The organism is Geobacillus sp. YF-1 (genome assembly GCF_052692335.1).
Genome location: NZ_CP199850.1, coordinates 2,912,672 through 3,140,182 on the forward strand (window position 1 = coordinate 2,912,672; position 227,511 = coordinate 3,140,182).

The window sequence follows — 227,511 nt, forward strand, 5'->3', positions numbered from 1 at the left end:
AGCGTCTTCATCTCCAAATCCGGCGCCTTGTCGACCGCTTGCTTGAGCAGCTTCGTTCCCAACCCTTGGCCGCGGTGTGATTCGGCAATATAAATGCTCACTTCGGCCGTATGGCGATACGCCGGGCGGCCGTAAAACGACTGGAAGCTGAGCCAAGCGCAAATCTCGCCGCCATCTTCCACCACCCAGAGCGGCCGATGGTGAGGATCATGCGCTTCAAACCACGCTTTCCGGCTTTCCACCGACACCGGCTCCAAATCGGCCGTCACCATCCGGCTCGGGATCGTTTCGTTATAAATGCGGACAATGTGCGGCAAATCCGCCGCCGTTGCATCACGAATCAACCATCGTTCCATCCTGCATCTCCACCTTTTTTTCATAAGCATTTCGTTTCCAAAAGCGGAAACAGCGGGAGTATAATCATAACGATGCACAGGGAAAGAAAGGAGAAAACCATGAAACGCCAGCTCGTTGTATATGTTGTGTCGCTCGCCGCGTTTCTCGGCCCGTTCACCCAAACGATTTACACTCCTATTTTACCAGAAGTGAGGGCCGCGTTCGCGACTTCTTCTTTTTTGATCAACTTGACGATTTCGATTTTCACCTTTTTCCTTGCGATGATGCAAATCGTCTACGGACCGCTCACCGACCGAAAAGGGCGGCGCGCCGTGCTGCTTTTTGGCCTTGGCGTATACGTCGCCGCTTCGCTCGGCTGCTTTTTCTCGACGTCCATCGCCACCCTTTTGTTGTGCCGCGCGTGGCAAGCGGTCGGTATCGCAGCCGGATCGGTCGTCGCCGCCACCGTCATCGGCGACTTATTTGTCGGCAAAGAACGGGGAAAGGCGATGGGAACGTTTCAAATGATGGTCTCGCTTGGCCCTGTCGTCGGGCCGATCGTCGGTGGATTTTTGGCCGAACACGTTCCGTTTCGCGCCGTCTTTTTGGCGCTGGTGGCCGCCGGCGGCTTGGTCGGCGTCGGCAATTTCCTGTTGCTGAAGGAGACAAAGCCGGAAACGGCCGTTTCGACCCCGTTCCGCTTCGCCGACTTCGCTTCGGTGCTCCGCCACCGCGCCGGGTCGTCGATCGTGCTGCTCGGATTTATGCAGTATTATTCGCTTTACAACTTTCTTGTGTTTTTGCCCGGCATTTTGACCGACCGTTACGGATTATCGGCGCAAGAAAAAGGAACGGTGTATTTGGCCATGTCGTCGATGATTGTGATCGGCAGTTTTCTTGGCGAGCAGCTTCAAGGGCGCTTTCCGGAGCGGCGCACCATCTTGACGACGACGTATTTGACGACAGCGTCCATTTTTTTCTTCCTGCTCACCGCCTGGCAGTCGCTTGAGCTGCTCGTTATTGCCATCGCCATGTTCGGCTTATTTTTGGGCCTTTCGCTTCCGGTGCAAACCACTGTGTTAACGAACGTCTTTCAGGCGAACCGCTCGACGGCGATCGGCGTGTACAACTTTTTCCGCTATATGGGCATGGCGTTCGGACCGATGATCGGCAGCACGCTGTTGGCCGCTGGTGGGGACCGCCTCGTCTACGCGGTCGATGACGTCCTCTTTTTCGCCTGCGCCCTCTTCCTGACGGCGCGCATCGCCCGCGCCGCCAAGCGTCACTCCTCGGCCTAGCCGCCGTGAGGATTTCCGACCCCGGCAAAAGCGTCCCGTTTTTGGTTTCGTCGGAAAGCCAAGCACCGTGGCGAAGGGCCCGCCCATTCCATTTCTCTAGCCGACCTTGCCCGTTTCTGGCGACAAAGTCGACAGGCAACGAAAGACTCGCCAACCGAGCCTCCTTGCCAAGACGAACCCTCACAAAAACGAAAACGGCGTGAATGTGGCCAGGCCAGACTCACGCCGTTCTTGTTTTCGCCCACGAGCCGATGTGGCGTGGCGAACCCCCCATTCTTCTATCCAACCAACACAAGCCACCCAAAGAAGCCGATGACGTCAGAGCAAGGAAGCGAAGCGGCCGCCGATGGGCAAAAGACTTCCTCCACCTGCCGCGCCATCCGTCCCCAGACGGCCGACTCCCCGCTTCCTTACGCCCTTTTTTTCCGCCATTTCATCAACGTCTCATAAACGATCGGGACGATGATTAACGTCAGCAACGTTGAGCTCGTCAACCCGCCGATGACGGTCACTCCGAGCCCTTTCGAAATCAACGCGCCACCTTCCATTCCTACTGCGAGCGGAAGCAAAGCGCCGATCGTGGCAATCGCCGTCATGAAAATCGGGCGCACCCGCGTACCGGCCGCTTCCAAAAGTGCCTCGCGCGTCGACAGTCCTTCGCGTTCTTTATGAATGACACGGTCAATCAAAACGATGGCGTTCGTAACCACGATACCAATCAACATCAACATGCCGATCATCGCCGATACGCTGATCGTCTCACCGGAAACGAACAAGGCGAGCAAGGCCCCAATGACAGTAAACGGCAGCGAGAACAAAATCGCAAACGGCGCCAATCCGCCCCCAAATGTCACAACTAATACAAAATAAACGATCGCTACAGCAGCGAGCATCGCCCACCCAAGCTGGGTAAACGATTCTTGAATGTCTTCAGTCACACCTCCCATCTGAATATCGACTCCCGACGGCAAGTCGAGTCGCTTGAGTTCTTTCTGTACGGCCGCTGACACCGCTGCAACATCCTTCGTTTTTACTTCCGCCGACACGCTCGCGTGCACTCGTCCGTCATCCCGTTCAATTTCGCTGTACGTATACCCTTTTTTCACCGTCACGAGATCTTTGATCGGCACTTCGATACCAAGCGGCGACGTGATCGTGTTCTCCAGCAAATCGGCAATATCCGCGTACCGCTTGTTTTCATCGGCAAGGTAGACGCTGAGGTCTTCACCATCTTGCTTGACCGTCGCAATCGCTTGGCGTCCACCTTTTTCGGACAAAGCGGCAGCCACTTGTGCCGCCGTCAGCCCTAGTTCGCTCAGTTTGTTCTGGTTGGCGGCAAGCGTATATTCTTCAAAGCGGGCAGCCATGCTCGTTTTCACGTTCACCAGCTCCTCATGGCCGCGCAACAGATCGGCCGCTTGGCGAACGATCGGTTCAATTTCTTCCATGCTGCTTCCATACACGTTTAGCTCGAGAACGTTTGATGTCCCTGAACTCGAGGCGTCTTGACTTTGCCATTCTCCTTTGTCTTTGCGCTCATCAAGCGCCTTCATCACCCGTTCTTTCTCTTCGGCAAACCGTTTCACATCGTGGTCATACTCGACGTAAAACAACGCCGCGTGATCTTGCCCCGGATTCATCGGATTGCCCCCGCCGACAGAAAGTTGAATGTTTTTGACCCCTTGGCGCTGTTCAAAAAACGATTCTACCTCTTTGGCGATGCGCTCCACTTCATCGACCGTTTGTCCTGGGGCGGGGCTGTACGTGACGACAATCATCTTTTGCTCGTCAGACGGCAAGAAGCTGACGCCGACACGCGGAACAAGGAATAAACTGGAGATCAAAAGCAACACCGCCGTGCCGCTGACAATGAACTTATGATCGAGCGACCAGCGAAGCACCCGTTTGTACCAGAACGCTAACGTCTGTTTCCGCTCCCGCACACGAACGTCCTTCGCAGCAACTCCCTTGCTAAACAGCGAGTGAGCGAGCGCCGGAACAACGGTGACGGCGACAAGCAGCGAAGAAAGCAAGGCGAACACAATCGTCAGGGCAAACGGCAAAAACAATTCACCAACCATTCCTTTGACCAATCCGAGCGGCAAAAAGACAGCAACCGTCACAATCGTCGATGACGCGATCGGGATAAACATTTCTTTCGTGGCCGAAGCGATCAATTCTTTCCCGCTAAGTGATTCGCCGGGCAGCGTCATGCGCCGGTAAATATTTTCCACCACGACGATCGAATCGTCTATCACACGGCCGATCGCCACCGTCATGGCGCCGAGCGTCATCAGATTGAGAGTAATATCCATCTCCCGCAGCAACAAAATCGCCATCAGCAACGACAGCGGAATCGATACGACCGAAATCAATGTCGTGCGAATGTTGCGCAAAAACAGGAAGATGACAACGACCGCAAACAGCGCACCAAACACCGCTTTGTCCACCATCGTGTTCACCGAATCTTCAATCGGCTTGCCTTGGTCAAACACCGTGATAATGCGCAAGCCGTCAAAGCGTTTTTCAAGATCTTTGCTCTTTTCCTTAACAGCGTTGACGACCGTCACCGTATTGGCGTCTTGCGCCTTGACCACTTGCACGCCGATCGATGGCTTGCCGTTCGTCCGCGAAATCGATTCGGCTTTGGCAACGACTTTCACTTCAGCCAATTCGCTCAGCGGAACGGAAGGAATAGCCGCAGATCGACCCGTTTGACCAACCGCGCTGTTTTCCGCCCCTCGCGCATCCCGCCCTTGGGGACCGGAACCGGCACCCGGCGCTAGAGCCGCAGCTCCTTGGCCCCCGGCTTGCCCGTCGATCGCGCTTCCTTGCCCGCGACCCTCGACTTCGGCGCCAACCACCGGCGACGGCGCCGCCCCAGCCCCCGAAACGATCGGAATGCGGAGCGCTTTTAAGTCGTCGATCGTTGCGATGCGACCGTCAATGACGACCGATTTTTCCGTATCGCCAAACGTGTACAAGCCGAGTGGAAGAGAAACGGCCGAGGCTTGAATAACATTGATGACCGATTGTTCAGTCAGCCCATACCGCTTTAACTTCTGTTCATCAAAACGAATGTTCACTTCTTGCATTTGTTGGCCGGCGACCTCCACCGAATCAACGCCGTCGATGCCCTCTAACTCGGGGACGATCTCACGCTCGACGATCTTCGTCAGTTCGGCCAGCGAGCGGTGGCGGTCGGTAATGCTCAATGAGATGACGGGAAACGCCGAAAAGCTGATCCGCGACACGTCCGGCTCTTGCACCCCGTCAGGCAGCTGTAAATGACTGAGCGCCTCTTTCACTTCATTTTGCGCCGTTCCCATATCCTTGCCAAAATCATATTCAATTTGCACAAATGACGCGTTCTGAAAAGAAGAGGAGCGGACCGCTGTGACGCCGTCCAAATGTTCCACCTGCCGCTCAATCGGCTGTGTCACCTTCTTATCCACTTCCTCCGGCGTCGCTCCCGGATACACTGTCGAGACGGAAATGAAGGGCACGTTGATGTTCGGAATCGTCTCAAGCTTCATACCTACTCCTGAATACAGCCCAGCCACGGCGACAATAAGTGTCAAAATCCAAACAGCGAGCTTGTTGTTAAGCGAAAATTGAATGATGCTCCTCACCCGTTTCTCCTCCTTACGTCCATCCTCATCGCTTCACACCTCTTGACTATATGGTCACAAATTATATACTAATTGACCAATTAGTCATTTGTCAAAATACGAATCCCCTTCCTTGGAAACGGAAAAGCACCGTTTCATTCCCACTCGCTGACAAACGATCTTCTTTGCATTCCAGCTTATCACACCACCTCCTCCTTTTGTCATGTACCAACGCCCGATTTCCATTACGGTTTAAGCTGCCGTTAGGATTCAATCGTTCGAGAATCAAGGAAACGTTCCATAGGCAAGCGATCCGCCCTCCACCCGGGGATGAAAACCTCGCGCCGGTCCTGCATTTTCACGGAAAGTTTCCATGGACAGCGATCTACCCTCCACCTAGGCATAAAAATCCGCGTCAGGCCGGCATTTTCACAGAAAGATCCATGGGCAGCGTGGCCTGCCCTCGACCCGTGGATAAAAATTACGCGCTAGTGCAGCAATTTTCACAGAAAACACAAAAATCCACCCTCTTGTCATGCGAGGGCGGATTCGAGACGGAAAACCGCTGTTACGCTCCGCGTTGTTTCGATGAGAAGGAAAACGAAGTCATCGCGGCGGCGCCCCGAAAAGAAAGCCGCCGCACCGGCGCTTGCCGTCCATTTGCTCAGTCGACTGCTGTTTCCTTTTCTTCCAGCTCAGCCGCTGGCACATCCCGGCGTTCATGAAGGCGACCGTCTCGCAAATGAACGGTCACCATCTGCGTTTCCTCGTTATACCCGTCAATCCAGACCGACACCCCGTTGTAGTAAACGGGAATATCCGCCGGTGATGAAACGATTTGTTTCACACGGTTCATGTCCATAACCGATGGTCCCCTTTCCATGGATCGTTCATTTCCTAGTATGAGAAGAAACAGGAATGGTTATGCCAAAACCGTCCACACTAAAGAAGAAATCGCTGAAGTGAGGGATGAACATGAAGGTAAGGAGTTGGCTTGTTTCCTATTGGCGAATGTCAACCGCCCTTCGGTTGCTAGTCACGGCCAGCGCCACGATCATCGTGTTTGGAGCGTTCATGCCCCTCATTGAACCGCAAACGTTCCGCACGATGTTTGACGGTGTATGGTGGGCGATCGTGACAGCAGCGACGATCGGCTATGGCGATATCGTTCCGGAAACCGTTGCTGGGAAACTGGCGGCCATCGTGCTGATTGCTGTCGGCACCGGCATTATCGGCGCCTATTTCGCCTCGGTGTCAGCTGCCGCCGCCACGCGGGAAACGGCACACACGAACGGACAGCTAGCGTACAAAGAACACGGGCATATCATTATAGTCGGCTGGAACGAACGGGCGCGGGAAATGCTGCTGCGTTTGGCCGAACAAGACCCGCCGTCGCGCGTGGTCCTCATTGACGCCACGGTGCCGTCCCATCCGCTTCCGCACATTCCCGTCCACTTCATTAAAGGGGCGGCGCACGACGATGCTGTCCTTGAAAAAGCGAACCTCGGCCATGCCCGCTTTGTGCTGATTACCGCCGATCCGCATAAAACGGAAGAGGAAGCCGACCGCGATACGATCGTTGCATTGCTGGCCGCCAAGAGCCTCAATCCGTCCGTGTATGCCATCGTAGAAATCTTGACCGCCCGCCATGTCCCGAACGCGTTTCGCGCCGGAGCGGATGAAGTGATCCAAACTAACTTGTTGGCGAGCGCCGCCATGACCGCTAGCCTCTACTCGCCCGGAACGGCTAGCGCGCTCGAACGGATGTTGGGCCGCTTCGGTGAACAAACACTGCGCCTTCTCCCTCCAACCGAGCAGCAAATCGGCCAGCCGTTCGCCGCTGTCCAACAGCAGCTGCTCGCCCAACACATCGCGCTGCTTGGCGTCGTTTGCGGGGATAGCGGAAGCCTATCCATCCGGCCGCAGCGCCTGATTGAAAAAGACGACCGCCTGTTCGTGCTCGTTTCTTAATCGAGCAGGCGGCGCTCCAACTCTTGAACGAGCGCGTTGCCGACGGAAATCAACGGCTCTGGAACGGTCGCATCCGGGTCTTGCGGTTCAGCAAACTGGTCGAACGACGCCGTAAGGTTGCCCACATCCGCAAAATCATCGATGCCGCGCTGATATTTATGGGCAAGCAAAAACGGACGCCCGAGCTCGACCGTTGTGCCATGCGAATCGAGCTGCCCATCGACCGCTTGAAACGGCACACGCAAAAATTGGTAGCCTAAATGGTCGGCGATTTTATAGTCAAAATAGCCGTGGTCATACTCCCAACCGCCGCCGATCTCATAGCCGAGCGGCTTGAGTGTTTGCTCGAGCTGATGCAACGAAAACTGTTTTCCTTCCAGCCTCGACGGAATTTCAATCATCCACAATCCCCTCCTTTCCTTTTATCGTTTCCCGTTTGGAAACAATTATTTGCCTGATCTGGCCGTTGCCTTTTGGCGAAAAATGGACAGATTTTCTCAACCTAACGGGAGGCGAAACAACAATGGATGATCCGCCGCGTGACCATGCAGGCTACTTGTTCCGGCCGCAAAGCTGTAAAAACAACGGACCTAGCAAGCTGCCCCCCTCTTCCTTCAACAGATCGCCGTCAGCGAGGCAGAAGGGCGAAAAACAACTAACGCCCCTTCCCCCTAGTGAAAGGAGAAGAGGCGTTGTTCGGGTCGCACTCATCCGTTCGAATCAGCCGTGCAAACCGTGAGGCTAGTTCAACCGTTTTTCCAACTCTTCCTTCAGCTGCTCATAGCCTGGCTTGCCCAAAAGGGCGAACATGTTCTTTTTGTACGCTTCGACACCCGGCTGGTCAAACGGGTTGACGCCAAGCAAATAGCCGCTCATGGCGCATGCTTTTTCAAAGAAGTAGACGAGGTAGCCAAACGTGTATTCATCGAGTTTCGGCAAGGTGATGACCAAGTTCGGCACACCGCCGTCCGTATGGGCGAGCAATGTCCCTTCGAACGCTTTCGTGTTCACGAAATCAACCGTTTTTCCGGCCAAATAGTTCAGGCCGTCGAGGTCGTTTTCCTCGGCCTCAATGATCAGCTCATGGCGCGGCTCCTCGAGTTTCAACACCGTTTCAAACAAATCGCGGCGCCCTTCTTGAATGTATTGGCCGAGCGAATGCAAATCGGTCGAGAAATCGGCGGAAGCCGGATAAATGCCTTTTTGGTCTTTCCCTTCGCTTTCGCCAAACAGCTGCTTCCACCATTCGGCGAAATAGTGCAACGCTGGTTCATAGTTGACGAGCAGCTCGATCGTTTTCCCTTTGTTGTACAAAATGTTGCGGATGGCCGCGTATTGGTAAGCGGCGTTTTCCTCCAGCTCCGAGGAGCTGAAATCGTCGCGCGCTTTGGCCGCGCCTTCCATCATGGCGTCGATGTCTGCGCCGCTTGCGGCAATCGGCAGCAGCCCAACCGCCGTCAACACGGAATAGCGGCCGCCGATGTCGTCCGGAATGACAAACGTTTCATATCCTTCCTCATCGGCCAGCGTCCGCAGCGCCCCACGTTTGCTGTCGGTCGTCGCGTAAATGCGGCGGCGCGCTTCCTCTTTGCCGTATTTGTCCTCAAGCAGCTTGCGGAAAATACGGAAGGCGATCGCCGGCTCCGTCGTCGTCCCCGATTTGGAAATGACGTTGATCGAGAAATCTTTTCCTTCGAGAAAATCGATGACGTCTTTCATATACGTCGAGCTGATGTTGTTGCCGACAAAAATGATTTGCGGCGTTTGCCGCTTCTCTTTCGGCAAAGCGTTGTAAAACGAATGGTGCAGCATCTCGATCGCGGCGCGCGCGCCAAGGTACGAGCCGCCGATGCCGATGACAAGCAGGACATCGGAGTCCGATTGAATGGTTTTCGCCGCTTGTTTGATGCGGGCGAATTCGTCTTTGTCATAGTCGACCGGCCAGTCAAGCCACCCTAAAAAGTCGCTGCCGACGCCGGTTTTTTCATGGAGCGAATGGTGCGCGACTTTCACGGCATCGCGCAAGTAAGTCAGTTCGTGTTCGCCAAAAAAGGCAAGCGCTTTGGAATAATCAAAACGAATATGGGTCATCCATTCCCGCCTCCCCTTCAATGTTCATTGCCTTCTTTCACTTTAGCCGAACGGACAAGGGAAATCAAGCGGCGCTCCTCCTTGGAAACGGATTCAGCTTTGACAATTTTCGCCGCGCCGGTGTCCTTTCTCCCATCCCGCCATCATCCCGCGTTGGGGCGCTCCTCTCGCGCCCGAGCAGCCGGCTCGGCCCATGTGAAAAACGCCGGCTCGAGACGGGTGCCACCGCCAAGCCGGCGCCTTGATCCATCAACCTACGACCGCGGCGCCCCGTTACAGGGAGGCGCGCAAAATCGCAAGCACATCATCGCGGTTCAACGTTTTGAAACGGCCGAATTCGCCAAACGCCATCGCTTTATCGGCCATGAGCTCCACATTCTCATCATTGATGCCGTAATCCGCCAACCGCGACGGCGCCCCAAGGCTCGACCAGAACGCGCGCAGCCGCTCGATGCCTTCAAGCGCCACATCGCGTTCCGTTTTGCCGGCCGGATCGACATCAAAGACGCGCACCGCGAGCTGGGCAAAACGGCTGACGTTTTCATCGAGCACATGCTTCATCCAATTCGGGAACAAAATCGCCAAGCCCCCAGCATGCGGAATGTCGTACACCGCCGAAACCGCGTGTTCAATGTTATGCGTCGCCCAGTCGCCGCGCACGCCCATTTGCAAGAAGCCGTTTAAGGCGATCGTGCCCGCGTACATGATCGTTTCGCGCAGCTCGTAGTTTTCCAAATCGTTGATCAGCTTCGGCGCCGTTTCAATCACCGTTTTCAACACCGCTTCGCACATCCGGTCTTGAAGCGGCGTGTTTGGCGTATGGTGGAAATATTGCTCAAACACATGGGACATCATATCGACGATGCCGTAAACCGTATGGTCTTTCGGAACGGTCATCGTATACGTCGGATCCAAAATGGAAAATTGCGGGAACGTAAACGGGCTGCCCCAGCCGTATTTTTCTTTCGTCTCCCAGTTCGTGATCACTGAGCCGGAGTTCATCTCCGAACCGGTCGCCGCCAGCGTAAGCACGGTGCCAAACGGCAGGGCGCCAGTGACCGCCGCTTTTTTCGTGATAAAGTCCCACGGATCGCCAGCAAATTTCGCGCCGGCGGCAATCGCTTTTGTGCAATCGATGACGCTGCCGCCGCCAACGGCGAGCAAAAACTCAATCCCTTCTCGGCGACAAATGTCCACCCCTTTTCTGACAGTCGAAACGCGCGGGTTTGGCTCCACCCCCGGCAGTTCGACGACGTCAGCGCCAATCTCTCCCAACATCTTCATGACTTCCTCATACAATCCGTTTCGTTTGATGCTGCCGCCGCCATAGACAAGCAGCACTTTTCGGCCATAGCGCGGCACCTCTTCTTTGAGCCGTTCGAGTTGCCCTTTTCCGAAAATGAGTTTCGTCGGATTGTGGAAGATAAAATTTTGCATATGTATCGTCCTCCTTTTGCCTCCATTATGGCGGCATCTCTCATCCTTTGTAAAGCTATTTGCCTGCGCAGGCCGCCGTGCATATTTTTCGCCGCTTCGATTCATGCTATTAGTGAATGGATGGAATCCAATACGTTTCCAAAGGAGGCAGACAAACATGGGAGCTTTGCAGCGCATTGCGCTATTGTTGACGATTATTGGCGCGATTAACTGGGGACTAATCGGCTTTTTCCAATTTGACCTCGTCGCCGCGATTTTCGGCGGCCAGAACTCGGTTTGGTCGCGCATCATTTACAGTCTGGTCGGCATCGCCGGGCTGATCAATTTGGCGCTGCTATTTAAGCCAGCCGAAGAGCTCGGGCGCACCGAGCCAAAAGTGACGCGCACATAAAAAACCGTTGGGGACGCTCACCGCTTGGCGGTGGGTGTCTTTTTCTTTTGCCGCCCCAAGCGCAAGCGCCGCACCTGTTCAACCGAGCAAGGCGCGCGGCTTGGCGAGGCAAGCCTCCCTTTGACCGCGGGAGAACGCGCGGCCGAAACGGCGGCACCCACTTTACGGTTTCGGCCCTTCTTCTCGTTTGGACTGTTCAATCCACTCGCGCAGCTTTTCCTTCAACGGGCGAAACCCCGAACCGAGCGGCATTTTGATGCGCACATGGCGCTTTGTCTTCTCTCGATTCGGTTCGAGCGCCTTTAACGACAGGCTCGCCCGTCCCGTCTTCCCATCGACATCGAGCACTTTGACGGTCACTTCATCACCAACACTGACATAATCGCGCACATCTTTGACAAATTGATGCGAAATCTCCGAAATATGGATCAGCCCTTGCGTGCCGCCCTCGAGCTGGACGAACGCGCCGTACGGCTGAATGCCCGTCACCTTCCCTTTCACGATCGCTCCTCGTTTTATCGTTGACAAGCGAAACACTCCTATTGGTTAAATGTCATCGTTTCTGTATTATAACATAACCAAACTGCCAAACCCAACCGAGACGGGGCGAAACTAACGCGACCAAAGGGACGACCGAAGACTGCCGACCTTCGCAAGCAGACAAAGGGGCAAAAAACGGAAGACAGCGCCAGAAAAAAAGAAGCTTGCCGAAGCACAGACCTCCTCCCCCGAATCGGGCTGACCCAAAAGGCTGTCTGCCTTGGAGATAAGCACAACCTATCGCGCCGCAGAAGCAGTCAGCACGTCTATACAGCAACGGAAGAGGGGGACTGACCCAAAAGGCAGTCTCCCCCTCAAAAAAGACAAAATATTCGTGTGACGGGGCGTCGGCTAGGTACGTATAGCCCGATGAGACAAGGTGTAGCCCAACTCCCACAGTTTAGACTGTTGAGACGGCCAAGCCGCATTCCCCTCGAAACAGGGATGGAAGAAAAAATGGCGTTGCCAACCGCGGTTCTCAAATTGAAACATCTTGCGGGCCCATCAACCAATCCCGTTCTCGCCAATGGAACCACTTTGACCAAACGTTCTTTCTCTTCTCCACCAGCTCGATCGACTTCGCCAGTGTCCTCGTTTTTCACCCGTTTTCGATATCTCGAATGAACGGATGGCGCAGCGCCAACTACAAGCGGGCCAAAAACCGTTTCATTCGCTTCAACGCTTCCTGCAGCTGCTCCAGCGATGAAGCGTATGAACAGCGAATATAGCCTTCCCCGCTTTGGCCAAAGACGTTGCCCGGGACGACCGCGACTTTTTCTTCCAACAACAACCGCTCAGCGAATTGTTCGGATGTCAACCCGGTCGGCTGAATGGACGGAAACGCATAAAACGCTCCGCCCGGCAAGTGACACGGCAGCCCCATTTCATTGAGCGAGGCGACGAAATAATTGCGGCGGCGGCGATAGCTATTCCGCATCTCGGCTACGTCCCGCTCCCCGCTGCGAAGCGCCTCCAGCGCCCCATATTGCGCCATTGTTGGCGCACACATCATCGCATACTGGTGAATTTTCAACATCGCTTGCAGGAGCTCTTCCGGCGCGGCGGCGAACCCAAGCCGCCAACCGGTCATCGCGAATCCTTTCGAAAAGCCGGAGACTAAAATCGTCCGCTCACGCATGCCCGCGACGGCCGCCATGCTCGTATACTCCCCTTCGTATGTCAGCTCGGCATAAATTTCATCGGCGATGACCAACAAGTCATGCGCTTGTGCGAGGCGAGCCAAGCCATCAAGCTCGGCGCGGCTGAGCACCGTCCCGGTCGGATTGTTCGGCGAGCAAACGATGACGGCCTTCGTCCGGGCGGTGACTGCCTGCTCCAGCTGCGTCAGGTCAAGCCGAAATCGATCGGCGCCGGATGTGCGCACCGCCACCGGCTTGCCGCCAGCTAAAACCACCAGCGGCTCGTAAGCGACAAAACTCGGCTCGATGAGGATGACTTCATCGCCCGGATTCACGATCGCGCGCAGCGCCAAATCGAGCGCTTGACTCGCCCCCACCGTCACGAGCACTTCCGTTTCCGGACGATACTCAACCCGAAACTTGCGGCGCAAATAGGCAGCGATCTCTTGACGCAGTTCGGGCAAGCCAGCGTTCGCTGTATAGGACGTATAGCCTTGCTCGAGCGCCAAAATGCTCGCTTCCCGGATGCTCCAGGACGTGACAAAGTCCGGCTCGCCGACGCCGAGGGAAATGACGCCCTCCAGACTCGAAGCGAGGTCGAAAAAGCGGCGGATGCCGGACGGCTTCAACTGGGCGACCGTCTCCGACACATACGTTTTTCGTGTTTGCGGCTTCATGGCGACACCACGATGCGGCGATCTTGGTCTCCTTGATCAAAGACAATGCCATCGTGCTTATACTTTTTCAAAATGAAATGGGTGGTCGTCGAAATGACGGAATCAAGCGTTGACAGCTTCTCAGACACAAAATGGGCGACTTCCGCCATCGACCGCCCTTCAATGACCACGGACAAATCGTAAGCGCCCGACATCAAGTATACCGATTTCACTTCCGGAAACCGGTAAATGCGCTCCGCCACTTCATCAAAACCGACGCCGCGCTTCGGGGTTACTTTCACATCGATCATCGCGGTCACCCCTTCATGACCGTCGGCCTTCCGCCAGTCGACAAGCGCCGTATATTGAACGATCACTTTTGCTTCTTCCAGCTTTTTGACGAGCCTTTCCGTCTCCTCAACCGGCAACTCGACCATTTTGGCCAACACTTCCATCGGCGTGCGGGCGTCTTTTTCTAATATTTTGACAATTTCCAGCTCTTTGTCACTCAATGTCATGTCCAATCCCTCCGTCGCAAACGTTTCTCATCATCGACCATCTGCCCCGCTTGGTGCAGGCCCGCCCTAGAATGTCGGTGATTTAAGGGGCAAGCCGCTGATCAAACCCGTTTCTCAAATGGATAAGCCTTGTCGCATCAGGAGCGCCTTTCACACGTTCCCCCATGGTTCAAGAGATACAACCGTTTTTTACCAGCCTCCTAGAAGGCCGGTGAAAAACCGCTGCCGCACACCAATGGGAGGCATTTTCATTCAAAAAAGAAAGCTGATTCTGCAAAGTTTCTCTCATTGAGAAATGGGTGGGACCAGCAGCGTTTTACACGAAATCACCGGACTCCTAGGCAACGAGGGGGACGCACGTGAAACTGTCCCACCACCGCGAGGCGAATGGCCTCGTCCTGTCGGCAGCGGTCCGTCACACCGGTGGCGAACAGGACGCTGCCCGTTTCAACTCGAGCAACCGCCATGCTAGCTGCAAACAATCATAAAAAGGAATGGTGCGGTCAAAAGCGAATTCATATATCGACTGGATGCGGGCCGCAAGCAGGCGAGGGTCATCCGTGTCATATACGGCTTGAAGCACATCCGCCGCTTCCACCTCGTACGCATCGCTTCCGCAGCCAAACGGATCCCAAGCGCCAACCGCCTCAAGAAGCCGCTGATTGAGCAGTGGTCCGTCCATGCGCCGCCATCCACCTTCTTTCTGGAAATATGATATAACTCATTATAAGCCATTCATCGAAAAAAAAGAAGGGAGACGATGTCATGTTTTCATTTGATCAAGTCGTGGACCGTCGGGGAACGCAATCGTTGAAATGGGATGACGCGAAGCGGGTGTTCGGCCATGACGAAGTATGGCCGATGTGGGTCGCTGATATGGATTTTCCAGCCCCGCAAGCGGTGCAAGACGCGCTGCGGGCGCGCATCGAACACGGAATTTTCGGTTACACGATCGTCCCGGACTCGCTGCGGGAGGCGGTGTGCGAGTGGCTTGAAGGCCGCCACGGCTGGCGCATCGATCCGGAGTGGCTCACGTTTGCCCCCGGCGTCGTGCCGGCGATCGCCGCCGCCATTGAAGCCTTTTCCGAGCCCGGGGATGGCATTATCGTCTTCTCCCCCGTCTACCGACCGCTGTTCGATCTCGTCCGCCGTCACGGCCGCACGCTGCTCTTCAGTCCGCTCCGTCTGACGGAAGAGCATTACGCCATTGACTGGAACGACTTGGAAGAGAAGCTACCGAAAGCAAAACTGCTCATCCTTTGCCACCCGCACAACCCGGGCGGCAAATCGTGGACTGGCGAAGAACTCAAGCAGCTCGGGGAGCTGTGCTTGCGGCATGGCGTCTTCGTCCTTTCCGACGAAATTCACGCCGATTTGACGTTTCCGCCGCACCGGCATGTGCCGTTTGCTTCCCTCTCCCCCGAGTTGGCCGCGTGGAGCGCCACGTTCCGCGCGCCGACGAAAACGTTCAATCTTGCCGGCTTGCAGGCGGCCGAGGCGATCATTCCCGATGAGGCGCGGCGCCGGGCGTTCCGCCGCGTTCAACAGCGACACGGGTTTTTTACGTTGAACACGTTCGCCGTGGTTGGCGCAGAGGCGGCCTACCGCCATGGCGGACCATGGCTCGATGAGCTGCTTCGGTATGTGCAGGCCAACATCGACGCCACCGCAGCCTATTTGGCCGCCGAGCTGCCAACGGTGCGCCCAATCCGCCCCGAGGCGACGTATCTTGTCTGGATCGATGTCCGCCGCCTCGGCCTGTCCGAAACGGAACTGAAGCGGCGGCTCTTGGAGAAAGGACAAATCGCCGTCGAGTTCGGCCGCAAATTCGGCCCCGAAGGAGACGGCTTCATCCGCTTGAACGTCGCCTGCCCACGGCCAACGCTCAACGAAGGGCTGCGGCGGTTGGCGGCTGCGCTCCGCTAACGCTGGCTGACGTCTGTCTGGGTAAGCCGCTCCCTCCGCGGACGTTTTGTTCACCAAAGGGAGTCACTAGGCGGCTGCCTGTGATACATAAAGCGAAACGTCAGCGGTATATTCATAACAGGGAGCGGCTCGAACAGATCCTCAATTAGAAAAATCCTGATGCATCGGTCCTGTTTTGCACTCATTCTCCTACTGATGAAAGAATCAGCGGTTTTTCTAAAAGGCTGATGAAAAAACGATGTCACCACCAATCGGCGACATTTTCATTAAGAAAAGAAAACCGATTCTGCAAGGTTTCTCTAATTGAGAAATAGGTCGAACTCAACGGTGTTTTGCACGAAATCACCGGCACCCTAAATTGTTTTCCCGAGCCAAAACGGTGGTCGAGACGCCGATTTGGTTTAAGACGACTTGATTTTCCCACAGGCGATGCGGCCGCCTGCATCCCCCGCCGGTTGGGTCATGCCGTCATCCTTTTTGGCATGAATGACAATTGATGTCCCCTCTTTCGTCAGCAGCGATCCTTTCGCTCCTTTTTTCAGCGTCACATGCGGCGCCGTCAATTCAACGTTGACCGTGCCGTCGTCTTTGACAATAATGTTTGGCAAATCCCCAGCGTGCGCACCTTCCGGGTGGAGAAGGCCGTGTTTTTTTCCATCGGGATTGTAATGGCCGCCGGCCGACTGAAAATCGGGCGGCTGACAACTTCCTTTTTCATGAATATGAATGGCGTGCTCCCCCGGTGGAAGGCCTTGCAAATCAAGCTTCAAGCGCACCCCTTCAGACTGCTCGACCAACTCGATCGTGCCGATCGGATCGCCGTCGGCGTTGATCATTTCCACTTTCCGGCTCATGCCTTCCTCTTTTCCGCAGCCAACCAAGGCGAGCGCCATGGCCGCGGCCAACCATCGTCTTCCGCGCAACACTCCATCCCCTCCAACTCTTGGCAACTACTACCTGCCAGTATCGCCGGGGAAGGAGCGATTTATACGTCCTTTGTCCGCTCAGGCTCGTCCGTTTTTCCAAGCAACTCCCGCTCGAGCCGCTTCGCTTCGTTCTCTTGTTTCCGCGAAATGACGATGATCAGCCGCATCGTAAACACCGCCATCAAGAAAAAGACGGCAAACGAAATCGCCGCAGGGATATATTCGCGCTTATCTTCAGGGAAATACAAAAACAAGTTCAACACCGATGGCCATATCATCTCAAAGACAACCTTTCCTGCCTGAATTTCCCGCTTCTGTCCAAGGCGCGAGCTTTCGGCCGCCGGCATCGTTCCGCTCGAAGGCAAGCCGCACCGCACCATCCTTGACGCCCGCGTTTAGGCCGAAGCGTTTTACTCCCCCATAGCTTATCACATCCGCCGGCCGCCGCCAACCCGCCCGTTGTTTCCATCTCTCAGCCAAGCAGCGCTTCATCGGCAAGCGGCCACCGTCTCTAGCAGCGGCGCTTTCCTTCGACGGGCGTGGCTGCGACGCATTCCGAACCGGATCGTCTACAAGGCAAATTTTTTTCGCAGCTGGGTGAAATCGATTCGTTCTCCGAGCGTAGGCGGCTTTGTCTTCGCCAAATACTTTTTGTCGTTTTCAATGAGGCGGAAAATCGTGTAGGCGGTAAAAGCGTCATCGAGCGCACAATGCGCGTTTCCGATCCCTTCGTTGCCGTACTCCTGAACCGCCTTGCGCAAAGCCGTTTGGTTTTTGTTTCCAAAAAACCGCTTATACTCCAAAGCTAAATCGCGGTGCTCGCCTGTAAACGGAAAGGCCACTTGCGCTGACTGGCAGTTTTCCCGAAGCACTTTCATATCCATACTTCCCCATGTCACGACCGTCGTCGGACGCTCACGATCATATTGCCGAAGCAACGTAACGAGTTCATAAAAGCTGATGCCGCTGTCGATTTGTTCTTGGGTGATGTTGAGAAACGATTTGCATCGGTCGGTCAGCTGCGGAAAACGGAGCGGTTTCACATAAGCGGAAAACTGGTTCACAATTTGTTCGGCAACGACCGCGACAAGGCCAACTTCGATGATTTCCGGGCAAAATCCGTTTGGCTCCGTTTTCGTCTCCGGCATCGTAAACTCAAAATCAAGGAACAAATATTGCGGGATGTCCATCGTCGCTTCCCTCCTTTCCTGCATAGCTGCGATCTGTCTTACTATTATTATATCACGAGGGAACGATTGTTTATTTCTTTTTTCAGAAAATGACGAAAAAGGGGCGGATGACGGAGGAATCCACTCCCCTCACGCCGAAAACAGGAATGTTCCCCTAGGCGAAGCGAAGCCGCCGCCCCTGTTTTCCAGCGAGATGCTATGATATGATGAAAAAAAGGAGGCGGATGTTATGAAAAATGTCGTCATTCATCAAATTGTCACCTACATTTTCACGGAAGAACAGCTGCGCGCCTATTGGGAGGGACAAGCATCGGTTCTTCCTTTCGATGAGTTGACGCCAAAGCAATATATGGAACTCGCTGAGGACATGCTTGAACATTCCTCATCCAGCCAGCTCAAGCAGCATGTGCTCGGCGGCGGATGGCGCACAGAAGAAGACGCACGGGGGAAAGTGATCGCCGAAGATGAATCTCGTGAAACGATCCATGTGGAAATCGTCGACACCGATGCGGCGGCCGAACCATCGCGGCGAATGCTGATCGATCGAGTGCGTGAAATCGCCTGCCCGCACTGTTCATTCACCTTTTATGTGCGCGATGCCATCGGCGAGAACAGCGACTGGACATGCCCATCGTGCAGCAACGGTTTCCACGGCGCGCCATCATCAACACCGTAAAGGAGGGGACCATGATGAGCCATTCTGCCGCTGACGTCTCACAATTTCAATACTATTTGGCCATTGCCTTGTTTCTCGCTACATACGCCATCATCATTTCCGAAAAGGTCAACCGCGCCGTCATCGCTCTGCTCGGCGCCGCGCTCATGGTCATTTTCGGCATCGTTGACACCGAAAACGCCTTCACCCACCATATTGAATGGGGCACCATCACGCTGTTGATCGGCATGATGATTTTAGTAAGCATCACAAGCAAATCCGGTTTTTTTCAATACATGGCCATTAAAGCGGCCAAGCTGGCCAAGGGCAGCCCGATCCGCATTTTAGTGATGCTTTCGCTGTTGACAGGACTGCTGTCGGCGTTTTTGGACAACGTCACCACCGTCTTGCTCGTCGTGCCGGTGACATTTTCGATCACGCGGATGCTTCACGTCAACCCGGTGCCGTACTTAATCTCCGAAGTGCTGTTGTCAAACATCGGAGGCACGGCGACCTTGATCGGCGACCCGCCGAACATTATGATCGGTTCGGCGAACAAGCATCTCGATTTCAACGCTTTTTTATTGAACTTAACGCCAATTGTCATCGTCATCGCCATCGTCACAGTCGCGCTGCTCGCCTTCGTTTACCGCAAGCAGCTGCAAACCGATCCAGCGTTAATTCAAACATTGATGGAGCTTCGCGATGCCGACTACATTCAAGACGCGAAGCTGATGCGCAAATCGGTCGCCGTGCTCGGGCTGACGATTCTTGGCTTTATCCTGCATTCGGCCATTCATGTCGATGCGGCGGTCATCGCCATGGCCGGAGCGATCGTGCTCATGCTCATCGCCGTGCCAGAGCATGAAATAGAAGAGATCTTTCATTCGATCGAATGGGTCACTATTTTCTTTTTCGCCGGTCTGTTCGTCTTGGTCGGCGGACTTGTTGACATCGGCCTTATCAAGACATTGGCGGAAAGAGCGCTCGATGTCACCGGCGGCGACATTTCCACGGCTTCGTATTTCATCCTTTGGCTGTCCGGGATCGCTTCAGCGACGATCGATAACATCCCGTTTGTGGCGACGATGATCCCGCTCATTCAAGATATGGCTGTCGGCATGGGCTTATCCCCAGACTCGCCGCAGATCGACGTGCTTTGGTGGGCCTTGTCGCTCGGCGCCTGCCTCGGCGGAAACGGAACGCTCATCGGCGCCTCAGCCAACGTCATTGTCGCCGGCATCGCTTCGCGCGAAGGGCATGGATTTACGTACATGGACTTTTTGAAAATCGGGGCCCCGCTCACGCTCATTGCCTTGCTTTTGTCGCACGGCTATTTATGGCTGCGCTATTTATAACAAATGGAAGGAGCGAAATCGAAATGGTGATTTCGCTCCTTTTTTGCTGTCCGCTCATATTGTAATATCGATTCCATTGTTGGAAAGGAGGCGCAAACAGCCATGTTTGCTTATTTCCCAAGGCTGCCGGCCGGCCCGTACCCCCCGATCGACCCGACGCTCTTTTCCCAGTCAGCCGCCACCGCCCAGACGTTGATGAACGACGGTGCCGCTGTTTTGAAAAAACTGGCCGAATCGCGCTCGTTTGCCGCCGCGGTCATGTCGGCCGCCCAAGAAGGAAAAACGGATGAAGTGAAGCGCCTGATCCGTTCGCTTGGCATCCGCTCGCAAACCGAGGTATATTTCAATCCCGACGGCATCCGCCTGACGCTCTCGCCGCCGCCCGGCGCGTTCCCGTGCTGCCAGCTCGTTGTCGGCTTGCGCTGGAACGTGTTTCCCCCTTCACACCGATAGCCTTCGCCAGCACGGCGGCGGGGGAAACGGGGGAAATGGTTGGCAAGACGCCGTTTTTGGCGCTCATCACGTCGGCCGCCATTGGACGATGAGCGGCCATCCGTTCAAAGGCGCCGCACCCGATGCGACAACACCGCTTCCACCCGCGACGCTGGAAGCGGGCTGTCGTCGGCGTCTTGCCACACTAGAAACCGTTTTCGCACAAAACGATGTGTACCAACGTTCACCAACGAAAAAAGACGGCGGTCGTCCCATCCCCGTCCAATGTATCGGCGAACTCGTCGGTCTCTTCTGTTTCCATCGCGCATTCGATTGCGTGCGCTGATCGATGATAGCCCCGACAAGGATCGAGACCAACGAAGTCAACATCGTCAGCTTAACCGCCTTGGAGTCTAAAAGGCGGTCGAAAACAGCTGTTTCCCCTGCTCAATGGATGAACGTGTGAAAAGAAGCACTGATGATACAAGGTTTTTCTATTTGAGAAACGATGCTAGGAAGCGGTATGTACTATTAAATCACCAGCCTCCTAAAAAGCGCAGCACTTGTTTTTCAAAGTAGACGAAAAAGATCCCGTCCATCCGCGCCTCTTCTTTCACGCATTGCCGTTTTCATCGATCGGCTGCCGCTTCCCGATTTCAGCCGGGGTCCGCAAATCGTAGCCATCATCGTTTTTGCTCGTATGGATGATGTCTTCGTTCGCTCCGATTTTGCTTGCCCGCTTCAGTTCCTCATCCGGCATAAACCGCTCCATCGCCATCCTCCTTTCGCTTCTTTCGTCCTTGTCGGCTTTGATTCCGTTTTCGCGACAGCTTAGAGGGGCGGTGATGTCGTACAAAATACTGCGATTCCATCTGTTTCTCAGTTAGAGAAGCCTGGCGAAATCGGCGTTTTTGTTTGGCGAAATGCCGCTGAGTTGCTCGTGGCAGCTGTTTTTCACCGGCCTTTTAGGGCAGCGCTTTTGCTTAGCATCTTAGGAAGAACCGGAAACCCTAGTGGAAGCGGTGGACCTTTCGAGCAGCGCTTTTCCTTAGCATCCCCCGCCGCTCATCCCATCATTCCCGGAAAAAAGGATTGACAGCCTAGCGGTTGTTCAGTACGATTTTGTTAACAAACATAAAAAAAGGGGGTTTACATATGAAGCAACGGACTTCGCTTCGCCCGCTTGACATGACGCTCGCCGCGATGTTCGTCGCCTTGATGGCCATCGGCGCCAACATTACATCGTGGGTGCCGTTTCTTGTCGTCGGCGGCGTGCCGATCACGCTGCAGACGTTTTTCTGCGTTCTTGCCGGCGCGGTGTTAGGGCGGCGGCTCGGCGCGGTGGCGATGACGGTGTATATGTTCGTCGGCTTGGCCGGCGCGCCGGTGTTTTCCAAGCTTAGCGGCGGATTATCGATCATTTTCCAACCGACATTTGGCTTTATTCTCTCCTTTATCGCCGCTGCGTATGTGACCGGCTGGATCATCGAACGCGGCCCGCAGCCAGCATCCACCGTCCGCTTTGTCACCGCCGCGCTTGTCGGGATGGTCATCAACTATGTCATCGGCACGAACTGGATGTACATGGCGTACAAATTATGGGCGGAAGCGCCAAAAGGGCTGTCGTACGAAATGGTATGGGGTTGGATGCTTGTCCCGCTGCCAAAAGACATTTTGTTATCGATCGTCGCCGGTTTGATTGCCCCGCGCCTTTGCCGGGCGATCGGCCGCTCCTCTTCCACGAGCCGGCCGGCGGCATAAACGAAACGCGCCTGTTGGACAACAGGCGCGTTTTTCGTTAGAAAAATAAATTGAACACTTGGTACAGAAAACCAGCTATGAGCGCAGAAATCGGGAGCGTAATCACCCATGTAATCACAATCCGGCGGGCGACACCCCATTTGACTCCTTTCACCCGCTGCGCGGCGCCCACTCCCATAATGGCCGAGGAAATGACGTGGGTTGTGCTGACCGGCAGATGAAACGTTGTCGCTGAAAAAATGACGAGCGCGGACGATAAATCCGCGGCCGCCCCGTTGATCGGGCGGATTTTCATGATTTTTCCGCCGACTGTTTTAATGATTTTCCACCCGCCAACCGCCGTTCCCAGCCCCATGGCCGTAGCGGCGGCAATGCGCACCCACTCCGGAATGTCGGTCGTCGCGTGATATCCGCCGGCGATCAGCGCCATCGTAATAATCCCCATCGCTTTTTGAGCGTCATTCGTTCCGTGCGTGTACGCCTGCAAAGCGGCGGTCACGATTTGAAAGAGGCGAAATCCTTTGGTTGTACCGTATAAGTTCGCATTTTTAAACAGGAACCGAAAAATCGTCATGATGACAAAACCGACGCCCAGCGCCAAAAACGGCGACAAAATCAGGGACTCTAAAATTTTCAAAAAACCTTGGTAATTTAAAATGCCGATTCCGGCCGCCGAGACCGCCGCGCCGGCAATCGAACCGATCAGCGCGTGGGAAGAGCTGCTCGGGATCCCATAGTACCACGTGATTAAGTTCCACGCGATCGCGGACGTCAACGCCGCCAAAATGATGATCGGCCCGTTTTCCAACGCAAACGGGTCAACGATGTCTTTCGTAATCGTTTTGGCTACGCCGGTAAATGTCAAAGCGCCGATAAAGTTCATCGCCGCAGCCAGCAAAATGGCGCGCCGCGGCGTAAGCGCCCTCGTTGACACCGAAGTGGCAATGGCGTTGGCCGTATCATGGAAGCCGTTGATGAAGTCAAACGCCAGCGCAAAAATCACGATGCATATCGTCAAGACAAGAATCATATCCATAAAAACAACGTCCCCTTTTATGCGTTGCGCATAATAATCGTCTCAATCGTATTGGCGACATCCTCACAGCTGTCGGCAATTTCCTCGAGCATTTCATACAGCTCTTTATATTGGATGAGTTTAATCGGATCTTTTTGGGAGACAAACAAGTTTTTGATGGAAGCGCGCAAAATTTCGTCGCATTTCGTTTCGTAGTCTTTGATCTTGATGGCGTGCTGGCGCATATCGAGCAATTTTTTATGCGAAAGCAGCTCTAGCGCATGAACGATTTCAATCGTGCTTTGGTAAATATAGTCGAAAAATTTCCCCATATGTTCGTCAATGTCGGTAAACGAGAACATTTCAAAACGGGCCGAGCATTGCTCGAGACCATCGAGCACATCGTCCATTTTCATCGCCAGCTGGTGAATGTCTTCGCGCTCGATTGGGGTAATAAACGTTTTATTGAGCTGGACGACCAATTCATGGATGAACGAATCCCCTTTCCGTTCATACTCCTTCATCACCCGCGCGAACTCTTTCAAGTCGCCGACGTTGCGGATTTTGTATTCGACAAAATATTGGGCCGCTTCCTTCACATTTTCCGAAATCGTGAACAACATATCGAAGAAAACGTCCTTTTTTGGCGAAAAAATCATGGCCGGAACACCCTCCATTGATGGAATGAAAGTCACCGCTACTTATTGTAGCAGGTTCAAGTTTGTTTACAATAAGAAAAAAGAAACTTTACGCAAAATTTACATGACCTTTACATTTTGTTCGCCTTTCCAGCTGCGTATTACATAGCGTGCCAAAAGAGCGACGAAGCTATGCATGTCCGCTTTCGTTCGTCGATCATGCTGTCGCGCGGCTTCAGGCAATACCCGCCCGTATCAAACGTCACCCCTTTGCCGACGAGGGCGATCACGTCCTCCCACCGTTCTTTTCCTTGGTATTTGAGAACGATCAGCTTCGGCGGCTGCGCCGATCCTTGATTCACCGCCAAGAGCGCGCCCATACCGAGCCGCTCCATCTCTTCTTTTTCCAAAATTTCATAGTCCAAATCGTACCGGGTAGCGAGCTTCACCGCATAATCAGCCAAATCGGACGCCGTCAACAAATTCCCTAGCGTATTGACGAGTGTGCGCGCCGAGTTGGTCGCCTTTCCGTACACCGAGTTGACAAACAAGCTCGCCTTGATGTCCGCTGCATCGGCTGCCGTATAGACGGTAAGCGACGCCAGCGTTGCATCCGGTTCTGCTTTTTTCTGCTTGTAGCCGGGAAACTCATACGTGGCCAAATAGCACGCTTCGGCCAAGGCATGGGCCGCCTCGTTCGCATCGACCGCTTCGGTCGTAAACGTGTCGAGCACAACGGCCGCCGCGGTCCGCTTCGCCTGCTTGAGCGCGCGAAAGAGCTTGCCAAATCCTTCACGCAGCCGCGCAAACGTCAGCTCTTCTTGTTTGCCAAGCCCGACAAAATACAATCGCCTCGCTCCCGTGGGCAAAAAAGGATGGATGACGGAAAGGCGGCCCCATTTCGCGGAAATGTCGCCTTCCTTTTGCAGCTCGGCCAGCCGCCCACCAAGGCGGGCATCATACGCTCCGGCCAGGCCGCTCCTTCAAACAACCCGATCACAAGCGCGTCCTCATTCGTTTCGGCCGATGGAAACGGTTTTACAGTAAACATCGTTTCCTCCCCTTTCGTCATGGCTTTCATGTTCCATTATATCGAAATGGGGTTATTGTTTCGAGTCCCTAATGAATAGCTTGCCTTTTTTCTGCCGGGAGCGCCCCACCGTGGTTTTCTTTCTGGCCACACTGCACACGATAGAAGGAAAACGCGGCCAGCAAATAGAATATCACATTAACGGCTCTTCGCGGACCGCTTCTAGGAGGCCGGTGATTTCGTGCAAAATGCTACTGATTCCATCCATTTCTCAATTAGAGAAACTTTGCAGAACCAGCTTTCTTTTTTGAATGAAAATGCCGCCGATTCGTGTGCGACAGCGGTTTTTCACCGCTCCTCTAGGAGGCTGGTGATTGACTCGCCTTTCTCCAGCAGAAAAACTCGTGGCATCGGTCCTGCTTTTCACCCGTTCCCCCATTGATGAAGGGAATCGTCGGTTTTTTACCTCGCTTCCAAAAATATGGTAAAAACAGTTGTTTCTCTTGAGCAATGGGGAGCGTTTGAAAGGCGATTCTGATGCGATAAGGCTTTTTGATTTGAGAAACGGGTTTGAGAAGCGGCTTGCTTCCTCAAAATCATCGGCCTCCTAGCCGCGCCTGAATCCGACGGCCTTTTCCGAGGAGGAAAAGCGCAATGGATGAGGGTGAAACGCGCCGCCCCAGCATTTCCAAGGAGGAAACAACGCCATGAATATTGTCTCCCTTTGCCCAAGCAACACGGAATTGCTCGCTTACCTTGGCCGGCTCGATGATGTCATCGCCGTCGACCAATCGTCCGATTGGCCCCCGGAGGTCAAGCGGCTGCCGAACGTCGGGCCGGATTTGCGCATTGACATCGATCAAGTCGAAGCGCTGAAACCGGACCTTGTCGTCGCTTCGCTGAGCGTTCCCGGGATGGAGCGCAACGTCGAGGAACTCGCGCGCCGCCGGCTGCCCCATCTCGTTCTGGCGCCGAATACGCTCGATGACATCGCCTCCGACCTTCTTACGTTAGGTGAAGCCATTGGTGAAACGCAAAAAGCGGCTGATCTCGTCCGCCGGTATCGCGAGTTTCTCGCTGAGTACCGCGAACGAGCCGCCGCGGCCGAACCGGTCCGCCTGTATTGGGAATGGTGGCCGCGGCCGATTTTTACGCCCGGCGGCGGCAACTGGCTGAGCGAGCTCAGCGAACTCGCCGGCGGGCGCAACGTGTTTGCCGACTGCCCGCAGGCGAGCATTCAGACGGAATGGGACGAAGTCGTCGCCCGCAATCCAGCGCACATATTGCTCGTCTGGGTGGGGGTGCAGACAAAAAAAATGAGGCCCAGCGCGGTCACGCAGCGCCCGAAGGCCAACGAAACGGACGCCGTCCGAAACGGGCGCATCCATCTTCTTGAAGAAGCGCTCTATTGCCGACCGTCGCCGCGCTTGCTAGTCGGATTAAAAAAATTAGCGCCGCTTTTGCATCCGTCGCTCTTTCCTCCCGCCGACGACAGCGACCCGCTCCTCGGGCGCTGACAGGCGGGGGGCCTGCCAATGATTCGATTGTCCGCCCCACCGCGCAGTCCATCGATGCCTGCTTAGCTTTTCGACTGCAAATATTGCTGGCGAAACACTTGCATCGTTTCATCTTCGTTGAGCCGCTTCAACTCTTCCTCCGACAAGGTGCCGTCCCCTTTTTGCACCACATAGACGTGAACTTTCCTTTTTCCCCAATATTTATAGACATCTTCGACGGTTTCGTAATATAAGTCGATGCGATTCCCTTTGATCGCCCCGCCTTTATCGGCCACGACACCGAAGCCGTAGCCGGGAATAAACAAAATCGTGCCGATCGGGAAAACGCTTAAATCCGCGGCAATCGTCGAGTAAAGGTCGCGTTTGACGCGGACGCCGGAGTATGTAATGCCATACTCAGGATGATCGGGCGTTTTGCCGGTTGACTCGGCACCAGCTGTGTAGCCGGTCGCGATCACTTCCACGGACGGATATTTTGACCAATCAAAATGGTCTTCGAGGCGTGGCGGGGAGTGCTGACTGTTTTTCGCGCGCTCCTTCAGTTCCCAAACAGGCGGGCGACCCACCGAGAAAACGTTTGGAAAGGAATGGAGAACCGTTTTCGCCTCAACCCCTGAAACGGATTGAAACGTTGCGGTCAACGCGGCAAGAAACAAGAGCGTCATCGCGGACCGGCGCACAAACTGCCTAAACCTATTCAATGCTCTCAACTCCTCTCACACCTCTATTTATCTCCATCCGAAATCGAAATATTCATTGGCAGCGAAAGCGGTTTTTCACCGGCCTTCTAGGAGGCTGGTGATTTAAGGGAGCTGGTCGCTTACCGATCTCGTTTCTCAAATAGAAAAAGCTCTGTCGCATCGGTATCGCCTTTCACACGCTCCCCCCATTGCTCAAGAGAAGCAACCGTTTTTCACCGGCCTTCTAGGCAAAATGCCATTGCCCAGTACCGGCCATAGCAAGAAAGCCGGCCAACAGCAGGCGGCCGACTTGAACGCTTCTCGAGTTTCCAAGCACAAAAAAATGGCCGTCGCCAGCCGCTGCAAAACGGCGCGAACAGCCAAACCGACACCCGCGTGCGGAAATCCGTTCCCTTTTCCCGATGGGAAGCTGAAACCGGCACGCCCACAAGGCAGCCGGTCGTCAAAACATCCGGTATCCTTTCGCTCGCAGCGTGCGAATCGCCCATCCGGCGCAAAGAGCGCCGGCGAATCCGCTCGCCAAAATCAAGACGTCGGCCGCCGCCAACGAAGCGGCTTTGCGCCCGAGCGCGGCAAACGCCGCCGCCGGCGCGGTGAAATAGCGCGTCCATGGCACATCGTCAATGATGAGCGCAGCGATCACCGGAAAGCATACGGCGACAATCCACGTCATCCGTAACACCATATTGAGCAAAAAACTAATGCCGAAAAACAAGACAAAAAATAAAAGCATGGAAATTAAGACAAGGGGCAAACTCATCTGCATCCGCCCTCTACCTCCCTTACACCCTTTTTCAGTGTACTGGATGGGCGGATGCCAAGTCAACGCCTGTTCTCTCCCTCTTTCTCGCTTCCTGTCCCTTGGCAGCAGTAGCACGTTTCCGAACCGCCAAGCAGCAACTGCACGTACCCGTGCCCATCACAATAAGGGCAAGCTGTCCTCGTCATCATCGATGTTCCCCTCCATTTCGTTTTTATTAACATATCAAAATTTTCTGTAAAAATAAACGGCGGTTTTTCGCCGTTTCGCTTCATGTAAACGGATACATCGATGACTTGCTTTCATTTTCTTCGTCATTCTTTCCCTTTCAGCGATTCAAAGTAGAGCCGATACTTCGTGTACCCGAACGGATCGCCCGGGTTGAGACCGTTGTGCGGCGGCAGGAACGCGAGCGGCTCAAGCGCGAGCAAATACCGAATCAGGCCGGAAGTGTCACGGTCGGCCTGAAGCGCGGCTCTGCTCAAGAAAGCAGCCGCATCCAGCTCTTCGGTCTGCACGATGATGCGCTCCGATCGCGGCCGGAGCAAAAAAATCGCCATGTTGTCGCTGATGTTTCCGTTGATGACGCCGGTGCGCACACCAAGCAGCGCGACGGGTTCCGAGCGAATTCCCGTTTCTTCCCACACTTCGCGAACAGCCGTTTCATCGAGCATCTCCCCCGGTTGCACAAAGCCGGCCGGCAGCGACCATTTTCCTTTCAGCCCGCTGTATTTTTTCTTGACGACGAGCCATTCCCCCGCTTCATTGATGACCAAGCCCGCTGCGGCGATCCAAACGTTTCCGCGTTTGCTGTCCATCGTTCTCATCCTTTTGTTTCATGATCGTTGTTTACGTTGGTAGTTCGACAGCCAGACGGCGAATCCCTGTTTTTGGCGCACAAAAAAGGCGATCTTCCCCTCAAGAAAGACCGAACTCGCGTGGCAGAGAAGCGGCTGGTGCGTCTATCGCGATGAGGGGAGTGTCCCAGTCCTTTTGGAACACTCCCCTCACTCCCGCAAAACCGCTGCCATCGATCGGGCCGATGTCAGCGAGTCGCCTCGCCATCTTTAACGGTTGCCAGCGCCGCGCAGCCGCCGAGCTTGCCGCTAGGCAGCTTAGCCAATGTCGCACCGCTCCCACCAACCGTTTTAGAAAAATTTAAATTTCCCTTTTTTCATCACGAGCGACGAACCGCCGATCAAATACAGGGCACGGTTGTCGATCACTTTTTTCATGAAGCTTGCTTTCGTTCCCCACAGCTTTTTGCCGAAGACGACGCCGATGGCATCATCATGGCCGAGCGAACAGACGGTTCCTTTAATGTCAGGCTTGAACGGTTCGAGCTCTCCTTGCCCGCGGATGAGCACCGCCAAGTTTTTCGCGCACAGCGCGCCCTCCTGCATGGCGATCTGCGCCGTCGGCGGATACGGGCGGTTCGTTTCCTCATCGATGACGAGCGAACAGTCGCCGACGACAAAAATGTCTTCATGGCCTGGGACGCGCAAATATGGGTCAACCTTCACGCGCGCCCGCGCCGCTTCAAAGCCGGACTCCTCAATGACGCGGCTGCCGCGCACGCCAGCGGCCCAAATGACCGTGCCGGCTTTGATTTCTTCGACATCATCACCCTTGGCGACGATGATGCCATCCGGCGTGCATTCTTTGATGGCCGTGCCGATTTTGAATTCGACGCCTTTGCGTTCAAGCTGGCTGACCGCGTACTCGACGAGCTCCGGATCAAAGCCCGGCAGCGCGGTCGGCGCCGCCTCGACGCAAATGATGCGCACTTTGTTCGGGTCGATGTCATACTCCCGGCACAGCTCCGGCATCCGGTTGGCGAGCTCGCCTAAAAATTCGATGCCCGTAAACCCAGCGCCGCCGACAACAATCGTGAGCCGCTCCGGTTTTTTGTCCTCTTCGGTATTGTACGTCGCAAACTGGTATTCGATATGCTCGCGGATTTGCCGCGCGGCGTCGACATTGGCGATCGAAAACGCGTATTCTTTCAATCCTTTGATCCCAAACGTTTCCGATTCAAAGCCAAGAGCGATGACAAGGTAATCGTATGTCAATTCCCCGTCTGCTAGCAGCACTTTTTTCTCATCCGGAACGATTTTAGTGACCGTCGCTTGAACAAACTTCACTTTGTTCCGATCGATGACATCACGGATCGGATAGCGGACGCGGTCGTGATGCAACGTTCCCGCTGACGCCTCGTGAAGCCATGTCGTCTCATAGTGGTAGTCATGTTTGTTGACGAGCGTAATGTTCGCCTCATTCACCCCGATCAGCTTTTGCAGACGAACCGTCGTCATCAGCCCACCGTAGCCCGCGCCTAAAATGACAACGTTTGGTTTTCTCACTTGAATCACTTCCACCCTTTTTCGTTTTTTATAGCTTTTGCTGCCGTCCCCGTTTTTATCGCACAAAGTTTGTGAAAAAGTTCACGATAACGGACAAAAAAATGTCGAGGGACTGTCACAAAAAATTAACAATCTGTCCACCAACCATATTAGTCCTTTTTCTTCCCCATTTCAAGTGTTTTTTGCGGCAAGACGGAAAAATTCACCGCTGCCCTTCCGCGGTCAACAGACGGTGGGCGTCATCTTTTGCCCATGCTGACATAAGATGCTAAAATAAGAAGGGAAGAAAAATCAGGCATCGCTGGAAACGAAACCGAAAACGGCGGCGCCGCCTAGGCGGTCGCAGCCGACCGCGGCGCGGAACGGAAACGCTCCTGAAACAGGTGGAGAGCGGGAGCCGCGGTACGAAAAAGAGAAACGGATCATTTCATCACAATCAAAGGAGGTATGGCGGTGAAGGAAGATCGCACGCTTTATGATGTCACGATCATCGGCGGCGGGCCGACCGGCATGTTTGCCGCGTTTTATGGCGGCTTGCGGCAAATGAAGGTCAAAATCATCGAAAGCCTTCCTCAGCTCGGCGGGCAGCTTTCCGCGTTGTATCCGGAAAAATACATATACGATGTCGCCGGATTCCCGAAAGTGCGCGCCCAAGAGCTGGTCAATCAGCTGAAAAAGCAACTGGAGCTGTTTTCACCAACCGTCTGCCTGAACGAATCGGTCGATGTGCTTGAAAAGCAGGAAGACGGAACGTTCAAACTCATCACCAATGAACAAATCCACTATTCGAAAACGGTGATCATCACCGCTGGAAACGGCGCCTTTCAGCCGCGGCGGCTGGAAATCGAAACCGCTTCCCGTTATGAAGGGAAAAACTTGCATTACTTTATCAATGATTTGGAGCAGTTTTCCGGAAAACGGGTGCTTGTCTGCGGCGGCGGCGACTCGGCGGTCGACTGGTCGCTGATGCTCGAACCGATCGCGGCCAGCGTCACGATCGTGCACCGCCGTGACAAGTTCCGCGCCCATGAGCACAGCGTCGAACAGCTTATGAAATCGGCCGTGCGTGTGAAGACACCGTTCGTGCCAGTGGAACTGATCGGTGACGAACATGCCATCCACCAAGTCGTGCTTGAGCACGCCAAAGACGGAACGAAAGAAACGGTCGATGTGGACGCCGTTATTGTCAACTATGGCTTCATTTCCTCGCTTGGGCCGATCAAAGATTGGGGATTGGAAATCGAGAAGCATTCGATCAAAGTGAATTCCCGCATGGAAACGAACATCCCGGGCGTCTATGCCGCCGGCGATATTTGCACGTACGACGGAAAAATCAAGCTGATCGCCTGCGGCTTCGGCGAAGCGCCGATCGCCATCAGCAGCGCCAAAACGTACATCGATCCGACAGCGCGGATGCAGCCGGCACACTCGACCTCACTCTTTTAGTTTCGTTGTGTGCCGCGCTTCAGTGCGACCATGACACGACAAAGCGAGGCGGACCCAAAAAGTGTCTGCCTTCCAGATCGGCACAACCGATCGTGCGGCAGAAGCAGCCAGCACGTATATAAGCAACGAAAGAGGGGATCCCGATCCTTTTGGGACACCCTCTTTCTCATTTTGGCGGCGCCGTCTGTTCGCTTTACATCGTTTCATCGCCAGACAGCGGTGCCGATGACGGCTGCTGTTCATGTTCGGCTAGCCGAGCGGCCAGCGCTTCGTTTTCCTTGAGCGCTGCTTTCAGCTGTCGCTGCAGGCTGAACAGGCGAACCCAGCCCAACATAGCGACGACTAAAGCGCCGAGAACCGCGGAGCCAAAAATGACGATGATCAGCGGCAGACGTGTTTCTCCAACCAAATAACGGATGGTTACTTTGTCAACGTTGGCCACCGCGAGCAGGGCGACGATCAGCGCCAACAAGAGGGCCAACACTACATTCACTTGCCCTTTCACTCGCCTTCCCCTCCCTTTCTCCGGGTTTGTCTGCCGCGGTTTCCGCGGTCAGCACTGCTCCGGCGTGCCGGCGTTCGTTGCCGTGCGGAACGACGAACCGCAGCCGCACGTCGCGATGGCGTTCGGGTTATGGATCGTAAATCCGCCGCCAAGCAGCGACTGTTTGTAATCAATGACCGTGCCGCGCAAAATCGGCGCGCTATCGCGGTCGACCAAAATTTTAATGCCGTGCTGTTCAAATTCGACGTCGTCCTCGCGCCGCTCATGCTCAAAGCCCATGCCATACGACAGCCCGCTGCAGCCACCGCCGTGAACCCCTACGCGCAAATAGGCGTTTTCCTCTTCCTGCTCCTTCATCATGTCCTTAATTTGAAACGCTGCCGCTTCCGTCAGCGTGACAATGGCTTCCGCCATCTCGATCCCTCCTTCGCTATCAGGTCAAGCGAGGCAGGCGACCCGCGTTCGGGCCAGCTCACCCAACCGGGCGACTCAACGCTCACCGACCTTCCGCTTACTGTTATTATACCGTTTTCCAGCACAAATGCTCAACCGTTCTGCCCGCCCCGGTCATAGTACACCCCTGTGCACACCGTTTCGGCTGGGCCGGTCATGCGCACGCGCCCGTCCCATCCCCAGGTGATCACCAAATCGCCGCCGGCCAAATGGACGACCGTTTCCACTCCGCGCGCCGTCTTCCCGTTGAGCACGGAAGCGACGACAGCCGCGCACGCGCCCGTCCCGCACGCCTGCGTCACGCCGGAACCGCGCTCCCACACGCGAAAGTGAAGCTCGCGATCACTCACGACTTCAACAAATTCGACGTTCACTCCTTCGGGAAAGCGTGGATCGCGTTCGACAAGCGGCCCCAGCGCCTCGACCGGCGCTTGGCGGATGTCATCAACATAAAAGACGGCGTGTGGATTGCCCATCGAGACGGCGGTGAGCGCGTACTCGCGGCCGCCGATGACAAACGGCTCAGCGACGACCTGTTCCGCCTCCGGTCCGATCATCGGTATGGCGCTCCGCTGCAGGCGCGGTTCGCCCATATCGACGGTGACGCTCACCACCTCGCCGTCTTGGACTGCCACCTCTGCTTCAACCAGCCCGGAAAGCGTTTCGATCAAAAAGCGGCGCTCCTTGACAAGGCCATGCTCATACGCGTATTTTGCTACACAGCGCAAGCCGTTGCCGCAATTTTTCCCTTCCGAACCGTCGCTGTTGAAAATCCGCATTTTGACCGGCGCCCGCTCCGCAGGACCAATGAGAATTAAGCCATCCGATCCAATGCCGGTGTGAACGTTCGAAACGCGGCGGGCGATCGCCGGCAGCTCGTCTTCCGGAAGCGTTTCGCGAAACAAATCAACGTAAATATAGCTGTTCCCTAATCCATGCATTTTCGTAAACGTAAACGACGGCAATGTTCGTCCCTCCCGAAAAAGTCTGGAATTGGATGTATAAAAACAACGCCCCTTGGCCACAATGGAAGTATCCCCCGTTTTTTCATATACATTGAAGAGGATGCCGCCATTGGGCATCCTCCTTTTTTCGTTACAGCATCGGATGTTCTTCGAGATGCCGATAAATCTTTTCCACGAGTTCATCCGGCGTTTCGGCGCTGACAAACTCACCGTTGACGAGCGCAAACAGCGTTTCCGCACAGCGCGTGCAATAGCTTAGGCAACTGTATTCGATAATATCGAGATTCGGGTCTTTTTCAAGCTGTTCCATCGCCTCGTACGACCCGCTGGCTAAGTTGCTGATGCAAAATTCGATGATTGGCAAAACCATGCGCATGTTCACCTTCCTGTTTCCCATCGTAGCCGTTTTGCCGCGCGCCGTCAATGAACATGCTTGCCAAGCAGGAAGCGGGCGGAAAAATTATTGTTCTTTTGTCACAATTTCGTTATACTTTTTTATGGCATAAGCGGCTTACGAAACTGGACAAAAGGGGATTTTTAACCATGAGACAACTTGTACTGCTCGGCGGAGGATACGGCAATATGCGGATTTTGCAACGCCTCCTCCCGGATCATGTGCCAAACGGCATTCATATTATCCTCATTGACCGCGTTCCATACCATTGTTTAAAAACGGAATATTACGCGTTGGCTGCAGGAACGGTCAGTGACCACCATATTCGCGTCCCGTTCCCGGAACATCCGCAGCTGACGTACGAGTTTGGTGAAGTCGTCTCCATTGACCTTGACAACCAGATCGTTCACCTGAAAGACGAGCGCAGCGTCCGTTATGACGAGCTGGTGATCGGATTGGGCTGTGAGGACAAGTACCACGGGGTGCCGGGCGCTGATCAATACACCTACAGCATTCAATCGATCGACAAAGCGCGCGCCGCCTACGAAGCGCTGAACAACTTGCCGCCCAAGTCGACCGTCGGCATCGTCGGCGCCGGCCTGAGCGGCGTGGAGCTGGCCAGCGAGCTCGCCGAAAGCCGCCCTGATTTGCACATTAAACTGTTTGACCGCGGCGAGCGCATTTTGCCGATGTTTCCAAAACGGCTGAGCGATTATGTCGAAAGCTGGTTCGACGAACACAAGGTTGAGATCATTCGCCACTCCAACGTGACGAAAGTTGAGCCGGGCGTGCTGTACAACCACGATGAACCGGTGCCGTGCGACGTCATCGTCTGGACGGCCGGCATCCAGCCGAACCGCGTCGTCCGCGAACTCAACGTGGAAAAGGACAAGCAAGGCCGCGTCATCTTGACGAAACGGCACCATATCCCCGGCTATGAAAACGCCTACGTCGTCGGCGACTGTGCGAGCCTGCCGCATTCGCCGAGCGCCCAGCTCGCCGAAGCGCAAGCCGAACAAATCGTCCAAGTGCTGCAAAAGCGCTGGAACGGCGAAGAGCCGCCAAACGAATTCCCGCCGATTAAGCTGAAAGGCATTCTCGGCTCGCTCGGGAAAAAACACGGCTTCGGCCTTGTGGCAGACCGCCCGCTCACTGGACGGGTGCCGCGCCTGTTAAAATCGGGCGTTCTTTGGATGTATAAACACCACAACGGCTATTAAGCCTTGCGCGGCTGTCCATAAAATGGCAGGCGCAAAGCAGCAGGTTCAGTGAGAACGCGTGCTGGCAACCGACACCGACCCATCATCGTCGAAATCTTATGGCTGATCCGGCAGCGGACCAAAGGGTTAGGCGACATTTCTAACGACAGTATGAGCAGCTCTTGTCGCCGACCCGGCGGCTGACCAAACGCGAAGGCGGCGGGGACCTCCCCGCCGTCCGTTCGCTTTCCTCCCCATGCGCCGCCGCTATGACGAACGGTAGCCGTATTTCTCCATTTCTGCGCAAATGGTCTTCAGCCGCGGGTTGCCTTCCGCCACCACCGTTCCTTCGATCACCACGACCGGATACACCCAATCTTCTTCAACGATCGTTTGCGCCAACGCCCGTTTTCGTTCATCATCGGCAGGAGGCTGAAAAATATCGACGTAGACCATCCGGAACGGCTGATCGGGATACTTGCGGCGCAACGCCGCTTCGAGCCACTCATACGTCTCTTTCGATGACGGCAGCTGCACGCAAGCCGGGCAAAGGACGTCAGCCCCGTAAACACAAATTTCAACCGGTTGAAACGCCATCATTGTCACCCTTTATGCAAGCAAAATTTATCATTAGATTTTTTCCCCTGTCACGATTATAATAAAAAGTAAGGAAAGGAGTCGATGGAAATGACGGACCAAGAAATCAAAGAACAAGTGCAAGAAGTGTTGGATAAACTTCGTCCGTTCCTGCTTCGCGACGGGGGCGACTGCGAGCTCGTAGACGTAGAGGACGGCGTGGTCAAGCTCCGCCTTCTCGGCGCATGCGGCAGCTGCCCGAGCTCGACGATCACGTTAAAAGCCGGGATCGAACGCGCGCTGTTTGAAGAAGTGCCGGGCGTCGTCGAAGTAGAGCAAGTATTCTAAAGCGGAACATCCGAACAGCTCACCGCTGTTCGGATGTTTTTTTGTCCTCCTACGGCATCCGACGACGAAAAAGCGTAACGGACCGCCCCGTTTTCGTTCCCGCTCCAAAGACCCGTATCGACCCTCGGCGTGCGCGAAGAGGAGGCGGACGGCGGTCGGTTCTCCCAACGCCGAAAAAACACTCACGCTTCCAGCGCGAGCTTGTAGACGCGGCTGCCGTGCGGCTCAACGGCCAGCCTAGCGACTTCGCAGCCGGGAAAATGCGGCCGCAGCCGCTCGGCGAGACGAGCGCCGTCCCCTCGTTCCGCAAAAACGAGCACCGTCGGCCCCGCCCCGCTTAGCGCCGCGCCGATCGCCCCGTATTCGAGAGCGAGCGCCTCCGCCCGCTCAAGCTCGGGAACGAGCGGTTTCCGATACGGCTGATGAAACAGATCGGCCGCCATCATCCGGCCGGCAAGCCGCCAGTTTTTTGTCAGCAGCGCCGCAACGAACACATTGCTGATGGCGCTCGCCTCGACGGCCCGCTGCCTCGTCCATTGTTCAGGCAGCTGCCCGCGCGCTTTTTTCGTCTCCAACTCATAGGCTGGGATCAATGCCACCATTTCAATGTCCACATCGGGAAGATGAACGACATCCACACCTTCCTCGCGGTAGCAGCCGATGACCAGCCCTCCGTACAGCGAAGCGCCGACATTGTCCGGATGGCCCTCATAGCGGGTGGCCAGTTCCATCTTTTGTTCGCGCGACAATCCTAGTTCAAGCAGCGCATCGGCCAGCTCGATGCCGGCGACGACCGCCGCCGCGCTGCTGCCGAGTCCGCGTGTGAGCGGAATGTCGCTGGACACTTCCACCGCGCAGCTCGGCAGGCGCCGGCCGTAAACATCCGCCGTTTCGGCCGCCGCTTGATACACCAAATTGTCGGTTCCGCGCGGGATGGCGCTCACCTCGGCCGTTTTCGGCACAAAGGACCACGCCTCCGCCAAGCGGACATCAAGCGTTAAGTAACGGGAGACGGCGAGCCCGATCGAGTCAAACCCAGGACCTAAGTTCGCCGTGCTACCCGGAACGACGATCTTCAACATCTCGTCTTCTTTCATGCGCGGACAACCCCTTGCAAATGCTCCAAGACAACTTGTTCATCGTTCGGCAGCACGATCGGTTCGATCGCCGCGGTCTCCAAGGCGATGGCCGGGTCTTTTAAGCCATTGCCAGTGAGAACGGCGACAACGAGGCTGCCGCGCTCGATTTCATTCCGCTCGCGCTGTTTGATCACTCCGGCAATGGCAGCGCATGACGCCGGCTCAGCAAAAACGCCTTCCGTGCGGGCAAGCCGTTGGTAAGCCGCCAAAATTTCCGCATCGCTCACTTCATCGATTTTTCCGCCTGATTCGTTCGCCGCTTCGACCGCTTTCTGCCAGCTCGCCGGATTGCCGATGCGGATCGCCGTCGCAACTGTCTCCGGCTGTTCAATCACTTGATTGCGGACGATCGCTGCCGCCCCTTCCGCTTCAAAGCCGCGCATTTGCGGCAATCCCGTTCTTTTCGCTTCGTGATACTCCTTAAACCCTTTCCAATAGGCGGTGATGTTGCCGGCGTTGCCGACCGGAATGGCGAGCACGTCCGGCGCGCGCCCAAGCTGATCGCACACTTCAAACGCTGCCGTTTTTTGCCCTTCGATTCGGTACGGGTTGACGGAGTTGACGAGCGTAATCGGTGCTGTTTCGCTCAGCCGGCGCACCATGCTGAGCGCTTCGTCGAAATTGCCGTCGATCGCAAAAATCTCCGCCCCGTACATGGCGGCTTGCGCCAATTTGCCAAGGGCGATCTTTCCGTTCGGGATGACGACAAGGCAGCGCAGCCCCGCGCGCGCTGCATACGCGGCCGCCGAAGCAGACGTATTGCCGGTGGAGGCGCAAATGATCGTATGGCTCCCTTCCTCTTTCGCTTTCGCCACCGCCATCACCATGCCGCGGTCTTTAAACGACCCCGTCGGGTTCGCTCCTTCCACTTTGACGTACAGCGTAATCCCGAGCTCTTCCGACAACCGCGGCAACGGGATGAGCGGCGTGTTTCCTTCACAAAGCGACAGCCTTGGCGTTGCTTCGGTCAGCGGCAAAAAGTCGCCGTACGCGTCAAGCAGCCCTCTCCATGTCATCACCGTTTCTCCCCTTCCACCCGATACGAGCTTTGCACCCGCTCGACGATTTCCAAATCGCCCAGCTGCTGCAAAATCTCTTCGTAGTCTTGCTGCGAAGCGTCATGCGTGACGATGACGATTTCGGCGAGGCCGTTTTCCTTCATCGGCAGCTGCAAAATCTTTTCAAAGCTCACTCCGCGCTTGGAAAACAGCGTTGTAATTTTGGCAAACGCCCCTACTTGGTCTTTCACGTGAATGCGCAAAAAGTATTTCGAGAAAATTTCGGTTGGAGCTTTTAACTGTTTTTCATATTGCGGCGCAACGGCATAGCGACCGTTGACGCCAAGGCGCATATTTTTCATCACCGCGACCAAGTCGGAGACGACCGCCGTCGCCGTCGGCAAGCTGCCGGCGCCCGGCCCGTAGAACATCGTTTCTCCGACCGCTTCACCGTAAACGTACACAGCGTTATATTCATTCTGGACGGACGCGAGCGGATGCGAATCGGGCAAAAACGTCGGCTGAACGCTGACTTCCACCTTGTTACCATCGCGCTGGGCGATGCCGATCAGCTTCATCGTATAGCCGAGCCGCTTCCCGTAATTTAAATCCTCCTCCGTCACTTCTGTGATGCCTTTCGCGTTAACATCGTCCAAATCGATATCCATGGAAAAGCCAAGGCGGGCCAAAATCGCCATCTTCCGCGCCGCATCGAGCCCTTCGACGTCCGACGTCGGATCGGCTTCCGCGAACCCGAGCGCTTGCGCTTCGGCGAGCGCCGCTTCATAAGAGGCGCCGTTTTGCGCCATGTTCGTCAAAATGTAATTCGTCGTCCCATTGACAATGCCCATAAGCTTCGTAATCCGGTCCGACGCCAGTCCATCCACTAAGCTGCGCAAAATCGGAATGCCGCCGGCGACGCTCGCTTCATAGAACAAATCGCAATGATGCTCCGCCGCCACCCGGAGCAATTCAGAACCGTACACCGCCATTAAATCTTTGTTCGCCGTCACCACATGTTTTCCTTGGCGCAACGCCCGCAGCAGCAGCTCCTTCGTCTCCTCAATGCCGCCCATCACTTCGATGATGACGTCCACCTCCGGATCGTCGATCACCTCGGCGGCGCTCGTCGTCAGCAGCGCCGGATCGACCTCGACATCGCGCGGTTTGTTGACGTCGCGGACAAGAATTTTCTTCACCTTGACTGGACATCCGACTTGATGCATCAGCTTCTCCTGATGGTTTTCAATGATTTTGACCACGCCGCTGCCAACGGTCCCTAATCCTAACAAGCCAACTAAAATCGGTTTTTCCATCTTCCCCGCCCCTTCTGTTTACCCACAGTAGACATTTGTATTTTTATAGTAGACATTATAAAAGACGGCCGGCCGTTTGGCAACGAAAATTTTTGCGGCGACCGATTTACCGGCGCCAGCTGCCTCCCATCGCGGAAAAGTTATGACGGCCGATTCACCGGTGTTAACGGCGGCCGCCCTTCAAGCACAGCGATGATGTTGTCGCGCGCCAACGCCATCATCGCCCGCCGCGTTTCGTACGTGGCGCTGCCGATATGCGGCAAGGCGACAACGTTCGGAAGCGAAACGAGCGGATGGGCGGGATCCACCGGTTCTTTTTCAAACACATCGAGCCCGGCCGCCGCGATCTCTCCATGAACGAGCGCCTCATACAGCGCCTGTTCATCGACGACCGCCCCGCGCGCCGCATTGATGAAAACCGCTGATCGTTTCATCCGCCGAAACGCCTCGCGGTTGAACAAATGACGCGTCTCCGGGGTGAGCGGCGTCAAGCAGACGACAAAATCGCTCTCCGCAAGCAGATCGGCAAACGGCCGGTAGATGGCGCCAAGCTCCGCTTCCGCTTCCGGGCGGCGGGAACGATTGTAATACAAAATGTTCATGTCAAACCCTTTCGCCCGCTTCGCCACCGCCTGGCCGATGTTTCCCATGCCGACGATGCCGATCGTTTTGTGATGGACATCGGCACCCGCAAGCAAAAACGGGCTCCAGCTTTTCCATTTCCCTTCTTTCAAAAATTCAGCCGCTTCGACGAGGCGGCGAGCGGTGGCTAACAGCAGCGCGAACGTCAAATCGGCCGTCGTATCGGTCAGCACATCCGGCGTGTTGCATACGACGATGCCGCGCCGAGTCGCTGCCGGCACATCAATATTGTCATAACCGACCCCCATGTTGGCGACCACTTTCAGCTCCGCCCCCGCTGACAGCACCTGTTCACCAATCGGATCGGACACCATCGGCAAAAGGGCCGCCGCCCGCTTTGCTTTTTCCACGAGCACATCGTTTGGCACCGCCACGTCCTCATGCGGCCACATCTCCACTTCAGCGATAGCCGAAAGCGGGGCCACAACATCCTCTGGCAGTTTGCGCGTAATAAAGACGCACGGCTTCGTCATGATGCCACTCCTTCTTCGTTTTTTCTAAATCTTATCACAACTCCGGCGAAAAAAAAACGGTAAGTTGTCCCCCCATAGCTCCGCTCATCCTTCCGTTTTCCAGCGGCCAAGCACGCCGAGACTCGGCTTGGATGAACGGAAGCACCGCTTCTGGCAAGCAGACGCCAACCAGTCCTCCCGCCTCACCCGGCGCTCAAATGAAGCCAACGGCGGTCAACGAAACAGCGGGCGCCAGCGCCGCGGCCCCCGCTCCCCCTTCTACGCCGGCGGCAGCCACTCGACCGCCGGCAGACGCACGCGTTCGGCGATGCCGGCAATCTCGGCAAACGAAGCTAAAAATCGCTCATACTCGTGCGAGCCGTCGAGCAGCCGCCGCAATTCTTCCTCGCGGCGCGTTCGTTCCTGTCCATCCTCCGTCAAATAGTACGCCTCCACACACTCGAAATACGGAAGCGGAAACAACAATCGGGCGTAAACAAGCCGCCAAGCAAACGGCGACAGCGGCGACACGTGCCCGTAGTCTTGGAAAAACCGGCGCACCTCCTGCCGGCATTCCGGCCCGTGCCGCCGATACAAATCACGCACCCATTCCGCCAAATCGCGGGCGCAATGGTCGTACACCCAATCGGTCGGCAGCTTCGCCTCGGCCCCTTCGATCCAGCCAGCCTGAGGCAGCCGCTCGTGGCAAAACGCGGCGTAATCAACGCGAAGCGGCTCCTCATCGAGTTCCGTATCGGCCACATATTGGACGGCGTTTTCCGCCAACCCTACATAATACGGGAACGACTCGATGAACAGCCGGTCAAACGGCGACGCCGGGCCGTTTGCCACCATGTTCGTCCAAAACGCCTCCATTTGGTCGATCCGCTTCGCCCACAGCTCCCGCCATTGGCCGATGCGCCGGCAAACCGTAATGGGCAGCGGGCAAGAACGCCCGTATTCGTGTAGCAAAGCAAGCTCTCGGCCGAGCTGGCGCAGGCGCACGGGCGGAAGCGGCGCGCGGATGAGCGCCATCGGCCGTCCCTCATAGACGGCAAGATACGTTCCGGCTTTTGTTTTCACCAGCTCCCCGACGCCGTTCACCCCTTTGGCCCGCAAATAGCGGCTGATGTGCTGGCGCTCTTCCATCTCCGCTTCGCTCCGCCCGTCAGCGGGAACGAGAAGAAAGCGTTCTTGCTGCCCCCAGATCACGGTCTGCCTCCCTTTTGACTCCAGCCGCTCAACGCGCACTCCATACTCGCTATGCACCCATTGCTCCATGGACCTTCCTCCTCATTCGCGTCCATATTGACTCGAAAACCGCTTGCCCCCTCTTCCTCCCCCGCCCATTTCCGCGTTGGGGAAAAAGCATTTGCCCTTCCTATCTCTCCGTCCGCTTCCTTGTTGGCTGAGGCTCGCTTTCTCCTCCCCATCCCCCCGCCCGTTTCCGCGTTGGGGAAAAAGCGCTGGCCCTTGGATCCCGTTCTAGCGACGCTGCTCGGCCGAGCAGCCCCCATTTCTTCTCCAACCGGCCGCCGACAGTCGTCTCGTCCGGCGGAAAGCGAAAAGCCTCACCGCTTTGTTTGGCCGCCGTTCAGCGTCGCGCAGCCAAACAGCCGAAGCGAACTCGATTCTCTGCCCGTCAAGGCAGCCCTTTAGATCGGCCACCAAAGGGGCTATTGTTTATATATGCGGCCCGCTGAGCATTTTTCTTTATATGACGGACTGTTTTATGACATGATACATATATATATAAAACGACTTTTCAAAAGAAACAGGTGACATGTGATGAGCGAAGGCATGATGAATCAGTTGGAACAAACCGCTCGGCGTTGGCTCGAGGAGCGGGGCGTAACGGTGGAAAAAATCGCTGAACTCGTCTATTATTTGCAATCGAAATACCATCCGGATTTGACGATGGACGAGTGCATCGAAAACGTAAACCGCGTCATTTCAAAGCGCGAAGTGCAAAACGCCATTTTAACCGGCATTCAGCTCGACCGGCTCGCTGAGGCCGGACGGCTCGATGAACCGCTGCAATCGATCATCCACCGCGATGAAGGGCTGTATGGCGTCGATGAAATTTTGGCGCTGTCGATCGTCAACGTCTACGGATCGATCGGCTTTACCAACTACGGATACATTGACAAACAAAAACCGGGCATCCTGCAATACTTAAACGATAAATCAACCGGCAAATGCAACACGTTTTTAGACGACATCGTCGGTGCCATTGCCGCGGCGGCGTCAAGCCGTTTGGCGCACCGGGCCGCCAACGCCGAATAATGGATCGCCACGCCCCGACACGCTCGGCTGATGGCCGGCTTTTCCCGCGCATCCGATGATAAGCAAACGCCGCTTTGCCAAAAAAGGCAAAGCGGCGTTGTTTACAGGCGCTCCATCCACTCTACCAGCGAATCGGCCGTATACGTCGGCTGCCGCTCATAGCGGGCGAGCATCTCTTTCGTCGTCACGCCCGTATGGACTAAAAGCGTATCGATGCCGGCGTTCATGCCCGCTACTATGTCGGTTTCGTAATAATCGCCGATCATAAGCACGTCCGCTTTCGGAACGCCGAGCACGTTGAGCGCCTGCTCCATAATGATTTTTTCCGGCTTGCCGATAAACGTCGGCTTCACTTGCGTTGAAACGGCCACAACCGATGTAATGGCTCCGTTGCCCGGCAATAGCCCGCGCTCGGTCGGCAAAGCGATGTCCCCGTTTGTGGAAATGAACATCGCGCCGTTGCGGACAGCAAGGCAAGCGACGGCGAGCTTCTCGTATGTCAGTTGCCGGTCGATGCCGATGACGACGACATCCGCGTCCTCGCCGGCAAAACGAAACCCTTTGTCCGCCAAAGCCGTGCGGATTCCTTCTTCGCCGATGACATAAACGGACGCGCCTGGCTTTTGTTCAAAAATGTAGTTGGCGGTTGCTTGGCTTGTCGTAAAGACGTGCCTCTCTTCCGCCGGCACGCCGAATGACCGCAGTTTTTCCGCCACCTGCGCCGGCGTGCGCGATGAGTTGTTGGTGACGAACAAATACGGAATGCCGCGGCGGTGCAGTTCATTGACAAACTCGCGCGCTTCGGCGATACATTCCGTGCCGCGGTACATCGTTCCATCCAGATCAATCAAATAGCCGTTGTAACGTTTCATGACCTCTGTTCCTTTCTTTTCCATAATAGGCGGCCGCCGCGCCAGTCTGTTCAGATCGCCTTGAGCCGGCGAGAACGCCGCGCTTCCTCTCCCAATGCTCGCGCTGCCGCAAGCCCGCGGGTCCACCGCTTCTGTCTTTCCTCGTTCCGCCGCGCCGGCGTCCAAACACGGAAGGCAACCGGCGCACACCGATGGATGTCGCCGTCCGATCAATTGCGAAACGCCGACACCGGCCCGAGCTCGCTTTCGAGATAATCGCGCACCGCTTTCGGGTATGCCTCCAACGCCGGCAAATGGGCAGCCAAGCTGGCGCGCAGTTTGGCGTGATCAACAGCGGTGTAGTCGTGAACGAGCATTTTCCGATGAGCGATGAACGCTTTCAGCTGTTCGGCGTCCGCCGGGGCAATCACCCGTTCATCAGTCAAAATGTCAATAATGTCATTGTAGCTGCCTGGGTCGCGCATAATAAAGCCGTCAATCATGGCATTGCCGACGTCCAAAACGGCTTCGATGAGGACATGAGCGATTCGCTCGAGCGCCAGCCGCTCTAACGGTTCTTCCCAATGCCGCTGCGCCTTGTAACGCTCAAGCATTTGTTCGATGCAGCGAAGCCGATCTTCCAGCTTTTTGCGGTCAACAAAATACATCGCAGATCCCTCCTTCGTCTCGTTTGCTCCTATGGAAAAAGATGCAATATTCACCGTTCGGCCAATGGCGGGACGGACATCGCCACTTCTCCCTCCGTCCGCTCCCGTTTTCGGCGCTTGTTTGCTATGATGGTAACGAAGGGAGCGAAAGGGGGAGCAGAAGATGAGCGAACGGTTTTATTTGTATGACGAAACGGTTGAAGCGGCGGTGCGCTTCGTCAGCTTTGCCGGCGAAAACCGCCGGTTCGATTTGGCGCTTGTGGAAACGGACCGGTTTTACGGAAAATGGCTCGTGCTCGACTTGCAGAGCAACCGCTTCGCGATTCTCGGCGATGACGATTTGGCCGAGCCGGGCTATTTGGAACGCACATACGAGCTAAAGATCGAAGACGCCGACGAGTTGCGCGCCTTTTTGCGTGAATGTCTTTCATAACCTTCCTCGGTTTGGGGCATCTTATGAACCAACCCGGCAGCAAGGAAGGTGAGGCGAATGGCGGAACGGGAAACATATGCCGATGTTTCCACCGTCGAGAAACAGCGCAATTTCTTAACGGCCGAGGAATTTCCCGAAGGGCCGTACGGATCGCCGTACCGCGCGGACGCGCCGGTCGAAAATAAAAGCACACCGTGGCGGGAAGGGCAGCGACCTTACAGCGCCTTCAACTATGAATTCAAATCGCTGCACCAAAACATTCCAAGGCGCGACCCGGCCGCGCACCCGCCGCACGACGACCCGCGCAAAAGCGAACAGTTCCCGTACAACGAAGGGGAATGACGAAGCAGCCGCCCGCCCCGGAGCGGCTGCTTCGCTTATCCGCCCATCAGCGCCGCGACATGGCGGCTTCACCGCTTCACTTTACGAAGCACAAAATAAGCGCAGCCGAAGTTACAATATTCGTACAAATATTCCGACAACGTGCTGATTTTCGTATCATGCGTCGCTTTTTGATTGTGGTCGTCAAAAAATCCGCGCAGCCGCAGCTGATTGTATCCCCAGTCGCCGACAATGTAGTCATACTTCGCCAAAATATCGGCGTACCGGGCGCGAAAGGCTTCTTCGTTAAAGGCGTTTTTCACATTTTCCACCAGCTCGTAACAATGGTTGTTGATGCAAATCACGGGAGTTCACCTCGCCTTTCCACTTCCATCATAAACGATGCACGACACCCAATCAATGACGGTTATGAAACGCCGCGACGCGTGCCACCCTAAAAGCGAAGGGGGTGCTGACGATGAGACGACCATGGTGGGCCGCTCTGTTCGGAACGGCTCTTGTCTTGAGCGGCTGCGCACAAACCGCCCAAGACGACAATACCAAAGTCTATAAGCGAAGCGGGAATACCATCAACGTCACCGACCGCAACGAACTGTACAATGAAAACGGAGTGCCCAACGGCGATGACACGCCGATGAACAACTTCGGCTACGTCCGCCATCAAAAAAGCCCGATTGCTGGCGACGCCAACGGCTATAACGACATGCCGTCCTTCAACCGCGAAAAAGCGGCCGATTTGATCAGCAAACTGTGCACCCAGCTGCCGGGTGTCAAGGACGTCGCGACGCTCGTCACGGATGAGGAAGTGCTCGTCATTTATGACGCCGACACGAACAACCGGCAGCAGACCGCTGACCAAGTCAAAAAGACGGCGCTGTCTGTCGTGCCTCGCTACTATCACGTCTACATCGCCGACAATCCGCAGCTGATGAAAGACATTGAACGCTTCGGGCGCTTGGACTCAAACACGCGCAACATCGATCAGATTCTTGACGCCACCATCCAGCGGATGTTGAAATATCCGCAAGGAGCGAAGCTAAGCGACGGCGAAAACGAAAACGGCGAAATGATCAACGAAATGAACGACCGACTCGATCGCGATTTCCGCGACGGAACGCCGCGGACGACAAAAATGGGGCAATAACGCTCACGCTTTTCGATCGCCTAACCGCTTGCCGAGGAAAGAAAACGGTCTGCCTTTTTCCAAAAGAGGCACGACCGTTTCTTTTCGCCTATTCGCCGCCCGCGGGCGCCAGCCGCTTGAACCTAGGCCTTCAGCTGCCGCGCTTTCGCCGCTTCGTTCACCTGCTCATCGGCATGATACGAGGAGCGGACGAGCGGACCCGCCTCGCAATGGCTGAACCCTTTGCTTAATGCGATCTCTTTCAGCTCCCGAAACTCATCGGGATGGTAGTACTTCACCACTTTCAAATGTTTTTTCGTCGGCTGCAAATACTGACCGATCGTCAAAATGTCGACATGGTTGGCGCGCAGATCGTCCATGGCCTCGATGATCTCCTCTTTCGTTTCCCCAAGGCCGACCATGATGCTCGATTTCGTCGGGATGTCGGGCTGCAGCTCTTTCGCCCGCCGCAAAAACTCAAGCGACCGTTCGTACGTCGCCCGCGCGCGCACTCTTGGCGTCAAGCGGCGCACCGTTTCAATGTTATGGTTCAAAATGTCCGGTCGGGCATCCATCAGCGTCTTCAAGTTTTCGTACACCCCGCCCATGTCGGACGGCAGCACTTCAATCGTCGTAAACGGGTTTTTTCGCCGGATGGCGCGCACCGTTTCGGCAAACACGGCCGCACCTCCGTCTTTCAAATCATCGCGCGCCACCGCGGTGACGACGACGTGTTTTAAGTTCATGATGCGCACCGATTCGGCGACGCGTTCCGGTTCCTGCCAGTCGAGTTCGGTCGGCAAGCCGGTTTTGACGGCGCAAAAGCGGCAGGCGCGCGTGCAGACGCTGCCTAAAATCATAAACGTGGCCGTCCGCCGCACAGCCCAGCATTCGTGAATGTTCGGGCACTTCGCTTCCTCGCAGACAGTATGTAAACGGTGTTCCCGCATCAACTTCTTCAATCCGACGTAGTTCTCGTTCGTATTTAATTTGATTTTCAACCAATCCGGCTTGCGGACGTGTTCTTCTTTCGTCGCCATCGTTCTCACTCCAGTTAGATCGTTATTCATTTCTCATTATAATGAAAAGCTCGCGAAAAGACAAAAAAATCGCCGTCCGACTGCCTTCCTCCTTTTTACACTTCTTGCTTCTTGGCGCCAAAGGACGAGTGCGCTTAGTCCTACAAATTTTGCCATTGATGAATTCCTTCTTTCTCCCCAAACTAAAGGATAGGAGACGAGCGGAAAAGGGGGGATCCACGTGCACCGATGGCTACTGGCCCTATGGGTGGTGGCGATATTGTTCATCGCCGCCGGCGCCGCGGCCGCAGCTGAAAATAATGAAGAAGACGTTTATGAACGACGCATGGAGCTGTATAAAAAAGCGGAAGCCGTTTCACTCATTCCATGGTATTACTTTGCGGCCATTGACCAATACGAGCGAAACGTCCGCCAAGTGCGCCGCGATTTGCCCAAACCAACCGGCGTCCTTGGTATTTACATGAAGCCGGCGGTCTGGGCGGGACCGCTCAATCCAAACCCGCATGATACGAATCCGTTCACCATCTCCCAGTTTGGCGGCCTCGGGATAGATGGGAACGGGGATGGAAACGCGCGCGCTGACGACGATGAAGATGTCATCATGGCGATGGCCCGCTATTTGCAGACGTACGGCATTGATCACCGCCAGATCAAGATCGCGCTTTGGAACTATTACCAGCGCGCCAAGACGGTCGACCTGATTTTAGGAAAAGTAAAAATTTATAAAAAGTATCAGACATTACAATTGGACAACCATGTGTTTCCTCTTCCGCTGCGGGCGAATTACAGCTACCGCGACACATGGGGTGACGCGCGCGGCTGGGGCGGGCGCCGCATCCATGAGGGAACGGACATTTTCGCTGGCTACGGGGTTCCGGTCCGCTCGACGTGCTACGGCATCGTCGAATTGAAAGGCTGGAACAACTACGGCGGCTGGCGCGTCGGCATCCGCGACATCAACAACACGTACCATTATTTCGCCCACTTAAACGGGTTTACCGCCCAGTTACGGGAGGGGCAAATCGTCAAGCCGGGAACGATCATCGGCTCGGTCGGCAGCTCCGGCTACGGCCCGCCCGGCACGGCCGGAAAATTCCCGCCCCATCTTCATTACGGGATGTACAAAGACAACGGCTACACCGAGTGGGCGTTCGACCCCTATCCACATTTGAAAGCGTGGGAGCGGGCCGAGCGGCAGCAACAAAAACGGCGCTGATCGCCCGTTCGGCCGATGGGCCGAACCGTGGCGCAGCGCCGTTCATTTCGTTCTGTGAGCGCGTTGCTTTTTCACTTCACCGCCATGCAATGGCTCTTTCGCTTCGCCGCCTCACCCATAGCGTCAATGCCCGCCCAAATACGCCTGCTTCACTTGCTCGCTCGCCTGCAGCTCAGCCGCCGTTCCCGACAACACGACGCGGCCCGATTCGAGGACATAGGCGCGATCGGCGATCGAGAGCGCCATATGGGCGTTTTGCTCGACAAGCAAAATCGTCGTCCCTGACGCATTGATTTCCTGGATGATGCGAAAAATCGTCTTGACAAGCAGCGGCGCGAGCCCCATCGACGGTTCGTCAAGCAAAAGCAGCTTCGGACGAGCCATGAGCGCGCGGCCGATGGCAAGCATTTGCTGCTCGCCGCCCGAGAGCGTGCCAGCCAATTGCTTGCGCCGCTCCTCAAGGCGCGGAAACAGCTGAAAAACGTTGGCAAAATCTTGTTGAATGCCGGCTTTGTCTTTGCGCAAAAACGCACCGAGCTCCAAATTTTCCTCGACCGTCATGTTGGCAAACACGCGGCGCCCTTCCGGCACGTGGGAAATGCCTTGCTTCACGATCGTCTGCGCCGCCTTGCCGGCGATCGAGGCCCCTTCGTAGACGATGTCGCCGTTTTTCGGCTTCAACAGCCCGGAGATGGTTTTCAGCAGCGTCGTTTTTCCCGCGCCGTTTGCGCCGATCAGCGTGACGATTTCGCCTTTGTTTACCTCAAGCGACACGCCTTTTAAGGCATGAATATTGCCGTAAAACACATCGATGCCATTCACGTTCAGCATGTCACGACACCTCCTCGCCAAGGTAAGCCTCGATCACTTTCGGGTTGCTGCGCACTTGTTCCGGCGTGCCTTCGGCGATCAGCTGGCCGTGATCCAACACGTAAATGCGCTCGCATATGCCCATCACAAGCGACATGTCATGCTCAATCAACAAAATCGTCAAGGCAAACCGTTCGCGAATGAACGCGATCAGCTTCATCAATTCTTTCGTCTCTTGCGGGTTCATGCCGGCGGCCGGCTCGTCAAGCAAAAGCACCTTCGGCTGCGCCGCCAGCGCCCGGGCGATCTCAAGCCGCCGCTGCTGCCCGTACGGCAAGTTTTTTGCCTTCTCATGCTTGACGCTATCAAGCTGGAAAATGTTCAAGAACTCGATCGCCTTCTCTTCCATTTCCTGTTCGCCGCGAAAATGGGAGGGGAGGCGGAAAATGGAGCTCAGCATCGAATGGCGGGCGTGCGCATGGTAAGCGACTTTCACGTTGTCCAAAACCGACAGCTCGCCAAATAGGCGAATGTTTTGAAACGTGCGGCTGATCCCTTTGCGCGTAATTTTGTACGGCGGCAATCCGTTCAACGTCTCGCCGTCCAGCATAATCCGCCCTTCCGTCGGCACATACACGCCCGTCAGCAAGTTAAACAGCGTCGTTTTTCCCGCGCCGTTCGGCCCGATGAGCCCGATGAGCTCCCCTTGATGCAGCTCCATCGTCACGCCGGAGAGCGCCTTCAGCCCGCCAAACTGGATGCCGACGTTTTCCGCTTTAAGCAACGGTGTTTTTGCCGCCATGGTTCACTCCCCCTTCCGTCTTCCGCCATTTCCAAAGCGAAGACAGCTCTTTCGTCCCCATCAGCCCGGTTGGGCGGTACAGCATAACGAAAATCAGCACGAGGCTGTAAATGATCATCCGCGTTTCCGGATAGTTTTGCAAGAACGTCGAAACGATCGTCAGCAACACGGCGGCGATGACCGAGCCGGACAAACTGCCGAGGCCGCCTAAAACGACAAAAATCAAAATGTCAAACGACTTTAAAAAACCGAAGTTCGACGGCTGGATGATGTAAAAATGGTGCGCGTACAACGCTCCGGCGATGCCGGCGAAAAACGCGCCGATCACAAACGCTGCCACTTTGTAATACGTCGTGTTGATCCCCATGGCATCGGCGGCGATTTCATCCTCGCGAATCGAGATGCACGCCCGTCCGTGCGTCGAGTTTGTGAAGTTGGCAATCACCAAAAGCGTCACCAACAGGCAGGCGAACACCCACGGCCATGTCGTCATGTGCGTCACCGTCATGCCGCTCGCCCCGCCAACGTAATCGATGTTAAGCAAAGCAATGCGGACAATTTCGCCAAACCCGAGCGTGGCGATCGCCAAGTAGTCCCCTTTTAAGCGCAAGCTCGGCACGCCGATGATCAGGCCAGCGAGCATCGCCGCCACCCCGGCGGTCAAAACGCCGACCGCAAACGGCAGCTGCAGCTTCATCGTCATAATCGCGGAGGCATAGGCGCCGACGGCGAAAAAGCCGGCATGTCCGATCGAAAACTGCCCGGTGATGCCGATGATCAAGTGAAGGCTCGCGGCCAACATGACATTGATCGCCATGAAAAAGAGGGTATTGACATAAAAGATATTTAACATTCCGCTGGCAATCAGCCACTCAACAACCGCGAAAAAGGCGAAGGCCAGTATGACGGAACCCCAAAATCCACGCGTCCGCTTCCAAGTTGCCATTGTCCCTACCATCCTTTACACTTTTTCTCGTACGTTCTTGCCAAACAATCCGGCCGGCCGGAAAATCAGGATGAGAATCAAAATGACAAACGCCACCCCGTCGCGCCAGAGCGAGTAGCCGAGCCCGCTGACAAGCGATTCAATGACGCCAAGCAACAGCCCTCCAACCATCGCTCCGGGAATGATGCCAATTCCGCCCAACACAGCGGCGACAAACGCTTTCAACCCGGGAAGAATGCCCATCAACGGCTCGATTTTTGTATAATAAATGCCAAAAATGACGCCGGCCGCCCCCGCGAGCGCCGAGCCGATGGCGAACGTGGCCGAAATCGTGTTGTCAACGTTGATTCCCATCAACCGAGCCGCTTCCGCATCATGGGACACAGCGCGCATCGCTTTCCCGATTTTTGTCCGGTGGACGATAAATTGAAGAAGGATCATCAAAACGAGGGACGTGCCGAGGATGAACAGCGACTGGCTGCTGATGACCACCCCAAACAGCTTCAAATTCCGATCCGGGAGCAGCGTGCTCGGATACGCTTCCGGCTGCGCCCCGCGCAAATAAATCGTCACGTACTCAATGAAAAGCGAAACGCCGATCGCCGTAATCAAGACGGCAATGCGCGTCGCATTCCGCAGCGGCTTGTAAGCGATCCGCTCAATCACCATCCCCAGCACCGCGCAGGCTGCCATCGCCAATAGCAGCGCCGGAAAGAAGCCAACGCCAAGCATCGTCACCGCATAAAACCCAACGAATGAACCAACCATAAAGACGTCGCCATGGGCGAAATTAATGAGCCGGACGATGCCGTACACCATCGTATAGCCGAGGGCGATGAGCGCATAAATGCTGCCGAGCGAAACGCCGTTCACGAGCTGTTGAATGAGTTCCATGTCTGCACGCTCCTTAACGAAAACTCGTCATTCATCAAAAGAAGCGCCGGACAGGGGAGCTGTTCCTCCCCCGTCCATGCCGCCTCTCCTTACGGATTGACCTTCGTTTTGAACTGCTGCTGTCCGTCTTTGTATTCCAAAATGGCCGCCGATTTCACCGGATCATGGTTTTTATCGAGCGTCAGCGTGCCGGAGACGAGCTGCAAATCTTTCGTTTTCGCCAGCGCGTCTTTGATTTTCACCGGATCGGCGCTGCCGGCCCGTTTGATCGCATCGGCCAAGAAGTAAGCCGTGTCATAGCCGAGCGCATTGAACGCATCCGGCGCTTTGTTGTATTTCGCTTTAAAGGCTTTCACGAACTCTTGAATTTTCGGATCCGGGTCGCCAGACGAATAATGGTTCGTGATGTACGTATTGTTCAGCGCGTCTTTGCCGGCAATCTCCACCAGCTTCGGCGAATCCCAGCCGTCGCCGCCCATAATCGGCACGTTCAAGCCGAGTTCGCGCGCCTGCTTGACGATGAGGCCGACTTCTTCATAATAGCCGGGCAGGAAAATGAATTCCGGATTCGCCGATTTAATGCGCGTCAACGTCGCGCGGAAGTCAGTGTCTTTCGCGACATACGCTTCTTCCGCAACGATTTTGCCGCCGCCTTGGGTGAACGCGTCTTTAAACGAAGCGGCCAGCCCTTTCGAATAGTCGCTCGAGCTGTCGATCAGCACCGCCGCGTTTTTCACTTTCAGCTCATCCAAGGCGAATTTCGCCGCCACCGTTCCTTGGAACGGATCGATGAAGCACGTCCGGAAAACGAACTCATTTACTTTGCCGTCTTTGTTCGTGATCGTTGGGTTCGTGCCCGTCGGCGTAATGAGCGGCACTTTATTGTCATTGGCAACTTGCACTTGGGCAAGCGTGTTCGTGCTCGTCGCCGAGCCGATGATGGCGACGACTTTGTCTTGGCTGATCAGCTTGATGGCGCCGTTTGTTGCTTCGGCCGCTTCCGATTTGTTGTCGACTTTGACGAGCTTTAACTTTTTGCCGTCAATTCCTTTTTTATTGATTTCATCAAACGCCAGTTCCAGCCCTTCGGCGATCGACTGGCCGTACGAAGCGACGCCGCCGGACAGCTCAAGGTTGGCGCCGATTTTAATCACATCGCCGCCTCCGCCGCCGGCCGACCCCCCGCTTTGTTGGTTGTTGCCGCAGCCAGCCATAAGACCCGCCGTCAGCATCAAGGAAGCTACAATCCCTGCTGTTCTTTTTTTCTTCACTTTCATTCCCCCCATTGTTCAAAATGGTATTGTCAAAAGTTTATCCTCCACACTCACGGTTTTCCCTTGAGTTTCAACGGTTGAACGAAAAAAAGCTTGCCACCCCCATTGTTTTCGGCCATCATTGAGGTAACGACACCCAACAGCCAAAACAAAGGAGTGACAAGCTTTGTTACCTCAATTATTAGCCTATTTGCTCGAAATTATCAAGACCCAATATCAAATCATTGTGTATTTAATGGGTGTGATATTGGGGAAATCCTTGCATCTCGAGGACTGGGACGAACCCATCCAAAAGCCGTACCGGAAACTTCAGGTCGATGACCTTCCGATCATCGATGTGCCGGAAACCCTTGATTACCGGAAGCTGTTGGCAGACTATGAAGCCCAGCACAGACGTCCTTTACGGCCCATCCAGCGCCGCGCGAATGCGAAACACCGTGTGCCGGATTCGTTGACCTGCCCTCGCTGCCAGGCTCCCTCTTCTTACCTGTACGCCAATAACGGCGGAAAAGGGCAATACCAATGCAAAGTGTGCCAATGCCGGTTCAACCACCGAAATCGGTTCACCAAGCAAGCGGTCTTTCGTTGTCCGCACTGCAAAAAGACGTTGGAAAAAATCAAGGAGCGCAAGGAATACAACATCTATAAGTGCAAGAACAACGATTGCCCGTTTTACCAGGCCAACCTTCGCCGGATGACGAAGAAAGAGCGCCAACAGTTTCAACAGAATCCTCAAGCCTTCAAGGTGCGGTATTTGTTTCGGGAGTTCTTGTTTGACTTTCTCCCGTTGGCTTCCTCGTCGCTCATCAAGCCGAAGGTCGATTTGTCCCGGCTGGCTGCGTCGCCGCACGTGTTGGGGCTCGTGTTGACGTACTACGTCAACTTTGGGATGTCCTCGAGGGAAACCGCCGCCGCCCTGAAGGACATCCATGGCGTCTCGATCTCTCATCAGACGGTGCTCAACTACGCCAACAGCGTCGCGCTTTGGATCAAGCCCTTTGTCGACCGATTTCCGTATGAGCTGTCCGGTTCGTTCTGTGGGGACGAGACATATATTCGTGTGAAGGGCCGTTGGCATTACCTATTCTTTATGTTCGACGCGGTGAAAAAGATCGTGCTGTCCTATCGCGTCTCGCCCAACCGGGACACGCTCTCGGCCATCAAGGCGATCAATGATGTCCTCAGGAAGCTGCCGTCCCTTCCAGACGACTTGTCGTTCGTCGTGGATGGCAACCCGATTTACCTGTTGGCGCAACACTTCTTTGCCCAGCACGGGATTTCGTTTGACGTCCGCCAGGTAATCGGCCTGACCAACGAAGATCCGGTCTCGGAAGAATTTCGCCCTCTCAAGCAGATCATCGAGCGATTCAACCGGACCTTTAAAGGCAACTACCGCCCGACCCATGGGTTTGGCGCCGAGGAAGGCTCGGTGTCCTTTGTGACGCTGTTTGTGGCGTATTTTAACTTTCTGCGCCCGCATAGCGCGCTCGAAGGCCGGGTGCCGGTCGTCATCCCGGAGCTCGCCGAGCTGCCGCATATGCCGGCCCGGTGGACGAAGCTGATCGCCATGGCTCAGGACTTCCTTCAAAACGAGGCAGCCTAACTTTTTTGTCCTCCAGAGCCCGTTGAACAGAACTCCTGCCGGATTCGGCGAAGCGAACCCTTGACCAACCGAACACCGCCAAAGGTAAAATTCGGTAAAGGCAAGGGCGGCTTTCCTATTGCCTTCTTTTTTGTCCCCGTCGCCCTTGACGACTCTTCCGCACCTTTGGCGGGTGTTGGTCAAGGGCGAATCCGGCTCTCTGCATGCCCCACGATGCTCAATGGGATGGTCTGTGTGGAGTTTTCATAGAACTTTTGACGCTACCTTCAAAATGTTCGGTCATGAGAGCGCCCTCGCTTTCCTTTGCCGCGCCCTCCAACGGCTGCTTGACATCAGCCATCTCTCCTTCTACTCCCTCCCCCCTTTCGCAACCTTATGTAAATAATAAAACTATTTTCAATTTAATATAATATTACAAAATTTATAGCCACTCGTCTAGTTCTTTTCTGTCGAAAAAAGAAAAAAGCGGTTTCCTCTAGGCCGAGTTGGAAAACCACTGCAGCCACCGCTCGCCGCAACATTTTACTTGTATAATATTTCCATGTTTCCACTAAAAACATTCTCGTTTCTGGCCGACGTTTCTAGGAGGGCGGTGATTGAAGGAGAAACACTGCTCTCCGACAGTGTTTCCCAAACCAAAACAAACGTTGCAACGTCATCATTCCATTCCTTGTGACTTCTCCCCAATCGAGCGAATTTGTTATTTTTCACCAGCCTCCTAGGCGCTCATCCGCCGCCAGCAAACAGGGAACGGCTACCGCGGCGGCAGTTCAAAGGAAGGGCCGACGGAACCCCCGCCTTTGTTGTAAAACTGTGGCACTTCTCCGGGGATAAAGCGCATGACGATCGGCATATCGGTCGTAACGGTGGAGATTTTCGACGCAAACGGAATAATGACTTGAATATCGACCGCAATATGGATATCAATTTCAATAAAAAAACTGTTAATGTCATAGGCGTGGATTTGTTTTGTCACTTCTGAATTGACATTGCCGACGATTTGAAACTGCACGGGGATGCGCGGACCCAAATTCGCCAGCAGCGCATTGTTGGTCACTTGTCCAAGCGGAATCGAATAAATGATACCGCGGCTGTCGCCGGCCCCCGACTCCACTTCGGGAAGAACGAGGCGCTCAATCCGTCCTTCGGTCGCCGCTTTCAAGCTTGCCATGACATGATCGTCCGTTTCGGATAAAATGCGGTTCATCACCGCCGTATCAAAGTCGACGGACACAATCTTGCCGTTTTCGTCCTGCCGAACCGTAACAAGCCGCTGAAACTCGGGATTGTCCTTTTGAAACTGTTGTTCAATCGCATTGTTAATCACCAAATTGGCAATTCGTTTCGTTTCGGTTTCCGCGATTTCCATCAGCACTGGCTTGATGCTTCGATTCACAATCCAAAGGCTGGCCGCCATCGAAAACATAAAAAAAACGAAGGTCAATAGCAGCACATAGCGGAACGGGAGCGGGCCCCTCCGCCCAACCCGGGGGCGCAACAACATCAAATCCCTCCTTTACAAGCTATATGTATGCTTGTAAGGAGGGATTCTTTCACTGCATTTTCAACAGCGCGTCTTTTCCTTTCATTCCCGGTTCGATGCCGAGCTCGCGGGCGGCGATCGTCACCGACTCAAGCGGCGCCGCGAGCAGCTGCTCGATCGTGCGCACCCCGACCGCCCGTCCAGCGATAATGCCGCGGTCGCGCAATTTTTCGTTCAACAACGCGACATCGAGCGCCCCGCACATAATATATCCTTTGTCGCTCGCCACCGCCAACAAATTCGTTTTCGGCAGCTGCACGGACACCGCCATAAACGGATGCCCGTCAATAATGATCGGCTTGATTTCCACCATCGCCGCAGTCACTCTCCTTTCCATCCTTCAATGTATGAAGGACAGAACGAGAAGTGCCTGACTACTGAGCCAGTTTCCACGCGAGAACGTCGCGCAAAAACTCAGGCATGTAATACGTTTTCTCCGCCGCCCGCTGAATTTGCGGGTAAAAATGGCCGATGGCAAACATATCGGTCGTCGCCACCTCGTACGTCCGCTCCGGATCGAGCGGTTCGCCGTGAACCGCAACGCGGCGGATATGCCAACCCCCATCCTCTTCCCATTCCGTCTCGAGATCGACACCGTCATACACCATTTCCCCCATCACTTCACCGCGGAAACCGAACCCCTTAAACCGCAAATGCTTCATCCGTTCCGTATGGGCTTCCAGCATAATTTCTTTGAGCTCCGCCCCGCGCAGCTTCACTTTGCACGGATTGAGCGGATGGGGGCAAATGCGGTGCAAATCTTTTTTTGTCACCGGCCCTTTCGACAGCGACTCAAGCAGCACGCCGGAATTGACCATGCCGATGTCCGCTTGGCACCATTCCCGCAAGGCGGAAGCCAGCACATGGGCGAGCGGCGACGGAGCGAACCAGTTGATCGGCAAATCCTCTTCGAGTTCGGCGACCCGTTCCGCCTCAAGCTGCGCCAAGCTTTCCCGCTCGAGGCGGCGAAGGCGGCGCTCCATCTCTTCGGAACGCGGCAAGGTCGCGACATCGACGAGGGCGGCCGACGTCCGCGCTAAGCGCCCGTCTTCCACCTCGAGCTTAACGACGCCGACGTATTGTCCATATTTTCCAGCCGCGCACAGAAGCGCGCCGTTGACTCGCTTTCCTTCCAGGAACAGATGATGGGTGTGAGCGCCTAAAACAACATCGATGCCCGGAATCTCAGCGGCCATTTGTTCATCATCGTGCACGCCGAGATGGGATAGGACAACGACGCAGTCCACCCGCTGCTTCACTTCCGCCACCGCCGCCCTTAGCGTCTCAAACGGCGATGCAACGGTCCAGCCGAGCGATTCGTAAAAATGACGAAACGGAGCGGTCGCGCCAACAACCCCGATGCGAAACGTCTCTGTCGCCGAAATGACGGCATACGGCAGCGCCCACGGCGGCCGCGTGCCGTCACGGCGGAACAAGTTGGCCACCACCACCGGAAATCGCGCCCGCTCATACAGCGTATCGAGATCGCGGTAATCGAGCGTGATCCCTTCATTGTTGCCGATCGTCACCGCGTCATAGCCAAGCTCGTTGAGCAGCTCAACGTTCGCTTTGCCCCTCGTCGCCTCGGTGATCGGATGAACGCGGTCGACAAAATCGCCGACATCAAACAAAAGCATCGCCTCGTTGCGCTCGCAATGCTCCTTTCTGCGCTCTGACAAAAAGCGGGCGATTTGCGGCCAATGTTCAAAATGGCTGTGCACGTCATTGGTATGGTAAAGATAGACGATTTGCTTCAAAACGCCCCCTCCTCCACTACGCTAGGCTTTCCCAGACAAGTCGAATCCCTAGGACAATCAGCACGAGGCGCAGCACGACCACCAACGTTCGGCTCGGCATTCGCTTGTTGATCCATGCCCCCGTTTTCGCGCCGATCCATACGCCGGGGATGAGGGCGAGGGCAAACGTCCATTTCACATTGCCCATCGTCACATGCGTCAGCGAACCGACGAGTGAGGACAAAAAAATCATCAACATCGATGTGGCGACCGCCACATGGGGCGGAAAGCGAAACAGCACGATCATCGCCGGCACCATCAACGAACCGCCGCCAATGCCAAACAGCCCGCCGAAAAAGCCAACGACAAAAGCGATGGCAATCGCCGCCAACGGCTGGTAGTCATAAACGGAAACCTCCCCGTTTCGGTCGGTGTACGCGCGGACGACTTTCCGCCGCCACCATGGCCCTGGCTGCGCCTGTTCCACCGCCGTTTGTTCGCCTTCGTTTTCTTTCGCCGCCGCCGTTTCTGCCGCCGAGCGTTTCGTTTTCTTTTGACTGAGCGCCAAAAAAAGCGACATGGCAATCAAAAACAGACCAAAATACAGCGAAAAATGCGCCACGCTCAGCGTATTGTTCACCCAAGCGCCGACGACCGCTCCCGGGACGCTGCCGAGACTAAATAGCAGCCCGCTTCGATAATCGACCATTTTGTCTTTCATGTACGACAACGTGGATGACAGCCCGTTGAAAATAATGACGACTAGCGATGTGCCGACCGCGACTTGCGGCGTCACCGCCGACAGCCAGCCGAGCGCGCCGAAAAACAACAGCGCCGGCACGATGATCACCCCGCCGCCAAGGCCGGCCAAACTGCCGACCGTTCCGGCGATCAAGCCGAGCGAAACAAGCAACAAATACGCCATATGGCCTCTCCCCCCCTTGCTTTAAAACAAACCAAGCTGCCGCGGCGCAAGGCCGTTGTACTCCAAGCCGAGCAACTCGATCAATTGCTTGGCATTGTCGGCGGCATCGCCGCCGGAGTTGTTGTTAAACAGCACATAAATGTGGTCCGTTTTCGCTGCGAGCGCTCGAATGCGATCTGCCCATTCGCGCAGCTCGCGCTCATTGTAGCGATACAAATAACGGACGGCCCGCCAGTTCTCGCCGGCCGTCGCCTTGTTCCAGCCGTGCACGTTGCGGCCGTGCAGGCGAATCAGCGTCTTTTCGCGATGAGTCGGATGCAACACAATCGGCACCGACCCTTCCCCTGCCTGCGGCTCATCGCAAATCGAGTGAATCCAGCCTTCCTCTTCCATAAAGCGAAGCGTTTTGGCGCGAAAGCGCGGCGAAAACCAAGATTGATGGCGAAATTCAAGCGCCGCCGGCACTTCCCCCATCCGCGCCTTCACCGAGCGCAAGTACGCGACATGCTCGCGCCGGCAGTCAAACCACGGCGGAAACTGAAACAGCACCATCGCCAATTTTCCCGCCTCTTGAAACGGCGCGATCGATTCCAAAAACGCGGCAACCATCTCTTCCTTGCTTTCATATGGAATCGGGCCGCGCTCATGTCCGGTCATCCCTTGATAAGCCTTCACGATAAACTGAAACGACGGCGGCGTCTCGCGAATCCATTTTTCCACGTTTGCCCGCGGCTGAATGGCGTAAAAATACGAGTCGACCTCGACCGTCGGAAAATGGGCCGCATATTCCGACAATTTATCTTTCGCCGCCAAACCGGGCGGATAAAGGCTGTCATGATCGCCCCAGCCGGTCAATCCGATGTAAATCATTTTGATCACCAGTTTGTTCAATTTCCAGCTATTTTAACTATAGCATAAGAGGGGGACGCCTTGAAATGAAAACGTCTGCTCGTTGGCAGGAAGCCGTAAAAACCCAACGTCCATTCGCTGCAAACGCATGCTTTGATGGGTTTCAACATTTTATAGTATAATAGAAAAATAGGCAAAAACCATCCAACCACTCATATACCAGCTATTTAAGGAGGGGATGCTCCCTTGTTGGTTGTCCATGGTTCAACGAGCCAAAAACGCAAGCGGATGCAGCAGTCACTGGCGCATCGGTCTCACCCTGTCGGCGTTGACAGTCCGTCGGCCTGTTGTTTCGATCATCGGGAACCCTCCGCCTCCCTGCGGCCGCGAAGGCGCGAGAGCGTTCAATTTTTCTTGATTAGGTGATGGCCATGTCTTATACAACCTTGGACCGATTGACCATGGCTTTGCTCAACGGCGATTTTTCCAAAGCAAAAGAAATCGTTGAACTGTATATAGCGGGCGGGAGCGAACCGAACTGGCGGCGAGCCTATGAGCTGATTACACAAGCGATGCGCTATATCGGCACCATGTGGGAAAACAACTTGATCACCGTTGCGGACGAGCATATCGCCTCCATGACTTGCAAATATTTATTGCACGCGCTCTTTTTAGAACAGGAACAGCAGCATCGGTTTCCTCCTCTTCCCGCGGTGCAACGGGCGATGTTTTTTTGCGTCGAAAACGAACAGCACGACATCGGCATCACCATCGTCGCCCAGCTCTTCAAAGAAAAAGGCTGGGACACCCGGTTATTAGGGGCCAACTTGCCGCTCGAATACGCGGTGATGCACGCCAAAAAGTGGAAGCCGAAGGTCGTTGGCCTTTCCGTCACTTTGCCCTACCATTTAAGCCGGGTGCCGGCATACACGCACGCGCTCGAGCAGCTGCCGCACCGGCCCATCATCCTTGTCGGAGGCCGCGCAGTTCAGTTGTATGACATTTCGTCGCTCTGCTCTCCGTCTACTCTGATCATCAAAGACGTCGACGCGCTGCAACAGCTGTTGGCTGAGTGGGGAGACGGGGGACTGTGTGCAACCAACGGCCTGTAATTCCTTTCTGCCGGATGAACGTGATCATCCAGCTGCGATCATTTCAAGCGAGGTGCACGAACTATGTACATTGTTCATTCCACCTTTTCCGTTCCTGTCGAAAAGGTTGATGAAGTGATTGCCATTTATCAAAACCGTTCTCGTCTCGTCGACAAAGCGGACGGGTTTCGCGCCTTTCGCCTGCTGCAAAATGAAAAGCGGCCCGGCGAATTGACGGTGCACATCGAATGGGAATCCAAGGAAGCATTTTTGGCCTGGGTGACGAGCGACGAGTTCAAGCGCATTCATGAATTGGAGAAAAACTATCCTGACCAAGAGCTCGCCTCTATCGTTCCAACGATCACCCGCTACAAGGTGGTCGCCACATGATTTCCGTCATGCAATACTATCCGATCATCGAGGAGGTTGTCAAAGGGATTTATGCCGCTTACCCCGAGCTTTTAGAAAAGTACGGGGAGCGCGGGAAACAAAAATGTTTTGAAGACAATCAGCACCATTTCGCGCACTTAGAAACGGCGTATTTGTTAAGAAACGCCAAAGTGTTCACCGATTACGCCCTTTGGCTCAACAACATTTTAGTGAACCATGGCATGAAAACCGACCATTTATTGGACAATTTCCGCCGCATTGAACAGGCGATTCGCGGCCGCATTTCCCCTCCCGAAAAAGAAGCGGCATTCTTGTTTTACTTGCAGGAAGCCCAACAATTGTTGCAGCAGCTTCATTCCGACCAATCTTCGTTCGGCTGAACGTCGGCGGTGCCCTTTTGGCTTGGGCGCTGTTTTTTTGTTGCGAAAAGTCGTTCGATTCCCCATTTTTTCTACAATTTGTCTTTTGGTTATGCTATAATTTTATGTTGCCATCCTTGACCTTCATGCCATCAAGCTGCCGGTCGGACATACCGCGCATCTTGTTGGCCATCACGGCCGAATGGAGGAGTCGAAAAACCGATGTTGCAACAAATTTCTGACGACCGTCACATCCTGATTGACGCGCTCCCATTTCCGTATTTTCAGACCGATCGCGCCTTTTTCATCACGGACCGGTCGATCAGCGCCAAAACGCGATTTCCTTCCACGAAAAGCTTTTTTGACTTGATCGACATCCACAGCCGCCCCAAGCTGCAGCGGTGGACAAAGGAACGAAAGGGGCGGGCGTTGGAACTGAATTTGGTGCACGGCGACGGCTCGATTCATTTGTATGATGTCTATCTCGTGCCGGCCGCGCCGGAGGCCATCCATCTGTTTTGCATTGACAAAGATCAAGACCTCCATCGCGTTGGCCTGCTGATCGAAAAAGTGGAAAAAGAATTGCTCCATATGAACTATACATTGATGCACGAAAAATCGGAGCTGCAAAAATCGCTGCACTATCTGCAAGAACAGTCGCTTCGCCACGACCAGCTCAACACGGTGGCCAAAATTGCCGCCAGCATCGCCCATGAAATTCGCAATCCGCTGACAAGCGTCCGCGGCTTTGTGCAATTAATGCGCCCTTATTTGGACCAGATCGGCAAAGGAAGCTACGTCGACGTGGTTCTTTCCGAAATTGACCGCGCCAATCAAATCATTTACGATTTGCTCCATCTCTCGAAACCGACCCAAGGGGAACGGCAAGCGGTCGCATTGGCGCCATTGATGGAAGAAGTGGTGCTGTTTTGCCAAAGCGATTTGTTGATTCATCGTTGCGCCATCACCTGCGACACCCCAGATGAGCCAATCATTGTCGTCGCCAACGCCAAACAGCTCAAACAAGTGTTGCTCAACATGATCCGAAACAGCATGGAGGCGATTGCTGAAGCCGGGCGGACGGACGGCCATATCCGCCTTTCCTTGCAGGCAACCGAGCGGTACGCCCAAATCACGATTCGCGACAATGGCACCGGCATCCCTCCCGACCGCTTGGAGCGCCTGTTTCAGCCTTTTTTTACCACAAAGCAAAAAGGGACAGGCTTAGGGCTGTCCGTCTGCAAAAAAATTATCGAAGAGCACGGCGGGGACATCTATGTCCAAAGCGAGTTAGGGCAAGGAACGACCTTCATCCTACTCCTCCCTCTCGCCTCCGAGCCGATTTGATCGGACGGGAAACGGAAGCGGTCGGAACGCGATTTCACGCAGTCGATTTCCAATCGGTTCAGGCCGAATGAAAAGAAGCGTTCCGCTCTTGGATGAAATACGGGAGCGATTGTCGAACTACTTTTGTTCAGGCGGAATGAAAAGAAGCGCTCCGCTCCCACCACAAACAATGACCGGGCTGTCACGATCGCTTCAATCGGTCAGATGTAAATCATGTTCATCACCAATCGTTGGCGGCGACAGGGCGTCTTCGTGAAGCAGCAGAAGTCAGATGCAAACCATGTTCATCGCCAATCTGTTCGATTTCAAAGCGCTAACAAGGAAGACGGAGCGCGGCGGCGGAACAAAAGCGACCTGGCATGAGAGAAGACAGGGGAGCGCCCAAAAGCGAACGCTCCCCCGTTCGATCCCGCTTCATCACGGTTGGATGAAGATGCGGATCACCGGCGACTTGAACATCACCGCATCAGCCTTCCCATTCCAGTTATAAACATCTTGGAAGGAAAACAAGTCGCTGTCGCTCCACGCCCGATGAGCATGAACATAAAATCCCTTCACATCAATATACGTTTGCGCGCGATCGGAAGGTACGATTTCCGAATACACATATCCAAAGTGGCGGCTGCTTTCCTTGCGCAAGGAATTTTTCATCATATACCCTACAACAGAAGATTGGTACGGCTTCCTACTATGTTGTATGCTGACGTGAGAGCGATCCTGATATGTCTTGTAGGAGTTGTAAACGTGGTGATAATCGACAACCGCATTTTCCGTCGTCAAAATCCCGTAAAAATCCGTCCCCTTTTCTTTCGGATCGATCAGCCATTCATACGACAAGACGACGGCGTATCGATGCTCTTCTCGATTGAGTGAGGAAACAGAGAGGGTCAGTTTCATGACGTTCTTTTGATGATCGGTGTAAATCGTTGATGTGGTGCATAACTTCTGTTTCTCGATATGGCATTGGATCATTTGATGATCCGCCTGTTTCTTAAAAATCTCCTTCACCGTTTGTTCATCGGGCTCATTCCATTGATTCACCGCGCGTCTCGCACGAAAAAAATCGATCTCCTGTCCATCCATGTGGGCGAATCTCTTCTTTCGTCATCCCCAGCCAAAAGAAAGACGCAACCTCCTTATTTTTGAGCTGTCGGTTGACTTTATTGAGGCTTTCCGGCTCTCTAATGAGGCTCTCGATCTCTTCTTGGTCAAACCCTTGCCTTTTTGCCTCCCAATGATGAGCCTGTAAACTCATCTCCTGATGATCACAGCCAGCTAGCATGGTACACAACAAAACATAACGGAGGATCCGTTTCACCGATATCCCACCCTTATCGTATCCATTCGCGGCAAATCAGACGCAGTACCATATTTACCTGTCAAAGCAACGACAACACGAAAAACGCGAATCCCTCCTCGAAGCCCGGTGAAAAACCGCTGTCACACACGAATCAACGGCGTTTTCATTCAGAAAAGAAAGCTGATTCTACAAAGTTTCTCCAATTAGGAAAATAATGGAATAAGAAGTATTTTGCCCTAAATCACCCACCTTCTAGAAAGTGCCCCACGACGCGGCAAACAACGTATTCGGGGAGCGCTAAGGGCGCCCCCCGAAGATAAGCGGAAAGAGCAAGAAACCAGCCGCTCCGGTTTGTGTCAATCATTGTGGGTGCGAGGCCCGCAACGGCGCGCTAACCCCTTGATTTATCCAGCTTATCCGATGCTTCCTTCCATTTCAAACTTGATCAAGCGGTTCATCTCGACGGCGTATTCCATCGGCAGCTCGCGAGTGAACGGCTCGATGAAGCCCATGACGATCATTTCTGTCGCTTCCTGCTCGGAAATGCCGCGGCTCATCAAGTAGAACAGCTGCTCTTCCGACACTTTCGACACTTTCGCTTCGTGTTCAAGCGAGATGTTGTCGTTTAAAATTTCGTTGTATGGAATCGTATCCGATGTCGACTGGTTGTCAAGAATGAGCGTGTCGCATTCGATGTTCGAGCGCGAACCGGACGCTTTGCGGCCGAAATGGACCATGCCGCGGTACGTGACTTTTCCGCCTTGTTTCGAAATCGACTTCGAGACGATCGTGGACGAAGTGTTCGGCGCCAAGTGAATCATTTTCGCCCCGGCGTCTTGGTGCTGTCCTTTGCCGGCGATGGCGATCGACAGCGTCAAGCCGCGCGCCCCTTCGCCTTTTAAGATGACGGCCGGGTATTTCATCGTCAGCTTTGAGCCGATGTTGCCGTCGATCCATTCCATCGTCGCGTTTTCTTCGCAGACGGCGCGCTTCGTCACCAAGTTGAAAACGTTGTTCGCCCAGTTTTGGATCGTCGTGTAGCGGCAGTACGCGCCTTTTTTGACGATGATCTCGACGACCGCGCTATGGAGCGAGTTTGTCGTGTAAATCGGCGCGGTGCAGCCTTCGACGTAATGGACGTGCGCCCCTTCATCAACGATGATGAGCGTCCGTTCAAACTGCCCCATGTTTTCCGAATTGATGCGGAAGTACGCTTGCAGCGGCGTTTCGACTTTGACACCTTTTGGAACGTAAATGAACGAACCGCCCGACCAAACCGCCGAGTTCAAAGCGGCAAACTTGTTATCAGTCGGCGGCACGACTTTGGCGAAATACTCACGGAACAAGTCTTCGTTTTCTTTCAGCGCCGAGTCGGTGTCTTTAAAGATGACGCCGAGTTTTTCCAAATCCTCTTTCATGTTATGGTAGACGACTTCCGATTCGTATTGGGCGGAAACGCCGGCCAAATATTTTTGTTCCGCCTCTGGAATGCCGAGTTTATCAAACGTCGCTTTAATTTCTTCCGGCACCTCATCCCACGAGCGGCCCGATTTTTCCGTCGGTTTGACGTAGTAGGTGATTTCGTCAAAATCCAAGCTCGACAAGTCGCCGCCCCATTGCGGCATCGGCTTGCTGTAGAAGATGTCGAGCGCTTTTAAGCGGAACTCGAGCATCCATTGCGGTTCGTTTTTCATCCGTGAAATTTCTTCGACGACTTCGCGCGTCAGGCCGCGCTGGGCGCGGAAGACGGAGACGTCTTTGTCAACGAAACCGTACTTGTATTCCCCGATTTCCGGTGCTTTTTTCGCCATCGTGGTTCACCTTCCTTCATGTTCGTGGCCATGTAGCCCTTTTTCGAGCGCTTTCCACGCCAACGTCGCGCATTTGATGCGGGCGGGAAATTTGGAAACGCCTTGGAGCGCCTCGATGTCGCCAAGGTCAACGGAATCGTCGTACGCTTTTCCTTGGATCATGTCGGAGAAAATGTGGGCGAGCCGAAGCGCCTCCTCCACCGTTTTTCCTTTGATCGCCTGCGTCATCATCGACGCCGACGACATCGAAATCGAACAGCCTTCCCCTTCAAACTTGACGTCGGCGACTCTGCCGTCTTCCACTTTCATTGTCAAGTGGATGCGGTCGCCGCACGTCGGGTTGTTCATGTTGACATCGACGTTCGTGCCCTCAAGCACCCCGCGGTTGCGCGGGTTTTTATAATGATCCATAATGACTTGGCGGTAAAGCTGATCCAACGGATGGTTAGAAGACATGGCTGAAGTACTCCTTCGCTTTCTGTAATGCGGCGATGAACCGGTCGATTTCCTCTTTCGTGTTGTACAGATAGAAGCTCGCCCGGGCGGTCGCCGTCACGTCAAGCCACTTCATGAGCGGCTGGGCGCAATGGTGGCCGGCGCGAATGGCGATGCCTTCGGCGTCCAAGACGGTCGCCACATCGTGCGGATGCACGCCGTCGATGTTAAACGTCACCAGCCCCGCCCGCTCCTTCGGTCCATAGACGGTGACGCCTTCGAGATCCGCCATTCGTTCAAGCGCGTATTGCGCCAGTTCATGCTCATGGGCGGCGACGGCGTCCAAGCCGACTTGCTCGAGGAAATCGATCGCCGCGCCGAGGCCGATGGCGCCGGCGATAATCGGTGTGCCGCCTTCAAACTTCCACGGCAGCTCTTTCCACGTCGAGTCGTACAGTTCGACAAAATCGATCATTTCACCGCCGAATTCCACCGGTTCCATCTGCTCAAGCCATTTCTTTTTGCCATATAATACGCCGATGCCCGTCGGTCCGCACATTTTATGGCCGGAAAACGCCAAAAAGTCGCAATCGAGTTCTTGGACGTCGATCTTCATATGCGGAGCGCTTTGCGCCGCGTCGACGACGATGATCGCCCCGCGCTCATGGGCGATGCGGGCGATCTCGCGAATCGGATTGATCGTGCCGAGCACGTTCGACACATGGGCGATGGCGACGATTTTCACAGCGGGTGTCACCGTGGCCTCGACATCGTTGAGATCGATCGTGCCGTCTTCCTGCAGCGGAATGTATTTCAACGTCGCGCCCGTTTGCTTCGCCAGCTGCTGCCATGGGATCAAATTGCTGTGATGTTCCATGTACGTGATGACGATTTCATCGCCTTCGTTGACATGGGCGCGCCCGTAGCTTGAGGCGACCAAGTTGAGCGCTGATGTCGTCCCGCGCGTGAAAATGATTTCTTGCATCGAGCGGGCGTTAAGAAAACGCCGCACTTTTTCGCGCGCCCCTTCGTACGCGTCGGTCGCCTTCGTTCCGAGCGTATGGACGCCGCGGTGGACGTTCGAGTTGTACTCACGGTAGTAGCGGTCAAGAGCCTCAATCACCGGCAGCGGCTTTTGCGATGTCGCGGCGCTGTCAAAATAGACGAGCGGGTGGCCGTTGACATTCTGATGCAAAATCGGAAACAACGCGCGGATTTCGTTCACCTTCATGATTGAACTTTCCTTTCAATCACTTCAATTAATTGATTTTTCACGCCTTCAATCGGAATCGCTTCGACGACCGGCGCCAAAAAGCCGTGAATGATCAGCCGTTCCGCTTCCCGTCTTGGAATGCCGCGGCTCATTAAGTAATACAACTGAATCGGGTCGACACGACCGACCGATGCCGCGTGGCCGGCCATGACGTCGTCTTCATCGATCAACAAAATCGGGTTCGCATCGCCGCGCGCTTTTTCGCTTAACATGAGCACGCGCGATTCTTGCTCGGCGTTTGATTTTGATGCGCCGTGCTCGATTTTGCCGATGCCGTTGAAAATTGAAGTCGCGCTGTCGCGGACGACGCCGTGTTTCAAAATGTACCCTTCCGTATGCTTTCCGTAGTGGACGACACTGGTCGTAAAGTTTTGTACTTGCTCACCGCGGCTGACGACAACGGTTTTCGTATCGCCGAACGAGCCGTCACCGACGAGGCGCGTGATGTTTTCCGACACCGTGTTGCCGTCATTCATCAGCCCGAGCGCCCATTCGATCCGCCCGTCGCGCCCGGCGATGCCGCGCCGGTTCACGTACGTCGTCACGCCGCTCGCCAAATGGTCAACGGCGGCGAAAAAGACGCGGGCGTTCGCGTTGGCGAACACTTCGGCCACAATATTGGCGGACGCTTGACCGTTGCGGTCGGCTGACAAATAGTTTTCCACGAACACCACGCGGCTGTTGTCTTCCGCCACGACGATGACATGGTTAAACAAGGCGATGTCGTCTTCATCTTGAATGTAAACAGCCTGAAGCGGCGTTTCAATTTCAACGTTTTTCGGAACGTACACGAATACGCCGCCGTTCATGAGTGCGGCATGAAGCGCGGCGAGGCGATGCTCATCCGGCTTGACCGCGGTCATCCAATAGCGCTCAAGCAAATCGCCGTGCTCGCGCGCCGCCGTCAAAATGTCGGTGAAAATGACGCCCTTTTCTTTCAACTCTTCAGAAAGCGATACATACGCCGGCGTATGGTTGCGCTGCACGTACAAGTTTTTCGTTTCTTCCCCTGCTTCGATGAGCGCCTTCACGGCGTCCGGCAAATCATCGAGGCTGGCGTACGCCGCGCTCTCCACCGTGTGGCGGGCGAAGCCGTGAAAGTTCCATTTCTCGATCTTCGTTTTGTCCGGTTTCGGCAGCGGCAGCCGCTCCGCGCGTTCCAGCGCCTCGAGACGCCGCGCCGTCAGCCATTCCGGCTCGCCGCGCCCGCTTGAGAACGTGCGGATGTAGGTTTCATCGAATGGAATTTTCGTTTCTGTCGCCATAGTCCTCCTCCTAACGCTTACGCTTCTTGCCCGACCGTTTCGTCTTCGATGCCAAGTTCTTTTTTGATCCAGTCGTATCCTTCCGCCTCCAGCCGCTGCGCCAGTTCCGGACCGCCGGATTTGACAATGCGCCCTTGCATCATGACGTGCACATAATCCGGAGTGATATAGTTCAGCAGCCGCTGATAGTGGGTGATGATCAAACAGCCGAACTCGCTGCTGCGCATCTCGTTGACGCCTTTGGCGACAATTTTCAGCGCGTCAATATCCAGCCCGGAGTCAATCTCGTCCAAAATCGCGATTTTCGGCTCCAGCATCATCAATTGCAAAATTTCGTTCCGCTTTTTCTCCCCGCCGGAAAACCCTTCGTTCAAATACCGGTGCGCCATATCGGGATTCATGTCGAGAAAGGCCATTTTTTCATCAAGTTTGCGGATGAATTTCATGAGCGAAATTTCATTGCCCTCGCCAAGGCGGGCATTGATCGCCGCCCGCAAAAAGTCGGCGTTCGTCACCCCGCTGATTTCGCTCGGGTATTGCATCGCCAAAAACAGGCCGGCGCGCGCCCGCTCGTCGACTTCCATCTCGAGAACATCTTGGCCGTCCAGCGTCACCGTGCCTTCCGTCACCTCATATTTCGGATGACCCATAATCGCGGAAGCTAACGTCGATTTCCCCGTTCCGTTCGGCCCCATAATCGCATGGATCTCCCCGCCTTTGACTTCCAAATCTACCCCTTTTAAAATCTCTTTTCCTTCCACTGACACGTGAAGATTGCGAATCGTCAACACTGCCATGCAGCATACCTCCAATTTCTGCTTGAAAGTCAGCGCCGCCCGTTTTGATCATCTAGCGGCCGTTCATTCTCAATTTATTCTCATTACAATCTTATAACAAATGAAAAGTATTCGCAACTGTTCCGCCTCTCCGGCGCGCGATTCCTCCGGCGAAACATCGGTGCCACTTTTTATATTTTACACGAAAATGCCCGTTTGTACGAGCATTTGCCATAAAGAACGGGCAAAATTTCCCCGCCGCTAGCCCCGGAGCGGTTCAACGCCCGCCCTCTTTTCCGTTGGCCGACGCCCATCCATCTTGCTTTCACTCGTTCCCCCTCGCGCAACGGAAACAGCGTTTTTTCACCGGCCTTCTAAGAGGCTGGTGATTGAATCGTGGGTACCGCTTTACGAATGTTATTTCTCAATTAGAAAAACCTTGTTACATCAGTCCTCCTTTTCGCTCATTCTCCCATTGATGAAAGGAATCAGCGTTTTTTCACCAGCCTTCTAAGCGCGAACCAAATCGGCGAGGCTCCCGCTTCGTTCCCCAACCGACCTTCTCACTAAAAAGACCCGTTCAAATTGCCGATTTTCTCGGTTTACAGGAGATACCAACTGATCTTCTCACTAAAAAAGACCCCGTCACCGGAGTCTTAATGGGCGGTGCGCAGCTCGCGGAGGCATTCTTGGACGAGCGTCACCGCTTGGCTCATCGCCGCCCCGCCGCCAAACGCCGCCGCCACCGCGCACGCTTCCAAAACTTCTTGTTCCGACGCCCCTTCATCAAGGCATCCTTTCGTGTGGTAAATCGTGCAATACTCATCTTGCGTCGCCAAGCTGATGCCAAGCGCGATCAGCTGCTTTTCCTTTTTCGACAGCGCCCCCTCGGCAAAGCACGCTTCCGTAAAGGCGTTAAATCGCTCCGCTACGTTCGGAAGTTTTTGGGTGAACGCCCCGAGCCCTTCTTTGTAGTGGCGAAGCGCCGATTCGACCGATGACGGTGTGACGTGGTTCATTTTCGTTTTCCTCCTTTGTCCGTTTCTGCTGTTAGTATGCATGCAGGAACGGCAAATTAAACGGCGAATCATATCGGAAAAAGGAGGAGACCGCCACGGCGTTGGCCGGTGTTTTTTTTGCCGGCCGCAGCCGGTTCAATCATCGCCATCTAGGAGGCTGGTGATTTCGTGCAAAAATACCGCTAAGCTCCATCCATTTCTCAATGAGAGAAACCTCACAGAATCAGCTTTCTTTTCTGAATGAAAATATGCCTCCAATTGGTGTGTCAGCGTTTTTTCACCGGCCTTCTAGGCGATGAGCGCTGCCCTTGGCGCAAGCGGGAGGGCTCAAGCCGCTGACCCACCGTTATCGTGCGCTGCATGGCTTCATCATTTCGCCGCCCGTTGCCATGTTAGAACCGCTGACGAAAAATAACGGGAGCGAACCGCTCCCGTTATTGATTGTTTTGCGCCGCTGGAATGACGGCACCGTGGTATTTTTCTTTGATGAAATCTTGAATTTCTTTCGATTGCAGCACTTCGACCAATGTTTTGATTTCCTTCCGGTTTTCATCGCCTTTGCGCACGGCGACAATGTTCACATACGGATTGTTTTTCGGCGACTCCACAGCGATCGGGTCTTTCGCCGGATCCAAGCCGGCGTCCAGCGCATAGTTGGCATTGATCAGCACCGCATCGCCTTCGCCGTTTTTGTAAATTTGCGGCAGCAGCCCAGCGTCGACATCGGCCTTAAACTTCAAATGCTTCGGATTTTCGACGATGTCGTTCACCGTCGCTTTCGTTTTATCGACGCCCGGTTTCAGTTTAATGAGCCCTTTTTCTTGCAGCATTGACAAAATACGGCCGTGGTCGGCGACCGAGTTGCTCATGATGATCGTTGCGCCGTCCGGCAGCTCTTCGATGCTTTTGTATTTTTTCGAGTACAAGCCGATCGGCTCAATATGGATGCCACCGGCGTTAACGAATTGGTAGCCATGCTCTTTCATTTGCGACTCTAAATAAGGAATGTGTTGGAAGTAGTTGGCATCAATTTCTTTGTCGGCCAACGCTTTGTTCGGCAAAATATAGTCTTGGAACGTAATGATCTCCAAGTCAATGCCTTTTTTCTTCAAAATCGGTTTCGCTTTTTCCAAAATTTCCGCATGCGGCACGTTCGAGGCGCCGACTTTCAGTTTTACCAATTTGCCGTTGCCACCCTCATCGGCGGCGTTGTTGTTGCCGCCGCAAGCCGCCAAGGCGAACACCAAGACGGAAGCGAACAGCACGCCAAGCCATTTTTTCATCGATTTTTTCCTCCTTTTATCGTTTATCTATTTTGGAAGTGACAATGTCACCGATCCACTGAATGACAAAGACAATCACAAGCACCAACACGGTCGCGACAAACGTCACATCGTTATGGCTGCGCTGAAATCCTTCCAAATACGCCAAATTCCCAAGTCCACCGGCGCCGACAACGCCAGCCATCGCCGTATAGCCGACAAGCGACACCGCGGTGACGGTAATCCCCGAGACAAGGGCTGGCAACGATTCCGGCAAAAGCACCTTCCAAATGATCGTCCACGTCGAGGCGCCCATCGCCTGCGCCGCTTCAATGACCCCTTTGTCAATTTCGCGGAGGGCGATCTCAACCATGCGGGCGTAAAACGGCGCCGCACCGATGATGAGCGCCGGCAGCGCCGCGTTGGCGCCGAGCATCGTCCCGACGAGCCATTTCGTAAACGGAATAAGCAAAATGATCAAAATAATGAACGGAATGGAGCGGAAAATGTTGACGAACGCCGCGATGACCGTATTGGCCAGCCGGTTCTCCCATAGGTTTCCCTTTGCCGTTAAAAATAACAGCAGCCCAAGCACCACTCCGAGGACGAACGTGGCGGCGACCGCCATGCCGGTCATGTACAGCGTCTCGACCGTTGCCGCCCACATCGTTTCCCATTGCACGTTCGGCAGGAGGTTAGCGAGCATCGTGAATCACCTCCACCGCCACTTGTTGGTCTTGAATATAGTCGAGCGCCCGACCGATTTCATCCGCCGCCCCGTCGATGTGCACAAACAGCACGCCGTAGGCGCCTTGATGGGTTTGTGAAATTTTTCCTTGCAAAATGTTGACATCAACAGCAAATTGGCGGACGACTTGCGTAATGAGCGGCTGTCCAGCGGCGGCGCCGACAAACGTCAACTGCGCGATCACCCCGTTCGGGTATTGGCCGAACAGATGCGAGACAGCTTCTTCGGTTTCCTCCGGCTCGACCAGCTGCTTGACGAACCGTTTCGTAATCGGCTGCTGCGGGTTCCGGAACACGTGCAGCACGTCGCCTTGTTCGACGATTTTGCCGCTTTCCATCACCGCGACGCGGTCGCAAATTTTGCGAATGACGTGCATTTCATGGGTGATGAGCACGATCGTCAGCCCGAGCCGCTTGTTGATGTCAACGAGCAAATCCAAAATCGCGTCCGTCGTCTGCGGATCGAGGGCGGACGTCGCCTCATCGCAAAGCAGGACTTTCGGATTGTTGGCGAGCGCCCGCGCGATGCCGACCCGCTGCTTTTGCCCGCCGCTCAGCTGCGACGGATACGCCTCTTCCCGCCCGGTGAGACCGACAAGCTGGATGAGCTCATCGACGCGCTTTTGCCGTTCCTCTCTCGGAACACCGGCGATCTCGAGCGGAAAAGCGATATTTTCCCTGACGGTGCGCGACCAAAGCAAGTTGAAATGCTGGAAAATCATGCCGATTTCCTGACGGGCGTTTCGAAGCTCCCGACCTTTCACGCGCGCCATGTCGCGGCCGGCGACGATCACCCGACCGCTCGTCGGTTTTTCCAATCCGTTTAACAGCCGAATGAGCGAACTTTTTCCGGCCCCGCTGTAGCCGATAATTCCAAAAATTTCTCCTTCGCGAATCTCAAGCGACACGTTGTCAACGGCTGTCACCGCACCGTTGGCCGCTTGGTATACTTTCGTCACCTGTTCAAGGGTGATCATCGTTTCACCTTCCTTTCTTGCCGTGCGCTTCCCGTTCGCCAGCAGGCGCAAGCCCCGCCGCCGAGCGCGCCCGCGCAAGCAGCCGAAGCGGGCTGTTCACGCCCAGCGCCCAAGCAAGCGCAAAAAGAAAACCTTTCTGCCCGCGGAGAACAGAAAGGTATTGTCTACCATTCCGTCTCTTATCTCTCAAAGCAGGCTGCTTTGTGTGAATTGGCACCATTTCAGCGCAAGCGCTGACGGTTGCCGGGCTTCATTGGGCACATCCCTCCACCTCTCTTGATAAGAGCGCAACGCGAATGTATTCAATTTGGTTACGAATGTGATTGTATCATCGGATGTCGAATCGTGTCAACCCATTTTTTATCCGACATGCCGATACGGCTTGGCCAAATGGAGGAGCGACTCCAGCAGCAATAAATGGCGGAAGCTTCCCGATACGTGCACTTCTTGCAGCCGGACGAGCTGCTGCAGCTTCAGCTCACCGCTCAGCAAGGAGGCGAGCGCTTCCTTCGAACCGCGCACCGTCAACGTGTTTCGTTCATCGTTCTCGCACTCAACGATGGCCGGCTCTTTGCCAAGCAAGACGGAAGCGGCCTCCCCGTCGCTTTCAAACCGAACGCATAACTGCTCGTCCGGCAAAATCGGCAACAAATGACGCAACATTTGCATCCGCTCGATGAACCGTTCCACAAACTCACGCACTTCCATTGACCATCACCCCCATGTCCTTTGTTCTCTATTTCCATATGTGGGGGCAAGAATCCTTTACAAAAATCTCGACAGCCTGTTGACGAACGGACGCCGTTTTTGTCATTTCCCAAGAAATGTGTCAAACGGAGTCAAAAAAGGGGACAGTCAACGCGGCAGCCGGGCTTGCAGTTGCTCATACAAATCGGTGACGGAAGGGAACGCATACCATTTGCCGGCCATCGCTCCGTCAACAAAAAGAAGCAAGCATGGAACGCTGGAAATTTGCCACTCCACGGCCTGCTCGGGAATATAGTTGATATCCGTTTCGTAAAACGGCAACGTCGGGAATAGCTGCTCGATAATCACGAGCATCCGCCGCGCCAATTGACATGTGCCGCATAGCGGGGTATACAAATACAGCGCCAAAAGCGGCTCGTTCTCGATCGTTTTTCTGAGCTCATTGCGATCGATCGCGTTCACCCGCTTCCCCCCTTCATCAACCATTCCATGCGCACCTCAAAATCGGCGCGCAGCAACACTTGTGCCAAATGCCAAAGCGGAGCGGCCGCCACTTCCCGGTACGCCCGGTCAATATAAATATGTTCGGCTTCGGGAAACATGCGGCGAAACTGGCGGCGCAGCTTCTCCCCCGCCTCATCGGCGTCGGCAAGCACGTATACATCTTGGCCTTCGAACTCGTCGGCCAACTCTTCCAAGCGGGCATCGCTGATCGTCCCGTTCGTACACACGATCACGACCGGTTCATTCAACACCGCCGCCACCTTTTGTTTATCCGATCTCCCCTCGACGATGATCACCTTTTCCACTTGTCGCATATCCGCCCCACCTAACTCCACCAATGTTGCTCTATTGTATGATCGATGCGAGCCAAAGGTTGAAAAAAAGCAACGGCCATCCACCGTTGCCTTTCAACACCAGCCCGCTTCCCCGTCGCAGTCGACATATTTTTGCCCCGGCTCAACGGTAGCGGTCACGTCTTTGTAAACTTTTCCATTTTGCACTGTATAGCCGCTTTTTAACGGAACGGTCTCCGGAAGCGGAACATGGCCGATCAGCTCCCCTTCCGCATACAAATCAAGCGTGCGGCCGTTCCATTTGCCGATTACCCGATCGGTCACATCGATGCGCGCCGATTGCAGCGCCATCTTTCGCACCCCCTTGTTTCATTTCTTCCATATGTATAGGGTGCCCGAATTGAGCCGAAAATGACGGCCATGTTTATCCTTCCGTCACCATCGCTTCGTATTGTTCCGCTGTCAATAATTGGTCAATCTCACGGGTGTCGCTCGGTTTCACGACGATCATCCACGCTTTCTCGTACGGCGATTCGTTGACATACTCCGGATGATCGTTGAGCGCCTCGTTTACTTCGACGACCGTTCCGCTGACCGGCGCGTACAGCTCCGAGACGGTTTTCACCGACTCAACGCTGCCGAACGGCTCGTTCGCTTTCAGCTGCGCGCCCACTTCCGGCAGTTCGACAAAGACGATATCCCCCAACTCGGATTGCGCGTAATCCGTAATGCCGATGCGCACGTGTTCTCCTTCGACGCGCACCCACTCATGCTCTTTCGTATAGCGAAGTTCCTTTGGCGTGTTCATCGAATCCCTCCATTGCGACAAAAAAGTGTGCTCCTCTTCATCATAACCGATTTTCCGCGAAAACTCACCGTCTGTCTGTTCGGCCGGCGAAAAATTTTTGGGCTTCGCACCCGCCCTGTCGAAAACCGTTGTCTACGCCGACCGCCCGAACCGGCGGAACAACCCCCGTTTGCCCCTTTCGCTGTTGCCGTTCCGCCGTGCCCGGATGGCGAACTCATTACCGATTCACGGCCGGCGCCTGTCCAAAAAACGATTCATACGCCGACTCGCGAAACCCGACGATCACCCGCTCGCCATCCGTCAAAATCGGCCGCTTCACCAGCATTCCGTCCGAAGCGAGCCAATCGAGCATCTCGTCTTCCGATGCGCCGTCAAGCTTGTCCTTTAATCCGAGCTCGCGGTATTTCAACCCGCTTGTATTAAAAAATGTTTTCAGCGGCAGCCCGCTTTTCCGATGCAGGTCGGCGAGCTGCTCTTTCGTCAGCGGCTCGTCGACCAAATGCACCGTTTGCACCTCAATGCCGTGGTCATCCAACCATTTTTTCGCCTTCCGGCACGTTCCGCACTTTGGATACCAATAGAGCGTGAGCGCCATCGTCCTCCCCCTTTCCGCTGAATTCGCTCGGATGATCCGATGTTTGGCGGCGCCTGTTCCCAACAGCGAGAACAAGCGGCCAAAGGCAGCGAACCGTCCGCTTCTGCCTGCAGTTTCCTCGAAACGACAAGAAGTACCAGGTCGGGCCTGGTACTTCTCATTATCACACAACTTGCCGCGCCGCTTCAACGCTCACACAACATATCGTTCCGCTTCAATGAGCGCAGCGGCCGCTTCACGTTTTTTCGCGATCACGTTGATCGGCGTATGGCGCGTCAGCCGGCGGAGCGCGGCGAGCATCATCCGCAGCGTGTCACCTTGCTCCACAGCGACGAGCGTCTCTTTCGCATGGGCTTCAATTTCATTGAACGCCTCTTGGCAGAAAATTTGCGTGTACAGCACTTTTTGTTTGTTTTTCTCCTCACCGCTCGCTTGAATCGCTTTTTCCGTGCGCAAGAGCACCGATTCCATCGCGTAAACGTTCGAAACGATGTCAGCGATGTTGACGAGCACTTCTTGCTCTTCTTCAATGCGCTGACCGTATTTTTGCGCCGCCAAGCCGGCGACCATCAAGGCAACTTTTTTCGCTTGGCGCACCAAGTATTTCTCTTGTTCCAGCGCGCCCGAACCCGGCTCTTCGGCAGCCATCATCATGAGCTCTTCCTGCAGCTGCTGCGCTTTTTGGAACAGCGGCAGCTCGCCTTTTACCGCTTTTTTCAAGTACATGCCCGGCACGAGCAGGCGGTTGATTTCGTTCGTTCCTTCAAAAATGCGGTTGATGCGCGAATCGCGGTAGGCGCGCTCGATTTCGTATTCTTGCATAAAGCCGTAGCCGCCATGGATTTGCACGCCTTCATCGACGATGTAATCGAGCACTTCCGTGGCAAAAAACTTGTTCAGTGAACACTCGATCGCGTATTCGGCGATCGATTTGGCCACTTCTTTGCCATCTTTCGCTTTTTCGGCATCAAGCAAGCCCATCCGCTCATCGAACAAGCCGACCGTGCGGTAGACCGAGCTTTCGGCGGCATACAGGCGCGATGCCATCGTCGCCAATTTTTCCTGCGTCAGCGTAAACTGCGAAATCGGGCGTTTGAATTGTTGGCGCTGATTGGCGTATTTGACCGTGATCTCAAACGCCCGCTTCGCGCCGCCGACCGCCCCCAACCCGAGCTTGTAGCGGCCGATGTTCAAAATGTTAAAGGCGATGACGTGGCCTTTGCCGATTTCGCCGAGCACGTTTTCTTTCGGCACCGGTACGTCTTGCAAAATGAGCGTCCGCGTCGATGAGCTTTTGATCCCCATTTTCTTCTCTTCCGGACCGGTTGAAACGCCCGGGAAATCGCGCTCAACGATGAAGGCGGTAAAATGTTGGCCGTCGACTTTCGCATAGACGACAAACACATCGGCGAATCCGGAGTTCGTGATCCATTGTTTTTCGCCGTTTAAAATGTAATGTGTGCCTTCCGCATTGAGCTTCGCTGTCGTTTTCGCGCCGAGGGCGTCCGAACCCGAGCCCGGCTCCGTCAAGGCATAAGCGGCGATTTTTTCGCCGGTCGCCAAATACGGCAAGTATTTTTGTTTTTGTTCTTCCGTGCCAAACAACACGATCGGCAGCGAACCGATCCCGACGTGCGCCCCGTGCGAAATCGCAAAGCCGCCGGCCGGCGCCATTTTTTCGGCAATGATGGCCGAGCTGACCTTATCTAAGCCCAAGCCGCCGTACTCTTCCGGAATGTCCGCGCTCAACAGACCGAGCTCGCCCGCTTTGCGGAGCAGCTTCACCGAGCGGTCAAACTCGTGATTTTCCAGATGTTCAAGCTGCGGAAGCACCTCGTTGTTGACATACTCTTCCGTCGTTTTGGCGATCATGTGATGTTCGTCGGTGAAATCTTCGGGCGTAAACACGCGCTCCGCCGGAATGTCTTCGATTAGAAAGCTGCCGCCTTTGATCGCTTCTTCGATTGTTTTGGCCATCGTTCATTTCCTCCCCCAAAAGATGATTGATGATCCGGGCGGCAACGCCGCCCGGGAAATAGGCGTTCCTTGCAGCCGGGCCGCTCCTTCGGGCCACGGCCGTCCATCCGCTACAGCAGTTCAAACACGCCGGCTGCGCCCATGCCGCCGCCGATGCACATCGTGACGATGCCGAACTGCACGTTGCGGCGCCGCATTTCGTAAAGCAAAGACAACGTCAGCTTCGCACCCGTGCAGCCGAGCGGGTGGCCGAGCGCAATCGCCCCGCCGTTGACGTTGACGATGTCCTCATCCAACCCAAGTTCGCGGATGACTTGGATCGATTGCGAGGCGAACGCTTCGTTCAACTCGATCAAACCGATGTCGGACAGTTCCAAGCCGGCGAGCTTCAACGCTTTCGGCACCGCGGCGATCGGGCCGATGCCCATCACTTCCGGCGGCACGCCGGCGACCGCAAAGGACCGGAACTTGCCGAGCGGCTTCAAGCCGAGCGACTCCGCTTTTTCACGGTCCATCACCATCACTGCCGCCGCCCCGTCGCTCATTTGCGACGCGTTGCCGGCCGTGACCGTGCCGTTGACCGCAAACGCCGGGCGCAGTTTTGCGAGCGTCTCCATGTTCGTGTCCGGACGCACGCCCTCATCTTGCGCAAAGACGACGGTTTCTTCGACGAGTTTGTTGTTTTCGACTTTGCGCACCGCCACTTCCACCGGCACGATTTCCTCGTTGAACTTGCCTTCCGCAATCGCCTTGGCGGCGCGCTGATGGCTGCGCACCGCGAACGCGTCTTGATCTTCGCGGCTCACGCCGTATTTTTTCGCCACTTGCTCAGCCGTGTGCCCCATTGACATGTAATATTCCGGCGCTTCTTCCGCCAAGCGGGCATTGGGGCGGACGACATGGCCCATCATCGGCACCATGCTCATCGATTCGACCCCGCCGGCGATGACCGTGTCGGAATGGCCGAGCATGACCCGTTCCGCCGCGTAGGCGATCGCCTGCAAGCCGGACGAGCAATACCGGTTGATCGTGATCGCCGGCACCGTATACGGCAGCCCGGCGAGCGCGCCGATGTTGCGGGCGATGTTCAAGCCTTGCTCCGCCTCCGGCATGGCGCAGCCGATAATGAGATCATCGATGTTTCCTTCATAATTTCCTGCCCGTTTCAACGTCTCTTTGACGACGAGCGCCCCTAAATCGTCCGGCCGCACATGGGCGAGCGTTCCTTTTTTCGCTTTGCCGACCGGTGTCCGCGCTCCTGCGACAATGACCGCTTCTCTCACGCCGATCCCCCCTTGATCGTCCCCGCGTTAGTTGCGGAGCGGTTTTCCTTTCACAAGCATATGCTGCATGCGCGCTTGCGTCTTCGGTTCGCCGATCAGGCTCAAAAACGCCTCGCGCTCCAAATCGAGCAAATATTGCTCATCGACTTCCGTTCCATACGGCACGTTGCCGCCCGAGAGGACGTACGCCAACTTTTTCGCGATTTTCAAATCGTGCTCGCTGATGTAGCCGGAATGGAACATCGACTGCGCGCCCAGCAGCATGGCCGCATAGCCGCTTTCGCCGGCCACCGGCACTTTCTTCCTTACAGGCGGCCGGTATCCTTCCTCATACAGCGAGAGCACAGCCTGTTTCGCTTCATGCAAAAGATAGTCGCCGTTCATCGTAATGCCGTCGCGGTGATTCAAGAAGCCAAGCTCGCGCGCTTCGGCCGCTGATGTTGACACTTTCGCCATGGCGATCGTTTCAAACACGCCAGCCGCAATCTTGACGTAGTCGACGTCCACGCCGCGCGGCAGGCTGTTCAACCGTTTGATGTACAGCTCCTTGTTGCCACCGCCGCCCGGAATCAAGCCGACGCCGACTTCAACGAGCCCGAGGTATGTTTCCGCCGCCGCTTGGATGCGCGAAGCCGCCAAGCTCACTTCCGCCCCGCCGCCGAGCGTCATGGCAAACGGCGCGACGACGACCGGTTTCGGATTGTATTTCATGCGAAGAAGCGCTTGCTGGAACTGGCGAACGGCAAGTTCCAATTCAAAAAAGTTTTCGTCTTGCGCTTCCATGAGCATCATCGCCAAGTTCGCGCCAACGCAGAAGTTTTTCCTTTGGTTGCCGATGACCAACCCTTTGTAATTGCGGTTCACTTCCTCAAGCGCCTCGTTGATCATGAAAACGATGTCCGCGCCGATCGCGTTGTTCGGCGAATGGAACTCCAAAAGCGCCACGTCATCGCCGAGGTCGATGAGGCTTGCGCCGGCGTTTTTCTTGATGACCCCGCGCGTTTCTTTCAGCCGGCGGATGTGGATGACTTTTTCGCTTTCTTCTACTGTTTTATATCCGCCCGGCGCATAATAGAACAGCTGGCCGTTTTTCGTTTGATAGAACGAGGTCGCTCCGTCGGCGAGCATGTCCGTAATCCACGCCGGGATGTCGCGCCCTTCCGCCTGCATTTTGCGCACCGATTTTTCAAGGCCGATCGCATCCCATAGCTCAAACGGACCTTGCTCCCAGCCGAAACCCCACTTCATCGCCCGGTCGATCGCGACGATGTCGTCGGCGATCTCCCCGACAAGCCCGGCCGTATATAGAAGCGTCGGCGCGATGATGTTCCATAGAAGCGTGCCGGCGCGGTCGCCGTCGGCATAGACGAGCGCTTGCAGCTTGGCGGCCGTTCCTTTCGCCTGCTTCGCCATCTCCACCGCCGGGGTGACCAGCTTTTTGCGCGGCTCGTACTGCATCGTGACGTAGTTCAGCTCGAGAATGTCTTTTCCTTGCTTGAGGAAAAAGCCTTGTCCGGATTTGCTGCCGAGCCAGCCGTTGTCAAGCATCGTTTTCATAAACTCCGGCACGCGGAACGCCTCTTTTTCTTCCCCTTCGACGTTTTCATATACGTTGTTGGCGACATGGACAAACGTATCGAGCCCGACGACGTCAAGCGTGCGGAACGTCGCGCTTTTCGGCCGGCCGATGAGCGGCCCGGTCACCGAATCGACTTCACCGACGCTATAGCCGCCTTCCATCATCTGGCGGACGGTAACAAGCAGTCCGTACGTGCCGATCCGGTTGGCGATGAAGTTCGGCGTATCTTTCGCCAGCACGACGCCTTTGCCGAGCACGTCTTCGCCGAACGATTTCATATAGGCGACCACAGCCGGATCGGTATGCTCCGTCGGGATGATCTCCAGCAGCTTCAAATAGCGCGGCGGGTTGAAGAAATGCGTGCCTAAAAAGTGTTTCCGGAAGTCTTCCGACCGCCCTTCGGCCATCGCGGCGATCGAGATGCCGGACGTGTTCGAGCTGACGATCGTCCCCGGCGTCCGCACCTCGTCCACACGGGCGAAGACTTCTTTTTTCACTTCCAGCTTTTCCACGACCGCTTCAATGATCCAATCGACTTCCGCGAGCCGGTGGAAGTCATCCTCGAAGTTGCCCGTTTCAATTAAAGCGATGTTGTCTTTGGACATGAGCGGCGCCGGTTTTTGCTTGAGCAGCCGCTCGAGCGCCTGATTAACGAGGCGGTTGCGCACTTGTTTATGCTCGAGCGTCCAACCTTTTGCCTCTTCCTCTTTCGTCAACTCGCGCGGCACGATGTCCAGCAGCAACGTCGGAATGCCGACGTTCGCCAAATGGGCGGCAATGCCGGCCCCCATGACGCCGGACCCTAGCACCGCGGCGCGCCGAATGCGTTTTGCCATTTCGGTTCCCCCTTACACCATTGAATGAATCGTCATTCATTTTTTGTGAAAAAAAATATCGTTGAAACCGCTATCTATAACTAAATATATAGTATGTTAGTAATTTTCGCAACCTATTTGCCGCACATTTTTCTCACATCGTCCGCAAACAGCTGGCTCATACTAAGAACGAGGAGGTGAACCGCGATGGCCCGCTTGAAAAAGAACCCGTCCGAACGCGGGGTCAGCGCCGCGAGCGTCAAAGGCAACGCCGGTCCGACCGTAGAAGCGGATGGCGGGGGCAAACGGACAAGCCAAAACCAGCAGTACAAAAAGCACAACATGCAAGAAGGCTGACGCCGATGCGCCAGCCTCTCTTATTTGCGGATGATTCCTTTGATGACAAACGCCACGTTGGCCGGCCGCTCAGCCAGCCGGCGCATAAAGTAGCCGTACCAGTCCGTGCCATACGGAACGTAGACGCGCATCGTATATCCTTCGCGCGCCAGCTCGATTTGTCGCTCGGGTCGGATGCCATACAACATTTGAAACTCAAATTGGCTGTTTGGAATGTTGTATTCCTTGACGAGCTGTTTCGTATATTCGATGATGGCATCGTCATGCGTCGCCACCGCCGTATAGTTACCGTTAAGCAAATGTTGCTTGATGATCTTTTTAAAATTCTCATCCACATCCTTTTTGTCTGGAAACGCCACCTCGGGCGGTTCTTTGTACGCCCCTTTGACAAGCCGCAAGTTCGGGCGGTACGGCTTTAAATCTTCAATGTCTTGTTCCGTCCGATACAAATACGCCTGCAGCACCGTGCCGACGTTGTCGTATTCTTTTTTCAACGTTTTAAAAATGTCGAGCGTCTTCTGGCAGCGCGAATAATCTTCCATGTCAATCGTCACAAACACGCCGCGCTCTTTCGCTGCGTCCAAAATGCGGCGCATGTTGCGCATCACGAGCTCATCGGAAATATCTAGCCCCATCGAGGTCATTTTCAACGACAGCTGCGAATTCAGCTTCTCCCGGCTGATCGCCTCGATCGCTTCCAAGCAATGGCGCGCCATCTCATTCGCTTCCCGCTCATTGTCGACAAACTCGCCTAAATAATCGACCGTCACCGCCAAGCCTTTTTCGTTCAACTGGCGGATGACGCGCACCGCTTCGTCGATCGTCTCACCGGCGACAAATCTGGAAGCGCCGAAGCGGAGGCCGTATCGCTTCGCCAGCTTCGTCAACGTTTTATTTTTGGACAGAAACAAGAACATATCTCGCATCAGCTGCTCCACCATTGCAAGCCCCCTTGTATGGAAACGCATTCACCATGATTATTGTACCACGTTTCCGACCAATTGAATATGTTTTTTCTTCGCCATTCATGTTTTATATGTGCATAATTTTCCACACACCGGACACGCTAAAAAGCGAATGAAGGAGAAAGGAGCGAAACGAAGATGCAGCAACAGCCGCAAATGAATCCACAGGCGGCGATGCCCGCACCGCCGCAGATGGTGTCAACGAAAGACGCGATGTATTTTGCCGACATGATGTCATGGAACTTGCTGGCGGCGAAAAAAGCGCACTTTTTCGCCGCGCAATGCCGCGATCCTGAAGTGGCGCAGGCGATCGAGCGCGCCGGGCAAATGCACGAGCGCCATTATGACATGATTTTGCGCCACTTGCAAAATCCGCCGCAGCCACCGGTGATGTGAAAGGAGGCAGAACGAATGAACACAAAACAAGTGCAAAATCCGGAAACGCCCGTTCCGAAAACGCCGCAAATGAACGAGCGGGATTTTTTAAACGATATGCTCGCGACGGAAAAATACATGACCTTGTCGTACAGCGTCTTTTTGCATGAAGCAAGCCATCAAGCATTATATCAGGATATGATGAATATTTTTACGGAAACGCAAAACTGTCAACGCGAGCTGTACGAACTCATGTTTAAAAAAGGGTGGTACAAGCTCGAAGCGACCGATGCCCAAAAGCTTCAGCAAACGTACCAGCAGTTTCAAGGATATCGGAGCCAGCTGCCGCATTCCTCCCAGCCAATGCAATAGTGACCGAAACGGGGGGATGTCCAAGCACAACCGGGACATCCCCACACCTCGCCAACGCCATGTGACTTTCAGCGGCGATAACTAGCGACAACCAGGGGCGCCAACGGCGATCTCCCCTCAAGAAAGACACAAAGTGTGACAGAGGAGCGGCTACTTATCTGGCGATGAGAGAGGGTGTCCCGATCATTTTGGGACACCCCCTCTGGCATCGTTTGCTTAATACCACCAGCCGGGATACGGAGGATAAGGCGGGTACGGGTAAAACGGGCGCGGAGCCAAGGCGCCGCCGAGCAGACCGCCCAAAAATCCGCCGACAAACGGGGCACCAAACAGCAATCCTGGAAACGGCATCGTGTTCCTCTCCTTTCATTACGGAATGGAAGGCTTTACTTTATTCATATGTACCGAACAAAAAAGCGGGTGGGCCGTCCGCCCACCCCTTTTCATTTTCTTACCACCAAATCGGGCCATACCAATACGGATAGAAAAACGGCGGGAACAACGCGCTGCCGAGCAGGCCCCCTAAAAACCCACTAAAAAAAGGAGCGCCAAAAAACGGGAACCCATACGGCCGCCAAAACCACCACGGACGCCAAATGCGCTCATCGGCCACCTGAAAATGACTCATTCGCCTTCCTCCTTTCACTCGCTTTAGTCCCACTGTATGCAGGAAAATCGCCCGCTGCCTAGGCTAGTACCTAGGAGGCAGGCGATTTCATCTTGTTTATGGCTTTACAATGTTCCATTTGCAAAACCTTGTTGCATCAGCCTCTATGTTCACGCGTTCCATCGCCGATCAAGGCAAACAGAGGTTTTCACCAACCTGCTAGGGGGCAGGTGAAAAACCGCTGTTTCCCCCGTTCGCTGAGTGAACAGAGGAAACGCAGGAGCGACACTGCTGGGGTGGTTGGCGAAACAGGGCTAGGAAGCGTCATGCCCCCTTCCATCGGGCTGCCCCAAAAGGTTGTCCGCCTTTGAGATAGGCACCACATATCGTGCGGCCGAAGCAGTCAGCACGTATATATAACCGAAGAGGATGTCCTAGCCTTTTTCGGACATCCTCATGCATTCGAAAACGAGCGCAAACGGAGGGAACCCGAACAAGCGAAATGAGTCAGCGAAGGGAAAAGTCGTTCAGCCTAGCGGCGCCATGCTAGGCCGTCCGGATCCCACCCGACGCCCGCTCAGCCAAGCTCCGCCCGCGCTTGCTCGTACAAACAGACGATCGAATCGTACAAAATGCGCACCGCCTCCTCCATTTCCGCTTCGCTCATCGCCAGAACCGGAATGAATGTCAACACCGGGCCGAGCGGGCGAATGACAAGCCCTCTTCGGCGCGCCTCAAGAATGATCCGATGTTCCAACATCGCGGCGCGCGGAAACACTTCTTTCGTTCGTCGGTTTTTCACGATTTCAATACCGCACATCAACCCTTTTTGCCGAATGTCGCCAACGATCGGGATGTCATACAGCCGCTCAAGCCAACCAGCTAGGCGGCGCGCTTTTCGCTGCACATCGTCAAGCAAGCCGCGCGCTTCAATGAGCTCGATATTTTTTAACGCCACGGAACAACTCAGTTGATTCCCCGTGTATGTATGGCCGTGGTAAAACGTTTTGTCTTCCTCCACATCGCCGAGAAACGCCGCATACACCTCTTCAGTGACGAGCGTTGCCGCGAGCGGCAAATATCCCCCGGTAATCCCTTTGCCGAGACAGACAAGATCGGGGGCGACCTCTTCTTGTTCGCAAGCGAACATCGTTCCGGTGCGGCCAAAACCAACGGCGACCTCGTCGCAAATAAGGAGCGTCCCGTATTGGCGGCAAAGCGCCTCCACTCCTTTCAAAAACCCGCGCGGATGAACAATGATTCCCGCCGCCCCTTGAACGAGCGGTTCGACAATAACGGCGGCAATGTGTTCGTGCTGGCTGGCAAGCACACGTTCCAACTCATTCAAACAATGGCGGACAACGTCTTGTTCGCTTCCGTACTCCTCCATGCGATACACATACGGCGCCGGCACTTCGATTCGCTCAAACAGGAGCGGTGCGAAAATGCGGTGGAACGTCTCCATGCCGCCAACGCTCACCGCTCCGACCGTATCGCCATGGTACGCTTCTTTCAATGAGACAAACTTGTTTTTCGTCGCATACCGAACCGGATCGAGGTTTTTCCAATATTGATAAGCGATTTTGAGGGCAATTTCCACCGCGGCCGCCCCGGTATCGGAATAAAACACTTTTGACATGTGCGGCCAATATTCAAGCAGCCGTTTGGCCAACAAAATCGACGGCACATTCGCCGAACCAAGCAATGTCGAATGGGCGATCTTCTCCAATTGCTCAGAAAGCGCCGCATTCAGCTCCGGATCGTTATGGCCGTGGACATTGACCCAAAGCGATGCATACCCATCCAGATAGCGGCGACCGTTCACATCATATAAATAGCTGCCTTTTCCGCGCTCAATGATGAGCGGCCGCTCGTTGACGTACTGCTTCATTTGCGTGAACGGGTGCCAAACATATTGTTTGTCCCATTGTTCCAATTGCGCATAACTATACACCAACGCCCAGCACCTCCAGCAGTTGTTTCGCCTTTCCTTGTTCGATCCATTGGACCGCTAAAGATTCCAGCTCCGCTCTAGATACCGTCGGCAGGCGCGGCACCGTCGCCAGCACCGGCAACCGCAGCAAAGCGGCGATCGTTTCGACATTGTTTTGATGGATGATCTCTCGCTCCTGAAACTGATTGAACACAAGACCGAGCAAACGAATGTGTTGTGCGTCCGCATACGCCGCCGTCGTCACCGCGTGGTGAATCGCACCGAGACTTGAGAGCGACACGAGAATCGCCGGCAGCTCATAGTCACGAACAAAATCGCTCGTCATGTACCATCGTCCGCCGCGCTCGCACCACGGAACGGCCAGTCCCCCCGCTCCTTCAACAAGCACGACATCATAGCGTTGCCGCAGCGCTGCCAACCGTTCAGCGATCCGCTCAGGCTCGATAGAAGTGCCGGTCAGCGCCGCTGCCAAATGCGGGGACATCGCCGGCTCCATGCGGTACATTCCTTCAAAACGCGAAAGCTGAACTACTTGTTGATACCAATGCTGCTCGGCAAACGAAATTCCATCGTCAGCCATCCCGGTTTGGACCGGCTTGAACACGCAAGTTGAACAACCAAGACGCTCTAGCGCCAACGCGATCAATGATGTCACGACCGACTTGCCGATTTCAGTCCCTGTTCCCGTTATGAACAACGCCGTTCCCATCGTTGATCATCCCCCTAACCGCTCTGTTGTCATGACCGGCCGAACGCGAGGCCAAACACGCGCAGCGACAAGCGAACAGGCCGCACAAAGAATGAGATCCCCAGGAATCGGAAGCAACACGCCAAACCAAATCGTTTGCCCAATGGTCAACGGTTTTTCCACGATCCATTTCATCGCGCCGTACAACCAAAGGCCCCCGCATAAATACACGACGACCAAGGCAGCAAGATTGGCGGCAAACAATTGCCCCCCTTTCGTCCAACGAAAACGTTCGATCAGCCATCCGCTTGTGTACGCCCCAGCGATAAATCCAAGCAAATAGCCGAAAGTGGGCTTCCAGATGTAACCGAGCCCTCCCCCTTCAGCAAACACCGGTACCCCCGCCAATCCGACCAACACGTACAACAGCTGGCTGAGCGCACCGATTTTCGGCCCAAGCAAGCACGCGGCCAAGTACACCGCAGCGATTTGCAACGTAAACGGCACATACGGCACCGGAATTTTGATCATTCCGCCCACGGCCGTCAACGCCGCAAACAGCGCCGCCCAAATCCAGGAACGAATGTGCATCTTTCCCCTCCTCTCCCATTATTGCTTCTATTTTATCGGAACGGCTTCTATTTTGTAAACCATATTTATAATTAGGTTTACATTTAAGGTATAAAAAAGTGAAAGCACAGTGGAGTTTGTGAAAGGAGCGGGAGAGGCGGCTTTACAGGACGGGACATACAATCTGGCACACCGTCCTTATCACAGTCCGCATCCCGTCGCCTACGGATGGGGACAAATGACGGGACACGCGGTATCGACTGTAGCCGGAGTAGTCAAAACAGCCGGGGCCATCCCTTTAACCGCAGCCGGAATCGCCCTTAGCGGCACCGGAGTAGGAGCGGCGGTCGGAGCCCCAGCCACTGCCATCGCGGCTATGGGAGCCGCTCATGGAGCCGATTTAGCGACCACAGGAAGCTCCCACTTCGTCCAACACGCGAACGAACTGTACCAGCGAATGAGCCGGGGTGAAGGGGTTTCGGAGAAAGCGGTTAAGGGGACGGGGAGTTCACAAGCGAAACAAAACAAAGCTAAAGGAGATGCTTTTGAACAGGAAGTTATTAATAAAATATCCTCAGAACCTGCTAATAATGTAAGACAACAAATAACTGTTAAAACCAAAAGTGGGGTTAAAACGAGAATTGATATTATTTCTACAAATAGTCAAACAGGACAGATACGATGTATAGAATGTAAAGCTTCTTCAACAGCACCACTAACAAAAAATCAAAAGAAAGCTTTCCCTGAGATTGAACAATCAGGGGCTATAGTTGTGGGAAAAGGAAAAACACCTTATAATGGTGGAACTAAAATTTCCCCGACGAAAATAGAGATTATTCGCAAAAAATAATAGTGGGGTGAGGATAAATGCCTTTACAGAATACAAACGAAATTGACGTTATTAGCTTAAATAGGGAAAAAGGAATTGTAACCTTGGGAATTATTGATTCTCTCGAATGGGAAAATGAAGAGGAACATTTGTTACTCCTACAAGAAAAGATAAATGTATACTTACGTTTTATCGAAAGCGGAGAAATTTATTCTGTATATGAGGACGCAAAAGAAAGAGAATTCGAAATAAAAATTTATTTTAAAAACCCATTTCCTGACAACTGCAAGGACTTTTTAAAGAAAGTCTCCGACATTCTTAACGGTGCGGGATACTACTTTAATTTTCAGGTTGGTATATAATACTTTACGTAATCAAAATTTTACTATATAAAACTTATTTAATTTTTTGGGTAATTTACCATTTTATGTTATTTCCGATCAATCCTCGAAACATGTTAGCTGGATGAAATAGGTTCATCAGTTAGGATCCTTCTTCCGCATACAGATCATGAAGTTGGTAGAATGGAGGCAGTCAAGTGCTTTCCTTGACGGGTTCCATTCTACCAACGATCATACCGATAGCGGAAGAAGGGAACGTTTAGGCAACCTGACTACCTGTAGTGTTCCCCGTACACTCCAGAAATACACGCAAACGAAACCGTTCCCGATTTCGATAGCCATATGCCCGGCGTTTGATGTTTTTGATCTTGTGATTCGTTCCCTCGATTCGGGCATTGGTATAGGGGCACAAAAAGTAGGAAAGCATCGGCTCCTTCCACCTTTCAAGCGTGTTGGCTACTTCCTGAAAAGAAGCAAAAGGGCTCTTTTTGGCTAACTGAATCCTTTCTTCCGAGTGTTCCTTTGCTTCGTTATATCCATCGGTTCGGTAAAAATCCCGAAACAACTCTTTCAGATCATAAGCAATGGAAAGTACCGGATACTTCTTCAAGAAGGTTGGTGAAAAACTACTGTTTGCCTTGATCAATATCAGGGCTGATGGAACAAGTTTTTTCTACTTGAGAAACGATTCCGAAAAGCGGGTGAGCAAGTAAATCACCGACCTCCTAGAAGGGCGGTGATTTAGTACAAAATACTGCTATTCCATCTATTTATCAGTTAGAAAAGTCTAGCGAAATCAGCCTTCTTTTTTGGCGACATGTCGCTGATTTGCTCGTAGCAGCCGTTTTTCACCGACCTCCTAGGTCGTTTACCAAAGGCCGTTTACTCCAAAGACGAGAGCCGGTCCGTCCAATGCCCGATGTGGCTGTCTTCGTTTGCAAGCAAAAACGCCAATAAGCGGACCGCTTCAGCGATATGCGCTCCTTTGTTTAACATGATACATTGCGCCTGCTTACCGAGAAACACATCCGAAAGTTCCGGGCGCGACGGAACCCCTTTTTTCGCCATTTGTTCCAACACTTGTGTCGCCCAAATGACCGGGATGTGGGCCGCCCGGCAGAGCGACAACATCTCACATTGCATAGCAGCGAGATGTTCAAATCCGATCTCCAGCGCCAAGTCGCCGCGGGCGATCATCACTCCGAACGCCGGCAGCTTCAGTCCCTCAAGCAAAATACGGACAAACTGGTGCAGCGCCGCGCGCGTTTCAATTTTGGCAATCACCGGCAAAGAACCGGCGCCCTGCTCGGCCAGCAAACCGTGGAGCTTCCGCACATCGTGCGGAGCCTGAACAAACGACAAACCGACGATGTCGGCCCATTTGGCGATGAACGGGAGCCATTCCAAATCGCGGTCAGTGAGCGGTGGAACCGCCAAATGGGAGAAAGAATCAGGAAGATGGATGCCCGTCCCTTGCTTGATCGCCTTCCGTTTTCCGCCATCGGCAATGACTTTGGCTTCTACATGCCCCTCCCCTACCTTGATAACCCGCGCCGTAATACGGCCATCATTGAAATACAGACGGTCCCCGGCCCGTACGTTACGCCACGCCTTCGGCAACGTTGTCGTCAGTTTCACTCCATGGTCACTAGACGTGGAGAAGAGCGCCGCTTCGTGGAAATAAATATGCAACGGTGTGCCAGCTGTAACGAGCGCGCGTTTAGGCAGACACAAAGCAGAAGAAAGCGTGAAAGAAGTCGATCCGCGTCGCAATTTCATTCCGCTTTGGACGTATGCCGTCTGGAAAAGACGAACGACAAAGCAAGACGGAGCGATCGATCTCATCACCTGCAACGACCGCTTTTTGCCGCGCACGTCGGTAAAAAGCAGCTCATCCCCTTCTGCGACTGTCTCCTCATCGTCTGCCGTCAACTTCCAAACGAAGGAAACTTCGCGCGGCAGCGAAGACAACGGTGGAACGGCAGAAAACGAAAGGAGGCCGGTCAATGACTCGGCTCGGCGGACTCACCGTATTGATTTTCTTTCACTGTTAGCTTCATCGGCCCGTCCTGAACCGCCAAACGGTCAATTCGAACTTTTGGACCCGGCAAATCCATATAGATGCGGCATCGCCTTCCCTGCGGAGCCAGCATTCTCTCTGTCTGGCGAATGATCGCGATCAATGCCTCCCATGTGTCCGGTGAGCTGTAAGCACAATTAATGCGGGCGATGTCCATTCCACAAAGAAGCAACCGTTCAATCAGTCCAGGTTCATCGACCCATGCAGCATCCATCGTTACCATGATGCGAGTTGGCCGATCGGAAGAAGAACTTCCCAACACCGCAGCAGCCCGTTGGCGAATGAGCTCGTGCGCTCTTGTTTTCGTCACTTTTTGCCATGCTTGCCCGCTTTGTGTAGGCAGATGCCAACAAGCCAATATCCGTTCCAGCACGTCAAGAAAATGGCCTTCCTGTCCTTCTAACCGCCATCCGTACTCCGCCAGCGTCTCTCTTACATCGGCAGGCATATGCTCCCGCGCGTAGATATAAGCGAGCAGCTGATCCCGGCTTTCCTCATGGAACACCTGCGGCATATGACTGCGCTTTTGTTCCACCCACTCAGCCATCGCACGGTAAAACGCGGCCAACTGCTTTCCAAAATCGGGCTTATCATGCATAACCGGCACCAACCTTATGAAAAATGGGGGGTTACTTTGTATATATTCGCCCTTCCTCTCCATCAAGACAGAAAAAAACCGGCGCTTCGCCGGTTTCGCGTTTTTCTCTAAAAAAGGGGGATTGCATTCATAGATGGCTTGTTCAATTGAAAAAAACTTAATCAACCACGGGGTGGCTTCTCATCCAACCTCATCGACTTCCGGAGGATCGGCGTTGTTCACCGTTTTTCCAAAAGGACGATCATGGAAGTGGGTATGCCAATTTCTCAAATAGAAAAGTCTTGTCCCCTCCCTGCTCTTCACCCGTTGTCGCATCGATGAAGAGGACCCGCGGGTTTGAATCCGCCTCCCAAAACAGCCCGACAGCCGGCTCAGGCAGCCTTCCCGCTTCATCGATGAAGAACGATTTTCATTCCGCATTGGCAAAGCCATGAATGCTTCAACCGCCGCAACGGCTGGCCGCATTGTTGGCAAATGATCGTCTTGTTCAATCGGTCTTCTCCCCTTTTCCATCGCGTTACTTTTATTATAGTCAAAGACTAATTTAAATTCAATATAAAATAATAATTAATTTAAAATAAAAGCAGATGATTTGGACTCTGTTTCCATCTATGCTACAGTAAAGGTAGTCCCAATATTCAAACAAAGGAGGAAGCAGCCATGTACGATATCGCCATTATCGGTGCTGGCCCGGCGGGAGCGAGCGCCGCGATCTTCGCCGCCAAAGCCGGAAAGAAAACGGTGTTGTTTGACAACGACAAAGGCATGACAAAGCGCGCTTGGGTGGAAAACCATTACGGTGTTCCGGAAATCAGCGGACCGGACTTGGTCGAAACGGGAAAACGGCAAGCAGCCAAATTCGGTGCCGAATTGGTGGAAACGCAAGTGACGAACGTGCAAAAAACAGACAGCGGTTTCCGCCTCGAAACGGACAGCGGCTCCTATGAGGCGAAACACGTCATTTTCGCCACTGGCGTCGCCACCGACCTCGCGGAAAAAATCGGCCTGCGCACAAAACCGGGCACGGAGCCGCGCATTAAAACAGTGATTGACGTCGACACCAACGGCAAAACGAACATCGACGGCATTTGGGCAGCCGGCACCGTGGCAGGCGTCAGCGTCCATACGATCATCACCGCGGGCGATGGGGCAAAAGTCGCCATTAACGTCATCAGCGAGTTGAACGGCGAACGGTACGTCGATCATGATGTATTGAAACCATAACACAAAAAGAGGGCGTCTCATAGTGGAGACGTCCTCTTTTCCTTGGCTGATCCGTGTTTGGCAGCGAGCGGCACTCCGCTTCCTCACCGGCGCCCCGATGGCGCGGTTTCTATAGCTGAGGCTGCCGCCGAATAGGCTATTTTCTGGCCGATGCTTCGATATTGGCAGAAAAACTTGGAAAAGTCACTTGAACCCTGTCCGCGTTTTTACTGACCAATGCTTCGATATTGGCCCTCGAAAAACAAGAGCGGATCGCCCGGTTCGTCTTTCATGATAATATCGGTGACTTCGCCAAAATACAACGTATGATCGCCAGCGACGTGCGCGCTGTGGACATTGCATAAAATATTCGCCAACGCCTCCGGTAAAAGCGGATGGCCGTTCACCCACTCAAACGAAACGGGGCGCTCTTCTTTCAACTGGCCGGCAAACAAGCGCGACAGCTCTTCCTGATCGCGGCGCAAAATGTTGACGGCAAATTTCCCCGTCTGCTTGACGATATCGTGCATCCGCGCTTTATGCCCAATCGAGACGACGACCAGCTTCGGATCGAGTGAAACGGACATAAACGCATTCGCCGTCATCCCTTTCACTTCCCCTTGAAATTCCGTCGTCACGACCGTCACACCGGTCGCAAATTTTCCCATCGCTCTGCGAAACATCCGATCATCCATCCGTTCTCCCGTCCTTCCCTTTTCATGATCAGCCATCCTGTGCCTTCCACTGGCGTGTAGGCGGCTTTTCCTTCTTGATGTTTCCACAGTCCGGCCGCTTCGCCCGGCATTTTGCTCCTATTCATGCCAGGATGCAGGCAAATCTACCCCCATCATAGCAGAAACAAAGGAAAGAAACAACGACGGTATCCAGCTGTCATCGGCGGCCTGCCGCTCCAAGGTACGCTTCGGCCACCCGCTCATCGGCAAGCAACTCGGCGGCCTTTCCGTGCATCACGATCTGACCGCGTTCCAACACATACGCCTCATCCGCGATCTGCAGCGCAGCCCGCACGTTTTGCTCGACGAGAATCATGGACGTCTGAAATTGATCGCAGAGCTGCGTCAGCATCCCCATCACTTCCTTGACCACAAGCGGAGCCAGCCCTAACGACGGTTCGTCAAGCAAAAGCAGCTTCGGTCTCGCCATCAGCCCGCGGGCGATCGCCAGCATTTGCTGCTCGCCGCCGCTTAATAGTCCTCCCGGACGGTCGAGCATCGTTTGCAGTTTCGGGAACAGTTCAAGCACCCGCTCATAGTCGCGCTTCACTTCCTGTCCATCGCGGCGGTGACGGCGATACGCCCCGAGCAGCAAGTTATCCTTCACGGACAAGCTGTCAAAAATTTGCCGCCTCTCCGGCACAAGGCAAATGCCCTGGTCAACGATTTTCTCCGCCTTTCCATAGGGAAGCGGCTTCTGTTCAAAAAGAATCTCCCCTTCGGTTGGAGCGTAGACGCCGGCCATCGTGCCGAGCAGCGTGCTTTTGCCCGCCCCGTTGGCGCCGACAATCGCCACGATTTCTCCTTGGCCGACGTGCAAATCGATTCCTTTCAATACGTGCAAATGGCCGTGGTGGACATGAACGTTGCGAAGCGTCAGCATCAAACCGCCTCCTCTCCCAAATACGCCTTGATGACGTCAGGGTGCCGCGCAATCTCTTCCGGCGCTCCTTCGGCGATTTTTTTGCCGTAATCGAGGACGACGATCCGGTCGGCGATCGCCATCACCGTTTCCATATCATGTTCCACGAACAAAAAACTAAAGCCTTGTTCCCTCATCATCAGCAACACATCAACGAGCTGCTTCGATTCTTGCGGGTTCAAGCCGGCCATCGGCTCGTCAAGCAAAATGAGCGAAGGACGGGATACAACCGCGCGGGCGATTTCCACAAGCCGCTGCATCCCATATGGCAGCGTGCCTGCTCGCTCCCAGGCGAGATGGGCCAAACCGACCTGCTCGAGACAGAAAAACGCCTGTTCCTGCGCTTGCTTTTCTTCTTTCACCGTACGCGGCAGCCGAAAGCCGGCGCTCACGATTCCGCTCTTCAACCGTGAATGAAGTCCGACCATCACGTTTTCCAACACCGTCATATCGGCAAACAGCTGCAAGTTTTGAAACGTCCTTGTCATTCCCAACATCGCCAGTTCGTGCGGTTGTTTGCCGCTGACTATGGCTCCTTGAAAACGAACGAGACCACTTGTCGGAGGAACAATGCCGCTGATCATATTGAACAAGGTCGTTTTGCCTGCCCCGTTCGGCCCGATCACCGCGACGATGTCTTCTTTTTTTACGTAAAAAGACACGTTCTGCACCGCCTGAATGCCGCCAAATGACTTCGACAATTGCTCCACTTCGAGCAACATGGCGCTCATCCCTGCTCCCCTCCGATCGAACGGGCCTTATGGCTGTCGACAGCCGTCGCCCGCTCGGATTGACGCCAACTTGTTTTCCAACACCGCCTCAATCCGTTGGGCGCGACACCTGTCAACCCGTTCGGCATGTAAATCAACATGATGACGAGCAACAAGCCAAAAAAGACAATTTCAAACTCTCCACCGGCATTCGGCAACAACAACGGAACAACCGCTTTGAGCCATTCTCCTAAGCAGACATATACGGCAGCGCCGACGAGTCCTCCCCATACACTGGCTGTCCCGCCAATGATCACCATGATTAAAAAGTAAATCGAAGGAATGATGCCGAATAAGTCCGGATTGATAAACGTAACGTAATGGGCGTATAAGCTCCCCGCCACCGAAGCGTAAGCAGCGCTGAGCATAAAAATTTGCAGCTTGTATTTCGTAATGTTCACCCCAAGCGAGCTTGCCGCCACTTCGCTTCCATGAATCGCCCGCAGCGCCCTTCCGACCCGGGAGCGGACAACATTGCGGGCAAACCATCCCCCGGCCAGAACAAACGACGAAACGAGGTAGTAAAACTGGAAATCGCTTTGCAGCGGAATCCCGGCGATACGGATCGGCGGGATGCCAAAAAAGCCATTCAGCCCTCCTGTGATCCCTTTCCATTCTTTAAAGAATGTAAACATAATGACGCCAAAGCCTAACGTCGCCAACGCCAAATAATGTTCACGCAGCCGGAAAACCGGTATGCCGACGACGAGCGCCACCAAAGCGGCCAATGCCGCACCGGCAACCAACGCCAACCAAGCCGGCCATCCTGCGTGCGCCGTCAAATAGGCGGACGTGTAAGCCCCCATGCCGTAAAACGCCGCCTGGCCGAGCGAAATTTGGCCCGCATACCCCATCAACAGCGTCATCCCTGTGCCTACGAGCGCATACAGCCCGATGAGAACAAGGGTGCTTAGCACGTAGTTATTGCCGAAAACGAGCCAGGGGAGACCGAGCCAAACGGCTGCGCCGGCAAGCCAAAGCCATCGTTTTCGTCCACCCGTCATTCGTTGACCGTGCTCCATCCATCCGTCCCCCTTATACTCGCTTTCCTGTCATCTTGGCAAACAGCCCGTTCGGCATGAAAAACAGCACAAGCAGCAACAGCCCAAAGCTGATCGCTTCTTTGTATCCCGAGGACAAGTATCCTTCCGCAAATGATTCAAGCAGCCCGACGAGAAACGCGCCGGCAATCGCAGCCGGGGCGTTCGTCAATCCCCCGACAACAGCGGCAATAAACGCCTTCAGCCCAATCATCATCCCCATATCATAAGAAGCGCCGGAAATCGGGGCGATGACGATTCCCGCGAGCGCCCCCAGACCAGCGCTGGCGGCAATCGCGCCAAGCGACATTTTGCGGATGTCAATCCCCATCAACCGAGCGGCAAACGGGTTGATGACGCAGGCGGCCACCGCCTTGCCGATGTACGTTCGGTGAAAGAACAGATGCAAGGCGGCAAAACTCGCGAGCGAAAGGATGATCGCCCAGACGCTTTGCCATTGGATGACCGCTCCAAACACCTCAAGCGCCCCATGGCCCGTAAAAGGGCGCAGCGCGTACGGATTCGTCCCCCAAACGAGCAGAGCAATCCCGCGGAATACAAACGACGCGCCGATCGTAATGATAATGAGCACCGCGACAGGCGATCGGCGCGCCGGCTGAATCGCCAGCCGCTCAAACAGCGCGCCGATTGCCATCACCGCCACAATGCTGAGACCAATCGCGAGCACAAACGGCACTCCGTTGTTAACGAGCGTAACGCAAAACAGCGCCCCTAACATGGCGAAATCGCCTTGAGCCAAATTTAAAATGCCGGTCACGCTGTACGTAATGACAAATCCGAGCGCCACCAACGCGTAAATACTGCCGACTGTCAGCCCAGAAAACAACAGCTGCACAAACTGGCTCCACGCTTCCATGCCCCGTCCCTCCTTCAACGGTTAGGTGGAACAAAAGGGAATTAGCGACCTCATTCCCTGTTTACTGCTCCGCGAGCACAAACTTTCCATCCTGAATTTGCACCATCACTAAACTGTCGGCGTCAAGCCCTGTATGGTCGTCTTTTGACATATGGAAAACGCCTGAAATGCCGATAAATTTTCTTGTATTCTCCAGAGCCGACCGTATTTTCTCTTTCTCAGTGCCTCCTTCTTTGATCGCGTTGGCCAACAAGTGAAACGCATCCCACGCATGTCCGCCAAAGGTGGTCGGCCCATAGCCGTACGCTTTTTCAAAATCTTGTTTGTATTTTAGCAGCGTTTCTTTTTGCGGATCGCTGTCCGGAAGCTGGTCCGCCACTAAAATGCGCCCGGCGGGGAACCATACGTCGTTGGCCGCCTCACCGGCCAAGTCGATAAAGCTTTTCGTGCCGATGCCGTGGCTTTCCACAATCGGCGCCGCAATGCCCAACTGGCGGATGTTTTTCGTGACGACCGCCGATTCCTGCGCCGTTCCCCATACGATAATGGCTTGCGGATTCGCTTTTTTCACCTTTGTCAACATCGCTTTCGCGTCATCGACCGTCGCCTCAAACTCCTCTTCGATGACGGCTTTCACCCCATATTCCGGGGCATAATGCACAAACTCTTCATGTCCGCTCGTTCCGTATGCATTGGCGACGTTCAGCCAGGCGACGTTCAGCCAGCCTTTCTCTTTTAAAAAACTAAGCAGCTTCTGGATGACGATATTGTCTCCTTGAGCGGTTTTAAATGTCCAATGACGTGAGGATCCATCGCTTGGATTGACGATTTGTTTGCTTGCTGCGAGGGAAATGTACGGAATGCCTGCCTTTTCGATTTGTGGGATCATGGCTAAGGAGTTCCCGCTGGTGGTGCCGCCGATGATGGCCGTCACGTTGTCTTGCTCGATGAGTTTTTTCGCGGATAATACGGCCTCGTTTTGGTCGGACTTGTCATCATAGGCGATCAGCTTGATTTTCTTTCCATTGATGCCGCCTTGCTCGTTCCATTGCTTAACAAGCATTTTGACCGTCTCCATCTCCGGCTTGCCGAGCGGTGCCGCTCCACCTGAGGCCGAGAAAATGGCGCCGATTTTGATTTCGTCCCCTCCATTTCCAGATGTCGTTGTCTTCCCACAAGCGACAAGGAACAGGAACAACAAGGCTGTCATGAAAAGAGACATTCTCCTTTTCATGTTGATTTCCCCCTTTCTTATTGATAACGTTTTCAAAATCCTTCTGGAAGGTGCCCCAAAAGAATGGGGACACCTTCTTTACCTCCCTATAGGAGAACAGCACCACCTCTCTCGAGCGCCTGCCGAAAACCATCCATTGGGTCAGAATCGTGGTCAGCGCCGCCGCTTGAACGCCTCGGCGGTGTTTAGTTTATGCTGGCGGACGTATTGTTCGATGTCATGCGCCGGCGCCTGTTCCCGTAGCAGGCGGATGATCTCTCGATGCTCTTCGATCGATGCTTTCGCCCGCTGCGGAACAAATGTGAATCCGTACAAGCGGATGCGCTTCATCCGCTGCCAAATTTGCTTGATTTGCTCTTCAAGGTAGGCGTTGCCGCAATGGGCGTAAATCAAAGAATGAAATTCGTAGTTCAGTTCGCTGAACCGTTCCAGCTCCAGCTCTTCAAGCGCCCGCTCCATCCGTTCGTTCAACCGCTCAAGCTCGTTGATCGCCTCCTTCGTCAAATTGGCGGAGCCAAGCGCGGTCGCATAGCCTTCCAAAACCGCCAGCACGGACAACGTCTCCACATATTCGTTTTCGTTAATGGTGCTGACCACAGCACCGGCATACGGCTTGAACTCGACAAGCCCTTCCGCCTCGAGCTGGCGGATCGCCTCGCGCACCGGGATGCTGCTTAACCCGAGCTCGCGGGCGATTTGGTCGATGACGACGCGGTATCCCGGACCATAGACGCCGCTTTCAATGCGGGACAACATATACTCATACGCCAACTGTGTTTTGTTTTTCGCCTTCGTTCCCATACGTCTATCATAGACTAGATCATATAGGTTGACTAGTCGTCATGCCTGTTCGGCAGACAAGGTGGTCCGTTTCTCCCCCTTGCCGAACGCGGGGATCGGTGGGTCACCGACCGCGACGTGGACGACCTGCACTTCCGTATAGAAATCAAAGCTGTAATGCCCGCCTTCGCGGCCAATGCCGCTGTATTTCGTCCCGCCAAACGGGATGCGCAAATCGCGGACGTTCGGCGAGTTGACCCATGCCATCCCGCTTTCGATCGCTTGGGCGACGCGGTGGCCGCGCTTTAGATCGTTCGTCCAGACGTATGCCGCCAATCCGTATTTCACATCGTTCGCCAGCCGGATCGCCTCTTCTTCATCCGCAAAGGACATGACCGCCATCACCGGTCCGAAAATCTCTTCCTGCGCCACCTTCATGCCGTTATGGCAGTTCAGCAACAGCGTCGGCGGCACAAAATTGCCGTTTTCCAACCCGTTCGGAACACTGGGGGCATAGACGTCCGCCCCTTCTTGCCTGGCGATGTCTATATAGCGGTTCACTCGCTCCCAATGATCGCGGTGAATAAGCGGCCCTAGTTCGGTCGCCGGGTTCATCGGGTCGCCGATGACGATGCGGTCGACGCGCTCTTTCAGCCAGGCGACAAATTCGTCGTAAATCGACTGCTCGAGCAAAAGCCGCGAGTTGGCCGTGCACCGCTCGCCATTGAGCGAAAATACGCCCCAAACGGCCGCATCAAGCGCCCGTTCGAGATCCGCATCGGCAAACACGATGAGCGGCGACTTGCCGCCAAGCTCCATCGATGTTTTTTTCAACGTCGCGGCGCTGTTGCGGATGATGTCCATGCCGGTCGTCGTCTCGCCGGTAAATGAGATGAGGCGTACGTCCGGATGGGCGACCAACGCGGCGCCCGCCGTTTCGCCAAACCCGTGCACGACGTTGAACACCCCGCGCGGCAGCCCGGCTTCATCGATGATTTCCGCCAGTTGATTCGCCGTCAATGGCGACCATTCGGCCGGCTTCAAGACGACCGTGTTGCCAGTCGCCAGCGCTGGAGCGACTTTCCATGTCTCGAGCATAAACGGCGTATTCCACGGCGTGATGAGCCCGGCCACGCCGACCGGCTTGTGGACGGTGTAGTTTACAAACTGACCATGGACGTGGTACGCTTCGCCGACAAGGCGCGTTTTCACCATTTCCGCGTAAAAGCGGAAGTTTTCCGCCGCGCGGGCGGCCTGTTTTTTCGCCTGGCTGATCGGAATGCCGGTATCCAGCGCCTCTAAATAGGCGATGTCGTCCGCCCGCTGTTCGATCAACTCCGCGATGCGGAACAGATAACGAAGCCGTTGCTCCACCGGCATCGTCCGCCACGGCCCGTGATCAAACGCCTCTTTCGCCGCCCGGACCGCCGCGTCGATGTCTTCCTTTCGTCCTTCGGCCACTTCATTGATCGGTTCGTTCGTAAACGGATTGATATTGGTGAAATACAGACCGGCTGCCCCTTCCACAAACTGCCCATTGATATAATGAAGCACTTTTGGTTGCACTGCCATTCGTTTCCCCCCATCACCGCTGCGCCCGATAACGCGCATGAATGTTGTTGTGTTTATACGTCCCCGCCTCGCTGAATTCATACAGCTCAAGCGACAGCGCCAAATAGCGTTTGGCAAACAGCGGGGCGAAATGGTCTTTCATCACGGCAAACAGCTCGTCGCCGACTTCTTTTTTCACCTGTTCCGGACGCCCGGCGCCAATTTTCAGCGTCCCGTGCACAAACGCATCGTCTTCGGCTCCGTCAGCCACATAGTACTCGTCAAGCCGAATGGCGCGCGAGCGGATGCCGCCGACGGGAAACCAATCGCTCCGCTTGATCAGCACACGGTGAACTTTTTCAAGCAAGCCGCGAATATCGGCCTCTTCGCCGAGATTGGCCGTGTATTCTAAGACAAAGTGCGGCACGATCCTCTCCCCTTTCGCTCTGAACGCCCGATGCCACGCTTTCTGCCGAGCGCTGCCTGCTATTTAATGTAATTGACAAGGCAAAACAAAGCGTTGGTCATCGTCTAGCTTGATCACCGCTACCTGCTATTCAATGTAATTGACGAGCCGGCCGATGCGTTCGATTTCCGTCACCACTTCGTCGCCGGGCTGGACGTTCACCGCCCCTTTCGGCGTGCCGGTCAAAATCAGGTCGCCAGGCGCGAGCGTCATGAATTCGGTGATGTACTCGAGCAAATACGGGATCGAAAAGATCATATCGCCCGTATACCCTTCCTGAACAACCGCCCCATTGACATACGTCCGCAAACGAAGCGCCATCGGATCGCCCACTTCCTCATGGCTGACGATCCATGGGCCGAGCGGCGTCGTTCGGTCGCGGTTTTTGACGCGGAAATTCGGTCGGTAATAATTTTCCAAGTAGTCGCGAACAGCGTAATCGTTGGCAATCGTGTAACCGTAAATGTAGTCATACGCCCGCTCTGCTTTTACCCGGCGGGCCGGGCGGCCGATGACGACCGCGAGCTCGCATTCATAATGCATCACGTTGACGCCGTCGGGGCGAACGGTTCGGCCGCGATGGCCGATGAGCGTGTTTTTCCCTTTGAAAAATAAAAGCGGCTCTTTCGGCGCGGCAAACGACAGTTCCCCCGCATGATCGGCGTAATTCAATCCAAGCGCCACGATCGTGCGCGGCTCGACCGGGGGAAGCCAGATGACGTCGCTCTCAGCGGCCACCGCCCCATCCGGCAACAGAAGGCGGCCGTCGTCAAGCGGCACCGCGTCGGTCACCGTTCCGTTCCACGCCACGCGCGCCCGCTTCATGACCCTCCTCCCCCTTCTTCGCCAACGATCCGATTTTCCAACACACCGATTCCGTCCATTTCGATGCGCACCACGTCTCCCGCCTTCACGAGCGGCGCGTCAGCCGGCCAGCTGAAAAACAGCACATCGCCCGGGTAAAGGGTCATAAATTCGGTCACCTCGGCCAGCCATTGTTCAGGAGGACGCCGGAACCGGCGGAGATCAGCGCACTGAACGAGCTGACCATTGACATATACGCGCGCCATTAACGATGACAGCGGCACCGTTTCCTCTTTCGGCACGATCCACGGGCCGACCGGAGTGAACCCGTCGCGCGCCTGCTCCTTCACCGCCGGTCGGTACCGCTGTTCGTGCGGAATCGACAGGTCATTGATGATCGTGTAACCGAATACAAAATCGAGCGCCTGCTCGCGCTGCACGCGCGCGGCGGTTCGCCCGATAACCAAACCGAGCGCCGGGGCGGCGCGAAGCCGTTGGACACCGGGCGGGAGAACGACCGGCCGGCGATGGGTGTTGATCGTATTGGCCGGCTTCATATACAGCACAGGCCCTTTTGGTGGCTGCTCGTACGGCGGAGCGGTCATGGCCTCGGCCATCCCTTCCCATTCCCATCGGTCATTAAGCGCCACCCCATACAGAGCGCCAACGTCCGGCGCCTCCCACTCCCATTCGTCAATGGGCGCGGTCCGTCCCTCCAGCGTCATCGTTCCGCTCCGCCAATCCGCTTTCGCCTCGAACAGATGCCGTCGACCAGCCAAGCGCAACCGCACGTTCATGATCGCCCTTCCCCCTTTCATATCGATGACCAACGCCGACGCTTCCCTACATCCCAGCCGGCAAGGATCACTCCCCTGCCTTCCTCAGCAAGCGCGCTCATTGCGGCGTCTCGGCCAGCAACCCGTATTTGACGAGCGTGCGGCGGATTTTCCGCTCGTTCTCTTCGCTTGGCAAATCGAGCGGCAGCCGGAGCTTCGGAGTGATTTTCCCCATCATGCCGAGCGCCGCTTTCACCGGGCCCGGGTTCGTTTCGATAAACAGCACGTCATTGAGTTCCATCAATTCAAAATGAAGATCTTGCGCCCGCTTGACATCGCCGGCAAACCAAGCGTCGTGCAGTTCGGCCACTTTTTGCGGCACGACGTTCGCCGTCGCGCTGATCGACCCGGCGCCGCCAATCGCCAGCATCGGATAGCACAACAGCTCGATGCCGGAAAACAGCAGAAAATCACGCCCGCAATGCCATAGCACCCGGTTGACGTGCTCAAAGTCTTTGTTCGACTCTTTCACGCCGATAATGTTCGGACAATCTTCGGCCAGCCGCGCCAATGTTTGGACCTCCAAATTGACCGCCGTCCGGCCAGGGATATTGTAGACAATGATCGGGATGTCGACCGCCTCGGCCACCGCCTGAAAATGCTTGTACAGTGCCTGTTGGGATGGACGATTGTAATAGGGGACGATGACCATCGCGGCATCAGCCCCGATTTCTTGGGCGAATTTCGTTAGCTCGATCGTCTCCGCATGGTTCGTCGACCCCGTCCCCGGCACGAACGGCACGCGCCCGGCGACCGCCTTCTTGGCCGCTTCCATCACCTGCTTTCGTTCTTCCAGCGTCAGCGAGCTCGGTTCTCCTGATGTTCCCGTCACCGAAATGCCGTGTGTGCCGCTTTCGATATGCCAGTCAATGAGCGCCGTCAGAGCTGCCAGATCAACGTTTCCCTCTTCATCAAACGGCGTGACGACCGGCGCGATCGAGCCGCGCAGCCGTTCTTTCACTTCGCGGTATGCCATCCCCTTGCCTCCTATCGCCTGCATTTTTCTGAATCTTGCTTATATTTTACATACAATCATATACGAAATCAACGATAAAATCATATATTATTTTATCATGGAGAAACCGCCGGAAACGCTATGTTTCTTTCGATAGATGAAATCAGCTTTCTAAATCAGGAAGGTCGGTTTCCGCTTCGCCAACATCGGTTCATTCGGCTCGACCGGCTGGCCGCTGTGAACGTCAAGGACGATGGACGCCTCGTCAAACCAGCTGTCCGGCGCCGCATGGCCCCAGAACGTTTGCCGGCGCGGATCATCCAAATCCCAGCGGATCGGCGGAAAATCGGGGTCGCTCGTCAAATAATCGCCGTTGTACAGCTCGATTCGATGGCCATCCGGATCGCGCAAATAGACAAAGAAGGCATTCGACAATCCGTGACGGCCCGGCCCGCGTTCAATGTTCGCTGCATATCCGGCCGCCGCCAGCACATCGCACGCATGGATCAGGCTGAGCGGATCCGGCAGCCAAAACCCAATATGGTGAAGGCGCGGCCCTTTTCCGTTCATCAGCGCCAAATCGTGGACGTTTTGCTTCCGATGCAGCCATGCCGCCCAAAGCTTCCCATCCTCTGTTTCCGTATATTCTGAGCAGGCAAAGCCCAGACCCCGGACATAAAAGTCATATGCACTCTTTACATCCGTCACCGCGCAGTTGAAATGATCGATGCGCTGCACGCGGGCGCCGCGGTGCAAGTCATACCGCTGCAACAACCGCTCGGTTTTCTCCATATGGGCAAAAAACTCAAGCGGCAGTCCGGATGGATCTTGCACGCGAAACGCCTTGCCGACGGCGCGCTGGCTTCCCGCTTCGAGCCATTTCGGCTGCAGCGTTTGCGCCGCAAACCATTCATAAAGCGCTTCCAATTCCTGCTCGGAACCGACTTTGTAGCTAAGCGCTTCGACCGCAGGGCGGGACGCCTTTTTCAAGAGAAGGCTATGATGATGATATTCTTCAAGTCCCCGCAAATACAGATGATCTTCATCCGCTTCCGTCACGACAAACCCAAGCACCCGTTCGTAAAAATCGCGGGCGGCGGCCAAATCGGTCACATGCAGCACCGCGCGGGCGCAGCGAATAATGGAAAATGCCATCGCTCTCTTCCCCCTTTCGCAACCTTCCTTCATCTAGCGTTGGGTGGCCGACAGAAAGAATCCTTCTTTTCTGATGGCGAACATGGAACAAAACGTTCCTTGTTGCTGGCCACATCCTTTCGCTTCAAACATCTCGCAGCACGCCCAAATCCGCTCGGCTTGCGCGCCACTGAACGCCTGTTTTCGAGCGGCGGCAACCTTAGAAGGGCGGTGAAAAACGACTGTCACACACGAATCGGCGGTATTTTCATTCAGAAAAGAAAGCTGATTCTGCAAGGTTTCCCTAATTGAGAAATTTTGCACGAAATCACCAGCCTCTTAGGAAACGCCGCAACCGCGCACCCTCCGCTGTTCCCCGATCCGTGTTTGCGAACGTGCGAATGAACGGTCAATGCTTGTTGTCAGCCGGAATGAACACGCTTTTGGCGCCGCGCAAAAATTCGCGCACGAACTGTTTATACGGCTCTTTTTCGTAGCCATCGAAATACGCCATCCCCATCCGAACGGGGTCGCCGAAAAAGTAATATTCGTAATGCGTCTGCCGGGCGCCGAACGCGCTCATCGTGAGATCCCAAGCGAGCCGGAACAGCTGGACGCGCTCATAGCCGTCCACCGTCGCCCCTTGCATCGCCCGGCGGACGATGTCGCCAATTTCCTCGTGCTGAAAATCCGCCTCCGTCGGAATCGCCATCAATCCCGATGCCCCTAAAATGCGGATGATCTCCGCTAGGCGCGGATAAATGCGCGGATACCAGTTGCGCGCGGCATCGAGCGCGGCAAAATCGGGCGTCATCGTTCCCCAACGGTCTCGCTTCGCATTGTGCTCGGCCCGGTACAAATGGCTTTTCATCGTCTCGAGGACGAGCATGATTTCCGCCCCTTTGTCTTTCACATGCTGGAACTCGCCGATGCCGATCGCTTCGATGAGGCAAAGGGTGACGCCAAGCAAAAACTCCGTTTTGATGATGTTTTTCGCCACGACTTGATGGGACATATGAACAACCGCGTTCGTTTCCCGGAACGTCCGGTTGCAAATCGATGAATTGCCGCACACAAACACGCGCTCCCACGGCACAAACACATTTTCAAACGAAACGATCGCATCGCCTTCCTCAAAGCGCGATGCCAGCGGATGATCCCACGCGCTCCGCCCGTAGTCAAACGCCTCGCGGCAAATGAACTTCACGCCTGGCGTATTGTTCGGAATGGCAAAGGCAAGCGCATATGGGTCTTCGCCGGATGTCGCTTTTTTCACGGTCGAGGGAAACACTAAAATTTCATCGGTGATGCCGCCTTGCGTCGCCAACAGGCGGATGCCGCTGACGATGATCCCGTCTTTGCGCCGTTCCACCAAGTGAAGCGGCACATCGGCATCGTTTTGTTCGTGCAGCGCCTTGGCGCGGTTCATTTGCGGATGGATGAGCGTATGCGTCAAGCTGATGTCGTGTTCCCGCGCGTATTCATAGTAGTTTTTCGCATTTTCGGCAAACATCGGATCGTCTTCGGCAAACAAATCGTTGGCGATGCCCATCGCCATGACTTCGGCATTCAAATAATCAGGCGAGCGCCCCATCATTCCGGCCGACATCCGCGCCCACTCTTGCGTCGCCTCGCGGCGGGCGATGAGCTCATCGATCGTAGTCGGCTGAATGAACGTCATTCCGACCGGCTGCCCGGTTGTCGGCGACCGGTACAACATCTTCTCCGGCTTTTCGTATTGCCGATCGTAAAGCGCCGCCATCGAGCGGATGACGTTGCGGAACGCGGGATGAACGGTGACATCCTCCACTTTTTCCCCGTGGATGTACACGCTGCTTTTCGCCTGCTTGAGCCGCTCCATATACTCCTTTCCTGTTTTGGCCGGCATTTTCATCCCCTCCGTTTTCGGGTATAATGGATAAGGAAGCGCTTTCATTCTGAATGTTCAAAATTAATATAACATATGATTTCATATATGAAAAATACAAAAACAATAAACGTACCGATATGAAAAATGTATACAAGCGGACGAAGCGGGCATTCCCCTTTCTCCACCAGCGCCATTTCCCAAAAACCGAAAGAGAATCCGCGAACGAAAGGAGACAAACGCATGATCGATGTGAAACAGCTGAAATACTTCGTCACGATTGCCGAAGAGGGACAAATCACCAAAGCGGCGCAAAAGCTTCACATCGCCCAGCCGCCGCTCAGCCAGCAGCTGAAGCAGCTCGAAGAAGAGCTCGGTGTTCTTTTGTTTGACCGGAAGGCGAAAAAAATGGAGCTCACCCCACCGGGCAAAGCGTTTTACGAAAAGGCAAAACAACTGCTGCGCCAGCTTGATGACGCCGTGGCGGAAGTGAAAGAAATCGAAGACGGAACGGCGGGCACGCTGTCGATCGGCTGCGTCAAATCGTGTTTTTCCTATTTGGCCCAAGCGATCCGTCACTTCCACGAACAAGTTCCGAACGTGACCTTCCATCTTCGGGAGGGGGATACGTTTTCCATTTACCAGCTGCTTCAAGAGCGGCACATTGACATCGGCATCGTCCGCCTGCCGATGGATGCAGCTCATTACGACGTCATCCAGCTGGCGAGCGAGCGTTATGTCGGCGTCTTGCCGGCGCAATGGAACAACGGACGAACCGCGCTATGCATGCGCGATTTTGCCAATTGGCCGCTTCTCCTTCTTCACCGGGTGCACGGCGCCGGACAGTACGAGCGAGTCATCGAGGAATGCCGCCGCCATGGCTTTGAACCGAACATCCTATGCGAATGCCCGGATGCGACGATCTTGCTTTCCCTTGTCGCCCAAGGCCTCGGAGCCACCATTGTGCCGCAATCAACCGTGGCCTTGTTTCGCCTCCCCGGCATCGACGTATTCGAGATCACCGACTCGTCGATGACCGCAGAAGCCGCAGCCATCCTCGACCGACAACGGTATTTGCCGAAAAGCGCCCGCCGCTTCCTCGCTGTGCTCCAAACGATTGCCGCCAACGGACAGCAGGAAGAAAACGGACCGCTCCTTCGATCGTAGACGCGGGAGGGAAAGGAACGATACGATGCTAGTCAATGGGGCTGGGCTTTTCGTTGATGCGTTTGCGGAACCAAGGGAAAGGAACGATACGATGCTAGTCAATGGCCGGCTTTGCAAAAAATGAGGCGCCATTGGGCGCCCAATCACAATCCGGCCGATCGCTGCAGCCGCTTGGCTATTGCGAAAAAGTCTTCCGCCGAAATCCCAGGGGCGAATTCTTCCGGCACGTCGTCCAACTCCGGGATCGTCCCTCCTTGGGGAGCTCCTTCCACCACCTCGAGCGGCTTTCCATCGCTCGGATGCGTGCCCTGCCAAATGCGGGCGATTTCTCGGTAATAGCGATCGCTGAACGTATAAAGCCGGCGGTGGACGCCTTGATCCTCATACTTTCTTGCCTCGTCGAACACACGGTTATCCAAGTTCGGGATCGGCAGCATCTTGGTCACATCCACACCGGTCGCCACTTCCAACGCTTTCGCATACGCTAAAATATGAACGCCCCCGCGCACGAGCAAGTAGCCGATCATCTCGCGGGCCGTCGGGTGATCGGTCATTTCATAGACGCGCATTTTATGCGTGCGCGCTCCGCACTCAAGGAAAAAGTTATGAAGCAAATCCAAAATCAAGTTGCCGCTGTTGAACACGTACTCCCCCGTCCACGCCTTCCCCATCGAATCGCCGGGAAACGCCGTCTGCGCCGTGGCGATAAAATGATACGTATTGCGCTTGTCTTTCGCGTCCTTCATCGGCGCTGTATCCGGATCACCTGGGTGGGTGGAGCCGGTCAAACAAAGGTTGATCGCGTTGGACACGAGCTCGACATGGCCGAACTCTTCGGCAGTAATGCTTGCCACCAGTTCGTAAAATGGGCGAAGCTTGTTTTTTTGCCGAAAATTGAATGACTGAAACAAATAATTATTTAACGTCGACATTTCCCCAAAGCGCCCGCCAAGCAGCTCCTGCACGGCCGCCGCCGCATTGGGATCTGCGTACTTCGGCTTCGGCAACTCAATCGCCAACCGGTCGATTCGCTGAAAGACCACCGCCTTTTCCTCCTTTTTCAGTTATGGCCGAGGCGAACGGAAACGACTTGCGCCAAGCGGACATAATAAACCGCCTGATGCGCGGCAATGACGAGATGATCCGGCTTCACATCCCTCACGATCCCTTGGATCGAACCGCGGACGGTTTCTACCACCACCTCTTGGCCGCGCACGCCTTGCAAAGTATGGTATACATACGGATCGATGAGCGCGAACAACTGTGGAGAGGCATACGGTTGGTTCACACGCAGTTCCTCCTTTGCGCAAAATCAAAAATGGCTTCTTTATGATACGTATGACGCCGGCGCCCAAACATGACAACAAAAGCAAGCGGCGAAGGCCAAAATCTTCCTTCGCCGCCAGAGAGTCTAGAGTGATCGTGATTTAATCGTGCATGCCGCTTCCCATCCTCATTTCTCAAATAGAAAAACCTTGCCGCATTCGGTACAAGTCATCGAGCGATTACGGAAAACAGCGGTGTAGCCCTTCTCGAAGCTATACTAGAATCTCCCGTAAACAACGGACGCGCGGCGTCAGGGGCAATAGCCGTCATATCGTTCGATTTCGCTGCCGGCAACCAACCGTCGCGCCCCCGTTACGCCGCCAAAAACTCGCGCAGTTTCGGTACACGCGGAACGATCAGGCGGTCAAACAGCCAGATGAACAAGAGAGACAACGCAAACAAAGGCATTACGATGGCGGCGGCGATCATCCCGCCCCAGACGGTTTTCACCGTTTGTGGGTCCCGCACCCGCGCCGGTGCTCCTAATCCCTTTGGCTTCCGCTTCCGCCACATGACCCAGCCGCTTACGGCCAAAACGATAAGCCCAAGGCAAAAAACGAGATTAATCAGCTGGTTCGCCAGGCCAAACAACCGTCCTTCATGAAACGCAATGCCAATCGTGATCGCTTTGGCCAATGCGCCATAGTCGGAAAAGCGAACATCGCTCAGCACCCGGCCTGAATATTGGTCAATGTGCAAGGTGGCGTTATCCCACGGCTTGGTTTTCGACGTCGCCACCGTAAACACCCCTTTTGGGCCTTCCGGCAGCGAAATTGTAAACGGCTTTTTCACCTTTTTCTCCTCCGCGATCGCATACACGTCATCGATCGACAACGAGGTCGTGTTGCGCCCGTGAACTGAAGGCACCGGCAGCTGCTCGGTCGCCCACGGCACATCTTGCGCCACTTCTTTCGTAACCTTCGATTCCGGTTTGGGCCCGAAGCTGAACGCAAACGGCGGATAACCGGTGTTCGTCGCTGTTGCCACCTGATTGATCGCTTCTCCCATGATCCCTGTCCACGGTATGCCCGTCACAATGAGCAACAAAATCCCGCCGCTCATCCATATCCCCGTCACCGCATGCCAGTCGCGCCAAGCCAAACGTTTTTTCGCCCGCCAGCGCGGCCAAAACGTTCCGAAAACCGAGAATGATTGCCGCGGCCACCACAAATACAGCCCGGTCACTAACAAAACGAACCCCCAACAAGCCGCCAGCTCCACAAAGCGGTTCGCCAACGTTCCGCCAATGAGCAGCTCGCTATGAATTTTTTTCGCGATTTCCGTCCAATTCTCATCGGCGCGCAAGGTACCTTGAATCTTCCCGGTATACGGGTTGACAAAGGCAAACACCATTTCTCCTTTGTCCATCATCCCGATTTTCACGGTCCGCTTCGCTTCTTTTTCGAGCGTCACAGAGACGATGGGGTAATGCGGGTATTGTTTTTTGACCCGCTCCGTCAATTCAACCAAAGGCAGCCGCTTTCCTCCGATTTTGTCCACCTCATACAAATGGCCATACAGCGCCGATTCGATCTGTGGCTTAAACAAATAGACGGCCCCACTCAGCGCCAAAATGATCAAAAAAGGCGCAAAGAAAATGCCGGCATAAAAATGCCACCTCCAGACTGCCATATACATCGGCCGCTGCCTGTCCACCAGTTTCGCTGCTTGTTCCACAGTTTTCCCTCCTGCTTTGTTTTTCAGCAAGGAGTATAGAACAAAAGAATGTCCAACCGGTGAGCAATCGGTGAAAATCTTGTGAAATCAGATGAAGCCGGCCCATCGATCCCGCTCGTCATCCGATCAGCCCGAGACGCAGCGCCTTCGCCACCGCTTCCGTCCGGTTTTTCGCGTTGAGTTTCCTCAAGGCGCTCGAAATGTAATCCCGCACTGTAAATTCGCTCAAATAAAGCTGATCAGCGGCTTCGGCCGTCGAGGCTCCGTCCGCAAGCAGCTTCAAAATCTCCACTTCTCTTGGCGACAGAGATTCCGTCATTCCTTCCCATTCTTTTTTCGGCGCCTCGATCCATTTCAGCAACAACTCCCCCGCGCTTTGGCCAAATTTCATCAGCGCGGGAAACAAGCGGCGGTCAACCTCAAAGAAACGGCCTGGCCCGCGATCGAGAACGACGCCCCCAATCATTCGCCCCTCTGTCGGCACATACACCGGAACGATCACCAGCGAAGCCAACTCAAATGACTCCACATATGCCTTTGGAAACTGTTCGGCTGCCCTCGGCACGTAAATGGGACGAAAATGGCGAAATTCATGCACTTCCGCTTTCAATTTTCCCACGCTTTCTTTCAACATCGGAATATTGTCCAATTCGACGCGCAACCGCTGAATGTGCTCATGGTCCACCCCATGTCCGGACAGACCGATGGCTGTGCTCTCCTGATTGACAAATTGAAACAGCGCGCAGCGGTTGAAAGGAAGAAAATAGGAGAAACCAAAACAAATATGTCTGGCCGATTCCGCCAACGTCTGCGCCCGCAAAATCCATTCGTTGAACAAAATGACGGCGTCTTTCCACAATGATTCTGTTTTCCAAGCAAAATCGCGGCTCATTTTGAATGATTGTTCATTCACTTCATACAACAGCCATTCATTCCATTTGAAAAACAAATAGCGCACGGCCGGGTGCAAGGCGGAGGCCGCTAGCGCATGTGCCTTCAGCACTTGATGAACCGTATTTTCCATTACATTCAAAGAAAAGATGATCATCTCCGGAGGAAACGCTCCGATGCGTTCGAGCTGCTCATCCGTTGGATGCTCGCCCCCGTACGGGAGCAGTCTTGCTTGGACGAATTCGCAAAGCGCGGAAAACACCTCTTGCACCCGCGCATTCCGCTTGCCAAGCGCTTTCCCGATCCGCTCCCATTCCCGATTCAACTCCCTCTCATACCTATGCAAGATGCCGGCCGCTTCCTGCAGCAAACGAAGCAAATGATCGTTTAATTCCTTCGACATCCCCATCCCCCCGCATCCCCGTTAGTAATCGGTTGCTTTGATCATCTACTTTTTCATTCGAGCGGTTAATTCCTTCTTTTGTTCACCACATTTTTTGTCTATAAAGGCGGAAAGAAAAACCCGACAAACATAGGGATTTATAAATATATTGAATTATCATAAGATTTTAACATAAAAATAAAGCGCTTACAGCGCGAACCATTGAATAACGGGGGTGGAGAAATCATGGACATGGCAACAAAATCGGTCATCATTGGGGGGCGCACGGCGAAAAAGCCGCTGCTCGCCGCACTGCTTGGGGGGTTTCTGTTTCTCGGCACTCTACTGTCCATCTTTGGATTGACGGGCGTCGCCTATGCCGTGCCCATCAGCGGGGTCGGTGAATTTACTGTCCAATTTAACAAACTTACTGGCAGCGGTTTCAAAATGTACGGTGGAGTGGCGGAAGCCGGCAATGCGCCGCAGACACCCGTCTTCGTCAATGAGATGGAAAAAGCAACCATTCAAGGTCTGCGGATTTCAAAAGACTTTCCAGCGCTCGGCATTCGCGTCATCATTGCCGCCAGCGAACCCGTGTCGATTGACGGGCTTGTGCAAAAAGCAACACAAATCGACGGCAACATTTCCTTCGGCAGCTTGACCATGAAAGAAAGCTACGTCGGCGATACGAACAATCCCGTTGAAAAAGCGGCGAAAGAATTCACACAAGGAGCGGACAGCATTACGATCGAAAACGGTGACATCAAAACGGTTTATTTGTTCCAGCAAAAAGTCACTCTTCCGGGGATGAAAGTGTACTTTGAAAAACTCAATTAAAAGGATGAGAAGCCGTGAATGCGATTCGTTCTGCCTGGCGTAGGTTTCGTCAATGGCAAAAACGGCGGCCGTTTTGGGGGGCAACGTTTCTCTTGCTGTCAAGCCTTGTGATTTTATGGGTTCCAGCGCAGCTTTATGAAATTTCCCTTGTCCCTGGCAGCATGGTCTTTGCCGGTTTTTTCCTCGGCGGCATGGTTGGGTTGATGGGCGTTTTGGCCTACGCCATGCCACGATTGTCCACCTTGATCGGCATCATCGGCATGTTCAGCGCGATTTTATCGATCATGGGCGCCTTGGGCGGCTTCTTAGTCGGCACGATTTTGGGCATCATCGGCGGGGCGCTTTGCATCGCCTGGCGGCCACAATGGGCCGATCCTGCCGCCCCGCTGGCCCATCATGAAGCCGCTGCGGACAAAGAAGCGACCACCGCCACCTCATAAAAAGCAAAACCGAACGCGGATCGACCGTCCCGTTCGGTTTTGTTTTGTCATCGCCGCCAATAAAGGCACATATAGATAAATGAGATCGACCACTTTCCACAGAAGAAGGAGGACCGCCATGAAACACCTTTCTCCCGAGCGACTGCACGTCACCCAGACCGCTGGAATCACCCAGCTGTCACCGGTGAACGGCCGTCTGTACACCTTAACCCACTCGGACACGACTGGCGCCTTATTCCTCACCGTCTCCCGCGCATTTGTCACTGATCAGCTCACTTCTCAACGCGATGAAGTGCTCGGTGAATGGAAACAAGCCGGGCAACAGCTAGTATTGTTTCTCTATGTATTCGTTGGCAACCGGCAAATGGGCCGACAAGAAAATGCGCGCCGAGCGAACGTATTCAAGAAAGAATTGCCGTTGGCGCTCGAAGCTATTCGCTACGGCGACCGCGCTTTTTTTCACACGTACCCGTTTTGTGATTGGTGCCCGATTTTCATTCATTTCACTTCCGAATACCCGGAGCTCAACCGGACGGAATATTATGGCACTCCGTATTTGTATCGCTGACAACCGCTTCGATGCCGGGGCTATGCATCGCCGCGTTTTTGGACAGCCGACAAGCCTCTCTCTGTTTCTCAAAACGTAAACTATCGGACCAACGGTATTGCGCGCATTGCAAGAATTACCTTTAAGCATGGCGCTCAAAGTGAGTGCCACTCTACACTCCCCGCCTCGATCATGATAATGTTCACCCCGTCGGTGACTATTTTTACTTTTTCAAGCGATGGAGTGGCGGAAATAAGCACCACTTCCAATATTTCATCAACATCAAAGTCTTTAACGCAATCTGTTTCAAAATATGTTACATCTTCAAAAACAATGAATCCTTCAATCATTTCCGGATCTTTCGTTTCGTCATAATCGAATGGTTGCCATTTGCATAATGATCTTTTAAGAAAATCAGCTATTCTCATCATTTCTTCCCCCTTGTTCATCATAATGTTTTGGCTGTTGAGTATGTAGTTATTTCATGATGGCCGAAAAACAGAGGTGACAAGCTTTTTTCCAGCCGTTACAGGGAAAAATCGTGATGGATGAACTTTTGGCAATAGCAAACGAATGAGAGTGCGGGCGGGTTTTTATAGTCATCTTAACCGATTGGTGATTTACATTATTTGGATCATTACGTGTCTTTGTATTGCATTGCTATAATCTTATTGACATCCAGATTAAATTAAACGATATCCTTTGCCTATCGGTTGGCAACCGGACGAAGAAAATCGTCAACAATGGAACAACTACAACGACTACGTACACGTATGACGCCGCCGACCAACTAACAGCCGTTAACGGACAGGCATACACATATGATGTGAACGGGAATTTAACGAACAACGGCAACAAAACGTTTGTGTATGATGACGAAAACCGTCTCATTCAAGTAAAAAACGCATCGGGCACTACGATCGCAACCTATACGTATGACCATCAAGGAAGACGCATCAGCAAAACAACATCAAGCGGTACGACTTACTATCACTACGATGGCGACTCGATTCGTCTGTTGTATGAAACAGACGCCAACAACAACATCACAGCGGAATATACGTGGGACGCATTGGGCCGCCCGGTCACGATGACGAAAGCCGGAGCCACTTACTACTATCATTTGAACGGCCATGGAGATGTCGTCGCATTGACGGACGCAAGCGGAAATGTCGTCGCCCAATACGAGTATGACGCATGGGGCAACATTGTGTCTAAAACCGGTGCGCTGGCAACAGCGAACCCATACCGTTATGCCGGGTATGATTACGATGAGGAAACCGGGCTATACTACCTAATGGCGCGGTATTATGATGCGAATATGGGACGGTTCTTGACGAGAGATACAGTCGATGGGGTTGAGGACGATCCGCAGAGTTGGAATCAGTACGCATACGCTAAAAACGATCCTATACAGTATATCGATCCAAATGGCCATTGGTCTTGGAAAGCATCTATGAAATCTTTGTTCCATAGGATTGTTAAAAGTTTGGCAGATGATTTTAGAGCAAATACCTTAACTAATATCGCGTTCTTTTTCTTCGGGGGAGCTATAGGAGGGGGGATAGCCTACAAAGCTGCTAAATATGGCTTTACAATGCTTGAGAGATACGTATTAAAGAAATCAATAATTGGCTTTATCAAGGGTGGAATTGGAGGGTACTTATTAGGTGAAGCTGGCGGAATAGCAACTAAATTGATGACTGCTGGAAATAAATTATTAACTGTAGATGAGCATTTTTCATTACAATAATTTCCATGCCTAAGAGACAAACAGGGTACCCCTTAGGCGACATGGAGCTGTTTTTTGATCACATCAATGGGAATATCTTGCTTTGCGGCGTCATCGATGAACTCGACGACGCTGTGCCCTTTCCGAGACCGAAGAAGCTCCAGGCCGGAAGAGAGGTCTTGTTGAGATTCGGCGATGCTGTATACACAGGCTAAGAGCACCACTGTCCAATACCGTTTCACCGCCCGAACGTGGCGAACACGGTCCACCTGACTTCAGCTGGTCTTTGGCCTGCCGGAAAAAGCATTCGATCGTCCAGCGATGGGCATAGTAACGCAAGATGTCTTCGTCACTCAGCTCCCGGTCGGTGTCGAAGACAACATGGAGATGATCCGGCGTCATCGGTTCATCCGCCTTCCAAGCAGCACCACCGCGTCATCAAGACCGTTGAGCGCGCCTTCGTAGCGGTAGACACGATCACGCTCGTTCCCCACCGTGACGAGGCGGGTGTCGTTGGGCTCGATATAGCGGGCAAACTCCTTCGCTTGAATGGCGATGCCTTTCGGATAGAGAATCCGGTTCGTCTTGAGCATAGCGATGACATGGAATCCTTGTTTCAAGCAGGCTTCGATGAGCGCTTGGGACGGATACTAGGAATCCATGAGCACATACACCGGCTGAGCCCACTTCCCCTTGAGCGAGGAAAGCATCTCGATCGCTAGGTCAACCTTGCTTCTTCCCGCCGTTTTGTCATACAGATGAAACGCTTGCGTGAACGTGTGCACCATCAGCCAAACGAGCGAATGCCCCCAGACGGATGGATGATCTTTGTGAGAGAAATGCCAATCACCCCCTTGAATGGCGCGGGCAGCCCGTGACGAAGGCTTCGCTTTTTGGTAAATGGGATCATCCATCGAAACAAAAAGGGGTTGATTCTCCTGTTTGGCGATTCGCTGGATGCGATGAAGGATCCTTTGCTGGAGTTTGCGAGGCAACGTCTCTTCATCCCAAGGGCTTTTCGTGAAAAAGTGTCTGAGCGTGGTTCGATGATTCGGATGAAAACTCCAGTACCGGACATCCGTCAATGTCCCCGAACATCCCTTGGTCGTCAAGGCGTCGACAAGGTAAACGAGATGCTTGATGACCGGCTTCGAGAAATAAAGCGCCAATCCCAACGTCATGAAAAACTTGTGGATTCGTTGATGATGTGCTCATCGATTCATGAGACATGAACCTCCTTGTGTGAATGGGTTTGAGCACATCTATTTTACTCAAGGAGTTGGGTTCATGTCTCCTTTTTTATTTGGTTGTAAATTTATGTTAGCAAATTTGCTCATCTACAGATCAATATTTATAGAGGGAGGTTTTTGAAAACGAGAGGCATGAAATTCAAGCTTGGAAACCGGAAGTTATTCCGAGAATATATATTTAGAAACACCATTATTATGGGTAAGTATTACGAATTCACCATATTTTGATAACCTTTTATAATGAGTTCATTATTTTTATTGATTCCCCCACTATACATTATTTCTTTAATGTATTCTCCTGAAATGCGAGGGTTTTCATGTAAATAATCACTTATACCAAGAGCAAGAAACAATCCCAATATATATCTGAAAGACTTAAACCCTCTATTGAAATATCTTATAGGACAAGGATAAGTAGGAACCTTTTCAAAAATAAATTGTAAATTACGCATAAATATGTCGGATATGTTCTTTTGTTTGATTGCATTTAGCCATTCGAATAAGGAAAAAAACTCAACAAATGCCCACCACATCATATTGTATATTTTATAATCTAATGGATGGTTGTAATATTTATTTCCTAATAATTGATATAGTATTGCTATCCCTTCCATATTGTGTAAGTTATGTAATTTAGTAAATACAAAAGAGAGAGAGTTATCCATATTCTGATAATGAATAGCATGCCCAAATTCATGCCAAATTTTTAGCACATCTATATAATCTTTGGGTGTTTTTAACAATATGAACAATTTTTGTTCTTTATAATTAAAATACATTGAAAAACGATTTGAATTATATAGGATTTGAATCTGGTTAAAGTTGCAATTCAACCTCATTTCTTTAGTGGTTACTTCTATATCCCTAATAATGGAGTTTAAATTCAAATCAGGATGAAGATAGTTTTTCGACTGTTCATTTAACTTTCTTCTTAATGTTTCAAGTATTTCTTTTTTCTTAGAGTAAACAAAATTCATTATTTCTCCAAAATACTCTTTATAAAAATCTACATAACTCCTCCCGTTAACTTTTTGTGAAATCTCGTCTATATATTCCCACTTTTCTATATATATTCTGTTTAATTCAGTGTTTAAAATTATAGATGCATCCGTTTTAAGTTTATGATTTACTTTCGAACTAGGAAGTATTGCTTCTAACTCTTTTAAAGAAAGTATTTCTTTATCTGATACTGGAAAACGTTTTAACTCTAAAGAATTTTTTATAGAATCATCAAAAGGTCGCACCTTTTGATCCACGTATTCTTCAAATGCAAAGTAATATAATCCTTCAGGCGTGTTGATTATCCAATAAAATCCAAAGGGTATAGAAAAAAGAGCACCTTTCCTGTAGAATGTGAGTAGCGACACAAACAAACCCAGGAGGTGCTCTCTATGAACAAGCATACCACACTCCCGAATTTGATGCAAAAACTTGTTTCGGATGAAGAGATTCAACTGATTGCCGAAGCGGTTGGGTATCGTGATTCGTCTCGAACCTTTACGTTGCGCGAGTTGATTCACTTCTTCCTGCTGGCCGCCATGCATCAATGGAAAAGCTTTCGCCACGGAGCCGATGTGGGGCCTCTGTATGGATTGCCGCGATTCCATTATTCAACTGTATCCAAGAAAGCGAAAGAAGTTCCCTATGACATCATGAAACGCTTGTTGGCGTTGATCATTTCCAAGTGCAACCGCCAAACCCGCCGTTCGCTTCGGTTTCCCAAACCGCTTCGGGTGGTGGATTCGACGACCGTCACGGTCGGGAAAAACCGCCTGCCATGGGCGCCGTATCACGGCGAACGCGCCGGGGTGAAGCTGCACGTCGCGTATTCGCCGGAATCCTCGTTGCCGGCAGACGTGGTGGAAACCATCGGACTGCGTCATGATGGCCCGGTGGGAGAACAGTTGACGAACGCTCAACAAGTGCTGGTGGAAGACCGGGCGTATTTCAAAATCGAACGCCTCGATCGATTTGTGGAGCAACATCAGCTCTTTGTCATTCGGATGAAGGACAACATCGAACTCCATCAGAAAAAAAGCTTGAAACGCCTTTCCAGCACATCCTCATCGGTTCAAGCCGACTTCACGTGCCAGTTGGGGACGAAACAATGCCGCTCCACCAAGCGTCACCGGGTGGTGATCTTTCGAGATGCGAATGGCCGCGACATTCGGGTCGTGACGAACCTCTTCCATGCGTCTGCGGAAACCATTGCCGACATGTACCAACAACGTTGGACTGTTGAGGTCTTTTTCCGTTGGGTGAAGCAATATCTGAATGTCCCGACCTTGTTTGGCACGACGGAAAATGCGGTATACAACCAACTGTTTGCGGCGTTCATCGCGTATGTGTTGCTGCGATGGCTGTATGATCAAACCAAAAAACAGACGAACGTCTCTCTTTCCTTCATTTCGTTCGTTCGCCGTTTTTTCTCTGGGCAGCTTCCTCTCGATTGGAAATCCGGGATGGCCGCTGCTTTGTTTGAGTATGCCCAAATTTATGGAAGGCGTATGTATAATTTTGGATAATCAACACTCGTGAGGTGAAAACTCATTATTAGAAGTGGAATTAAAAGACAATGAAGTTCAATTAGTTGTTTATTGGCGTAATGATAAGACAGTAGGATTTAAAATGCCGAAAGAAATGTTTGAGAATATTTACAAAGATCTAATGGAGTCCAATTAGATAGAAAAAGAACAGAAGAATCTTATTAATCCTAGTTAATAAAAAAATAACTTTCTGTAGATGAGCATTTTTCATTACAGTAATTTCCATGACCTAAGAGACAAACAGGGTACCCCTTAGGCGACATGGAGCTGTTTTTTGATCACATCAATGGGAATCTCTTGCTTTGCGGCGTCATCGATGAACTCGACGACGCTGTGCCCTTTCCGAGACCGAAGAAGCTCCAGTCCGGAAGAGAGGTCTTGTTGAGATTCCGCGATGCTGGATACACAGGCTAAGAGCACCACGACCCCATACCGTTTCACCGCTCGAACGTGGCGAACACGGTCCACCTGACTTCAGCTGGTCTTTGGCCTGCCGGAAAACGCATTCGATCGTCCACCGCTGGGCATCGTAACGCAAGATGTCTTCGTCACTCAGCTCCCGGTCGGTGTCGAAGACGACATGGAGATGATCCGGTGTCATCGGTTCATCCGCCTTCCAAGCCAGCAGCACCACCGCGTCATCAAGACCGTTGAGCGCGCCTTCGTAGCGGTAGACACGATCACGCTCGTTCCCCACCGTGACGAGGCGGGTGTCGTTGGGCTCGATATAGCGGGCGAACTCCTTTGCTTGGACGGGGATGCCTTTCGGATAGAGAATCCGGTTCGTCTTGAGCATGGCGATGACATGGAATCCTTGTTTCAGGCAGGCTTCGATGAGCGCTTGGGACGGATACTAGGAATCCATGAGCACATACACCGGCTGAGCCCGCTTCCCCTTGAGCGAAGAAAGCATCTCGATCGCTAGGTCGATTTTGCTTCTTCCCGCCGTCTTGTCATACAGACGAAAGGCGAACGGAAACGCTTGCGTGAAGGTGTGCACCATCCGCCAAACAAGCGAATGCCCCCAGACCCATTGATGATCGCTGTGAGAGAAATGCCAGTCACACCCTTGAATGGCGTGCGTTGCCCGTGACGAAGGCTTCGTTTTTTGGCAAATGGTATCATCAATCGAAAGGAACAGGGGTTGATTCGTCCGTTTGGCTAGGCGTTCGATCTGGCGAAGGATCCATTCTTGAAGCTTCTCAAGCAGTTTTTCCTCGTTCCAAGGGCTTTTCGTGAAAAAGTGGCTCAGTGTCGTTCGATGATTCGGGTGAAAACTCCAGTACCGGACATCCGTCAATGTCCCTGAAAATCCCTTGGTTGTCAAGGCGTCGACAAGATGAACGAGATGCTTGATGACCGGTTTCGAGAAATCAAGCGCCAATCCCAGCGTCATGAAAAACTTGTGGATTCGTTGATGATGTGCTCATCGATTCATGAGACATGAACCTCCTTGTGGGTAGTTGGTAGCACATCTATTCTAACCAAGGAATCGGGTTCATGTCTCCTTTTTTGTTTAGTTGTCAATTTATGTTAGTGAATTTGCTCATCTACAGTTACTTAGTCACTGTCGAACTTGTATACAATGCAAAGCAAAAAACACGGTGCAAAATCCGCGCAAAATTTTCGCCCATTCGCTGGCTTCTTTCGGATTCTTGAAAAAGCAAAAACGACCGCAAACACGGTCGCATCAAGCGGTTCACCAATTTTTCATCCGAAACAGCAACATGTTGGAAATGGAGACGGTGGGAGTCGAACCCACGTCCAGAGGCATCGCCACTTAAGCATCTACGAGCGTAGTCGGTATATTTCGCTTCGCCGTCCGTTCCGCCTACCGACAGGCCTCCCGGCGGCTAGCCTGATTCGTCTCTTCCCTCATCCTCAGGCGGCGGATTTGGGCGTAGCCCGCTTCATATGAACCCCTCGGACGCCACACGGGCGATGGCGGGAGGAGCTAGCTGCAGCAATTAAGCAGCTAAAGCGTAGTTTTGTTTGCCAGTTATCTTTAGGTGACGTTTTTACGAGGACGTCCCCCTCGGCTCGCCGCTTAAGCTCGACCTACCCCTGTCGAATCCGGATCGTCCCCGCGGTGCGAAGAGATCGGAACAGCTTAAGCCATGGATAACTGGCTGTTGCACTTTTTATTATACCATGGCTTTGCGCATTTTCAATGGGAATGTTTTCAATGTCGGTGAAAACCAATGTTTTTTTCCAAAAGGATGGAATTCGCCAGGAAAGAAGAGCCGATGTTTCAAGGCTTCCCCACTTGAGAAACATCGGTTTTGACTTTTTCACACGCCGCTTGCTCCCTACAGCTTTTGCCGCTCGCGGAACACCCGCTCGATTTCGCGCTGCGCTTCTTTCCGTTTCATGTCTTCGCGCTTGTCGTATTTTTTCTTCCCTTTGGCAACGCCCAGTTCGACTTTGGCGAAGCCGTTTTTGATGTACAATTTCAGCGGCACGAGCGTATACCCTTGCTCTTTTGTGTAGCCGATCAGCTTGTTGATTTCGCGGCGGTTGAGCAAGAGCTTTCTCGTCCGCAGCGGATCATGGTTGTAGCGGTTGCCTTGTTCGTACGGGCTGATATGCATGTTATGGAGAAACACTTCCCCTTTTTCCACTTTGGCGAATGAATCTTTCAAATTCACCCGGCCGTTGCGGATCGATTTGATTTCCGTTCCTTGCAGCACAAGGCCGGCTTCATACGTCTCTTCGATGAAATAATCATGGTACGCTTTTTTGTTTTGGGCGATTACTTTTCCTTCGCCTTTGGGCATCCGTTTTCTCCCTCCTCATCGTAGCGTTTCTTATTTTATCAAAAACGAAAAAGAAGGAAAAGCCGCCTGTTCGGCTTTTCCTCACCGTTTTTTCTTTTTCTTCTTTTTCGCTTTCGCGCTGCGGTTTGGGCCGCTTTGCGCTTTCGGCTCCGCCTTTTTCTTTTGTTTTTTCCCTTCGATGACGACCGGAGCGGCTTTCGCTTTCGACGGGCGGCGTCCTTTCATGCCGACGACTTCAAAGTCGACGATCCGCTCGTCTTTGTTGACGTTGATGACGCGGACGGTGATTTCATCGCCGATGCGGTACATTTTCCCGGTCCGCTCGCCGATCATCGCATAGCTGCGCTCGTCGTAGCGGTAATAATCGTCCGTTAAATAACTGACGTGCACCAATCCTTCGATCGTGTTCGGGAGCTCGACAAACAGGCCGAAGTTCGTCACCGAGCTGATGATGCCGTCAAATTCCATCCCGATTTTGTCTTCCATAAACTCCGTTTTCTTCAAATCATCGGTTTCCCGCTCAGCCTCGACGGCGCGCCGCTCCATGTTGGACGCGTGTTCGGCAATGTCCGGCAGCTTTTCCGCCCATTTTTGCTGGGTGTCAGCATCCATCTGGCCGTTGATGAGATACGTCCGGATCAGCCGGTGAACGATCAAATCCGGATAGCGGCGGATCGGCGACGTAAAATGGGTGTAAAACTCGGTTGACAGCCCGTAGTGGCCGAGGCTTTCGGCGTCATAGCGCGCCTGCTTCATCGACCGAAGCATGACGGTCGAAATGACCATCTCTTCCGGTTCGCCGCGCACCGCTTCGAGAATTTGCTGGAGGGCGCGCGGATGGATGTGGTTGCCCGTTCCTTTCACGACATAGCCGAAGTTCGTGATGAACTCCAAAAAGCGCTGCAGTTTTTCCGGTTTTGGGTCTTCGTGAACGCGGTACATAAACGGCACGTTCAGCCAATGGAAATGCTCGGCGACCGTTTCGTTTGCCGCTAACATAAACTCTTCGATGAGCCGCTCGGCGACCGACCGCTCGCGCAAGACGACATCGTACGGTTTGCCGTTTTCATCAACAAGCACTTTCGCTTCTTTAAAATCGAAATCGATCGCCCCGCGCTTCATCCGCTTGGTGCGCAAAATATCAGCGAGCTCGGCCATCAGCTCAAACATCGGCACGAGCGGCGCGTATGTTTCCCGCAACGCCTCGTCTTTATCGACCAAAATTTTATTGACGTCGGAATACGTCATCCTCTCGATGGTGCGGATGACGCTTTGGAAAATGTCATGGCGGACGACTTCGCCTTGCGGGGTGATTTCCATTTCACACGACAGCGTCAACCGGTCGACTTTCGGGTTGAGCGAGCAAATGCCGTTCGACAGCCGGTGCGGAATCATCGGGATGACGCGGTCGACCAAATAAACGCTCGTGCCGCGCTCATACGCTTCGCGGTCGATCGGCGACCCTTCCTCAACATAGTAGCTGACATCAGCGATATGGACACCAAGTTTGTAGTTGCCATTCTCAAGTTTTGTCACCGTCACCGCATCGTCCAAGTCTTTCGCGTCTTCCCCGTCGATCGTCACGATCATCTCACCGCGCAAGTCACGGCGCCCCTCCAAATCTTTTTCCGTAATGACGTCTGGAACACGGTTGGCGTGCTCGATGACGTCATCTGGAAACTGCAGCGGCAAACCATGCTTATAGATGACCGATAAAATATCGACGCCCGGGTCGTTTTTATGGCCGAGAATTTGGACGACTTCCCCTTCGGCGCTCATCCGCCCTTCCGGATACGAGGTGAGGCGGACGACGACTTTATGCCCTTCGACCGCTCCGTTCGCCGCGTTTTTCGGGATGAAAATGTCATTGACGATCCGTTTGTCATCGGGGATGACAAAGCCGAAATATTTGCTTTCCGTGTATGTACCGACGACTTCTTTCACCCCGCGCTCCAAAATGCGGACGATCGTCCCTTCGCGGCGCGCTCCGGATGAGTCGGCCTGAACGCGAACAAGCACCGTGTCGCCATGCATGGCGTTTTTCAATTCGGACGGCGGGATGAAAATATCATCCATTCCCGGCTCTTCCGGGGTGACGAAGGCAAACCCCTTCGGATGGCCCGTCACTTTGCCGCGCACGAGATTCATCCGCTCAGGCACGCCGTAGCGGTTGCTTCGCGTCCGGACGACAAGGCCTTCCTCTTCCATGGCGACAAGCGTTTTAACCAGTTCCTTAAATCCATCCGCATCCCCGATGCCAAAGGCTTCTTCAAGCTCCTCAACAGTGAGAGGCTTGTACGCTTCATCGCGCATAAACGCCAAAATTCGTTCAGCCAATGCCTGATCCATCGGCCTTTCCCTCCTTTCCAACGCTACCAAGCTAACGACTCCAAAAAGGCATAAATATCGTCATGCAGCTGTTCTTTTTCCTGATCCAACGTGATAACATGGCCGGATTGCTCATACCATTTGATTTGCTTGATTGGCGCTCCGATTTCGTTATAAATAATATTGGCGCTGTCCGGGTTGATCATTTCATCATGGCGCGCCTGAACGACGAACGTCGGCGCGTAAACCAAGTCCAAATGGTCGCGCACCTCGGCAATCAATGCCTGCAACGCTTTCAATGTGCTCATCGGCGTTTCCTTGAAACGCTCCATTTCCGCTTCAATTTGTTCGGGCGATTTTCCTTCGCGCTTTTTATACTCGCGCGCATACTCGAGCACACCTTCATACATCGTTTCTTCGCTTTTGATGTACATCGGCGCGCACATCGTCACAATGCCTTCTATAGGTACAGTGTAACCTAATTTTAACGAAAATACGCCTCCAAGCGACAATCCGGCGACGGCGATTTTTTCATAGCCTTTGTTTTTCAAAAACTGATAGCCGTTCATGACGTCTTGCCACCAATCATCCGGACCGGTATGGACAAGCTCTTCCGGCGGCACGCCGTGCCCTTTGTAAATCGGCGCGTGGCACGTGTAGCCTTTCGACTCCAAGAATCGCCCAAGCATCCGAACGTCAGCGGAGTTGCCGGTGAACCCATGCAAAAGCAACACAGCGCGCTCCCCAGCCTCAAAGAAAAACGGTTTGGGTGGAACTAGTTTCATCATCGTTCTCCTTCCTCTCTGGATGAAATAGAAAAGGCAGCCCGTTTTCGTGTCAGGACCGCCCCCGCTTTTCGCTTATGCTCATTCAAGATAGGCAATGACAAACGACAGCACAAAAAACAACACGGCCAATACGATCGTCACGCGCTGAAACACCGCATCGAGTCCGCGCGCTTTTTGCTTCCCGAACAATTGCTCGGCACCGCCGGTGATCGCTCCCGACAGCCCAGCGCTGCGGCCCGATTGCAGCAGCACGACAACGATCAGCGCAACCGACACAATGACAAGCAGCGTCACAAGCAAGGCGTGCATGCCTGACACCTCCAACGACCTACGTTGCAATAGTTTTACTATACCATACATCGCTGTTGGCGGCAACTGCCTCACCTGTCTCCACACGTCGAAAGGAATAGATTCGCTTTTTTACAAAAAAAAATACAATCCGAAAGATGTTCAAATGGAGGAAATCGATGAAATCATTGACAAATGCGTGGCAAAAATCGCAATGCATGACTTGATCGGCCCTAGAGGCAACGGGAGAATGGAACGGTGTTGAAGGAAAGACTGCGTTTCCTTTCTTTTCTAGGAGGCCGGTGAAAAATCGTTGTTTGCCTTGATCGATGATGGAACGCTTGAACATAGAATCTGATGCAACCAGTTTTTCTACTTGAGAAACGATTCTGAGAAGCGTTTGTGCGAGTAAATCACCGGCCCCCTAGGAGGCCGGTGATTTAGTGCAAAATACTACTGATTCCACCCATTTCTCAATTAGAGAAACCATGTAGAATCAGCTTTCTTTTCTGAATGAAAATGCCTCCGATTGGTGTGTGACAGCGGTTTTTCACCAGCCTACTAGACAGCCGAACCGAAGGACGGGCGGCAAAAAACTCCCCGCCTCTCCCTTTGCATAGATCCTCCATCTGCTTGACCCTCCATGCCTTGGGCGCGGTATGATCATTGTCGTCCGCAGCCGAAATACGTTACAATGAAAACAAATCGGCAACGACGGGAGGGACTCCAATGGCAAGACCAGACGAACGAGTCGTCATCGCGATTGACGGCTACCAATTCAAACGGGCGCGGGAGGCGAAGGAAGGGAAAATTTTCGTCACCTCGCCGATCGGGGCGAACTTTACGTTTGACGTCAACGTCATGCGGAAGCTGCTTGAGGCGATCGACCGCGACCCGGCGCTGGCGGAACAGTTCGGGCTTCCTTCACCGGGAGCAAACGAATAACAAAGGAACGGCGGTTGGCCGTTCCTTTTTCCTTATGCGCGCGTCATCCACGCTTCCCGCTCGCGGCCAAACGGATCGTCTTCAACATGGCTCGCAGCCGAAAAGACAAACGCCGGTTTGCGCTCGTTCGTATAGACCGGCCACTTCTCTGGCAAATGCGCGCCGTTCGGATCGCCGGTGCGGGCGAACGAAAGCCAAGCGTAATGCATTTGATTGGCGATCGCCTCGCGCTCCGGCCGGCTGCCGACAAAATTGGCGACACCGGGCTGATGGAGGTTGTGAAACACAAACGGCAGCTCAAGCGCATGGCATGCTTTCAGCTGTCCGCCGAACACCGGCGTTTCATAATCAAACCGATACATGTACACCTCGGCCCCCTGCGCCGCTTGGGCATCCGCCGTCCGCAGCATCCCCTCGACAAAAACGCGGTACGTCATGATGCGTAGCCACGTTTGCCACGCGGGCGCTGACACATCCGCCGTTTCCTTGTAATAGCGGATTGCCGCATCCGGAATCGGCCCGACTTCACGGTTGATCCGGTCAAGCAGTTCTTTTTCGCCAAGCTTTGTCCAAGACGGATCGGTCAACGTAAATAAATGGTACTCGTCTTTCGTCACGCCAATCAAAATCGGAACACCGCTGGCCGCCCCGTCGCGGAGCGCTTCGATCGGATGGCGGCGCAGCACATGTCCGTCAATCACCGGTCCGTACGTGATTCGTGGGCCGAGCGACATCGCCGCCTGCAACAGTTCGCTGGCTGGAATCGACAACAGCCGATCACGGTCGCCTAGGCGGACACCGGCGCGCTCCAAAATGCGCTCGGTCATGGCCATCGCCGTCTCCGCTGAACGAAGAAGAAGCGAACCCGACCCGCTTTGCAAAATGGCGCGCTGAAACAGCCCGCGGGCCTCCGGAAGCGACAACAGCACGCCGACGCTCGCCGCTCCGGCCGATTCACCGAAAATCGTGATGTTGTCCGGATCGCCGCCAAACGCCGCAATGTTCTCCTTCACCCAGCGCAATGCCGCCACTTGATCCAAAATGCCGAGATTGCCCGCTTGGGCGTACGCTTCGCCAAACGCATCACCGAGATGCAAAAAGCCGAACACATTCATCCGGTAGTTGATCGTCACGACAACGACATCACCGTGTTTCGCAAACGCCGCGCCATCATACCACGGCGACGAGCCCGAACCAAACAAAAAGGCACCGCCGTGAATCCAAAACAACACCGGACGCTTCTTCCCATCAGCCGCGGGCGACCAAACGTTCAGGTACAGCCCATCCTCGCTCGGCGGCTCGCTCATCCTCCCGAGCAATCCGCTGAAAATCGGATCCGACGGCTGCATGACAACCGGCCCGAACGATGTCGCCTCCCGCACCCCATCCCATGCCTCAGGCGGCTTCGGCGGCAAAAACCGGCGCTCACCGACCGGCGCTTTCGCGTACGGAATTCCTTTCCAAACGAAAACGCCTTCATTCATTTCCCCGCGCAACCGGCCGTACCTTGTTTCAACAACGGTTCGCTCCATCCCCTCACCTCCTGAATATTCAAATGATTCAAGAAATATTATAAACCACCACCCCTCCCACGTCCATCGTTTTGCGCCCGCATGAGAGATGCTCATGCCGCTTAAAAAAGAGAGGTCCCATGCCGAAAAGCAAAGATCACCGCGGCCGAAACCGTCAGCACCATTACAGTTTCTCTTGGCGCACTTTTCTCTCATTAATTAATAACGAACATAAACTAGTAACGATCCCCAAAGCACCTGCAATGAAGAAAAGATATTTTATATTGAAATAATCAACACTGACCCCAAAAATAAACTGGGCTACTGGCGTTGAAAGCATTGAAATTGCCATCATAATACTATTCACTCTTCCTAATAAATGAATAGGCACAGAACGTTGAACAAAAGTAGGTATAAGGACTCCTATAAAACCAGTCATTAAGCCAATTACGAAAACGAAAATTAGAATAATCAAAAAGTTTTGAGTGAAACATAGTGCGGCAATACCAACAGCTTGTAAAAGAAAAGAGAAATATATAATCTTCAATTCAACCTTGTGAATGCTTTTAACTGAAAAGATTAAACCAGTTAACAAACTTCCCATTGACATCGATGAATATATATATCCTAAATACTTAGCATCATCACTAACATTTTTAGCTAAAAAAGGGAACAATACATTAACCCCGTTTGCTCCAATATTTACAAAAAACATAGTTATCACCAAATAAAAAATCATTTTTTGTCTATTCAAAAAACTAAAACCGAGTCGTAAATCCGAAAAGTAAGAAGTGTTGTCATTATTATCGTTCATATTTTCAAGATGACTATTTTTACAATCAATAAACAAAATGAAAAAAGTTGAAAATACATATAAGATAGAAATGGCGATCAAGGAACGTTCTATTGAGATTGATTCAACCATCCAAGCGGCGATTAAAGGACCCAAAATGATCGTTGTTCTTACAACAGTGAAGTATTGACTATTGAGACGACTTAAATATTCAGTAGCGACTAATCTTGGCTTTATTGATTCTGAGGCTGACCAATAAAAAGCATCAATCGCTCCAAACAAAACGGAGACCATTATGAGAATGACAAAAGAGACCGTATGATCCCATAATAGAATAGCCAAAACTAACACAATGATTGCCCTTATTATGTCTGACAACCACAGAAACAACTTTGCCCCTATTCGATCAATAACCGGTCCGCAAAGAAGCCCAGCAATAAATCTCGACAAACCTAAGGAAAATAAAACTGCTCCCATCAAAAAACCTGATTGTAAAACGCCAGCAATATACCAAGCTATAACAACACTGTATATGACGTCCCCCAAGTTGGAAAGAAACGTTGCTATGCAAAATTTTGTAGCGTTCAAAATGATCCCCCTCAAAAAGATTGAGACTAGGCATGTCATGCACTTGTGAAACAGAACAAAAATTCGTTGAAGCGCTTCCTGTGCTTCAGCAAATCCTCTCGCAACGTTCGCCCTGCCCATTTCTCATTAAAATCTTGGATCGTCAAATACACGACTTTTTCCGCGGCTTTTAAACTGCTCAAACGGTTCAACCAATTCTATTCTAAAAATAAAAACCAACAAAAACTATTCCCGAAAATTAGACAATTTTCTACAAATTATGAGATGGAGAGGCGCAGTTTTCCTGAATGCGTCAAGACGTCTTGATCACCGCCAGCCATTCAGCGCCCTTTTGCCTCCATCAAAACAACAGGCGCCCCTCCGTTAGGGACGCCTGTTTCTGTTATTTTTTCAAATTGTAAAACGAACGAATGCCTTGGTAAATGGCCGTGTGGCCGAGTTCGTCCTCAATGCGAAGCAATTGGTTGTATTTTGCGACGCGGTCCGTGCGCGACGGCGCTCCGGTTTTGATTTGACCGGCGTTCGTCGCCACCGCGATGTCGGCGATCGTGCTGTCTTCCGTTTCGCCGGAGCGGTGTGAGATGACCGCCGTGTAGCCGGCGCGTTTCGCCATTTCGATGGCATCGAACGTTTCGGTCAGCGTGCCGATTTGGTTGACTTTAATCAAGATCGAGTTGCCGACGCCTTTTTCAATGCCTTCGGCCAATTTTTTCGTGTTCGTCACGAACAAATCGTCGCCGACGAGCTGCACTTTGCGGCCGAGCCGCTCGGTGAGCAGTTTATGGCCTTCCCAGTCGTTTTCATCGAGTCCGTCTTCGATCGAGATGATCGGATATTTCGAGACGAGCTCTTCATACCAAGCGACCATTTCTTCCGACGTTTTGACGACGCCTTCGCCTTCGAGGTGGTATTTGCCGTCTTCTTTGTTGTACAGCTCGGACGATGCGACGTCCATCGCGAGCATCACTTGTTCGCCCGGTTTGTAGCCGGCTTTTTCGATCGCTTCGATGATCGTTTGCAGCGCTTCTTCGTTCGATTTCAAGTTCGGGGCAAATCCGCCTTCGTCACCGACAGCGGTGTTGTAGCCTTTCGCTTTTAGCACCGCTTTTAAGCTGTGGAAAATTTCCGCCCCCATGCGCAGCGCTTCGCGGAAGCTTTCCGCGCCGACCGGCATGATCATGAATTCTTGAATATCAACGTTGTTGTCCGCATGCGCGCCACCGTTTAAAATGTTCATCATCGGCACCGGCAGCGTTTTGGCGTTAAAACCTCCCAAGTATTGGTACAACGGCAGGCCGAGTTCGTCCGCTGCCGCGCGGGCGACGGCGAGCGACACGCCTAAAATGGCGTTCGCGCCAAGTTTCCCTTTGTTTTCCGTGCCGTCAAGTTCAATCAACGCGCGGTCGATCGCCACTTGGTCGGTGACTTCTAAGCCGATGATCTCCGGTGCGATCACTTCGTTGACGTTCTCCACCGCTTTTAATACCCCTTTGCCGAGGTAACGGTTTTTGTCGCCGTCACGCAGTTCAACGGCTTCATATTCCCCGGTTGAGGCGCCGCTTGGCACGAGCGCGCGGCCGAAGCCGCCGTCTTCCGTGTATACTTCTACTTCTACGGTTGGGTTGCCGCGCGAGTCGAGCACTTCACGCGCATACACATCAATAATCGCAGACATATCGACACTCTCCTTTTCGATGTTGGTTATTTCAAGATTAACGTGTTTCCGGTCATTTCTTTCGGCTGCGGCAAGCCAAGCAAATCGAGCATCGTCGGCGCCAAGTCGCCTAAAATGCCGTCTTTGCGCAGCTCGATGCCATGTTTAGTGACAATCACCGGCACCGGATTCGTCGTGTGGGCCGTTTGCGGCTTGCCATCTGGCGTCAGCACTTCATCCGCATTGCCGTGGTCGGCGGTGATGATCGCGATGCCTCCTTTGGCCAAAATGGCATCGACCACTTTGCCGAGGCACTCATCAACGGCTTCCACCGCTTTGATCGTCGGTTCGAGTTTGCCCGAATGGCCGACCATATCCGGGTTGGCGTAGTTCAAGATGATCGCATCGTACTTATCAGCCGCAATCTCTTTCAGCAGCGCGTCCGTCACTTCATAGGCGCTCATTTCCGGCTTTAGGTCGTACGTTGCCACTTTCGGCGAGTTGATCAAAATCCGATCTTCGCCCGGAAACTTCTCTTCGCGGCCGCCGCTCATGAAAAACGTCACGTGCGGATATTTTTCCGTCTCGGCGATGCGCAATTGGCGCAAGCCGTGCTGCGACAACACTTCGCCAAGCGTGTTGTCAAGGTTCGTCGGCTTGAACGCCACGTACCCTTTCACCGTTTCACTGAAATGCGTCAAGCAGACAAAGAACAGATGCTTCGGATGCTTTGGCCCCCGGTCAAACTCGCGAAAATCTTCGTTCGTGAACGTGTTCGAAATTTGGATCGCCCGGTCGGGGCGGAAATTATAGAAGATGATCGCGTCGTTGTCTTGAATCGTCGCCACCGGCTGGCCGTCTTCACGGACGATGACCGACGGCAGGACGAATTCGTCGTAAATGCCGTGCTTATAGGAGTCTTCAATGCATTCAAGCGGATCGCGGTACGTCGGGCCTTCGCCGTACACCATGGCCCGATACGCCTTCTCGACGCGGTCCCACCGCTTGTCGCGATCCATCGAGTAGTAGCGGCCCGATAACGTCGCGATTTCGCCGACGCCGTATTCCTTGATTTTTTCCTGCAGTTCTTTGATGTATTGCGGCGCCGTTTGCGGGCCGACGTCGCGGCCGTCCAAAAAGCCGTGGATGTACACGCGCTTCACGCCTTCTTTCGCCGCTAAACGCAGAAGGGCGTACAAATGATGAATATGGCTATGCACCCCGCCGTCGGAAAGCAAGCCGAACAAATGCAAGCTCGTCCCATGCTGCTTTACATGGTTCATCGCCGCCAAAAACGTTTCATTGCGGTCAAACTCGCCTTCGCGAATGGCGATATTCACGCGCGTCAAGCTTTGGTAGACAATGCGGCCGGCGCCGATGTTCAAGTGTCCGACTTCCGAGTTGCCCATTTGCCCTTCCGGCAGCCCGACCGCCTCGCCGCACGCTTTCAATGTCGCGTGCGGATACTCGTTCCAATAGCGGTCAAAGTTCGGCTTTTTCGCTTGGGCGACCGCATTGCCGTACGTTTCCTCGCGCAGCGCAAACCCGTCCAAAATGATGAGGGCAACCGGTTTTTTACTCATGGCGCCCCGCCTCCACGAGCTGCAGGAACGAAGCCGGCTCGAGGCTCGCGCCGCCGACTAACGCGCCGTCAATATGCTCTTGCGCCAGAAAATCGCGGATGTTGTCCGGCTTGACGCTGCCGCCGTATTGGATGCGGATCGCTTCTGCCGCTTCCGGGCCAAACAAGCGCGAGACGACCGAACGAATATGGCCGCAAACTTCATTCGCGTCTTCGGCGGTTGACGATTTGCCGGTGCCGATCGCCCAAATCGGCTCATAGGCGATGACCGCTTGCTTCACTTGGTCCGGCGTCAATCCCGCGAGCGCTTTTTCCACTTGTGAAGCGACGACGGCGTTCGTCTGCCCGGCTTCCCGTTCTTCGAGCGTCTCCCCGCAGCAAATAATCGGTATAAGCCCACGGGTGAAGGCCGCCAACACTTTTTTGTTCACCGTCTCATCCGTCTCGGCAAACATTTGCCGGCGCTCGGAATGGCCGAGGATGACATACGTAACGCCCAGGTCTTTGAGCATGACCGGGCTCACTTCGCCGGTGTACGCCCCTTGGTCGGCAAAATGCATGTTTTGCGCCCCGATTTGCAAATCGGTGCCGTTTGTATTTTGCACTAACCGCTCTAAAAACAAAAACGGCGCACAAATGACAGAATCGACTTCCGCTCTCGGCGGTACGAGCCCTTTCACTTCCTCGACAAACTGAACGGCTTCCGCCAACGTTTTATGCATTTTCCAGTTGCCTGCAATGATCGGTTTTCTCATCGTTCACCTTTCCTTTCGCTAAGCGGCGTTCGCCGCCATTCGCCCCATTGGGCGCGATCGGTCATTTGTCGTTTAACGCCACGACCCCGGGCAGCTGCTTGCCTTCCATAAACTCAAGCGAGGCGCCGCCACCCGTGGAAATATGATCCATTTTGTCCGCCAAACCGAATTTTTCCACCGCCGCCGCTGAGTCCCCGCCGCCGATGACCGAATACGTGTCGGTCGCTTCCGCCAATGCTTGGGCAACCGCTTTTGTCCCTTGGGCGAACGTCTCCATTTCAAAGACGCCCATCGGGCCGTTCCAGACGACAAGCTTGGACTGGCGAATGACATCGCGGTACAATTCGCGCGTTTTTGGCCCGATGTCAAGCGCCTCCCAATCGCTTGGGATCGCGTCAATCGGCACGACTTTCGTATTGGCGTCGTTGGCGAACCGATCCGCGACGACAACGTCAACCGGCATGTAAAAACGGACGCCTTTTTCTTTTGCTTTTTCCATAAACGATTTCGCCAGTTCGATTTTATCTTCTTCAAGCAGCGACTTGCCGACGTCATGGCCGAGCGCTTTGACGAACGTATACGCCAGCCCGCCGCCGATGATCAAGTTGTCGACTTTATCGAGCAAGTTGTCGATGACGCCGATTTTGTCTTTCACTTTCGCGCCGCCGATAATCGCCGTAAACGGGCGATCCGGATTCGAGAGCGCCTTGCCGAGCACTTCGAGTTCTTTTTCCATCAAAAAGCCAGCGACCGCCGGCAAGTGATGGGCGATCCCTTCCGTTGACGCGTGAGCGCGGTGGGCGGCGCCGAACGCATCGTTGACATACAGATCCGCCAGCTCCGCAAACGCTTTGGCCAGCTCGGGATCGTTTTTCTCTTCGCCCGGTTCAAAGCGGACGTTCTCAAGCAAGAGTACATCGCCTTCTTGCAAGCGGGCAACCGCCGCGTTCACCTCATCGCCGACGACGTGATCCGTTTTCGCGACCGGGCGCCCAAGCAATTCGCCAAGCCGTTTAGCGACTGCATCGAGACGAAGCTCCTCGACAACTTTTCCTTTCGGGCGGCCGAGGTGGCTCGCCAAAATGACTTTCGCTCCGTTTTCGATCAAATAGCGGATCGTCGGGAGTGCGGCGCGAATGCGCGTATCATCGGTGATCGCGCCCTCTTCCATCGGCACGTTAAAATCGACGCGGCAAAAGACGCGTTTTCCTCTCACCTCAACATCGCGAATCGTCTTCTTGTTCATCGTTCGTGCCCCCTTTTGGCTGCAGTTTCGACAAAGGAAAAGGAGTGGGGATCATTTCCCCGCTCCCCTCCATTTTCCTATTATAGACTTGAATGAATGAAAAACTCAATGCCGAGCCGGTCTTACAGCCCTTTGGAGGCAATGTAGGCGGCCAGATCTACGACGCGATGCGAATAGCCCGTTTCGTTGTCGTACCACGAAACGACTTTGACCATTTTGCCTTCAATGACCATCGTCGACAGCGCATCGATCGTCGATGACGCCGGGTTGCCGTTGTAGTCGCGCGAAACAAGCGGCTCTTCGCTGTAAGCTAAAATGCCTTTCAGCTCGCCCTCGGCTGCCGCTTTCAATGCCGCGTTCACTTCTTCGACCGTCACTTCTTTTTCCAGCTCAGCGACCAAGTCAACGACCGATACGTTCGGCGTTGGCACGCGCATCGCCATGCCGTTCAATTTGCCTTTCAATTCCGGCAAAACAAGGGCAACAGCCTTGGCGGCACCCGTCGTCGTCGGGATGATCGATTCTGCCGCCGCGCGGGCCCGGCGCAAATCTTTATGCGGCAAGTCCAAAATTTGTTGGTCGTTCGTATACGAGTGAACGGTCGTCATCATGCCGCGGACGATGCCGAATTTTTCGTGCAGCACTTTCGCAAACGGCGCCAAGCAGTTCGTCGTGCACGAAGCGTTCGAGATGACATGATGGGTTTGCGGATCGTATTTGTCTTGGTTGACGCCCATGACGATCGTGATGTCTTCGTTTTTTGCCGGAGCGGAAATGATCACTTTTTTCGCGCCCGCTTCCAAATGTTTCGCGGCATCTTCGCGTTTCGTGAAGCGGCCGGTCGATTCGACGACGATTTCAACACCGATTTCGCCCCAGGCCAATTGCGCTGGATCGCGTTCCGCTTTGACGATGATTTCTTTGCCGTTGACGACCAAGTTGTTGCCGTTCACCGACACTTCCGCGTCAAGCTGACCATGGACGGAGTCATATTTTAACAAATGCGCCAACGTATTGGCGTCCGTTAAATCGTTGACCGCCACCACTTCGATGTTCGGGTTTTTCAATGCCGCGCGGAACACGTTGCGCCCGATGCGGCCAAATCCGTTAATCCCAACTTTTACTGCCATGTCGTTCTCCTCCTTGAGATTTAAAATATCGGCAAGGGAGAAGTCTCCCCTACTAACGCTTTTGCGGCTCCTTCGTCCGTCACTAGGAGCGAACGCGGGGCTTGTTTCATGTAGGCGCGAATGGCTTTGGCTTTCGACGCCCCTCCGGCGACGGCAATGACATGCTCGACATGCGGGAGATGTTCCAGTTGAATGCCGACCGTTTTCACTTTATGCACGACGTCGCCGCGTTCGTTGAAATAATAACCAAACGCTTCGGCGACCGCATGGCGATCGATAATGGTTTCCATCTCGGCAGGCGGTGTGTTCCGCCGCTTGGCCATCGTCAACGCTTCACCGATGCCGTGGACGACCATGCGGCACGATTGGATGAGCTCCAACACTTCTTTCACTGCCGGCTCTTCGATGAGCGAGGCGTACGCTTCATCGCTCAGCTGGTCAGGGACATGAAGAAGGCGGTAACGGCCAGTGGCTTTTTCCGCCATTTTGGCGCAAATGGTGTTGGCTTGATTCTCCACGTCTTCGCCAAGCCCGCCGCGCGCCGGCACGAACAGCACGTCATGCAGCTTCGCATCCGGCGTCATCATCTCCGCGACCGCGGCCATCGTTGTCCCGCCAGCCACGGCGACAATATCTCCGGACCGGAGCTGTTCTTTCATGCAGGCGACGCACGCTCTTCCCATTTCTTTTTTTACCCAAGGAGAACGGTCGCTATCCCCCGCCACCACGACGACACGGGCAATATTCAGCCGCTGCTGCAGCGCCATCTCCAGCTCTTTGAGCCCGAGCGCCTCCCGCATAAAATCATTGAGCGTTTGCAGGAGCTCGCGGCCTTCCTCCGTCAACCGCATCCCCGACACATCGGCCGAAAGCAAGTTTTGTCCTTTTAAAAACTCCGTTTCCGACCGGAGCACCCGCTCGCTCATCCCGAGGCTCGCGGCCAGCGCCCGCCGCCCGATCGGCGCCATAAGGGAAATCGAATGCAGAATCTCGTACCGTTTTTGCATAATTTCAAGCAAATCAGGCAATAATTTTTTTTGCGCCTCTAATAACGATCGCATCGGCTCTTTCTCCTCGGTTTGACACAGGGACGTTATCTGTCCCGGTGTGACATATTATGTCCCACCACTTCATAAAAAATTCCTCCCGCGCCATGTCCATTATAACAGGAGGCGGCGGGGCGTTCAACTGTTTTGCGCCGCCCGCAACCGCTTTCTCACCGTTTCTTTTTCAATCATTCCATAGGCGATTGTCTCGCCACTGAGTTCCACGACGGGAATCATCAGCTGGTATTTTTCGAGCAGCGCATCATCTTGATAAATATCGATTTCTTCGATCGTAAAGGCCATGTCCGCCTGCAGCTCCATCAACACCGCTTTGGCTTTTTCACAAAGCGGGCAGTTGGTTTTCGTATACAAACGAATGTGCATGAGCCTCTTCCCTTCTTCCATCTTATGCATGATTTACAAGTTCGTGTATTGTTTCCGCTTCGTCGAGGACGGAATGCGCAGCTGCTCGCGGTACTTCGCCACCGTTCGCCGCGAGATGGCGATGCCGTGCCGTTCGTGAAGCAAATCGGCGAGCTGCTGGTCGGAAAGCGGTGCTTGCGGGTCTTCGGCGGCGATCAGCTCTTGGATGATCGCTTTCACTTGGGTCGACGAAGCGGCCTCATCTGTCGCCTCGGCGGTAGCGGCGCTCGAAAAAAAGCGGCGCAGCTCGACCGTGCCGAACGGCGTTTGCGCATATTTATGGCGCACCGCGCGGCTCACCGTCGATTCATGCACCCCCAGTTCCTCAGCCACCTCGCGCATTGTCATCGGTTTGAGCGCAGACAGCCCGAATTCGAAGCACGGGCGCTGCCGTTCCACGATGACCGCCATTAGCTGAAGCAGCGTCTGCTTGCGCTGTTCCAGACTTTTCGCGAGCCACGCAAACTGCCGATATTTTTCTTTGATAAACTGTTCGGCCTGCCGGTCGCCGGAGGCGGCAATGCGCTGCTCGTACTCCCGGTTCCACCCGAGCTCCGGATGGATGTCGTCATTGTAGGCGACCACCCAGTCTCCATCCGCCCCCCTAGCGACGATCACATCCGGCACCACCAAAGGCGGTTTGTCGCTCGAATAGTGAATGCCCGGCCGCGGCTCGAGCGAGCGGATAAGCTCAAAGACGCGCTGCAGTTCGCCGAGACCGACGCCAAGCTGCTTGGCCAACGTTTTCCACGACTTTTCGGCAAAGGGGACAAAATGGCAGCGGACGATCGTTTCCGCCAGCTCGTCGCGCTCCGGAAGGCGTTCGAGCTGCAAACGAAGGCACTCGGCCAAATCACGGGCCCCGACTCCCGGCGGGTCGAGCGACTGAACGAGGCGCAGCCCCCGCTCCATCTCTTGTTCTGACGCAGAAAATTGCGCCGCCAGCTCAACGAGCGGGACACGCAAATAGCCGTCCTCATCAAGCGAAGCGATGAGACAACGAACGATGCGCTCATCCCGATCGGCCAGCTTGAGCGAAGGCAACTGTGAAAGCAAATGGCCGACGAGTGTCTCCTGTCGGGCCCCGATGTTCTCCAGCCACTGTTTTTGGTCCCGTTCCGCCCGATGGCCCCGCTGCCGCCCCCGGCTGCGGCGAATTTCCAAAAACGGGTTTTCCAGCGACCGCTCATATAAAAACGCTTCCAAATCCGTCGCGGAATACTGAAGCAGTTCAATCGCCTGCACAAGTTCCTTCGTCAGCGCCAACTGCAGCCGCTGCTCCTGCCTTAACTCCGCCCTCATCGTCACGCCCCCTTTTCTTTTATTGTACACGACGGGAAGGAAAGGAGGTAGGAGAATTTTTTGACGGTCCTTCCGCGCAGTACACACGTTGAAAAAAGGCTCTCATCAAAAGTTGTACTTGCCTTCGGATTCTATCGTTTTTTTCGGGATTCCCAAAAAATGAAAAACGACCGCAAACGCGGTCGCATCAAGGGATTTGGGAATCTCAATCCGAACTTGTCGGATCGTTGGAACGCCCTCGGCAGGATTCGAACCCACGCTAAGAGAACCGGAATCTCTCGTGCTATCCACTACACTACGAGGGCACGTTGTCGAATTTGTTTTTCCGTTCCGTTGCATGTTCCATTATAGCATGATTCGTAAAAAATGCAAGAGGAAAAAATGAAATAAAAAAAAGGAATCATTGGAAACGTGCGCTAGCCCTTCGTTTGTTGCGCGGCTCAATCCTCTGGCACGAAGGCGCGCCATCGCGCATGGCATATGCGGCGATTAAAAAAAGAAAAAAGCGGTTATGATGAAAAGAGGGATGACGACCGCTGTTCGCGAATATGTATGGTGAAGGAGAAGGCGTTTTGTTTGACCTTCATTGACCATTCATGTATGATGAAAACGTACATATCGATTGGTTGACTAGGAAAAGGAGGCGTTTGGCATGTATTTAATCCCTACCGTTATTGAGCAAACCAACCGCGGGGAGCGGGCGTATGACATTTACTCGCGGCTGTTGAAAGACCGCATTATTTTCCTCGGCAGCCCGATCGACGATCAAGTGGCCAACTCGATCGTCTCGCAGCTGTTGTTTTTGGCCGCGGAAGACCCGGACAAAGACATTTCCTTGTACATCAATAGCCCGGGCGGCTCGATCACAGCCGGCTTAGCCATTTACGACACGATGCAGTTCATCAAGCCGGATGTGTCGACGATTTGCATCGGCATGGCCGCTTCTATGGGGGCGTTTTTGCTGGCCGCTGGCGCAAAAGGGAAACGATTCGCTCTGCCGAACAGCGAAGTCATGATTCATCAGCCGCTCGGCGGCGCTCAAGGGCAGGCGACGGAAATCGAGATCGCGGCGAAGCGCATTTTGTTCCTGCGCGACAAATTGAACCGCATTTTATCGGAAAACACCGGCCAACCGCTCGAAGTAATCGAGCGCGATACCGACCGCGACAACTTCATGACGGCGCAAAAAGCGCAGGAATACGGCATTATCGATCGCGTGTTGACGCGCGCTGATGAAAAATAATGCCGGTTTCGCATCAAAAGGGTGTCCCGCAATGTGTTGGGACACCCTTTCGTCTTGTCAGCGCTTCCCTTGATCGGGCGAGGCCGGCCAACGAGCCGGAGCGCGGCGCCTCTTTTACTTCTCTTTTTGCACATAAGCCGCCAATTTTTCGACCGCCTCTTGCTCATCCGGGCCGTCGGCAATGAGCGTAATGACCGCGCCATGGCCGACCGCTAGGCTCATCAGCCCCATGATGCTTTTCGCGTTGACCCGTTTTCCGTCCTTCTCTAAAAACACGTCGGCGGAAAAACGGTTCGCTTCTTGGACGAACAGCGCTGCCGGGCGCGCCTGCAGCCCGGTTTTTAATTTCACTTCGACTTGTTTCTCGACCATTCTCCATCTCCCCTTCACAGCGATTTATGGAAATCGATCGGCTTCCCCGCCCGCAGCCGCTCCGCGATTTCATCGATTTTGCGCAGCCGGTGGTTGATGCCGGATTTGCTGATTTTTCCGCCCGTCACCATCTCGCCAAGCTCCTTCAAGGTCACGTCTTGATGTTCGATGCGCAGTTTGGCGATTTCCCGCAGCTTTTCCGGCAGTGAATCGAGCCCGATCGTCTCATCGATGTACCGGATGTTTTCAACTTGCCGGAGCGCAGCGCCGATCGTTTTGTTTAAGTTGGCCGTTTCGCAGTTGACAAGCCGGTTGACCGAGTTGCGCATGTCGCGGACGATGCGGATGTCTTCAAAGCGGAGCAGCGCCTGATGGGCGCCGATGATGTTGAGAAACTCGGCGATTTTCTCCGCCTCTTTTAAATACGTAATAAACCCCTTTTTTCGTTCCAACGTTTTGGCGTTTAAGAAGAAGTATCTGTTCATTAATTCACATAGAGAGTGATTATGCTCTTCGTATAAGGAAAAAATCTCCAAATGATACGACGACGTCTCGGGATTGTTCACTGAACCGCCGGCCAAAAACGCTCCGCGCAAATAGGAACGTTTGCAGCATTTCTTCTTGACGAGCTCTGGGGAAATATCACGGATGAGCGAAAAGCCGCTGTCGATGATGTGGAGCTCGCGAAGCAAAGAGGCTGCACCATCAGTGATGCGGACGATATACACGTTGTTTTTTTTCAGCCGCATTTTTTTGCGCACCAACAATTCAACGGCGGCCTCATACCCTTTTTTCAGCAACGTATAAATACGCCGGGCGATCGCCGCGTTTTCGGTCTGAACGTCAACGGTCATCCGCCCGCCGGAAAACGACAAAGAACCGTTCATGCGCAGCAAAGCCGACAGCTCCGCCCGCAAGCAGCAAGGCTTCAATTCTAAATGGGTCAGTTCCTTTTTCGTTTCGGATGCGAAAGACACGGTACTCCACCTCCATTCGTTCCCCGCATCGGCCGGTTGGAGGTGCCATCTTCGGCGCGTCCATTGGAAGCAGCGCCTGACAGGCGGTGAACTTCTTCCCCCGCGGCCTAATGGCGGGGAAGAAGCCCGAGAAGAAGGGCGGCGACTTTCGCCGTATTATGGCGGATCACTCCATCTTCATACGCAACGATGTCCTCGCGGATGACTTGCAATGAAAGCCCGCTGCTGTCGTCGCGCACCGGCTCAGCCCGCTCCGCTTCGTAGCGGCGGCGGATCGCTTCGGGAATCGCCCCGTTATTGACGATCACCGCGTCCAAAAACGGGCCGCCAAGATGAGCGTGAAGCGCCTCCACATGGTCGCTCACCGTATAGTGCGGCGTCTCGCCGGCCTGGGTCATAATGTTGCATATATATACTTTTTTCGCCTTGGCTTTGCACACTTCCTGCCCGATTTTCGGCACGAGCAAATTCGGCAAAATGCTCGTGTACAAGCTCCCCGGGCCGATGACAATCAAATCGGCGCTCCGAATCGCCTCAACGGTTTCCGGCAGCGGTTCAATATCTTGTGGGGTCAAAAACACCCTCTTGATTTTTTTTCCCGCATCCGGAATTTTTGACTCCCCGGAGACGATGGATCCATCTTCCATCTCGGCGTGCAGCACGACGCTTTTGTTGGCCGCCGGCAACACTTGGCCGCGCACATTGAGCACTTTGCTCATCTCGCGAATCGCCTTCATAAAGTCGCCGGTGATCGAAGTGAGCGCCGCCAAGATTAAATTGCCGAGCGAATGGCCGGATAAGCCGTTGCCGTTTTGGAAACGATGCTGAAACAGCTCGACAATGAGCGGTTCGACGTCAGACAGCGCCGCCAACACATTGCGCACGTCCCCCGGCGGCGGGACGCGCAGCTCATCACGCAGCCGGCCGGAGCTTCCCCCGTCATCGGCAACGGTGACAATCGCGGTCAAATCGAGCGAATATTGCTTGAGCCCCCGCAACAACACGGGAAGCCCCGTTCCGCCGCCGATGACGACCAATTTCGCTGCTCGTTTGTCTCTCATCGGTTCGTTTCCTTTCTCCTCTCGATGTCCCGGTGTGAGACCACCGTTTTGTAGTCAGCCGAAAAATGGCGGGCGATATATTCCGCCAACGCGACCGAGCGATGCTGCCCGCCGGTGCAACCGATGGCGATCACCAGCTGGCTTTTTCCTTCGCGCTGGTAATACGGCAGCATGAACGCCAATAGATCAATCAATTTTTCCAAAAATTTTTGCGTTTCTCCCCATTTCAGCACATAGGACGACACTTCATCATCGAGCCCGGTCTTCGGCCGCATATGTTCAATGTAATGCGGGTTCGGCAAAAAGCGCACATCAAACACCAGATCGGCGTCAATCGGGAGGCCGTACTTAAAGCCGAACGACATGACGTTGACCGTAAATCCGGACTGCGCGTGCGTTGAAAACTGGCGGATGATTTTCTCCCGCAGCTCGCGCGGCTTGAGCCCGGTCGTATCGTAAATGATTTGCGCCCGCCCTTTAATTTCCTCCAGCAGCCTCCGTTCCAAGCGAATCCCCTCGAGCGGGGGCTCGTTCGGCGCGAGCGGATGGGTCCGCCGCGTTTCTTTATAGCGCGCGACCAGCGTCGAATCTTGCGCATCCAAAAACAAAATTTGCGGAACAATCGCCGCTTGTTCAGACAGCTCATCGAGCGCCGCAAACAAATGGTCGAAAAAATCGCGGCTGCGCAAGTCCATCACAAGCGCGACTTTGTTCATTTTGTTCCCCGATTCCTTCACAAGCTCCAAAAACTTTGGCAATAGCGTCGGCGGCAAATTGTCGACGCAAAAAAAACCGAGGTCTTCAAAGCTTTGAATGGCCACCGTTTTCCCCGCCCCGGACATGCCGGTGATAATGACGAGCTGAATCGGCGGCGCTCCCCCGTTTTGTCCCATCTCCGCACCTCCTCTCCGTCAGCTCGGGTCAAGCCGATAGGAAAGCAACTCAAAATCTTCCGTATAGACGAACGTTCCATACAATATCCCATCGCCTTTGACCGCATACTCGACAATATGATAATCGCCCGGAGCCATCGGAAGCGACGGGAGCGCTTCGAGTTCATGCCAAGCGAGCGTTCCTTCTTCGGATGAGGCGACGTTTTCCCCGATGAACTCATCGGCAAAAAAGGTAAACATCATCCACTCTGACACCGTCTCGCTTCCGTTTTTTATCACGATCGTAAATACCCCTTTCAGACGAGGCTGTTTCAAGTAGATGCCCGTCTCTTCCCGGTATTCGCGAATGCACGCTTCACGCACCGTCTCGCCCGGCTCCATTTTGCCGCCCGGAGCGGCCCACCAGCCGCGCTTCGGCTTTTGCAAAAGCAATACGCGACCGTCTTGATACAATATGCAGTTCGTCACCCGTTGCAATTCGTTCACCTCAACTATGAGCCAACCCTTTGTCTAGTCGTTGCTATTTTCATTTTACCATAAATAGTTAAGCGTCTCCAATCGCGAAATGGTTGGAAACGAAAGCCGCCGGGAAACAGCAACGAGCGGGCGGCTAACCTCGTTTCTCCAATAGAAAAAGCTCTGTCGCATCGGCATCGCCTTTCACACGCTCCCCCATTGCTCAAGAGAAGCAACCGTTTTTCACCGGCCTTCTCGGCACTTCGTCAACAAGGCGGGCGTACAAAAAAGAGGCGCGGACAGACGCCCGCGCCAACAGCAAGAATCTATATAAAAGGGGGTCAATTACTTACTTATAGCATACGACAACTGTGTTGCATTCGTGTTACAGCTGGGTTAAATCCCCATTACGGTTTTGTTGCGATTTCATGACCGGTTATTGGACTTGTTGCGCCTTCTGTTGTTCTTTCAACTCTTCCACGTAATGTTGGGCGCTTTGCGCGGCGATGCTGCCGTCGCCGGTCGCCGTCACGATTTGCCGGAGCGTTTTTTCGCGCACATCGCCAGCGGCAAAAATGCCCGGCACTTTCGTTTCCATTTTTTCGTTCGTGACAATATAGCCGTTTTCGTTTGTGATGCCAAGATGGGCAAACGGCTTCGAGAGCGGCACCATCCCGATGTAAATAAAGACGCCGTCGCACGGGAATTCGCGTTCTTCCCCTGTCTCCGTATGCACGAGCGTCACGCTGCCGACTTTGCCGTCCTTTTCGTTGATTTGTTTGACCGTATGATTCCAGATAAAATCGATTTTCTCATTGGCGAACGCCCGATCTTGCAAAATTTTTTGCGCCCGCAGCTTGTCGCGGCGGTGAACGATCGTCACTTTCCTAGCAAAGCGCGTCAAATAGACGCCTTCCTCGACCGCTGAATCGCCGCCGCCAACGACGACCAAGTCTTTTCCTTTGAAAAATGCCCCGTCGCACACCGCACAGTAGGAAACGCCGCGGCCGCCAAGCTCCGCTTCCCCCGGCACGCCGAGCTTTTTGTATTCGGCGCCGGTGGCGATAATGACCGCGCGCGCTTTATACTGTTTGTCACCGACGACCACCGTTTTGTACGATTCGCCGTCGATGATCTCCTTGACATCACCGTAAGCGTATTCGGCACCAAATTTTTTGGCGTGTTCAAACATTTTCGTCGCCAATTCGGGGCCGAGAATCGTCTCAAATCCGGGATAGTTCTCGACTTCCTCGGTGTTGACCATCTGTCCCCCCGGAACGCCGCGCTCAATCATGAGCGTCGACAAGTTGGCGCGCGATGTATACACAGCCGCCGTTAGCCCAGCCGGCCCGGCTCCGGCAATGATGACATCGTAAATCTTTTCATCTGCCACAACGTCCACTCCTTCGCTCGAAAGTCGCTTCATTTCCATCGTATCCGAGTCGGCGGCCAACGTCTATTGATTTGCTCATACCGAGGCGTTTTCCGCGCAAATCCCGTCGGCGAGCGGCGGAGTTCCTCCTCAGGTGGAAGGCAAAATGTTGCCCGTGGAACGTTTTCGTCAAAATCCCTCGCCGGCACGCGGTGATGTTCATCCTCAAACAGAGGGCGACCGCTGCCCATGGAACGTTTCCTCGCCCGCCCTCGCTCTTTGAAAGGGCTTCGAACGACCGCTGCATTAGCGAAAGCCTGTTTGACGGCCATCGCCGTTTATGGATCAAAACGGCGCGCTTTTCGCACGTATTTTTGCACTGTAGCCACCGAAAGACGGTATTTGGCGGCCATTCCTTTTTGCGTCACGCGCTCGCCTCGCTGACGGCGCCAAAGGTATTCCAACGCCGCCGCCCACGCTGCGCCGTTCGCAAACGGTTCATCTTGCGCCGACAAGCGGATAGCCATCGCAAAGGCGAAGCGACCGATCGCTTCTTTTTCCTCATTATGCGCCGAAAGCGCATCAATCATGCGACCGATGTTCACCGCCCGCATGGCGGGACCGTCAGCGCGGCCAAATAGAAAATAGTCGGCAAACGGGCGCAACCGCGGGTCCGATGGAAGCAAGCGACTGATCGCCAACGCCAGTTCCGCTTTTCCTGCCTGCGGCGAACGGCTGAACAAATACAGCCCGTACAACTGATCGGCCAATTCTTCTGTCTCAAGCCAGCGAACGATGCGCACAAGCGTCTCGTCGCCAAACGTGCGCTCCATCCAAGGCCCTTCCCCACGCTTTTCCGGATGCAGCGCGGCAAAACGCTCCCACACTTGGCGGGCGAGCGGCTCATGGCCAGTATGATAGGCCGCGTAAGCCAGCCAATAGTAAAACGGCCCATCGGCCTCAAATCCGCATTTGTACAAGCGGTGCAGCCAACGAAACGCCACATCGAAACGCCCGACTAATGCCATGGTGGCGCCCAGCTTGTATTGATGTTCGCGAAAAAGCGGATACAAACCGGCCAACGTGTCGCCGAGCGCTGCCGTCTGCTGCTCATCGCGCAGATAATGGGCAAACACAAGCGCGTTGCAAAGTGCATGCAAATTGCCGGGATCGTGCGCCAACACTTCCTCCAATTGGCGCTGCGCCCGCTCCACATCGCCGCTGTAAAAATAGGCGAGCGCCAAATTGTTGTGCGCCGGCCAAAATTCCGGGCGGCAGGCGATGATCGCCTTCAGCGTCTCGATCGCCTCCGCAAATTCGCCTTGCTCCAGCAAATAGCGGGCCCGCTCCTGCCAAGCCATGACCTGCTCCTGCTCCTCTGTCATCTCTTGAACGTCAAACTTGACCAGCTCAAGCAAGTCAGCGGCATCGTCGGCAAACTCGCCGTCCGGTTCATGCGTCAAATAGTGTTCGGCATATTGCCGCGCCTCTTGGAACAAGCCAAGACAGGCGAAATTGTTGGCCAAAAAGTAAAAACAGTCGTACATCGTTTCATCCAAATCATGGATGATGGCAAACAACCATTGATTGGAACTTTGGTATTCGCCGAGTTCCGACAGGACAAGAGCGAGCTGCAGAACGAACGAAGCGTCCCGTCCATCAAGACGGACGGCACGCTCCAAATATTTTTTGGCTTTGTATAAATCGCCTCGATCGTACGCTTTCATGCCTTTTTTAAAAAAATACTCCCCGCTCTGAATGAACGGCACAATCGTCGATTTTCTTGATGGTTGCTTCAGTCGTTTTCCCATTCTATCCTCCGTTGTTCGCAAACTTCATCGAACAACAGTATACCATATGAACAGCGAAAATAAGCAAGAAACTTCCGGATTCATCGCCTGCTTCTTGACAGTCCGCGCAACAGAAACAAGCGCGATTTTTAGGCCGGCTTGGCCGCTCGCCTATGCCTTTTTCGTCTCTTTGCTTGTTTTTTGCGCATGCCGCTCAGCAAGCGTCTCCAGCACCGCGTCAAGCGGCAGTTTTTGCTCGCGCAACAGCACAAGCAAATGGTACAACAAATCGGCCGCTTCCCATTTCAGCTCCTCGTGGCTTCGGTTTTTCGCCGCGATGATCACTTCGGCCGCTTCTTCGCCGACCTTTTTCAAAATTTTATCGACGCCTTTTTCAAACAAATACGTCGTATACGCTCCTTCCGGCCGTTCGGCGTCGCGCTGGGCGATGATTTGTTCCAGCTCATGCAAAATCGCGAACCGGTCGGCCGCCGGCGTGCGCGCTGCGCCGTCAAGCGTGCGGGAAAAGCACGAATACGTCCCCGTGTGGCACGCCGGACCCGCCGGCTCCACCAACACGAGGAGTGTGTCGGCGTCGCAGTCGTAGCGGATGTCGACCACCCGCTGCACGTTTCCCGACGTCGCCCCTTTATGCCACAGCGCTTGGCGCGAGCGGCTGTAAAACCACGTTTCCCCCGTCGCGAGCGTTTTTTCGAGCGACTCTTTGTTCATATAGGCGAGCATGAGCACCTCTTTGCTTTGCGCGTCTTGAACGATGGCGGGCACCAGCCCGTTGTCGTCAAAGCGAATGTCGGCTGTCATCGCACGTTCACTCCTCTTTCTTTCAAGTACGCCTTCACTTGACCGACCGATGTCTCTTTGTAATGGAAAATCGACGCCGCCAGCGCCGCGTCTGCTTTTCCTTTTTCGAACGCTTCCCAAAAATGCTCGGCCTTGCCGGCGCCGCCCGAGGCGATGACCGGAACCGGGACCGCTTCGCTCACCCGCCGCGTCAACTCGAGGTCAAAGCCGTTTTTCCCGCCGTCGGCATCCATGCTCGTCAGCAAAATCTCCCCAGCGCCAAGGCGCACCGCTTCGTTCGCCCAAGCGACGACTTCCCATTCTGTTGCGTTGCGGCCGCCGTGCGTATAGACGCGCCATGACTGAAGCGTGTCATCGTATTTCGCATCAATCGCAACGACGATGCATTGCGAGCCGAAAAAGTCCGCCCCTTCGGTGATCAAAGCGGGACGAAGCACCGCGGCCGTATTGAGCGACACTTTGTCCGCCCCGGCGCGCAACATGCGTTTCATATCGTCAAGCGAATGAATGCCGCCGCCGACCGTAAACGGAATGGCAAGCTGAGCAGCGACGCGCTCGACGACATCGACCATCGTTTTCCGCCCTTCGTGCGAGGCGGAAATGTCCAAAAACACGAGCTCGTCCGCCCCTTGCTCATCGTACGCCTTCGCCAGCTCGACCGGGTCGCCGGCATCGCGCAGCTGGACAAACTGCACCCCTTTGACAACGCGGCCGTCTTTTACGTCCAAGCACGGGATGATGCGCTTCGTAATCACCGCTCGTTCACCGCCTTCAGCGCTTCCGCGAGCGTAAATTGATTGGTGTACAGCGCCTTGCCGACGATCGCCCCGCCGATGCCTTGACCGGCGTATTCGCGAAGCGCGCGCAAATCGTCGAGCGAGCGCACGCCGCCGGAGGCAATCACTTCTTTTCCCGTCGCCTCCGCCAGCCGGACCGCCGCAGCGATGTTGGGCCCCGACAGTGTGCCGTCGGTCGCAATATCGGTGAAAATAAACGTCTCCGCCCCCGCCTCGGCAAGCATCCTTCCGAGCTCTTCCGCTTTCACGTTCGATGTTTGCACCCAGCCGTCCGTCGCCACGAAACCGTCGCGGGCGTCGATGCCGATGGCGATCCGGCGGCCGTATTTTTTCAACATCTCTTTCACAAACGGCGGGTCGGCAATGGCCGCGCTTCCTAAAATGACACGGGCGACGCCGCGCTCCAAATAGTAGGCGACATCATCCTCGGTGCGAATGCCGCCGCCGACTTGGACGTTCACTGGAAATCGGCGGGCCGCTTCAATGACAAACCGGTCGTTGACGCGCCGCCCTTCTTTCGCCCCATCTAAATCGACCATATGAATCCACTCCGCCCCTTGGGCGGCGAACTGTTCGGCCATCGCGACCGGCGAATCGCCGTACACCGTTTCTTTGCTGTAATCGCCTTGCAGCAGGCGGACGCATTTACCGCCGCGCATATCGATCGCCGGATAAATCGTAAACGATGCCATCAGCCATTCTCCCTTCCTGTGGCGATGCCGACATAGTTGCGTAAGATGTGCATGCCGACCGCGCCGCTTTTTTCTGGGTGAAACTGTGTGCCAAACACGTGGCCGCGCCCAACGACCGCCGGGACGTCGACATCGTATTCGCTGCTGGCGAGCACGACCTCTTCGTCGCCCGGGACGACGTAATACGAATGGACAAAATACACATGCCCTTCCTCGACACCGTCAAGAAGCGGCGACGGACGATGAAAGCGAAGCTGATTCCAGCCCATGTGCGGCACTTTGTACGGCTCGCCGGCTTTCGTCACGCCCGGAAAGCGGACGACGCGGCCGCGAAGCAGCCCGAGCCCTTCGGTCGGCCCGTTTTCCTCGCTTTCGTCAAACAACAGCTGCATCCCTAAACAAATGCCGAGCAACGGCGTACCGTTTTCAGCCGCTGAACGGATAAAAGCAGCTAAACCTGTTTCGTTTAAAATGTGCATCGCATCGCGGAACGAGCCGACGCCGGGCAAAATGAGCCCGTCTGCCCGTGCCAGCTCCTCGTTGTCACCGCTCACGATATACGGACAGCCGAGCCGCTCGAGCGCTTTGCTGACGCTGTATAAGTTGCCCATGCCATAGTCGATGATCCCGATCATCGTCATCCCATTCCTTTCTTCGCTGATCCATGCCCATCCCTTTGTTCAATGAACAACGGTATGACGGCATGCTTTTTTACAGCGCTCCCTTCATGCGCAAACCTCTCCTTGGCATCCGGTCGCCTTCCCTGCACCCGCGGAGCTTTTCCCATAGGAAGCGCCGCCCTCGATTCGGCCGCCTTCCCTGCGCTCGCGAAGCTTTTGCCACAGGAAGCGCCGCCCTCGACTTGGAACACCTTCCCTGCGCTCGCGAAACCTTTCCCCACGGGGAGCGCCCCCTCGATCCGGACGCCTTCCCCGCGCCCGCGAAGCTTTTGCCACAGGAAGCGCCGCCCTCGACTTGGAACACCTTCCCTGCGCTCGCGAAACCTTTCCCCACGGGGGCGCCACCCTCGACCCGGACGCCTTCCCTGCGGCCGCGAAACTTTTCCCACAGGGAGCGCCGCCTTCGATCGGTTAGAGCATCCCTTTCGTCGACGGGACGCCTTTGACGCGCGGGTCGACCATCGTCGCTTCATCGAGCGCCCGCCCGAGCGCTTTAAACACCGCTTCGATCATATGGTGGGTATTGCGCCCGTAATGAACGATGACATGCAAGTTCATCCGCGCCTCTAGCGCCAGCTTCCATAAAAACTCATGCACAAGCTCGACATCGAACGTGCCGACTTTCGCCGCCGGAAATTCGCCGCGAAATTCCAAATGCGGGCGGTTGCTCAAGTCGATCACGACTTGTGCCAGCGCATCGTCCATCGGCACAAACGCGTGGCCGTACCGCTTGATTCCTTTTTTGTCGCCGAGCGCTTCTTTGATCGCCTGTCCGAGGCAAATGCCGATATCTTCGGTCGTATGGTGATCGTCAATATGCGTATCGCCTTTCGCGTCAACAAACAAGTCAAACTGGCCGTGTTTCGCAAACAAATCAAGCATATGGGTCAAAAACGGCACGCCGGTCTCGAGCTCCGTCTTCCCTTCACCGTCTAGCGAAAACGCTAGCTGAATGCTTGTCTCCTTCGTCGTTCTTGCAATCGTCGCCTCTCTCGCCATTATCGTTCCCCTCTTTCTCGTTTCAGCCGCATCTCAACCGCGCGCGCGTGCGCCTCCAGCCCCTCGAGGCGGGCAAACGCGGCGATTTTGTCGCCATGTTGTTTCAAGGCGGCTTCACTGTAAACGATCACGCTTGATTTTTTCACAAACTCATCGACGCTCAAGCCGCTTGAGAATCTCGCCGTGCCGTTGGTTGGCAGCACGTGGTTCGGCCCGGCGAAATAGTCGCCGACCGGCTCAGAGCTGAAGCGGCCGAAAAACATCGCCCCGGCATGGCGAAGCTTCCCTAACAGCGCCATTGGCTCCGCCGTCATCACTTCCAAATGCTCGGGCGCCAGCTCATTGACCGCCTCAACGGCCTCATCAAGCGTCTCGGTCACATAAATGGCCCCGTAGGTTTCCAGCGCCGCTTGGGCGATCTCGCGGCGCGGCAGCGTCTCAAGCTGCCGTTCCACCTCGCTCGCCACCGCCAAGGCAAGTTTCATTGAAGGCGTTACTAAAATGGCTGACGCCCGCACGTCATGCTCGGCCTGTGACAACAAATCCGCCGCAATCTCATCCGGGCGGGCCGTCTCATCCGCGAGCACAACAATTTCGCTCGGCCCGGCGATCATGTCGATCGCCACATGCCCGAACACTTCCCGTTTCGCCAACGCCACATAAATGTTGCCCGGTCCGAAAATTTTATCGACCGGCCGAATCGTTTCCGTTCCATACGCCAGCGCCGCGATCGCCTGCGCGCCGCCGACTTTGTAAATTTCCGCCACCCCAAGTTCATACGCCGCCGCCAGCACCCCAGCCGGCAGCGTGCCGTTTTTGTTTGGCGGCGAGGTGATGACAATCCGCTTCACTCCCGCCACTTGCGCAGGAATGACGTTCATCAGCACGGACGACGGATAGGCGGCCGTCCCGCCCGGCACATACAGCCCGACGGCGTCAAGCGGCGTCACCTTTTGCCCGAGAATCGTGCCGTCTTCGTTCGTCATCCACCATGATTGGCGCTTTTGCCGCTCGTGATAGGCGCGAATGTGGGCCGCCGCTTCGCGAATGATCTCCAGCGTCTCTGCGCTCATGGACGCATGCGCGCGCTCCATTTCCGCTTCCGTCACCCGCAGCGAATCCAGCTTGACGCCGTCAAACCGTTCCGTATATTCTTTCAGCGCCGCATCGCCCCGGGCGCGCACCGCGGCGATGATATCGAGCACGGCTCGGCGCTGCTCCTCCGTTCCGCTTTCAATCGTCCGCCTTAGCGAGACGCCGCCTTGGATTCGTTCGATTTTCATGGCTTTTCTCCTTTCCATCCGATGGCTTTTTGGACGCTTTCCCCGTCTTTTGCGTCTCTCGTCTATGCACCGTTCCGTTTGCCTCACCGCTCGGGAATGACCGCCGCGAGCCGATCGACCAGCCGCTCGATCTCCCCGCTGTTTAACCGGTAGCTAGCCGGATTGGCAATCAGGCGCGACGTCACCTCGGCGATTCGTTCAAGCTCGACAAGCCCGTTTTCTTTCAACGTCCGCCCCGTGGAAACGATGTCCACAATCCGGTCGGCTAGACCTATGAGCGGAGCGAGTTCAATCGATCCGTTCAGGCGGATGATTTCCACTTGCTCGCCTTGTTCGCGAAAATACGTCGACGCGATGTTCGGATATTTCGTCGCCACCCTTGGGGCGATTTCATTCATCTTGACGCCGGGCAGCCCGGCGACGGCCAGATGGCAGCGGCTGATGCGCAAATCGAGCAGCTCATAGACGTTTCGTTCTTCCTCCATTAAAACGTCTTTCCCCGCTATGCCTAGGTCGGCCACTCCGTGCTCCACATACGTCACCACATCCATCGGTTTCGCCAAAATAAAGCGCATTTGTTCCTCAGTGACATCAATGACGAGCTTGCGCGATTCGGCAAACTCCGGCGGCAGCGCATAATCCGCTCGGCGCAGCAGCTCGACCGCCTCGTCAAAAATGCGTCCTTTCGGCATCGCAATCGTCAGCATCCCGTCTTCCTCCCTGCTTGTCGTCATGCGTCAGCGCCACGCTCTCGCTAACGCCCCTTCCGTCAAACCGCCATCCCTTTAAAGATTGCGGCACGCCCGTCCGCAGGTGCGAACCAGCGGGTTGAATGGCTGTTGTCCGCGTTCTCCCACGTCGTGACGCTCATTGCCCCTCGCGCCCGCTTCGGCCAAGCAAATAGACGATCGACCGATAGCGCTGGCTGTAGGCGTCAATATCGCGAATGCCGGCGATATGCTGCAAGACGACGCGGCGCCCTTCCGCCCGCTTCGCCTCGGCGAGCTCGACCGCCTCCGCCAACCGCTCTTGGCTGAACACGATGCACTCGATCTCCTCGCGCACATCCGTCTCGCCAACCGCCTCGATCAGCCGATCGACGCGCAGGCCAAACCCCGTCGCCGGCGCCGGCCGGGAAAACTTCGCCAGCAACTCATCATACCGCCCGCCGTTGCCGATCGGGAATCCCACTTGCTCGGCGTACACTTCAAACAAAATGCCGGTGTAATAGCTCATATGGCTGACCAACGCCATATCGAGCTTCACCGCCTCGGCCACCCCATACGTCTCAAGCGCCGCAAACAGCGCGGCCACCTCATCGGCGGCTTGCTGCCCTTCCCCGCTCGAAGCCAGCGCTTTCGCCGCCTCGATCGCCTCGCGGCCGCCGCGCAAGGAAAGAAGAGCCAACAGCCGCTTTTGATCAATCGACGAAAGCGGCAACGACTTCACATGCTCGCGATAGCCGACATAATTTTTTTCATATAAGAAGCGGCGCAGCACACTCGCCCGCTCTTCATTCCCTAAAATCTCCAAAAAGAGCGCATTGACATAACCGATATGGCCGATGGCCACCGAAAAGCGGCCAAGCCCTACGCGCTTCAGCAGTGCGGCCATCAGACTGATCACCTCAGCGTCGGCCGCCACCGTGCCATCGCCGATCAGCTCGACGCCGATCTGCTCAAACTCCGCTGGCCGCCCGCCTTCGCGCTGCTGGGCGCGAAACACGTTGGCGTTGTACGCCAACCGGAGCGGGTTGCCGTCCTCATACAGCCTTGACGCCGCCACCCGGGCGATCGGCGCCGTCATATCGGGCCGCAGTACGAGCGTGTGCCCTTGCTGGTCCAAGAGCTTAAACAGCCGATGATCGGCGATCGCCGACGCCGCCCCGACCGTTTCATAATACTCAAGCGTCGGCGTTTCGATAAACTCATAGCCCCAGCGCTCGATTTCTTCCGCCATCACCGAGCGCACCTGCTTTTTCATTTCATATAAAAACGGCAGCGTATCGCGCATGCCTAACGGTTTCTCAAACATGAACAGCCTTTTTGCCATGTCCCCACGCCCTTTATCAAAATGCTTTAGTTTGCTAATATGGTAGAGAAGTGAAGTTATTAGTAGTTTACTCCTTTGCGACCATAGCGTCAAGAGGAAACGCGCCATCTGCAATAAAATGGACAAGGACTCTTCCAGACGAAGAAACGCCTGTCCATTTCGCTCCGCCTCGTGCATGCGGCTGCTCCCGAAATCTCCAAGGCACAAAAGAACGCCGAATCGTTGAATATGTAGAAGCGACAAGAAGTCATGCTTCCGGATACGAAAGAGAACCTTCGTCGTGGAACAGAGAACTCTTACTTCATAAAAATGGTTTGTTCATTCATTTTGCCATTTTTTCTCTCCGCAAACAAAAAACCCGCCCCCGTTACTCGGAAGGCGGTTCGTTCGTGCGGACGATGCGCATCGGGCAGCCGGCGACCATGGCCCCGGGCGGGACGTCTTGATGGACGATGGTGCCGGCGGCGACGACGGCGCGGTCGCCGATCACGACGCGGTATACAAGTGTAAGAACAACGATTGCTCGTTTTACTAGGCCAATCTTCACCGGATGATGATGAAGGGGCGCTTACATTTTATGTAAGATCCCCAAACCTTCGAGTCGTGGTACTGATTCCGGAAATTCCTGTTTGACTTTGCCCTGTTGGCCCATTATCGTTCATCAAGCGGAAGGTCAATTGGTCCCGATTGGCCGTGTCACCGCATATTCTGGGGCTCGTGTTAGCGTACCACGTCAACTTCGAAATGTCCTCCCTCCTGCATGACGAGGACATTCTGAAGTTCATCCATGACAGGCATGTCGATTTCGCATCAGACGGTGTTCTTTATCTTTTTTCATAAACTATTCGATGTCTCATTGTTATAATTGTTGAAGAACAATCCTTCTAAATGGGATGGGAGCTTTAAAAATCATGTAGCTGAATGTGACATAGACAGTATGTCTGCGGTCGCCAGAAATTTGAACATTAAACAGACAACATTTCGTTCATCTATGATAGCGGAAAGAGAGGAGAGGCCATGTTCAAAAAATTGCATGAGAATAAAGATTTAGTAGGAGCAATGAATAAACAGCTCATGGAACTGCAAAAGATCATTGAAAATATGGACGAAAAACGGGGAAAAATATTTATCGAGTGGCTTGGAACACAAAACAAATATCTCGTCTGGGAAGAAACGTTTGACCCCTCTTATCTCCGGGCTTATAAGCGATCAGAAATCGTTTTAGCACACTTTGGTTTTAATGTAGGTGCTGAATTTGGCGGCATGCACTATGCTGTTGTGATTCGTGATAGTTCAAAAAACAATCCCGTCGTCAACGTGGTTCCTTTATCTTCGTTAGACGAAAATGAAACAGAACAGGATGTACATAAAGACTCAGTCTTTCTAGGTACGATTGAGGGACTAAATGAAAAGAGGGCAGTGGCCATTCCAAACCAAATGCGGCCTATAAGTAAAATTCGCATTTTCAAACCTAAAAAAGCAAAGGACGATGTTTTCAAATTAACTAGCGAACAAATGGATCTGATTGACGAAAAAATCCGTAGGATGTACACTAAACTTAAAAAAGATCCAGGAAATTACTCTTGACACTTCTTTCAACATGATTTATCATTTTCTTGGAATGACATTTAGAAAACAAGCATACGATAAATAATGCCCTTTGAGTGCCTTAAACTCAAGTGCGGCCAAAAATATTTTTCAACTGACCGTCACATGCACGGTCCAAAAGGAAAAGCCGTCCCGTTGCGGGACGGCTTTTTACGTGTTTCTCTGAATTTTCGTCTTATAAACGGTTCATCTTGAATTTCCATTCATGTAAACCACAGCTCTATGTCGCCTAAGGAGGACCCTATTTGCTCCTGATTACCAAAGAAAACCCGCCCCCGTTACTCGGAAGGCGGTTCGTTCGTGCGGACGATGCGCATCGGGCAGCCGACGACCATGGCCCCGGGCGGGACGTCTTGATGGACGACGGTGCCGGCGGCGACGACGGCGCGGTCGCCGATCACGACGCCAGGCAAAATGGTCGAATTGGCGCCGATCATCACCTCATCGCCGATCACGACGTCGCCAAGGCGGTATTCGTCCACTAAATATTCGTGGGCGAGAATCGTCGTGTTGTAGCCAATGACGCAGTTGCGGCCGATGCGGATTTTTTCCGGGAAGAGAATATCCGGCATGACCATAAAGGCAAGCGCCGTTTGCTCGCCGATCTTCATGCCGAGAAACGTGCGATACAGCCAGTTTTTCAGCGGCAAAAACGGCGTGTAGCGCCCGATTTGGATCACGATCACGTTTTTCAGCACTTTCCAAAACGAGACGGTGCGGTACAATTGCCAGAGCGAGTTCGCCCCGCAGACGGGGTATTTGGTCGTTCGTCTCACCGGGAGGACGCTTCCTCCTTCCGTTCGTTGATGCCGACAATGGCCAGCAAATCGCTCATTTTTTCCAACATATAGTCCGGTTCATATTGTTCCAAATACCCGCGGCCTTTAATCGCCCAGGCAACGCCGGCCGTTTTGACGCCGGCGTTTTTGCCGGCCAAAATGTCGTGGTAGTTGTCGCCGACCATGAGCGCCTCATCCGGTGTCGACTGAAGCGCCTCAAGCGCCTTATGAATCGGTTCGGGATCCGGCTTGGGACGGCGGACGTCATCAAGACCGATGACACATGAGAAAAACGGCTCAAGCCGCGTTTTTCGCAAGCCCATGAGCGCCGTGTCATGCATTTTCGTCGTTACGACGCCAAGGCGAAATCCATGGCGGTGCAGCGTTTCGATCGTCTCATACACGGTGTCAAACTCGCGGATCAATTCGTCATGGCGAGCGTGGTTGAACGTGCGGTACGTCTTCACCATCTCCTCGACCCGTTCCGGATCGAGCGAGCTGAACGTCTCGTACAGCGACGGGCCGATGAACGGCAAGACGTCCTCACGCCCGTAGCGGCCCGGGTAGTACTTCTCCAGCGTATGCAAAAACGACTGGATGATCAGCTCATTCGTATCAATCAACGTTCCATCAAGGTCAAATAAGATCGTGCGAATCGTCATGATGCGGCTTCCTTTCTCATCGGGTGTTCAAAACGGCGCCAAAGGAATGCGACCGCCATCGTCAACAGCACAGCCGTAACGAGGCGAATGACCAACAACGGCCAGACCGGGATGCCAAGCGGAACGAAAATGAGCGTGTCCTCGACAACGGCATGGCAAGAAACGAGAAAAATAAACGCCAACGTCAAATCGCGCTTCGAGACGCCGTCTTCTTTCGCCGCCTGAATCATCACCCCCGCCCCATAAGCGAGGCCGAACACAAAGCCGGCCGCGAGCGTGAGCGACGTGTTCGCGCTCATGCCGAGCATCTTGGTCACCGGCGCCATCCAGCGCGAAAACGTCTCAATCCAGTGGCGTTCTTTCAATACTTGAATGATCGTCATTAGCGGAATGACAATCGCGACCAGCTGCACGATGCCGGTGGCCGCTTTTTTCAGCGCCGCCAACGCGATCGCCCCCCAGCCGACCGGCGGTGCAGCCTCATGTGTTATAAAGCCGTATTGGGCGGCCTCATGCCCCCCGTCCCATAAATGAGCGATCAGCAACCCGGATACAACGGCCAAGCCAATGCGCACGGCGAGCATGAGCCAAACGCTCATTCCCGTGCGCGAGGCGACGGAAGACTCGACGATCAAGTTATGGGAAAAAGAAAGCATGATCGCCAAAATCAATACTTCTTTCACCGTAAACTCAATCGTCAACATCGCCCCGATCGCCGCGTACAGCCCGAGCAGATTGCCGAGCACCAGCGGAACGGCCGCATCGCCGGATAAGCCGAACCACTTCATCAAGGGAGTGACAAAGTCGATCAGCCATGAAAATAAAGGCGTCGGCTGCAACAACGCCAAAACGAGCGTCACCGGAAAAATGATTTTGCCGAGCGCCCATGACGTCTTCAGCCCGGCGATGACGCCGCGCTGCAATGTTCCGATCATATCTCCTCTCTCCTTCGCTTGTCTTTATGATGTCGTGTGGCCTTTTCGCCGCCCCTTTCCCTAGTCACACCTCAACGGACTAGAGCGGTTACTCGTCTTGATATCTTGCTTCGGCCCATCCTTTCGCCCGGCGCACGATCCACAGCACGATCGACAGCACGATCAACGTCACGGATACGACTTGGGCCGCACGCAGACTGCCGGCCAGCATCAAGCTGTCGGTGCGCATCCCTTCAATCCAGAAACGGCCCACCGAATACCAAATTAAATAGGATAAAAACAACTCACCGCGCCGCAAATTGACGCGCCGCAGCCAAAGAAGCAAGAAAAAGCCGACGAGGTTCCAAAGCGACTCATACAAAAAAGTCGGATGCCAATAACGGCCGTCAATATACATTTGATTGATGATCCAATCGGGTAAATGCAAGTTTTCCAAAAACGCGCGCGACACCGGACCGCCGTGCGCCTCCTGATTCATAAAGTTGCCCCAGCGCCCGATCGCCTGCCCTAAAATGATGCTCGGGGCGGCAATATCAGCAAGCTTCCAAAACGACAGCCCGCGCACGCGGGCGAACACCGCGCCGGTCGCCACGGCCCCGATCAACCCTCCGTGAATGGCAAGGCCTCCTTCCCAGATTTTCGGAATCTCAGAAAGATGCTTTGAATAATAGTTCCATTCAAACAGCACGTAGTACGTCCGCGCGCAGACAATGGCGATCGGCACAGCAAACAGCACCAAATCGACAAACGTCTCTTTCGGCAAGCCGCGCCGCACCCCTTCGCGCGTCGCGAGCCACAGCCCGATCAAAACGCCGGTGCCGATAATGACGCCATACCAATATATTGTAATCGGACCAAGGTGCAAAAACACGCGGTCAAGCGGCTGAATCGCAGACTCCATCTTTCCACCTCCTATGGTGCGTATCAGGCAAGGACGAATGCCGCGCTCAAGATGCCTCCAATGCGCACGAAGGCGGCTTAAATCACGGGGGGAACGAACGCCGTTGTCTCCCGCCACCCGCCTCCTGTTCGCGGTCCACCGTTACTCGTAATCGGGCGCTCCATCCTCGATGGCATCGCTCAAGCGCGCCGAAAACTCCTCAGCGGCGTTGACGCCCATGCGTTTTAACCGGAAGTTCATCGCCGCCACTTCCACAATGACGGCTAAGTTGCGTCCGGGGCGGACCGGAATGGTCAGTTTCGGCAGTTCGGTATCCAATATTTTTACTTTTTCTTCCTCGAGCCCGAGCCGGTCGTACTGCTTTTCCGGATCCCACAGCTCCAAATCGATGACGAGCGAGATGCGCTTATGCGTCCGCACCGCTCCTGCGCCGAACAGCGTCATCATATTGATGATGCCAAGCCCGCGAATTTCCAGCAAATGCTCGATCAATTCGGGCGCGCTGCCGACCAACGTGTCCTCGTCTTCTTGGCGGATTTCCACGCAATCGTCGGCGACCAAGCGGTGGCCGCGCTTCACGAGCTCCAGCGCCGTCTCGCTCTTGCCGACGCCGCTTTTGCCGGTGATCAATACACCGACCCCATACACATCGACCAGCACTCCATGCACCGCGGTCGTAGGGGCGAGCTTGCTTTCCAAATAGTTTGTCAATCGGCTTGAGAGCCGGGTCGTTTTCATCGTTGAACGCATCACCGGCACCGACTGGCGCTCGGACGCTTCGATCAGTTCGGGCGGCACTTCAAGCCCGCGCGAAACGACGATCCCCGGCGTAATGTCGGTGCAAAGCCGCTCCATCCGCGACCGTTTTTCTTCCGGCGTCAACGTTTCGTAAAACGACAGCTCGGTCCGCCCAAGCAGCTGCAAGCGCTCCGCCGGATAATAAGCGAAATAGCCGGCCATCTCAATGCCCGGCCGCGACAAGTCGCTCGTCGTAATCGGGCGGTAAATGCCCTCGGCGCCGCTGACGAGCTCGAGCTGGAACTGTTCGATGATGTCTTTCGTCCGCACTTTTGGCATACTCGGCCTTTCTCCCCTTTCCTCATCTTTTTCCATTGTAGCACGTTTCGTTTCGTCATTGAATGGAAAACAACGGCGAAAACAAAATCGGGACGGCTTCCCCGTCCCGATTCAGCCCCCGTCGAACCGAAATGATGCGCAACGCACCGTCTAGGCGCCGCTCCGTTCCGCGTCTCGATCGATTCACGCCGCGGCGGAAAACGACGGCGCCCCTTTCATCGATCGCGCTTCCGTTACGAGCGGTCGCGCAGCGGCTCAATAATCGCCTTTTGCACAAGCAAATGGAAAAACGACAACACGATCGACGCGAGCAGCGCGGTGCCAAAACCGCCGATTTGAAACGCATCTCCCATCAACCCGGCCGTCATCATAAGCGTGATGGCGTTGATCACAAACAAAAACAAACCGAGCGTTAACACCGTTACCGGCAGCGTCAATAAAATGAGGACTGGGCGGACGACGGCGTTAAGCACCGCCAAAATGAGGCTGGCCACAAACGCCGCCCCCACCCCGCTGAAATGAATGTCGTCAAAATAGCCGTCAATCGCCATTAACAACACCGTATTTACGACAACTCCGATCAACCAATTGAGCATGGCCTCACCATCTTTTCTGTAATCTTCCGCGTTGAAACGCCATCGTCGGCCTATGTCGCCTTGAACCGACGGCCATCATCATTTCTATTTTAACACTTGAATCCCTTTAATGACATTCCAAATCACAACCACAAGGTTCACCACCCCGGCCACAAGAAAGCCAAGCCACACGACCCCACTGCCAAACAAGAACGACCCCTCGTTCCAATGGCCAAGCAAGAGCGGCGAGGCGGCGAAGGCGATAAACAAGACAATGGTGGCGGCTGGAATCAAATGCGACACGAGCGACCGCTTCGCATGGCGTTTCACTTCCATATCCTCAACGACGAAATAAACGACGATCGGCAAAAGCAATGGCGCAAAAAAGACGCTAAAATAACAAAGCGCTGATACCATTTTATTCGTTGACATTGACAATCCCCTTTCCAACGTGTTCGTTTTGTATATACGATCATCATCAGGGAAAGTTTCCCGCCGTTGGAAAAAAGACAGCGCAGCCACTCCCTCCACCGCGGGTTGAAAAAAGCGGCAAAAGCGTTACGCCTTTGCCGCCTCATACCGCGCCTGCATGCGCGCCCGGTCGCGTTCCAAAATCGGTTTCAAATAGCGGCCGGTGTAGGAAGCTTCGACCTCGGCCACGTGTTCCGGCGTGCCGGCCGCGACAATTTGCCCGCCGCGGTCACCGCCTTCCGGACCTAGGTCAATGATGTAATCGGCCGTTTTAATGACGTCCAAGTTATGTTCGATGACGAGCACCGTATCGCCGTTGTCCACGAGCCGGTGAAGCACATCAAGCAGCCGGGCGATGTCGTCGACGTGCAGCCCGGTCGTCGGCTCGTCCAAAATGTAGAGCGTCCGGCCGTTCGAGCGCCGGTGCAGCTCGGCAGCGAGCTTGACGCGCTGCGCCTCGCCGCCGGAGAGCGTCGTCGCCGGCTGGCCAAGCTTCATATAGCCGAGGCCGACATCATACAGCGTCGCGAGCTTGCGTTTGATTTTCGGGATCGAAGCGAAAAAGTCCAGCGCATCTTCGACCGTCATGTCCAGCACGTCGGCGATGTTTTTTCCTTTGTACGTCACCTCAAGCGTTTCGCGGTTGTACCGTTTGCCGTGGCATACTTCGCACGGGACGTACACGTCCGGCAAAAAGTGCATTTCAATTTTGATGATCCCATCGCCATGGCACGCCTCGCAGCGCCCGCCTTTGACGTTGAAGCTGAAGCGCCCTTTTTTGTAGCCGCGCACTTTCGCTTCGTTCGTGGCGGCAAACACGTCGCGGATGTCATCAAACACCCCGGTGTACGTCGCCGGATTCGACCGCGGGGTGCGTCCGATCGGCGATTGGTCGATGTCAATCACTTTGTCGAGATGCTCAAGCCCGCGGATGTCGCGATGTTCCCCCGGTTTCGCTTTCGCCCGGTGCAGCTTTTGCGCCAGCGCCTTATAGAGCACTTCGTTCACAAGCGTGCTTTTGCCCGAGCCCGACACCCCGGTGACGGCGACGAACGTGCCGAGCGGGATGCTCACCGAGACGTTTTTCAAGTTGTGCTCGCGGGCGCCGATCACCTCGAGCCACCGTCCGTCCGGCTGGCGCCGTTCGGCCGGAAGCGGGATGAATTTTTTCCCCGATAAATATTGGCCGGTGAGTGAGTTCGGATCGTTCATCACCTCTTCCGGCGTGCCGGCCGCGACGACCTCGCCGCCGTGGATGCCCGCCCCCGGGCCGATGTCAATCAAATAGTCGGCCGCGAGCATCGTATCTTCGTCATGTTCGACGACAATGAGCGTATTGCCGAGGTCGCGCATGTTTTGTAACGTCGCGATCAGCCGGTCGTTGTCGCGCTGATGCAGGCCGATCGACGGCTCGTCGAGCACGTACAAGACGCCGGTCAGCCGCGAGCCGATTTGCGTCGCCAAGCGGATGCGCTGCGCCTCGCCGCCGGAAAGCGTGCCCGCTGAGCGGCTGAGCGTCAAATAGTCGAGGCCGACGTTTTGCAAAAAGCCGAGCCGGTCGCGAATTTCACGCAAAATGAGGCGGGCGATTTGCGCTTCTTTTTCCGTCAACTCGAGACCGTCAAAAAAGGCGAGCGCTTCGGTCACCGACATGGCGGTGACTTCGCCGATATGCTTGCCGCTGACCAAGACGGCGAGGCTTTCTTTTTTCAGCCGGTAGCCTTGGCACGTCGGGCACGGCTGTTCGGCCATATACTTTTCCATCTGCTCGCGGATGTAATCGGAGCTTGTCTCGCGGTAGCGGCGCTCGATGTTGCGCAAAACCCCTTCAAACTCGATGTACTGTTCACGCACTTGGCCGAAATCGTTCGTATAGCGAAAATGAATGACTTCCCCGCCGCTGCCGTACAAAATTTTATCGAGCTGCTCTTTTGGCAAATCTTTCACCGGCACGTCCATCGGGATGCCGTAATGGCGGCACACGGCTTCGAGCAGCTGCGGGTAATATTGCGAGCTTTGCGGCTCCCACGGAGCGATGGCGTGCTCCTTCAATGTCAATTCATCGTTCGGGATGACAAGGTCGGGATCGACTTCGAGCTTCGCCCCGAGCCCGTCGCAGTCCGGACAGGCGCCAAACGGGCTGTTGAACGAGAACAAGCGCGGCTCAAGCTCCCCGATCGAAAAGCCGCAATACGGGCAAGCGTGCTTTTCGCTGAACAAGAGCTCTCCTTCGCCGATCACATCGACGATGACTTTGCCGTCGGCGAGCTTCAAGGCTGTCTCCAACGAGTCAGCGAGCCTTGCCGCGATGCCGTCTTTCATCACAATCCGGTCGACGACGACCTCAATCGAATGCTTTTTGTTTTTTTCCAGTTCGATGTCTTCCGTTAACTCGCGCATCTCGCCGTCAATGCGGACGCGCACATACCCTTGCTTGCGAATATCCTCCAATGTCTTGGCGTGCGTCCCTTTTCGCCCCGAGACGATCGGCGCCAAAATTTGCATTTTCGTCCGCTCCGGGTACGCGAGCAGCCGGTCGACCATTTGCTCGATCGTCTGCGATTGAATTTCGATGCCATGCGTCGGGCAGAACGGCCGGCCGATACGGGCGAACAACAGCCGCAAGTAGTCGTAAATTTCCGTCACCGTGCCGACCGTGGAACGCGGGTTGCGGCTTGTCGTCTTTTGGTCGATCGAAATGGCCGGCGACAATCCTTCGATCGCATCGACATCCGGCTTGTCCATCTGCCCTAAAAACTGGCGGGCGTACGCCGACAACGATTCGACGTAGCGCCGCTGCCCTTCCGCGTAAATCGTATCAAACGCCAGCGACGACTTTCCCGAACCCGACAGCCCGGTCAACACAACAAGCTTGCCGCGCGGGATTTCGACGTCAATGTTTTTTAAGTTATGGGCGCGCGCCCCTTTGATGATAATTTTCTCCATTCCCGTCACCCTTCCGCTTTCAACTCGAAAATGGCATCACGCAGCTGGGCGGCCCGCTCGAAGTCGAGCGCTTTGGCCGCTGCTTTCATTTCCGCCTCGAGCGTTCGAATCAGCTCTTCCCGCTCCTGCTTCGTCATCTTGGCCGGCGCCTTCGCCTCGTACGTCTCCGTCTCTTCCGCCGCATACGTCGCGCGGATGACGTCGCGAATCTCCTTTTTCACCGTGCGTGGCACGATGCCGTGCTCTTGGTTGTACGCTTCCTGAATCGTCCGGCGCCGCTTCGTTTCTTGAATGGCGATTTCCATCGATTTCGTCACTGTATCGGCGTACATGATCACATGGCCGTTCGCGTTGCGCGCCGCGCGGCCGATCGTCTGGATGAGCGAACGCTCCGAGCGCAAAAACCCTTCTTTGTCGGCGTCCAAAATGGCGACAAGCGACACTTCCGGAATGTCCAATCCTTCCCGCAGCAAGTTGATGCCAACAAGCACATCGTATTTGCCGAGCCGCAAGTCGCGGATGATTTCAATGCGCTCCAGCGTTTTGATTTCCGAATGCAAGTAAGCGACTTTGATGCCGGCTTCTTTCAAATAATCGGTCAAGTCTTCGGCCATTTTTTTCGTCAACGTTGTGACCAACGTCCGCTCGTTCCGCTCGACCCGCTCGCGAATTTCGCCGATCAAATCGTCGATTTGCCCGTTCGTCGGACGGACGTCGATCGTCGGATCCAACAGCCCGGTCGGGCGGATGATTTGTTCGACAACGCCCGGGCTATGTTCGAGCTCATACGGCCCCGGCGTCGCGGAGACGTAAATAATTTGATTGATTTTTTGCTCGAACTCTTCAAACGTGAGCGGCCGGTTGTCAAGCGCCGACGGCAGGCGAAAGCCGTGGTCGACGAGCACTTGCTTGCGCGCCCGGTCGCCGTTGTACATGCCGCGCAGCTGCGGCAAGGTGACGTGCGACTCATCAATGATGATCAAAAAATCGTCCGGAAAATAGTCAAGCAAGGTGTACGGCGTCGAGCCCGGCGGCCGCAGCGCCAAATGGCGCGAGTAGTTTTCGATGCCGGAACAAAAGCCCATCTCGCGCATCATTTCAAGATCATAGCGCGTCCGCTGCTCGAGCCGCTGCGCCTCCAAGAGCTTCCCTTGCGCGCGCAGTTCGGCGAGCCGCTCCTCGAGCTCTTGTTCAATGTTTTGAATGGCGAGCCGCATTTTCTCCTCGCGCGTGACAAAGTGCGACGCTGGGAAAATGGCGACGTGCTCACGCTCGCCGAGCACCTCGCCGGTCAAGGCGTCCACCTCGCGGATGCGATCGATTTCATCGCCGAAAAATTCGACGCGAATGCAATGTTCATCGCGCGAAGCGGGGAAAATTTCGACGACATCGCCGCGGACGCGGAACGTGCCGCGGCGGAAGTCGATATCATTGCGGTCGTATTGGATGTCAACGAGCCGCCGCAACAACGCGTTGCGCTCGATTTCCATCCCGACGCGCAATGAAACGACGAGCTCCCGGTATTCTTCCGGCGACCCTAAACCGTAAATGCACGACACGCTGGCGACGATGATGACGTCCCGGCGCTCAAACAAAGCCGATGTCGCCGAGTGCCGCAATTTGTCGATTTCATCGTTGATTTTCGCGTCTTTTTCAATGTACGTATCCGTCTGCGGCACGTACGCTTCCGGCTGATAGTAATCGTAATAGCTGACAAAATATTCGACGGCGTTGTGCGGGAAAAACTCCTTCAGCTCGCTGTACAATTGGCCAGCGAGCGTTTTGTTGTGGGCGATGACGAGCGTTGGTTTGTTGACTTGGGCAATCACGTTCGAGATCGTAAACGTTTTGCCCGTCCCTGTCGCCCCAAGCAGCGTTTGATGCTTCACTCCCTGCCGCAACCCGTCAACGAGTTTGGCGATCGCCTGCGGTTGATCGCCTTGCGGTTGATAAGATGAAACTAGTTGAAAACGGCCCTCCACCGTTCCGCCTCCTTCTCCGTACCATCTTTCCCCATTGTACCACATCGGCTCCATCGGCGCATCAAAAATGCGAACTCATATTCGTACCAATCCGTTCAGCGTTTTCCATCGCTCCCTCTTTCCTGCACTTTCGGGAAGAAACCGCTGTCCCAAGGAACAAGACGAAGCGCCCCATCAACAGACAGAGGCGCTGGCATCAGTGCAGCGAGACGCAGACGCGGAGCAACCGACATCTCGATTTTGCGGCCATCATCGCCCTTTTTAGCAACGCCAAAAAGCGGACTGGTTCCTTCTTCCCCGTCCGCTCCTTTAGAGGCTAGTGATTTAATAGTACATACCGATTCCTAGCATCGTTTCTCCAATAGAGAAACGTTGTATCATCAGCGCTTCTTTTCACACGTTCATCCATTGATCGGAAAAAACAGCTATTTCCGCCGGCCTTGTTAAGGTTGATGAAAAACCGCTGTTTGCCTTGATCGATGGAACAAGTTTTTCTACATTAAGAAACGATTCCAAGAAGCGGTTGCGTGAGTCCATCCCCACCCCTCTTTGCTTGCTTCACCGTCCGCCGGCGGGGAAAAGCGGTGATCATCACAGCCGCGCGCCGGCCATCGCCCTTCATTTTTCCTTCAAGCGCTCAAGCATGCGCCCTGCCCACAAAAACCCGGCTATCGTGGAAGCAACATCGGCCACGATTTCATGAAACTGGTCTGTATACCCTTTCAGATAAGAAGCTACAAGCAGGGCGACGGTCAACAGCACCGCGATGTATCGATTGTACGTCACCCGCGCGAACAACAACACTAAGAGACACGGTATGAAAAGCGCCGCCAAAAACCACATGATTGTCTTCTCCTTTACGAAACAGCTTCGGATGCCAAGGAGCCGCGCTCGCGGACGAACAGCAGCCCAAGCTCATGGTGTTCATCCTCATAGAGCGCCCCCTGGACAAAGCGAACTTCCCCGTTGTCGCCGATCACTTCCAATTTGCAAAATGCGCGGTTGCGCTGGAGCGCTTCGTAAAACTCCGCCTCCGTCCGCACTGGCACCCCGTTCGTTTTGCAGATCACTTCTCCAATCGAAAGCCCCATTTTTTCCGCCTTTGACCCCGGCAGCACCCCGACGATGACCACTCCGTGCGGATGACGGGCAAAGCGGGGTGGGGAAGCGCTGTCGGCGCGGCGGCCAGAAAAAGCGATCCATTCACGCCCGATGACCGCCACCGCTCCCGCCGCCACCGCCAGCGGCGCATACCATACGCTTCCTGTCGCCAACACGGCAACAACGCCGGCCAGCAGCAGCACGAGCCGCCCTTCCCGACGCGCCGCCTCGGGCGGCCGCACATGATGGCGACGCTGAGAAAACCCGATCAGGAACGGAACAAGCCAAAACGAATGCCCTTCCCCGCCGACAGCAAACGGCCACCATGGAAACGACGGCAGCGAGCCGCCAGCCATCGGCAACACGACCGGCACAAACCAGAGGCGCTGCACCCATTGCCGGCCGATGGTCATTCCCCGCTTGCTTTTCAAAAGCTGCGGCGAAGCGGGCTCCGTTCGCGTCCGAATGATGAGCCATCCTTCAGCCGCCAACAGCAACGTCAGCCACAGCGCCAACACCGGCGCTGCTTCTACGCCATCGCGAAGCCAAGGAACAGCCATCCTGCCGCGCTCGGCCATCGCGAGCACAAGCAGCGTCCCCCCCAGCGTATACGCCGCCGACAATAGCCGCGCTTCCATCGTCAAGCCAAGCAGCACCGTGAGCGCGGTCACCGTCCAAACGACCTCCTTCGGCACGACGAGGCCCGCCCCAAGCGCCACCGCTGACAGCACCGCCCCCGGAAGCCATCCGCTTGTCCAAAGCCCCCGCCATTCTTTCCATGGACTGTAGACGCGCACGTGAAAATCGCGGCGCTCGCGCTTCACCCGCCGCCAACCGGCGGCCAAGGCGAGCAAGGCGCCATAATAAAGGAGCGGCTGCCGCCATACCGCCGCAATCCCTTCTAGCCATTCAAGCCCCCATGTCGCCATCAACGTTCCCCCTTGTTTCGTTCACCGTTCTTTACCTTTTATTCTACCAAATGGCCGCGACAAATCCTATGCCTGCCGCCATCTTTTTTCCCATGTGGCGAAATGCCGTCCTTTTCGGCTTTCTTTGTCGAATCGCCACTAGTTTTGTCGGTCAGGAAGGAGTTCGCGCCCTCAATGAAAAAAAGATAGAACAAGAAGGAGAAAGGGAGGAGTGGAACGATGGAAATAAAAACGACCGATGTCGCCGCCCGTCTTGGTGTTTCGCCGAAAACCATCCAACGCTGGGTGCGGAAGTATGACATCCCGCTGCGCAAAAATGAAGCCGGCCATTACTTGTTCGATGAAAACACGATCGCTTTGTTGGAGCGCGTCAAATTCGAACAAGGCGCGGCCTTGGAACGGTCGGCAGCCGCGCGGTACCCTTCCGTTGCAGCGTCGTTGCCAACCGACAACCAACCGAAACAAGAAGCGCCGTCGCCCACGCTCGACGTTTTGCGCCAGCCATCCTTCGAACCGGAAATCGCCCGCATCTCTTCGCGCCTTGATCAACTCGAACAGCAGCTCGGCCAAAAAGCCGACGACGTCGTCTCCGTTCAATTGCTGCATCACCGTCGAGAAATGGAAGAAATCACTACCCGTCTCGCCGCGCTCGAACAGCTCGTCGCCCGGCTCGAGCAACAGCTGAATAACAAGCCGCCATCATCCCACGAACCGCCCCAACCACCGAAGCGAAAACGGCGCGGCCTCGGACGGGTGATCGGTCTGTTTGCCTAGCCGGTTGCTTCAGTTCCGGCCGCGCGGGCGGCTGACAACTGACCGTTGGCGGTGAAAGAGCAACACGCAAGCCAGCAGCCAATCGAAAAGGCCGGTTGGAAGGAGGAAGTCTATGGGCAACCTGACTTGCTCCATTTGAGCAACCTTGCCAACATACACGTCGAAACACTGGCGGTTGGGCGCAAATCAGCACGTTTCACCGGCCTTCTAACATACGATAGGGATTGAACAATGCCTATTCGCAACATCGTGTTTCAAAATCGAAAAGCTTTGTTCAGCTCCTGCCTTCCACATCTAATGAGGGCGCAAGAGGGGGCTCAACCAACTTGGAGGCACCCTCTGGCCCCTTTTTCTCTGCTGTGACCACCGTCAAGCATGAAGATGGACAAAGCGAGTGATTGTGGCCCAAATCATGAAGGTGGATAAAAAAGGGGAAGCTGTATAAGTTGCAATAAAGAATTTCCGAGTCTTCGTTGCAGGTTTCATCTAAATACAAGCCGATATCAGAGTAATCAGCGGGTTGTAAAACAAAATTGCAACTTAATAAGAATCTCCGGTCTCCATGTCCCATCTTATCACCTGACAAGTTGGCACCGTGACAAGAACGGTGAACAATGCCATGGAAAACAAAATGGCAACTTATATAGATTGTTTTTTCACCTTGTTGATCCCCGCCGTCCTCCTTAGGCTTAGCAACCGCGGCTCCGTTTGGGGGACGGCGGTGGATTCTAATCGTTCTCCCGAAGGCTTCGGCCGGTTGAAGCGGGCTTTTTTGCTTGGCCTTCACCGCTTCTTTACCTCTTTCTTATCATTTCTTAATCATTGCTTCGTATAATGTCGGATGTTGCGATGATTTCGCTTTTCGAAAGGAGGGAAGCCAGACGTGGAACGGAACGAACGAAAGGCGCTCATCGCGGCATGGATCATCTTGGCGGCCTATCTGTCCCCTCTATATCTTCTCGGGGAACATGCCCATATTCGTGTCCATGACAACATGGATTCCAACATTGCTTGGTATCGGGTGCTGGTCCGGAGCGGCGAGCTGTTCGGCCCCATCGACGCCGTCATCCCGCAAGTGATCAACGGCCTGCCGCGCAACGCCTTTGGGACGGAATTCAGCGGCATCGTGTGGCTGCACGCCTTATTCCCTTCCATGGTGGCGTACGCGCTCAGCCAGACGATCACGCGTATTTTCGCTTTTTTGGGCATGTATTGGCTGCTTCGCCGCCACTTTTTGCCGAATCCGGAATCATGGCTGATTCGCGTCGGCGTCTCCCTCGCCTTCGCCCTGACGCCGTTTTGGCCGTCCGGGATGCTGAGCACGCTCGGCATGCCGCTGGCGCTATGGGCATTTCTTTCCATCCGCAAAGGGGAAGCGACGTGGAAAGAGTGGCTTGCGATCATCTTGCTTCCGTTTTACGCCAGCTTTGTGCTCGGATTTTTCTTTTTCCTCGCCGCGATGGGGGCGGTGTGGTTGTTTGACGGCGTTGTCCGCAGGCAATGGAACAAACGATTGTTCACAGCGATTGTCTTGATGACCAGCTTGTTTTTAGCCATCGAGTACCGGCTCGTATACTCGCTTGTCTTCGATGGCGAACCGACGAGCCGAAACGAATTTCTTTCTTCACGGCTCAGCTTCCTCCACTGTCTGCGGCTGACGCTAAAAAACTATGTGCTCGGCCATACGCATGTAATGACCGTTCACGGGCCGATCATCTTGCCGGTGCTTTGGGCGGCGTTTTTTCTCGTTTGGCGCCGACAGCGCGGACCATTGGAGCGGCGCTTTCTTTTGCTGTTTTGGTTGAACATCGCCTTATCGACTTGGTATGCGTTTTGGTTTTACAAAGGGTGGCAGCCGCTCAAAGAACGGATTTCGCTTTTGAATACGTTCAATTTCGCCCGCTTCCATTTTTTGCGGCCGATGGTCATTTACCTTGATTTTGCCTTGGCCTTGCAAATCATCGCCAAAGAGCGCGCGGCGTGGCGGCGGCTCGTACCGATCGCCCTGACGTTGCAGTTGCTGCTGCTTGGCGGATTCAACGAGGAAATTCGCTATCGCCTCGCTGGCACACCATCGTTCGAGCAATTTTATTCTGAACATTTGTTTTCAGAAATCAAACGATATATCGGCAAGCCGGTATCCTCCTACCGCGTCGCCAGCGTTGGGCTGCATCCGGCCATCGCTCAATACAACGGGTTTTATACGCTCGATACGTACAACAATTTTTACCCGCTGTCATATAAGCGGCAATTTCGGCGTATCATCGCCAAGGAACTGGATAAAAACCCGGTGCTGAAAGACTATTTTGACCATTGGGGCAACCGCGTCTATTTGTTCTCGGCAGAGCTTGGAAAACATTATATGTTCACGAAACGATCGCATAAAGTCATCCATCATTTCGAGATCAACACAAAGGCATTCAAACAGCTTGGCGGCAAGTACATTTTTTCCTCCGTCCCGATCATGAACGCCCGCGACATCCATCTCCGCTTCTTGCGGGCGTTCACCGATCGACAGTCAGTATGGAAAATTTATGTGTATGAAGTGGAGTGAAAGGAGGCAAGAAACACATGATGGACAAACCATTGTTGGCCATCGTCGTCCCATGCTATAACGAAGAAGACGTGTTGCCGGAAACGATCCGGCGGCTGACCGCTTTGCTTGAGCAATTGCTCGAAGAAGGAGCGGTCGCCATCGGCAGCCATGTCGTTTTTGTCGACGACGGCAGCCGCGACCGGACATGGTCGCTCATTGAAGAAGAAAGCGAGCGAAACCCCTTCGTGGCGGGCATCAAGCTCGCGCGCAACGTCGGCCATCAGCGGGCGCTGCTCGCCGGGCTTGACACCGTCCGCGCGTACGCCGATTGCGCCGTGTCCATTGACGCCGATTTGCAAGACGATGTGGAGGCGATCCGCGAATTTGTGCAAAAATACCGCGAAGGATACGACATCGTTTACGGCGTGCGGCGCAGCCGAAAGACAGACACGTGGTTCAAGCGTACGACCGCCCAAGCCTTCTATCGGTTCATGCAGGCGCTCGGAATCGAGCTCATTTACAACCACGCCGATTTCCGGTTAATGAGCAAGCGGGCGCTCGATGAGCTGAGCCGCTACACAGAAGTCAATCTCTTTTTGCGCGGATTGGTGCCGCTTGTTGGGTTCCGCTCGACATGCGTCTTTTACGACCGTCATGAGCGATGGGCCGGGCAGTCGAAATACCCGCTCAAAAAGATGCTCGCCTTCGCCTTTGACGGCATCACCTCCTTAAGCGTCGCACCAATTCGCGCCATTACTTTGATCGGTTTTGCCGCTTTTCTCATCAGCGGAGCAGCCGGGTTGTACGCTCTCATCAGCAAATGGCTCGGACACGCGGAATCCGGCTGGACGTCGCTCATGATTTCCGTTTGGTTTATCGGCGGACTCGTGCTAATGAGCCTCGGTCTGATCGGTGAATACGTAGGTAAAATTTACCAAGAAGTAAAACGTCGTCCGCGCTTTGCGATCGAAACGACCGTCCAGCTGCCGCTTCCGGCAGAACAGAAAAAAACGCCGGCGCGCTTATAGAACAGAAAACAGCGGTCCCCGTGCGGCAGAAGCAGCCAGCGCGTTATATTAGCAACGAAAGAGGGTGTCCCGATCCTTTGTAGGGACACCCTCCTTCTCTTGCGTTGCTATATATACGGTTCTGCCTCACGATATGGGGCGCGCCTTTTCGCTCCCCTCTTTCTCATCCCGTCCAGCCGTGATCGAATCAAGAGACAACGCCGGCCATCGCGCTTTCCCTCACGAGAGCCATTGACCGATGAACGCCTTTTTCCTCTCCGCACGACAACCCGGAAGCGGCCGGAGCGTGTCAGCGCGGAAAGGCTGTGAACTACCCGTCACCTCTGCTTCGCTTGGGGAGGAGGCTTCTAGCGACTTGTGCGTGTTCACCGAACGGGAAGCCCCACACAAGTCCCCTTTACGCTTTCCCTCGCTCCGAAGGCGTCCGCTCGAACGATCGATGACCACATCCGTCGGCGATCGCCAACCGACATTCCTCTCCCACCTACTCATTGGTTTTTGCCCTGTATATTCCCTTGAGGTGGGAGACTTCTATCAGAAATTACGTTAAACCGAAAAGCGGTTTTCCCGCTTGCTCACCCGCGCCGGGCCGATGACGAAAACAGCACCTCCAGCGCCTTTTTGAGCTGCATGTCATGGCCAGGGTCGCGCACCGCCTCCATGATTTTCGCCTGCAACAGTTGCGCTGTCGTGTCATCGATGTGGCCCGTGACCGGCAGCTTGTTTGCTTTTTGGAAAGCTTTTACCGCCTGTTCCGTTTCTTTGCTGAAATAGCCGTCAGTGCGGCCCGGGTTGAAGCCAAGCCCTTTTAACATTTTTTGTGCATTGGCGATTTGCTCATCGTTCATATCATACTGAAACGGTTTTTCCACATGAAGCGGAGCGACGTGAAAGTAGTCCGGCTGAGCGACCGCGACGTCCGGCTTGATTCCTTTTTTATGAATCCAATGTCCGTCCGGGGTCAGCCATTTGTACAGCGTCAATTTGATGTTGCTTCCATCGCCCATCGGGATCGCTTGCTGCACCGTCCCTTTGCCGAATGTAGTCTCGCCGACGAGCGGATAGCCCCCCGCTTCCTTCATCGCTCCGGCCAAAATTTCCGACGCCGAGGCGCTGCCTTGGTCGACAAGAACGACAATCGGGTACGGCTTTTTCGCCGTTAGGTCGGAGTAAAATTTTTGCCGGTCGCCGTCGCGTTCTTCGATTTGGACATACGGTTTGCCTTTTGGAATCAGCTGTTTCAAAATTTCCTCCACACTTTGCAAATAGCCGCCCGGATTGCCGCGCACATCGATGATTAAGCCGTCAATGTGTTCAGCTTCCAGCTTCGCCAATTTCTTTTTAAAATCGGCCGCCGTGTTTTCCGAAAACGACGTAATTTGCAAGTAGCCCGCTTTTTTGCCTTGGTACGTTTTGATCGAGTCGTACACCGTCTGAATAGGAATTTCATCGCGGACGACTTTGACTTTCATGACATTTTTCACGCCAGGACGCAAAATGTCCAGCTCGACCGTCGTCCCCTTTTTGCCGCGGATTTTCAACACCGCTTCATACAAGTCAAGCCCTTCCAAGCTTTCCCCGTTGACGCGCAAAATCTGGTCATTGGGCTTCAATCCTGCTTTCTCCGCCGGTGAATTTTTGATGGGGGCGACGATCGTCACTTTGCCGTCAATCATGCTGACTTCAGCGCCGATCCCTTCAAACGATGAATCGAGCGATTCATTGAACTGTTCGGTCGTTTCCGCATCCATATACACCGAATACGGGTCGCCGAGCGTGTGAATCATCCCTTGAATGGCGCCTTCCGTCAGTTTGTCTTCATCGACCTTTTCCACATATCGATTTTTGATAAGCTCATACGCTTGACGAATTTTTTTCATTTCTTCATCATCGCCCGCGGATTTGGACAGCTCATCGGCCACAATTGTTGAAAGCGCCCCTTCCGGCGGGCGGTCGGCCCACTGCAGGCCGACGTACGTGCCCCCCGCCCCGATGAGCATCGACAGCGCCATTAGCGCAGTCATTGTCGTTTTTTTCACGTCGTTTCCTCCTCACCCTGTCCCATAAATGAAAAGCACCGCTTATCGCCGTGCCAAGCCTTTATTTTCATCATATGTCAAGCTTGTACCGAGTATGATGCCATACCGCCCATCCCTCTTACTAGTTTACATGCTCGCTTTTGATTTCTCAACCGATACAGAACGGAAAAAAGAGGCACCGCTCGCCCTTAACGGCGAACGATGCCGGTGCCGGCCGACATCCGCTGCACGCCGCCAAACGTCGTCACGGCTTTATGCCCCGTGCTGTCTTCATGTTGCAAATACCCCTTTAATACGATTGACACAATTTCCATCTCCCGGTGTGGGTGAGCGCCAAAACCAGCAAGCGGCGCGACGAAATCGTCGTTTAACACCCGCAGCGGGCCAAATTGAACGTTGTTCGGATCGTAATACTCGCCAAACGAAAAACTATGGTACGTCTTCAGCCAACCGTAATCGGCATGATAGCGGGATGAAGCCCGGTCAATCTGAATCATCATTTTCCTCTCCTTCATTGGCGCAATTCGAACCGCCTATCCCTCACCAATGGTCTGCAAATCGTTCGGACCGCATGCACACTAAGGGGCCGGTGATTGACTCACGCAACCGCTTCTCGGAATCGTTTCTCAAATAGAAAAACTGGTTGCATCAGCTTCTATGTTCACGCATTCCATCATCGATCAAGGCAAACAGCAGTTTTTCTCCATCCTCCTACAGGATTATCATATATAGGAGCCCATACCGGCATTGAATAATTCTCGAATTCAAGATAATTATAGAAAAAACAAAGGCGAAAAAGCAAGCGGAAAATAGGACAAAGGAATGATTTCCCTTAGAAGGTAGAACGACTTATATTAGAAGTAGATACGGCCGCATCTTCTCCTGCGAGAAGGTACGGCGAAAAGGCAAAGCGCTGGAAACAGCGCGGCGCAAAGCTAAAGGGGCTACGGCGCAAGACGCTATGCCAGCCAGCTACCGAACGTATCTTCCACATCCATCACTAAAGATGAAGGGAGAAGAGAAACATGAAGCGAATGGTCACAGGATGCCTCGCTGTCGCCTTGCTAGTTTCATCAGGGTGGGCAACGGCTGAGGCCAAAGGGAAGCCGTCATCCAAACCGAAGTGGGCTGATAAAAACAAAGACGGTATCCCGGATAATTGGGAACTGAAGTACAAACTCGGTCTAGGGAAAAACGTCGCCAACCAAGACAAAGACCGCGATGGGTTGACCAATCGAGTGGAATACAGCCTCCGTCTAAATCCGACGAAAGCAGATACGGACAAAGATAAAGTATTGGATGGGGACGAGGACACGGATCGCGATGGATTGACAAACAGCGCCGAGATAGCGCTCGGCACCAAGCCGAAAGATGCCGACAGCGACAATGACCGCATCAAAGACGGAGCGGAAAAGCAAGGAAAAACGAAGCTAAGCAATGTCATCCAAAAGCTTGAGCTGCAAATCAAAACAGCGGCGAACCGAACGATGAAAATCGACTATCATTGGTCGGAACGCCATTCCCATTTGCATATCAAAGATCGGACAGGCCACGTAACGGCTGACGATGTTCAAGCGCTCATTACCAGCTTGCAAGCAGCGCCGACGCTATCCAATGATGAAATCATCGTCAAAATCCAAACTCTCTTTTCCCTTGATACTCCGTTCCGCCTTGAACTCGAGTGGAAATATGGAAACGGCCGGGCGCGGAAACTTTCTGTCAAACAATCCGACAAAGGGAACAACACGGGACAGCCTAGTGATGACGAAGACGATGATGATCAGGATGACGGCGATTAAGATGATGACGAAGGCTATGATCAAGATGGCGATGGCAAGGACAGCGACAGCCCAGCTAACGATCGTGATGAATCATGACAATAAGGCTAAAGGTGTCTGCTTTCAAGAGAGGAACAACATATCGTGCCGCAGAAGCAGTCAGTACGTAATATATAGCAACGAAAGGGGGTGTCCCGATCTTTTGGGACATCCTCTTTCGTCTAGAAGGTTGGTGAAAAATCGCTGCTTGCCTTGATCGATGATGGAACGCGTGAAAAGCAGTTTCGATGCTACGGCGCTTCTCTATTTGAGAAACCGCGCGGTTCGAGAGTTAATACGATGAATCCACATGCTTTCCTTACATCACCGCCCTCCAAGAAAAAATGCGCAACTGGCCCATCGCAAAGCGATTGACGAGTTGCGCATCCCTTTTTCATTTCAGCGGATTAGAACGCAATGTAATTGCGTGGGTCAACGGCGTTCGTCTTGCCGGGGTTCCACTCGCCGCGGTGAAGTTCAAAGTGCAAGTGCGGGCCGGTTGAATCGCCGGTGTTGCCCATGTATCCAATGATTTGCCCTTTTTGCACGCGCTGACCTTCACCCACGAGCCGCGCTTCAAGGTGAGCATAAACGGTCGTATACAGTTGGCCGTCGATGATATGGCTGACGAAAATAACGTTTCCGTAGCTGCTAGAATAGTAGGAACGGAACACAACCCCGTCGGCGGCGGCAACGACCGGAACGACCGGAGCCCGTTTGCCGATATCGACTCCCGGATGGAAGTCCGTGCCGCCAAACCGGTACCCAAAACCGGATGTAATCGGTCCGTTGGCCGGACGGGTGAACGCCCCGCTCGATACCGGCGGGACGCTGCCGCCAGATGGCGCTTCCCCGCCGTTTTTCGATGCTGGCGGTGAATATGTACGTGCCCGCTGCTTCGCGGCTTCCTCTTCCGCCCGCTTTTGCCGCTCCAGTTCGGCGAGCTGCTGCTTTACGGCTGCTTCTTGCTTGGCAATCAATTCGTTTTGTTCTTCAAGCGCCAACTGATGTTCGTGTTCCTCTTCTTCTTTTTGTTTTAAATCAGCCATCAATTGATTTTTCTGTTCCAGCTGACCGGCGAGGCTTGCTTGCAGCTGTTTGAGCTCCTGCAAGTCCGCTTGCAGCTTGTTCCGCTTTTCCGTCAGTTCGGTTTCTTTTTTCTCTTTGAGCGCTTTATCCGCCTCTTGCTCGCGGACGATTTGCTGGTCCGCTTCCATGATCGTCGTCACCGCGCTCATGCGGTCGATGAAGTCGCTGAAGCTTTGCGCGCCCAGCAGCACTTCCAAGTAGCTGATCGCTCCACCGCTTTCTTGCAGCGACCGAAGCCGCTCCTTTAAAATCTCATTCCGCTTTTCAATCCGCTCCTGAATTTCGGCAATTTCTTGTTTCAATTGGGTAATCGCTCGCTCTGTTTGGTCGATGTCAGCGCTGACGTTGCGGATTTTTCCGCTCGTCTCCTCAATAGCGACGTTCAGCTTCGCGATGTCATTGGCGACTTGTTTTTGCTGCGACTGGAGGGACTCGATGTTTTTTTGCGACTCACTAATTTTCCCCTGCACTTCCGACCGCTTGGAGCGAAGCGCGTCGATTTCGCTTCGCTTTTGTTGAATATCGCGAGAGCTGACGGCATTGGCCGCAGGCGGCAGAACGCCGAGCCCAAGCGCCGCGGCAACGGCGAGCGCCATTACGTTTTTCTTTTTCATCTCGTTTCCCCTCTCCCTGCTAAATTGGATTGTTTATACCTTCAAAAACTTGCGCACAGACATCACGCTTCCCCAGACACCGATGACAGCGCCGATGGCCAGCAGCAAAGCGCTTAGCTGCCAGATGAACGGGGAAAACGGAAGAAGCTCAAACAGCTGGAGCGCAAACTGATGCTCGTATACATGGTAGACGTTATAGTAGACGACCGCCAACGCCGTGATCGGAACGATCGAACCGAGCACGCCAAGCCACAATCCTTCCAAGAAAAACGGCCAGCGGATAAACCCGTTCGTCGCCCCGACGAGGCGCATAATCTCGATTTCGCGGCGGCGGGCAAAAATCGTAATTTTAATCGTGTTGGAAATGAGAAACATCGCCGTAAACAGCAAGCCGGCAATCAGCACCAGCCCAACGTTGCGCATCACTTTTAGCACATCAAACAGCTTTTCAACCGTTCCTTGTCCGTAGTTCACTTTATGAACAGACGGGAGCGTTTCAATTTGCTTGGCGATTTTCACCGTGTCTTGCGGACGGGCGGCTTTGACGACATACACATCACTGAGCGGGTTTTGCTGCTCAAACAGACGGAACGCCGTCCCTTCCTCGCCCATGCTTTTGATCAGCCGCTTCAGCTCTTCATCCTTCGAGGAATAACGGACATCTTTGACGTTGGGAATGGCTTCGATTTGCCGACGCAACGCGTCTTTTGCTTGACGGTCGGCGGTCAACTCGATATGCACGCGGATTTCGACATCATTTTCTACTTTTTTGGCAAAATAGTTAATGTTGAACATAACGGTGAAAAAGACGCCGACGAGCAGCAGCGTCACGGTGACGGCGCTCGCAGAAGCAAACGTCATCCAGCCGTTGCGGCCGAGACTTTTGACGCTCTCCCGAACATGGCGCTTGAACGTGTTAAGCGTCATAGCCGTATTCCCCCCTCGCCTCGTCACGGACAATTTTTCCGTTTTCGATGGCGATGACACGCCGCCGCGTCGCATTGACGATTTCCTTATTATGGGTTGCCATCACAATGGTCGTTCCCCGGTCGTTAATTTTCTCAAACAACTCCATAATCCCCCATGATGTTTCCGGGTCTAAATTTCCTGTCGGTTCATCGGCAATGACAATTTTCGGGGAATTGACGATCGAGCGGGCGATGGAGACGCGCTGTTGTTCGCCGCCGGACAATTCGTTCGGATAAGAGCGGACTTTATGCTTGAGACCAACGAGATCAAGGACTTCCATCACCTTTTTGCGAATGGCTTTCGGCGACTCTTCAATCACTTCCAAAGCAAAGGCGACGTTTTCATATACATTGAGTTTAGGAAGCAGCTTAAAATCTTGAAAGACAATGCCGATTTGGCGGCGCAGCAACGGCACTTTGTTATCTTTGAGCTTCGCGAGGTTCACTCCGTTGACCATGATACTCCCTTTCGTGGGCTTCTCCTCGCGGTACATCATTTTGATAAACGTCGATTTGCCCGCTCCACTAGGTCCAACGACATAGACGAATTCTCCTTGTTTGATGCGGACATTGACGCCGTTTAATGCCACAACACCGTTCGGATATGTTTTATATACATCTTGCATTTCAATCATCGTCATCACCTATTTTTCGACGCGCTTGTTGTCATTTCTCGAGCTGTTTCGAACGAATCTAGCAAAATTCCGCAAGGATTATTATAACACGATTTTCTTCTGTCGAATTTTACATTTATATTTCAAATAACGATAGGGAAAAAGTCGTAGTGCTGCAAACATGTCTATATGCGAAAACGATCGTTTGAGCACCGTATCCTTTTCCATCAACGATCTTCTGGAAGACGGGTGAAAAACCGCTGTTTTCCTCGATCGCTGAGTGGACACGCAAACAGAAATGTGACAAGGTGTCTCGATTTTGAGAAATGATATGAGGAAACGGTATGGGAGAGAATCGCACGCCGGCAAGCGCACGCCGGCTTTTACATCGGCGAGATGAGGAAACGGTCTGGGCGAGAATGCCTCGGTTTTCCACGCTCAAAAAAACATCGCCCTGTTCGCATTCGAACAAGGCGACGTCTCGCTTTTTCCGCTCAGTGGCGATTATTTTTTGGCGGCCAGCCACTCGGCTACTTTATCGGCCTCTTCGCCTTTGATCAGCCTCCCAGGCATAATGCCGCGGCCTTTGGCAATAATGTCTTTAATCTGATCTTTTGAATACTTGCTCCCTACCTTTTGCAAGTTCGGGCCAGCCCCTCCTGACAAATCTTGCCCATGACAGGATGCGCAGTTTTGTTTGAAAATTTGTTCGGCGGACGCAGCGGTATCCCCTCCGCCACTGCTGCCGGTGTTGTTCCCGGCGTTATCTCCGCCGCCACATGCCGCCAAGGCGAGCGAAACACCGAGAAACAGCGCAGCCCATTTCCACTTCATGGTGAACTCCCCCTAAAACATTGGTTTCTCATATGTATTATAACCGATTTTTTCTCTTTTACGTACGCTGAAACCCTTCGCCAAGCACCTCAGCGGCGTTGGCGACGACGACAAATGCCGTCGGATCAATGGTTCGGACGATTTGTTTCAATTTCGTGAACTCCGATTGGGCGACGACACACATTAACACCGGGCGCTCATGTTCCGTGTAACCGCCGTACGCCGGCAGCCGCGTCACCCCGCGGTCGATTTCGTGCAAAATGGCGCGCCGCACTTTCTCTTCTTCGTTCGTAATGATCAGCGCGATCTTCGAGTAGCCGAGTCCGACTTGAACGAGGTCGATCGTTTTGCTTGTCACATACAGCGCAATCAGCGCATAGAGCGCCCGTTCGATATCAAACACAAACGCCGCGGTCAACACGATCAAACCGTCGATCAAAATGACGCACATCCCAAGCGACAGCCCGGTATATTTATGAATGATTTGCGCTGCTAGGTCGGTGCCGCCCGTCGACGCCCGACCGCGAAAGACAATGCCAAGGCCAAGCCCAACACCGATACCGCCAAAAATCGCGCCAAGAAGCGGATTCGTCGTCGCCGGCTCCATCTCTTTCGTCAAATAGACCACAAGCGGCAAAAATACCGTCCCCACGAACGTTTTCACGCCAAACTGCCGGCCTAACAACACCACGCCGGCGATAAAGAGCGGGACGTTGAGCGCCCATTGGACATACGCCGGCTCAATGCCAAACAGCGCATGCATAATCGTGCTGATGCCGCTCACTCCGCCCGAGGCGATCCGGTTCGGCAGCAAAAACACGTTAAACGCCACGGCGACGATCGCCGCGCCAGCGAGCACGTATCCATACTCCAACGCCGCCTCGATCGCCGGAGAAACGGTTTTCTCTTTTCGTTTCCGCATGCTTCCCCACCTTCCTTTGTGAGTATAGCATGCCCGTTTTGGCAAGTAAATGACAGCCGATTAACGCGATATCGATCTACTATGCTAAAGGAAAAAAGGACGATCCGATGATCGCCCTAGCCAAAAAATACAAGCCTCAATACACATCCCCACGGTTGCCGATCGCCTCAATATAGATGATTCGTTCTTCATGATCGATACGAAACAATACACGATATGTTCCGATTCGCAGCCGATATAATCCATCCTGCCCCTTCAACTTTTTAATATCCCCCTGCGGTGGGATCGCTAGCAGACCTTGCAACCCAGAGGCCAACCGTTCTTGAACCTCTTTTTCTTGCCTAGCGATGAATTTGACTGCGGCCCTATGGTAAATCAACTTGTAGCCCGAATTCACGCTTGGCTTCTCCCCCGATGATATATCCTTCATCGCTTTGCAACTGCTGGCGCTCTTCTTCCGTCAACGTTTCTTCTTCATCTGTTTCGTCAATCCGCTCCCATACCATTCGTTCCTTTCTGGACCGATCAAGCAGGTACATCAAAAAATCGTACGCTGTTTGATGATCCGTTTCATCCAACCGTTCAATCAGTTCGTAAAGCACTTGTTTGCGCACCGCCAAAGCCATCGCCCTCCTTTTGCCTTTCGTTACCTTCAGCATACCATGGGGATGCAGATGCGTCAAAATCAGAAAAATGATTTTTGAAACGAAAAAGGACGATCCGATGATCGCCCTTTACTTCAACTTCGCGCGCAAATACGCGTCAATAAACACGTCAATCTCCCCATCCATCACCGCTTGCACGTTGCCAACCTCGACGTTCGTCCGATGGTCTTTGACAAGCGAATACGGATGGAAAACGTACGAACGGATCTGGTTCCCCCAGCCGATTTCTTTTTGCTCACCGCGCAGCTCGGCGAGCTCGGCTTGCTGCTCCTCGAGTTTCTTTTGATACAATTTCGCTTTCAACATATTCATCGCTTTTTCGCGGTTTTGGATTTGCGACCGCTCCGATTGGCACGTGACGACGATCCCGGTCGGCAAGTGGGTGATACGCACCGCCGAATCGGTCGTATTGACGTGCTGTCCGCCCGCGCCGCTGGAGCGGTACGTGTCAATCTTCAGCTCATCCGGACGAATCTCGATTTCGATGTTTTCGTCCATCTCCGGCACGACTTCGCATGACACAAACGACGTGTGCCGGCGGCCCGAGGCGTCAAACGGCGAGATGCGGACAAGCCGGTGCACCCCTTTTTCCGCTTTTAAATAGCCGTAGGCATTCCGGCCTTTGATAAGCAGCGTGACGCTTTTGATCCCCGCTTCCTCGCCCGGCAGGTAGTCGAGCGTTTCCACTTTGAACCCTTTTTTCTCCGCCCAGCGCGTGTACATGCGCAGCAGCATCGACGCCCAGTCTTGCGACTCGGTGCCGCCCGCGCCAGGATGAAGTTCCAAAATCGCATTGTTTTGGTCGTACGGTTCGTTGAGCAGCAGCTGCAACTCGAACTCGCTGAAGTCTTTCGTCAATGTTTTCGCTTCTTCCACGAGCTCAGCCTGCAGCTCCTCGTCCGGTTCTTCTTTCAACAACTCGTACGTCACTTCCAAATTGTCAAACCGTTCCTGCAACGACTCAAACTCGCCAACCAAATCCTTGAGCCCATTCACCTCGGCAATGACCGCCTGCGCCGCTTTCTGGTCATCCCAAAAACCGGGGGCGGCCATTTGCTCCTCTAATTCGCGAATGCGCTCCCGCTTCACATCGAGGTCAAAGAGACCCCCTGATTTCCGCTAATCGCTTAGCCATTTTCTCGAGCTCTTGTTTGATTTCCGCCAAATCGATCATGTTGTCCTCACCTCATCATGAATATCGTATGCCAATCATTCATCGTTGCCATGGAAAAGGGAGGTCGAGCCTCCCTTTATTATTTATAAACGGTCACACCGCTCTTCCGCAACAATGTTTATACTTTTTCCCGCTGCCGCACGGGCACGGGTCGTTGCGGCCGACGCGCACCGCCTTGCGGACCGGTTTTTTCTTCGGCTCCTCACCGTCTTCCTTCGGATGAACCGCCTCGCCTTTCGCCACTTCCTGGCGCTCGAGATTATACTGGATTTCCGCTTTCATGATATAGGTGGCGACTTCCTCTTCAATCGAGGCGATCATGTTTTCAAACATCGCATACCCTTCCATTTGGTATTCGCGGAGCGGATCAACCTGCCCGTAAGCGCGCAAATGGATGCCTTGGCGGAGCTGCTCCATCTCGTCAATATGGTTCATCCATTTCATGTCAACGGCGCGCAAGACGACGACGCGTTCAAACTCGCGCATTTGTTCCGGCGGAATTTGCGCTTCTTTTTCGTCATAACGCGCTTTGACTTTCGCCCAAATGAGCTCGATCATCTCTTCCGGCTCTTTGCCCCGCAAGTCGGCTTCCGTCACATCGCCTTCCGGAAGCAGATGAGCGTTGAGATAATCGACGAGCCCTTTTAGGTTCCACTCTTCCGGCAAGTCTTCTTTCGGCGTATGAGCGTGGACGACGCGCTCGATCACCGATTGGATCATCTTTTCAACAATGCCGCGCAAGTTGTCGGAATCGAGCACTTCGTAGCGCTGGCGGTAAATAATTTCCCGCTGTTCGCGCAGCACATCGTCGTATTGAAGCAGCTGTTTGCGGGCGTCGAAGTTGTTGCCTTCCACCCGTTTTTGCGCCGACTCGACCGCTTTCGTCACCATTTTGCTTTGAATCGGCTGCGAATCGTCCATGCCAAGGCGGTCCATCATGGCCATGAGGCTCTCAGAGCCGAAGCGGCGCATCAGCTCGTCTTCAAGCGACAAGTAAAACTGCGATACCCCCGGGTCGCCTTGGCGTCCGGAGCGGCCGCGCAGCTGGTTGTCGATCCGCCGGCTTTCGTGACGCTCCGTGCCAATGACGGCCAATCCCCCGAGCTCTTTGACCCCTTCGCCGAGCTTAATGTCCGTCCCGCGCCCGGCCATGTTCGTCGCGATCGTCACCGCGCCTTTTTGCCCGGCTTGGGCGATGATTTCCGCCTCTTTCGCATGGTTTTTCGCGTTTAAGACGTTGTGCGGGATGCCACGTTTTTTGAGCATCTCGGACAGCAGTTCCGATGTCTCGATCGCCACTGTCCCAACCAGCACCGGCTGCCCTTTCGCATGGCGGGCGGCGATATCTTCAACAACGGCGCGGAACTTCCCTTCCATCGTTCGGTAAATCAAATCCGGACGGTCTTCGCGAATGACCGGACGATTCGTCGGGATGACGACGACGCGCATGTTGTAAATGTTGCGGAACTCCTCTTCCTCCGTTTTCGCCGTCCCGGTCATCCCCGCCAATTTTTCATACATGCGGAAATAGTTTTGGAATGTAATCGTGGCTAAGGTCATCGACTCGTTTTGAATCTCGAGCCCTTCCTTCGCTTCGATCGCCTGATGGAGCCCGTCGCTGTAGCGGCGGCCGTGCATCAAACGCCCGGTGAACGGGTCGACGATGATCACTTTGCCGTCTTGCACGACGTAATCAACGTCGCGCTGCATCGTCACGTGCGCTCTAAGCGCCAGCTGAATGTGGTGGTTGAGCGTGACGTGTTTCAAATCGAACAAGTTATCGATGCCAAACGCCCGCTCAGCTTTGTTCATCCCTTCCTCAGTGAGCTGGACGCTTTTCGTTTTTTCATCGTATGTGTAATCGACGTCTTTGCGCAACGTGCGCACAAACGCGTTCGCCTGCACGTACAGCTTTGTCGACTTTTGCGCCGTACCGGAAATGATAAGCGGCGTCCGCGCTTCATCGATCAAAATCGAGTCGACCTCGTCAATGATGGCGTAATAAAGCGGCCGCTGCACAATATGCTCCTTATAGAGGACCATGTTGTCGCGCAAATAGTCGAAACCAAACTCGTTGTTCGTTCCGTACGTAATGTCGGCGTTGTACGCCGCCTGCTTTTCTTCGCGCGACATGCCGCTTAAGTTCAAGCCGACGGTCATGCCTAAAAACTCGTACAGCTTGCCCATTTCCGTCGCGTCGCGCGTCGCCAAGTATTCGTTGACCGTCACGACATGCACGCCGCGCCCTGTCAAGGCGTTCAAATAGACGGGCATCGTCGCCGTCAACGTTTTCCCTTCCCCGGTTTTCATCTCGGCGATGTCGCCTTCATGCAAGACAACGCCGCCCATAATTTGCACTTTATATGGGTACAAGCCGAGGACGCGCTTCGCTCCTTCGCGCACAACAGCAAACGCCTCAACCAGCAAGTCATCGAGCGATTCGCCTTGCTGATAGCGGGCTTTAAACTCCTCGGTTTTTTGCCGCAGCTGTTCATCCGACAATCGCGCCATCTCCGGACCGAGCGCATCGACTTGATCCGCGATTTTCTCCAGTCTTGCCAACTGACGCTTGTTCGGGTCAAATACATTTTTTAAGACTCCAAGCATAGGAAACGCTCCTTATTTTTCATGGACTCACTTCTTCATCATATCATTAGACAGGGATCGGTGACAACTGTTGTACAGGCTTAGAGAGGGGCATATCCAAGAGAGGGGATCACGCCTTGGACTGAAGCTGCTCAATCGCCGCTTCCGCATGGTGAAGGCGCCGATTCAGCGCATCAATTTCAAAACTTTTCTCCTCTACTTTTTCATGAATTTTGCGCAGCCATAGTTGCACATCATCCACAAGCTGTGTTTCGACGCCATGAAGCGTTTCTTTCACTTCTGCCAACTCCGCTTCTACACGGTCTAATCGTGCTTTCACCTCTCCCATTTCTTGTTCAAGCCCGCTAATGCGCTTGCTCATTTCATCGACGCGTCCTTCAAGCGCTTCAACACGAGTCGTCAATGAACCCATTTGCCCACTCATTTCTGCTAAACGGCCATCGATCTGCACAAAACGCTCATTCATTTGAGCAAAACATTCGTCAATCCGCGCAAACCGTTCGTCAATCTGGGCAAACCGTCCGTCAATTTGCGCAAACCGCTCATCAATTTGCGCAAACCGTTCGTCAATCTGAGCAAACCGCTCGTCAATCTGCGTGAACCGTTGGCGAGTTTCTTCTTGAAACGCCAAAAATCCTTTTTCCATGTTATCCAACTTGAACAATATTTGCCGCAGCAGTTCTTCCATCGTTCTCCCCTTTTGCTCTGTTCACACATATTATAGCATCCCCTGCCAAAAAAAGCGGGGGATGCGTATAGAAGAGTGGTTCAATTCGCCTCAATGAGCCCGTATTTGCCGTCTTTGCGACGATAAACAATGTTCGTCCGGTTCGTTTCCGCGTTCGTGAAAATAAAGAAGTTGTGCCCTAACAAATTCATCTGCAAAATCGCTTCCTCGCTGTCCATCGGCTTTAAGCTGAAATGTTTCGTGCGCACGATTTCAAATTCATCTTCGCTCTCGGCCGCGCTAGGACCGTTGGGCACCGGAGCAGTCGCCTTCATTTCTTTTTCGCGGTCGCGCAGCTTCCGGTTCACTTTCGTTTTATGCTTGCGAATTTGCCGCTCCAATTTATCGGCCACTAAATCAATGGCCGCATACATATCGTTATGGCGCTCTTCAGCCCGCAGCAACAAATGCGGCATCGGAATGGTCACTTCGATTTTTCCTTGTCCATCATTATATACTTTTAAATTGACATGCACATGCACGTCGTCAGTATCCTCAAAGTAGCGGCCCAATTTCCCAATTTTTTTCTCCACGTAGTCGCGCAAAGCTGGCGTGACGTCAATGTTTTCCCCGCGAATGTGATACATCATCGCTGACCACTCCTTATCTTAAAAACTATATAAACCTCTACATCTTTTTATTACCCATTCATCTTCCGATTCAATCAAAAATCTTTTTGAAGATTTTGTGAAAAACATGAAAGAATATGGTAAGATAGGCATAGGAGTTTCTCCTTATGATCCTAAACAGCTGGAGCGTGTGAGTGTAATGAGGAAAGTCCATATTTCCCATGCCAAAAGCGGGGACGTCCTCGCCGTTGATTTATTTTCCGCCAATGGCAGCGTGTTGCTTTCGCGCGGCGTTCGGCTGACAAGCGGTTACATCGAATCGCTGGCGCAAAAAGGGATTCAATACATTTATATTGACGACAAGCAAACCTATGACATCCGTCCGCGCCCGCTCATCAGCCCGACCGTGCGCCAACAGGCGGTGAAAAAAGTGTATGAGACGATGACGGCGCTGATCGATCAGAAAAAACTGCTTCGCCGCGTCTCGTCGCTTGATTTAGGAAAAGAGTATGAGAAAGTGTTCAAAAACATTTTGGATTACTTGTTGACGCAAGAAAATTTGCTCATTAACATGTCGGATTTAGTCATCTCCAACGGCTACTTTTTCCATCATTCGGTCAACGTCGCCACGATCGCCGGCGTCATCGGCATCGCCAAAGGCTACCGCCCCCAGCAGTTGCTCGACCTTGGCGTTGGAGCATTGCTGTTTGACATCGGCATGACCCAGCTCCCGGACGGACTATGGCGAAAAAAAGGCCGACTGACCGAAGAGGAACAGGACATCGTCCGCCGGCATACATATCTCGGCTTTGAACTTTTGCGGCGCCAGCGCAACATTTCGCTTTTTTCTGCCCATTGCGCCCTGCAGCATCACGAACGGTGCGACGGCAGCGGCTACCCGCGCGCGCTGTCTGGAAATGAGATTCACGAGTACGCGCGCATCGTCGCCATCGCTGACGTCTTTGACGCCTTGACATCGGCACGCTACCACCGAAAACAATATTCGCCGCACGAAGCGGCTGAATACTTATCCGCCGCCGGCGGCGTTCTTGACTACGAACTGATTCAACTGTTTCTTTCCTACATCGCCATCTACCCGGTCGCTACGACGGTGCTGCTCAATACCGGACACATTGGCGTTGTCTCGCAAGTATTTCCCGGCTTCCCGCTCCGGCCGATCATCCGTGTCATCAAAAATCCGGCAGGCGAGGAGCTGAAAAGCCCGTATGAAATCGACTTGCGAAAAGAAATGAACATCACTATTGTCAAGGCCGTTTGACTCTTTTGCCGCCGCGGCAAAAACAGGCGAACGAACGATCGGTTTCCTTCGCCCTGCCGAACCAAAGCGGGTGCCCTCGCTTCCATCCAGAGGACACCCGCTTTCGCTTGAATGGCTGGCAAAACACCGCCGTTCATTCTTCACTGCACGACATGCCAACGGCTGGCAAAGCGCCGCCATTCGTTCTTCACTGCACGACATACCGCCGCAGCCGGCCGGAAACCGCCGTCTTCCAAGCTTGAAACGCCGGCGACAACCGTTCGCAAACGATCCGCTCCTTGGCCGCCAGATCAGCAAACTGCCCGTCAAGCGCCGCAGCCGCGGCGAGCACCTCGGCAAACCGCTCGATCTCGCCCGTCAACTCCCCCTCAGCAGCGAACAGACGACATAAGTAAACGTTCGTCTCGCCGATTTTCCCAAGCGCCAGCAACACATCGGACAGCAGCACGTCCGCATGCATCCGCCGCGGGTCAGAAAAGCTCGCCGCCACATAGTCGAGACCTTCCTCGACCGTCTCGAGCAACGCGGCGTATTGGCGAATAATGTCGAGCGCGTCACTCGTCAATGGTTCCATATCCATTCCACCTATCGCCGTTTATCGTAAAACATTCCATCAAATGAAAGTGGCTGCTCGTACGGATGAGCATAGCGGACATTCGCCTGCCGCTTCGCCTCGGTGATCCGCAAATCGCTGCCAATCTCATCGCGCACTTGACGAAGCCGCCCTTCAATCTCTCGATTCCAAGCAACGATCTCGCGGCCAAGCCGCTGCTCTTCCTCGCCGTAGGGCGGACGCAGCTCCCGAAGCCACTCCTCGCGCCGCCGCAGCAACTCATCGACCTTCACCAGCCGCTCCTCGCGCTCCTCCGCTGGCCACGGCAGCGCAGTCGCTTCAAGCAATTCGCGCGTCAACTGCCAAACTTCGCGCACGCTCATTACGCCTGCCCGCCTTCGGCATATTGTTGCTGCCGATTCAATTGAATCACTTGCTTCCACGTATCACGAAACTCCGCGACATACCCTTCCACTTCATCCAAAATCGCCGCATCGTGTTTCACATTCGCCTCGACCAAGCGGCGGTAGATGTAGTCATACATCGTCATCATCGATTTGGCGACGTCATATTCCATTTTCAGTGTCGCCATCAATTCCAAAATAATCTTTTGCGCTTTAATCAAGTTCTCGTTGCGCGCCGCCACATCGCCCGTCTCGATCGCTTGGCGCGCGAGCTTGATAAACTTCAAGCAACCGTTATACAGCATGAGCGTCAGCTCGCCAGGCGACGCCGTCTGCACCGCATTCGTTTGATATTGTTGATATGGGTTGTTCATAGCCATGACCTTCACTCCTTCTCGCTCCATTGTCCAGCCGGGAATTCTCCAAAGAAGAGAGCCGTTCTCTTCCCCCACCCCCGTTGAACGAAACTATATACATGCAACATGAAGAGTTAACCCCTCCGTTATCCTTGCACATCCTAAGCGCTGCATCATTTCCTGCAAAGACCCTGTAGGCTCAACCTGTAAGCTGAGCCATAAGGGAGGAAACTCGTTGCAGGAGAAGCCAAATGTTCATTTTTTAATGAACATGTATATAGCCACGGTTCCGCTAAACGGCGCGGGGCGCCACGCCTGCGCAGAACACATCAACCCCGACACCACCGCTGCCGATCCGCGCAGCTGGCCTAAACACCAAATCGCACGCCCGCCTTGTCATTCGAGGCACGGTCGCCCCACCTTCCGCGAGCGGTTCATCCCGTCGCCCGCTCACCCTTGCGTGCCGCCACCAAAGGCGTTCATCAAATACATGCTTTGCTGATTGGCGCGCTGAATCGCCTCTTCCATCGCGGTGAATTGGCGATAGTAGCGGTCTTCAATTTGTTTCAAGCGGTCTTGAAAACGGTCAATCTGGTCATTAATTTGAATCAAGTCGCGCCCGATCGCAAACTGCTGGTTCGTCCAAATCGTCTTCCCCGCCTTCTGCTCAATCTTTCCGATCGTTGCCTTGATCGTATCGCGCAAACGGCGGGCGATGCCTTTTTCCGCTTGATTCGTGCTATCCTGATTAAACAGCTGGTACACCGCTTCCGGGTTTTCTTTGATTTTCTCGCGCAGCTTCGTCTCGTCAATGATCAATTTCCCGCCATCGAGGTAGTTCGACGACGTCGTGATGCCAAGCTGCGTCAGCTGGGAAAACCCGCTCGGAATGTTCGCCCCTTCCACTTTCGTGTACAAATTCATCCGCATTTGGCTGAGGGCGCTCGACAAAATCGAATCGCTGCGAAGCATGCCGCTCCGCGCTTTTTCTTCCCACAACTCCACTTGTTTTTCCGTCATCGCTTCTTTTTGTTCATCGGTGAGCGGCGGATAGTCGCGGTAGCGCTCTTCTTTCAACTCGGCGTTGATTTTGTCGATCACTTCATTGTATTTATCGACAAACCCTTTTATCGCGTTCACCATCGCGTCGACATCGGTCGAAACCGACACCATCGCCGTCCCCGTCCCTTTGACCGTATACGTCACACCGTTAATCGTAAACGTGTTCGACGAACGGGTCGTCGTCAAGCCGTTAATTGTCACTTGCGCGTCTTGCCCCGCTGTTTTTCCTGTCAAATCCTGCCCTGCCGCGGCTCCCGTAAACCCAAGCTTTTGCGCGAAAAAGTCAGCCGTCGTCTGATCAGCGAGCACCAGGCTCGCCTGCGCCCCCGTCTCTTTTTTCATGATCGAAATCCGCCCGGTTTTTTCATCGTAAAACGCGCTGACGCCAAGATCGGCATTGTTGTTGAGCTGGGCGATCAACCCGTCCAGCGTCGTTCCTTGTTTCACGGTGATCGTCGCCTGCTTCGTGCTTCCATCCCCATTCGTCACATTGATTGTCAACGTCGTATCAGCGGCAACGGAAAAACTCGCCTTGTCCACCCTTACCGCTTCATCGGACAGCCAGACGGCCGAGGTGGCCACCCGATCGACCTGAATCGTCGTCGCCACATTCGCCGCGCTGGAGCTCGCGGTCGCCGTTACGGCCGCCTCATTCGAGCTTGAGACCGTTTTTTTGAGCATGCTGCTTTGGAGAGTGATGTTCGAAAACAAGTAATCATCCAGCCCTTGCAGCAGCGTGTTCATCGCCCGGTAATCATCGCGCTGCCACTCAAGCAGCTGCTTTTTTTGCTTCAATTTATCAAGCGGCACTCGCTCCGCTTTCATTAAATCACTGACCATTTTGTCAATGTCCATCCCGCTCGCCAAACCGCTAATGCGCAAATTCCCTGCCATCTGTCTTCACCACCGTTAAATTTTTCGATCCACCAACAATCCGACAAACTCCATCATCGCCGCATACGTATCCAGCAGCTTCTTCGGCGGAATTTCGCGGATCACCTCATGCGTCTTTTCATCGATCACTTGCACATAGTACTCATTCAGCTCTTTATGCAGCTCAAACCGGATCGATGTATGGCTTGGCTGCAACAACTCATTCAACCCATTGACCACATTCTCGAGCTCATCGTGCGAAAACACCCGTGCAGGAGAAGAAGCCGACTCCTCCCCTTCTGACGGCCGCACCGCCGTCACCCCAGCATTCGCCTTCGCTTGGTCATTTCGCATCGGTTCATACGAAGGAAACGAAGAAGACAACCGTTCAATCGTCATACGATCCGCTCCTTTAGTGTTGGACGCTTTCTATCGTTTATATCGGATGGGAAGCAGGAGATGTAAAGGGGGGAAGGGGAATTTCATTTGGGGGAAAGTGGCTGAAAACAACGAACGGAATAGAGACAACCGCAAAACGAATGAGGACGAAGATGTTTTGGACGGATGACCGCCTCTTTTTAACGGAGAACCCTTGCAAAAGAAAACTTCTCAACGAATAACGGCCTGTACTGTTCGTGAAGCCTGCTGTCAGAGCGGGAAGAGATCGTTTTTCACCAGCCCCTTGAAAAGACCGATGAAAAACGATGACACCCGCTGACTGACGCATAACGGGAAAGCCAATGGACGGCAATCCGTTTGAGAAAGGCCAAAGCAAACAAACCGCCTTCCTCCGGCTTGGCGACATCATCACCTTCTCTCCAGCTTGCTCACAAAGGAAAACCTTATCTTCCATTTTTTTATTGAAATTATTCCCAAAAAACCAAAGTAACCTAATCAAACACACAAACTTGGCATAAATGGGTCAACGCCTTAGCAATATGCCGCTTAGGAAACAGTTTTCTTTTCCGCTCATTCCAACTGCCCACGGCATCGGCGACCGCATCGAGGTCGTTTTTGATGTGAGGGTGTTCTTTGACCACCCAGTGCACCGTAGCCAACAGCTCCAAGCCGTATGGCGTTTCAAATCCACGAATGATCATACGCACACGTTTCAAATGATTGTTCGCCTCAACATCTTCGTGCAGCTGCTTCTCCGCTTCTTGAACCGCATGAGGCAACACGCGAATTTCCGCCCTGCCGCTGCGATCACCAACTCCCGAGAGAAAATGGCCGTTGATCCGCAGCAACACATGATTCAAATTGTCTGCATACGGACCATATTCCCCCTTCACAAACCGCAGCTTTAATGGCTCCCCTACCTCTTGGAGAAAATAAGCGAGTTTTTGCACTTCCAATAACGACAAGTGATACCCTGGAAGCAAATAATCATTCATCAGCAAAAGCAACAAGGCGCGCGCCCTTGTCATTCTCGGTCGGCTCGTCCGGATGTTCATTCGGTCCGGTTGTGGGCTGCCAGCTGGTTCATATAAATGAACAGTCACATCTTGCAGCGAAGCAAACGCGGCTTCAATTTTCGGACGCACCACTTCCCAGCGAAGACCGCCATTACCGCAGCCAAGGGGAGGAAGAGCAATCGAATGAATGTTTAATTCCTTAACAACATTCACCAAATCCGCAAGCCCCTGCTCAATATCTTCGAGGCGTGAACGATGTCTCCAATGACGTTTAGTTGGAAAGTTAATAATATACTTCGGAGGAAGCAATGTTCCTGTCGAAAAGACATGCATCTTTCCAATTTGCACTTCCCCGCGCCGACACGCTTTTTCATATTCGGAAAACATTTCCGGATACGCCTGTTTAAACTGCAAAGCGATTCCCTTGCCCATAACGCCGACACAATTGACTGTATTAACTAACGCCTCGGACTCATCTTCCAAAAGATTCCCCTTTTTTCGGATGATCATCACCTTCACCCCTTTAAAAATACCACTCTGGGCGGACGATAATGGAACCTTGGTAACGGTGCTGGGCCGCGATTTTCCTGACGATCAGCTCCCATTCTCTGCTTTTTACAGCGATGGCGGCAAGAAGATGAATCGGGACAAACTGATAAACCAGAAACTCGGCTTGCCTTCTTCGTTTGCGATCAGGGTCCTCTTCGGTATCATGCCAATATGTTGAGCGCATAATATCCCAATCAATTTGACTCAACTCATAAAGGTCTTGGTAAAAATCCGTTACTTTCATCACCGGATGCCCATCCGTAAACACATATGACAAACCGCTTAAATGAATGAGATCCGTCCGGGTCAAAAGATAGACGATTTCATCTTGTCCACCTTTGTACCCTTCTACACGTCCTTTGTTTATAGCATATAACATCGGGGAACGGGGTGCAAAATAAAAGGGGACGTAATCATGCAAGGTGCCAAATGGGGGCAATGGAACCTCTGTGGTCAACCGCCGATCTTGTATGCTGGCGTGTGCAATGTCGACATAAGAAATTTTTTTCGATTTGGCAAGATGATTCGCTACGAGCCCGCCTTGGGCAAAGATAGACGGAAGATTGCGATAATGAGTGATATGGTACAACCAACTTTTCTGCATCATTTGCTCAATGCCCATCCTCACTCCCGAATGTGAAGTCAAAATAAAATAGTTACATTCCACAAAATACCGGGGCTGACCCAAAAGGCGATCTCCCCTCAAGAAAGACACAACATATAGTGCGGTAGAAGCAGTCAGCACGTATATATAGCAACGAAAGAGGGTATCCCAATCCTTTTGGGACACCCCCTGTCTTATGATTAACGAAGCAATTGCAATACTCCCTGCGGAGCTTGGTTCGCTTGAGCCAACATCGCTTGCGCGGCTTGCGCCAAGATGTTGTTTTTCGTGAATTCCATCATTTCTTTGGCCATCGTGCCACCCGCCCTTTCGGTGCGGGACAAGACTACATCTTCACCCTCAGCTTGACCTGTTAGGGGCCGGGCGCTTCGGATGAGCGAGGACGATGGAAATCCTCTTCACCCTACGGGCTTCATCGCCATAGCACTCGCCGTAGGCGGTATGCCCTAGTCGTTGAACCTTCTCCACCCTTTCGGGACAGGAGCTTGGCTGCTGATTGCCCAATCCTTCGGCTTTTTCCGCCCTCACGTCTGCCGTTTCCAGCTCCGTTGTGGCGCCAAAGGCTCTCAGGGCTTCCCAGCAATTCACCCGGTGATACTCCCAGCCGTTTCCAGCTAGGACGACTGTGCCTGTCGCCGCTAAGCGGCTAAGGCATAATCGACGTCGCGGATGCGGGATTCAGCCGCAGTTAAGTTTTCCGCCGAAGTGCCTAAGTTGTTGATCGTGTGTTCGAGACGATTCGTGTATGCACCTAACTTCGAACGTTCGGCTGATACAGTATCAATTGCATTTTGGATAGTTGTAATTGCAGCCGTAGCAGCCGCCGCGCTGCTCGATATATCAATCCCTGACGTTACAGTAGCATCCCCACCATTGGTAGCAGCAGTTCCACTTGCAACACCTAAAGTAAAGGCATCCATCGCCTTGATAGATAATGTGATAGTTTGACCTTGATTAGCCCCAATTTGGAATGTCAAATCTGCAGCACCGGTCACACTCGAAGTACTATCTTTTGAGCCATCTAACAGCTTCATTGTGTTAAATTCTGTGGTGTTAGAAATACGAGTAATTTCATTAGCTAATTGATCGACTTCTTCTTGTAATCGTTGACGGTCAGTAGTAGTGTTCGTATCATTCGCCGCTTGCACCGCCAGCTCCCGCATCCGTTGCAGGATCGAGTGCGTTTCGTTCAACGCCCCCTCTGCCGTTTGGATGAGGCTGATCGCATCTTGGGAGTTTTTCGAAGCCATCTCCAACCCCCGAATTTGCCCGCGCATTTTTTCGGAGATCGCCAGACCTGCTGCGTCGTCGCCCGCGCGGTTGATGCGCAGACCGGAAGACAGTTTTTCCATGTTTTTCGCTGCGGCGCCTTGACCGATCGTCAGTTGGCGATACGTGTTCAACGCCGCGATGTTGTGGTTGATTCGCATGTTCTCTTCCTCCTTGAATGATGTTTTCCACGTCCTTGTGGAACGCGCTGGCATGGGGCGAAAGTCGGCCGCCTTTCGCCGTATGCCGCGCTCATTGTTTATATCGGCGCGTTTTTTGGAAGTTTAATAGGGAACGAGAAAAAATTTTTTCATCGGGACGAAAAAAAGCGCCGCTTGGGCGCTTCGGGTTATCGTTGTTTCCATTGCTTCAGTTTGGCGGTCAGTGCGGCGAGCGACGCTTCGGGCGCTTCGGAGGCGGCGCTGTTTTCCGCTTGAATGGCGAGGTACACTTCTTTGCGATGGATGTCGATGTGCTTGGGCGCGTTGATGCCAAGTTTCACTTGATCGCCTTGAATGGCGAGGACGGTGATTTCGATGTCATCGCCGATTTGGATCGCTTCTTTCAATTTGCGCGTTAAGACAAGCATCGGGCCGCCCCCTTTATGTCGCCACTTTGTCCGGGAAGAGGCGATGTTTCGTTTTGTACGCGGTGTTCGTTAAGATCACTTGCTTGCCGGTTCGTTGGCGAACGTTGATGACGACAGGCGCCTGCAAGTTCGCCGTCGTCTCGTGAAACGGGTCGGCGACGGTGAGGATGACATACACCGCGACGTCGCGTTCGCTTTCGATCTCAAGCTGTTCGACCGTCGCCTCGTCGAGTTCAAACTCGTACGACGGGAAGTAGGAAAACGGCTCGATCAGCACAAACCCGAGCGCGGGCGTGTCGACCGACTGCAAGATGACAAACGGCGTGTCGGCGAGCGGGAGAGGGACGAACCGCTTCTCGTTTGCGAATCCGGGCAGGCCGTGGGGGAAGCGGACGATATCCTGTTCAGCGATGTCAATCTCACCATGATATTTTGTCCGTACCTTCATGTTTTCACACCTTTTCAAATCAACATATCAAACTGGACGCCGACAAAGCGCAAATGGGCAAAATCAATGTCCAGCGACGGGCGCTGGGCGAGGCGAATCGCCACCTCGCCCGGCGTGTAGCGAATGATCGGCGAATGCGTGCGGGCGCGGATGATCGGTTTGTGTGTCGCAAAGCGAATATCCACATCCGCCGGGGTATAGGATATGTGAACGCTGAACGGGGATGGCACCCAGCCGATGTTGAATTCGTACATCGGCGATTCGCTGTTTTCTTTCGCCTGCTCGGCGATCGGGTTGCCGCCGTCCTCGATGCGCATGAGCTCGTCGCCTTGACGGGAGACGCGGGCCAGTCCGTCCAGCCAATCGCTGTATCCTTGTTCGGCAAACTTTTCGATGCGGCGGAAGATATGTTCCAAATTCATGTCTTCCCACGCTTTTGTCTGGTCAATCGTCAGCTTAGACGGCGTCGTACGGATCGTGAGTCGGGCCGGGGGCTGCTCGATTTCCAACTCGGCAGGCGGCTGTTGGATTTCCAGTTTCGCCGGAACGGTTTCAATGGCGATTTTCGCCATCGTTGACTGCAGGCGAATTTGCGGCAGCTGCATCGTCATTTCCCCCTTACCCGCTTAGCGCAAAAAGTCGAGCAGCGTCGGCTGAATGATGCGGGCGCCGACGCCGAGGGCGGCGCGGTGCACGCTTTCTTGTGTTTTTAAATCGGTGATGACCCGTTCGATATCAGCGTCTTCATTGTCGGACAAAATTTGTTGGGCGATGACTTCCTGTTCATCGACGCGCGCCTCCATCAGCTCAAGGCGGTTGTTTCGCGCGCCAAGCTCGGCCCGCTCGGCCAAGACGTTGTCAATGTGCTTGTCCATATACGATACATAAACGTTCAGCTCTTGGCCGCTCTTGCCGGCTTCCAGGTCATTCACAAGCGCTTCTAAATCGCTGAACAGTCCTTGTCCCGGAGTCGCGCTATACGTAAAGACGCGCGTCGGATTGACGTTAACCGGTAGCTCGATGCCTTTTAACAGCTCGATTTTCACTTGTTCTGTGTTCGTCGACACTTTGTTCACTGGGTCGTCCAAATTGACCGGCGGATGAAGGGTGTTCGTGCCGTTAAAAATGTATTTGCCCGCGATTTGCGTGTTGGCAATGGAAACCAAATGGTTTTTTAGCTCATCGATCTCTTTTGCGATATGCGCGCGCTGTGATTGTTCATACGTATCGTTGCTGGCTTGGACGACGAGCTCGCGAATGCGCTGGAGCACTTGCGTCGCTTCGTTGAGCGCCGAGTCGGATGCATCGATCCAGTTATGGGCTTCGGAGAAATTGCGTTTAAACTGCTCGACCTCGGTTAAGTTCGTCCGGTAGGCCATTCCTTTAATGGCGACGACCGGGTCATCGGACGGACGGGCGATTTTTTTGCCGGTTGACAGCTGGTCTTGAATTTTGCCGAGTCGTTCATAGCTTTGGCTCAAGTTGCGCAACATATTTTGCGTCAGCATGGATTGCGTGACACGCATCGTCATTCACCTACCTTCCGACAATTCCCATGCCGTTAATGATTTTATCGAGCATCTCATCGATCGTCGTAATCGTGCGCGCCGCCGCGTTGTAGGCGTGCTGAAACCGAATCATGTTCGTCATTTCCTCATCGAGCGACACCCCGCTGACGGACTGGCGCCGTTCCTCCACCGACTGGCGGAGCACTTCGGAGTTGTTGACGAGGCGGTTCGCCTGTTGGGCATCGACCGCCAGCTGGCCGATCATGCTTTCGTAATACGCCTGCAGCGTGCCCGCCGTGATTGGATACGAGACCGATGGCGCCGGATCTTGCAAGTTGGCAAAATTGCTGTTTTTGACATTGGCGAGACGAATGGCGTTGAAGCCGTTCCCCGGTTCGTTCGGCGCCGATGAAGCGGCGATGTTGTTTAAATCATCGATATTGGATGACAATTGGATCGCTTTCGCTGCCCCGTCCACTTGCGTTAAATCCGTGAAAAACAATCCTCCCGGGTTGCTCGGGCTGAGCGTATACCCCGTTTGGTGCACTTCGTTAAACCGCTTGGCGAACGAATACGCGAGGGTATCGAGTTTTTTCAACATATCGGGATAAATGCCTTTGACACCGCTTCCGTCATCATATCCGTAGGCCTCGATCAACCCTTTCAACTTGCCGGAGGCGACAAACGGGATGGACGATCCTCCAAGCGACAGTCCGGTAAGCGGGCCGGTTGGCGTCTCCGGGGCAGCGCTAGCGCTCGGCGATACGGACAGCGTCCGATATCCTTGGGTGCCATTCACCAACAGCTGGCGCTGGCCGTTGCCATCCAAAATATAAACATCATAAGCACCTTCCGCTATGTTCAGCGCATTGCCTCCGCTTGGCCGCGGCTCGACTTCGATTTTGACGAGCGCGGACAGTTCATCGAGCAGCCGGTCGCGCTCATCATACAAATCGTTCGGCAAGTAGCCGTGCGGTTCGACTTCGGCAATTTGTTGGTTGATTTTATACAGCTGTTCCGCGATCGAGTTGATCGATTTGACAGTCACTTGAATTTCATTGGCGAGATCGTTTTGAATCGATGTCAACGAATCGGCCAAATAATGAAACGTCTCGACCACCGCCAGTCCGCGCTGGCGCACGACCGAGCGGGCCCCTGTGTTTTCCGGGTTTGCACTTAAATCTTGGAGCGCCTGCCAAAATTGATCCATGGTTTTCGACAAACCGCTGTCGGACGGTTCGTTCATAATGTCCTCCATTTTTTTTAACGCATCGGCTTGGGCTTGCCAATAGCCGAGCTTGTTGTTCTCGCCGCGGTATTGCCAGTCAAAAAAGCGGTCGCGCACCCGCTCAATCGACCCCGCTTCGACCCCCGTCCCCATCTGTCCCGGAATTTGCGGGCGGTTCATGGACGCTGGAGGGTACGGCTCGCTTTGGACAAAGTTGACGCGCTGACGTGAATAGCCGGGCGTGTTGGCGTTGGCAATGTTATGGCCGGTCGTATACAGCGCCATTTGCTGCACGGCCATGCCGCGCTTGGCGACTTCCAGCCCGTGAAATGTTGATCCCATCGTGCTCCTCCTTTTCCCCTTCCATAATGGGGTGTGGTTTTCTGTTTAGCAGCTCCAGTTGCTTTCCTTTTGGCCGCCCGTCGGATCGTTGCTATGCTTTCGAATCAAAGAGTGAACGCGCGCGCTCGTGCGCGGCGGCGTTCTGATTTGGCGCCGTATAAGTCACGTTGGGCGGCTGCGGCAGCCATTGATCAAGCATTAGGGTCACCCACTGAAGAGACTGGCGGATGAGCTGCCCGTTCAGCTCGTTGGCTGCCTGAAGTTCGCGGATGACGGCAAGGAGCTCGTCTGCCAACCGTTCGACTTTTTGCCGCTCCTCCCCGCCTATTTTCGGCAGGCAATCGGCTAATGATGGCGGATTCTCATCGCCAGACCATGCGGCAACGAGCTGTGCTCGCTCGCGCTCGAGCTGCTGGATGGCGGCGATCGCCGGTTGTTCTTTTTGGATCAGCCGCATTAATCCGTCCGTATCGCCTCGTTTTAATACGTCCGTTTTTTGATAGGCCAATTGAAGCAAATGCCGGTGCAACGCCAGATGCCGGTCAAGGATCGCCATCAGCCGCAATGCTGGCAAACGCTGTTCATCATCGGTTCGCTGATTTTCTATCCTTGTGTTCATTGGCCATCGCCCTTATAGAACTTGTATAGTTTCTCCGCGATAGCGCGGGCATCGATCTCATACGTTCCGCTGTCGATTTGCTCCTTCAACCGGCGCACTTTCTCTTCCCGCTCGGCAGCCCAAGTGGAGCGTTGCTGCAGTTCTTTTGCCTCCTCAGAAATTTCAACCCGATCCCGCCGTCCGGGTTGCCCTGTTTTTCCTTCAGGGATGCCCGCGTACTGACGGTAGGGATGAACGCCCATCGAAAACCGGTGATCGATTCTCACTGCGATTCCTCCTATCCGTTCCGCACATTGTTGTCTTACTACTATTATCGGTCAATCCGCTCATTTGTTTAGCGGCCGTTTCGCCCTTTATCGGTGTAATACGTGCGAAACGCTTGTTGTTTCTTCTGTTCTTCCTCTTTCTTTACCATTTCTAGCTGCCCTTGCAAATCTTTTGAACAGTCGGCGCACATTCTTCCTTCGCGGATCAGCTTGCCGCAACGGTCGCACGGATATCCTAAGTTCGGCAACTGCGCCAACGTTAATCGGCCGCTTTTGATGAATTTTGTCAACAACATTTCAGAAACTCCAGTTGCCGCAACGATCTGCTCCATCGTGGCCAACCGATTTTCCCGGCGCCGCAAAAATTGGGCTACGATTTGAAATTGCCGTTCTTCTTCTTCATGACAAGACGGGCAAATATCGCGAAACGGCGAGCGGACAAACAGACGACCGCAGGCCGGGCAATTTTCTAAACTCATCCTTCTCCCTCCCACATGTGGCCATTACGTATACAAGTTGATGATCAATCCTTGAATTTCCCCCAGCGTCTGCAGCAAATCCATCCGCGACCGTTCTTGTTCGAGCACCGCGTTGGTGACGTCCAGCAGCTTTTGGTCGATCGTTTTGACGATCTGATAGACGCGAGAACGGCCGCTCCAATGGAACCCATACTGTTCCGTCAGCTTCAAACCATGGTTCACCGCTTCATCAAGCAATTGTTTGACGAGCTGCTTATACCGCCGCAAATCGTCAACCGTCCGCGACTTGGCCAGTTTTTGTCCTTGCTGTTCGATTTCATCCGCCAGCTGCTTCAACCGCTCGTTGCGCAGCTTTTCCTGCTCCTTGGCGGTCAGCTCGGCAAATGACACAGATGGCGAAAAAGAAGCGGCCGCTTTTTTGCCGATTGGCACCGATGGGGTGTTGGCAATTTTATTGATCTCCATCTCCTTCGCTCCTACCGTCTTGTTCATCAAGCTTCTGAATCCATTGTAAAACTTCCCCGATCACGGCGTAAAGCTGCGGCGGGACGCGCAGCACCGGATCGGCCAGCTGTCTGAGCAACTCCCGGTCGCGGGGCAGCGGAATGCCCGCCCGTTCCGCCTTGTCGGCCACCTCATCGGCGAGCTGCCGGGGCTGCCGGCTGAGATGTTGCTCATACGACGTAAACGCAGGGACGTAACGGCGCCTGTTCATATCGTCCACTCCCACTGGCTCGTTTCGTTTTCCGTCTTCATTCTGTCTGTCGCTGCTCGCTCTTCGTCTTCGGTGTCCATCGGTTGAAAAGCGAGGCGTTGCACCCGATAACCGATCTGTTCCAAATGATCTTTGACTGTCGAAGCGTATGACTGCAATACTGCCGCCAATTTCTCGGATTCTGTTTCCACCGTCACGGACAGCTGCCGTTCGATCGCCTGCAAAGAAATCCCCACTTTGCCTTGATTCGTATCCAACAAAAAGTAGAGGCGGCAGTTTTGCCAGTCAAGCTGTCCGTTACCGCTGCGAGCGTTGACGTGCACATGCACGGTCGCCATCTCACCATGAAGCGAGAGCGGCCACTGGTACAACATCGTTTGCGTGTGGCTGTCAACAGTAAATTTGTTGAGCAGCTGTTGGCCGGTAAGATTCATGAGCACCCGTTCCGCCTGCCCGGGTGCGGTTCCTTCCTCCACCCATGACAGCAGCATTGCCTTTACATTCTCGGCCGGCGGTAACCGCTCTCCGCTCAAGAGTGCCCGGGCCGCTTCTTGCTCATGGAAAAAGCCGAGGCGGCGCAGCGATTCAACGACGCCTCTCGCCGATAATGCGTTGTCACGAGCCGCTTGGGACGCTTGTTTCAGTATGCGCGACAGCTGCTCGTGCGGCTTCATGCCTTGCCGCTCGTCCGATTCGAGAAAAAAGCGCATCACCTTTTGCTCGGACGGCTGAAAGCGAAGCGACTCCAACAACGCTTTCACTTCACTCACCGTCTTAGCGGCTTCGTCCATCTTTCCTTCCGCAAGGCCGCGTTTCGCCTCTGCCAACTTCGCCCCCGCCTCCAGCAGCTTCGTTTCCGTTTTCATATCGGTAAACAACAGCCAGTCCCCGTTTAGCAACATCCGGTCAAGCGAATGAATGAGCGACTCGACAAGCGGCGCGGCTCGCTCTGGCGTCTTCTGGGCCGCGGCATGTACAAATCGTTCCAGCTGACGGGTCATATCACGCTGCCAAACGCGAAAATCGTGGACCAATTCCTTCATTTTTTCTGTCACTGCCGTCATGACAAACGTCCGCGCCTCTGCCGGGGGAAGAACGAGCTCCGATGCAGCTGCGTACGCACGCAAACCTTCCCATCGCTCCGTCTGTTCACGAACAGACGCCGCTTTTGCTTCATCGGTTTCTTCCGGTTCTTCTGTTTTCGTCAACAACGGCGCCAACAGGTCGCCGAGCGGCGGGCCGTGGAGCGCTTCATGCGCTAGGCGCAAATGTATCTCGGTCACCTCGAGCTGTTTCGCCGTCAAAGCAGCGACCGTTTCTTGTTTTTGTTTGATCGAGCCGCCTTCCGTCTCCCAAAAGCGACGAACGGCTTCCTTTTCCTTTTCGGTCAGGCGAATGCCACGAGCTGACAGCCATAGGTCGATTCCATCGTCCAATGAAGCTGGCACAAACCGCCCTATAGACGACAGGGGCACCGCTTGCGCCACCCACGTCCCCCCTTCTTGCTTCACAAGCCGCACCATAAACGAACGGTCACTCGGCACACCATCCACAAAGCGGACGCGGACATCCTGTTGACCGATGGTGACCACGGCCTCCTGATCGGTAAGCTTTTCTTTCATTACCGCCATCTGCACACTCTCCGGCTGGAAGGAAACAGCCGGTGTGGGGATTTCATTCGATCGTTGATCGTGACGAATACGCATCATCATGTTTCCTCGCTCGTTGTTCTCTTACTGTTTATATCGGCATCCCCTCGGCAAATGTTTAGCCCGCTCACGCCCTCACTAGCGTCAGTGATCCCACCTCGGCCGCCCCCGCCTCCAGCAGCACACGGGCCGCGTGGCGAACGGTGACGCCCGTCGTGTAAATGTCATCGATGAGGACGATTCGCTTCCCATTGATTGGCGGATGTCCGGAGAGAAAAAACGGATTGTCCGTTTCAAGCCGCTCGCGGCGTGATTTTTTCGATTGTTTTTCAGAGTGTTTGCGGGCCAGCCAAGGGAAGGATGGAAACGGAAGCAGGCGGGCGAGCGCTTCCGCTTGATTGAAGCCGCGTTCATGCAGCCGTTCGGGGCTCAATGGGATCGGGACGATGTGCCACCCCGACCCAAAATCGCGGCGAAAAACGGCGGTCAAGGGCTGGCGGAACGCCTCCGCCACCGCATAGTCCCCACGAAATTTCCATAAAGCAATAACTTCTTTCATCCACTCGTTGTATACGTATACGGAACGGTTTTTCGCAAGCACTCCGCGCCAGCGCTCATCTTCCTCCCAGTCGAGGCAGTCGGCGCATATCGAAGGCGCCGACTCCTCGAGCGAGCGGCCGCACATCTCGCAAAGGCAGCCGTCAATGAGTTGGAACGCCCCCCGGCAGCGCGGGCAAAGGACGTCAAGGTCTTCGAGGAAAAGAAGCCGGCGCCAGTTCGCAATCGGATTGTACGGGGAATGGCAAAGAAGGCAGTTCATCGGCGCAATAGCCCCCGTTTCTTCGCTTCTTCATTCATGCGGAGGATATGGCGGCGCGCTCGCACCATCGCGTTCGTTTTTCCGTGATGAAAAAAGCGGACATCGCCATCCGGAAACACGGCGTGGCGGCCCACGCGGCCGGCGATTTGCACGAGAGCGCTTTCCGTGAAGATGCGGTCTTCGGCGCCGAGAACGGCCACGTCGATGTTCGGCACCGTCACGCCCCGTTCAAGAATCGTTGTGGTCACCAACAGCGGCACGCGCCCATCGCGAAACGCCTGAACGTGCTCGGCTCTGTCTGGGGCTTCGGCATGAACGCCGACGATGGTGGGATTGACACGCTGCAAGAGACGGGTGACAGCTTCAAGCTCATCGATACGAGGAACAAACAAAAACGCTTGTTTTCCGTGTTCCAAACGACGGAGCACCCACCTCAGGACATTATCAGGCAGACGGCCGCGCTCCAAGCGCTTTCGCCAGTTGCCGCACCATTCGAACGCCGGGACGGGAAGCGGACGGCCGTGATAACGAGCCGGGATGATGACGGCTTTCCGCCGCCCGCGCCGAATGTCGAGCTGCCAGACGCGCGATGGGGTGGCAGTCAGATAAATAAGGCTCGACTGCTCTTTTCGCGCTTGACTGGCAGCGTATTCGAGCATCGGTTCAACCGAGTAGGGGAACGCATCCACTTCATCAATGATCATGACATCAAACGCGCGGTAGGCGCGCAACAACTGATGGGTCGTGGAGAGAACAAGCGGAGCGATTCGTCCGCGCTCTTCGCTTCCTCCGTGCCAAACGGCGAGTGGAACGCGGGGAAACGCTTGGCGAAAGCGGGGAGCGAGCTCGCGGACAACATCGATCCGCGGCGTGGCGAGGCAAACGCGTTCGCCGTTCTCAAGCGCCGCAGCGATAGCGAGAAAGAGAATTTCCGTCTTTCCCGCCCCGCATACCGCCCAAACGGTGAGCTCGCTTCGGTCAAGCACCGCTTGGCAGACAGCCTGCGCGGCCTCCGCTTGGGCGGCGGATAGTTCCCCGTCCCAAGCGAGCGGCGCTTCATAACGCTCAGATGGATGCAGAAACGCCGCATGAACAAGGCGGGTGCAAGTGCTGATGCGCCCCATCACTAAGCACTTGCGGCAATACGTGCAGTCCGATCCGCAGCGGGCACACGGAAATGAGGCAAAAAGATGGGGATCGTCATTTCCGCAGCGGACGCAGCGCCAGGCGCGCGCTGTTTTGATAAGCCCGGGCTGTTCGTGAAGCAAACCGGTCTGGACAGCGGCGGCGATGTCTTCATCAGGAAACGGCAGCTGCTCCCGCGGGAGACGCTGGCCGTTCAGCCAGGAAACGAGCGGCGAAGCGACAGAAGATGGGAGAATGTACAATGAGCATCACTCCTTTTAAAATGCAAGAAAAGCATGTTCCCGAGCTGGGAGCCAAAAAGAGCGGATGGCGCAGTGATGCGGTAAAAACGCGCCCCCAAGGTGAAAGATTTTGAGCGCATCAATGAGCCAGTGTTATGAAGAAAGAGCGGAGCTGACGATGTTTTTCCCTAAAAGGCGGGTGGAAAACCGCTGTTCCCCTTAATCGATGAGTTGAATGTGTGAAAAGAAGGAACGACGCTACAAGGTTTTTCTAGTTGAAAAACGAAGCGAGAAAGCGGTTGTGCTAGCAAATCACCGCCCTTCTAACAAAATGATGAAAAGATGGGGAGGAAGCAAAAAACGGCAACCTTCGATCAAAAAAGAAAGTGGAGGCAAAAACGTTTTTCCGAATAGAGTCAAGATGTGGTTGGACCGTCTTTTTCACGACATATCGACCTTCGAAAGAAATGGATGCAGTGAAATCCGGCACCATCAAAAAGCCGCACAGAATCATCGAGGCGATCGACAACGTGTTTCGACAACATTCCCGGGGAAATAGCGACACATTTTTCAGGAGAGGAAAACCGTTCGACAAGTTCGGCCAGCCTTCTCGCTGAGAAGAAGGAGAGAGGAAAAAACGATGTAGCAATGAATGAAAGCGCGCGGCGATGGGGAATACAGTTGCAGGAGAACGGCTCACAACATGGGAGAGCAGCGAAGGCGGGAGAGAAACCGAAAAGTTCCATGAATAACAACCCCATATTGACGCTCATTCCGCCCCATGAATGCCAAACAGGGCATCTTGATCGACAAGACAAACAAAACTAGCCAACCGATTCGCCGTAGCGCAAGGCGGAGCGAACCGTTCCTCCTTGCGCCCGGCCCTCGAGCCTAGAAGACTGGTGAAACGCTACTGACCTTCATCGAATGAGAGAACGAGTAAAAAGCAGGACTGATGCAACAAGTTTTTTCTACTTGAGAAACAATTCCGAGAAGCGGTTGGGCAAGTAAATCACCGCCCTTCTTAGGAAGCTGGTGATTTAGTGCAAAAATACTACTGATTCCATCGATTTCTCAATTAGAGAAACCCTCAAGAATCAGCTTTCCTTTTTGAAAGAAAACACCGCTAACTGGTGTGCGAAAGCCGTTTTTCACCGGCCTCCTTGAGGCGCTTGGCGCCCCCAATTCACAGCTCATACCACGTCAACCCAAGCGCGCCTTCGCCGACATGGGTGGCGATGACTGGACCGAAATAGCTGATTGAAAACTCGACGTGCGGATAGCGAGCGGACAGCTCGTCGCGCCAGCGGTTCGCCTCATCCGGCTGGTTGGCATGGATGATGGCGGCTTTGAGCGGCACGCCTTTGGCGGCATCTTCGGCGAACAATTCTTCGATTCGTTTGACCGCCTTTTTGCGCGTGCGGATTTTTTCAAACGGCACGATCACTTTGTTTTCAAAGCGAAGAAGCGGCTTGATTTGCAAGAGGCCGCCGATGAACGCCTGCGCCCCGGTCAGCCGTCCGCCGCGCTGCAGGTGGGACAAGTCGTCGACCATAAAATAAGCGCGCAACGTTCGCTTCATTTCATCGAGGCGGGCGAGGATCTCGTCCGGCGTTTTCCCCGCCTGCGCCATCTCCGCCGCCTCGATGGCGTAAAATCCTTGCGCCATGCAGCTGATTTCCGAGTCGTAGGCGTAAACGCTTAATCCTTCGACCATCGTTCCCGCCGTAACCGCCCCTTGATACGTGCCGCTGATGCCGCTTGAAAGGTGGATGCTGATGACCGCATCGTACCCTTCGTCACGAATGGCGGTGAACAAGTCAACGAACTCACCGACCGACGGTTGAGACGTCGTCGGCAACACAGAATGTGTTTTCATTTTGGCGAAAAATTCGTCAGCGGTCATGTCGATTTCTTCACGATACGCTTCCTCGCCAAAAATGACGCTGAGCGGAATGAGGCGAATGCCCAACCTCTCGCGCACGTCCTTTGGCAAATAGGCCGTACTGTCAGTAACAATTGCGGTTTTCACAAACTCCATTCCTTCCTGACCGGGAATTTAATTCCATTATACCAAAAAGGCGGACGGCCCACCACTCTTACTAGCGAGCGCGCAGGATGAAACGGAAACAAAAGATGCCCGCTGACGTCTCTAACCGCTTGTTGTTCTTGGCGCTGCCCGTTCGCTTTCGCCCTTCGATCCAAAAAGCGGGAATGCCGTTTCCGCGCGACCGAACGAAAACAAACGATGGGGAAAGCGGGACCGCCAGCCTCCGATCGCCAACGCCTAGGGAGGTCAGCGCACTTCCACCCAGCCGTTTTTGATCGCCACAACGACCGCTTGCGTCCGATCATTGACATTTAATTTTTGCAAAATGCTGCTGACATGGTTTTTCACCGTTTTCTCGCTAATGTACAGCGCCTCACCGATGGCGCGGTTGCTTTTTCCATCCGCCAACAGCTGGAGCACTTCGCATTCGCGTCGCGTCAATAAATGGAGCGGACGGCGCACTTCTCGCTTGACTGCTCCCCCGCTTTTTTCCATCGCCAGACGGCGGTATTCGCGAATCAAATTGTGCGTCACTTTCGGATGCAAATAGGAACCTCCCTCCGCCACGACCTTCACCGCTTCAATTAGCGTATCGGCGTCCATCTCTTTAAGCAAGTAGCCGGTCGCTCCCGTCTGCAAGGCGCGCATGACATAGTTTTCATCGTCATGAATCGACAGCACGACCACTTTCGTATCAGGGTAGGCTTCAATCAGCTGTTTCGTCGCTTCAACGCCGTTAATGTCCGGCATGTTAATGTCCATCAGCACCAAATCTGGGCGATGTGTTTCCACGATCGAAAGCGCTTCACTTCCGCCGCTTCCTTCCGCCACGACTTCAAAGTCGCCCTCAAACTCCAAAATACGCTTAATGCCTTCACGAAACAGTTGGTGATCGTCAATGATAGCAATGCGTGTTTTCATCGGTTCCTCTCCTCCTTAAGATGTATTTGTCGAACGTTCACTTGAGTTCTTACCGTGCTGACCAATTAGGGATACCAAATTCCATTCCCGTTGTGCATCGGCATCACGCAAGAGCGGCTTGTGTTCCTTACTGACTTGGCGCGGCAACATGTCAGGGGGCGCTCCGCCTTATTCCAAAAGCGCAGCCTGTGTTCCTTATTGACCCAACCGCACGATTGGCTAGTCAGCCCATCACCTGTCTTCCGAAACGGCACGGTCCAACGGGACGCGGATGAACACCGTCGTTCCGCCGCCAGGTTTCGAACGGATCACCAATGTGCCGCCAAGAAGCTCGACCCGCTCTCGCATGCCGATCAGACCGAACGCGTTTTCTTTTTTAACGGCCGGGTCGAACCCTTTGCCGTCGTCCTTGACGCTGACCAATACGTGTTGGCAGGCCACTTCCAGCTTAACATCAATGCGGCGCGCTTCAGCATGTTTCAAAGCATTTTGCACGGATTCTTGGACAAGCCGAAACACGGCCGCCTCCATCCGCGACGGCAGCCGAATTTCTTCGCCGATATGTACAAAAGAAATATGGACTCCCTTACTATATTCTTCGGCCGTCTGTAAGTATTTTTTTAGTGTCGGCACCAGTCCAAGGTCATCCAATGCCATCGGCCGCAAGTCATAAATAATGCGACGCACTTCCGACAAAGCCGAATGCACCATTTTGCGAAAATCGCGAATTTCGGCGATCGCTTCTTCGGTTCCCCGCTCTTTGATCACCTTTTCCACCAAATCGGAGCGAAGAAGCACATGGGCGAGCATTTGTGCGGGACCGTCATGAATTTCCCGCGACAGACGCCGTCGTTCTTCTTCTTGCGCTTCGATGATTTTCAAACCGAATTCTTGCTTTTGTCTAGCTCCCTCAATCATTTCGCTCACGTGGCGAAAATCGCTGTTTAAATAGTTGAGGACAACGGTGATTTGCCCAACTAAATGGTCAGCGCGCGCGATAATTTGAGAAAGGCTCGCCAGCCTCCGCTCGAGTTCATCACGGCGCAGGCGCAATTGCTTTTCGCGTTCACGCACCATCGCCAGTTTGACGTGTAGCTCATGGGCGGCTTCATACGCTTGGCGAATATACCGTTCAGAATGGGAGGAAAAGTTTTGGCTCACTTCCGACAGGCGACGGCGCGCCTGCCGTGCTTCCCCTTCCAAACGATCCGCCTCTTCGATCGTCTCGGCCGTCAACCGCTTCACTTCTTCGAGTTCCCGCAATAAGTGGTCATGCTCTTGCCTTGACTGCTCGCCAATCTGGAAAATTTCGTCTTTGCTATGTTGAACGGTGTCGATCATTTTTTCGACAATTTCATCCAACTGTTTGACATCCCAACGTTTTTCCCCAGCCATTTGCCAACCTCCAGCAGCGCTGCCAAGCCGTGCGCACGAGCGCCATCAAAATTTATTTGAAGGAAAAAAGTTGTCGATTTATAATAGTAAAAGCATGCCCTGTCTGCAACTCTTGTATTTTCAGTTTACCATAGTCAGCGCAAATCGCTACCTTTTTCAGCAAAATCATCGCATACCTTCTTAACGATCGGGGGGTTTGGCGTTGCTGCCATCGTATTACACCGTCAAAGGGTATGGCGAACAAGAAATCGTGATTGAAAAATCACGGTTTATTTGCTATATCAGCCGCGCCGAGACGGAGGAAGAAGCCATCGCCTTCATCCAGCAAATCAAAAAGAAGCATTGGGACGCAACCCATAATTGCTCGGCTTACCTTATCGGCGAACACGACCAGATTCAAAAAGCCAACGATGACGGAGAACCAAGCGGCACTGCAGGCGTGCCAATGCTGGAAGTATTGAAGAAAAAAGGACTAAAGGACACCGTTGCCGTCGTCACCCGCTATTTCGGCGGCATCAAACTTGGCGCCGGAGGATTGGTACGCGCCTATAGTCGCGCCGTCACCGAAGGGCTAAAAGCCGCCGGCATCGTCGAACGCCGTCTCATGCGCGTCATGCATGTCACGATCGACTATCCATGGCTCGGCAAAGTGGAAAACGAATTGCGGGCGTCAACCTATATGATCAAAAACATCCATTACGCGGATCGTGTCACCTTTGAGGTGCTTGTTCCTGAAGATGGACAATCGCTGTTTGCTGAATGGGTGACGGAATTGACCAATGGAAGAGCGGACCTCGTAGTGGGCGCAGCTGAATATAGGGAACGGCTGCTCCCGTTTGAAACGAAACTGTAAGGAAAGAAGGGTAATAACCATGAATACGAGAAAATCGACAAGAAAACGAAAAAAAAAGAAGCGACTTCGCCGATTCGTGCTGCTCTTGTTTCTTCTTTTAATCGGCGGAGTAGGGGCTTTTGGCTATAACATTTACTCCGAGACAAAAAAAGCATCGGACAAGATTTATGAAGCCCTCAAACCACCGGGTAGTCGGAAAGATCACATTGAAATGCGCAAAGATCCATTTACCGTCCTGCTGGTAGGAGTCGAAAACCAGTATCATGATGAGAAAGGGCGATCGGATGTCGTCATGCTGCTGACCGTCAACCCAAAAACGAACAAAGTGTACTTGTTGAGCATCCCCCGTGACACTAGGGTATACATTCCAAGCGAAGGACGGAAGGACAAAATCACCCACTCCTATAGCTATGGGGGCATTCAATCGACAATGGAAGCCGTCAATAAGCTGATCGATGTACCGATCGACTATTACGTGACGACTGATTTTGAAGGGTTCGAAAAAATTGTCGATTCGTTAGGCGGCGTCACGGTGGATGTTCCGTTCACATTCAAAGCCCAACTGACAGGTTCACTCAAATGGCATACGTTCCATAAAGGCAAACAAGAGTTGAACGGCAATGAAGCGCTCGCCTATGTGCGCATGAGAAAATCCGACCCCCGCGGCGACTTCGGCCGCAACGAGCGACAAAAACAAGTCATCCGGGCCATTATTGACAAAAGCACGTCCATCACCTCGCTGCCGAAGCTAGATGACGTCATCGCCGATTTAGGGGATCACGTGCGGACGAACATCCCTCCGTCCGATTTGTTGTCGTTTATCTATGTCTATCAAAAAATGAAGAACGCGGATGTAGAAAATTTACATTTGAAAGGATACGATGAAACGATCAACGGCGTATACTACTACATCCCGGATGAGCAATCGGTTAGCTCAATCAATGAAACGCTTCGGCAAGCGCTTGAGACGTCCAACGTCTCCCTCACACGCAACGATTCGCCGTCGGTGCAAAGCGAAAATTAACAGTCTGTAAGAAAAGGTGTCCAAAAACCTCAGCCGGGCACCTTTTTTCCTGTTTTAACCACCACACATATGAGATTTCTCGTCTTCCGCAACCGTCATCGTCCTCTCATTCTCCCTTTTTCAACAAAACATTTCATTTTTCCTCATAATAGGACTGAATTCGGGTTGGATAAAACGGCAAAATTCGCTATGATAGTAGAGAAAACGCAAACTTGAAAAAAGGAGGGGATCGAATCCTTGAAAAAAACGCTTCTTTCCGTCTTGTTGGCGACTTGCCCGCTATGGCCGTCAGCCGTCTTAGCTGCAGATGGGAGTCCGTCCTCATCGTCCCTGATGGTCGCTGAGCAGAACTCTTTGCTAAGGAGGGGAGCGACCGATTCATATCAAGTCGTCGGATCGATTCCCGCTGGCCAACAAGTGAAGATCATCGACAAGTTCCAAAATGCTGCTGGCGAAACATGGTACCGCATCGAATATGGAGGCGTCACCGGCTGGGCGCGGGCCGACAGCTTTTCGGAAGCGCGCGTCTCTTCTGCTTTTCCTACCGTGATGTTCGCCAAACAAGACTCGTTGCTGAGAAGAGGAGCGACCGATTCATATCAAGTCGTCGGATCGATTCCCGCTGGCCAACAAGTGAAGATCATCGACAAGTTCCAAAATACAGCTGGCGAAACGTGGTACCGCATCGAATACGGAGGCGTCGCCGGCTGGGCGCGGGCCGACAGCTTTTCCAACCAACCGCCTTCTATGCTCGTCGGAAAGCGGGCAGTCATCGCCGCTAACGACATTGCGATGCGCAAGGGGGCATCCCCTTACTATCCAATCGTGAAAACACTGTCTAACGGCGATGTCGTCTCGATCATTGCCCAGTTCACCAATTCGCTCGGGGAACAGTATGTGCGTGTGGAATGGGCGGGAGTCAAAGGATGGATAAAAGCAGAACAGATCTACATACCAGAACAGCTTCCGACACTTTTGCCGGCATTCATGAACATTGTGCAGTCCTCCCCGGTTCGCCGCGGGGCGAACGTCCATTACCAAGCCGTCGCCACAGTGTCACGCGGTCAATCTGTCAAGGTGATCGATTTATTCGTCACACATGGTCAGGAGCTTTGGTACCGTGTTGATCTCGGACACGTCCGGGGATGGGTGTCGGAAAAAGTGTTGTCGATGTCATCAACGATTTCGGTTCCAAGCGGTGTCTCGGATACGTCCAGCATCTCAGGCCAGCCGCTGACGGTCAGCGTGTCGTTCGCCAATGTGCGGCAAGCTCCATCTTTAAAAGCCAAAGTCGTCACCCAACTGAAAAAAGGAACCAAATTGAACAGCCTGTCAAGCGCCAAAGATGCGTCGGGAGCGCTTTGGTACAAAGTGTCTCTCAATGGAAAAACACTCGGCTGGGTGCACGAGACGGTCGTAACCAAGTCGTACCTTTCCCCACCAGCCAGCGCAGGGATGCAAAAACAGGTGACAACCGCTAATGCGGCGCTGTTTGCCGAACCTTCGTTGAGCGCCGCAGTCATCGAGCGGATTGCGAAAAACAGAACGGTCACGGTTTTGAAGACGACAGACGGGTCTCCGTTCGACTGGGTGCAAGTCACCTCTGCATCGGGAAAAACGGGATGGATGCCCGCGTTTGAAGTAAAAGCCCCATCCTACGTATACGTCAAACAGGCTAACACTCTATTACGACGAGGTGCATCTTCGAACTATCCATCATTGAAGGCGTTGGCAGCGAATGAGCGGCTTGCTGTCCTGTACGAATATCATGGGTGGCTGAATGTCGAAACATCCAATGGAGTGCGCGGATGGGTTGAGGAATCGAGCACCTCTACCGTCGCCTTAAATAGTCTCGTTGAACCAACCTTTTCAACCGTCAACGAAGATGCCTATTTGATATGGAGAAAAACTTCCAATTTCCGCGTCTCCTATTCGTTGTTGCCGGGCAATCGTCTGAAAATCACCGGCTCGTTTTCCTACGCCGAAGTCCCGTCGACCGATATTCCCGGCATACAAACGGTGGAATGGACCGGCAGCAGCCTGCTCATCACCTTTGAACCGGGGTACACGTTCACCCTTCGCCATTACAGCGACCGATTGACGCTGAAAATTCTCGAGACCGGGCTCAAAGGCAAAAAAATCATCATTGACGCAGGACATGGAGCGCACGACACGGGAGCGATCGGTCCTGGCGGCACGCGGGAAAAAGATATTACTCTCGACACCGCCTTATTGCTAAAAGAAGAATTGGAACGGGCCGGGGCCATCGTCAAATTGACGCGGAGCACCGACATCTTTTTGGAGCTGTCTGAACGGACATGGATCGCCAACAGTTCCGATTACGACGCCTTCATCAGCATTCACGCCGACTCGTACTCGCGGACATCTCGCGGAACGACAACGTACTACAACGTATCGAGCAACTTCAATGGGCCAAAAAGCCAACAGTTGGCCGCCATTGTGCAAAAACATCTTGTCCAACAGCTCGGAACGTACGACCGCGGCCATAAAACGCAAGACTATTACGTCAACCGAAAAAACGAGCTGCCAAGCATTCTTGTTGAGCTCGCCTTCCTCTCCAATCCAAATGAGGAGGAGCTGCTGAAAACGAAAGCGTTCCGCCAAAAAGCGGCCGTCGGCATTCGCGAAGGATTGGAAGACTATTTCAGTCAATTCTAGTTTGTTCGTATTCGGAGAATAATAGCATGAGAAGGCCGGTAACGCAAGCGACCGCAAATCTTTAGTTCGTCAAACCGAGGGACATGACAGCATCGCATTGTCATTCCTCGCGATTTCTCATGAACCGAGTGAATCCGTTGGGGCTCACCGGCCTTTTCGTTAGGAAAGCTATTATTCTCCTTTCTTTGCCATATCGAAAAACGGGGGAGATGAACATGATGAAACGAAAATCCAAATGGGCCATTGTTGCCAGCTTGGCGGTCGGAATGACGGCAGGCGCTCTCTTGTTTACGCCATCAGCAATGAAAGCATCGGAAGAAGTCGTGTTAGCGAGCGTCGACTGGGTGACTTCCCAGCTCAACCCAATGAAAAACGACATTGCCAACTTGAAAGCACAACTGAACGCCCAGCAACAACAAATTCAACAACTTCAACAACAACTTGCCAGCAAGCCCGCTTCGCCGTCTTTACCTTCCGTCATCTATGTAGTGAAAAACAATGCAGCCATCCGCAGCGGAGCGTCAACGAGCTATCGCGTCATCACTTATAAACAGGCAGGAGCTTCCCTGCAAGTAGTCGGGGCGCACGTTACTTCCCAAGGGTTGTGGTACAACATCGTTCTCTCCTCTTCGTCGAAAGGTTGGATTTATTCCGGCGATGTCTCGACATCCGCCGTCAGCAGCGACAGCACCAAGCATGTCATCGCCCTAGCTGCCGTCAATATTCGAAAAGGAGCGACGACGTCTTATCCGATTATTGCGACCGTCCCAAAGGGAACCGTGATGGTCTATATTCAGCCGTTTACCGACAGCAAAGGAGAGAAATGGTACAACGTGCAACTGTCTGATGGGCGTCGGGGTTGGATGGCCGCTGAATTTGGTGAGGTGAAGTGACGGTGAAAAGATTAGCGTGGTTGGCCGTCGGCCTGTTTTTGCTCATCATCTCTCCTTCCGCTTCGAACGCCGCTGGGGTGAAAACGTACAACAATCCCGTGCAAGTCCTTGTATATAAAGGGACATCGCTGACAGTCGCCGTCGAAGGAAACTATCAAATCGTCAATAAAGAGACGTTGACGATCACCCCGCTGCCAAGCGGGACAAGCCTGACATTCGGGTCTTCCTCTTCGACCGTGTTTGTCACGTACAACGGAAAAACGGATTTTTCAAGCGCGGGATTTACCATTCAAGAAACGATCGGCACTGCGCCGTTATCGCTGGTGAAAGTGAATCAAACCCGTTATCGCGGTAGTGTCGACATTCGCTTGCAAAGCAACGCTTTGTATGCTGTCAATATTTTAGATATGGAAGATTACTTAAAAGGAGTCGTACCGAGCGAGATGCCCGCCTCTTGGCCGCTCGAAGCACTGAAGGCGCAAGCCATTGCGGCCCGAAACTATGCCTATAAACATAAAACAAGTTTGACGACCAATCCAAACACACAGACGTATAAAGGATTTGATGGAGAATCTCCACGATCAAACGCAGCAGTGGATGCGACAAGAGGATTGTATCTGAAATATAATGGCAGTGTCGTTGAAACGTATTACCATTCGACAAGCGGCGGCAAAACCGCCAATGTAAGCGACGTCTGGAACTCGTCGCAAACCTCCTACCCATATTTAGCGAGCGTCGATGACCCGTATGAATCATCGCCATACAGCCGATGGTCATTCACCTTCTCCCCAGCTGTGCTGTTGCGTTCGTTCGGGTTCACCGATCCATCAGTCGTTTTATACGACGTTTCGATTGCCAAAACCGGCGCGAACGGAGAAGTGGGTGCCGTCACGATTGAAACCTCGGCAGGCGAAAAAACGGTGAAAGGCAATGAGACGACCATCCGCAAACTGTTCCCGCTAGACGGCAATCAATTCTACGGCATCTTGCCGTCCAACTGGTTTGACATTCAAGTGCAAAAAAACGGACCATCCGTGTCGATTCAAACGGCCAGCGGCAACATCGCCGCCTCTTCCTTGTCATCTTACTCCGTCCAAACAGGGAGCGGAACCGTTTCGCTCGCCGGCGTCGAAGGAATCAAGGTGCAAACAACGGATGGCATCGCGCCGCTTTCTGCCTCGCCGTCAGGGGTTAGCTCGATCACTGTTACTGGAAAAGGATGGGGGCACCGGATCGGCATGAGCCAATACGGAGCAAAAGCATTCGCCGAGCGCGGATGGACGGCAGAGCAAATTTTAGAGCATTACTTCCGTGGGGCGGAAGTCTCGTTCGAGTGATCGCATAGCCATTGGATAAAGAAAACGATCATTCCATATAGAGACCATGTTTGAAGTTTTCCCGTACAGTTTTTACTGAGGACGGGATCGACTGTCGAGCGTCCGAACCACGCCGCTTCCACATCGGGAAGTCTGTGAAGCAGGCGGTTGTTCGGTCTTCCGTCACACCTTGGCTTGCTTTCGCCAGTCGAACATGGACGAACCGTTTTTTCGTCAAGAATTTGTTCTATGTCTTCGTTGCATCTATCCAGACGAAACATGCCACTTTGTCTCGAAAAGAAAAGAAAGGGCGTCAGCTTATAAGCTGGATGCCCTTTCTTTTTTATTGTTCTGCCGGTCAAACGGATTCGCGATTTGTTTCATCGCTAAGGGCGTGAAGCAAATCGTCGACAATGCGGATCCATGAGTATTGCTCGACCGCCAACTTGCGCCCATTTTCCGCCATCTTTTCGTATTCCTCGCTCGGAAGGCAAAGCAACTCGAGAACCGCGGCAGCGATCTGTTCAGGATTTTCTGGAGGGGCGATTTTTCCGCAATGGTATGTTTCTAAAATCTCTGCGCTCTCCCCTTCGCCGCAATACAGCACCGGGGTTCCGGTGGCGATCGCTGGGAAAATTTTCGACGGCCTTGCTCCTTTAAACAAATCGATATTGCGCAACGAAACGATGCTGTAATCGGTGATGGAGAAAATCGCTGGCATCTTCTCAACCGGAACGGATCCGTAAAACGTCACGTTGTCAAGGCCAAGCTCTTCTTTTAACGCCATCAACGTTTCTCGCTCTTGGCCGTCGCCGACAAACAGGAAATGCGCCCGTTCATCTTTTGCTTTGACGATGGCCGCCGCCCGCAACACCGAATCGAGCCCTTGGGCGTATCCCATCGTTCCGGCGTACGTAAACACCACTTTTCCTTCGAGCCCTAATTCCGCAAGCAACTCTTTGTTTTTCGGCAGCGGGCGAAACACATCCGTGTTGACGCCGTTCGGCAGTAAAAAGACATCCTCGGGCGCCTTTCCTTGTTCAATCATATAATCGCGAATGCCTTCTGTCGCAGCCGCGATTTTCCAAGCCTTCCGGTATAAAAACAGCTCGAGCCATCTCGCCATTCGGATGAACAGCCGATTTTTCAAAATGCCGAGCTCAACGGCCGATTCCGGCCAAATGTCAGCGACGTTGAAAACAAACTTCGCCCGTTTCCACTTCGCGCCCACGTACCCGGTGATCCCTAAAAACAACGGCGGGGAATTGCAAATGATCACATCCGTCGGCTTCGCTTTCACAAGCAATGAATAAAACGAACTGAACGTAAATGAAAAATACGAAGCAAGTCGCTTCCAAAAGCTCCCCTTTGGCGACGGATAAATCCATGTCCGATGAACGGGAATGCCGTCCCATTGTTCAAACAAATAAAACAGGCCGCGGTATGGCTCCGGGATCACGCCGTGCGGATGATGCGGGAATGCCGTGAGCACTTCCACTTGATGCCCCCGTTTGATCAGTTCTTTGCTCACCTCATACACACGAATTTGCGGTGCGCCCGTTTCCGGTGGGAAGTGTTGGCATAGGTAAATGATCCTCATCGTCCGCTCCCCACCACTTTCCCCCACAATCGCCAACAAACGTTCCGTTTCGAGCGCCAAGAGGTGAGCGCAAACGAGGCGTGGAAAACGGGCAACGCCCCCCTGACATCGTTCCGCTGTCCTTGGATGTATAGTCGTTGCCGCAAGCCAACGGCCATCATGAGCTTGCCAACGTAAAGCCGCCGGCTTCGCGTCCTAGCCGCCGCTTTCGGCAACCAACGAGCACCAACCGCACCGGCTGACATGACGGTTTTGTTCCTCATCGACTCCCTCCACCGCCTTTCAACGTTTGTTCATACAAGCGGATCATGCGCATCGCATTTTCCGTCCAATCGTAATGTTCATGAACATGGTTGACGCCGTTTTCCCCCATTCGTTGCCGCAGACTCTCATCAAGCAACAGCCGTTCGAACGCCTCCGCTAGCTTTTCCGGACTGTTTTTCGGCACAATCAACCCCGTTGTTCCCTCACGGACGACTTCCGGCAACCCACCGACGTTGGAGACGACAGCGGGAACGCCGCACGCCATCGCCTCGACGGCGGCAACGCCAAAACTTTCGCTGTCTTCCGTCGAAGGCACGGCGAAAATATCCATTTGATTGATGTACAGTGGCACTTGTTCGTTCGGAACTTTGCCGACAAACGTCGTCACGGATTGGATGCCGAGGCGGACGCACAGCTCCTCGTATTCACTTCGCTGCGGTCCATCGCCGACGATCAACAGCTCCGTTTGTGGATGCCGCTCGTGCACAACGGCAAACGCTCGAATCAAATCAGCGATCCCGTACTTATCCGAAAGAGCTTTCACTGTGCCGATCGTCACGGTCCGTTTCGGCTGTTTCGGCAATGGTTTGAAGCGGGCGACATCCACCCCAAACGGCGTCACCTCGATCGGTTTGTCCGTATACTTTCCAGTTTCTTTCGCCATCACATAACTTGTCGAACAAATGACATCCGCTCGCTGCAATGTATATTCAAGCATCCGCCGGTTCCAGCGATTGGCATTCGGAAACTGATACACATCGCGCCCCCAGACGGAGACGTAAAATGGATGATACCCCGCAAGCGCCCCGATCAACCCGTAGCTGGAGGCATAATGAGCGTGCAAAATATCTGGTTGAAACGAAGCGAGCAGGCGCTTTAGCGCAAAGACAGTGGAAAAATACGACAACTTCCCCGGCAGCCATTTCGGCAGCACGACTGTCTCGACTTCTTTCGCTTGCTCCGCCCCGTAATGGTCTTTAAACGTCACGACTTTCACGTCGATGCCTTGCGTGTGGTAAAAGCGGGCCCACTTATGCGTATGGATCGATTTGCTCGGAGCCAATAAGGCGACTTTCATCGGAGGCCCCCCACCAACGTTTCTTTCACCTTTTCCACTCTCGCTTCCCATGAATGTTTCGCCATAAACGTCTGCGCAATGCGCAAGCGGCACTCCTCGAGCATGTCCGCCATCTTGGCGATCGCTTCTGCCATCGACGACGGGTTGTCGTCGCAAATGACGCCATACCCATCCGCTTCAATCAATCGCTTTTGCGCCGAACAAGCGGTGGCAACAATCGGCAGGCCGCTCGACAGATAGTCGACCAGTTTGACGGGAACGGAAAAATCATTGTACTCGCTCCGCCGCCGCGGGATGAAGGCGAAATCCATCTCCGCATACAAACGGTCGAGCGCTTCGCCGCTGACGTGCTCGACGCGCACTTGCAGGTCGGCAAGCTCTTCTTTCACCGCAAGCGGCTGCCGCTCGTACTCGTCTTTTCGGCAGACGATGGTGAGCGAAACAAGCGGCTCACGGCGATTGGCTAGGCGAATCGCCTCAAGCAGGAGCGGAAGCCCGTAGTCGGCATTGTTGATGCCGCCGACATAAATGGCATTCAACGGCTGTTTTGCCGTCCTAGACCGCTGAAACGGCTTTTGCTTCCCTCCCGGCGGCAAATCGGCCATCGGGCGGCGGATCGCGACGTATGTTCCCATTTCGAGGCTCGGCAAAAAGATGACATCGCAGTACCGCTCATAAAACCGTTCTTCCCAACGGTATATCATTTGCATGGCCGCTTTTTTCCAGCCGCGGAGCGGATACAAATCAGGGAACTTCCAATAGACGTCGCGGTAAAAGACGCCAATGGGAACGTTGCGGCCTTTCAGGTAGCGGAGCACATCGCGATCGACGAACGGACGCTGCGGCCGGTGTCCCGGGTCAGTGAGCCATAGCGGAATCGTCTGGTTTTCCATATAGCAAAACAAGACATCATCGAGCTTGCCTTGGCTGCGGAGCTCTTGAAATTGCTTTTCCCGCTCGGCGGACGTGCCAGCGATCAGAAGAACGTCCACTCCCTCCTTCGCTCCCCAACGCAAAAACGCCTGATGCATTTCATACGGCCGCAGCTTGGACCCGCTGTTTCGTTCTGCGGCGAGTGAAAACGGGTAATAAATCAATACGGTTTTCATCATTCATCCCTCATCCGTGATTCGCCTTTTCGCTGCAAACCATGCCCGTAAGTCCCCCTGCACCCGCAGCCATAGCGCCATACCGCCAAACAACGCCACGATCAGCACCCAGGTCGGATTGAACAAAAAATCGGTGAACCCACCGACAAGGGTGCGGGGGATGTTAATGGAAAAATAAACGAACAAACTTAAAAATAAAGGATTTTTCGGAAGACGTAGAAACCCAATGTACAACAGCTGCGTCACAACGCCGACATAGAGCGTGCCAACGACGATTCCCACATAGCCGAAGTTCGCATACGCCTCAGCGACAAAAAGCGTGTTGAGCACTCCTCCTGTCCCGTCTTCGATCCGCTCCGGGAATACGTGCGCCATCACGAGGCGGGCGGAGCGAACATTCTCAACATCAAACAAGTTGGTCAAAAAGGATGGAAGACTTTTCCCATAAAGAAACGGCAGCGCTTCGCCGAACATGTTCAAATGAAGAAACGTCGGCGCGATTTGCGCGAAAATCATACGGCCAATAGGACCTTTATTATAAGACAAAAACGTGTCAATGTCCCGCACCCCTTGGATGACCATGTACATGCCGATGAGCACGAGCGCCCCGACCCCACCGTAGAGCGCTAGTTTCCCCGCCGATAGCTTTGTTTTTCCCACATAAATGCGCAGGAGCAAAAACATCATTACATAAAAGAAAATCGGTGACTTCGCCAAATCATACACATTGACAAATACCGCTCCGACGAACAGGCCAAGAAACAACAACTTCCACCGCCATTCGTTTGTGAGCACGGCAAACAAATAGGCGGCCAATGATAACAGCGGCGTAAGCGTAATGGCAAAAATATTGCGAAACAGCACATTTCCGGCAAAATGACGCGATGCCTCAATGCGCAACGCCGCCAAGCTTTCGTCTGTCCCAGTAAATAGCGCAAACACTGGAATCGTCGGCGTTTTCCAAATCATGTACGCAATGGCGGCAAAACTGAGCAGGGACAGGGCCAAAAACGAATAAAACACTTGATTGCCTGTCGCTCCGGTCAACGGGGAAAGCGGCTTGCGCATATAAGCGCGAAACTCCTGTCTAGCTTCAAATCCGAACAGCCTTGAAACGACCACCATCGACAACGGGAACAGTATCATAACGAAGCTGACGACGAAAAACCCGATCTGCCGGTATTCTTCGGGCCGAAACAATTTGCGAATCATGTAGTAATGATCGATTCCTAATGCGATCAGCAACGCGCCAATGAAGCTCGACAGAAGAAACGAGTAATAGTACACCATCGACACTAGGTTCGGCGCCGTCAATGAAAGCGTCCCCGCTGCATAGCGAAACATCAAGGTGGAGGCGACAAAAACGATCAACCAGATCAACACGTCCAACATGCCGACGCACCCTTATCGCTGCCCGATCGCCGCCACGATTTTCTCCGCCGCATGCCCATCGCCAAAGACGTCCGCATAAACGGGGGCGACTTCCCTGCGAACCGCTGCGACGATCTTCTCGCGGTCCGTGCCGGTTAAGATGTTCGCTCCCCTTTCGAGCGTTTCCACCCATTCAGTTTGTTCGCGTACCGTTACGCAAGGCACGCGCAGGAAATAGGCTTCCTTTTGCACGCCGCCTGAATCGGTGATGATTTTTTTCGCGCCGCTCTCCAACCTCAGCATGTCCAAATAACCGACCGGATCGATCAGCCGAAGCCCGGGGATCGTTGAGATGTCCAACCCGTATTCTTCCAACTTATGCCGCGTCCGCGGATGAATCGGCCACACTTTCGTGCCGTCGATGTCCGCAAAGGCAGCCAAAATGGCTTTCAATTTGTCAGGGTCATCGGTATTTTCCGCTCGGTGAATGGTGATTAAGTAGTAGGATTGTTCGGCCAGCGACAAATCAGCCAAAATCGTCGATTGGCGCTGTGCGAGCGCTTTGTTGTACAAAATGGCGTCATACATGACGTCGCCGACATTCCAGACGTTTCGCGTAATGTTTTCTTTGCGTAAATTTTCCACGGCTGTCTCCGTTGGGCAAAATAAGAGCTCGGAGACATGATCGGTCATAATGCGGTTGATTTCTTCCGGCATCTGCTTGTTGAAGCTGCGCAGTCCGGCTTCGACATGGATGACGGGAATATGGAGCTTCGCCGCGACAAGAGCGCCCGCGAGCGTCGAGTTGGTATCGCCATAGACGAGCACATAATCCGGTTTTTCCTTCAGAACGATTTCCTCAATTTTGATGAGCATTTCCCCTGTTTGCTTTCCATGGCTGCCTGAGCCTACCCCAAGATAGTAGTCAGGCGTCGGAATGTTCAACTCCTCAAAAAAAATGGCCGACATATTGGGATCATAGTGTTGCCCGGTATGGATCAGCACTTCGGTATATTGTTTTCGCAAGACGCGCGAGACGGGGGCAGCCTTGATAAACTGCGGTCTGGCGCCCAACACGGTGGCAATTTTCATCTGAAACACCTCCTAGACGGTTGGTGAAAAACATTGGTTTCCTTTAGTTGACGAAAAAAGTTTGCATTGTTGCAAGGCTTTTCTATTTGAGAAACAATGCTGGGAAGCAGTTGCGCGAGTAAATCACCGGCCTTCTAGATCAGATGACCGGTTATCAAGTATTTTGCACATTTTCCCCCTCGATCGTGCGCACCGGACGCCGCAAATCACGATCAACCCGGGTGGCAAACAGCATGGCGGCAAACAAGCCCCAACCAGCGAGCACCCAACCGTCAGCAAGCGGCGTCTGCTGAACATAGACGATGACGATGAGGGCGAGCAATGTACCGACCAAAATAAAATTCATCTTTTTCCATGACACCGGCACGGGATACACTTGCTGGCTTTTGCGAAAAATGAAAACCACAGCAATCAGATATGTGATCAGGCTGGCTGCAACCGCCCCCCAGCTGAGCCAAAGCGGCACCAAAACGGCGTTCAACCCAAGGTGAAGAAGCGCTGCTAACGTGAACACTCGTGAAATATAGCCGGTTTCCTTTGTCAAAAATAAACCGGTGGACAAAATCAAATAATAAAAATTTAAAAAGGTCACGGCCGACAAAAATGGGATATAAGCGGAGGCTTCCCGATATTCCGGCTTGAAAAACGCCTCGACCAGCCACGGACTTACCGTCGCGATCGCCACCAAACCCACGGCTCCGATGACAAGAAGCGCCATATACACTTTCGCAAACAGCTCACGGTGTCCAGGGCGATCTTTCATCGACATCGAATACGGCCGCCAAGCCATTTGCACCCCGCTCGTAATCAAGGTAATCACCGTCGCCAACCGTAAGGCTACCCCAAATACTCCCACTTCCTCCAATGAGGCAAAATGTTTGAGAAACAATGTGCTGACATTGGCGATCGCCCAAAAGGCGAGCGAAGTCGGCACAAGCGGCGCCCCGTAAGCCAAAAGCTGCTTGACTATATCCCAACGCACACGCCACACCATGTACTTTACTGTGAAGTGAAGCATCAACAAAAAGACGAGTGCGCTGCTGACTAGGCGGCCCATCAGCAATCCTTCGGGAGTGGCCGCCAACCAACGGAGTGCCGCGTACGACAGCACAGCGACCAGCGACATCTTCACCAACGTCCAGATGACGACCGATTTCGTCCGAAATTCAAAGCGCATGACCGTTGTCGCTACAACGAAAATCGTATCAAGCAACAAGGTCATAAGACTCAGATACAACAAATCGACATCGCCAGGCTCATCCAACAGGGCATGCGCTATCCATGGTCCAGCCACCACAACGGCGAAAAACAAGAGAGCGACTATGAACAGCCGAACATACATGACATTCCGCACATACAAAAGGCGCTTCTCTTTGTCATCGGTATCATAATAATAAAAAGAGAGCGCCGAATCCGTTCCAAAAATGACGAGAAACGTCAGCATCGACGTCCATTGGTCAATCAAGTAGACCGCTCCGTACTGCGCCTTGGACAAATAGCTTGTATAAACTGGCAGCATCAAAAACGCGATCAGCTTCGTGCCGACGTTCATAAACGCGTAAAGGAGCGAATCCGCTCCTAAACGCTTGAATGCTGCGAACAATTTACAACAACTCCCGCTCGTCCACCATTTTGCTGAAACGGGCCGGGAATCCTTTGACGACGGTTTTCGGTTCCGTATCTTTTGTTACGAGCGCTCCGGCGGCAACGAACGTTTCTTCCGCCACCGTCACGCCCGGCAGCAAAATCGCGCCCCCGCCAACACGTGCCCCGCGCTTAATGGTTGCTCCCTTGATTTTCGCAAATCGCTCCTCCGTCCGTCCCATGTAGTTGTCGTTGGTCGTCGTGACGCACGGGGCGATGAACACATGATCTTCGAGCGTCGTGTACGCCGTGATATAGGAGTTCGACTGGATTTTCGTCCGATCGCCGATTTGGACGTGGTTTTCGACGCACACCCCGCGTCCGACGATCACATATTGGCCGATTTGCACGTTCTCGCGTACGCTCGCCAAATCCGCGATCAATGTGTAGGCGCCGATCGTTGCGCCTCGATAGATGACAGCGTTGGCGCCGATCGTGCAATGGTCGCCAATGATAAGCGGCGGCAGCTCCCCCGACAGCTTGACGGTGCTCGTTTTCGCCGGCTTCGGCGGTTTGCCGAGCACCGCGCCGTCGGCGATCGTCACGCCGTCCCCAATGACCGTTCCTTCGTGAAGCGTGACGCGATGGCCGATTTTAACGTCATTCCCGATTTTTACATTCGCCTCGATGACAGTGAAATGGCCGATTTCGACACGTTCACCGCAAACAACAGAGGGATCGACAATATGCATCGTTTCGTCTCCTTCGCTTACAATTTGACGTATTTGGTCGGTTTCGACACATCGTTCATGGCGTTACGTGTGTCAAACACAACGCGGCTGTGACGAGCGACCATTTCATAGTCGATGTTGGAATGGTCGGTCGCAATCAAGACAAGATCCGACTGCTCCAGCAATTCCGGCGTCAGCTCAACCGTTTCCACCACTCGGTTGCACGCCCGGAACGACGGAACATACGGGTCGACGACCGCAAACTCCGCTCCGTATTGCTCGAGCAGCTCGACGATTTTCAACACTGGCGATTCGCGCACATCATCAATATCTTTTTTGTAGGCGACGCCGAGCACCGTCACTTTCGAACCGCGCAGCGCTTTCCCTTCTTCGTTCAAAATGAGCATCGCGCGGTTGACGACATATTCCGGCATGGCGTTGTTAATTTCGCCAGCCAGCTCGATCAAGCGCGTATGGTAGTTGTATTCGCGCGCTTTCCATGTCAAATAAAACGGGTCGATCGGAATGCAGTGGCCGCCAAGCCCCGGACCCGGGTAAAACGCCATAAATCCATACGGCTTCGTTTTCGCTGCATCGATGACTTCCCAGACATCAATACCCATCCGTTCACACAAAATGGCCATTTCGTTCGCTAACGCAATGTTGATATGGCGGAACGTGTTTTCAAAAATTTTCTCCATTTCCGCCACCGCTGGACTCGACACTTCATGGACATCGCCTTCAAGCACGGCTCGATACATCGCCGCCGCCACTTTCGTGCACGTCTTTGTCACGCCGCCGACGACTTTCGGCGTATTTTTCGTCTTAAACTGCTTGTTGCCCGGGTCCACCCGCTCCGGCGAATAGGCGACGAACACCGTTTCCCCGACGACAAGTCCTTTTTGCTCCAGCGCCGGCTTCACAATTTCTTCCGTCGTCCCTGGATAGGTGGTCGATTCCAAAACGACGAGCATCCCCTCATGGGCATATTTCGCGATTTCCTTCGCCGAGTTTTCAACGTACGACGTATCCGGCTGATGATGCTCATCAAGCGGGGTCGGCACCGCGATCGCCACGGCATCGACTTCCGCAATCCGGGCGTAATCGGTCGTCGCTACCAGCCGTCCTTGTTTGACCATTTCATGCAGATCTTCATCAACGACATCGCCAATGTAGTTGATGCCATTGTTCACTTG

At 54.0% G+C, this 227,511-nt stretch carries 224 protein-coding genes, 1 tRNA gene, 1 other RNA gene, 9 pseudogenes and 2 riboswitches (2 of these 237 only partly in view); of the genes and pseudogenes, 47 read left to right on the forward strand and 188 right to left on the reverse strand.

The features are described from left to right. Positions 1-356 carry the 5' portion of a GNAT family N-acetyltransferase gene (locus ACTVIM_RS14435; protein ID WP_081897253.1) on the reverse strand. It extends 145 nt beyond the left edge of the window, so the window shows 356 of its 501 coding nt (coding positions 1-356); its start codon is at positions 354-356; its stop codon lies off the left edge, out of view. A gap of 99 nt (positions 357-455) precedes the next feature. Between ACTVIM_RS14435 and ACTVIM_RS14440 the strand changes: the two genes are divergently transcribed. Then, positions 456-1,634, forward strand: coding sequence for an MFS transporter (locus tag ACTVIM_RS14440; RefSeq protein WP_445612991.1), 1,179 nt, complete (start codon positions 456-458; stop codon positions 1,632-1,634). Between the two features lie 410 nt (positions 1,635-2,044). Here the strand turns inward: ACTVIM_RS14440 and ACTVIM_RS14445 are convergent, their stop codons facing one another. Together ACTVIM_RS14445 and ACTVIM_RS14450 are read right to left on the reverse strand one after the other, a co-directional pair. Further along, positions 2,045-5,266: an efflux RND transporter permease subunit gene (locus ACTVIM_RS14445; RefSeq protein ID WP_033844507.1), complete on the reverse strand. Its 3,222-nt coding sequence runs from the start codon at positions 5,264-5,266 to the stop codon at positions 2,045-2,047. Positions 5,267-5,909: 643 nt separating this feature from the next. Then, the gene (locus ACTVIM_RS14450; RefSeq protein WP_033019306.1) at positions 5,910-6,107 is read right to left on the reverse strand and encodes an H-type small acid-soluble spore protein; all 198 of its coding nucleotides are present in this window, start codon (positions 6,105-6,107) and stop codon (positions 5,910-5,912) included. A 113-nt stretch (positions 6,108-6,220) separates the two neighbouring features. Here ACTVIM_RS14450 and ACTVIM_RS14455 point away from each other — a divergent pair, with 113 nt between their 5' ends. Further along, on the forward strand, positions 6,221-7,216 hold the full coding sequence (locus ACTVIM_RS14455; RefSeq protein ID WP_445612992.1) for a potassium channel family protein: 996 nt from the start codon (positions 6,221-6,223) through the stop codon (positions 7,214-7,216). Here ACTVIM_RS14455 and ACTVIM_RS14460 read toward each other — a convergent pair. From ACTVIM_RS14460 to ACTVIM_RS14470, 3 genes are all read right to left on the reverse strand, one after another. Then, on the reverse strand, positions 7,213-7,617 hold the full coding sequence (locus tag ACTVIM_RS14460) for a YugN-like family protein (protein WP_445612993.1): 405 nt from the start codon (positions 7,615-7,617) through the stop codon (positions 7,213-7,215). The genes ACTVIM_RS14455 and ACTVIM_RS14460 overlap by 4 nt on opposite strands. A 340-nt stretch (positions 7,618-7,957) precedes the next feature. Continuing rightward, a complete protein-coding gene (locus ACTVIM_RS14465) occupies positions 7,958-9,307 on the reverse strand; it encodes a glucose-6-phosphate isomerase (RefSeq protein ID WP_445612994.1) in 1,350 nt (449 codons plus the stop codon). 273 nt (positions 9,308-9,580) lie between these two features. Further along, the gene (locus ACTVIM_RS14470) at positions 9,581-10,744 is read right to left on the reverse strand and encodes an iron-containing alcohol dehydrogenase (protein ID WP_445612995.1); all 1,164 of its coding nucleotides are present in this window, start codon (positions 10,742-10,744) and stop codon (positions 9,581-9,583) included. Between the two features lie 157 nt (positions 10,745-10,901). On the opposite strand from ACTVIM_RS14470, the gene ACTVIM_RS14475 reads away from it, so the two are divergent. Then, complete coding sequence (locus tag ACTVIM_RS14475) at positions 10,902-11,135, forward strand: DUF378 domain-containing protein (protein ID WP_144976101.1); 234 nt, start codon at positions 10,902-10,904, stop codon at positions 11,133-11,135. 162 nt (positions 11,136-11,297) lie between these two features. On the opposite strand, the gene yugI is transcribed toward ACTVIM_RS14475, so the two are convergent. The 4 genes from yugI to ACTVIM_RS14495 all read right to left on the reverse strand — a co-directional run bounded on the left by yugI (position 11,298) and on the right by ACTVIM_RS14495 (position 14,670). Then, on the reverse strand, positions 11,298-11,663 hold the full coding sequence (yugI, locus tag ACTVIM_RS14480) for a S1 domain-containing post-transcriptional regulator GSP13 (protein WP_033018717.1): 366 nt from the start codon (positions 11,661-11,663) through the stop codon (positions 11,298-11,300). Between the two features lie 655 nt (positions 11,664-12,318). Continuing rightward, on the reverse strand, positions 12,319-13,491 hold the full coding sequence (locus tag ACTVIM_RS14485) for an aminotransferase (RefSeq protein WP_033018718.1): 1,173 nt from the start codon (positions 13,489-13,491) through the stop codon (positions 12,319-12,321). Continuing rightward, the gene (locus tag ACTVIM_RS14490) at positions 13,488-13,988 is read right to left on the reverse strand and encodes an Lrp/AsnC family transcriptional regulator (protein ID WP_033843172.1); all 501 of its coding nucleotides are present in this window, start codon (positions 13,986-13,988) and stop codon (positions 13,488-13,490) included. Before ACTVIM_RS14490 ends, ACTVIM_RS14485 begins: the two co-directional genes overlap by 4 nt. Positions 13,989-14,403: 415 nt before the next feature. Next, on the reverse strand, positions 14,404-14,670 hold the full coding sequence (locus ACTVIM_RS14495; protein ID WP_445612996.1) for a DUF1871 family protein: 267 nt from the start codon (positions 14,668-14,670) through the stop codon (positions 14,404-14,406). 83 nt (positions 14,671-14,753) lie between these two features. Between ACTVIM_RS14495 and ACTVIM_RS14500 the strand changes: the two genes are divergently transcribed. Next, on the forward strand, positions 14,754-15,914 hold the full coding sequence (locus ACTVIM_RS14500) for a MalY/PatB family protein (RefSeq protein ID WP_445612997.1): 1,161 nt from the start codon (positions 14,754-14,756) through the stop codon (positions 15,912-15,914). Between the two features lie 401 nt (positions 15,915-16,315). Here ACTVIM_RS14500 and ACTVIM_RS14505 read toward each other — a convergent pair whose 3' ends face one another. From ACTVIM_RS14505 to kapD, 3 genes are all read right to left on the reverse strand, one after another. Next, a complete protein-coding gene (locus ACTVIM_RS14505) occupies positions 16,316-16,807 on the reverse strand; it encodes a superoxide dismutase family protein (RefSeq protein ID WP_156102757.1) in 492 nt (163 codons plus the stop codon). A gap of 92 nt (positions 16,808-16,899) precedes the next feature. After that, positions 16,900-17,115, reverse strand: a complete 216-nt coding sequence (locus tag ACTVIM_RS14510) for a hypothetical protein (RefSeq protein WP_081917008.1) — start codon at positions 17,113-17,115, stop codon at positions 16,900-16,902. A 294-nt stretch (positions 17,116-17,409) separates the two neighbouring features. Continuing rightward, positions 17,410-18,030, reverse strand: coding sequence for a 3'-5' exonuclease KapD (gene kapD, locus ACTVIM_RS14515; protein WP_445612998.1), 621 nt, complete (start codon positions 18,028-18,030; stop codon positions 17,410-17,412). 229 nt (positions 18,031-18,259) lie between these two features. Here kapD and ACTVIM_RS14520 point away from each other — a divergent pair, with 229 nt between their 5' ends. The 3 genes from ACTVIM_RS14520 (at position 18,260) to ACTVIM_RS14530 (ending at position 20,496) form a co-directional block, all read left to right on the forward strand. Beyond that, a complete protein-coding gene (locus tag ACTVIM_RS14520; protein WP_445612999.1) occupies positions 18,260-18,706 on the forward strand; it encodes a hypothetical protein in 447 nt (148 codons plus the stop codon). A gap of 14 nt (positions 18,707-18,720) precedes the next feature. After that, on the forward strand, positions 18,721-20,043 hold the full coding sequence (locus ACTVIM_RS14525; protein WP_445613000.1) for an ArsB/NhaD family transporter: 1,323 nt from the start codon (positions 18,721-18,723) through the stop codon (positions 20,041-20,043). Positions 20,044-20,145: 102 nt separating this feature from the next. Beyond that, positions 20,146-20,496 (forward strand): hypothetical protein, encoded by a 351-nt coding sequence (locus ACTVIM_RS14530; protein ID WP_033018725.1) that lies wholly within the window; start codon positions 20,146-20,148, stop codon positions 20,494-20,496. A 592-nt stretch (positions 20,497-21,088) separates the two neighbouring features. Here the strand turns inward: ACTVIM_RS14530 and ACTVIM_RS14535 are convergent. Further along, the gene (locus tag ACTVIM_RS14535; RefSeq protein WP_172418677.1) at positions 21,089-21,247 is read right to left on the reverse strand and encodes a hypothetical protein; all 159 of its coding nucleotides are present in this window, start codon (positions 21,245-21,247) and stop codon (positions 21,089-21,091) included. 383 nt (positions 21,248-21,630) lie between these two features. On the opposite strand from ACTVIM_RS14535, the gene ACTVIM_RS14540 reads away from it, so the two are divergent. Beyond that, positions 21,631-22,236, forward strand: coding sequence for a biotin transporter BioY (locus tag ACTVIM_RS14540; protein ID WP_445613001.1), 606 nt, complete (start codon positions 21,631-21,633; stop codon positions 22,234-22,236). Between the two features lie 37 nt (positions 22,237-22,273). On the opposite strand, the gene ACTVIM_RS14545 is transcribed toward ACTVIM_RS14540, so the two are convergent. The 3 genes and pseudogenes from ACTVIM_RS14545 to ACTVIM_RS14555 all read right to left on the reverse strand — a co-directional run. Continuing rightward, positions 22,274-23,272, reverse strand: coding sequence for an inorganic phosphate transporter (locus ACTVIM_RS14545; protein ID WP_033018727.1), 999 nt, complete (start codon positions 23,270-23,272; stop codon positions 22,274-22,276). Between the two features lie 17 nt (positions 23,273-23,289). Further along, a complete protein-coding gene (locus tag ACTVIM_RS14550) occupies positions 23,290-23,910 on the reverse strand; it encodes a DUF47 domain-containing protein (protein WP_033018729.1) in 621 nt (206 codons plus the stop codon). A gap of 111 nt (positions 23,911-24,021) precedes the next feature. Next, positions 24,022-24,940: pseudogene (locus ACTVIM_RS14555) on the reverse strand (M17 family peptidase N-terminal domain-containing protein); the annotation flags it as partial. Positions 24,941-25,626: 686 nt separating this feature from the next. Here ACTVIM_RS14555 and ACTVIM_RS14560 point away from each other — a divergent pair. Continuing rightward, positions 25,627-26,436, forward strand: a complete 810-nt coding sequence (locus ACTVIM_RS14560) for a cobalamin-binding protein (RefSeq protein ID WP_033843156.1) — start codon at positions 25,627-25,629, stop codon at positions 26,434-26,436. A gap of 62 nt (positions 26,437-26,498) precedes the next feature. Here ACTVIM_RS14560 and ACTVIM_RS14565 read toward each other — a convergent pair whose 3' ends face one another. The 5 genes from ACTVIM_RS14565 to ACTVIM_RS14585 all read right to left on the reverse strand — a co-directional run bounded on the left by ACTVIM_RS14565 (position 26,499) and on the right by ACTVIM_RS14585 (position 30,269). Then, positions 26,499-27,137 carry a 3D domain-containing protein gene (locus tag ACTVIM_RS14565; protein WP_033018731.1) on the reverse strand — a complete coding sequence of 213 codons (639 nt, stop codon included), beginning with the start codon at positions 27,135-27,137 and terminating at the stop codon, positions 26,499-26,501. A gap of 442 nt (positions 27,138-27,579) precedes the next feature. Next, positions 27,580-27,903 carry a YuiB family protein gene (locus tag ACTVIM_RS14570; protein ID WP_033018733.1) on the reverse strand — a complete coding sequence of 108 codons (324 nt, stop codon included), beginning with the start codon at positions 27,901-27,903 and terminating at the stop codon, positions 27,580-27,582. Between the two features lie 56 nt (positions 27,904-27,959). Further along, the gene (locus tag ACTVIM_RS14575; protein WP_160331355.1) at positions 27,960-28,085 is read right to left on the reverse strand and encodes a YuiA family protein; all 126 of its coding nucleotides are present in this window, start codon (positions 28,083-28,085) and stop codon (positions 27,960-27,962) included. Between the two features lie 126 nt (positions 28,086-28,211). Then, on the reverse strand, positions 28,212-28,715 hold the full coding sequence (locus tag ACTVIM_RS14580; protein WP_033018735.1) for an NUDIX domain-containing protein: 504 nt from the start codon (positions 28,713-28,715) through the stop codon (positions 28,212-28,214). Positions 28,716-29,045: 330 nt separating this feature from the next. Continuing rightward, the gene (locus ACTVIM_RS14585) at positions 29,046-30,269 is read right to left on the reverse strand and encodes an NAD(P)/FAD-dependent oxidoreductase (protein ID WP_445613002.1); all 1,224 of its coding nucleotides are present in this window, start codon (positions 30,267-30,269) and stop codon (positions 29,046-29,048) included. Positions 30,270-30,707: 438 nt separating this feature from the next. On the opposite strand from ACTVIM_RS14585, the gene ACTVIM_RS14590 reads away from it, so the two are divergent. After that, entirely contained in the window at positions 30,708-31,706 is a 999-nt protein-coding gene (locus ACTVIM_RS14590; RefSeq protein WP_172706235.1) for an NAD(P)/FAD-dependent oxidoreductase, read from the forward strand. Between the two features lie 193 nt (positions 31,707-31,899). On the opposite strand, the gene ACTVIM_RS14595 is transcribed toward ACTVIM_RS14590, so the two are convergent. The 4 genes from ACTVIM_RS14595 to ACTVIM_RS14610 all read right to left on the reverse strand — a co-directional run bounded on the left by ACTVIM_RS14595 (position 31,900) and on the right by ACTVIM_RS14610 (position 33,999). Beyond that, positions 31,900-32,211, reverse strand: a complete 312-nt coding sequence (locus ACTVIM_RS14595) for a LapA family protein (RefSeq protein ID WP_445613003.1) — start codon at positions 32,209-32,211, stop codon at positions 31,900-31,902. Between the two features lie 48 nt (positions 32,212-32,259). Continuing rightward, a complete protein-coding gene (locus ACTVIM_RS14600) occupies positions 32,260-32,625 on the reverse strand; it encodes a HesB/IscA family protein (RefSeq protein WP_144976137.1) in 366 nt (121 codons plus the stop codon). Positions 32,626-32,756: 131 nt separating this feature from the next. Beyond that, positions 32,757-33,629 (reverse strand): diaminopimelate epimerase, encoded by an 873-nt coding sequence (dapF, locus tag ACTVIM_RS14605; RefSeq protein WP_033018773.1) that lies wholly within the window; start codon positions 33,627-33,629, stop codon positions 32,757-32,759. Positions 33,630-33,759: 130 nt separating this feature from the next. Continuing rightward, complete coding sequence (locus tag ACTVIM_RS14610) at positions 33,760-33,999, reverse strand: YuzB family protein (protein WP_033018740.1); 240 nt, start codon at positions 33,997-33,999, stop codon at positions 33,760-33,762. 173 nt (positions 34,000-34,172) lie between these two features. On the opposite strand from ACTVIM_RS14610, the gene ACTVIM_RS14615 reads away from it, so the two are divergent. After that, the gene (locus ACTVIM_RS14615) at positions 34,173-35,243 is read left to right on the forward strand and encodes an NAD(P)/FAD-dependent oxidoreductase (protein ID WP_445613004.1); all 1,071 of its coding nucleotides are present in this window, start codon (positions 34,173-34,175) and stop codon (positions 35,241-35,243) included. Between the two features lie 246 nt (positions 35,244-35,489). Here ACTVIM_RS14615 and ACTVIM_RS14620 read toward each other — a convergent pair whose 3' ends face one another. Continuing rightward, a complete protein-coding gene (locus tag ACTVIM_RS14620; RefSeq protein WP_033018742.1) occupies positions 35,490-35,819 on the reverse strand; it encodes a YuzD family protein in 330 nt (109 codons plus the stop codon). Between the two features lie 84 nt (positions 35,820-35,903). On the opposite strand from ACTVIM_RS14620, the gene ACTVIM_RS14625 reads away from it, so the two are divergent. Beyond that, positions 35,904-36,146, forward strand: coding sequence for a NifU family protein (locus tag ACTVIM_RS14625; RefSeq protein ID WP_011232431.1), 243 nt, complete (start codon positions 35,904-35,906; stop codon positions 36,144-36,146). 182 nt (positions 36,147-36,328) lie between these two features. Here the strand turns inward: ACTVIM_RS14625 and thrB are convergent, their stop codons facing one another. The 5 genes from thrB to yutH form a co-directional block, all read right to left on the reverse strand. Continuing rightward, positions 36,329-37,243: a homoserine kinase gene (thrB, locus tag ACTVIM_RS14630; RefSeq protein ID WP_033018743.1), complete on the reverse strand. Its 915-nt coding sequence runs from the start codon at positions 37,241-37,243 to the stop codon at positions 36,329-36,331. Then, entirely contained in the window at positions 37,240-38,301 is a 1,062-nt protein-coding gene (thrC, locus tag ACTVIM_RS14635; protein WP_033018744.1) for a threonine synthase, read from the reverse strand. The genes thrB and thrC overlap by 4 nt, the downstream gene beginning before the upstream one ends. Continuing rightward, positions 38,301-39,599: a homoserine dehydrogenase gene (locus tag ACTVIM_RS14640; protein WP_445613005.1), complete on the reverse strand. Its 1,299-nt coding sequence runs from the start codon at positions 39,597-39,599 to the stop codon at positions 38,301-38,303. Before ACTVIM_RS14640 ends, thrC begins: the two co-directional genes overlap by 1 nt. Before the next feature lie 140 nt (positions 39,600-39,739). Continuing rightward, entirely contained in the window at positions 39,740-40,714 is a 975-nt protein-coding gene (locus ACTVIM_RS14645) for a 2-hydroxyacid dehydrogenase (RefSeq protein ID WP_445613006.1), read from the reverse strand. Between the two features lie 258 nt (positions 40,715-40,972). After that, positions 40,973-41,974 (reverse strand): spore coat putative kinase YutH, encoded by a 1,002-nt coding sequence (yutH, locus tag ACTVIM_RS14650; protein WP_445613007.1) that lies wholly within the window; start codon positions 41,972-41,974, stop codon positions 40,973-40,975. Positions 41,975-42,481: 507 nt separating this feature from the next. Here yutH and ACTVIM_RS14655 point away from each other — a divergent pair. After that, the gene (locus ACTVIM_RS14655; protein ID WP_033018750.1) at positions 42,482-42,979 is read left to right on the forward strand and encodes a phosphatidylglycerophosphatase A family protein; all 498 of its coding nucleotides are present in this window, start codon (positions 42,482-42,484) and stop codon (positions 42,977-42,979) included. Positions 42,980-43,080: 101 nt separating this feature from the next. Here ACTVIM_RS14655 and ACTVIM_RS14660 read toward each other — a convergent pair whose 3' ends face one another. Further along, positions 43,081-43,851: a TIGR01457 family HAD-type hydrolase gene (locus ACTVIM_RS14660; RefSeq protein WP_033018774.1), complete on the reverse strand. Its 771-nt coding sequence runs from the start codon at positions 43,849-43,851 to the stop codon at positions 43,081-43,083. 209 nt (positions 43,852-44,060) lie between these two features. After that, positions 44,061-44,498, reverse strand: a complete 438-nt coding sequence (gene hepT, locus ACTVIM_RS14665; protein WP_445613008.1) for a type VII toxin-antitoxin system HepT family RNase toxin — start codon at positions 44,496-44,498, stop codon at positions 44,061-44,063. Between the two features lie 163 nt (positions 44,499-44,661). On the opposite strand from hepT, the gene ACTVIM_RS14670 reads away from it, so the two are divergent. Both ACTVIM_RS14670 and ACTVIM_RS14675 read left to right on the forward strand, forming a co-directional pair. Continuing rightward, positions 44,662-44,931: a DUF3055 domain-containing protein gene (locus tag ACTVIM_RS14670; RefSeq protein WP_144976158.1), complete on the forward strand. Its 270-nt coding sequence runs from the start codon at positions 44,662-44,664 to the stop codon at positions 44,929-44,931. Between the two features lie 57 nt (positions 44,932-44,988). Next, a complete protein-coding gene (locus ACTVIM_RS14675) occupies positions 44,989-45,273 on the forward strand; it encodes a cytosolic protein (protein ID WP_445613009.1) in 285 nt (94 codons plus the stop codon). A 68-nt stretch (positions 45,274-45,341) separates the two neighbouring features. Here ACTVIM_RS14675 and ACTVIM_RS14680 read toward each other — a convergent pair whose 3' ends face one another. Further along, positions 45,342-45,617: a YutD family protein gene (locus tag ACTVIM_RS14680; protein WP_033018755.1), complete on the reverse strand. Its 276-nt coding sequence runs from the start codon at positions 45,615-45,617 to the stop codon at positions 45,342-45,344. A 113-nt stretch (positions 45,618-45,730) separates the two neighbouring features. Between ACTVIM_RS14680 and ACTVIM_RS14685 the strand changes: the two genes are divergently transcribed. After that, positions 45,731-46,417, forward strand: coding sequence for a YhcN/YlaJ family sporulation lipoprotein (locus ACTVIM_RS14685; protein ID WP_445613010.1), 687 nt, complete (start codon positions 45,731-45,733; stop codon positions 46,415-46,417). Positions 46,418-46,539: 122 nt separating this feature from the next. Here ACTVIM_RS14685 and lipA read toward each other — a convergent pair whose 3' ends face one another. Next, positions 46,540-47,436 carry a lipoyl synthase gene (gene lipA, locus ACTVIM_RS14690; protein WP_144976165.1) on the reverse strand — a complete coding sequence of 299 codons (897 nt, stop codon included), beginning with the start codon at positions 47,434-47,436 and terminating at the stop codon, positions 46,540-46,542. 220 nt (positions 47,437-47,656) lie between these two features. On the opposite strand from lipA, the gene ACTVIM_RS14695 reads away from it, so the two are divergent. Continuing rightward, entirely contained in the window at positions 47,657-48,652 is a 996-nt protein-coding gene (locus ACTVIM_RS14695) for a M23 family metallopeptidase (RefSeq protein ID WP_445613011.1), read from the forward strand. 123 nt (positions 48,653-48,775) lie between these two features. On the opposite strand, the gene ACTVIM_RS14700 is transcribed toward ACTVIM_RS14695, so the two are convergent. The 5 genes from ACTVIM_RS14700 to ACTVIM_RS14720 form a co-directional block, all read right to left on the reverse strand. Further along, a complete protein-coding gene (locus tag ACTVIM_RS14700; RefSeq protein ID WP_144976169.1) occupies positions 48,776-49,483 on the reverse strand; it encodes an ABC transporter ATP-binding protein in 708 nt (235 codons plus the stop codon). A 1-nt stretch (position 49,484) separates the two neighbouring features. Next, entirely contained in the window at positions 49,485-50,264 is a 780-nt protein-coding gene (locus tag ACTVIM_RS14705; RefSeq protein WP_339232375.1) for an ABC transporter ATP-binding protein, read from the reverse strand. After that, on the reverse strand, positions 50,239-51,210 hold the full coding sequence (locus tag ACTVIM_RS14710) for a branched-chain amino acid ABC transporter permease (protein WP_033018761.1): 972 nt from the start codon (positions 51,208-51,210) through the stop codon (positions 50,239-50,241). The genes ACTVIM_RS14705 and ACTVIM_RS14710 overlap by 26 nt, the downstream gene beginning before the upstream one ends. Positions 51,211-51,225: 15 nt before the next feature. Then, a complete protein-coding gene (locus tag ACTVIM_RS14715) occupies positions 51,226-52,104 on the reverse strand; it encodes a branched-chain amino acid ABC transporter permease (RefSeq protein ID WP_445613012.1) in 879 nt (292 codons plus the stop codon). 89 nt (positions 52,105-52,193) lie between these two features. Further along, entirely contained in the window at positions 52,194-53,375 is a 1,182-nt protein-coding gene (locus ACTVIM_RS14720; RefSeq protein WP_445613013.1) for an ABC transporter substrate-binding protein, read from the reverse strand. Positions 53,376-53,544: 169 nt separating this feature from the next. Between ACTVIM_RS14720 and ACTVIM_RS14725 the strand changes: the two genes are divergently transcribed. Next, positions 53,545-54,981: a DDE-type integrase/transposase/recombinase gene (locus tag ACTVIM_RS14725; protein WP_445612449.1), complete on the forward strand. Its 1,437-nt coding sequence runs from the start codon at positions 53,545-53,547 to the stop codon at positions 54,979-54,981. 754 nt (positions 54,982-55,735) lie between these two features. Here ACTVIM_RS14725 and yunB read toward each other — a convergent pair. The 5 genes from yunB to ACTVIM_RS14750 form a co-directional block, all read right to left on the reverse strand. Beyond that, the gene (gene yunB / locus ACTVIM_RS14730; protein WP_445614370.1) at positions 55,736-56,482 is read right to left on the reverse strand and encodes a sporulation protein YunB; all 747 of its coding nucleotides are present in this window, start codon (positions 56,480-56,482) and stop codon (positions 55,736-55,738) included. Between the two features lie 52 nt (positions 56,483-56,534). Further along, positions 56,535-56,837 (reverse strand): YunC family protein, encoded by a 303-nt coding sequence (locus ACTVIM_RS14735; protein WP_445614371.1) that lies wholly within the window; start codon positions 56,835-56,837, stop codon positions 56,535-56,537. A 61-nt stretch (positions 56,838-56,898) separates the two neighbouring features. Further along, on the reverse strand, positions 56,899-58,281 hold the full coding sequence (locus tag ACTVIM_RS14740) for a bifunctional metallophosphatase/5'-nucleotidase (RefSeq protein WP_445613014.1): 1,383 nt from the start codon (positions 58,279-58,281) through the stop codon (positions 56,899-56,901). A 16-nt stretch (positions 58,282-58,297) separates the two neighbouring features. Continuing rightward, on the reverse strand, positions 58,298-59,185 hold the full coding sequence (locus tag ACTVIM_RS14745) for a sulfite exporter TauE/SafE family protein (protein WP_445613015.1): 888 nt from the start codon (positions 59,183-59,185) through the stop codon (positions 58,298-58,300). A 21-nt stretch (positions 59,186-59,206) separates the two neighbouring features. Continuing rightward, the gene (locus tag ACTVIM_RS14750) at positions 59,207-60,055 is read right to left on the reverse strand and encodes a DUF72 domain-containing protein (protein WP_445613016.1); all 849 of its coding nucleotides are present in this window, start codon (positions 60,053-60,055) and stop codon (positions 59,207-59,209) included. A 410-nt stretch (positions 60,056-60,465) separates the two neighbouring features. Between ACTVIM_RS14750 and ACTVIM_RS14755 the strand changes: the two genes are divergently transcribed. From ACTVIM_RS14755 to ACTVIM_RS14770, 4 genes are all read left to right on the forward strand, one after another. After that, a complete protein-coding gene (locus tag ACTVIM_RS14755) occupies positions 60,466-61,146 on the forward strand; it encodes a cobalamin B12-binding domain-containing protein (protein ID WP_445613017.1) in 681 nt (226 codons plus the stop codon). 63 nt (positions 61,147-61,209) lie between these two features. Next, positions 61,210-61,515 (forward strand): antibiotic biosynthesis monooxygenase family protein, encoded by a 306-nt coding sequence (locus tag ACTVIM_RS14760; RefSeq protein ID WP_144976186.1) that lies wholly within the window; start codon positions 61,210-61,212, stop codon positions 61,513-61,515. Beyond that, complete coding sequence (locus ACTVIM_RS14765; RefSeq protein WP_445613018.1) at positions 61,512-61,895, forward strand: hypothetical protein; 384 nt, start codon at positions 61,512-61,514, stop codon at positions 61,893-61,895. The genes ACTVIM_RS14760 and ACTVIM_RS14765 overlap by 4 nt, the downstream gene beginning before the upstream one ends. A 201-nt stretch (positions 61,896-62,096) precedes the next feature. Further along, positions 62,097-63,221: a two-component system sensor histidine kinase NtrB gene (locus ACTVIM_RS14770; protein WP_445613019.1), complete on the forward strand. Its 1,125-nt coding sequence runs from the start codon at positions 62,097-62,099 to the stop codon at positions 63,219-63,221. A gap of 417 nt (positions 63,222-63,638) precedes the next feature. On the opposite strand, the gene ACTVIM_RS14775 is transcribed toward ACTVIM_RS14770, so the two are convergent. From ACTVIM_RS14775 to ACTVIM_RS14870, 20 genes are all read right to left on the reverse strand, one after another. Beyond that, positions 63,639-64,262: a hypothetical protein gene (locus ACTVIM_RS14775; protein ID WP_445613020.1), complete on the reverse strand. Its 624-nt coding sequence runs from the start codon at positions 64,260-64,262 to the stop codon at positions 63,639-63,641. Further along, positions 64,246-64,539: a hypothetical protein gene (locus tag ACTVIM_RS14780; protein WP_445613021.1), complete on the reverse strand. Its 294-nt coding sequence runs from the start codon at positions 64,537-64,539 to the stop codon at positions 64,246-64,248. Before ACTVIM_RS14780 ends, ACTVIM_RS14775 begins: the two co-directional genes overlap by 17 nt. Before the next feature lie 395 nt (positions 64,540-64,934). Further along, entirely contained in the window at positions 64,935-66,332 is a 1,398-nt protein-coding gene (gene sufB, locus ACTVIM_RS14785) for a Fe-S cluster assembly protein SufB (protein ID WP_033018579.1), read from the reverse strand. Positions 66,333-66,338: 6 nt separating this feature from the next. After that, positions 66,339-66,788, reverse strand: a complete 450-nt coding sequence (gene sufU / locus ACTVIM_RS14790; RefSeq protein ID WP_033018575.1) for a Fe-S cluster assembly sulfur transfer protein SufU — start codon at positions 66,786-66,788, stop codon at positions 66,339-66,341. Next, positions 66,778-67,998: a cysteine desulfurase gene (locus ACTVIM_RS14795; protein ID WP_445613022.1), complete on the reverse strand. Its 1,221-nt coding sequence runs from the start codon at positions 67,996-67,998 to the stop codon at positions 66,778-66,780. The genes sufU and ACTVIM_RS14795 overlap by 11 nt, the downstream gene beginning before the upstream one ends. After that, complete coding sequence (gene sufD / locus ACTVIM_RS14800; protein ID WP_445613023.1) at positions 67,995-69,305, reverse strand: Fe-S cluster assembly protein SufD; 1,311 nt, start codon at positions 69,303-69,305, stop codon at positions 67,995-67,997. Before sufD ends, ACTVIM_RS14795 begins: the two co-directional genes overlap by 4 nt. A 17-nt stretch (positions 69,306-69,322) precedes the next feature. Beyond that, on the reverse strand, positions 69,323-70,102 hold the full coding sequence (sufC, locus tag ACTVIM_RS14805) for a Fe-S cluster assembly ATPase SufC (RefSeq protein WP_445613024.1): 780 nt from the start codon (positions 70,100-70,102) through the stop codon (positions 69,323-69,325). A 635-nt stretch (positions 70,103-70,737) separates the two neighbouring features. Further along, positions 70,738-71,100 carry a carboxymuconolactone decarboxylase family protein gene (locus tag ACTVIM_RS14810; RefSeq protein ID WP_033018570.1) on the reverse strand — a complete coding sequence of 121 codons (363 nt, stop codon included), beginning with the start codon at positions 71,098-71,100 and terminating at the stop codon, positions 70,738-70,740. Positions 71,101-71,534: 434 nt separating this feature from the next. Continuing rightward, a complete protein-coding gene (locus tag ACTVIM_RS14815) occupies positions 71,535-72,383 on the reverse strand; it encodes a MetQ/NlpA family ABC transporter substrate-binding protein (RefSeq protein ID WP_445613025.1) in 849 nt (282 codons plus the stop codon). A 16-nt stretch (positions 72,384-72,399) separates the two neighbouring features. Continuing rightward, positions 72,400-73,068: a methionine ABC transporter permease gene (locus ACTVIM_RS14820; RefSeq protein WP_033018567.1), complete on the reverse strand. Its 669-nt coding sequence runs from the start codon at positions 73,066-73,068 to the stop codon at positions 72,400-72,402. Beyond that, positions 73,058-74,086, reverse strand: coding sequence for a methionine ABC transporter ATP-binding protein (locus tag ACTVIM_RS14825; protein ID WP_445613026.1), 1,029 nt, complete (start codon positions 74,084-74,086; stop codon positions 73,058-73,060). Before ACTVIM_RS14825 ends, ACTVIM_RS14820 begins: the two co-directional genes overlap by 11 nt. A gap of 176 nt (positions 74,087-74,262) precedes the next feature. Next, a riboswitch (SAM riboswitch) is annotated at positions 74,263-74,372 on the reverse strand. Positions 74,373-74,446: 74 nt separating this feature from the next. Beyond that, the gene (locus ACTVIM_RS14830; protein ID WP_033018560.1) at positions 74,447-74,794 is read right to left on the reverse strand and encodes a hypothetical protein; all 348 of its coding nucleotides are present in this window, start codon (positions 74,792-74,794) and stop codon (positions 74,447-74,449) included. A gap of 147 nt (positions 74,795-74,941) precedes the next feature. Next, a complete protein-coding gene (locus ACTVIM_RS14835; protein ID WP_445613027.1) occupies positions 74,942-75,256 on the reverse strand; it encodes a thioredoxin family protein in 315 nt (104 codons plus the stop codon). Next, on the reverse strand, positions 75,253-75,612 hold the full coding sequence (locus ACTVIM_RS14840) for a toprim domain-containing protein (RefSeq protein ID WP_033018557.1): 360 nt from the start codon (positions 75,610-75,612) through the stop codon (positions 75,253-75,255). The genes ACTVIM_RS14835 and ACTVIM_RS14840 overlap by 4 nt, the downstream gene beginning before the upstream one ends. A 93-nt stretch (positions 75,613-75,705) precedes the next feature. After that, a complete protein-coding gene (locus tag ACTVIM_RS14845) occupies positions 75,706-75,942 on the reverse strand; it encodes a YusG family protein (protein ID WP_033018556.1) in 237 nt (78 codons plus the stop codon). A 73-nt stretch (positions 75,943-76,015) separates the two neighbouring features. Next, positions 76,016-76,399: a glycine cleavage system protein GcvH gene (gene gcvH, locus ACTVIM_RS14850; protein WP_033018554.1), complete on the reverse strand. Its 384-nt coding sequence runs from the start codon at positions 76,397-76,399 to the stop codon at positions 76,016-76,018. 217 nt (positions 76,400-76,616) lie between these two features. Continuing rightward, the gene (locus ACTVIM_RS14855) at positions 76,617-76,994 is read right to left on the reverse strand and encodes an arsenate reductase family protein (RefSeq protein WP_033843130.1); all 378 of its coding nucleotides are present in this window, start codon (positions 76,992-76,994) and stop codon (positions 76,617-76,619) included. 192 nt (positions 76,995-77,186) lie between these two features. Then, complete coding sequence (locus ACTVIM_RS14860; RefSeq protein WP_445613028.1) at positions 77,187-78,971, reverse strand: acyl-CoA dehydrogenase family protein; 1,785 nt, start codon at positions 78,969-78,971, stop codon at positions 77,187-77,189. Positions 78,972-79,081: 110 nt separating this feature from the next. Beyond that, complete coding sequence (locus ACTVIM_RS14865; protein ID WP_445613029.1) at positions 79,082-80,254, reverse strand: acetyl-CoA C-acetyltransferase; 1,173 nt, start codon at positions 80,252-80,254, stop codon at positions 79,082-79,084. A gap of 27 nt (positions 80,255-80,281) precedes the next feature. After that, positions 80,282-82,669, reverse strand: a complete 2,388-nt coding sequence (locus ACTVIM_RS14870) for a 3-hydroxyacyl-CoA dehydrogenase NAD-binding domain-containing protein (RefSeq protein WP_445613030.1) — start codon at positions 82,667-82,669, stop codon at positions 80,282-80,284. A 186-nt stretch (positions 82,670-82,855) separates the two neighbouring features. On the opposite strand from ACTVIM_RS14870, the gene ACTVIM_RS14875 reads away from it, so the two are divergent. Beyond that, a complete protein-coding gene (locus ACTVIM_RS14875) occupies positions 82,856-83,005 on the forward strand; it encodes a YuzL family protein (RefSeq protein WP_081897172.1) in 150 nt (49 codons plus the stop codon). Positions 83,006-83,025: 20 nt separating this feature from the next. Here the strand turns inward: ACTVIM_RS14875 and ACTVIM_RS14880 are convergent, their stop codons facing one another. After that, complete coding sequence (locus ACTVIM_RS14880) at positions 83,026-83,943, reverse strand: proline dehydrogenase family protein (RefSeq protein ID WP_033018587.1); 918 nt, start codon at positions 83,941-83,943, stop codon at positions 83,026-83,028. 165 nt (positions 83,944-84,108) lie between these two features. On the opposite strand from ACTVIM_RS14880, the gene ACTVIM_RS14885 reads away from it, so the two are divergent. Continuing rightward, positions 84,109-84,366 carry a hypothetical protein gene (locus tag ACTVIM_RS14885; protein WP_033018548.1) on the forward strand — a complete coding sequence of 86 codons (258 nt, stop codon included), beginning with the start codon at positions 84,109-84,111 and terminating at the stop codon, positions 84,364-84,366. 15 nt (positions 84,367-84,381) lie between these two features. Beyond that, complete coding sequence (locus ACTVIM_RS14890) at positions 84,382-84,717, forward strand: spore coat protein (RefSeq protein ID WP_445613031.1); 336 nt, start codon at positions 84,382-84,384, stop codon at positions 84,715-84,717. Between the two features lie 216 nt (positions 84,718-84,933). On the opposite strand, the gene ACTVIM_RS14895 is transcribed toward ACTVIM_RS14890, so the two are convergent. The 5 genes from ACTVIM_RS14895 to ACTVIM_RS14915 form a co-directional block, all read right to left on the reverse strand. Continuing rightward, the gene (locus ACTVIM_RS14895; protein WP_255358742.1) at positions 84,934-85,068 is read right to left on the reverse strand and encodes a hypothetical protein; all 135 of its coding nucleotides are present in this window, start codon (positions 85,066-85,068) and stop codon (positions 84,934-84,936) included. Positions 85,069-85,168: 100 nt separating this feature from the next. Then, the gene (locus ACTVIM_RS14900; RefSeq protein ID WP_165570910.1) at positions 85,169-85,345 is read right to left on the reverse strand and encodes a hypothetical protein; all 177 of its coding nucleotides are present in this window, start codon (positions 85,343-85,345) and stop codon (positions 85,169-85,171) included. Between the two features lie 556 nt (positions 85,346-85,901). Next, positions 85,902-87,281 carry an adenosylmethionine--8-amino-7-oxononanoate transaminase gene (gene bioA, locus ACTVIM_RS14905; RefSeq protein ID WP_445613032.1) on the reverse strand — a complete coding sequence of 460 codons (1,380 nt, stop codon included), beginning with the start codon at positions 87,279-87,281 and terminating at the stop codon, positions 85,902-85,904. Further along, a complete protein-coding gene (gene bioD, locus ACTVIM_RS14910) occupies positions 87,271-87,987 on the reverse strand; it encodes a dethiobiotin synthase (protein ID WP_445613033.1) in 717 nt (238 codons plus the stop codon). Before bioD ends, bioA begins: the two co-directional genes overlap by 11 nt. Positions 87,988-87,993: 6 nt before the next feature. Continuing rightward, positions 87,994-88,557 (reverse strand): biotin transporter BioY, encoded by a 564-nt coding sequence (locus ACTVIM_RS14915; RefSeq protein WP_033018537.1) that lies wholly within the window; start codon positions 88,555-88,557, stop codon positions 87,994-87,996. Between the two features lie 109 nt (positions 88,558-88,666). On the opposite strand from ACTVIM_RS14915, the gene ACTVIM_RS14920 reads away from it, so the two are divergent. Both ACTVIM_RS14920 and ACTVIM_RS14925 read left to right on the forward strand, forming a co-directional pair. Beyond that, a complete protein-coding gene (locus ACTVIM_RS14920; RefSeq protein WP_445613034.1) occupies positions 88,667-89,386 on the forward strand; it encodes a hypothetical protein in 720 nt (239 codons plus the stop codon). 17 nt (positions 89,387-89,403) lie between these two features. Then, positions 89,404-89,727: a DUF6572 domain-containing protein gene (locus tag ACTVIM_RS14925; RefSeq protein WP_033843646.1), complete on the forward strand. Its 324-nt coding sequence runs from the start codon at positions 89,404-89,406 to the stop codon at positions 89,725-89,727. 238 nt (positions 89,728-89,965) lie between these two features. Here ACTVIM_RS14925 and ACTVIM_RS14930 read toward each other — a convergent pair. After that, a pseudogene (locus ACTVIM_RS14930) lies at positions 89,966-90,316 on the reverse strand (ISL3 family transposase); the annotation flags it as partial. A 272-nt stretch (positions 90,317-90,588) separates the two neighbouring features. Beyond that, positions 90,589-92,447, reverse strand: a pseudogene (locus ACTVIM_RS14935) (pyruvate kinase). A 597-nt stretch (positions 92,448-93,044) separates the two neighbouring features. Here ACTVIM_RS14935 and ACTVIM_RS14940 point away from each other — a divergent pair. After that, positions 93,045-93,608, forward strand: coding sequence for an FAD-dependent oxidoreductase (locus ACTVIM_RS14940; protein WP_033020424.1), 564 nt, complete (start codon positions 93,045-93,047; stop codon positions 93,606-93,608). Positions 93,609-93,814: 206 nt separating this feature from the next. Here ACTVIM_RS14940 and ACTVIM_RS14945 read toward each other — a convergent pair whose 3' ends face one another. The 14 genes from ACTVIM_RS14945 to hpaB form a co-directional block, all read right to left on the reverse strand. Then, positions 93,815-94,282, reverse strand: a complete 468-nt coding sequence (locus tag ACTVIM_RS14945) for a flavin reductase family protein (RefSeq protein WP_033020425.1) — start codon at positions 94,280-94,282, stop codon at positions 93,815-93,817. 196 nt (positions 94,283-94,478) lie between these two features. Then, the gene (locus tag ACTVIM_RS14950; RefSeq protein ID WP_445613035.1) at positions 94,479-95,204 is read right to left on the reverse strand and encodes an ABC transporter ATP-binding protein; all 726 of its coding nucleotides are present in this window, start codon (positions 95,202-95,204) and stop codon (positions 94,479-94,481) included. Beyond that, a complete protein-coding gene (locus ACTVIM_RS14955) occupies positions 95,204-95,974 on the reverse strand; it encodes an ABC transporter ATP-binding protein (protein WP_445613036.1) in 771 nt (256 codons plus the stop codon). The genes ACTVIM_RS14950 and ACTVIM_RS14955 overlap by 1 nt, the downstream gene beginning before the upstream one ends. After that, positions 95,971-97,035, reverse strand: coding sequence for a branched-chain amino acid ABC transporter permease (locus ACTVIM_RS14960; protein WP_445613037.1), 1,065 nt, complete (start codon positions 97,033-97,035; stop codon positions 95,971-95,973). Before ACTVIM_RS14960 ends, ACTVIM_RS14955 begins: the two co-directional genes overlap by 4 nt. 13 nt (positions 97,036-97,048) lie before the next feature. Continuing rightward, positions 97,049-97,930 carry a branched-chain amino acid ABC transporter permease gene (locus ACTVIM_RS14965; protein ID WP_445613038.1) on the reverse strand — a complete coding sequence of 294 codons (882 nt, stop codon included), beginning with the start codon at positions 97,928-97,930 and terminating at the stop codon, positions 97,049-97,051. Positions 97,931-97,991: 61 nt separating this feature from the next. After that, entirely contained in the window at positions 97,992-99,164 is a 1,173-nt protein-coding gene (locus tag ACTVIM_RS14970) for an ABC transporter substrate-binding protein (RefSeq protein ID WP_445613039.1), read from the reverse strand. A gap of 153 nt (positions 99,165-99,317) precedes the next feature. Beyond that, positions 99,318-99,965 carry a GntR family transcriptional regulator gene (locus ACTVIM_RS14975; RefSeq protein WP_445613040.1) on the reverse strand — a complete coding sequence of 216 codons (648 nt, stop codon included), beginning with the start codon at positions 99,963-99,965 and terminating at the stop codon, positions 99,318-99,320. A gap of 39 nt (positions 99,966-100,004) precedes the next feature. Beyond that, complete coding sequence (gene hpaE / locus ACTVIM_RS14980; protein ID WP_445613041.1) at positions 100,005-101,516, reverse strand: 5-carboxymethyl-2-hydroxymuconate semialdehyde dehydrogenase; 1,512 nt, start codon at positions 101,514-101,516, stop codon at positions 100,005-100,007. A gap of 13 nt (positions 101,517-101,529) precedes the next feature. Further along, a complete protein-coding gene (locus tag ACTVIM_RS14985) occupies positions 101,530-101,922 on the reverse strand; it encodes a 5-carboxymethyl-2-hydroxymuconate Delta-isomerase (RefSeq protein ID WP_033020439.1) in 393 nt (130 codons plus the stop codon). A 126-nt stretch (positions 101,923-102,048) separates the two neighbouring features. Next, positions 102,049-102,786 (reverse strand): fumarylacetoacetate hydrolase family protein, encoded by a 738-nt coding sequence (locus tag ACTVIM_RS14990; protein ID WP_445613042.1) that lies wholly within the window; start codon positions 102,784-102,786, stop codon positions 102,049-102,051. After that, positions 102,783-103,562: a fumarylacetoacetate hydrolase family protein gene (locus tag ACTVIM_RS14995; RefSeq protein ID WP_445613043.1), complete on the reverse strand. Its 780-nt coding sequence runs from the start codon at positions 103,560-103,562 to the stop codon at positions 102,783-102,785. Before ACTVIM_RS14995 ends, ACTVIM_RS14990 begins: the two co-directional genes overlap by 4 nt. Positions 103,563-103,659: 97 nt before the next feature. Continuing rightward, on the reverse strand, positions 103,660-104,577 hold the full coding sequence (gene hpaI, locus ACTVIM_RS15000) for a 2,4-dihydroxyhept-2-ene-1,7-dioic acid aldolase (protein ID WP_445613044.1): 918 nt from the start codon (positions 104,575-104,577) through the stop codon (positions 103,660-103,662). Positions 104,578-104,727: 150 nt separating this feature from the next. Next, positions 104,728-105,711, reverse strand: a complete 984-nt coding sequence (hpaD, locus tag ACTVIM_RS15005) for a 3,4-dihydroxyphenylacetate 2,3-dioxygenase (RefSeq protein ID WP_445613045.1) — start codon at positions 105,709-105,711, stop codon at positions 104,728-104,730. A gap of 388 nt (positions 105,712-106,099) precedes the next feature. Continuing rightward, positions 106,100-107,578 carry a 4-hydroxyphenylacetate 3-monooxygenase, oxygenase component gene (hpaB, locus tag ACTVIM_RS15010; RefSeq protein WP_445613046.1) on the reverse strand — a complete coding sequence of 493 codons (1,479 nt, stop codon included), beginning with the start codon at positions 107,576-107,578 and terminating at the stop codon, positions 106,100-106,102. 222 nt (positions 107,579-107,800) lie between these two features. Here hpaB and ACTVIM_RS15015 point away from each other — a divergent pair, with 222 nt between their 5' ends. Continuing rightward, positions 107,801-108,724, forward strand: a complete 924-nt coding sequence (locus tag ACTVIM_RS15015) for a LysR family transcriptional regulator (RefSeq protein ID WP_445613047.1) — start codon at positions 107,801-107,803, stop codon at positions 108,722-108,724. A 143-nt stretch (positions 108,725-108,867) separates the two neighbouring features. On the opposite strand, the gene ACTVIM_RS15020 is transcribed toward ACTVIM_RS15015, so the two are convergent. From ACTVIM_RS15020 to ACTVIM_RS15035, 4 genes are all read right to left on the reverse strand, one after another. Next, positions 108,868-109,767 (reverse strand): manganese catalase family protein, encoded by a 900-nt coding sequence (locus tag ACTVIM_RS15020; RefSeq protein WP_445613048.1) that lies wholly within the window; start codon positions 109,765-109,767, stop codon positions 108,868-108,870. A gap of 17 nt (positions 109,768-109,784) precedes the next feature. Further along, on the reverse strand, positions 109,785-110,012 hold the full coding sequence (locus ACTVIM_RS15025) for a YuzF family protein (protein ID WP_031407201.1): 228 nt from the start codon (positions 110,010-110,012) through the stop codon (positions 109,785-109,787). 350 nt (positions 110,013-110,362) lie between these two features. After that, a complete protein-coding gene (locus ACTVIM_RS15030) occupies positions 110,363-111,727 on the reverse strand; it encodes a PepSY-associated TM helix domain-containing protein (protein ID WP_445613049.1) in 1,365 nt (454 codons plus the stop codon). Between the two features lie 118 nt (positions 111,728-111,845). Beyond that, a complete protein-coding gene (locus ACTVIM_RS15035) occupies positions 111,846-113,021 on the reverse strand; it encodes a helix-turn-helix domain-containing protein (protein ID WP_445613050.1) in 1,176 nt (391 codons plus the stop codon). Between the two features lie 225 nt (positions 113,022-113,246). On the opposite strand from ACTVIM_RS15035, the gene ACTVIM_RS15040 reads away from it, so the two are divergent. The 3 genes from ACTVIM_RS15040 to ACTVIM_RS15050 all read left to right on the forward strand — a co-directional run bounded on the left by ACTVIM_RS15040 (position 113,247) and on the right by ACTVIM_RS15050 (position 114,845). Further along, on the forward strand, positions 113,247-113,837 hold the full coding sequence (locus ACTVIM_RS15040) for a DUF6230 family protein (protein ID WP_445613051.1): 591 nt from the start codon (positions 113,247-113,249) through the stop codon (positions 113,835-113,837). Positions 113,838-113,851: 14 nt separating this feature from the next. Continuing rightward, positions 113,852-114,277, forward strand: a complete 426-nt coding sequence (locus ACTVIM_RS15045) for a DUF6114 domain-containing protein (protein ID WP_445613052.1) — start codon at positions 113,852-113,854, stop codon at positions 114,275-114,277. A gap of 118 nt (positions 114,278-114,395) precedes the next feature. Further along, positions 114,396-114,845, forward strand: a complete 450-nt coding sequence (locus tag ACTVIM_RS15050) for a staygreen family protein (protein ID WP_445613053.1) — start codon at positions 114,396-114,398, stop codon at positions 114,843-114,845. A gap of 134 nt (positions 114,846-114,979) precedes the next feature. On the opposite strand, the gene ACTVIM_RS15055 is transcribed toward ACTVIM_RS15050, so the two are convergent. Continuing rightward, complete coding sequence (locus tag ACTVIM_RS15055) at positions 114,980-115,252, reverse strand: hypothetical protein (protein ID WP_445613054.1); 273 nt, start codon at positions 115,250-115,252, stop codon at positions 114,980-114,982. A 224-nt stretch (positions 115,253-115,476) separates the two neighbouring features. On the opposite strand from ACTVIM_RS15055, the gene ACTVIM_RS15060 reads away from it, so the two are divergent. Beyond that, positions 115,477-116,577 carry an RHS repeat domain-containing protein gene (locus ACTVIM_RS15060; RefSeq protein ID WP_445613055.1) on the forward strand — a complete coding sequence of 367 codons (1,101 nt, stop codon included), beginning with the start codon at positions 115,477-115,479 and terminating at the stop codon, positions 116,575-116,577. A 32-nt stretch (positions 116,578-116,609) separates the two neighbouring features. Here ACTVIM_RS15060 and ACTVIM_RS15065 read toward each other — a convergent pair. After that, a pseudogene (locus ACTVIM_RS15065) lies at positions 116,610-117,737 on the reverse strand (IS701 family transposase). Positions 117,738-118,012: 275 nt separating this feature from the next. Continuing rightward, entirely contained in the window at positions 118,013-119,209 is a 1,197-nt protein-coding gene (locus ACTVIM_RS15070; protein ID WP_445613056.1) for a hypothetical protein, read from the reverse strand. On the opposite strand from ACTVIM_RS15070, the gene ACTVIM_RS15075 reads away from it, so the two are divergent. After that, positions 119,198-120,331 (forward strand): IS4-like element IS5377 family transposase, encoded by a 1,134-nt coding sequence (locus ACTVIM_RS15075; protein ID WP_015375695.1) that lies wholly within the window; start codon positions 119,198-119,200, stop codon positions 120,329-120,331. The two genes, ACTVIM_RS15070 and ACTVIM_RS15075, sit on opposite strands and share 12 nt — an antisense overlap. Before the next feature lie 273 nt (positions 120,332-120,604). Here ACTVIM_RS15075 and ACTVIM_RS15080 read toward each other — a convergent pair. From ACTVIM_RS15080 to secG, 6 genes and pseudogenes are all read right to left on the reverse strand, one after another. After that, a pseudogene (locus ACTVIM_RS15080) lies at positions 120,605-121,840 on the reverse strand (IS701 family transposase). Positions 121,841-122,086: 246 nt separating this feature from the next. Further along, positions 122,087-122,438: a transfer-messenger RNA gene (gene ssrA, locus ACTVIM_RS15085) on the reverse strand. 223 nt (positions 122,439-122,661) lie between these two features. After that, on the reverse strand, positions 122,662-123,129 hold the full coding sequence (gene smpB, locus ACTVIM_RS15090) for an SsrA-binding protein SmpB (protein WP_033017718.1): 468 nt from the start codon (positions 123,127-123,129) through the stop codon (positions 122,662-122,664). Positions 123,130-123,210: 81 nt separating this feature from the next. Next, on the reverse strand, positions 123,211-125,478 hold the full coding sequence (gene rnr / locus ACTVIM_RS15095) for a ribonuclease R (RefSeq protein WP_445613057.1): 2,268 nt from the start codon (positions 125,476-125,478) through the stop codon (positions 123,211-123,213). A gap of 23 nt (positions 125,479-125,501) precedes the next feature. After that, positions 125,502-126,245 (reverse strand): alpha/beta hydrolase, encoded by a 744-nt coding sequence (locus ACTVIM_RS15100; RefSeq protein WP_108209725.1) that lies wholly within the window; start codon positions 126,243-126,245, stop codon positions 125,502-125,504. 78 nt (positions 126,246-126,323) lie between these two features. Beyond that, on the reverse strand, positions 126,324-126,554 hold the full coding sequence (gene secG, locus ACTVIM_RS15105) for a preprotein translocase subunit SecG (protein WP_033844580.1): 231 nt from the start codon (positions 126,552-126,554) through the stop codon (positions 126,324-126,326). A 708-nt stretch (positions 126,555-127,262) separates the two neighbouring features. Between secG and ACTVIM_RS15110 the strand changes: the two genes are divergently transcribed. Further along, positions 127,263-127,478: a hypothetical protein gene (locus tag ACTVIM_RS15110; protein ID WP_031407171.1), complete on the forward strand. Its 216-nt coding sequence runs from the start codon at positions 127,263-127,265 to the stop codon at positions 127,476-127,478. 32 nt (positions 127,479-127,510) lie between these two features. Here ACTVIM_RS15110 and ACTVIM_RS15115 read toward each other — a convergent pair whose 3' ends face one another. From ACTVIM_RS15115 to ACTVIM_RS15170, 12 genes and pseudogenes are all read right to left on the reverse strand, one after another. After that, a complete protein-coding gene (locus tag ACTVIM_RS15115; protein ID WP_445613058.1) occupies positions 127,511-129,010 on the reverse strand; it encodes a carboxylesterase/lipase family protein in 1,500 nt (499 codons plus the stop codon). A gap of 163 nt (positions 129,011-129,173) precedes the next feature. Further along, complete coding sequence (locus tag ACTVIM_RS15120; protein ID WP_445614372.1) at positions 129,174-130,370, reverse strand: MFS transporter; 1,197 nt, start codon at positions 130,368-130,370, stop codon at positions 129,174-129,176. A gap of 57 nt (positions 130,371-130,427) precedes the next feature. After that, positions 130,428-130,561: pseudogene (locus tag ACTVIM_RS15125) on the reverse strand (IS256 family transposase); the annotation flags it as partial. A gap of 191 nt (positions 130,562-130,752) precedes the next feature. Continuing rightward, complete coding sequence (gene eno, locus ACTVIM_RS15130) at positions 130,753-132,045, reverse strand: phosphopyruvate hydratase (protein ID WP_033021489.1); 1,293 nt, start codon at positions 132,043-132,045, stop codon at positions 130,753-130,755. Positions 132,046-132,071: 26 nt separating this feature from the next. Continuing rightward, positions 132,072-133,607 (reverse strand): 2,3-bisphosphoglycerate-independent phosphoglycerate mutase, encoded by a 1,536-nt coding sequence (gpmI, locus tag ACTVIM_RS15135; protein WP_033021491.1) that lies wholly within the window; start codon positions 133,605-133,607, stop codon positions 132,072-132,074. Then, on the reverse strand, positions 133,600-134,361 hold the full coding sequence (gene tpiA / locus ACTVIM_RS15140; RefSeq protein ID WP_445613059.1) for a triose-phosphate isomerase: 762 nt from the start codon (positions 134,359-134,361) through the stop codon (positions 133,600-133,602). The genes gpmI and tpiA overlap by 8 nt, the downstream gene beginning before the upstream one ends. A 61-nt stretch (positions 134,362-134,422) precedes the next feature. Then, on the reverse strand, positions 134,423-135,607 hold the full coding sequence (locus tag ACTVIM_RS15145) for a phosphoglycerate kinase (protein WP_445613060.1): 1,185 nt from the start codon (positions 135,605-135,607) through the stop codon (positions 134,423-134,425). A 122-nt stretch (positions 135,608-135,729) separates the two neighbouring features. Continuing rightward, the gene (gene gap / locus ACTVIM_RS15150) at positions 135,730-136,737 is read right to left on the reverse strand and encodes a type I glyceraldehyde-3-phosphate dehydrogenase (protein WP_445613061.1); all 1,008 of its coding nucleotides are present in this window, start codon (positions 136,735-136,737) and stop codon (positions 135,730-135,732) included. Between the two features lie 20 nt (positions 136,738-136,757). Continuing rightward, the gene (locus tag ACTVIM_RS15155) at positions 136,758-137,798 is read right to left on the reverse strand and encodes a sugar-binding transcriptional regulator (protein ID WP_445613062.1); all 1,041 of its coding nucleotides are present in this window, start codon (positions 137,796-137,798) and stop codon (positions 136,758-136,760) included. Between the two features lie 123 nt (positions 137,799-137,921). Then, positions 137,922-138,167 carry a glutaredoxin family protein gene (locus tag ACTVIM_RS15160; RefSeq protein WP_061912385.1) on the reverse strand — a complete coding sequence of 82 codons (246 nt, stop codon included), beginning with the start codon at positions 138,165-138,167 and terminating at the stop codon, positions 137,922-137,924. 33 nt (positions 138,168-138,200) lie between these two features. Continuing rightward, a complete protein-coding gene (gene rpoN / locus ACTVIM_RS15165) occupies positions 138,201-139,508 on the reverse strand; it encodes an RNA polymerase factor sigma-54 (RefSeq protein ID WP_445613063.1) in 1,308 nt (435 codons plus the stop codon). A gap of 233 nt (positions 139,509-139,741) precedes the next feature. Further along, a tRNA-Arg gene (locus ACTVIM_RS15170) sits at positions 139,742-139,813 on the reverse strand. A 347-nt stretch (positions 139,814-140,160) separates the two neighbouring features. On the opposite strand from ACTVIM_RS15170, the gene clpP reads away from it, so the two are divergent. Then, positions 140,161-140,751: an ATP-dependent Clp endopeptidase proteolytic subunit ClpP gene (clpP, locus tag ACTVIM_RS15175; protein WP_033021504.1), complete on the forward strand. Its 591-nt coding sequence runs from the start codon at positions 140,161-140,163 to the stop codon at positions 140,749-140,751. Positions 140,752-140,865: 114 nt separating this feature from the next. Here clpP and ACTVIM_RS15180 read toward each other — a convergent pair whose 3' ends face one another. The 16 genes and pseudogenes from ACTVIM_RS15180 to ACTVIM_RS15255 all read right to left on the reverse strand — a co-directional run. Continuing rightward, the gene (locus tag ACTVIM_RS15180) at positions 140,866-141,123 is read right to left on the reverse strand and encodes an HPr family phosphocarrier protein (protein ID WP_033021507.1); all 258 of its coding nucleotides are present in this window, start codon (positions 141,121-141,123) and stop codon (positions 140,866-140,868) included. Positions 141,124-141,137: 14 nt separating this feature from the next. Continuing rightward, the gene (whiA, locus tag ACTVIM_RS15185; RefSeq protein WP_033021509.1) at positions 141,138-142,100 is read right to left on the reverse strand and encodes a DNA-binding protein WhiA; all 963 of its coding nucleotides are present in this window, start codon (positions 142,098-142,100) and stop codon (positions 141,138-141,140) included. A gap of 107 nt (positions 142,101-142,207) precedes the next feature. Continuing rightward, on the reverse strand, positions 142,208-143,161 hold the full coding sequence (locus tag ACTVIM_RS15190; protein WP_144976312.1) for a gluconeogenesis factor YvcK family protein: 954 nt from the start codon (positions 143,159-143,161) through the stop codon (positions 142,208-142,210). Continuing rightward, positions 143,158-144,054 carry an RNase adapter RapZ gene (rapZ, locus tag ACTVIM_RS15195; RefSeq protein WP_033021514.1) on the reverse strand — a complete coding sequence of 299 codons (897 nt, stop codon included), beginning with the start codon at positions 144,052-144,054 and terminating at the stop codon, positions 143,158-143,160. Before rapZ ends, ACTVIM_RS15190 begins: the two co-directional genes overlap by 4 nt. An 18-nt stretch (positions 144,055-144,072) precedes the next feature. Further along, on the reverse strand, positions 144,073-144,531 hold the full coding sequence (locus ACTVIM_RS15200) for an NUDIX hydrolase (RefSeq protein WP_033021541.1): 459 nt from the start codon (positions 144,529-144,531) through the stop codon (positions 144,073-144,075). Positions 144,532-144,946: 415 nt separating this feature from the next. Next, complete coding sequence (gene trxB, locus ACTVIM_RS15205; RefSeq protein ID WP_033021515.1) at positions 144,947-145,903, reverse strand: thioredoxin-disulfide reductase; 957 nt, start codon at positions 145,901-145,903, stop codon at positions 144,947-144,949. Positions 145,904-146,220: 317 nt separating this feature from the next. Continuing rightward, positions 146,221-147,693, reverse strand: a complete 1,473-nt coding sequence (locus ACTVIM_RS15210) for a tetratricopeptide repeat protein (RefSeq protein WP_033021517.1) — start codon at positions 147,691-147,693, stop codon at positions 146,221-146,223. A gap of 150 nt (positions 147,694-147,843) precedes the next feature. Beyond that, entirely contained in the window at positions 147,844-148,494 is a 651-nt protein-coding gene (gene hisIE, locus ACTVIM_RS15215) for a bifunctional phosphoribosyl-AMP cyclohydrolase/phosphoribosyl-ATP diphosphatase HisIE (RefSeq protein ID WP_445613064.1), read from the reverse strand. After that, positions 148,491-149,249: an imidazole glycerol phosphate synthase subunit HisF gene (gene hisF / locus ACTVIM_RS15220; RefSeq protein WP_445613065.1), complete on the reverse strand. Its 759-nt coding sequence runs from the start codon at positions 149,247-149,249 to the stop codon at positions 148,491-148,493. The genes hisIE and hisF overlap by 4 nt, the downstream gene beginning before the upstream one ends. Then, positions 149,246-149,983, reverse strand: a complete 738-nt coding sequence (gene hisA / locus ACTVIM_RS15225) for a 1-(5-phosphoribosyl)-5-[(5-phosphoribosylamino)methylideneamino]imidazole-4-carboxamide isomerase (protein WP_445613066.1) — start codon at positions 149,981-149,983, stop codon at positions 149,246-149,248. The genes hisF and hisA overlap by 4 nt, the downstream gene beginning before the upstream one ends. Beyond that, positions 149,983-150,624, reverse strand: coding sequence for an imidazole glycerol phosphate synthase subunit HisH (gene hisH, locus ACTVIM_RS15230; protein WP_445613067.1), 642 nt, complete (start codon positions 150,622-150,624; stop codon positions 149,983-149,985). The genes hisA and hisH overlap by 1 nt, the downstream gene beginning before the upstream one ends. A 450-nt stretch (positions 150,625-151,074) precedes the next feature. Further along, on the reverse strand, positions 151,075-151,662 hold the full coding sequence (gene hisB, locus ACTVIM_RS15235) for an imidazoleglycerol-phosphate dehydratase HisB (RefSeq protein ID WP_445613068.1): 588 nt from the start codon (positions 151,660-151,662) through the stop codon (positions 151,075-151,077). Next, positions 151,662-152,945, reverse strand: coding sequence for a histidinol dehydrogenase (gene hisD, locus ACTVIM_RS15240; RefSeq protein ID WP_445613069.1), 1,284 nt, complete (start codon positions 152,943-152,945; stop codon positions 151,662-151,664). The genes hisB and hisD overlap by 1 nt, the downstream gene beginning before the upstream one ends. 83 nt (positions 152,946-153,028) lie before the next feature. Continuing rightward, positions 153,029-153,652 carry an ATP phosphoribosyltransferase gene (gene hisG / locus ACTVIM_RS15245; RefSeq protein WP_033021543.1) on the reverse strand — a complete coding sequence of 208 codons (624 nt, stop codon included), beginning with the start codon at positions 153,650-153,652 and terminating at the stop codon, positions 153,029-153,031. Positions 153,653-153,812: 160 nt separating this feature from the next. Next, positions 153,813-154,997, reverse strand: a complete 1,185-nt coding sequence (locus ACTVIM_RS15250) for an ATP phosphoribosyltransferase regulatory subunit (protein WP_445613070.1) — start codon at positions 154,995-154,997, stop codon at positions 153,813-153,815. A 367-nt stretch (positions 154,998-155,364) separates the two neighbouring features. Then, a pseudogene (locus tag ACTVIM_RS15255) lies at positions 155,365-155,505 on the reverse strand (acyltransferase); the annotation flags it as partial. A 509-nt stretch (positions 155,506-156,014) separates the two neighbouring features. Here ACTVIM_RS15255 and ACTVIM_RS15260 point away from each other — a divergent pair. Further along, complete coding sequence (locus tag ACTVIM_RS15260) at positions 156,015-156,584, forward strand: type II toxin-antitoxin system PemK/MazF family toxin (protein WP_144976331.1); 570 nt, start codon at positions 156,015-156,017, stop codon at positions 156,582-156,584. Between the two features lie 299 nt (positions 156,585-156,883). Here ACTVIM_RS15260 and ACTVIM_RS15265 read toward each other — a convergent pair whose 3' ends face one another. From ACTVIM_RS15265 to ACTVIM_RS15315, 11 genes are all read right to left on the reverse strand, one after another. Beyond that, positions 156,884-157,381 (reverse strand): acyltransferase, encoded by a 498-nt coding sequence (locus tag ACTVIM_RS15265; RefSeq protein WP_445613071.1) that lies wholly within the window; start codon positions 157,379-157,381, stop codon positions 156,884-156,886. Further along, positions 157,378-158,046: a pyrophosphatase PpaX gene (gene ppaX / locus ACTVIM_RS15270; protein WP_445613072.1), complete on the reverse strand. Its 669-nt coding sequence runs from the start codon at positions 158,044-158,046 to the stop codon at positions 157,378-157,380. Before ppaX ends, ACTVIM_RS15265 begins: the two co-directional genes overlap by 4 nt. After that, the gene (locus tag ACTVIM_RS15275; RefSeq protein ID WP_445613073.1) at positions 158,043-158,981 is read right to left on the reverse strand and encodes a nucleoside recognition domain-containing protein; all 939 of its coding nucleotides are present in this window, start codon (positions 158,979-158,981) and stop codon (positions 158,043-158,045) included. Before ACTVIM_RS15275 ends, ppaX begins: the two co-directional genes overlap by 4 nt. 88 nt (positions 158,982-159,069) lie before the next feature. Beyond that, positions 159,070-159,882 carry a prolipoprotein diacylglyceryl transferase gene (lgt, locus tag ACTVIM_RS15280; protein ID WP_445613074.1) on the reverse strand — a complete coding sequence of 271 codons (813 nt, stop codon included), beginning with the start codon at positions 159,880-159,882 and terminating at the stop codon, positions 159,070-159,072. A 141-nt stretch (positions 159,883-160,023) separates the two neighbouring features. After that, a complete protein-coding gene (gene hprK / locus ACTVIM_RS15285; protein ID WP_033017792.1) occupies positions 160,024-160,959 on the reverse strand; it encodes an HPr(Ser) kinase/phosphatase in 936 nt (311 codons plus the stop codon). 233 nt (positions 160,960-161,192) lie between these two features. Next, positions 161,193-161,555 (reverse strand): phage holin family protein, encoded by a 363-nt coding sequence (locus ACTVIM_RS15290; RefSeq protein WP_033017797.1) that lies wholly within the window; start codon positions 161,553-161,555, stop codon positions 161,193-161,195. Positions 161,556-161,639: 84 nt separating this feature from the next. Continuing rightward, a complete protein-coding gene (locus ACTVIM_RS15295) occupies positions 161,640-161,966 on the reverse strand; it encodes a DUF4870 domain-containing protein (RefSeq protein ID WP_445613075.1) in 327 nt (108 codons plus the stop codon). A 126-nt stretch (positions 161,967-162,092) separates the two neighbouring features. After that, positions 162,093-164,951: an excinuclease ABC subunit UvrA gene (gene uvrA / locus ACTVIM_RS15300; protein WP_445613076.1), complete on the reverse strand. Its 2,859-nt coding sequence runs from the start codon at positions 164,949-164,951 to the stop codon at positions 162,093-162,095. 5 nt (positions 164,952-164,956) lie between these two features. After that, on the reverse strand, positions 164,957-166,933 hold the full coding sequence (gene uvrB, locus ACTVIM_RS15305) for an excinuclease ABC subunit UvrB (protein ID WP_033017803.1): 1,977 nt from the start codon (positions 166,931-166,933) through the stop codon (positions 164,957-164,959). 618 nt (positions 166,934-167,551) lie between these two features. After that, positions 167,552-167,776 (reverse strand): CsbA family protein, encoded by a 225-nt coding sequence (locus ACTVIM_RS15310; RefSeq protein ID WP_033017804.1) that lies wholly within the window; start codon positions 167,774-167,776, stop codon positions 167,552-167,554. A gap of 14 nt (positions 167,777-167,790) precedes the next feature. Further along, on the reverse strand, positions 167,791-168,963 hold the full coding sequence (locus ACTVIM_RS15315; RefSeq protein ID WP_445613077.1) for a PDZ domain-containing protein: 1,173 nt from the start codon (positions 168,961-168,963) through the stop codon (positions 167,791-167,793). 219 nt (positions 168,964-169,182) lie between these two features. On the opposite strand from ACTVIM_RS15315, the gene ACTVIM_RS15320 reads away from it, so the two are divergent. Next, the gene (locus ACTVIM_RS15320; RefSeq protein WP_445613078.1) at positions 169,183-169,737 is read left to right on the forward strand and encodes a MerR family transcriptional regulator; all 555 of its coding nucleotides are present in this window, start codon (positions 169,183-169,185) and stop codon (positions 169,735-169,737) included. Positions 169,738-170,011: 274 nt separating this feature from the next. On the opposite strand, the gene ACTVIM_RS15325 is transcribed toward ACTVIM_RS15320, so the two are convergent. Then, on the reverse strand, positions 170,012-170,524 hold the full coding sequence (locus ACTVIM_RS15325; RefSeq protein WP_445613079.1) for a hypothetical protein: 513 nt from the start codon (positions 170,522-170,524) through the stop codon (positions 170,012-170,014). Positions 170,525-170,620: 96 nt separating this feature from the next. On the opposite strand from ACTVIM_RS15325, the gene ACTVIM_RS15330 reads away from it, so the two are divergent. Then, positions 170,621-172,291, forward strand: a complete 1,671-nt coding sequence (locus tag ACTVIM_RS15330; RefSeq protein WP_033017812.1) for a DUF6044 family protein — start codon at positions 170,621-170,623, stop codon at positions 172,289-172,291. 17 nt (positions 172,292-172,308) lie between these two features. After that, complete coding sequence (locus ACTVIM_RS15335; protein ID WP_445613080.1) at positions 172,309-173,301, forward strand: glycosyltransferase family 2 protein; 993 nt, start codon at positions 172,309-172,311, stop codon at positions 173,299-173,301. Positions 173,302-173,876: 575 nt separating this feature from the next. Here ACTVIM_RS15335 and ACTVIM_RS15340 read toward each other — a convergent pair. Both ACTVIM_RS15340 and ACTVIM_RS15345 read right to left on the reverse strand, forming a co-directional pair. Continuing rightward, positions 173,877-175,340, reverse strand: coding sequence for a S41 family peptidase (locus ACTVIM_RS15340; RefSeq protein WP_445613081.1), 1,464 nt, complete (start codon positions 175,338-175,340; stop codon positions 173,877-173,879). A 197-nt stretch (positions 175,341-175,537) separates the two neighbouring features. Further along, positions 175,538-175,837: pseudogene (locus ACTVIM_RS15345) on the reverse strand (pirin family protein); the annotation flags it as partial. Between the two features lie 397 nt (positions 175,838-176,234). Further along, a riboswitch (cyclic di-GMP riboswitch) is annotated at positions 176,235-176,320 on the forward strand. 45 nt (positions 176,321-176,365) lie between these two features. On the opposite strand from ACTVIM_RS15345, the gene ACTVIM_RS15350 reads away from it, so the two are divergent. After that, positions 176,366-177,139, forward strand: a complete 774-nt coding sequence (locus ACTVIM_RS15350) for a thrombospondin type 3 repeat-containing protein (protein ID WP_445613082.1) — start codon at positions 176,366-176,368, stop codon at positions 177,137-177,139. Between the two features lie 425 nt (positions 177,140-177,564). Here ACTVIM_RS15350 and ACTVIM_RS15355 read toward each other — a convergent pair whose 3' ends face one another. The 11 genes from ACTVIM_RS15355 to hpf all read right to left on the reverse strand — a co-directional run bounded on the left by ACTVIM_RS15355 (position 177,565) and on the right by hpf (position 187,961). Further along, positions 177,565-178,860 carry a murein hydrolase activator EnvC family protein gene (locus ACTVIM_RS15355; RefSeq protein WP_445613083.1) on the reverse strand — a complete coding sequence of 432 codons (1,296 nt, stop codon included), beginning with the start codon at positions 178,858-178,860 and terminating at the stop codon, positions 177,565-177,567. A 33-nt stretch (positions 178,861-178,893) separates the two neighbouring features. Then, on the reverse strand, positions 178,894-179,787 hold the full coding sequence (ftsX, locus tag ACTVIM_RS15360) for a permease-like cell division protein FtsX (protein WP_445613084.1): 894 nt from the start codon (positions 179,785-179,787) through the stop codon (positions 178,894-178,896). Further along, positions 179,777-180,463, reverse strand: a complete 687-nt coding sequence (gene ftsE, locus ACTVIM_RS15365) for a cell division ATP-binding protein FtsE (RefSeq protein WP_144976363.1) — start codon at positions 180,461-180,463, stop codon at positions 179,777-179,779. The genes ftsX and ftsE overlap by 11 nt, the downstream gene beginning before the upstream one ends. Before the next feature lie 483 nt (positions 180,464-180,946). After that, a complete protein-coding gene (gene cccB, locus ACTVIM_RS15370) occupies positions 180,947-181,276 on the reverse strand; it encodes a cytochrome c551 (protein ID WP_445613085.1) in 330 nt (109 codons plus the stop codon). 58 nt (positions 181,277-181,334) lie between these two features. After that, positions 181,335-182,198, reverse strand: a complete 864-nt coding sequence (locus ACTVIM_RS15375; RefSeq protein WP_033017822.1) for a YitT family protein — start codon at positions 182,196-182,198, stop codon at positions 181,335-181,337. A gap of 136 nt (positions 182,199-182,334) precedes the next feature. After that, positions 182,335-182,595 carry a type II toxin-antitoxin system RelE family toxin gene (locus ACTVIM_RS15380; protein WP_033017823.1) on the reverse strand — a complete coding sequence of 87 codons (261 nt, stop codon included), beginning with the start codon at positions 182,593-182,595 and terminating at the stop codon, positions 182,335-182,337. Continuing rightward, positions 182,564-182,824: a hypothetical protein gene (locus ACTVIM_RS15385; protein ID WP_081897160.1), complete on the reverse strand. Its 261-nt coding sequence runs from the start codon at positions 182,822-182,824 to the stop codon at positions 182,564-182,566. The genes ACTVIM_RS15380 and ACTVIM_RS15385 overlap by 32 nt, the downstream gene beginning before the upstream one ends. A gap of 108 nt (positions 182,825-182,932) precedes the next feature. Further along, positions 182,933-184,034 (reverse strand): peptide chain release factor 2 gene (prfB, locus tag ACTVIM_RS15390; protein ID WP_108209728.1). Its coding sequence is split into 2 segments (ribosomal slippage): positions 182,933-183,961 and positions 183,963-184,034, totalling 1,101 coding nucleotides; the frame shifts between segments, so codons are not numbered across the junction. A 96-nt stretch (positions 184,035-184,130) separates the two neighbouring features. After that, on the reverse strand, positions 184,131-186,644 hold the full coding sequence (secA, locus tag ACTVIM_RS15395; protein WP_061912571.1) for a preprotein translocase subunit SecA: 2,514 nt from the start codon (positions 186,642-186,644) through the stop codon (positions 184,131-184,133). A gap of 109 nt (positions 186,645-186,753) precedes the next feature. After that, complete coding sequence (locus ACTVIM_RS15400) at positions 186,754-187,332, reverse strand: hypothetical protein (protein WP_445613086.1); 579 nt, start codon at positions 187,330-187,332, stop codon at positions 186,754-186,756. Between the two features lie 80 nt (positions 187,333-187,412). Continuing rightward, positions 187,413-187,961, reverse strand: a complete 549-nt coding sequence (gene hpf, locus ACTVIM_RS15405) for a ribosome hibernation-promoting factor, HPF/YfiA family (RefSeq protein WP_445613087.1) — start codon at positions 187,959-187,961, stop codon at positions 187,413-187,415. A 178-nt stretch (positions 187,962-188,139) separates the two neighbouring features. Between hpf and ACTVIM_RS15410 the strand changes: the two genes are divergently transcribed. After that, positions 188,140-189,219, forward strand: coding sequence for an HD-GYP domain-containing protein (locus ACTVIM_RS15410; RefSeq protein ID WP_445613088.1), 1,080 nt, complete (start codon positions 188,140-188,142; stop codon positions 189,217-189,219). 187 nt (positions 189,220-189,406) lie between these two features. On the opposite strand, the gene ACTVIM_RS15415 is transcribed toward ACTVIM_RS15410, so the two are convergent. From ACTVIM_RS15415 to ACTVIM_RS15535, 25 genes and pseudogenes are all read right to left on the reverse strand, one after another. Then, entirely contained in the window at positions 189,407-189,793 is a 387-nt protein-coding gene (locus ACTVIM_RS15415; RefSeq protein WP_445613089.1) for a hypothetical protein, read from the reverse strand. 11 nt (positions 189,794-189,804) lie between these two features. Next, on the reverse strand, positions 189,805-190,155 hold the full coding sequence (locus ACTVIM_RS15420; protein ID WP_445613090.1) for a flagellar protein FliT: 351 nt from the start codon (positions 190,153-190,155) through the stop codon (positions 189,805-189,807). Next, positions 190,155-190,556 (reverse strand): flagellar export chaperone FliS, encoded by a 402-nt coding sequence (fliS, locus tag ACTVIM_RS15425; protein ID WP_445613091.1) that lies wholly within the window; start codon positions 190,554-190,556, stop codon positions 190,155-190,157. Before fliS ends, ACTVIM_RS15420 begins: the two co-directional genes overlap by 1 nt. Before the next feature lie 426 nt (positions 190,557-190,982). Then, positions 190,983-192,488 (reverse strand): flagellar hook-associated protein 2, encoded by a 1,506-nt coding sequence (locus tag ACTVIM_RS15430; RefSeq protein WP_445613092.1) that lies wholly within the window; start codon positions 192,486-192,488, stop codon positions 190,983-190,985. A gap of 15 nt (positions 192,489-192,503) precedes the next feature. After that, entirely contained in the window at positions 192,504-192,866 is a 363-nt protein-coding gene (gene flaG, locus ACTVIM_RS15435) for a flagellar protein FlaG (RefSeq protein ID WP_445613093.1), read from the reverse strand. Positions 192,867-193,357: 491 nt separating this feature from the next. Then, entirely contained in the window at positions 193,358-194,392 is a 1,035-nt protein-coding gene (darG, locus tag ACTVIM_RS15440) for a type II toxin-antitoxin system antitoxin DNA ADP-ribosyl glycohydrolase DarG (RefSeq protein WP_445613094.1), read from the reverse strand. Positions 194,393-194,405: 13 nt separating this feature from the next. Then, the gene (gene darT / locus ACTVIM_RS15445) at positions 194,406-195,053 is read right to left on the reverse strand and encodes a type II toxin-antitoxin system toxin DNA ADP-ribosyl transferase DarT (RefSeq protein ID WP_445613095.1); all 648 of its coding nucleotides are present in this window, start codon (positions 195,051-195,053) and stop codon (positions 194,406-194,408) included. A 182-nt stretch (positions 195,054-195,235) separates the two neighbouring features. Beyond that, a pseudogene (locus ACTVIM_RS15450) lies at positions 195,236-195,352 on the reverse strand (flagellin); the annotation flags it as partial. Positions 195,353-195,694: 342 nt separating this feature from the next. Then, positions 195,695-196,486, reverse strand: a complete 792-nt coding sequence (locus ACTVIM_RS15455) for a flagellin N-terminal helical domain-containing protein (RefSeq protein ID WP_445613096.1) — start codon at positions 196,484-196,486, stop codon at positions 195,695-195,697. Between the two features lie 188 nt (positions 196,487-196,674). Continuing rightward, positions 196,675-196,914, reverse strand: a complete 240-nt coding sequence (gene csrA / locus ACTVIM_RS15460; RefSeq protein WP_144329921.1) for a carbon storage regulator CsrA — start codon at positions 196,912-196,914, stop codon at positions 196,675-196,677. A gap of 13 nt (positions 196,915-196,927) precedes the next feature. Then, positions 196,928-197,362, reverse strand: coding sequence for a flagellar assembly protein FliW (gene fliW / locus ACTVIM_RS15465; RefSeq protein ID WP_445613097.1), 435 nt, complete (start codon positions 197,360-197,362; stop codon positions 196,928-196,930). Positions 197,363-197,376: 14 nt separating this feature from the next. Next, entirely contained in the window at positions 197,377-197,967 is a 591-nt protein-coding gene (locus ACTVIM_RS15470) for a DUF6470 family protein (RefSeq protein WP_445613098.1), read from the reverse strand. A 21-nt stretch (positions 197,968-197,988) separates the two neighbouring features. Next, positions 197,989-198,888 carry a flagellar hook-associated protein FlgL gene (gene flgL / locus ACTVIM_RS15475; RefSeq protein WP_445613099.1) on the reverse strand — a complete coding sequence of 300 codons (900 nt, stop codon included), beginning with the start codon at positions 198,886-198,888 and terminating at the stop codon, positions 197,989-197,991. Between the two features lie 10 nt (positions 198,889-198,898). Further along, a complete protein-coding gene (gene flgK / locus ACTVIM_RS15480; protein ID WP_445613100.1) occupies positions 198,899-200,440 on the reverse strand; it encodes a flagellar hook-associated protein FlgK in 1,542 nt (513 codons plus the stop codon). A 91-nt stretch (positions 200,441-200,531) separates the two neighbouring features. Next, positions 200,532-201,059, reverse strand: coding sequence for a flagellar protein FlgN (locus ACTVIM_RS15485; protein WP_445613101.1), 528 nt, complete (start codon positions 201,057-201,059; stop codon positions 200,532-200,534). Continuing rightward, the gene (gene flgM / locus ACTVIM_RS15490) at positions 201,056-201,325 is read right to left on the reverse strand and encodes a flagellar biosynthesis anti-sigma factor FlgM (RefSeq protein ID WP_445613102.1); all 270 of its coding nucleotides are present in this window, start codon (positions 201,323-201,325) and stop codon (positions 201,056-201,058) included. Before flgM ends, ACTVIM_RS15485 begins: the two co-directional genes overlap by 4 nt. A 68-nt stretch (positions 201,326-201,393) precedes the next feature. Further along, positions 201,394-201,804: a TIGR03826 family flagellar region protein gene (locus tag ACTVIM_RS15495; protein ID WP_144976420.1), complete on the reverse strand. Its 411-nt coding sequence runs from the start codon at positions 201,802-201,804 to the stop codon at positions 201,394-201,396. A gap of 24 nt (positions 201,805-201,828) precedes the next feature. Beyond that, on the reverse strand, positions 201,829-202,269 hold the full coding sequence (locus ACTVIM_RS15500; RefSeq protein ID WP_445613103.1) for a YaaR family protein: 441 nt from the start codon (positions 202,267-202,269) through the stop codon (positions 201,829-201,831). Next, positions 202,256-202,519 carry a flagellar biosynthesis protein FlhB gene (locus tag ACTVIM_RS15505; RefSeq protein WP_445613104.1) on the reverse strand — a complete coding sequence of 88 codons (264 nt, stop codon included), beginning with the start codon at positions 202,517-202,519 and terminating at the stop codon, positions 202,256-202,258. The genes ACTVIM_RS15500 and ACTVIM_RS15505 overlap by 14 nt, the downstream gene beginning before the upstream one ends. Then, complete coding sequence (locus ACTVIM_RS15510) at positions 202,516-204,150, reverse strand: hypothetical protein (RefSeq protein ID WP_445613105.1); 1,635 nt, start codon at positions 204,148-204,150, stop codon at positions 202,516-202,518. Before ACTVIM_RS15510 ends, ACTVIM_RS15505 begins: the two co-directional genes overlap by 4 nt. Before the next feature lie 145 nt (positions 204,151-204,295). Beyond that, positions 204,296-204,988, reverse strand: a complete 693-nt coding sequence (locus ACTVIM_RS15515; RefSeq protein WP_445613106.1) for a ComF family protein — start codon at positions 204,986-204,988, stop codon at positions 204,296-204,298. Next, positions 204,985-206,376, reverse strand: a complete 1,392-nt coding sequence (locus ACTVIM_RS15520; protein ID WP_445613107.1) for a DEAD/DEAH box helicase — start codon at positions 206,374-206,376, stop codon at positions 204,985-204,987. The genes ACTVIM_RS15515 and ACTVIM_RS15520 overlap by 4 nt, the downstream gene beginning before the upstream one ends. A gap of 1,165 nt (positions 206,377-207,541) precedes the next feature. After that, a complete protein-coding gene (locus tag ACTVIM_RS15525; protein ID WP_445613108.1) occupies positions 207,542-208,387 on the reverse strand; it encodes a DegV family protein in 846 nt (281 codons plus the stop codon). 264 nt (positions 208,388-208,651) lie between these two features. Continuing rightward, positions 208,652-209,326, reverse strand: coding sequence for a response regulator (locus ACTVIM_RS15530; protein ID WP_445613109.1), 675 nt, complete (start codon positions 209,324-209,326; stop codon positions 208,652-208,654). Positions 209,327-209,557: 231 nt separating this feature from the next. Beyond that, positions 209,558-210,721, reverse strand: a complete 1,164-nt coding sequence (locus ACTVIM_RS15535; RefSeq protein ID WP_445613110.1) for a sensor histidine kinase — start codon at positions 210,719-210,721, stop codon at positions 209,558-209,560. A 202-nt stretch (positions 210,722-210,923) separates the two neighbouring features. Here ACTVIM_RS15535 and ACTVIM_RS15540 point away from each other — a divergent pair, with 202 nt between their 5' ends. From ACTVIM_RS15540 to ACTVIM_RS15560, 5 genes are all read left to right on the forward strand, one after another. Then, positions 210,924-211,574: a YigZ family protein gene (locus ACTVIM_RS15540; protein WP_445613111.1), complete on the forward strand. Its 651-nt coding sequence runs from the start codon at positions 210,924-210,926 to the stop codon at positions 211,572-211,574. A gap of 19 nt (positions 211,575-211,593) precedes the next feature. Then, complete coding sequence (locus ACTVIM_RS15545) at positions 211,594-212,598, forward strand: LCP family protein (protein ID WP_445613112.1); 1,005 nt, start codon at positions 211,594-211,596, stop codon at positions 212,596-212,598. Between the two features lie 237 nt (positions 212,599-212,835). After that, positions 212,836-215,277: an SH3 domain-containing protein gene (locus tag ACTVIM_RS15550; protein ID WP_445613113.1), complete on the forward strand. Its 2,442-nt coding sequence runs from the start codon at positions 212,836-212,838 to the stop codon at positions 215,275-215,277. A 215-nt stretch (positions 215,278-215,492) separates the two neighbouring features. After that, positions 215,493-216,170 (forward strand): SH3 domain-containing protein, encoded by a 678-nt coding sequence (locus tag ACTVIM_RS15555; RefSeq protein WP_445613114.1) that lies wholly within the window; start codon positions 215,493-215,495, stop codon positions 216,168-216,170. Positions 216,171-216,172: 2 nt separating this feature from the next. Continuing rightward, entirely contained in the window at positions 216,173-217,507 is a 1,335-nt protein-coding gene (locus ACTVIM_RS15560; RefSeq protein WP_445613115.1) for a SpoIID/LytB domain-containing protein, read from the forward strand. Between the two features lie 337 nt (positions 217,508-217,844). Here ACTVIM_RS15560 and ACTVIM_RS15565 read toward each other — a convergent pair whose 3' ends face one another. The 9 genes from ACTVIM_RS15565 to ACTVIM_RS15605 form a co-directional block, all read right to left on the reverse strand. Beyond that, positions 217,845-219,086, reverse strand: a complete 1,242-nt coding sequence (locus tag ACTVIM_RS15565) for a glycosyltransferase family 4 protein (RefSeq protein ID WP_445613116.1) — start codon at positions 219,084-219,086, stop codon at positions 217,845-217,847. Further along, positions 219,083-219,349 carry a hypothetical protein gene (locus tag ACTVIM_RS15570; protein ID WP_033022526.1) on the reverse strand — a complete coding sequence of 89 codons (267 nt, stop codon included), beginning with the start codon at positions 219,347-219,349 and terminating at the stop codon, positions 219,083-219,085. The genes ACTVIM_RS15565 and ACTVIM_RS15570 overlap by 4 nt, the downstream gene beginning before the upstream one ends. After that, the gene (locus ACTVIM_RS15575; RefSeq protein WP_445613117.1) at positions 219,346-220,428 is read right to left on the reverse strand and encodes a glycosyltransferase; all 1,083 of its coding nucleotides are present in this window, start codon (positions 220,426-220,428) and stop codon (positions 219,346-219,348) included. Before ACTVIM_RS15575 ends, ACTVIM_RS15570 begins: the two co-directional genes overlap by 4 nt. Next, complete coding sequence (locus ACTVIM_RS15580) at positions 220,425-221,540, reverse strand: glycosyltransferase (RefSeq protein ID WP_445613118.1); 1,116 nt, start codon at positions 221,538-221,540, stop codon at positions 220,425-220,427. The genes ACTVIM_RS15575 and ACTVIM_RS15580 overlap by 4 nt, the downstream gene beginning before the upstream one ends. After that, positions 221,541-222,929 (reverse strand): O-antigen polymerase, encoded by a 1,389-nt coding sequence (locus ACTVIM_RS15585; RefSeq protein WP_445613119.1) that lies wholly within the window; start codon positions 222,927-222,929, stop codon positions 221,541-221,543. It lies immediately after the preceding gene. 12 nt (positions 222,930-222,941) lie between these two features. Then, on the reverse strand, positions 222,942-224,000 hold the full coding sequence (gene wecB, locus ACTVIM_RS15590) for a non-hydrolyzing UDP-N-acetylglucosamine 2-epimerase (protein WP_445613120.1): 1,059 nt from the start codon (positions 223,998-224,000) through the stop codon (positions 222,942-222,944). Between the two features lie 154 nt (positions 224,001-224,154). After that, positions 224,155-225,603 carry a lipopolysaccharide biosynthesis protein gene (locus ACTVIM_RS15595; RefSeq protein WP_445613121.1) on the reverse strand — a complete coding sequence of 483 codons (1,449 nt, stop codon included), beginning with the start codon at positions 225,601-225,603 and terminating at the stop codon, positions 224,155-224,157. A 1-nt stretch (position 225,604) separates the two neighbouring features. Continuing rightward, positions 225,605-226,336, reverse strand: coding sequence for an acyltransferase (locus ACTVIM_RS15600; RefSeq protein WP_445613122.1), 732 nt, complete (start codon positions 226,334-226,336; stop codon positions 225,605-225,607). Between the two features lie 17 nt (positions 226,337-226,353). Next, positions 226,354-227,511 carry the 3' portion of a nucleotide sugar dehydrogenase gene (locus tag ACTVIM_RS15605; protein ID WP_445613123.1) on the reverse strand. The gene runs 156 nt beyond the window's last position, so 1,158 of the gene's 1,314 nt are visible here — the last part of the coding sequence; its start codon lies beyond the right edge, outside the window; it ends in the stop codon at positions 226,354-226,356.

Excerpts from the sequence above, each read along its gene's own strand:
- ACTVIM_RS14655 (WP_033018750.1), top strand. The coding sequence starts at position 42,482 with ATGAGCGAAGGCATGATGAATCAGTTGGAACAAACCGCTCGGCGTTGG.
- ACTVIM_RS15530 (WP_445613109.1), bottom strand. The coding sequence starts at position 209,326 with ATGAAAACACGCATTGCTATCATTGACGATCACCAACTGTTTCGTGAA.
- ACTVIM_RS15100 (WP_108209725.1), bottom strand. The coding sequence starts at position 126,245 with ATGATGAAACTAGTTCCACCCAAACCGTTTTTCTTTGAGGCTGGGGAG.
- ACTVIM_RS15310 (WP_033017804.1), bottom strand. The coding sequence starts at position 167,776 with ATGTGGTTTTTGGCGGCGCTTTTCATACCGTGTCTCTTAGTGTTGTTG.
- ACTVIM_RS14505 (WP_156102757.1), bottom strand. The coding sequence starts at position 16,807 with ATGGCGCTCGCCTTGGTTGGCTGCGGAAAAGAGGAAGGCATGAGCCGG.
- ACTVIM_RS14945 (WP_033020425.1), bottom strand. The coding sequence starts at position 94,282 with ATGGATGATCGGATGTTTCGCAGAGCGATGGGAAAATTTGCGACCGGT.
- ACTVIM_RS14610 (WP_033018740.1), bottom strand. The coding sequence starts at position 33,999 with ATGGTTTTGCCAATCATCGAATTTTGCATCAGCAACTTAGCCAGCGGG.
- ACTVIM_RS14815 (WP_445613025.1), bottom strand. The coding sequence starts at position 72,383 with ATGAAAAAATGGCTTGGCGTGCTGTTCGCTTCCGTCTTGGTGTTCGCC.
- ACTVIM_RS15500 (WP_445613103.1), bottom strand. The coding sequence starts at position 202,269 with ATGGAGATCAATAAAATTGCCAACACCCCATCGGTGCCAATCGGCAAA.
- ACTVIM_RS15515 (WP_445613106.1), bottom strand. The coding sequence starts at position 204,988 with ATGAACTGCCTTCTTTGCCATTCCCCGTACAATCCGATTGCGAACTGG.
- ACTVIM_RS14990 (WP_445613042.1), bottom strand. The coding sequence starts at position 102,786 with ATGAAGCGGGCGCGCGTGGCGTGGAACGGAACGGTGACCGACGCGGTG.
- ACTVIM_RS14890 (WP_445613031.1), top strand. The coding sequence starts at position 84,382 with ATGAACACAAAACAAGTGCAAAATCCGGAAACGCCCGTTCCGAAAACG.
- ACTVIM_RS14810 (WP_033018570.1), bottom strand. The coding sequence starts at position 71,100 with ATGAACCACGTCACACCGTCATCGGTCGAATCGGCGCTTCGCCACTAC.
- bioD (WP_445613033.1), bottom strand. The coding sequence starts at position 87,987 with ATGGGAACGGCGTTGTTCATAACGGGAACAGGGACTGAAATCGGCAAG.
- ACTVIM_RS14940 (WP_033020424.1), top strand. The coding sequence starts at position 93,045 with ATGTACGATATCGCCATTATCGGTGCTGGCCCGGCGGGAGCGAGCGCC.
- flgK (WP_445613100.1), bottom strand. The coding sequence starts at position 200,440 with ATGGGATCAACATTTCACGGGCTGGAAGTCGCCAAGCGCGGCATGGCC.
- hisB (WP_445613068.1), bottom strand. The coding sequence starts at position 151,662 with ATGGCGAGAGAGGCGACGATTGCAAGAACGACGAAGGAGACAAGCATT.
- ACTVIM_RS15155 (WP_445613062.1), bottom strand. The coding sequence starts at position 137,798 with ATGCGATCGTTATTAGAGGCGCAAAAAAAATTATTGCCTGATTTGCTT.
- lipA (WP_144976165.1), bottom strand. The coding sequence starts at position 47,436 with ATGGCGACGAAAGAAGAACACGTCCGCAAGCCGGATTGGTTGAAAATC.
- hpaE (WP_445613041.1), bottom strand. The coding sequence starts at position 101,516 with ATGGCAGTGCAACCAAAAGTGCTTCATTATATCAATGGGCAGTTTGTG.
- ACTVIM_RS14745 (WP_445613015.1), bottom strand. The coding sequence starts at position 59,185 with ATGGCGTATTTGTTGCTTGTTTCGCTCGGCTTGATCGCCGGAACGGTC.
- ACTVIM_RS15160 (WP_061912385.1), bottom strand. The coding sequence starts at position 138,167 with ATGCACATTCGTTTGTATACGAAAACCAACTGCCCGCTTTGTGAAAAA.
- ACTVIM_RS14575 (WP_160331355.1), bottom strand. The coding sequence starts at position 28,085 with ATGACGAGGACAGCTTGCCCTTATTGTGATGGGCACGGGTACGTGCAG.
- ACTVIM_RS14965 (WP_445613038.1), bottom strand. The coding sequence starts at position 97,930 with ATGGAAGCGTGGAGCCAGTTTGTGCAGCTGTTGTTTTCTGGGCTGACA.
- wecB (WP_445613120.1), bottom strand. The coding sequence starts at position 224,000 with ATGAAAATTGCCACCGTGTTGGGCGCCAGACCGCAGTTTATCAAGGCT.
- rapZ (WP_033021514.1), bottom strand. The coding sequence starts at position 144,054 with ATGGGACAAAACGGGGGAGCGCCGCCGATTCAGCTCGTCATTATCACC.
- ACTVIM_RS14765 (WP_445613018.1), top strand. The coding sequence starts at position 61,512 with ATGATTTCCGTCATGCAATACTATCCGATCATCGAGGAGGTTGTCAAA.
- hpaI (WP_445613044.1), bottom strand. The coding sequence starts at position 104,577 with ATGGCATACCGCGAAGTGAAAGAACGGCTGCGCGGCTCGATCGCGCCG.
- ACTVIM_RS15070 (WP_445613056.1), bottom strand. The coding sequence starts at position 119,209 with ATGCTTGTTCATAGAGAGCACCTCCTGGGTTTGTTTGTGTCGCTACTC.
- yutH (WP_445613007.1), bottom strand. The coding sequence starts at position 41,974 with ATGGAGCAATGGGTGCATAGCGAGTATGGAGTGCGCGTTGAGCGGCTG.
- kapD (WP_445612998.1), bottom strand. The coding sequence starts at position 18,030 with ATGGACATCCCGCAATATTTGTTCCTTGATTTTGAGTTTACGATGCCG.
- darG (WP_445613094.1), bottom strand. The coding sequence starts at position 194,392 with ATGATCATCCGAAAAAAGGGGAATCTTTTGGAAGATGAGTCCGAGGCG.
- ACTVIM_RS14970 (WP_445613039.1), bottom strand. The coding sequence starts at position 99,164 with ATGAAAAGGAGAATGTCTCTTTTCATGACAGCCTTGTTGTTCCTGTTC.
- thrC (WP_033018744.1), bottom strand. The coding sequence starts at position 38,301 with ATGACATGGAGAGGGCTGCTTGACGCGTACGGCGACTTTTTGCCGCTG.
- ACTVIM_RS14855 (WP_033843130.1), bottom strand. The coding sequence starts at position 76,994 with ATGGCGCTCACGCTCTATTGGTATCCAAAGTGCGGAACGTGCCGGAAG.
- ACTVIM_RS14860 (WP_445613028.1), bottom strand. The coding sequence starts at position 78,971 with ATGGCCAAAACAATCGAAGAAGCGATCAAAGGCGGCAGCTTTCTAATC.
- ACTVIM_RS14470 (WP_445612995.1), bottom strand. The coding sequence starts at position 10,744 with ATGCAAAATTTTATCTTCCACAATCCGACGAAACTCATTTTCGGAAAA.
- ACTVIM_RS15535 (WP_445613110.1), bottom strand. The coding sequence starts at position 210,721 with ATGGCTGGGGAAAAACGTTGGGATGTCAAACAGTTGGATGAAATTGTC.
- ACTVIM_RS15575 (WP_445613117.1), bottom strand. The coding sequence starts at position 220,428 with ATGAAAGTCGCCTTATTGGCTCCGAGCAAATCGATCCATACGCATAAG.
- ACTVIM_RS14660 (WP_033018774.1), bottom strand. The coding sequence starts at position 43,851 with ATGAAACGTTACAACGGCTATTTGATTGATCTGGATGGAACGATGTAC.
- ACTVIM_RS14495 (WP_445612996.1), bottom strand. The coding sequence starts at position 14,670 with ATGGACGGACCACTGCTCAATCAGCGGCTTCTTGAGGCGGTTGGCGCT.
- ACTVIM_RS14560 (WP_033843156.1), top strand. The coding sequence starts at position 25,627 with ATGAATATTGTCTCCCTTTGCCCAAGCAACACGGAATTGCTCGCTTAC.
- ACTVIM_RS15110 (WP_031407171.1), top strand. The coding sequence starts at position 127,263 with ATGGCAAGACCAGACGAACGAGTCGTCATCGCGATTGACGGCTACCAA.
- ACTVIM_RS14925 (WP_033843646.1), top strand. The coding sequence starts at position 89,404 with ATGCCTTTACAGAATACAAACGAAATTGACGTTATTAGCTTAAATAGG.
- cccB (WP_445613085.1), bottom strand. The coding sequence starts at position 181,276 with ATGAAGTGGAAATGGGCTGCGCTGTTTCTCGGTGTTTCGCTCGCCTTG.
- ACTVIM_RS14475 (WP_144976101.1), top strand. The coding sequence starts at position 10,902 with ATGGGAGCTTTGCAGCGCATTGCGCTATTGTTGACGATTATTGGCGCG.
- ACTVIM_RS14900 (WP_165570910.1), bottom strand. The coding sequence starts at position 85,345 with ATGAGTCATTTTCAGGTGGCCGATGAGCGCATTTGGCGTCCGTGGTGG.
- ACTVIM_RS14490 (WP_033843172.1), bottom strand. The coding sequence starts at position 13,988 with ATGACATTGAGTGACAAAGAGCTGGAAATTGTCAAAATATTAGAAAAA.
- hpaB (WP_445613046.1), bottom strand. The coding sequence starts at position 107,578 with ATGCCGGCCAAAACAGGAAAGGAGTATATGGAGCGGCTCAAGCAGGCG.
- ACTVIM_RS15145 (WP_445613060.1), bottom strand. The coding sequence starts at position 135,607 with ATGAACAAGAAGACGATTCGCGATGTTGAGGTGAGAGGAAAACGCGTC.
- ACTVIM_RS14520 (WP_445612999.1), top strand. The coding sequence starts at position 18,260 with ATGAAAAATGTCGTCATTCATCAAATTGTCACCTACATTTTCACGGAA.
- ACTVIM_RS14975 (WP_445613040.1), bottom strand. The coding sequence starts at position 99,965 with ATGGGAACGAAGGCGAAAAACAAAACACAGTTGGCGTATGAGTATATG.
- gcvH (WP_033018554.1), bottom strand. The coding sequence starts at position 76,399 with ATGAACACGCCAAAGGAACTTCGCTATACGAAAGAGCATGAGTGGGTG.
- ACTVIM_RS14995 (WP_445613043.1), bottom strand. The coding sequence starts at position 103,562 with ATGAACGTGCGGTTGCGCTTGGCTGGTCGACGGCATCTGTTCGAGGCG.
- secA (WP_061912571.1), bottom strand. The coding sequence starts at position 186,644 with ATGCTTGGAGTCTTAAAAAATGTATTTGACCCGAACAAGCGTCAGTTG.
- ACTVIM_RS15320 (WP_445613078.1), top strand. The coding sequence starts at position 169,183 with ATGGAAATAAAAACGACCGATGTCGCCGCCCGTCTTGGTGTTTCGCCG.
- ACTVIM_RS15415 (WP_445613089.1), bottom strand. The coding sequence starts at position 189,793 with ATGGAACCATTGACGAGTGACGCGCTCGACATTATTCGCCAATACGCC.
- ACTVIM_RS15565 (WP_445613116.1), bottom strand. The coding sequence starts at position 219,086 with ATGAGGATCATTTACCTATGCCAACACTTCCCACCGGAAACGGGCGCA.
- ftsX (WP_445613084.1), bottom strand. The coding sequence starts at position 179,787 with ATGACGCTTAACACGTTCAAGCGCCATGTTCGGGAGAGCGTCAAAAGT.
- ACTVIM_RS14500 (WP_445612997.1), top strand. The coding sequence starts at position 14,754 with ATGTTTTCATTTGATCAAGTCGTGGACCGTCGGGGAACGCAATCGTTG.
- ACTVIM_RS15055 (WP_445613054.1), bottom strand. The coding sequence starts at position 115,252 with ATGAGAATAGCTGATTTTCTTAAAAGATCATTATGCAAATGGCAACCA.
- ACTVIM_RS14770 (WP_445613019.1), top strand. The coding sequence starts at position 62,097 with ATGTTGCAACAAATTTCTGACGACCGTCACATCCTGATTGACGCGCTC.
- ACTVIM_RS14600 (WP_144976137.1), bottom strand. The coding sequence starts at position 32,625 with ATGGCGGAAGCCATTGTCACGCTGACGGAAGCGGCAGCGTTTCAAATT.
- ACTVIM_RS15375 (WP_033017822.1), bottom strand. The coding sequence starts at position 182,198 with ATGCGGAAACGAAAAGAGAAAACCGTTTCTCCGGCGATCGAGGCGGCG.
- ACTVIM_RS15420 (WP_445613090.1), bottom strand. The coding sequence starts at position 190,155 with ATGAGCGTGCGCGAAGTTTGGCAGTTGACGCGCGAATTGCTTGAAGCG.
- ACTVIM_RS14895 (WP_255358742.1), bottom strand. The coding sequence starts at position 85,068 with ATGCCGTTTCCAGGATTGCTGTTTGGTGCCCCGTTTGTCGGCGGATTT.
- ftsE (WP_144976363.1), bottom strand. The coding sequence starts at position 180,463 with ATGATTGAAATGCAAGATGTATATAAAACATATCCGAACGGTGTTGTG.
- ACTVIM_RS15275 (WP_445613073.1), bottom strand. The coding sequence starts at position 158,981 with ATGATCGGAACATTGCAGCGCGGCGTCATCGCCGGGCTGAAGACGTCA.
- lgt (WP_445613074.1), bottom strand. The coding sequence starts at position 159,882 with ATGGAGTCTGCGATTCAGCCGCTTGACCGCGTGTTTTTGCACCTTGGT.
- ACTVIM_RS15410 (WP_445613088.1), top strand. The coding sequence starts at position 188,140 with ATGAGGAAAGTCCATATTTCCCATGCCAAAAGCGGGGACGTCCTCGCC.
- hpaD (WP_445613045.1), bottom strand. The coding sequence starts at position 105,711 with ATGGCATTTTCCATTATTCGCTGCGCCCGCGCGGTGCTGCATGTGACC.
- ACTVIM_RS15295 (WP_445613075.1), bottom strand. The coding sequence starts at position 161,966 with ATGTCAACGAATAAAATGGTATCAGCGCTTTGTTATTTTAGCGTCTTT.
- flgL (WP_445613099.1), bottom strand. The coding sequence starts at position 198,888 with ATGCGTGTCACGCAATCCATGCTGACGCAAAATATGTTGCGCAACTTG.
- ACTVIM_RS14735 (WP_445614371.1), bottom strand. The coding sequence starts at position 56,837 with ATGGTGGAAATCAAGCCGATCATTATTGACGGGCATCCGTTTATGGCG.
- sufD (WP_445613023.1), bottom strand. The coding sequence starts at position 69,305 with ATGGCGACAGAAACGAAAATTCCATTCGATGAAACCTACATCCGCACG.
- ACTVIM_RS14760 (WP_144976186.1), top strand. The coding sequence starts at position 61,210 with ATGTACATTGTTCATTCCACCTTTTCCGTTCCTGTCGAAAAGGTTGAT.
- ppaX (WP_445613072.1), bottom strand. The coding sequence starts at position 158,046 with ATGACGATTCGCACGATCTTATTTGACCTTGATGGAACGTTGATTGAT.
- ACTVIM_RS15495 (WP_144976420.1), bottom strand. The coding sequence starts at position 201,804 with ATGAGTTTAGAAAATTGCCCGGCCTGCGGTCGTCTGTTTGTCCGCTCG.
- tpiA (WP_445613059.1), bottom strand. The coding sequence starts at position 134,361 with ATGAGAAAACCGATCATTGCAGGCAACTGGAAAATGCATAAAACGTTG.
- ACTVIM_RS14840 (WP_033018557.1), bottom strand. The coding sequence starts at position 75,612 with ATGCGACAAGTGGAAAAGGTGATCATCGTCGAGGGGAGATCGGATAAA.
- ACTVIM_RS14440 (WP_445612991.1), top strand. The coding sequence starts at position 456 with ATGAAACGCCAGCTCGTTGTATATGTTGTGTCGCTCGCCGCGTTTCTC.
- ACTVIM_RS14540 (WP_445613001.1), top strand. The coding sequence starts at position 21,631 with ATGAAGCAACGGACTTCGCTTCGCCCGCTTGACATGACGCTCGCCGCG.
- ACTVIM_RS14465 (WP_445612994.1), bottom strand. The coding sequence starts at position 9,307 with ATGACCCATATTCGTTTTGATTATTCCAAAGCGCTTGCCTTTTTTGGC.
- ACTVIM_RS15355 (WP_445613083.1), bottom strand. The coding sequence starts at position 178,860 with ATGAAAAAGAAAAACGTAATGGCGCTCGCCGTTGCCGCGGCGCTTGGG.
- ACTVIM_RS14755 (WP_445613017.1), top strand. The coding sequence starts at position 60,466 with ATGTCTTATACAACCTTGGACCGATTGACCATGGCTTTGCTCAACGGC.
- eno (WP_033021489.1), bottom strand. The coding sequence starts at position 132,045 with ATGTCTGCGATTATTGATGTGTATGCGCGTGAAGTGCTCGACTCGCGC.
- rnr (WP_445613057.1), bottom strand. The coding sequence starts at position 125,478 with ATGGATCAGGCATTGGCTGAACGAATTTTGGCGTTTATGCGCGATGAA.
- uvrA (WP_445613076.1), bottom strand. The coding sequence starts at position 164,951 with ATGGAGAAAATTATCATCAAAGGGGCGCGCGCCCATAACTTAAAAAAC.
- flaG (WP_445613093.1), bottom strand. The coding sequence starts at position 192,866 with ATGACGATTGAACGGTTGTCTTCTTCGTTTCCTTCGTATGAACCGATG.
- ACTVIM_RS14710 (WP_033018761.1), bottom strand. The coding sequence starts at position 51,210 with ATGGCAACTTGGAAGCGGACGCGTGGATTTTGGGGTTCCGTCATACTG.
- ACTVIM_RS15290 (WP_033017797.1), bottom strand. The coding sequence starts at position 161,555 with ATGCTCAATTGGTTGATCGGAGTTGTCGTAAATACGGTGTTGTTAATG.
- smpB (WP_033017718.1), bottom strand. The coding sequence starts at position 123,129 with ATGCCCAAAGGCGAAGGAAAAGTAATCGCCCAAAACAAAAAAGCGTAC.
- hpf (WP_445613087.1), bottom strand. The coding sequence starts at position 187,961 with ATGATGTATCACATTCGCGGGGAAAACATTGACGTCACGCCAGCTTTG.
- darT (WP_445613095.1), bottom strand. The coding sequence starts at position 195,053 with ATGGGCATTGAGCAAATGATGCAGAAAAGTTGGTTGTACCATATCACT.
- fliS (WP_445613091.1), bottom strand. The coding sequence starts at position 190,556 with ATGGCTATGAACAACCCATATCAACAATATCAAACGAATGCGGTGCAG.
- ACTVIM_RS14675 (WP_445613009.1), top strand. The coding sequence starts at position 44,989 with ATGGCGGAACGGGAAACATATGCCGATGTTTCCACCGTCGAGAAACAG.
- ACTVIM_RS14885 (WP_033018548.1), top strand. The coding sequence starts at position 84,109 with ATGCAGCAACAGCCGCAAATGAATCCACAGGCGGCGATGCCCGCACCG.
- ACTVIM_RS14570 (WP_033018733.1), bottom strand. The coding sequence starts at position 27,903 with ATGCAGATGAGTTTGCCCCTTGTCTTAATTTCCATGCTTTTATTTTTT.
- ACTVIM_RS14645 (WP_445613006.1), bottom strand. The coding sequence starts at position 40,714 with ATGACGAAGCCGTGCGTCTTTATTACGCGCAAACTGCCAGAGGATGTT.
- ACTVIM_RS15430 (WP_445613092.1), bottom strand. The coding sequence starts at position 192,488 with ATGGCAGGGAATTTGCGCATTAGCGGTTTGGCGAGCGGGATGGACATT.
- ACTVIM_RS15580 (WP_445613118.1), bottom strand. The coding sequence starts at position 221,540 with ATGATGAAAACCGTATTGATTTATTACCCGTTTTCACTCGCCGCAGAA.
- ACTVIM_RS14525 (WP_445613000.1), top strand. The coding sequence starts at position 18,721 with ATGAGCCATTCTGCCGCTGACGTCTCACAATTTCAATACTATTTGGCC.
- ACTVIM_RS14580 (WP_033018735.1), bottom strand. The coding sequence starts at position 28,715 with ATGGACAGCAAACGCGGAAACGTTTGGATCGCCGCAGCGGGCTTGGTC.
- ACTVIM_RS14875 (WP_081897172.1), top strand. The coding sequence starts at position 82,856 with ATGGCCCGCTTGAAAAAGAACCCGTCCGAACGCGGGGTCAGCGCCGCG.
- ACTVIM_RS14705 (WP_339232375.1), bottom strand. The coding sequence starts at position 50,264 with ATGGCGGCAAAAACACCGTTGCTTAAAGCGGAAAACGTCGGCATCCAG.
- ACTVIM_RS14960 (WP_445613037.1), bottom strand. The coding sequence starts at position 97,035 with ATGGAGCACGGTCAACGAATGACGGGTGGACGAAAACGATGGCTTTGG.
- ACTVIM_RS15115 (WP_445613058.1), bottom strand. The coding sequence starts at position 129,010 with ATGGAGCGAACCGTTGTTGAAACAAGGTACGGCCGGTTGCGCGGGGAA.
- ACTVIM_RS15250 (WP_445613070.1), bottom strand. The coding sequence starts at position 154,997 with ATGGCAAAAAGGCTGTTCATGTTTGAGAAACCGTTAGGCATGCGCGAT.
- hisA (WP_445613066.1), bottom strand. The coding sequence starts at position 149,983 with ATGGCATCGTTTACGATTTATCCGGCGATCGATATGCGCGGCGGTAAA.
- ACTVIM_RS14670 (WP_144976158.1), top strand. The coding sequence starts at position 44,662 with ATGAGCGAACGGTTTTATTTGTATGACGAAACGGTTGAAGCGGCGGTG.
- ACTVIM_RS14620 (WP_033018742.1), bottom strand. The coding sequence starts at position 35,819 with ATGGCGTTTCAACCGGTTGAAATTTGTGTTTACGGGGCTGACGTCCTT.
- ACTVIM_RS15555 (WP_445613114.1), top strand. The coding sequence starts at position 215,493 with ATGATGAAACGAAAATCCAAATGGGCCATTGTTGCCAGCTTGGCGGTC.
- ACTVIM_RS14640 (WP_445613005.1), bottom strand. The coding sequence starts at position 39,599 with ATGGAAAAACCGATTTTAGTTGGCTTGTTAGGATTAGGGACCGTTGGC.
- ACTVIM_RS14550 (WP_033018729.1), bottom strand. The coding sequence starts at position 23,910 with ATGATTTTTTCGCCAAAAAAGGACGTTTTCTTCGATATGTTGTTCACG.
- ACTVIM_RS15510 (WP_445613105.1), bottom strand. The coding sequence starts at position 204,150 with ATGGCGGTAATGAAAGAAAAGCTTACCGATCAGGAGGCCGTGGTCACC.
- ACTVIM_RS15180 (WP_033021507.1), bottom strand. The coding sequence starts at position 141,123 with ATGGTCGAGAAACAAGTCGAAGTGAAATTAAAAACCGGGCTGCAGGCG.
- ACTVIM_RS15400 (WP_445613086.1), bottom strand. The coding sequence starts at position 187,332 with ATGGAAGAACTGCTGCGGCAAATATTGTTCAAGTTGGATAACATGGAA.
- hprK (WP_033017792.1), bottom strand. The coding sequence starts at position 160,959 with ATGCCAAAAGTGCGGACGAAAGACATCATCGAACAGTTCCAGCTCGAG.
- ACTVIM_RS15455 (WP_445613096.1), bottom strand. The coding sequence starts at position 196,486 with ATGCGAATCAACCACAACATCGCGGCGTTGAACACGTATCGCCAACTG.
- ACTVIM_RS14795 (WP_445613022.1), bottom strand. The coding sequence starts at position 67,998 with ATGAAGGTGAACGAAATCCGCGCGTTGTTTCCGATTTTGCATCAGAAT.
- ACTVIM_RS14870 (WP_445613030.1), bottom strand. The coding sequence starts at position 82,669 with ATGGCAAAACGCATTCGGCGCGCCGCGGTGCTAGGGTCCGGCGTCATG.
- ACTVIM_RS14825 (WP_445613026.1), bottom strand. The coding sequence starts at position 74,086 with ATGATCACCCTTGAACAGGTGACGAAAGTATACCAAGCGGCCAACGGT.
- ACTVIM_RS14830 (WP_033018560.1), bottom strand. The coding sequence starts at position 74,794 with ATGGAAGTGCGTGAGTTTGTGGAACGGTTCATCGAGCGGATGCAAATG.
- ACTVIM_RS14700 (WP_144976169.1), bottom strand. The coding sequence starts at position 49,483 with ATGCTGAACGTGAATGGCATCGATGTGTTTTACGGCAATATTCATGCC.
- ACTVIM_RS14685 (WP_445613010.1), top strand. The coding sequence starts at position 45,731 with ATGAGACGACCATGGTGGGCCGCTCTGTTCGGAACGGCTCTTGTCTTG.
- ACTVIM_RS15050 (WP_445613053.1), top strand. The coding sequence starts at position 114,396 with ATGAAACACCTTTCTCCCGAGCGACTGCACGTCACCCAGACCGCTGGA.
- ACTVIM_RS14625 (WP_011232431.1), top strand. The coding sequence starts at position 35,904 with ATGGAAATGACGGACCAAGAAATCAAAGAACAAGTGCAAGAAGTGTTG.
- ACTVIM_RS14450 (WP_033019306.1), bottom strand. The coding sequence starts at position 6,107 with ATGGACATGAACCGTGTGAAACAAATCGTTTCATCACCGGCGGATATT.
- ACTVIM_RS14535 (WP_172418677.1), bottom strand. The coding sequence starts at position 21,247 with ATGGAGCGGTTTATGCCGGATGAGGAACTGAAGCGGGCAAGCAAAATC.
- ACTVIM_RS14955 (WP_445613036.1), bottom strand. The coding sequence starts at position 95,974 with ATGAGCGCCATGTTGCTCGAAGTGGAGCAATTGTCGAAGTCATTTGGC.
- ACTVIM_RS14545 (WP_033018727.1), bottom strand. The coding sequence starts at position 23,272 with ATGGATATGATTCTTGTCTTGACGATATGCATCGTGATTTTTGCGCTG.
- fliW (WP_445613097.1), bottom strand. The coding sequence starts at position 197,362 with ATGAAGGTACGGACAAAATATCATGGTGAGATTGACATCGCTGAACAG.
- ACTVIM_RS14455 (WP_445612992.1), top strand. The coding sequence starts at position 6,221 with ATGAAGGTAAGGAGTTGGCTTGTTTCCTATTGGCGAATGTCAACCGCC.
- ACTVIM_RS15315 (WP_445613077.1), bottom strand. The coding sequence starts at position 168,963 with ATGGCGACATGGGGGCTTGAATGGCTAGAAGGGATTGCGGCGGTATGG.
- ACTVIM_RS15385 (WP_081897160.1), bottom strand. The coding sequence starts at position 182,824 with ATGGCTTTGGCGGTGCGCAAACAAGTGCTTTACGAACTGATTGAACGG.
- clpP (WP_033021504.1), top strand. The coding sequence starts at position 140,161 with ATGTATTTAATCCCTACCGTTATTGAGCAAACCAACCGCGGGGAGCGG.
- sufU (WP_033018575.1), bottom strand. The coding sequence starts at position 66,788 with ATGTCTTCTAACCATCCGTTGGATCAGCTTTACCGCCAAGTCATTATG.
- ACTVIM_RS14485 (WP_033018718.1), bottom strand. The coding sequence starts at position 13,491 with ATGAAGCCGCAAACACGAAAAACGTATGTGTCGGAGACGGTCGCCCAG.
- ACTVIM_RS14460 (WP_445612993.1), bottom strand. The coding sequence starts at position 7,617 with ATGATTGAAATTCCGTCGAGGCTGGAAGGAAAACAGTTTTCGTTGCAT.
- ACTVIM_RS15505 (WP_445613104.1), bottom strand. The coding sequence starts at position 202,519 with ATGAACAGGCGCCGTTACGTCCCTGCGTTTACGTCGTATGAGCAACAT.
- csrA (WP_144329921.1), bottom strand. The coding sequence starts at position 196,914 with ATGCTTGTCTTAACGCGCAAATTGAAAGAAGCGATCCAAATCGGCGAT.
- ACTVIM_RS15260 (WP_144976331.1), top strand. The coding sequence starts at position 156,015 with ATGTTCAAAAAATTGCATGAGAATAAAGATTTAGTAGGAGCAATGAAT.
- gpmI (WP_033021491.1), bottom strand. The coding sequence starts at position 133,607 with ATGAGTAAAAAACCGGTTGCCCTCATCATTTTGGACGGGTTTGCGCTG.
- ACTVIM_RS14915 (WP_033018537.1), bottom strand. The coding sequence starts at position 88,557 with ATGCACATTCGTTCCTGGATTTGGGCGGCGCTGTTTGCGGCGTTGACG.
- hisIE (WP_445613064.1), bottom strand. The coding sequence starts at position 148,494 with ATGACAGCCGACATTCGCTTTGACGACAACGGGCTGGTGCCCGCCATC.
- ACTVIM_RS15075 (WP_015375695.1), top strand. The coding sequence starts at position 119,198 with ATGAACAAGCATACCACACTCCCGAATTTGATGCAAAAACTTGTTTCG.
- ACTVIM_RS15335 (WP_445613080.1), top strand. The coding sequence starts at position 172,309 with ATGATGGACAAACCATTGTTGGCCATCGTCGTCCCATGCTATAACGAA.
- hisG (WP_033021543.1), bottom strand. The coding sequence starts at position 153,652 with ATGCTGACGATTGCGATGCCGAAAGGACGCATTTTTGACGAGGCGGTC.
- ACTVIM_RS14530 (WP_033018725.1), top strand. The coding sequence starts at position 20,146 with ATGTTTGCTTATTTCCCAAGGCTGCCGGCCGGCCCGTACCCCCCGATC.
- sufC (WP_445613024.1), bottom strand. The coding sequence starts at position 70,102 with ATGGCAGTGTTGACGATTCGCAATCTTCACGTGTCAGTGGAAGGAAAA.
- ACTVIM_RS14590 (WP_172706235.1), top strand. The coding sequence starts at position 30,708 with ATGGCGGTGAAGGAAGATCGCACGCTTTATGATGTCACGATCATCGGC.
- secG (WP_033844580.1), bottom strand. The coding sequence starts at position 126,554 with ATGCACGCCTTGCTTGTGACGCTGCTTGTCATTGTGTCGGTTGCGCTG.
- ACTVIM_RS14750 (WP_445613016.1), bottom strand. The coding sequence starts at position 60,055 with ATGATTTACATCGGATTGACCGGCTGGGGCGATCATGACAGCCTTTAT.
- ACTVIM_RS15485 (WP_445613101.1), bottom strand. The coding sequence starts at position 201,059 with ATGAACACAAGGATAGAAAATCAGCGAACCGATGATGAACAGCGTTTG.
- hisH (WP_445613067.1), bottom strand. The coding sequence starts at position 150,624 with ATGACGATGATCGGGATCATCGACTATGGCATGGGCAACTTATACAGC.
- thrB (WP_033018743.1), bottom strand. The coding sequence starts at position 37,243 with ATGAAAGAAGACGAGATGTTGAAGATCGTCGTTCCGGGTAGCACGGCG.
- sufB (WP_033018579.1), bottom strand. The coding sequence starts at position 66,332 with ATGGCGAAAAAAGCACCGGAAATCGGGGAATACAAGTACGGTTTCGTT.
- ACTVIM_RS15350 (WP_445613082.1), top strand. The coding sequence starts at position 176,366 with ATGAAGCGAATGGTCACAGGATGCCTCGCTGTCGCCTTGCTAGTTTCA.
- ACTVIM_RS14950 (WP_445613035.1), bottom strand. The coding sequence starts at position 95,204 with ATGCTGACGCTTCGCAACGTTCATGTCCACCACGGCCATTTGCACGTA.
- rpoN (WP_445613063.1), bottom strand. The coding sequence starts at position 139,508 with ATGAGGGCGGAGTTAAGGCAGGAGCAGCGGCTGCAGTTGGCGCTGACG.
- ACTVIM_RS15190 (WP_144976312.1), bottom strand. The coding sequence starts at position 143,161 with ATGAGAGACAAACGAGCAGCGAAATTGGTCGTCATCGGCGGCGGAACG.
- ACTVIM_RS14820 (WP_033018567.1), bottom strand. The coding sequence starts at position 73,068 with ATGCTCGCTAACCTCCTGCCGAACGTGCAATGGGAAACGATGTGGGCG.
- ACTVIM_RS14715 (WP_445613012.1), bottom strand. The coding sequence starts at position 52,104 with ATGGAACTCATTCAACAGCTCGTGAACGGCGTTTCGCTCGGCAGCATT.
- ACTVIM_RS15015 (WP_445613047.1), top strand. The coding sequence starts at position 107,801 with ATGATCGATGTGAAACAGCTGAAATACTTCGTCACGATTGCCGAAGAG.
- gap (WP_445613061.1), bottom strand. The coding sequence starts at position 136,737 with ATGGCAGTAAAAGTTGGGATTAACGGATTTGGCCGCATCGGGCGCAAC.
- ACTVIM_RS15600 (WP_445613122.1), bottom strand. The coding sequence starts at position 226,336 with ATGCATATTGTCGATCCCTCTGTTGTTTGCGGTGAACGTGTCGAAATC.
- ACTVIM_RS15040 (WP_445613051.1), top strand. The coding sequence starts at position 113,247 with ATGGACATGGCAACAAAATCGGTCATCATTGGGGGGCGCACGGCGAAA.
- hisD (WP_445613069.1), bottom strand. The coding sequence starts at position 152,945 with ATGAAAATCGAACGAATCCAAGGCGGCGTCTCGCTAAGGCGGACGATT.
- ACTVIM_RS15570 (WP_033022526.1), bottom strand. The coding sequence starts at position 219,349 with ATGAGGAACAAAACCGTCATGTCAGCCGGTGCGGTTGGTGCTCGTTGG.
- ACTVIM_RS14845 (WP_033018556.1), bottom strand. The coding sequence starts at position 75,942 with ATGGCGCTGCAATCGGCGCGCATCGATGTGACCGATCGGGTAATCGGC.
- ACTVIM_RS15470 (WP_445613098.1), bottom strand. The coding sequence starts at position 197,967 with ATGCAGCTGCCGCAAATTCGCCTGCAGTCAACGATGGCGAAAATCGCC.
- hepT (WP_445613008.1), bottom strand. The coding sequence starts at position 44,498 with ATGTATTTTGTTGACCGCAAAAAGCTGGAAGATCGGCTTCGCTGCATC.
- ACTVIM_RS15035 (WP_445613050.1), bottom strand. The coding sequence starts at position 113,021 with ATGTCGAAGGAATTAAACGATCATTTGCTTCGTTTGCTGCAGGAAGCG.
- ACTVIM_RS15585 (WP_445613119.1), bottom strand. The coding sequence starts at position 222,929 with ATGTTGGACGTGTTGATCTGGTTGATCGTTTTTGTCGCCTCCACCTTG.
- ACTVIM_RS15210 (WP_033021517.1), bottom strand. The coding sequence starts at position 147,693 with ATGGGAAAACGACTGAAGCAACCATCAAGAAAATCGACGATTGTGCCG.
- ACTVIM_RS14615 (WP_445613004.1), top strand. The coding sequence starts at position 34,173 with ATGAGACAACTTGTACTGCTCGGCGGAGGATACGGCAATATGCGGATT.
- ACTVIM_RS15545 (WP_445613112.1), top strand. The coding sequence starts at position 211,594 with ATGAATACGAGAAAATCGACAAGAAAACGAAAAAAAAAGAAGCGACTT.